Source organism: Streptomyces sp. NPDC048473 (genome assembly GCF_043200155.1).
Taxonomy (GTDB): domain Bacteria; phylum Actinomycetota; class Actinomycetes; order Streptomycetales; family Streptomycetaceae; genus Streptomyces.
Genome location: NZ_JBICXE010000013.1, coordinates 1 through 209,393, shown reverse-complemented (window position 1 = coordinate 209,393; position 209,393 = coordinate 1). Strand labels below are relative to the sequence as shown.

The window sequence follows — 209,393 nt, the reverse complement described above, 5'->3', positions numbered from 1 at the left end:
CGGCGGGACCGGATGGGCGGGATCCCGCGCACGAGCGGTTCCAGGCCCTGACTGTCGTGCATGTTGGCACCGGAGATGCCCAGCGACAGCGGCAGCCACAGGCCATGCCGCTCGGCAACGGCTCGCTCGGCGCCGGCGTGTGGGTCGCCAACGGGTTCACAGCACAACTCAACCGGGCCGGCACCCTGCCCAACCGCCTCTCGCCAGGACAGGTGGTCGTCCCGGGCCTGAGCCAGCTCACCCAAGCCGCCGACTACAAGGGACGACTTGACCTCTACGACGGCGCATTCGTGCAGACCGGCAGCCCGGTCTGGAGCGTTGATGCATCCTGAGTCCTCAGGCCGTGGGCCCATGACTAGCCAAAACGGTGATCATGGGCCCTGTTGCCGTTCTATGGAGGTGCCCTCAGGGGCGGGGTTCCGGGGAGAGCCCCGCGGCCTGGCCATGCGCACCGACAAGCTCGCCATCGCGTACGAGGCCGCACTCCACGTCGCGGCGAACCTCATATGGATACGCAGATAACCAAAGAGAAGGTCACAGTCCGTGGCTTGCGTGATCTTGAAGGCGGCAGGGGCCAGGTCGGTGTCCTTGTTGTACGGCAGCACTACGACCTGGCTGAACTTTCCGTGCTCCTTCACAGCCCACACCGAACTGCGGTCGTGCGAATAGATCGTGTAGGCCCCCTTCGTTTCCGCAACGGGCACGATGGTCCACTCCTCAGCCCGCGCCTGATCGATGAGGTAGCCCATCACTGAGCCTTTCTCGATGCCGACCGGAGCACCCTTGGCGTCGAGCTTGTACCGACCGTGGGGCAAGGTCCACCTCGACGGCGTCGTCTACAAGCCCATCCCCGACGGCAACGTCCGGCTCGCCAATCTGCGCTCGGGCGATCTCCAGGTCGGCGACCAGATGGGCCCCGTCGACGTACAGAGCGCACTGACCGAACTGGGGCTCCAGCTCTTCAACTCGCCCTCGCTCGGCTACCAGGACATGGGCCTCAACGGGGGCTGGTGACGACGTCCGTCTCGTCGCTGAGGCCGGCTCGCTTGATCTGCGGGTCCACCGCGGGCCAGCCGTCGGCGAGGGGCTGGACCGGGCTGAACGATGTCTGTTTGTCCGTGGCGATGTCGGCGATGATGGCGATTCCGCAGCTGACATTGGTCAGGTGGACGGGCTTGCCCGGCGGGAACTCGTCGAGCTCCCGCTCGACAACGCCGGGGTAGGCGCCGGTGGTGCGGTCGCAGCCGTCCCGCGACGCATCACCCAGCGCGGGCTGCGGGTCGCCGACGAAGCCGCCGGCGGTGTACGAGTCGCCGGATCGCCCGCAAGGGCATCGAGTCCTCCACCCGGCTCGGCCGCCACCGCTGGGCCGTCGAGCCAACGGTGTCCTGGCTCGCCGGCTGCCGACGCCTGCACCGTCGATATGAACGCAAGCCCGAGCACTTCCTCGCCTTCGTCGGCATAGCCGCAACCCTCATCTGCCACCGCCGACTCACCAAGTGAAACGACCTCTGAGCCTCCGCCTCGCCGAAGGCGACGCCGCCACCGTCTTGCTACACGTGCTGGGCCGCGCGCACCCCAGCACGATCCGGCGCCGCTGAGCCAGCGCCTGCGGTGACTTCGCCCGCCGCGACCACCGCACCAACGCCGTTCGTCGGGTAGGACCGCTGCATTGCTGCAGCGGTCCCCCCTCAGAACCGGCCGTGCCCGTTGCCGAGCAACCGGCTCAAGCAAGCCCCATGGGCTCGCGGGTCGTCAGAAGTGCTGGCGTCTTGCCGGTGTCGGCGTTCAGCCGACGGTGGCAGTGGGTGTGGATCAGGCGTGGGACGGCGGGTTTGTCCGGCTTGCTATTGCCCGCATCGGCGATGATCGCGTGTTTGCGGATCGCGGTGCGGGTGACCTTGAGCCACTGTTCCCACTGGTCGGGGGTTTGCGGCTCGTGGTCGGCGTGCAGCAGCAGTCCTCCGCAGAGTGGGCATCGGCCGTCCTGCTTCTGCAACAGATGCAGGGTGCCTTTCCCCAGCGGGGGTTTGCTGCGGCGACGCCGCTTGGCCCAGAAGTCTGCCAGGGCGGGATCGTCGGTCGACGCCGTTCCTGGCACCATCCGGTGCCGGACGATCGGCGTCCAGGCGAACTTGTAGAGGTAGAAACCGCTGGTGCGGTCCCCGAACACCCACCTGTCATGCCTGAACGGGTTGAACATGCCGAAGTACCGGTCGGTCACCCAGCGCTTCGACTTGTTCGCGTGGGAGAACTTGGCCCACTTGTAGACCAGCCTCCACACGTAGGCGTCCAGCGAGTTGAACGCCCGCTTGGACACCCCGATCCGGTAGTAGGCGGCCCAGCCCTTGATGACCGGGTTGAGCTTGGCGATCACCGCGTCGGCGTTGGCCCCTCGCAGGGCCAGCATCTCGGCGGCGAGCCGTTCCCGGATCCGCCGCGTCCGTCAGCCCGTCCAGACGCAGGGTGATGAACCTGGAGCGCCAGCGGTTCACCGTCGCGTGGGCGATGCCGAGTTCGGCCGCGACCTCCTTGTTCGTCCCGCCCTCCGCACACCGCAGCACGATCTTCGCGCGCAGGGCCAGGAACTGCGCGGTCTTCGCCCGCCGCGCCCAGCGCGTCAACTTCGCCCGCTCGGCTTCGCTGAGCACCAGGTCCGGCTTGCGCCGGCCCGACCTCGCCGTGGGCCTGCTGGGCGGCACCCTCTCTCTGCTCGCCTACGGACTCGTCATCTGGGCACAAGCCCACGGCGACCTCGCCACGATCGCCGCCCTGCGCGAGACCAGCATCCTCATTGCCGCGCTCATCGCCACCCTCATGTTCCGTGAACGCTTCGGCCGCCTGCGCCTGGCTGCGAGCGCGGCTGTCCTGACAGGCATAGCCGTCCTGGAACTCGCCCGTCCTTGAACGGGGCAACGTCAGTAAGCACACGGCCGACTCCCTCGCGACGACGAAAGTGACGGCCGACCAGGTCCGCCCGCGCGGCCGGGGAACGTGAGGAGGAGCGTCGGGTGAGGGGGCGGGGCGCCAGAACCTCACCATGTACACGAACGTCGCCACCTTTACGACAAAAGCGAGGACTGCTGGCCAGGGAGACGTTCTTGCGTCGCAGTATCTACTGAGGAGGACGACCGTGAGCTGGACCGGCGAACTGCGGGTGTGCTATTGGCGGCGACCATGGCGGTGTCGGTCAAACGTGCGCCCGCGTGCCCGCCACCCCCGAACCGTCAGTGGAGACGTGGAGCTTGGGACGAGAACCGATACCCTGCACGCAGAAAGCGCCTTCCGCTTGGACCGACAGAACCCCTCGACAAGGTTCATCGTCCCAGCCCGGAAGGCACTTTCGTAGTTCCTCCCCGCTTCCGTCCTCATCTCAACCGAAACAGCGAGGTCAGGGAGTGTCTTCCGGATCTCGCCAGCTGGCGCCGGCCGTGCGGACGTCCAGCGGGACGCCGCCGATGCGGTAGCCGCGTTCGTCGAGCAGATGGCCGCTGAGCTTTAGTGGCCAGAGGGCCACGGCCCGGTCGGTGATGTCCAGGTCGGGGGCGCGCTGGGCGAGTCGTACCTCGAAGCGCTGGGCGTCGGCGAGGGACTTCACCCAGGCCACGACGAGGACGTTGTTCCGGCCGGTGAGACCGGCGCACAGCCGTACCTCGCGGGCGCCGGTGACGGAGCGGGAGACGCTCTCCAGCTCCCCCGCGGCCACTCTCCCCCAGAGGATCACCGTGACGGGCCACTCCGACAGAGGGCGGGCGACCTCGCAACGGGGCTGGAGCATGCCGGCGGCGAAGAGCCGCCCGAGTCGGCGACGGACCGTGTCCGGGCTCGTTCCGCAGGCGTCGGCCAGGGCGCGGTAGGTGGCGCGGCCGTTCATGGACAGGGCCCCGACGAGGGCGTGGTCCAGGTCGGTGAGGGGGAAGAGGGGGGTGTCGGCACGGGGAGCGCCGGTTTCGGCGAGGCGGGCGATCTGGGTGCGGTCGAGGGCGCGCAGCCGCCAGCGGCTGCCTTCGGTGTAGACGGTGCTCGCGAGGTGGGTCCGGGTGGCGACGATGCCCTGCATCGCGCCGATGCCACGGGTCACCCAGTGGGTGAGCGCGGCGAGGTCTGTGGCCATCACCGTGAGCAGGAGGTCGCGGTCTCCGCTGACGTGCTCGACGGCGGTGACGTGGGGCAACTCGGCGAGGGCCCGGGCGACAGCCAGCAGGCTGCCGCTGGCGCAGTCCACCTCGACGACGGCAAGCAGTCCCTGTCCGGTCGCGGCGAGGGCAGGGGAGGGGGAGCAGCTGATCCAGGCGGCGCCGGCTTCGGTGAGCCGGTGCCAACGGCGGGCCACGGTGACGGCGTCGAGTCCGAGTACGGCGCCGATCTCGTTCCAGCCGGCGCGTGGGGCGATCTGCAGCGCGTGCACCAGGGCCTGGTCGATGTCATCGAGCGCCCGTACCACCCCGTGCGCGGAATTCCGTACCGGTTCGTTTCTGGAATCCTGCGCCATTCGAGGTCCCTTGCGTGTTTCCTGCGATTCAGGTCGGTTGGACGGTCCAGGACTTCAGTCTTGCCGCACCGATGGCCGGAACCGTATCAGGAGGTTGACGCAGCATGTCCGTACTGGAACGCGCCAGGGAACTCCAGCCCGATCTCGTGCGGCTCCGCCGCTCGCTGCACCGCGAGCCGGAGCTCGGCCTCCGGCTGCCGCGTACGCAGGAGAAGGTCCTCGCCGCGCTCGACGGTCTCCCTCTCGAGATCACGCTGGGTCAGGAGCTGACCTCGGTCACGGCCGTGCTGCGCGGTGGCCGTCCAGGCGGGGCGGTGCTGCTGCGGGGGGACATGGACGCGCTGCCGGTGGACGAGCTGACGGGGGTGGAGTACGCCTCCGAGCTGCCGGGCCGGATGCACGGCTGCGGGCACGATCTGCACACCGCCGGGCTCGTCGGCGCGGCGACGCTGCTCGCGGACCGCCGGGAGAGCCTCCAGGGCGATGTGGTGTTCATGTTCCAGCCGGGCGAGGAGGGGCACAACGGTGCCGGCGCGATGATCGACGAGGGTGTCCTGGGCGCGGCGGGCAAGCCGCTCGACGCGGCCTTCGCCCTGCACGTCTCGGCCAATCGGCTGCCCGGCGGCTGGGTCGCGTCCCGGCCCGGCACGGTCATGACGGCGTCCGACGTCCTGCGGGTGACGGTTCGCGGCGAGGGCGGGCACGGTTCAGCTCCGCACCACGCCAAGGACCCGGTGCCGGCCGTCTGCGAGATGGTGACCGCGCTGCAGAACTGGGTGACGCGCACCTTCGACATCTTCGACCCGGTGGTGGTGACCGTCGGGCGGCTGCACGCCGGTACGCAGCAGAACGTCATCCCGGACACGGCCGAGTTCGAGGCGACCGTACGCAGTTACTCGGAGGCCAACCACGAACGGCTGGCCGAGGGGCTGCCGCGTCTGGTGCGCGGGATCGCGGCCGCGCACGGCCTGGACGTGGAGGTGGAGTACGAGATGCTTTATCCGGTCACCGTCAACGAGCCGGCCGCGACGGCGTTCGCGCTGGACACGGCGCGCGAGCTGTTCGGCGCGGGCGAGGTGTGGGAGGCGCCGCAGCCGGCCAGCGGTTCGGAGGACTTCTCCCTTGTACTGAACAAGGTGCCCGGCGCGATGCTGCTGGTCGGCGCGGCACCCGAAGGCGCGGACGTGAAGAAGGCACCCCAGAACCACTCCCCGCGGGCGGTCTTCGACGACCGGGTGCTCCATCGCCAGGCGGCGCTGCTCAGCGAGCTCGCGGAGCAGCGGCTCGCCGCAGGGGCGTCGGCATGACGGCCCCGCGCGGGACGGAGGATGAGGTGGCGGCGCCCCGGGTGACCGCCGTAGTCGGACTCCTCGTCGTCTTCGAGCTCGTCAGCGGCCTCCTCCAGGGCTCGGCCCCAGCGCTGGTACCGGCCGTCCAGGACTGGCAGTCCATCAGCGCGTCGCAGGCGCAGTGGTACATGGCCGTGCAGTTCCTCGCGGCCGCCGTCGCGGTGCCGGTGTTCGGGCGGCTCGGAGATCTGTACGGGCACCGTCGGCTGACCCGGATCGCGCTGGTCTGCGTCGCGGTGGGCACCGTCCTGGTGGCCCTCGCACCGAATCCGACGGTGCTGCTGGTGGGCCGTGCCCTGATGGGCCCGTTGGCGGCGCTGCTGCCGCTGGAGATCGGCCTCGTACGGGACCGGCTCGACCTCGATGGCGGCCGGCGGGCAGTGGGACTTCTCGTCGGTGCGCTCACCCTCGGCTCGCTCCTCGGCCACGGCCTGGTGGGCCCCCTGCTCGCACTCACCGGCGGCATCCGGGCCACTCTCTCGGTCCTCGCCGCGCTCGCGTGTGCCTGCCTGGCCCTGTCGTACTGCGCGATCCCGGAGTCACGGAAGCGTGCGCCGGGCCGGATGGACTGGACGGGGGCGCTGCTGCTCGGCCTCTCGCTGCTGCTGTTTCTCGGCACGACGGCGCGAGGTGCGACCTGGGGTTGGGCCTCTCCGCTTACCCTGGGCGGTCTCGTGCTCTCCCTGGCCGTGCTCGCCTGGTGGGTCCGGCTGGAGCGGGACCGGCCGCACGCCCTGGTCGACGTCCGGGCGGTGGCCCACCGCCAGTCCGCGCCGTACTACGTCTCAGGCTTCCTTTTCGGCGCGGTGATGCTGGGCGGGCAGGCGGTCGGCATCTCGTATCTGGCCGCGTCCACGGCCGACGAGGGGTACGGGTTCGGACTCACGACCTGGGAGATCAGCGCGTGGGGCGCGGTGCCGCATGTGCTGGCCTTCGCCGGGGCGAGCCTCGTGGCCCGGGTGGCGGCCCGCTCCGGCTACCGTCGTGTACTGCTGCTCTCCTTCGCACTGATGGCGGCAGGGAACGTGGGGCTGATCGCCGCGCACACCGCTCTGCCACTGTTTGCCCTGGCGTCCGCCGTCGCCGGCTTTGGCATGGGCCTGGCCTTGGGCGGTCTGCCCACTGTGATCGTGGAACGCAGCGCCACGGACCGGACGGCGAGTGCGACCGCCGTCTACAACAACCTGAAGACGCTGGGCGGCAGTGTCGCGGGCGCGGGCTCGGCGGTCGTCCTCGGCTCCCTCGTCGTCGAGGGTACGGAGATCCCGGCGCTCTCCGCGTATCTGACGATCTGGGGGCTGAGCGCACTGCTGTGCGTGGGCGCGCTGGTCCTCCAGATACTGACCGGTCGTGAGGTGCACGCTCCGGGTGCGACGGGGTACCTCGGCTCCGGCGCGCGTACGACGGGCGGTACGGCCACGCCGGGCCCCAGTCGGGCGGCTTGAACGCGACGCTCCGCCGTGTGGCGGCACTCCCGCGGCCCGAAGACCACACACGTTGGTTCACCCCGAGCTGGGGCAGCGGGCGGGGCCCGGCATCAAGGAGCACGCGGATCGCGTGGCGCGGCCGCGTGCCTGCTCGCGGACATAGCGAGCGGGACCGCTAGGGGCGGCGGCCGCCGACGACGCCCTGCCCTGGCCGGTGGCTAGCCGGCCGCGTTCGCCTGCCTCACCCTGGCCCCGCACCATCGCCCGCCTTGGCGAGACGATCCCTGAGAGGGCGTTTGATCTAGGCAGATTGCCCTTTCTGCCCTAGTAGGTTCCTCGCCAGGTGGGGGTGGTCTCGTCCGTTATGCGCTTGGTGAGGTTGTCGATCGACGCGATGTGGATCATGGCCTCGGAGCTGGCGGTGAGGGTCTCGTAGTCGCGGGCGAGGCGCCGGTGCATCATGATCCAACCCAGGCTTCGCTCGACAACCCAGCGCCTTTTGACTACGTGAAATCCGCGAACTCCCGGGTTTCTGTTGACGACTTCGACATCGATTCCAAGGTTCGCCCCGTGCTCGATGACTGCGTTCTTGAAGCCGGTGTCGACCCAGCTCTTGGCGATGGTGGGGTAGGTCTTCTTGGCCTGGTCGAGGAGGCGTATTCCCACGGCGTTTTCGGAGAGGCTGGCGGCGGTGACGGCCACCGCAAGGATCAGGCCGATCGTGTCGGTGAGGATGCCTCGCTTCCTGCCTACGATCTTCTTCGCGGCGTCCGTTCCCTGGCTGTTCAGGGGTACGTTGGTGGAGGTCTTCACGCTCTGGGTGTCGATGACGGAGGCGGTGGGTTCGGGTTTGCGACCCTCTTTCACTCGGGCCAGGCCGGTCAGGTCGTAGTTGAGCTGGGCAAGGATTCCCTCGTCGCGCCAGGCGGCGTAGTAGGCGTAGACGGTGCCGTGGTTCGGGAAATCGTGCGGGAGGTATTTCCAGGGGATTCCGGTGCGGTTGATGTAGAGGATTGCGTTGAATATGTCGCGGAGGTCGACCTTGGCCGGCTGGTCGGTGGGCCTGCGGTCGAGCCGGGCTTTCCGCCAGGCCGTCAACGTCGGCTCGATCAAGGCCCATCGGGCGTCGGACGGGTCGCTGGGGTACGGCTTGCGCTGGCTCACGCCGTAGCGTTGGCATGGACGCGGCGGACGATGTCGTTCCTCTACTGATGGGCGTTTCTACCTCATCTTCAAACCAGACGGACTTCATGCACGAGAACCGAAGCAAACGGGTGGCCAGGTCGGTAGCTCGGCGGCCATGAAGACGCGCATATGAGGGTGAATAGCTTGAAAACGGGCAAGCGCAAAGGTCGCCCGACGGCGCAGATCATCTCTAAACGACCTCTAAGACGTCCCGACCCCAGGACGCCGTTGAGAGCGAGATCACCGACCCGATTGACCTCGCTACTGGCGTGATGTATCTGCCACAGACGGACATGGTCCTGCCGGGTGCTCTTCCTCTCGTCTTCCGGCGCCGGGTGGCCTCCGACTACCGGGCAGGGCGCTGGTTCGGCCCGTCCTGGGCATCCACTGCGGACCAGCGACTGGAGATCGACGCCGAGGGCGTTGTCTTCATATCCGAGGATGGCCTGCTGCTGTCCTACCCCCACCCCGCACCTGGTGTCCCGGTCCTGCCCAGCCACGGCCCCGAATGGCCACTGGACATGAACCCCGACGGCGACTACACGCTCACCGACCCGGACACAGGCCACGTCAGGCACTTCACCACACGTCACAGCACCGAAGCACTGCTTGCGCAGATCGACGACCGCAACGGCAACTGGATCATCTTCGAGTACGACGCACTCGGGACACCGACGTCGATTGTCCACCACGGCGGCTACCACCTCGAACTCACCACCGACAACGGTCGCATCATTGCCCTGAGCCTCAAAAACGGAGCCCCTGACGGCACAGACCAGCAAATCCTCGCCTACGGCTACACCGACGGCCACCTCACCGACCTCACCAACTCCTTGACCCGCCCCCTGCGCTTCAACTACGACGAGCGCGGCCGCATCACTTCCTGGACCGACACCAACAACAGCCGCTACGACTACACCTACGACGACCAGGACCGCTGCATCGCCGAAGGCGGTGTCGAAGGCCACATAGCACTACGGCTGGACTACGACGGCACCGATCCCGCGACCGGCCTTCGGGTCACGACGGCGACCGCCAGCAGCGGCGCCGTCCACCAGTACCTGATCAATGACGCACACCAGATCGTCTCGGAGATCGATCCGCTCGGCGCGGTCACCGGCTTCGAACGCGACAGCCGCAACCGACTGCTGTCCCGCACAGACCCTCTCGGCCACATCACCCGCTTCACCTGCGACGAGACGGGAAGACTGACCACCGAGGTCCGCCCCGACGGCCTGGAATCATCCGTGCAGTACAACGATCTCCGGCTACCGGTCCGCGTCACCAACCCGGACCGGACCGTGGTCGAGTACGCGTACGACGAACGCGGCAACCGAACTGCGGTCACCGACCCGTCCGGCGCCATCACCCGCGCCGCCTACAACGAGGCCGGTCACCTGGTCTCCGTGACGGACGCACTCGGCAGCACCACCCGCATCCGCAGCAACGCCGCCGGCCTGCCCGTCGAGATCACCGACCCGCTCGGTGCCGTCACTCGCATCACCCGCGACGCCTTCGGCCGCCCCACCATGCTCACCGACCCCCTTGGCGCCGTCACCCGCCTTGAATGGAGTGTCGAAGGCAAACTCTCTCACCGCACGGATGCGGACGGCACGACACAGTCCTGGACCTACGACGGCGAGGGTAACTGCCTGACCCACATTGACGCCTCCGGCGGCGTCTCCAGCTATGAATACACCCACTTCGACCTCCCGCTCGCCAGCACCCGGGCCGACGGCGGTCGCTACGAGTTCGAGCACGACAACGACCTGCGCCTCACCCGGGTCACCAACCCGCAGGGTCTGACCTGGACTTACGAGTACGATGCGGTTGGCAACATCGTGTCCGAGACCGACTTCGACGGGCGGACCCTGACCTACCGTGTGGACGCCGCGGGCCAGCTCACCGAGCGGGTCGACGCCCTTGGTGGGACCATCTCGTTCGAGCGAGACCGGCTGGGCCAGGTGCTCTGCAAGAACGTCGACGGCCGGGTGACGACCTACGCGTACGACCGGGCGGGCCGCCTCCTGGAGGCGGTTGGTCCGGAGAGCGAACTGCGGTACCAGTACGACCGTCGCGGACGAGTCAAGACCGAACTCGTGAATGGCCGTCCCCTTCTCCACTCCTACGACGACCTTGGACGGCGCATCCGCCGTACCACGCCCACCGGACATGTCACCTCCTACGCTTACGACTCCGACGGCCTTCCCTCGCGGCTGACCACGGGTGGTCGGTGGGTCGACTTCACCCACGATGCCGCCGGTCGCGAGCTGGTCCGTGCCTTCGGGGACGCGATCATCATGACATCGGCCTGGGACGAGGTCGGACGGCTTGCCGCGCAACACATCACGGCAGGAGCCCGGGCCATCAACAGCCGCGCCTACGCCTACCGCGCCGACGGGCATCTGCTCTCCATCGCGGACCGGCTGTCGGGTACCCGCACCTTCGATCTCGACCGCATGGGCCGGGCCACCGCTGTCCATGCCCCTGGCTGGACGGAGCGGTACGCCTACGACGACGCGGGCAACCAGACCTCGGCGTCCTGGCCGGACCGGCACCCGGGCCGCGAGGCCACCGGACCTCGTACCTACAGCGGCACCAGCATTACCCGCGCCGGCGGTGTCCGCTTCGAGCACGACGCCCTTGGCCGGGTCACCCTGCGGCAGAAGACCCGCTTGTCCTGAAAACCCGACACCTGGCGTTACGAGTGGGACACGGAGAACCGCCTCACCTCCGTCACCACCCCCGACGGGACCCGTTGGCGCTACCGCTACGACCCACTGGGGCGTCGCACCGCGAAGCAGCGCCTGGCCACCGACGGCGAGACCGTGGCCGAGGAGGTCCGTTTCACCTGGGACGGCCTCACCCTCTGCGAACAGACCAGTCACCGACCGGACGCGTCGAACACGGTCGCTCTCACCTGGGACCACCAGGACGTCGTCCCGCTGGCCCAGACCGAGCGCATCCTCGCGGCCGACGGCCGCCAGGAGGAGATCGACCGCCGGTTCTTCGCTATCGCAACCGACCTCATCGGCACTCCGACCGAGCTGATCGACGAGGCGGGCGCCATCGCCTGGCGCGGCCGGAGCACCCTGTGGGGCACCACGGCCTGGGCCCGGGACAGCAGCGCGTACACCCCACTGCGCTTCCCTGGTCAGTATTTCGATCCCGAGACCGGGCTCCACTACAACTGCTTCCGCCACTACGACCCCGAGACCGGCCGTTACACTTCCCCGGACCCGCTGGGGCTGGCTCCTGCGCCGAATCCCGTCGGCTACGTGGACAACCCGTACGCGCGGTGCGATCCGCTGGGCCTGAAGACGTACACGAAGGAGGAGAAGGCCCAGCAGGCCAGGGAAAAGGCCAGGGAAAGGGCCCTTAAGGCCGCGGCCGGGGTCAGTGAAAGGGCGCAGGACGGCACGCTCCGCAAGCACCCCAAGTACCACGGAGACGAGAGGCACAACTTCAGCGGCGAAAGGGTCCTGGAGATCCTGAAGAACCCGGACGCGGTGTACCAGTCGGCGGGCAGCGCCGGAAAGCTTATCTTCCGGCAGGGCGAGGACGTCGTCGTGACCCATGGGCCGGGTTCCCAAGCTGGCCAGGCCATCACGGCGTACGGTCCGTCGGGCATCAAGGGCGAGTCCGGTGCGACGGCGCTGGGCGGCAAGGCCACGGACCCCGGTGCGCCGGTCACCGACAAGGACATCGTGGGGGGAAGGATTCCGGGCAAGGACGGATTCATGCCCCCCGCAGAACGATTGAGGCAGCACCGACCATGAGACTGACCTTCGACAACGACTGGCACGCGACGGTGACGGCCGATCCGCTGCCCATCATCCCCCGCTTCTCGGGTAACTCCGTGGACATCGCGCACTACGCGGACGTAAAGGAACGTGAGCGGTTCCTCCTGGCCACCTTCGGCAGCCAGGAATGGCTGTGGGACACGCCCGACGTCCTCCGGTTCGACCCAGACAGCCGGAGACTGGCCGGTGTCGAGTTCCAAATGCCGGGGGAGTCCGCTTCCGCCGAGGACTCCGCCCGCGTTTCCGTCCTGCCCGCGGTACGCCCGGGTGGGCTCCGCGCGGACGAGGTCCGGGACTTCCGGCTGGAGATGTGTGAGGTGCTGTGCCGCGCTCCCGGGGACGCCGTGCTGACCAGTCTGCGCGACCTCGACGTCCTCGACGAGCCGTTGGAGGCCCGCATCGGCATCGCTCCCGACGTGGCCCTCCTCGTCCAGCACGGCACCGTCGTCGGCTGGAGTCTCGCGGATCCCGCGCGTTACCTGACTCAGGTGTTCGCCGCCCCCGACTCCAACCCGCCGTTCCCCGCTACCCGGCGGCTGCTCACCGAGTGCCTGGACCTGATCACCGAGCCGGTGATCGATGACGTGATGGACGACGAACCGGCCGCCCTGGCCCGGCTCCGGGCCGCCGACCAGGCCCTGCGCGCCCAGCACGAGGACCGTCCCCGGGCCGACGCGCTGCTCGCGCTCATCGCCAACATGGTGGAGGACCACCGGGACTGGTGACGGACAGCCGAAAGCGCTGAGGCGAACTTGGCGCTGTAGGCCACGTTTCGTGGATTCCGCCGGTTGTGAGCGGTTGCGTGGCTCCACATCGTGGCTGAGACCGGTGACGGGCCGCCTGGTGCTGAGTGCGGGACTGGCCCGGCCGATCAAGGGCGCTTTCGGTGTCGCTTCGGGTCAGTCGGCGGCCACCCTGTCGCGCTGTCGTAGGTCCAGCCTTCTGGCGACAGTGGCTGCTGGCACGCTTCGGCAAATCAGGCCCGTCTCGACCGTGACGCTCATTTGACGCTCCGGACGCCTGAGGTGTCGCCTACGGAGCAGAGAAACCGGTTCTGGCCTGCGGTATCTCCTGGCCTCGTTGGCTGCGACATCTTTTCGATGACGCACCACGTGGAGTGCGTGGCGATCCTTGAACCGGTCGCAAAGGCCGTCTGACCTGAAGGTTCGGGTGGCGTGCGGTATGTGCGGTATGTGCGCTGTAGGCGTTACGGGCGATGTCTTGGCGCTGAAATGACGCTCTCCGAGGCATCTTGACGCTCGCTCTGATGAGGCGTCAGGATCTTTGGATCGCGGGTCAGATGGTTTGCCGTCCCCGCGGCAATGGGCGGTACGGCCTGAGCCGGGTCACTGCACTGGAGGCCCGGTTCATCGCCCCACCCCAATCGAGCACATCGATATTGGCCGACCGGACAGATCTCACCGCGGCCCAGCTCACGATGCTGGGCAGATGCGTCGACTGGAGGTGTCCGCCGTGACAGAACACCGCGCCGTGGTGAATCGAACCACTGGGCAGGAGGACGGTGCCCGGCCGGAGAGCCGGGAACGAGAGCGTGTGGCCGCGATGATCGCAGACGTTGAGCGGCTGGTGCGCTGCGAGTCCCCCTCGGACGACCTGGCCGCAGTAGCCCGCAGCGCCGAGCTGGTGGCCCGGATCGGCGCCGGTCACCTCGGGGCCGAGGCGGAGCGGGTAGTCATCGACGGATGCACGCATGTGCGGTGGCGCTTCGGCCGGACCCCGCGCGTGCTGCTCATCGGGCATCACGACACGGTGTGGCCGGTCGGGTCGTTGAAGAGCCATCCGTTCGAGGTTCGCGACGGAGTGCTGCGCGGCCCCGGTTGCTTCGACATGAAGGCCGGCCTGGTGATGGCGTTCCACGCCTTGGCGGACCTGATCGGCACGGGGGCACGGACGAGTGCGTCCGGACCCGGGGCCGCGCATCCGCTGGACGGTGTCACCCTCCTCATCACCGGTGACGAGGAGCCGGGTTCGCCCTCGTCCCGGGAGCTCATCGAGGGCGAGGCCCGCTCCTGTGCTGCCGCCCTCGTACTGGAGGCCGCCGGACCGGGTGGGGCCCTGAAGACGGAACGTAAAGGGGTGTCGCGCTACGAGGTGTTGGTTCGAGGACGTGCCGCCCACTCCGGCCTTGAGCCGGAGCGTGGCGTGAACGCGACGATCGAGGCCGCCCACCAGATCCTGGCCGTGGCCGCACTGGGCGATGCGGCACACGGTACGACTGTCACGCCGACCCGTCTGGAGGCGGGCACCACGAGCAACACCGTCCCCGCCTCGGCACGCTTCGATGTCGACGTCCGCATACGGGACGCGGCAGAGCAGCACCGTGTGGATCGAGCGATGCGCGACCTGCGGGCCCGGCTGGCCGGCGCAGCCGTGGAGGTCACAGGTGGTCCGAACCGGCCGCCCTTGCAGGCCACCGCATCGAAGGATCTTTTTGCGCGGGCGTGCCGGCTCGCGACGGACCTCGGGCTCGGCCCGCTCACGCAGGTGGCCGTCGGCGGCGCCTCCGACGGAAATCTCGCCGCGGGAGTCGGCACCCCCACCCTCGACGGCCTGGGGGCGGTAGGCGGCGGCGCGCATGCCGACGACGAACATCTGCTCGTCGCGGAGCTGCCGCGGCGGACCCGACTGCTCACCGCGTTGGTGGCCGACCTCCTGGCACCGCAGGACGGCTGTCCGCCCGGACGAAGCGGGAGCCTGCATCCTGTGCCCTCGAACCAGCTGCGCGAAGATCGGGGTTGAAACCATGACCTGCGTGACCGATTTCCTGCGCGACCGCACCGAATCCCCGCCCGTCGACGCGGCGTACGCCGCGGCTGAGACCGCCGCGCGCGTCGCGGGCATCGACATCCGTTGCCTGGACAGTGTCAGTGAGCTTGAGGCCGTTCGGCGCCTGTACGAGCAGATCTGGCGCACCGGCGAGAACAGTCCGGTGGTGACCGCCGACCTGCTGCGTGCGCTGGCGAAGGCGGGCAGTTACGTCAGCGGCGCCTTCGTGGGGGACGAACTGGTCGGCTCCTGCTTCGGGTTCTTCTCCCCGCCGGCGCGCGCGGCCCTGCACAGCCACATCGCGGGGGTGCTGCCCCACGTGCGGCGGCGCAACGTCGGATTCGCCCTGAAACTGCACCAGCGGGCCTGGACGTTGGCGCGGGGTGTGGGTGAGATCTGCTGGACGTACGACCCCTTGGTGCGCCGCAACGCGTACTTCAACATCGCCAAGCTGGCTGCCGAGCCTGCCGAGTACCTGCCGGACTTCTACGGCCCCATCGACGACGGGATCAACCTCAGCGACGACAGCGACCGGATTCTCGTGCGGTGGCACCTGGCGTCTCCGGACGCCGAGTCGGTCTGCGCCGGGCGGCCCAGACCGGCCGACGCGGAGGCCGCCCGGTCGCGCGGAGCGACCGTCGCCCTCGAAGTCTCCGCCACGGGCGCGCCGTCGATGGGGCGCACCGGCGGCAACGCACGCACCGTACTGGTGGCCGTACCCGAAGACATCGAGGCACTGCGCGAGAGCGACCCGGCGTGCGCCGTGCGCTGGCGCACGGCGGTACGGGACGTGCTGGGCGGACTGCTCGCCGACGGCGCGCGGGTGCGCGGCTTCGACCCGACGGGCTGGTACGTCGTGGACCGCGGAAGCCCGACGCAGGACGTCGGCGGCACGCGCCGGCACGGAACACACCACAACGAAGCGCCACAGGAGACAGTGTGAAGGTCACCGGAGTCGAGCTGCGCACCATCAAGGCACCTCTCGTATCCCCGTTCCGCACCTCGTTCGGCACCGAGACCGTGCGGGAGGCCCTCCTGGTGCGCGTCGTCACCGACGAGGCCGAGGGCTGGGGCGAGTGCGGCGCGGGCACCGCTCCTCTGTACTCGTCGCAGTACACGCACGCCGCCGCGGACGTCCTCAGCCGCTTCCTGGTCCCGGCGCTCGCGGGGGTGGCCGACCTCGACGCCCACCGGGTCGCCCCGGCTCTGGCCGCGTACAAGGGGCACCGCATGGCCAAGGCCGCCCTGGAGACGGCGGTGCTGGACGCGGACCTCCGGGCCCGGGGAGTGCCCCTCGCACACGCCCTCGGCGCGGTCCGCGACAGGGTGCCGTGCGGGGTGTCGGTGGGGATCACGGAGTCGATCCCCGCGCTCCTCGACGCCGTCGCCGGATATCTGGACGCCGGCTATCTGCGGATCAAGCTGAAGATCGAACCCGGCTGGGACGTCGAGCCGGTGAGCGCCGTCCGCGAGCGGTTCGGCGACATCCTGCTGCAGGTGGACGCCAACGCCGCCTATCGCCGCGGCGACGCCCGCCATCTGGCCCGGCTCGACCCGCTCGCCCTCCTGATGCTGGAGCAGCCTCTCGCGGAGGACGACCTCCTCGGCCACGCGGAACTCGCGCAGCGCATCACCACCCCGATCTGCCTCGACGAGTCGATCGTCTCCGCCCGCGCCGCCGCCGACGCGCTCGCACTGGGCGCCTGCCACGTGGTCAACATCAAGCCGGGCCGCGTCGGCGGCTATCTGGAGGCGCGGCGGATCCACGACGTCTGCGTGGCGCACGGCGTCCCCGTCTGGTGCGGCGGCATGCTGGAGACGGGACTGGGCCGCGCCGCCAACGTGGCGCTTGCCGCACTGCCCGGGTTCGTGCTGCCCGGCGACACCTCGGCCTCCGACCGCTACTACCGGACCGACATCACTGCACCGTTCCACCTCGTGGACGGACATCTCGCCGTGCCGACCGGGCCGGGCCTCGGCGTCACCCCGGTCCCGGAGATTCTGGACGAGGTGACGGACTCGACGACCTGGGTGCCCGTCCCCTGAGGCCACCGCCACGCCGGCCCGTTCGTCCGTGCGGACGAACGGGCTGGCATCATTACGTCATGCGTCACCAACTCCGATGCCGGTGGGCCGGGCTAGTTTCGGCCCCGTGCTCATTCCCGTGACCAGCCTTCCGCGAGCGAGCCTCGCGCGTGTCCTGGAGGAACTCGGTTCCACCCTGCTCGATGTCGTCTGCGGTGACGCGGAACGCGCCGACGGCATCGGTGGCGTCGTCATCCACGACCCACTCGACGAGCCGGAACTCCCGGACAACGCACTGGTCCTGGGCGTGGCCCTGCACGACCTCTCCGACATCGCCCGAGTCGTCACCCGCCTGGGGCAGCGCGGCGCCGCCGCCCTGGTGGTGCGCGCGCCCCTCACCGCCGACGAGGCGCTGATCGATGCGGCCGAGGCGTCGGGCGTGGCCGTACTCTCCTTCGCCCGCGGCGCCTCCTGGACGCACCTGGCGGGGATGCTCCGGACGCTGACGACCGACAGCAACCGGCATGACATGAATGGTCACACGGCCGACCGGATCGAGTCCGGCGACCTCTTCGCGGTCGCCAACGCGATCGCCGCGCTGCTGGACGCGCCCGTCACCATCGAGGACCGCAACTCGCGCCTGCTGGCCTTCTCCAGCCGGCAGGAGGACATCGACCCCTCGCGGGTCCAGACGATCCTGGGCCGGCAGGTCCCCGAGCACTACACGCGCATCCTTGAGGAACGCGGGGTGTTCCAGGCGATCTACCGCAGCGACCGCCCCGTCTTCGTCGCGTCTCTCCCCGAGTCGGGCGACACGACACAGCCGCCCGAACTGCCGCGCGCGGCGATCGCCGTGCGCGCCGGGGACGAGATCCTCGGCGCGATCTGGGTGGTCGTCGCCGAGCCGCTGAGCGAGGACCGCAGCGAAGCGCTCTACGAGGCGTCCAAGCTGGTCGCGATGCACATGGTGTGGCAGCGCGCGGACGCGGACATGGAACGGCGGCAGCGCGCGGAGCTGCTGGCCACCGCACTGGAGAGCGGCCCTGGATCACCCGAGGCGATCCGCCGCCTCGGCCTGAAGGACGAGCCCGCCGTCGTTCTCGCACTCACCGTCGTCGACGCGGCGAATGAACACCGGCTGCCCGCCCGTACCGCCACCGAACGCAAACGCCTCACTGACGCGTTCGCCATGCATCTGGCCGCGGTGCACCCGCGCGCCACCGCGGCGCTGATCGGCGACATCGCGTACGGCATCCTGCCCCTTCTTCCGCAGAACCGGCACGACGCCGAGGAACGGGCGGCCCGCATCGCCACCGAGTTCCTGGCCCGCGTGGGCTCCCGGCTGCGCCCCGTGATCGGCGTGGGGCCGTACGCCGAGGACAGTGCGGCGCTGGCCCGGTCGCGTACCGGAGCCGAACGGGCGTCGCGCGTCCTGCGGTCGGGAACCGCCGGGCGGTCGGTCGCCCGCCTGGACGACGTCCACGTCGAGGCACTGCTGCTGGAGCTCGCCGACCTCGTCCCGCGTGGGGACCTGCCCAGCGGCGTCCTCGCACGCGTCATCGCCTACGACGAGATCCACGAGACCAACCTGACCGATACGCTGCGGAGTTGGCTCGACGCCTTCGGCGATGTCGCCACGGCCGCCGCCTCGATGTTCGTGCACCCCAACACGTTCCGCTACCGGCTCCGGCGCGCGGCGGAGGTCGGCCGGATCGACCTCAACGATCCGTCCGCACGTCTCTCGGCCATGCTGCAGCTGCACCTGATGTCGCTCAGGTCCGCCCCGGACGGCGGATGAGCGGACGGGCCGCCCGCCCGCTCATCCGGAAGCTTCCCGACGGCCCAGACCGAGTGTCCTGATCAGAAAGGCCAGCCACTCGGCGTCCTGTGCGGTCGCCACCTCGTAGGACGTCGCCGCGCCGTGCCCGGCGTTGTCGAAGACGTGCAGGAGGATCGGCGCGTCCCCTTCCTGTGCCGCCTGCAGGCGGGCGGCGAACTTGCGCGCATGCCAGGCAGGGCACCGCGGATCGGTCGCCCCGGCCTGAAGATAGACCGCCGGGAAGACGCCGGGCCCGACCAGCTGGTAGGGCGAGAGCCGCAGCAGCCGTCGTACTTCCGCAGGATCGTCCGGATCCGCCCACGCCTTGCGGATGACGAAGTCCAGATAGGGATCGCGGGTGCCCCCGATGAGGTCGAGGAGCGGCGCCATCGGCAGCACGGCACACCACAGCTCGGGGCGCGTCGTGAGGGCGACCCCGCACATGAGACCACCGTCGGAGCCACCGGTCAGCGCGAGCCGCTCGGGTGTGGTGAGCCCTGTGGCGACGAGGTGCTCGGCGACGGCGATGAGGTCGCGGTCGCGCACGTGTTTGCGTTCCCGGTGCGCGGCCAGGTACCAGTCGCGGCCGAACTCGCCGCCCCCGCGCAGATGCGCCTGTACGAGCACGCCGCCGGCCGCGACGAAGGCGGCCATCTCGGGCTGGTACTGCGGCAGCAGAGGCACGTTCGCCGCTCCGTACGCGGAGATCAGCGTGGGCGCGGGCCGCGTCGGGTCGCTGCCCGCCGGTCGCACCACGTGGTAATGGATCTCCACGCCGTCGGGTGCGACGGCCCGCTCGAACGTCACGTCGGCGTCGAGGGTGACCGCCGGGGCCGACAGCGTCTCGATGTCCGCCTCTCCCGGACGGTGCCGATAGACGCCCCAGGAGCTGGTCGGGGTGGAGAAGGCGCAGACGAAGTCGTCCGGGGGAGAACCCACGGCCAGGCCGGTCAGGGCGAAGAACGGTGCGGAGAGTGCCCCCTGCCCGGGCAGCGGAACCTCCCCGGTGACGGCGCCGGAGCGGTCGAGGATCCGTACCCGGGCGCACGTCTGGTCGAACTCACTGAGGTACAGATGGTCACCGACCGGAGACAAGGACCGCAGCACCGTCTCGCCCTCCGGCACCAACTCCGCCCATGAGGCGGGGTCGTTGGGGTCGGCGGCGTCCAGCGGGAGCGCAACCACGCGCCCGCGTGGTGCCTCTACATCGGTCACCGCGATGTAGCGGTCGCCGACGATGTGTCCGGCGACGGTCCCGGCGCAGTCGGTGACGAAGGGGCGCCAGGGGGTGGCGGGCCGGGACAGATCGCGTACGGCGACCGGAACAGGGCTGCCCACCCGGTGACTTGCGACGGCCCAGCGGCCGTCGGCCGAGAACTGCACGAGTGTGTACTCGCGGGAGCCCTCACCGACCGGGATCGGTTCCACCACGGTGCTGCCCGCGCTGTCCCGCGTGGCGAGCCGGTGACGGTACACGGCCTGCCGGAACTCGTGCGGCGCACCGGTCAGGGCGAGGAAGAGGAAGCCGCTGCTGTCGGGGAGCCACGACACGCCACCGGCCCACGCGCTGTGCAGGACCTGCCGCGGCGCGCCGTCCAGTACGCGCCCCGAGTCCACCTCGACGAGCCGGACCGTGTTGTGCTCGCTGCCGTCGGTGCAGACGCCCAGGGCCAGGACGCGACCGTTCGGCGACGGCGCGAGCCACGACAGGAACGCGGGGTTCTGCCCGTCGCCGAACGCGGTCAGGTCGACCACCGGCCGGCCCGCGCCGAACGGCCGGTCGGCGACGACCACGCCGGGCGCCGCCGCACCGGGTGCGTTCACGGCGCGGAACCAGCGGCCCGCCGCGAACCTCGGCAGTGCCGGGCGGGACCCGGCATCGTAGGTCTCGATCAGCTTCCGTACGGCCGCGGGGTCCTGCCCGTCGTAGGCGATCGCAGTGGCGAGTTCGGCCTGGCGGCGCTGCCACCGCTGTACCTCGTCGGTCTCCGGCTCCAGCCACCGGTACGGGTCCGGCACCCGGACGCCCGCGACGTCCTCGAAGGCGTCGACGGTCCGCGCGGGCGGATACGGCAGAGGGCTGCTGTTCACTGTGACTCCGACTCCTCGGTGTCCCGGAGACCGTCAAGGTCTCCGGGACGCATGGACTGCTCTGCTGGTGCATCTGCATCCGGGGCCGCCTCGAAGCCCGCTCGCGCGGCCGCGGCGAACTCGGCACGCAGCCGCTCGAACGCCCCGGGGATCCGGTTCACCTGCCGGAAGTGGAGCAGTGCGTCGTAGGCAGCCGGGAAGTCGTCGACGGGGTCGAGCTCCCCACCGGCGAGCGTCCCCTCGACGCCGTCGAAGAACCCGGCGGGCGCGCGGCGCGGATCGAAGAGGGTCACCTCCGGGCCGAGACGGTCGAGCCGCGATTCGACGGACTCCGGCGTCAGGGTCCGCGCCCCGAGCGTGACGTCGCAGTCGAACGGACGCGACGAACGCTGGGTGAAGGTGACTTCGGGCCCGGAGCCGTACGTCATCCCGATGACGACGAGGTCCGCTCCCAGCTCGCAGGAGAGCAGACCGCCCAGGGTCGGCCGACCATGCAGCGGTGTACGGCGGACGTGTGCGTTGTGGGCGCTCACCACGATGCGCCGCTCCCGGCGCAGGATCCACTCCACGCTGCGCGCCATGAACGCCTCCCGCGGATAGGGACCCTCCGAGGAGGTCCCGTCCTCGTCGGCCTCGGCGACGAAGGCTTCGAGCGAGGCCGCGCACCACAGGGCGATCTCGGCGTCCTCGTCGTCCGGGCCGCTGTGCCGGCAGGAGCGCAGTGCGCGCTCGTCCAGTCCGCGAAGGCCGTCGAGCAGCCGGGCACGGTCCGAGGAGGACATCGCCGCATATCGGACCGCCGCCTGCGACCGGTCGCCCAGATCGCTCAGCCGCAGCAACTCCTCGTCGCCCGGGCGTGCGGGCAGCCGGTCGAGGCAGGCACGGACCGCCGGGCCGGGGGAGGTGGACGAGCCGGGCAGGTCCATTCCGTAGAAGGCGACCTTCGCCGACCCGCCGGAGTTGCGCCGACGCATCCAGCGCAGTTGCCTCCGCATCGGCTCGCACTCGCCGAAGCGGTAGGTGACGCCGTCCCGGGCGACGGTCTCGACCCGTCCCGGCCCGCCGTCGATCCACTCGTCGACGGCCAGCCCCTCGGCGAATCCGGACTCCAGGACCAGCCCGGTGAACCCGCACTCCCGGACCAGGAACCGGAACAGCAGGTCCCTGAGCCCGTAGAACTCCGTGATGTTGTGCGCGCCCTCGCCGAGCGCCACCACCCGTGCTCCGCCGATCAGTTGACGCAGCGCGGCCATGTCCGCAGACGTGTCGTGGAACGTGTCCATGACGGTTCACCACCTTCCCGCGCGCGGCATTCAGTTGTGGAAGTACCAGAGTTCCGGCGTGTACAGGAAGCTGAGCAGTGAGCTGAATGACGACGGCGGTCCGGAGAGGGTGTTCTTCCACACGACAAGGGTGTGCGGAGTCGGGAAGTAGAGCACCGGCAGGTCCTTGCCGAGGTGGGTCACCTCGGCCGACAGGGCCTTCGAATCCGCTCCGAACGTCGACGCGTCGATCAGCTTGTCCGCCTCAGCGTCGCGGTACCCGCCGAGATTGAAACTGCCTCCCGTGTTGAACACGGTGTTGCTGCTCGGGTATCCGGCCGCCAGGTACAGCGGTCCGTAGTCCTGTGCCGCCCACTTGTTCTTGTTGGCGGGCGCGAAGGAGTTGCCGTAGTTGGTGTACAGGTAGTTGAGCGACTTGCTCACGAGCGTGACCTTGATGCCCAGCTTCTTGGCCTCCGATGCGAAGGCGGTGCCCCGGGCGCCGACGTACGCCGGGGTGTTCGCGGAGGCGAGGGAGAAGTCGACCGTCTGCCCGCGCGGGATGCCCGCCCCGCACTCGCCGGCCCCGGTGCCCGGGCGTCGGCAGGTGGTGGCGCCGCCCGGCTCGACCTTCCAGCCGTGGTCGGCGAGCAGGCTCTTGGCGGCGGCCGGGTCGTACGGGTAGGGCGCCTTGTCACCGAACGCGGGCGGATACGGGGATTCGCCGCCCGCGGTGGAGTAGTTGGGGGAGGCGGCACCGTTGTACACGCCCCGGCTCTTGATGTAGCCCTGCTGGTCGATCAGGTGTTGCAGGGCCTGGCGGAAGTACGGCTGCGCGATCACCTTGTCGAAGTGGTGGGTGGTGTTCTCGAAGTTCAGGACCAGTGGGTCGAACCGGGCGGGCGCCGGGGCTCCGTAGACGTGGTAGCCCTTCTTCTTCAGCGCGCCGATCTGCATGATGAAGCTGGAGTCCAGCGTTCCGACGGTCAGGTTGCCGGCCTTGAACTGGTTGAGGACCGCCGGGGCGGAGGTGAACGATTTGAAGTCGACTCGGTCGAGCCGGGAGTCGCCCGGGCCGCTGTAGGACGTGTTGGGGACCAGGGAGAACGAGCCGGTCGTGGGGTCGAAGCTCTTGAGACGGTACGGGCCGTTGACCACCTGCCAGAGCGGGTTGTCGGCGAATGTGGCCTGGGACTCCGACTGCTTGGTGAGGTAGGTGTAGATGGCCTTGGCGTTCTTCGGCCGTGTGTAGTCCAGGTGCGGCCCTGAGGTGCGGGCGATGTTCCACTCCTTGGAGGGCATCACGTACAGCAGGGTCAGCATCGACATCAGGTAGGACGGGTTGTACGCGGTCGTGGACCTGAGGGTGAGCTCGTCCGGCGCGGTGGCCTTCGCGGTGATGCCGTCGGGGAACTGCCCCGGGGTGTAGAAGCTCCAGTTGGCCGGGCTCTCCTTGAGCGAGGCCTTCAGCAGGGCCAGGGAGAAGATGACGTCGTCGGCGGTGACCGGCCTGCCGTTGGACCATGAGTACTGCTTCAGCTTGATGCTCACGGTCTTGCGGTCGGTGCTGTAGCGGGGCGCCTCGGCCAGGCTCAGAGCGGCGTCCGCGATCTGGTCGCCCTCACCACTGGGGCGGTAGAGGGAGCGCCACAGGAGCCCCCGGGCGATGACGGTGCCGTTGGCGGACGCCGGCGGATACGGATAGATGTAGTTGGGGCTGAGCCCTGGAGTCAGCGCGACCGTGGCCGTGCCGCCGTCCTTGGGCTTCCCGGACTCCTTCGGCAGGGTCTTGTAACCGCCCTGCAGATCCTTGGCCAGGTCGCCGCCGGTGCACGCCGTGGCCAGTACGGCGAGCACGGCGGCGAGCACCGCGAAGCGGCGTCCTCGCGCCTTGCCGGGCACATGTGTCATGGATGGCTCCCTGCGAGGTGTGGTGGAAGAGGGTGAAAGGGGCGACGGTTGTGGCGAGCGGCCTCAGCCGGCCCGGTGACCGACCGCGTCGCGGAGCGCGTCCGCCAGCAGGTTGAGCCCCAGCACCGTGACGATGACGCAGATGCCGACGGGATACACCAGCCACCAGTAGTCGGCGGAGATGAACGTCGCGCCGTTGGCGAGCTGGCTGCCCCAGTCCGCGGTCGGGTACGTCAGGCCGAAGCCCAGGAAGCCCAGTGCGGCGACGACGAGGATTGCGTCGGCCACCTGGAAGGTGATGACGACGATGATCACGCTGAGCGCGTTCGGAATCAGGTGGGTGAGGATGAGCCGCGGTCGGGAGGCCCCCATCACCCGGGCCGCCAGCACGAACTCCCGTACCCGCAGGGTCAGGACCTCGCCGCGGACGAGCCGGGCGGAGACCAGCCAGGAGAACCCGCCGATGACCAGGCTCAGCGACACGGCGTTCGCGTGGAAGCGCACCGAGAGGATCAGGACGAAGAAGAGGAAAGGGATCGACAGCAGGGTGTCGACCACCCGCATCAGGAACCCGTCGACGATCCCGCCGGCGAGTCCGGCGACGGCGCCGTAGACCGTACCGATCGTGGTGGCGAACAGCGCGGCGAGCAGCCCGATCTGCAAGGAGACCCTGCCGCCCGCCATGAGGCGGCCGAGCACGTCGAACCCGTTGAGGTCCGTCCCGAGCGGATGCTCGGTGCTGGGCGGCAGAGCCGCGTTCACCAGATCCACGTCGGTCTGGTTGGTCTGGTAGATCAGGGGGCCGAGGAAGCAGAACGCGACGACGAGTATCAGGAGCAGCCCGCCGGCGAGGCCCAGTGGGTGGCGCCGCAGTGCGTGCAGCGCCGGTTTGAGAGTGAACCGCTCGCGCACATCGGTCGGTTCGGCCGGGTCGGGTACTGACGGCGCCGTGGCGCCTGCCTCCGGGGCCCCCGCCGTGTCCGTGTGTCGTGAGGTCATTTGTTCAACTCGATTCGGCTGTCGGCGGCGGCGACCGCGATGTCGGCGACGAAGTTGCCGGCCACGGTGAGGACGCCGCCGATCAGGGTGTAGGCGAGGAGCACCGGGTAGTCCTCGTGCTGCAGGCTGTTGAGGAACAGCAGGCCGAGGCCGGGGTAGTTGAAGAGCGACTCGACGATCAGGTTGCCTGCCAGGAGGCTGGGGATGAGCGTGCCGACCAGCGTGATCAGCGGCAGACAGGCGTTGCGCAGCAGGTGGCGCGTCAGGACGCTCCGCTCCGGGAGCCCTTTGGCCCGGGCGACCCGGATGTAGTCCTGGCCGAGCTGGTCGAGAGCCGACGAGCGCTGGTACTGGGAGAAGATCGCGACGCTGGTGATAGCGAGCGTGATGACGGGCAGGGCCATGGCGCGTGGATCGGTCAGGACCACCCACGCGGAGTGCGACTGGGACGCCTCGGCAGGGAAGAACGACAGGGACTGGCTGAACACGGCGATCAGGATCAGGCCCAGCAGGAACGACGGTGTCGCGTAGAGCACGTAGGAGGCCGCCGTGGTGGCGCGGTCGACGAGACTGTTGCGGCGGACCGCCTGGAGGATGCCGAGCGGGACGGCGATCAGCAGCGCGAGGACCAGGCCGGCGAGCGACAGCATCGCGCTGCGGCCGGCGTTCTGCCGCAGTACCGCCCCCACGTTCTCGTTGAGCTTGTAGGACCTGCCCAGGTCACCGTGGGCGAGCTGGCCCAGATAGCTGAAGTACTGCACGACGAGGGGCCGGTCGAATCCGTGCTCCCGGTTGAAGTCGGCCACGGCCTGGGGGGATGCGCGCTGTCCCAGGACCACGCGGCCCGGGTCGTCCGAGACCACGTGCAGCAGGAAGAACACCATCGCGGAGATGCCCAGCACGACGACGAAGGAGATCGCCAGCCGTCGGACCACGTACCAGCTCATGCGTGTCCATCTCCTCTCCGGGAGATCCGTGGGGTCCCTGATGTGCAGGGGAGTGGTGAGTGACGGTTCATCGTGCGGAGAGCTCCTCGGGCTGTGCGGCCGGCGAGCGCAGCGGGTGGTGGCAGGCGACCTTGTGCGTGCCGGTGAGGGTCGCGAGGGCGGGCTCCGTCGCCGCGCACTCCTCGGTCGCCAGTGGACATCGGGTGCGGAACCGGCAGCCGCTGGGCGGATCGATGGGACTGGGCAGTTCGCCGCGCACGCGCGTGCCCGACCGGGGGCGCGGCGCGGCGGGGTCCGCCTCGGGAACCGCCGCGAGCAGCCCTGCGGTGTACGGGTGCGCGGTGGACCCGTACACCTCCTCGGTGGTGCCGGTCTCCATCAACTTGCCCAGGTACATGACTCCGACGCGGTCGGCCAGATACCGCACGACCGCGAGATCGTGGGAGATCACGACACTGCTCAGTTCGCGTTCACGTTGGACGCGGTGCATCAGATTGAGGACCTGGGAACGGATGGAGACATCCAGCGCGCTGACCGGCTCGTCGGCGACCAGCACCTTCGGGTCCAGGGCCAGCGCGCGGGCCAGACCCACCCGTTGGCGCTGTCCCCCGGAGAGTTCGTGGGGGTAGCGCTCCAGGACGCCCGACGCCAGCCCCACATCCCCGAGGAGCTCGCGGGCCCGGGCGGTCCGGGCGGCGCGCGTGCCGATGCCCTGGATCGCGAGGGGCTCGCGCAGGATCGCGCCGATGCGCATGCGGGGGTCGAGGGAGGAGTTGGAGTCCTGGAACATCATCTGCAGCTGGGACCGGCGCGGGGCGAGTTCGCGGGCACTCATACCGGTCACCGACGCGCCGTCGAAGATCACCTCGCCCGACGTGGGCCGGTTCAGGGCCACGAGCATGCGGCCCAGCGAGGACTTGCCGCATCCCGACTCCCCGACCAGGCCGAACGTCTCACCTGGCGCCACGTCGAAGCTCACTCCGGAGACCGCCTTGACAGTGCGGCGCCGCCCGAGGAGGCCCCGTCGGCCCACCGGGTACTCAAGTCGGAGATCGACGATCCGCAGCCGCGGCGCTGTCTCGCGTGCGGCAGGGGCCTCGGGGGGGACGACGGGCCGCGCGACGGCCGATGCCCCTGAGCCGGTACGGACTGCTGTCGTGGCGACCGGGTGCCAGCACGCGTGGGTGTGCCCGTCCTCTTCCACCGAGAGCGGCGGCCGCTCCTCGTGGCAGCGGTCCGTCGCGGCCGCGCAGCGCGGCGCGAAAGGACAGCCCGCGGGGGAGGCGGACAGATCCGGCGGTGTGCCCGGAATGCTGAAGAGCCGCTCGCGCCGGTCCTGGGTGAGTGAGGGGATCGAGGACAGCAGCGCATGGGTGTAGCGGTGCCGGGTATGGCTGAAAAGAGCTGGTGTCGGCCCGGTCTCGGCCACGCGCCCGGCGTACATCACGCCCACCCGGTCGGCGTGCCGGGCGATCACTCCCATGTCGTGGGTGATGAGGATCATCGACATGCCCAGCCGGGACCTGAGGTCGTCCAGGAGATCGAGGATCTCCGCCTGGATGGAGACGTCGAGCGCGGTGGTCGGCTCGTCCGCGATGACGACCCGCGGCTCGCACGCCAGGGCCATCGCGATCATCACGCGTTGCCGCATGCCGCCCGAGAGCTGGTGCGGATAGTCGTCCAACCGCTCGATGGGCTTCGGTATCCCGACCAGGTCGAGCACCTCCGCGGCACGTGCCCGCGCGGCCTGCTTCGACGCGCCCCGGTGCAACCGCACCGGTTCGGCGACCTGCTCGCCGATGCGACGGGTGGGGTTCAAGGCCGTCATCGAATCCTGGAACACCATCGCGATGTCGTTGCCGCGCAGGGCCCGGTACCGGTCCGCGGGGAGTCCGACGAGCTCCGTACCGCCGAAGTCGATCGAGCCTCCGGTCACCCGGCCACCGGCCGGCAGCATGCCCATCACGGCCAGGCCGGTCATGGACTTGCCGGATCCGGTCTCCCCGACGATCCCCAGGGTCTCCCCGCGATCGAGCGCCAGACTGACGCCCGAGACCGGGTGGACGATCCGGTCGCCCCGGCGGATCTCGACCGACAGATCGCGGATCGTCAGCACTCGGCTGCCGTCCGCGGGCTCACGTGCGTTCTCAAAACCATCGCTCGCGCGCACGATATGGCTCTCCATCTCCTCGACCATCCGACGATTTTGAGACACGTACTTCAGTCGTCGTTCGTCGGGTTCGCTGAACATTCAGGTGTGCGTCGTTCCGATCGCACGAAGGGAAACTCCTGCCGCGCACGGCGCTCAGCCGGCGGACGCGGGCCGGCCCAGTTCGTTCCGCAGCAGGCGCCGTACGTTCTCCCCCAGGACCGCGACGATGTCGCGCTCCGGCCACCCCCGCTGTTGCAGCGCATCGGTGACCAGCGGCAGCCCGGCCGGACCCGCGAGCCCGGGCAGATAGGCGTCGGCCGGCACTCCCTCGACGAAGGCCCGCTCGCAGCACGGGGGAGTGGTGTCGGCAAGTACTTCCTTGATGAAGTCGGGACCCAGCCCGACGTGCTCGACGCCGGCCACCTCGGCAATGTGCTCGATGTGGTCGATCAGCCGGCCGATCGAGTAGTCGCTCTCGTGCAGGTACGGAGCGAAGAAGTTCACGCACACCACTCCGCCGCCCGCGGCGACGCCCCGGATCTGCTCGTCGTCAAGGTTGCGGTGGTGGTCGAAGAGCGCCCGTGCGCCGGAGTGCGTGGCGATCAACGGCCGTGAGGACAGCTCCAGGACGTGCTCGACCCCGGACACGCCGAGATGACTGATGTCGTAGAGCATGCCGAGGCGCTCCATCTCGGCCAGCGCCGCGACCCCGGAGCGGGTCAGCCGACCGCCCGTCGCGTCCTCGCCGCTGCCGTCGGCCAGGGAGGTACGACCGAAGTGGGCCAGGGACGCGATCCTGACCCCCAGCCGGAACAGGGTCTCCAGCAGCTCCACGTCCTCGCCCACGCCGGGTGCGCTCTCCAGCGCCAGCACCAGGGCGATCCGGCCCTCGGCCAGCGTCCGGTCGACCTGGGCGCCGTCCGTGCACAGCGTGACGGCATCGGCGTTGCCGGCCGCGAGCCGGTGTGCCGCCTCGATCATGCGCAGCGTGCGGCGAAGCGCGCCCTCCGGCCGGTACGGATCTTCGACGAACACCGGCAGCGCCTGAAGGTTCACCCCGCCGGCCCGCAATTGCGGCAGCCAGCGCTCCCGGAAGAACTCCGCCCAGTGGTCCACGGGCCGGGCGACCACCGCACACAGCAGGTCGTTGTGCAGGTCCGCCACGATCGCGCGTCGGTGCAGCTCGTTCATCGCTGTGCCCGCCGCTCGGCCCGGCCGGTGTGCAGATACAGCGCGTGTCCCTGCCCGTCGTCACCGAGGAAGGCGAGCGGCGCGTGGACCCCGCGCTCCGGCTCGACCGGGATCAAGGTGTCACCGCGCCTGCCGACCAGCTCCGTGCGGTACGGCGCCTCGTCGAGTTCGGCGATGGCTCCCCGGGGAGTGCGCTCCAGCCACAGCCGCCCAGCGGTGTCCCGGCTCACCGTGGTCTCGGCGGTGCTGGAGGTGTAGGTACCGACGTACCGGGACGTCTCCGCGACGGGAGCGCCCGGGTCCGGCACCGGCGAGGCGGGCAGACCGACCCCGGCGAGTTCACCGAGGACCCGGTCCGCGATCTCCGTGTAGACGCGCCGTGACAGGCCGCCGTTGGTGACGATCGCCACCGCGACACCCCGCTCCGGCACCAGGCGCAGGAACGCCGACTGACCGATGGTGTTCCCGTCGTGTCCGATGACCGCGGCGCCCGACAGGTCGAAGAGCTCCCAGCCGAGCCCCCAGGCGGCGCCCTGGTCGATGTCGGGCAGCGTGACCTGCGGCCGCTGCATGGCCTGTACGGTCTCCGGGCCGAGCACGGTCACCCCGTCGGGGCCCCGGCCTCCGGCGAGGTGCATCCGGGCGAAGGCCAGCAGATCGCGCGCAGGCATCGCCAGCATCGATCCGGCCGGTGCGTTCGAGCGTGCCAGGGCCCACACCGGCGTCGGTTCGAGCGGCGCCCCCGGCACCTTCTCGATGTGACCCACCGCCGTGCGGTGGACGATCGCCTCGTAGGGGTCACTCGCGGTGTGACTCATGCCCAGCGGAGTGAACAGGTGCCGCCGGGCGCAGACGTCGAACGGCTCCTCGCGCAGCACCTCGACGATCCGCCCGAGCACGCAGTACCCGGCGTTGTTGTACGAGAACATCGCGCCCGGCTCGAAGAGCTGCGGCACGTCCCGCAGGACGCCCAGGTACTTTTCCAGGCAGTCATCACCCTTGCCGGTGTCGGTGAAGATGTCCCCCTCGAAACCCGCGACGTGACTCAGCAGATGCCGCGTGGTGATCCCGCGCGCCGCTTCCTCGTCGGCGATCCGGAACTCCGGCAGGACCGCCCGTACAGGAGCGTCCAGATCCAGTCGTCCCTCGTCGGCCAACTGCATGACCAGCGTCGCGGTCATCACCTTGGTGATCGACCCGATCTGGAAGAGTGAGTCCACCGTGGCGTCGACCCCGGTGGCCGTGCTCAGCACACCGGCCGCGGATTCGACCCATGCATCACCGGCTTGGACCGCCACGGCTGCTCCGGGCACCTGGCTCTCGACGAGCAGATCCGGCAACCGACGGCGCAGCCAGGCACCGACCTCTTCCAGCTTGTTCAGCTGATCCGACCCGTCCAGCTTTTGCACGGCATCCTCCCTGCTCGACTGCGCAGGAGCTTAGGACGTGCGGAAACCGCCCTCTTCGTCCACTTCCACCACATGTGGCCCGGGCATTGGTGCGACTGGCCGAACCGGGCGGCTCGCCGCTTCGACGGGTGGGGGAGCAGGCTTGTGACGACGCGGCCTCTCAGGCCCTCCCGCGTCTCAGCCCGCGGTGAAGCGATCCGCATGAACAGCACAACCGTGCCGCCGACCCCGGCTGCAAGGAGGTGCGTCAAACCCTGCGCGCCACCCCCGCCGACGAGATGGGCGACAGCTTCAGCGAGCTGGGGGGTCATGAGGCGTCTGCGTAGGCGAGGTGGGTGCCGCACAGGTGGTGCAGCGGAAGAGCATGGCGGTGGTCCCCTCGCCGAGGTGGGTCAGGAACTGCTCGAGTTGGTCTGCGTCGTGCCAGCCGTCCATGCGGAGGTCTTGCCGAAGCTGGTCGAGTGCCTCGGGGTGGGCTGCCAGTTCGCTGTATCCGACCTCGCTGATGAAGGCGGCCGCGTCGTGGCAGTGGACGAGCCAGTGCGGATCCTGCCAGGCATGGAAGCCGGGAGTGCGGCGGGTGACCTCGTGCAGGGTCTCCTCGCTGACGTCTTCGAGTCCGTAGGAGTCGGTGAATTCGCCGGCGAACCGTTCAGTGGCGCTGCCGTCCGCGATGCACCAGGGGCAGGAGCGTCCGTTGACCTCTTGGGCGGTGTAGAAGGTCGCGGTGCAGATCCACGCATCACCGCCTCACCACTCTCCTCACCGGACTACAAGCTTTGGCCCGTGGTGACGCCCACGCACTGCCCGAGCGGACCGCCGTCGACCTCGCTGATCTCGTCGGAGAAGCCACCACTCACGAAGCCGGGCGGCACCCGGCCGTCACCTACCGGCTGGCCGCCGTCGATCCTGTGACGGTACCGGGCTGGTCCGTCGGACTGCGTCTGGCAGAGGACAATCTCCTCGACAACGCGGCCCTCCATGGCAGACCCGACGGAACCGTCACCGTGCGGGGCGGCGCCGGGAGGTTCACCGGATCCTGCGGTCACGGCTGCCTTTGTCCTCTGGGCCGAGGGCGGCTTGGCGAACGGCGGATCGGCCGTGGGGGCTTCGGCATCGTCGGCTCCGTGGGGGCGGGTGGTTGTCGGCTCAATCGAGGGTGGCGAGATGATCGGCGTCGCCACCGCGCCACTCGATGAGGAAGATGGTCGCGTCGTCGCTGGTGATGCCGCCCCGTTCCTGTTTCAGGGCGTGGGAGAGCGCCCGCACCACCGCCCGCACCGCGGTGTGGTCACGGGCGACGCGGTTGGTCCACTCGATGAACTGCTCCTCACCGAACTGTTTACCGCCGGCTTGGTGCTCCTCGATCAGGCCGTCGGTGAAACACACCAACCGGTCCCCGGGTTGCAGCATCCGCTCACTGACCACCGGCTGCTCACCGCCGAAACCGACCGGCAACGTGGTCGGGCTCTCCAGCCGGTCCACCACGGCACGGTCACGGATCAGCAGCGGTGCCGGATGGCCGGCATTGACCCATTGCATCCGGCCCGTGGTGATGTTCAGACACATCATCTGCGCGGTGACGAAGTGGTCAGGGCCGAACTGCTCATTGATGGCCTTGTCCATAAACGCATACACCTGGGACAGACCGGTGTTGGCCCGTCGCGTGTGGCGATAGGCGCCGATGGCCACCGTCGCCATGGTCGCCGCGTCCAGGCCGTGGCCCATCGCGTCGATCATGGCCACATGAAGGATGTCGCCGTTGAGGGCGTAGTCGAAACTGTCGCCGGCCACGTTGTACGCGGGCTCCAGGATTCCCGCCACCTCAACCTGCGGAACGGTCATCGACAGCGGGGGCAGCAACGACCACTGGATCTCCGCGGCCACGCTCATCGGGGCGCTGCGTCGGGCCTGGAAGAACAGGTCGGTGTAGGCGTCCTTGGTGACGATCATGTCTGCGACCAAAGCGGCGAGTCTGCGCAGCAACCGCCGGTCGTCGTCATCGACGCTGTCCAGGGTGACGGCCATCGCCCCGATCTGGTCACTGCCGTCCAGCAGCGGCAGATACATCCGCACACTGCCGTCCTGCGGCACCTCTACCGTTCTGCGGGCCAGGAACGCCTCGCCGGCGGGGGAGTCCTCGACCGGTTCGGGGTCACCGACCGTCAACCGCCGCCCCGGCAGCGGCACCAGCAGCATCTGTTCGTAGTCCTGCAAGAGGATCGAGAGGTCCCGGCCACCGACCCTGGCCACCTCTTCCGCAACGAGCGGGGCGATCAACTGCGGCGGCATCTCGTGAGCCCGGTCCAGCAGCACACCCAGCAACCGCTCACCAAATCCCTCCGATCGGTCCACCCCGAACTTGCTCGGCTTCCGCCCGCCATCGGTCATCGCTGCTTGCATCCCTTCGTCCCGCTGCCTCGGGGAACTCACTGGGCGGCTGTCTCCCCGAGGGGTTCGCCAGGCGGCCTGGTGCTCGGCTTCGGTGGCCAGGCGCCGGTACGAGGCGGTTCCAGCCGGGATGGGGACCGCCTTCTCCCGCCCCTCGGCGCCAGCGCCTTCAACACCCGGCCGCGCATTCCGGCTCACAGGACCCCGACCCGGCGCAGACCCCGACAGACTCGAATCCATTGGGCGCTTAACGGCGATCCGCTCGAAGAGCGCTCACACGCCCGTACAGACGGGGCTCCGCGCACGACATTGATCAACCCGTACAGCCTGACACCGCCAACCGCCCCAGCAAGCCGATTACGCCAGCGGCGGCATGTCGCACCCGGTCAGAACCGTTGGCGTGCGTGGTCTCATGCGCAAACAGGTCCTCCTCCCCCGTGACCGGCCAACCCAGCGTGACCGACCACAGAAGTTGAGCCAGAACGCGAGGTGGTTCTGGCTCAACTTCTGGATGCTGTTGGTGATCTCGTTGGGGTCCATGGACGTCGTGCCGTTACGCCTGTGCGGGATGGCGGAGTCGTAGCCGCTGGGCGTCTCTCGTACTGCCCTCGGCCGACAGCCTGGCTTGGCGGCTGTTGCATGACCAGCGACCGCCGGAACTCGACGGGGGCTCGCGCCGAAGATCACCAACAGCATCTCTTCCGTCCAGCATCTCAGCACCCTCTGACCTGCGGAGCAGCGGCAACCGGCGATCCCCGCCGTCTGTCACTGACCCGCGGATGCCGTAGGCCTCACGCCGGACGTGGCTGACTCGGCGCGCTCGATGTCGCGATCGGCGTCGTCACTGGCTGGCGCTCGTGCACGTCGCCGACCGGCTGCGCGCGGTGCTCGGGCGACCGGCCTGGCGCCGGCGCTGGGAGCGGATCGGCGGCTGGATGTTCACCGCCCTCGGGGTTGGGGTGGCCGCCACCGAGTAACGCCCGCTAGGACCGCGTCGCCCTCCCGCACTCGTCCCCAGAGGACTCGCCCCGCCCGACCGGCGCGCTGCGGTCGTACGGGTCGACCTCCGTGCCGGCCTCGTCTGCCCGGCGGTCCGTGCCGAAGGGTGGGGTGAAGTAGCCCGTGGGGGCGCCGCAGCCGCCGTTGGTCATGTCGTACTTGTACGAGATGATCGAGAACGTGCCCGGCTCGGTGATCACCTTGTCAGGGTCGTCCCAGCTCAGGACCAGCTCGCGCCGGACGATCGTGCGCACGATTTCGTCGTCGCCGCCCGCTTCCGCGCGGGTGACCGGGTAGACGAAGGTGACGTCGGCGGTCACCTGGAGCGCGCCACGCTCGCCCTCCCGGTAGGTGAGCCGGCCCCGGGTCTTCACGACGTCGCCGACCAGGTGGGTGCGGGAGGGCTGGAAGCGGCTGAAGAGGAGGAGGGGGTCGTTCTTCTCGCTCGGGGTTCGGAAAGCGGTTTTCAGAAGGTCTTGGACGTCCCTCTGGTGCGGGTTGATCAGTGCAATCGCCTTCTCGGGGCGCTCGCCCCGCAGCACCCCGCGGTCCAGGCCGGACGCGACGAGGAAGTCCCGGCTGCGGGCGAGGGCCCGCTCGACCTCGGCCGCGCTCATCCAGCCGACCGCCCCGGCCTTCGGCACGGTGATCCCCGCCACTCCGCTCGCCCAGCTCGCCGCCGGCGAACCGCGGAACGGCTCGTCCACGGTGGGGCGTTGGGCCGCCTCCGCCGGGGGTACCTGGGTCGGGCGGGCGGTCTCGGCCGCCAGCGGCGGGGAGTCAGCGCCAGCGAACAGGTCCACTATCCGCCCCGGCGCGAGCGCCACCACCAGCAGCACCAGCGAGGCCAGCAGCCCGACCACGTACCAGCCCGTGCGCCGCTTGGGCCGCGCGGGCGTGTAGCTGCGCCAGCCCTCCAGGTCGCGGCCGGGCTCCGCGCGCAGCCGCTTTGCCACGTCGCGGGCCCGCGCCGACGGCTCCTTGGGCGCGTCGGCGGCACCCGCCACCGACTCGCGCAGAAACCGCTCCCACTCCTCGTCGGATCTGGACGAGCCGTCCGGCTCCGTACCCGCGCCCATCCCCAACCCCCTGGCAATCAGTAGACCGCGGCCCACTCCCCCTGGGACGCGTCCGCATCATGACACAGAGCGCTGACAGCGAGGCCGGCTGGGCGGACGGTGTGGGCGCGCCACCCTTTCTCAACTGGCCAACTGAAGGGTTCTGACCGCCCTCGGCTACACCGGTGGATACTGCCTGGGCATCGACGCGCGTTCGATGTCGGCGCTGTCCGGAATGTCGACGGCCGCCGTGATACGTGCGATCGCAACGAGAGCTTGGTCACGGTTCAGATGATCACCGTCACCCTGGCCCAGTGACCATGCGATGCCCGCGCTGGTGGTGGCGATCGCGGGAGCACCGGCGTCCGCCACGACACGTGCGGACGCGGCATCCCACGCATTGGGCAGGATCGACGGCCTGCCCGGTATGTGGAGCGAGCGGAGCGACTGGGCTTTGTCGAGAAGTGTTGCCGTGTGCGGCATTCCATCACGAGCGCCCGTCGTGCGGTGCGTTCTGGCGGTCATGCGCCCGTGCTCCCGTCGTCGGAGGCGGCCGTCACGCGGTTGCGGAGCGTGCCGATGTTTTCGACCTCGACCTCGACGACATCGCCGGGGCGCAGGTGGCGACCGGAGAAAGCGCCGGCGCCGCGCGGTGTTCCGGTGAGGATCACGTCTCCGGGTTCGAGGGTCTGGTAGCGGGAGAGGTAGGAGATCAGCCTGGCCACGCCGTGGATGAAGCTGCTGGTGCGGTCGTCCTGGCGTACGTCACCGTTGACCAGGGTGCGCAGCCTCAGGTCGAGCGGGTCGGCGAACTCGTCCGGGGTGACCAGGCAGGGGCCGAGCGGCTTGAAGGTGTCGAAGCTCTTGGCCACGCCGATGGACGCGGTCGGATCGCCCGACATGGCGCGCTGCTGGATATCGCGCGCGGAGACGTCGTTGGCGATGGTCAGGCCGGCGAGGTGGCCCTCCGCGTCGGCGGCGCAGACGGCGCTCGCGGGCCTGCCGATCACGGCGGCCACCTCGCCCTCGTAGTCGACCTGGTCGGCCGCGACGGCCGGCAGGCGGATGTCCCCGCCCGGTGAGGTGACCGCGGATCCGGCGACCACCCGGAAATTCGGCTCCGTCGGCAGGGTGATGCCGGGCCGCCCCATCGCGGCGAACATCTCCAGGGCCTCCTCCGCGTGGCTGCGGTAGTTGAGGCCGACGATCAGGATCTTCCCGGGCCGGGCAACGGGGGCGTGCACCCGGACCTCGTCGAGAGCGACCCGCCGGACGACCGCCGCCGCGCGTGCGGCGTCGATACCCGGTCCTTGGAGGAGGGCGCCCAGGTCGGCGAAGGGGAGATCGAGTACGGAGAGCTCGCCGGGGCTCTCCTCCCTGGCGATGCCCAGGGCTGTGCTGTAGAGGCGCATCACGGACTCCCACGTGTTGGGGACACATTCTCTTGTTTTCGAGTCAAGAGCTTTCTTGTTTCGGAGTCAAGAGCTCATGGGCTGCCGGGTTGCTGTTTCCCGATGCCGCGGATGGGGGCGAGGGTGCGCCGCCTAGGCTGGGTTGCTATGCCACGGAACCGTCAGCAGATCCCGAAAGCCGAGCGTGAGGCCGTCCTGGTCGACAGCGCCTGGGAGCTCTTCGCCGTCAAGGGGTACAAGGGGACCAGTCTGGCCGAGGTCGGCAAGGCGGCCGGCGTCGCGGCCAATGCCGTGCGCTGGTACTTCCCGACCAAGGATGACCTGTTCGCCGCCGCCCTGGACCGCCTCTTCCTGCGCGAGCGGGAGCGCGTCGAGGCGGACCCCGTGATCGGAGGTGATCCGCGGCGGCAGCTGGTGGCGTTCCTTGCCGACCTGGAGTCGTATCGCGGGCTGCACCGGGAGGCGTACGACCGCATGGGCGAGTCGCCGGCCCTCGCCGATGTCTACTCCCGCATGCGGGAGTGGCTGGAGGGTCGTCTTCTGGCGGCCGTCGCGAGCCGGCTGTCCGAGGGGGCCGACGTCGCACCCGTGGCGGACATGGCCCATGTGCTGTTCGAGGGGCTGCTGGTCAGTGCTCGGGAGCTGGACCGGCCGACCGAAGAGTTCGTCGACCTCCTCATGGAGGCGCTGGTGGCCGTCGCGGCGGCGCGCTGAGCGCGATCTCTTGACTGCCATACAAGAGCCCGTCTAGGGTTCTCTTGTATGGCAGTCAAGAGGGCTGCCGTGCCCTCGATGAGGAGGTCGCTGTCCCATGGCTTCTCCAGGAAAACTCGCCCACATCGTCCTGCGCACCGGCCGTCTGCCGGGCATGACCGAGTGGTACATACGTGTTCTCGAAGGCCGCGTCACCTTCGCCAATGACGCCCTCGCCTTCCTGACCTACGACGACGAACACCACCGTGTCGCGCTGGTCTCCACCGGAGCGTCCGAGCGTCCGACGGACGCGCACACCGGCCTGCACCACGCGGCATTCACCTACGCCACGATCGGCGATCTGCTCGGCACGTACCAGCGGCTGAAGGGGGACGGCATCCTCCCCTTCTGGTGCATCAACCACGGTCCGACCACCTCGATGTACTTCGAGGATCCCGACGGCAATCACATCGAGCTCCAGATCGACAACTTCGCCACCGAGGAAGCCCTCGACGAGTGGTTCCGGTCCGGAGCCTTCGAAGCCAATCCGATCGGCGTCGAGTTCGACCCCGACGACCTGGTGCGCCGCTTCGATTCGGGTGAATCCTTCGCCGAACTGGTCAGGCGCTCATGACCGCCATCGACACCCCGGTCGTCATCATCGGAGCCGGCCCCGTGGGGCTGGCCACCGCGCTCGTCCTGGGCCGGCACGGCGTCCGCAGCACGGTCTTCGAACAGTACGACGGGATCAATCCGCACCCCCGAGCCCATGTCGTGAACACCCGGTCCATGGAACTGCTCCGCACCTGGGGCATCGCGGACGCCGTCCGCGCGGACGCGGTCGACCTGGCATCGGCCGGCACCATCCTGTGGAAACAGACCCTCGCCGGGAAACCACTGGGCCGGATCGACCTCGTCGAAGGGCCGGAGGACCAACTCCTGCGCCGGGTCAACGCCTCCGCCGAGCAGCTCACCTCCTGCGCCCAGGACCGTGTGCAGCAACACCTCCTCGACGCCGTCCTCGCCCAGGGCATGGCCACCGTCCAATACAGCACCACCGTCGTGGAGGTGACGGACCACGGCGATTGGGTCGACGTCACCGTGGAAGGCGTGGGCAAGCGGCAGATCCTGCGCACCTGTTACGTCGTGGCGGCGGACGGGGCGACCGGGGGCATGCGCGACAAGCTCGGCATCGCGATGGACGGTTCCGCGGCCCTCGGCCACCAGCTGAACATCTACTTCCACGCCGACCTGTCCCCGTGGATGGGGCAAGATCCTGCCCTGCTGATCTGGCTGATCAACAGCGCCTCCCCGGGACTTCTCATCGGGATGGACGGCGTTCGCCGGTGGACCTTCCAGCGGAGCTTCGACCCGGCTGTCGAATCGCCACGGGACTACTCGCCCGAACGGTGCGCCCAGATCATCCGGGATGCCGTCGGAACCACCGAACTCGACGTGGACATCCGCTCCGTGGGGCCGTGGACCATGACGGCCCGGACCGCCGAGACCTACCGCAGCGGCCGCGTCTTCCTCGTCGGCGACGCAGCACACCAGTTCCCGCCGACAGGCGGCCTGGGCATGAACAGCGGCCTCGCCGACGCGGACAACCTCGGCTGGAAACTCGCCACCGTGCTGGCGGGCCGCGCTTCCGACGCCCTGCTCGACAGTTACGAGCGTGAACGCCGCCCCGTCGCCGTCGACAACGCCCGCCACAGCGTCCTCAACGCCATGAAGATGGCCGAGGTCGGGATAGGGCCCGAAACGACCAGGATCGCCGCACGCCTCGAAAGCCCCGACCCGTCAGTTGCCGCAGCGGAACGCCGACGGATCGCGGAGGCCATCCCCCCGCAGCGCCCGCACTTCGACGCGCTCAATCAAGAGATCGGATACATCTACGGAGCGGCCCGGCACGCCGACGGCGTCGGCGGAGCCCCGCTCTCGGCCACCGACTACACCCCGACCGCCGTCCCCGGAGCACGACTTCCGCACGCCTGGGTCGAACGCGACGGGGAACGGGTGTCGACGCACGACCTCCTCATGCCGGGCTTCACCCTCATCACGGGGCCCGGGGGAGCCGCCTGGACCGATGCCTTCGCGGAGACCGGGGCAGGCGTGGCGAAACGGACTGTCGTGATCGGCCGGGACATCACCAGCCCTGACGGCTACTGTTCGCAGCTGCTCGGGATCGGTGAGGACGGAGCCCTCCTCGTCCGACCGGATGGCCATATCGCGTGGCACAGCGCCGAGGGATCATCCCCGGCGTCCGCACTCGCTGTCCTGCTCAACGCGGCCGAGCGGGACGCCTAGCCCGGCGCGGGGCGCGTGTGGAGCGCCGGGCCCCGCGCCCGGCGCTCTCCCGGCCTTTCTGCCCCCTTGCACGGCCCGCCTGCCGACAAGCCCTCGCCCGGCGGCCTCTTCGCCGCGGCGTTCCGGCTGTCCGGTCTGGACGGCCGGGTTCGGCCGCCTCGGTCTGCCACGCCTGCCCCATGGACACCGCGGTTCCGACCGACGCCGACCGGTGTCGGCCCGTGTCGACCGACGCTGACCGGTGTCGGCCCGTGTCGACCGACGCCGACCGGTGTCGGTCAGAGCCGACCAGCGCTGACAGCCGGCGACCAGACCCGGCCCGCGCCGACCCGCGCATCGTGGCCGCGCCCCGCCGGCACGGCCGTATCGGGCACCCGTCCTTGCCGTACCGGGCCGACTCCTCGTCCGCCCCGACGACCACAGATGCCCCACCCGGAGGAACGCAGTGGTGACCCCTCAGAAAGCAACCGGCCCCCGCCCCACGCTTCAGGATCGATACGTACGCGAAGAAGGCACCCTTCACCTCACCGGCATCCAGGCCCTCGCCCGCCTGCCGCTCGACATCCGTCGCGCCGACCGTCGCGAGGGCCGCGACACCGCGGGATTCGTCTCCGGATACGAGGGTTCGCCGCTCGCCGGATACGACATGGAACTCGCGCGCTGCGGCTCCCTCCTCGACGAGTACGACATCGTCTTCCGCCCCGGCGTCAACGAGGAACTCGCGGCGACGGCAGTCCAGGGCACCCAACTCGCCTCAGCCCAGCCGGACAAGCGCGTCGACGGCGTCACGGCCATCTGGTACGGCAAGTCCCCGGGCCTCGACCGCGCCTCGGACGCCATCCGGCACAACAACCTGATGGGCACCCACCCGGACGGCGGCGCACTGGCCCTGGTCGGCGACGATCCCGCCGCCAAGTCGTCGACCGTCCCCGGCGCCTCCGAACTGCTCCTCGCCGACCTGGGCCTGCCCACGCTCTACCCGTCCGACCCGCAAGAAGCCCTCGACTTCGGGCTGCACGGTGTGGCAATGTCCCGGGCATCCGGTCTGTGGGTGGCGCTGAAAATCGTGACGGCCGTCGCGGACGGTTCCGGCACCGTCGACGTGAGCGCCGGACGGGTCTCACCGGTCGTTCCGGACCTCACGTTCGAAGGAGCGCCGTACCGCCACACCGTAGGCACCCGGATGGTGCAACCGGCCCTCGGCGACCTGGAACGCAGCCGGGACGGCGCCCGCCTGGAGATCGCCCGTCGCTACGCCGTCGCCAACAACCTCAACCGGATCACCCGGACGGGTCCCGACGACCGCATCGGCATCGTCGCGGCGGGCAAGACCTTCCTCGACCTCCGCCAGGCCCTGCGCATCCTCGCACTCGACGACGCCGAACTGGAGCGCCGCGGTGTGCGCCTCCTGCACCTCGGCATGATCCACCCGCTGGAACCCACGGTCGTCGAACGGTTCGCGAGGGGGCTGCGCCACATCGTCGTCGTGGAGGAGAAGCGGCCACTCATCGAGACCGCCCTCAAGGACCTGCTCTACGGTCGCCGCGACCAGCCGTCCGTCTCCGGCAAGCGCGCACCCGACGGTTCGGCCCTGTTCCCCCTCGACGGAGAACTCGATCCCGACACCGTTGCCGCACGGCTCGCGCCCCGGCTGAACGCACTGGGTGGATTCCCCACCGTACAGAGCTGGTTGGAGACCACGCGGGCAACGGCCCGGCGCAAGACGCTGCCACTTCTGCCCTTGCTCACCCGCACCCCCTACTTCTGTTCCGGCTGCCCCCACAACCTCTCGACCAAGGCACCCGAGGGCGCCGCCGTCGGCGCCGGGATCGGCTGCCACGCCATGGTCACGCTCATGGACCCTGCCCAGGCCGGGGACGTGATCGGCATGACCCAGATGGGAGGAGAGGGCGCCCAGTGGATCGGCATGCAGCCGTTCCTGGAACGGAAGCACCTGATCCAGAATCTCGGGGACGGCACCTTCCACCACTCCGGCAGCCTCGCCATCCGGGCGGCGGTCTCGGCCGGGGTGAACGTCACCTACAAGTTGCTCTACAACTCGGCGGTGGCGATGACCGGCGGCCAGCAACCCGTCGGCGTCATGCCCGTGCCCGCGATAGCCCAAGGCCTCCTGGCGGAGGGCGTCAAGCGCATCATCGTCACGACCGAGGACGTCAAGCGCTACCGGAAGGTCACGCTTCCGAAGGGCGTCGTCGTCTGGCACCGCGACCGGCTGACAGAGGCCCAGGAGGCGCTCGCCCGCACCCCTGGCGTCACCCTGCTCCTCCACGACCAGGAATGCGCGACGGAACTCCGACGCAAGCGCAAGCGCGGCCTCGCGCCCGAACCCACCGAGCGCGTGATGATCAACGAGCGGGTGTGCGAGGGATGCGGCGACTGCGGACAGCAGTCCAACTGCCTCTCCGTGCAGCCCGTCGACACCGAGTTCGGCCGCAAGACCCGGATCGATCAGTCCTCCTGCAACAAGGACTACGCCTGTCTGGCGGGGGACTGTCCCTCCTTCCTCACCGTCGTCCCCGCCGGCGGAAAGCCCGCCTTCACCCCCGTCCCCATGCCGGACGGCGCCGCCCTGCCCGATCCGGAGCCTGCCGTACCGGCATCCCACACCACCCGGATCACCGGCGTCGGAGGCTCCGGCGTGGTCACCCTCGCCCAGATCCTCAGTACCGCGGCCTCACTCGCGGGCCTGCACGTCCGGGCCCTCGACCAGACCGGACTGGCCCAGAAGGGCGGCGCGGTGGTCTCCGACATCAAGATCACCAAGGAGGCGACGCAACAGGCCGGCAAGGCGGCCCTGGACGAGTGCGATCTCTACCTCGGCTGTGACCTGCTCGTCGCCGCCGAACCGGGACAACTGACGACGGCCGCCCCGGCGCGAACAGTGGCGGTCGTCTCCACGGCAGAGGTCCCGACCGGACAGATGGTGATCGACCCGGAGGTGTCGTTCCCGCCTGCCGAACATCTCAAGGAACGGATCCGGGCAGAGTCCAGGGACGCGGTCTTCCTCGACGCGCGCCGGCTCGCCAACGACCTCCTGGGTGAGGACCAGTCCGCCAATCTCCTGCTCACGGGCGTGGCCTACCAGACCGGTGGGCTGCCGCTGCCGGCCCATGCCATCGAGGAGGCGATCACCCTCAACGGAGTGAAGGTCGAGGTCAACCTCAAGGCGTTCCGTCTCGGCCGCCAGGCCGTCGCCGACCCCGAGGCCTTCGCCGCCCTCCTGCAGGGGCGTGCCGCCGCACCGAAGCCGGGGCGCGGTCTGTCCGCCGCGGCCCGGCACACCCTCGAACTGGTCGGGGCCGCCCCCGGGTCGGAGCTCGCCCGGCTCCTGGAGGTCCGTGTACCGGACCTCATCGCGTACCAGAACGCCGCCTACGCGACGAGGTATGCACGCTTCGTCGAACAGGTCCGTCAAACAGAGTGCGAGCGCGTCCCCGGCTCGACCGCACTCACCGAGGCCGTGGCCAGGCACCTGCACAAGCTGATGGCGTACAAGGACGAGTACGAGGTGGCCCGGCTCTCGCTCGACCCCGAGGTCGAGCGGGAGGTGAAGGCACGCTTCGGGGACGGCGCGCGGATGTCCTACCGTCTCCACCCGCCCGTCCTGCGGGCACTCGGCATGAACCGCAAGATCGAACTCGGCCCCTGGTTCAAGCCCGCCTTCCAAGCACTCGCCGCGATGCGCAGGCTGCGTGGCACACGCCTGGATCCTTTCGGAGCGGCACGCGTGCGGCGCACGGAACGGGCCCTGGTCGTCGAGTACGAGGCCACGATCACCGAGGTCTGCCGGAATCTCGACGAGGGCGGCCACGGCTTGGCCGTCGAGATCGCCTCACTGCCCGACACCGTGCGCGGCTACGAGGAGATCAAGATGGCATCAGTGGCGCGATACAGGACCCGGTCCGCGGAACTCGTCGGTCGGCTGTCCTCGGGCCGCGAACGTACGGATGCCAACACGACGGCATCCCGAGACGTGTTGTGAAGGTGGCACACACTGACCGGCATGAACGCGCGGGGGTGGGAGTTACCGATACGTAGGGCCTGCCCACTTGAGGCCGCGGCTGCCGCCGCGCCGCCTGATCACGACGTCCGGCGTGATTCAAGGAACCCGGGCGGTGAGGACTGGCTGGAAGAAGCCGCCGCTTTCGGGCGCCTCCCACTCCGCTGCGGCGAATCCCGCCTCGGTGACGAAGCCGGTCAGCTGCTGCCGAGTGAGGGCCCAGTATCTGCTGCGTCGCACCCGGATGCGCCAACCCTCCCCGTCCGGGACGAGCTGGAAGTGTTCCAGGTCATAGCGTTCACCATCGTCGTGCCAGTCCCACAGCTGGAAGGTGATGCTTCGACCGGCCGACGGGGTGGACGCGAGTTGCGGGGAGGTCGACACGGGACGGGCGCGCAAGATCTCGTCATAGGGACGAGTGCTGATCACCAACAGTCCACCCGAACGAAGAACCCGTCGCAGTTCCGCAAGAGCCGCGTGCACGTCCTCCTCGGTGAGCAGGTGGGGCAGGGAGTTGTCGGCGCACATGACGACATCGAACCGGGAGTCGGCGAAGGGGAGGCGTCGCATGTCGGCTGCTGCTACTGGCAGTTGCCCCCCGGAGAGCCGCCTCCCGCCCCGCGCGGCTCACCGCCGACGAGCTGATGTCGGTACCCGTGACCCGGTGACCGCGCATGGCGAGACCGATTGCCTGGGTGCCGATCCCACAAGAACAGTCCAGCACCGAGACAGACCCCGTGCCGAGCCCTGCGCGGATCACCGCGCTCAAGGCCTTCCCCTGCCGGGACATGCCGGCGTCCCGATCGGCATAGATGAGGTGGTAGTCATCCGCAAGCTCATCGTAGAAGCGCGCCACTGCAGAAGCCTCAGGCATGACGCCCAGGCCAACGGTGCCCCCCATTACCGTTTTGGTGGCCCCGCAATGGGGCAGTTCGGCTCTGGCTCAACCTCCGTGGATGGACCGGCCGACACGACCGGCAACAGTCACTCACCGTTTCCGCGTCACGGAAGTTGAGCCAGAGCCACTACTCGTGAACCGCAGACACCTCGCGCTCCGGCGATGGAGTGCGAGGTGTCTGCTACAACGACCGAAGCCCCCGGCGGCTGCGGTCGAGGGGCGCAATGGTCAGTGTTTGAAAGCGTCCTTGATCTTCGCCCCAGCCTGTTTGATGTTGCCCTTGACCTGGTCGCCGCGTCCTTCCGCCTGCAGGCGCCGACTACCTGTTCCGCGGCCGGCAGCCTTCTTGGCGCCGCCTTTGACTGCTTCGGCTTTGTGCGCGATCTTCTTGGCGATACTCATGGTCGGCCGTCCTTTGTGAGTGATCTGCCAGTGCATCGGGAGGGAGGCCGGTCAGCGGTCTGCGGGCGTGGCAGCGGCCGGGCAGGTCAGGTGCTGAGCAAGCGGTTGAAGAACGAGCGGTAACGCTGGAGCGCAACGCGCAGATCCTCGGTCGCCACCTCCTCACCGCGATGCCACTGGCCTTCGAGACCTCGCTTGCGCTCGGAGAAGGTCGTGGCCAGTGCCTGCATCGTCTCGGCGACCAGCTGGTCGGCCGCGTCGACGGCGTTCTTGGGGTCGTCGACGAATTCGCCCTGGATCTTCTGCCACCTGGCGCGGAATTCCTCCTGCTCCTCTCCGAGCAGGGGTTCGTTCTCCTCGGCCAGTTCCGCTTCCTGGCGCTCACCGACGGATGCCCGCCCGCCACCTTCCTCCCGGCCCTCCCGATTGGTGGTCGTGGCCTCCCCGGGATACTCCGGTGGGGCGTCAGCCAAGCCCGGCGCTTCATCTCCAGGGCCCTGCCCGGCACCGGTCAGATCCTCCGTGGACAGACCGCCCTCGTCCCGCTGGGGTGTGTCTTGGTTGCGCATCTCTTCACTTCCGTCCGCCGCGTGTTGCGACTGGGCCGGCTCGTCGTCCTCAAGTGCTGGCTGCGGGCTCACGCCTGGCCCTCGCGCGGCTGGTCGCCGTTGTGGAGCAGTTCCCCGAACAGCGCGCGGTAGTGCACCATCGCACCCCGCAGCTCCTCCGTGGTCGCCTGATGCCGGCTGCTGCGGTCGTTGACCTCATGGGCCGCGCGATAGTGCTCCAACGTGCGCCCGTGCTCGACCGACAGGTCCTTCAGCTGCTGCTCGTACCCCCCGGTCGGATACCCGCGCTCGCTCATGAGCGTGGTCACGAGCCGGTCCGCCTCGTGGACCGCGTCGTCGGGCCGGTCAACGAACCTCTCCTGCACCCGGGTCCAGTCCTGGGTGTAGCGGTCCCGGACAGGTGCGGGCAGTGGCTTGATGTCCAGCGCGTCGTGGCGTTCCTCGCGCTCGCGCAGTTCACGCTCGCCCGCCCGGCGGCCGTCCTTGGCCTCCACGGCCCGCTCGTACTCCGGGCCGAATTGCTCCCGTAGCTTCCGGCGGCGTGTGCTGACCATCCACGCTGCCACCGTGCACAAGAGAAGCACCAGCACGACGGCAATGATGATGACAATAGGGGACATTGGGTCCTCCGCTCGTTGGCCGAGTGAGCCCCGTACACTCTGCGGCCGCCCCTGCCCACGCCTCAAAGGGGCGGTTCAAGCGCCCACGCCGGCGGTTGTCGTACAGCGGGGTGCGGCTGCGTCTACCAGTAATGCCGTCGTCCGCCGACCGCGTGGCCCAGGCGGCCCAGCAGGAACAGGATCGCCCCGATCACGATCAGGATGATCCCGACCGTCCACAGGATGGTGATCTTGGCAAAGAACGCCACAATCAGCAGAACGACTCCGATGACGATCACGGTTTCCTCCGATCAGGCATGAGCCCTGCCCCCTTCTCAAGCGTCCTCCCTGTCTGCCTCACTGACAAATTGACCAGCAGGGTCAAGCAAGGGCCCGCCGTACCACAGGCTGGACGCGTGCTCACAGGTGCAGCCGCAGTCGGGCCGCAGTTCCCCTGCCTCCCCCCGACGCCCGGGCCACGCTGGGTCGCACGACGAGCGCGCCCTTCGCGCGGGGGGAGACACAGGCGGGGACCAGAAGACTGCCTGTCCGGCGGTGCCGGCCCTACCGTCCGTGAGGGTGACCGGCCGGACAGCTTGTGCAGGGTTGGAGGCTGCCGGACCCGACGACTACGCGTCCCGCCCTGGCGCCTGGTGAAGATCGGCGTCTGCCCAGGCGCCCAGAGCAGGGCGGGGCGGCATATCGAGTGTGATGGCGATGATGCGGCCTCGGGCCAACCGTGACAGCTGAGGGCGAGCGGTGCGGCGAGCGGTGCAGTGTCGACGCGCCCTGCTGTCGGCTGAACGAGCTATCTCGCGCGATGAGTCTGATCGCTGAGGACGCCACGCCGGCCCAAGCCTGACGTCATGGGACGGGCTTGACCGGGTCGCCGAGCGCTTGGTGTGGACGCAGCTCTCGGTCATGCGGGTATCGAGCCAGTAGGCGTCCTTGTCCATGATGCGTATGTCCTTCATGAACGTGGCGAAGTTCGTCCCCATGGACTCCTGGTTGTGGATACCGGAGATGGCCGAGCGTCCGCACACTTCGTAGAACGTCGGTACGGTGCCGTCGATGTTGTACAGGTGCACGGCCGAGCCGGGCTTCTTGGCGAAGGTCTGCACGCAGGCTTTCCCGTTCGGGACGCCCGTGGTGCTGTCCGTGGGAGCGGCCTCGTTCAGGCCGCATTCGCTCTTGGCCATGCCGCCCGGGATCGCCCGCCTCGGGCGGGCAGGCCAGGTCGATGGGGTAGTCCAGCAGCGCGGGCCGGCAAGCATGCTGTAGGTCCGCATTCGGAATGTCCCGTTCCGCTGTGACGGCCTGGTCTTTCCCGACTGTCTCATGTGGGGGACACGGCACTTCTGTCTCACGATCTTGTCTTTTGAGGTCCGCTGCCGTTGTTCTTCGGGACACCCGCGCTTGCCGAGTGTTGGCAGGCTTTCCCGGGCCGGTAGGCGGCGGCCCGTGTCCTCCAAGAGGTCACGGATCCCGCCGGGGCTCTCGCGCTCGGCCACCAGGGTTCCTCGGCGAGAGCGTCGAGCTCGGAGCCGCCGCGAGTAGACCGTTACTGTGCAGGCCATCCGATCGCGTTGAAGACTGCGACGGGGTCCAGGTAGTCACGCCAGTGCGTGACTTTGCGGTCCTTGATGGTGATCACAGAGACGAAGTGGTTGTCGTAGGCCCGCCCGGTTCGGACTGCCTGCCCGTGCACCGCGTACTCAAGCACGATCACCGACGCCTCACGGTCCCGGTGAACGGCCAGTTCGTCCGCGCTCCGCAGGACCATGGTGCTGCCGTAGCCGCGGTAGAGCTCGGCCACGGCCCGGCGTCCCTCAACCCGTCGCGGGTATCCGGGAACGGAAATCACGTAGTCGAAGATGACGTCTTCGGCCAGGAGATCGAAGAAGTGCCGTCCGCCAACGAAGCCTGCCAGTCCTTCCTCGATGATTCGGAAGAAGGGGTCCAGAGCCGCGAAGTCGTCGAAGTCATCGATGGGCGTGGTCACTTGGCGTCCTGGAGGGTCCATGCGGGTGCATTCCGCCGGGCGAAGTCCTGGAAGGTGATGGGCGGCCTGCCCGTGACCTTCTCGATGTCGTCATTGGGCCGGGAACCGTTGCCGGAGATGATGGTCCCCGTCAGCCAGCGGAGCATCACGGCGTAGTCGGCGGGTACGAGGCCGGCTGCGATCGCACCGCCGATCCATGCGTCAGGGTCGATGTCGTTGTGGGTGACGGGTCCGCCGATCACGTCGGCGATGATGTCGGCGACCTCGCTGACCGTGAGCGACTGGGGGCCGGTCGGCGCGTACTGCGCGCCGGCATGGGCGTCAGGGTCGACCAGTGTCTCGACCGCGACCGCCGCGATGTCCGCGGCATCGACGAAGGCTTCCGCGCCGCCGCGGGTCGGTACGGTGATGGCTCCTTCGATGACCGGCACGTGTTCGTCCACGAAGTTCTGCATGACCCATGCGGGACGCAGGATGGAGTGTGTGAGGGCTCCTCGGCGCGCGAGGTCGAGCTCGACGGCCCGGATGTCGACCTCCGGTGGTGCCTGGTCGCTGCCGTAGGTGCTGAGGTGCGTAACGTGCCGCACCCCGGCTCCTGCGGCAAGATCGAGGAAGTCGGACACCAGGCCGGCGTACTTGACCCGCATGACGGGCGTGACGAGGTAGACGCCATCGACGCCGTCCAGGGCACGGGCATGCGTGGTCGGGTCGTCCCAGTCGAACAGCACGTCGGCGCCGTGGCGCGAGGCCGTACGCGCATTCAGACCCCGCTCGATCAGTTTCTGCGCCACCAGCGATCCGGTTCGTCCGGTACCGCCGAGCACAAGTGTCGTCTGCTGTGAATCAGTCATGACTCCATGGTGAGACCACCTGTCGAACGAATCAATGCGTGATCCTCTCCGTTCCTTGTTTCAAACGCTCACGGAATTGACTGCTGTGATTGTCCTGCTTAATACTCGGCGCATGGATCTGCTGTACGACCACCTCACGAGAGCGCGCGCCTCGGGCGCTGTTTTCGCTCGGACGGTGGCCACGCCTCCCTGGGGGTTGCGGCTGGGGGGTTCTATCCAGCTCGCGGTGCATGCTGTCGTACGGGGGCGCGGGTGGCTGTGGTTCGACGATGACTCTCAGAGCCCGATGGAGCTCTCGCCGGGCGACGTAACGCTTGTCCGCGGGGGCCCCGATCACTACATCGGCCATGAACCCGGCGCCGACTGCCTCGAACCGGAGGAGTTCCGGGCGCATCACGGGTGCGACGGACGCTCGGACGACCCACAGGCGACGGTGTTCCTGTGTGGCGCCTACCGGTTTTCGGGGGACGTCGGCAGTGGCCTGCTCGATGCGCTGCCCCAGGTGCTGCCGCTCTCGGCGGCCGTCGGAGATCCCCTGCGCGACGTGATTGGCCTGCTGTCCCGCGAGCTGGCTTCCCCTGAGCCGGGTCAGCCCACAGTGCTGGACCGGCTCCTCGACATACTTCTGGTTCTTGCCATCCGTACCAGTTTCCGTCAGAGCACCACCGCACCTCGCTGGTACCGGGCGTCGGCGGATCCCCGGCTGAACGCAGCGTTGCAAGCCATACACGAGGATGCCGGGCACCCCTGGTCGGTCCCCGAGCTCGCCGAGATCAGCGGACTGTCCCGGGCGGCCTTCGCACGAACCTTCCGAGATGCGCTCGGCCAGACTCCGATGCAATACCTGACCGATTGGCGAATGACCCTGGCCCGCGACTATCTACGCAACGGCGAGCTGGGCCTGGCGAAAATCGCCAACGTGATCGGCTACGGCTCGCCCTACGCGTTCGCCGCAGCCTTCCGGCGCCATCACGGAGACCCGCCCGGAGCATGGCGGCAACGGGAGTTGACCCGCACCAGCAGTCCGGTGGCCGACGACCGCATCCACCTCCGCTGATGCCCGCACGCCTCAGCCTCACCGGTCGGATCGGACGTCACCACACATCCAATGAGGTGCTGATCGCCCTCAGTTCGAAGTCCCGCAGGGTGTGTAGGGCCGGGATGTGACTGAGGGAGGCCCATCCGGCCATGCTCGCACCGATGACGTCTACGCCGATCTTCTTCATTCTGTTCCCCTGAGTGAATCTCGAGCGCACATTCCAGATGTGAGGGTGTGAATGGTCAGCCGGGGCAGCCCCGGCGGCATCCACCAGGTCCTGGACCGAGGCGCCCTCGTATCCCTTGTGGCGGAACACGGACATCGCCCCTCGACGGCTGTCTCAAGGCTCGCTGGACGGTGGCCGCTCATCGGACGTCCGGCCGGCTGAGCAATTCCTCGATCATGGACTTCCCCTTCTGCGCCAGCCAGGTCTCAAAGTCCATCAGCAACGTCCGGGAACCCGGTGGCGGCCCTCCCGGGCCGCCACCGCGTGAGGTGGGGCAGGGCCGTCAGGCCAGGATCGGGATGAGTCCCAGGCCGAAGACGACGTAGAAGAGGGCCGCCACGGCCGGCCGCCCGGGGGTGAGCTTGTGGGCGCGCATCGTTACCAGGAGATAGACGATCGCGGCCATGGTGATCAGCCCGGCCCAGAGCAGGGCGCCGTCGAACTTCCAGCCGGTGAACAGCAGCCCCAGTCCACTGGGAACGGTCGCCTGGATCATCACGGCGCCGGAGATGTTCGCCAGGGCGAGCTTGGTCTTGCCTTGGCGGACCCAGATGATCGCGTTCATGATCTCGGGCAGGCCTTCTCTGCGTAGTTCCGCCAGAAGTACCTCGTGCAGACGGGGTCATACCCCGGCCTCGGTCCAGTCCCGCAGACGCCGCCAGGCCGTCACCCCACTGCAACCCACCCGCTCTGCGGGAACATCCCGCCAGCTCACGCTCGTGCACAGCACGTAAACAATGCCCCGCGGAGCGGCCCGGTCATCCACCGGCAACCGCCCGGGATACCGACGCCGCCTGGGCGGCCGGTCCGGCAGCAGCGGGGCTATACGCTCCCACAGGTCATCAGGCACAAGATCAGCAGACACCCAGCGGATCATGCCGACACAACACCCAACTGCCAACCCACCACACCGATCTCATTCTGAAACGATCAGTTAAGCCTTGTGGGCGACGGCACACCACATGGGCAGGGTGTCATCCGGAGTGTCGGACGGTCCGGGACGCCAGCGGGTCAGGGTGACAACGCCCGGTTCCAGGATTTCCAGGCCATCGCAGAATCGTTGAACCTCTTCGTGGGTGCGGGGGGTGGCGGAGGCGTGGCTGGCTGCACGCTCGTTGTAGATCCGCATGGATTCGGCGACCTCGGGGGCGGTGACGTCGACGGCCGGATGGGACAGGACGAGGTGACTGCCCGGGGCAAGGCGGTCCAGCAGCCGGCGGGTGACGTCCCACGGGTCCTCGGCGTCCTTGATGTACTGCAGTATCGCCACCAGCATGAGGCCGACCGGCTGCTCCAGATCCAGGGTGCGGGAGGCAGCGTCGAGAATCGTGTCCACGTCCCGCGCATCGGTCTGCACATAGTCGGTCTGCCCCTCGGGGCCGCTGACCAGCAGCGCCCGCGCGTGGGAGAGGACGATCGGGTCGTTGTCGACGTAGACGACACGCGATTCGGGAGCGGCCCGCTGGGCCACCTCGTGGGTGTTCTCTGCGGCGGGAATGCCCGTACCGATGTCGAGGAACTGGCGGACCCCGGCCGCCGCGAGGTGACGTACGGCGCGGCCCAGGAAAGCCCGGTTGGCCCGGACCGACGGCACAATTGTCGGGTTCGCCCGGGCAGCGAGTTCGGCTGCCTCCTGATCCACCGGATAGTGATCCTTGCCGCCCAGCCAGACGTTGTAGACGCGGGCGGGGTGTGCGTTCGTGGGATGCGGTGCGGACAGTGCGTAATCGTTCATCGTTCGTCACCTCGTGCGGCCGAAACGGCCAGGTCGGACTCAGGTTCGGCCACGGTACCTTCGTGATCCGCCCCTCACTGCCGATCAGCGGAAATCGCTCGGCGAGCGTTCTGCACAGGCGCGTTCCACGGTGGGCCGGGCGTCGGGCGGTGCGGCACGGAGCACAGGGGACGCCGACACGGCGGGTTCGGCGTGCTGGTCCCGCTCCGCCGCCAACGTCCTCGGCGTGCTGGTCCTAGCAACACGCCGCCTGCGCCAGTTTCGCAGCCGTCCTGTGCTTCGCCGAGGCCGCCGCCGACCACACCGCGCGCAGCCGGCAACATCCTTGTTCGTCGTACCCGTTGCGCTCTCCAACACGATCCGGCACCGCAGATCCAGGGCCTGCGAGAACGTGCGACGCCTGGTCCAGCGCGCGCCCATTGCGGGGTCCACTCCTCGTGCCTCTCGCGGCTGGTCAAGGCAAGGCGTCCTTCACTGTCAGCAGTACGTTCAGGACCACCTCGGCTCAGGTCAGCTCCAGCACCGGCCGGAAGTGTGGCGCGGGCGCGGCCACGCGCAAGGCGATGCTTGAGGAGGGGGAGACAGCGTTCACGTCGCAGGCATCCGGAGCGACGATGATCCAGGCCCCGGTCCCGTTCGTGGACCGACGGGCCGCTCGGGCCGCCTGAATTCAGGCCACAAGTGGCGGGGTGTGGTTCGCGGGCGTGGAATGGAGGGAGCGGGGGCGGAAACGTGGAGGCGCCGTGGGTGTGACACCGCTGACCGAGATCCTCTCCGGGCCTTTCAACGAGCGCTACGCCGTACCGGCCATCAACGTGTTCAACGACCTCACGCTGGAGGCCGTGCTGGCGGCCGCGGTGGAGAACGCGTCGCCGCTGATCGTGCAGACCTCCGTGAAGACGGTCAAGTCCATCGGCAGCGACGTGCTCTACGCCATGTGGACCGCGATGACCGCCGGCATCGAGGTGCCTGTCGCCCTGCACCTGGATCACTGTCCGGAACGCGAGGTCATCACCGAGTGCCTGCGGCAGGGGTGGAACTCGGTGCTCTTCGACGCCTCCAAGCTGCCGGTCGAGGAGAACATGCGGCAGACCGTCGAGGTCGTCGCGGAGGCTCGCGCGTACGGGGCCGCGGTCGAGGGCGAGATCGAATCGATCACTGGTGTGGAGGACGGCATCGGCAGCGACATCGCCGCCGAGCAGCAGGACCTCGCGGTCGCGTTGGAGTTCCTGCGGACCACACAGGTCGACGTCTTCGCACCGGCGATCGGAAACGCCCACGGGTCGTACAAGCAGGCGCCGGTGCTAGACGCCCAGCGCGTGTCCGACCTCGTGGCGGCCTATCCGGTTCCGATCGCGCTGCACGGCGGTAGCGGACTGTCCGACGAGCAGTTCCGCGACCTGATCTCCCGGGGGTGCGCGAAGGTCAACATCTCGACCGCCCTCAAGGAGACGTTCATGAAGTCGAATCTGGCCTTCCTCGAATCGGCGGCGGAGCGGCAGAAGTGGGATCCGCCGTCGCTCTTCCGGGCCGTCCGCCAGGACGTCATCGAGTTGGCCGGTTCCCTGATGAGGCTCTTCGGCAGCGCCGGGCGGGCGGGCTGAGGCCGTGCCCGCGCTCATCTTCGACTGCGACGGCGTCCTCGCCGATACCGAACGCAACGGACACCTGCCCGCATTCAACGAGACGTTCGAGGAATTCGGTCTGCCCGTGCGGTGGAGCGACGAGGAGTACGCGGAGAAGGTGAAGGTCGGCGGCGGCAAGGAGCGGATGCGGACACTGCTGACCCCCGACTTCGTCGCTGCCGCAGGTCTGCCTGCCGACCGGGCTGCACTTGAGGAGCAGGTCGCCGGCTGGCACCGGCGCAAGACCGAGATCTACACCGGGATCATCCGCAGCGGAGGCATTCCGCCCAGGCCCGGCGTGCGGCGGGTCGCAGCGGAGGCGCACGAGGCCGGTTGGACGCTCGCGGTCGCCTCCACCTCCGCGGAGGCGTCCGTCCGCAGCGTGCTCGAACTCGCCATGGGTCCCGAACTGGCAGCTCACTTCAGCGTGTTTGCCGGGGATGTGGTCCAGCGGAAGAAGCCCGCCCCGGACATCTACGCTTACGCCGTGCACCGGCTGGGACTCGATCCGGCGCACGTCGTCGCGATCGAGGACAGCCGCAACGGGATGCTGGCCGCGCTCGGTGCCGGGTTGGCCTGCGCCGTCACGACCAGCGCCTACACCGAGGAGGAGGACTTCACCGGGGCCTCCCTGGTGGTCACCTCGCTCGGCGATCCGCCGCCGGAGGAGACCGTCACCCGGGTGCTGAGCGATCCGCTCGGCGCCCACCCGGGGCCATGGGTGGTGCTTGCGGACCTGGCCGCCCTGCTCACCGCCGGCGGTGACGCAGGCTCCATCGCATCGGGTCCGTCCGCAGCTGGGCCGCTCGACTCCGCGCCGCCTGGTCCCGATCCTCGTTCGCACTGACGTCGCTGTAGTCAGGAGAGTCATGTCATCGCCATCGACACCCGTCGGCGACCTCGCCTTCGTCGTCCGGACCATTGCCCGGACGGCGGTCGACAACGAAAGGGCATTCGGTGACCTCGACGCCGTCGCGGGTGACGGGGACTTCGGGTACTCGCTCGCTCGCGGCTTCGAGATCGTGCTCGCCGACTGGGACGCCCTCGCATCAGGCTCGCCGGCTGAATTCCTGAAGAAGGTCGCGCTGGTGATCTCCAAGCGAGTCGGCGGCACGTCGGGGCCGCTCTGGGGTACAGCCTTTCTGCGGGCGTCCGGGGCCGTGAGGGACCGGCCGGAGCTGGACGCCGCGGATGTGGTGGCCATGCTGCGGGCCGCGGCCGAGGGGATCAAGGCGCGGGGCAAGTCCGACCTCGGCGACAAGACGCTGCTGGACGCGCTGATACCGATGACCGATGCCCTGGAGCAGCGGCTGGCCGATGGCGGACCGGGGGCCGGCGCGGCGGAACTCGCCCGGTTGGCCGCCGCGACGGCCCGTGCTGCGGCCGACGCGACGACATCCATGCAGGCCCGACGCGGTCGCCAGAGCTACACCGGTGAGCGCAGTATCGGCTTGCCGGACCCGGGCGCGGTGGCGGTCGCGGTCATGGCGGAGCGCGTCGCCGCCGAGTGGGACGCACGCGACTGACGGCAGACAGCGGGCCTGGCTCCCGGACCACCTCCCAGCGGCCGGGACCGGCACGATGAAGGAGTTACGGGATGAAGAAGTTCGTCAACGACCCGAAGGACTACGTTGCGGAGATGCTGGAAGGGCTCGCCCTGGCCAACCCCGACACGCTGAAGTACGTCCCCGAGTACAACCTGATCATGCGCGCCGACGCCCCGCAGGAGAACAAGGTCTCCATCGTGCAGGGCTCCGGGTCCGGTCACGAGCCGGCGCATGTGATGACCGTCGGCAAGGGGATGCTCGACGCGGCCTGTCCCGGCGACGTGTTCTCCGCGCCGCCGGCCGACTCCGTCTACGAGACGGTCAAGCTGGTCGCCTCCCCGAAGGGCGTTCTGTTGCTGGTCAACAACTACACCGGGGACCGGATGGCCTTCGAGATGGCCGAGGAGCTGTCCCAGGCCGACGGGGTGACCGTACGTACTCTCTTCATCGATGACGACGTGGCCGTACAGGACTCGACGTACACCGTCGGCCGGCGCGGGGTGGCCGGCAACTTCTTCGTGATGAAGGCCGTCGGCGCGGCCGCCGAGCGGGGTGCGGACCTCGACGAGGTGCACCGGATCGGAGAGAAGGTCAACTCCGTCACCCGATCCATGGGTATGGCGCTCACCGCTTGTACGCCGCCCGCGAAGGGCTCGCCGCTGTTCGAACTGCCCGAAGACGCGGTGGAGATGGGCGTGGGCATCCACGGCGAGCCGGGCCGGAAGCGTGAGAAGCTCCAGTCGGCGGACGCGATGGTGCGCGAGCTCGTCAGCACGGTTGTGGACGACCTGCCGTACTCCTCCGGTGACCGCGTCGCACTGATGGTCAACGGCCTCGGCGGCACACCCATCGGCGAGCTCTACTTGGTGTACGGACGGGCCCACAAGCAGCTGACCGAGCGAGGCATCGAGATCGGGCGCAGCTACGTGGGTGAGTACTGCACCTCGCTCGACATGGCCGGCGCCTCCATCACACTGGTCCGGCTGGACGACGAGATCTCCGATCTGCTCGCAGCCCCCGCCGAGATCCCGATCCGCGTGTTCTGACGGGCCGACGACACTCCTCGCCCGGAGGATCAGGTGCCGCGAAGACCCCGATCCGGCAGTTTCTCCGTGCGGCCGGCCGTGCGGGAGATGTCATCGCGGGACGCGATGTCGGTCATGGCCTGCTTCCCCTCAAGACTGTGTCGGTCCGGGGCCGGGTCCGGGTCGGGGTGCGGCGCGGGCTCGCGTGCGGACGGCTTGAACGGTCCGTCATGCCTGCCTCGCCGGACAGCCGGTAACGGTCCGCCCAACGCCGGGCCGTTGTGGGCGAGACCTGGAAGCGCTCGGCAGCCCGCCGCAGCGGCCGGCCGTCCTCGACCACACAGCGGGCCAGACGCAGACGACCGGTCTCGGTCAGGGGTGCATTACGGTGAGGCACGAGGGCGACGGCGGCGATGTTGAGGGAGCCCAGGTTGCAGGAGATGTCCTTGCCCACGGTCTCGTAGGCGAGGGGGACGTCGTACGTGCTGGGCGTGTTGACCTGGAGGATTTCCGAGTACAGGTTGGACATGTTGATCCAGCCCTCGATCGGGTTGCCGCGGTGGCTCGAGGTGTGCCTCGGCACGCAGAGCCGACCGGTCGACCACCGCCAGGCCGATGATGCTGTGGCCAGAGGCGCGGCGATCGCCAAGTGTCGGAATCGTCGGCGCGACTCCGACCCCCTCCGCTGACACCCACGCCACCGTCCGGCCGGCGCTTCGTCGAGGAGAAGGATCTGTTGGTAGCGGAGCAGTCGGGCATCGGGGAATTGAGGTCCGCCCCGCCGGTGACCTGTGGTCTCCGGCGGGGCGGACTGTCTGCGCGGGCGCGGGAATTCGCCCGTTCGGGCGTCGTCAGCCGACGCGCACGCCGAACTGGAAGCTGCCGATGGTGTTCATCGACTCGTAGCGGACGAACGTGCCCGGGTACGGGGCGTGCAGGACGGTGTTGTTGCCCGCGTAGAGGCCCACGTGCTCGGTGTTGTTGAAGAAGACCAGGTCGCCCGGCTTCAGCGCGCTGCGCCCGATATGGGTGCCGTCGTTGACCTGGGTGTAAGTGACCCGGGAGATCTGGACGTTGGCCTGGGCGTAGGCCCACTGGGTCAGCCCGGAGCAGTCGAAGGATCCGGGGCCGGTGCCGCCGCGGCCGTACGGCTTGCCCACCTGGGTGTCGGCGGCGTTCAGGGCGGCGGCACCCCAGGCGGAGGCGGGGACCTCCTTGCCCAGGTCGACCCGGTCGCCGGCGGCGCGGCTGGCACGCTGTTCGTCCTCGCGCATCTTCGTGCGCTCGGCTTGGGTCATCGTGTTGAGCAGGCGCTGCGCCTCGGCCAGCTTGTCCTGGAGCTTCTTCTTCTTCGCGCCGAGCGTCTTGCGCACGTCCGCGAGGTCACCGAGCTTGTCCTGGGCCTGCTTGCGCTCCTGCGCGAGGACCCGCTGCTTCTCCTGGATCTTCCCCAGGGTCTCGGTCTGCTTGGCCGTCAACTGGTCGAGGGCCGAGGCCTCGTCGAGGAAGGTGTCCGGGTTGGACGAGAGGAAGAGCTGCACCGACGGGTCGATGCCACCGGAGCGGTACTGGGCGGCGGCGAGCGAACCGAGGCCGTTGCGCAGCTTGTTGATCTCCTGCTGGCCGCGGGCCACCTTGTCCTGCAGCGCGCCGACTTCCTTCTCCAGCTTCTGCTGCTTCTCCTTGGCGCCGTAGTACTGCTCATTGGCCGCGCCGGCTTCGTGGTTGAGCTTCTCGACCTTCGCCTTGACCTCGCCCTTGGAGGGCTTCGGGTCGGCGTGGGCGGCCTGGGAGGTCAGGGCCACGGCCGCGGCGGCGGTCACGGTGAGCACGGTCACGCGGGTGCGGCTCGGCTGTTTGGGACGACGGTGGGACGCCACGAAGGCGAGCTCCTTCTTCCTCGAGCCGCCTACCGGGCTATGGGGGGAGAGGAATCCCCGGCTCCGTGCACGTCACGGACTCGGCGGTGTCTTCGCTGCCACCCCGGATGGGTGATCAATCGTGCGAAGGTTCGAAGCTCGACCTTAGTGACCATCTTGTGATCAGTTCAAATCCTCACAGGAAAAATCTCGTCACACGAGATACTTCTTTACTCACATCGCACGCGTTGTAGCGGCGACTTGACGGTCCGTTCCGTTATTTCCGGCAAGTCGCAACAAGTCTCACTAGGCGCGCGAAAGACGCTCCAGGAGCAAAGATGGACGCAACGGGTCTGGCCCCCGCCTTCGCCACCCCGTCGGCAACCTCCGTGGTCGGTGGAGACCACCACGACGGGCCGTCCGGACGGTTCGGCACGCGCCAGTTGACGGATGAACTCGTCCGCCGTGACACCCGGCTTGCTGAACAGCACCCGCACCCCGCGCGGCGGCGCCGGCAGCACCGGAGCTGGGGACGGGCGCTGCGCGCGGGGAGAGCGCAACACAGTCCTCCCCATCCTCTTCATCGACTACGGCATCAAGCAGGGGCGCTGGAGCGACCAACGTCGGTAAGAAAAAGGCTCGGCTCCCGGTCGTGGCGGTGATCCTCACCTCCGTACTGATCTGCTGGGGTGAACGCGGCGGGAGGATGGTCGATGGGGAAATCCGGCCGCCATGTGGTGGAACTTCATCGGGCGTTCCCATGAGGAAATCGAGGAGGCCCGGCAGGGCTGGATGGAGAGCTTCCACTTCGGTGAGGTGAAGGGCTACGACGGCGGCCGGCTGCCCGCTCCCGAACTGCCGCCGGTGGCGCTGAAACCCCGGGGGCGCGTGCGCTGACCGGCGGTGATACGCCCTGCCGACTGATGGACACCGCTTTTAAGGCGCTGTCTGCCTGCCGGACAGATCCAAGCTTGATGCGGCCGAGCGAGCCCAGGCCCGTGCTACCGCCCCGCCCCCGTCAGCGCCGGGAGCGGGGCGGAACCACGAGAAGGGGCGCTACAGCTCCCCGTCAAAGTAGAACCGCCAGCTGTTGCAGCCTTGATCGGGCCCGGTTGCCGTGTCACGCGTACACGCCTTCACGGTGAAGTAGCCCGCTCCGTCCATCCAGCCGAGGCTCGTCCTCGGGGGCGAGCACGAGCCCGTCCCGCCGGCCGCCTGCTCGGACTTGACGAGTTCGCCGTTGAAGTACAAGTAGCCCACCGCGCGGCGCCCGTCCGGCTTCCCTCCGTCGCAGACGTCCAGGAAGACCGCGTCGACCGACACGAAGGCATGGGCGGAGGCCCAGCCGTGCTTGGGTGAGTCGTACGACACGACGCTTTCGCTGACGGGCCCCGCCGACGCCGTACCGGTGCCCAGCGCAAGGAGGCTCGCCGCCGCCGCTGCCGTGCCGAGTCCGGTGATCATGGAGCGTTTGCTCATCATCTCTTTTCCCCGTTCTGCCGATGCCTCGATCGGTTGATCGTCCTGGCGATGAGCATTCCGACAACGCTTGGGCGAGACAACGGCTCTCGCCTGTCCCGGACAGCCGCCCCGTGTCCGGGACAGGCAGCACCGTGCGACGTGGCGGGCGCGTCTGCCGGGGCCTGCGGATGACCCTCGCTCGATAGCTGCTCGCGTACGCGGGTGACTGTGACGGTCGCGTGCTTGGTCGTCCCGGCCGGCACCTCGACCAGCAGCCCCCGGTCGCACGTCGTGTACGCCTCGCCCCCGCTGGACCAGGCCGGGGCGCCCGGCTCGGAGACGACCAGGTCGGCAGCGGCATGAAAACGCACCGAGGCGCTCAGCCGCCGCGACGGCGCCACCCGCCCGTCGGGGAGCTCCACCGCGAGATGCATCGGCCGGGCAGGACCGCCCACGTACCCGACGACCGGGCAGTCAACGGTGTCCGCGTGCCTCAGCTTCCGCCACCCGCTTCGGCTGCGGAGGACTCTCGCGGTCGAGATGGCCGCCCGGCCCGGCAGCCTGTTCGCCACCGAGGTCCACTTCAAGCACCTGTCCGTGGCCACCGGCGAGGGATACGGTGACCCTCGGGAATTGCATCAGACGGGCCTGCAGCGGCTGCGGCACCGTCGCCCACGCCCGCAGCGGCACTTGGGAGGCGCCGTTGTGCGCGAAGTGCACCAACCCCGACCCCGACTTCTGGGGCCGCTGACCGGTCTGCACGACCACCTGACAGCGATGTGTCCTTGACCAGCAAGTACGCGACCTCCTCGGCGACGCCGCCGGGGCCATCCGTCTCGAACTCGCCTCGTTCCACCAGGCATTGACGAGTGCCGAACGCCCGGACGTCGCCATCGCCTGGGTCTCCCGCTCGAAGGCACGCGACCTCCTGGAGCGCATAGGACGCGACGAGAGGCCCGTCACCCACGAGGTCCTCGACGAACTGCCCCCGGGCAAGGCGGTGGCCCACTTGCGCAGTGTCCTGGTCGCGACCGGCGCCCTCCCGCCTCGCGACGAACGGCTCATCGCCCTGGAGAGATGGATCACCGAGACAGTCCAGGCCCGCATCGATCTCGCCGAGCGCCGGATCCTGCACGGCTACGCGGTCCGGCACCACATGCGCCGACTCCGACGACGCCTCGGCCAAGACCACACGACTCGCCTCCAGGATCTGAACGTACGCTGCCACGTCACCGCAGCCGACAACTTCCTCACCCGGCTCAACCGCGAAGGGCTCACGCTGGGGACCTGCACCCGGCCAGATCTGGAACGGTGGATGGCCGACCCCACGGTCAGCTACCGCGACGAGACCGGCCACTTCGTGCCCTGGTCAGTTCAGCACCGGCATGCCCGCGGACTCACCTACCGCACCGTCGGCTGGACCGGCCCGCTGAGCACCATCGTCAGCGAGAAACGCCGGGCCGACGCCCGGCGCCTCCTCAACGACGACACGCTGCCGACCCCGGACCGCATCGCGGGCCAACTGCTGATCCTCTACGCACAGAAGATCGTCACCATCAGCCAACTCACCGTCGACGACGTCCACATCGACCGCGACACCGTCGCGATCACATCCGGCACCTCGCCGGTCGTTCTCCCAGCGTCGCTGGCCGGCCTGGACAGCGAGCTCGTCGCGACCCGCCACGGCAAGGCCAAGATCGGCACCCGGGACGACGTCCCCTGGCTGTTCCCCGGAGGGCACCCCGGACTCCCTCTCACCGACACCCAGATGGAAGCCCGCTGGAACTACGCCTTCTGGATCCAGAACCAACTGACTGTGGTCGACGGCCTTGCCAACGACCCCGCCGAAGCCAGGGCTCGCCAGGAATGGATCAGCGAACTCGGACTTTGGTACGGCGAGCCCACCAACACCGAAGACCGGAGCTTATCGGGGGGTCAGCACACAGAACTCGTGACCGTCGGGGTCGGCCATCACCACCCAGTCGACGTCCCCTTGGCCGATGTCGATGCGCGTCGCCCCGAGGGAGACGAGCCGGTCGACCTCCGCCTGCTGGTCACTGCCGGCCGGTGGAGCGAGGTCGAAGTGCAGCCGTTCCTTCCCCGCCTTCAGCATCAGCGGTGGACCGCCCCACGTGACCTTCGGACCGCCGTGCGGTGAGCGGATCGCGGTCTCCTGGTCCCGGTCCCAGACCAACGGCCAGCCCAGCGCTCGGCTCCAGAAGTACCCGGCCTCCTGCGAACCATCGCCCGCCAGTGCTCCGATGAATCCGCACTCGGCGAGGAAGCTGTTCCCCGGCTCGATGACACAGAACTCATTGCCCTCGGGGTCGGCGAGCACCACATGCCCCTCCTCCGGGCGTTGACCGATGTCGATGTGCCGGGCGCCGAGTTCGAGCGCCCTCTCCACCACCTGCTTCTGGTCGTCGAGGGACGTGCTCGTCAGATCGAAGTGCATGTGGTTCTGGCCTGACTTGCGCTCCTGGGTCGGCAGGAAGCGGAGCCGGAACCCGGCGCCATCGCTGGGCAGCAGCGTGATGCCGTCGGAGGAGTCCTCGGACGTCTCCCAGCAGAGAAAGTCTGCCCAGAAGCGCGCGAGACGGAGCGGGTCGTGCGCATCGAAGCAGAGCGCGTGCAGGTGAGAAGTCATGCGTAGGTCTCCCGGTGGGGGCAGGCGGGTCGTGCTGGAGCCTGCCCAGCCGGTGCCACCCGGTCAACTGATTAACGCCCCGCGCTCGTCCGCTGTCGAGCACGATCGAAACGGCAGCCCGTCCACGACCTCACAGTCTCGCGAGGAGGCCGTCGAGCGGGGGCGGTGTCCGGTCCGGTGCGAGGGCCTCGACGAGGAGACGGCCGTAGCGGATCTTGCGGCCCTTCTTCGTGCCGAGGAAGCGCCGCACCTGCTGATGCCGGGGCCGGCCGTGCTGTGCGGGCTGGCGCTGGAAGGTCTGCCAGGCGCGGAAGTCGCCCTCGGCGCGGAGGATCTCCTCGACTCCTGCCGTGCCGAGCGCGCGGATGAGTTCGTCCTCCAGATCCGCAGCGCACACGTAGATGTCCTGGAGCGGTGCCTGTGCCCGTGTCAGGCCGCGCTCGTAGAAGCCCTGTTCGCTTTCGTCGCAGAGCCCTGTCAGGCGCAGACCGAGGCCGAGCGGCCCGAGGAGGCCGGCATAGCGGCCGACGCTCATTGCCCCGCCCATCGGCACGACACACACTCCCTCGGCGGCCAGGCCCCGGCCACGCCGGGCGGCCAGCGCCTCGACGGCCGCGAGATCGCTCAGCCCTTCCACGAGCACCGCGGTCCGCGCCCCCAGGCTCTCCGCCAGATCGCGCGCAGGCCCGTCGGGACCGCCTGTCGCCCAGTTGGTGACCGCATCCTGGAACGCCCTCATGTCCGTCATGGGGCGAGTCTGCACGTCCACCGGTGGCACGGCACGGGATTATTCGACGGCCTCGGGAACTGCGACGGTCCCTCAGGCCCCGGCCGCCGCAGGCCTGCACAGCTCGCAGCGGCCCTTGCCGTCCCACCGCTGCCAATCGTCGAAGCTGAACAGAACGCCCGAACCCTCCCACGGCGACACCAGGGTGTGGTCGTGTGTGTTCCGGGCGGTTCGAACCTCCCGGAACACACACGACGCCAGAGCAGCAGCGGGCCTACCTGGCGAGTTCGGCCGGTTCATCGAGCCGCGTCAGTTTCCGCGGGTTTGCCATCGCGTGGATCCGGGTGACTTTCCCGTTTTCCACCACGAGGCTCACCGCGGCCAGTCGGCCGTCGCTCTCGATCCGGGCCGCAGGCGCGCCGTTGAGCCACACGACCGACACCACCCGGTCCGGGCGAGCGAGCATCTTCGCCACGAGTTCGGCCCCGTGGACCGGAGCCGGAGCGGCGGCCGCAAGCCCGCCGCCGTCGGCGATCAGGACCACGTCCGGTGCCATGACGTCCAGCAGTTCCTGCAACTGGCCGGTGCGCAGCGCGGCCAGGAACCGCTCCACCACGGCCTGCTGCTCCGACCGGCTCACCTGCGCCCGCGGCCGCCGGGCCGCCACGTGCTCGCGTGCCCGCCGCGCGATCTGCCGTACCGTGACCGCGGACTTCCCGATGGCCTCGGCGATCTCGCCGTACGGCAGCTCGAAGACCTCGCGGAGCACGAACACCGCGCGCTCCGTGGGCCCGAGCGTTTCCAGCACGGTCAGCATCGCGATCGAGACGCTCTCCGCGAGCTCGACGTCCTCGGCGACATCAGGGCTGGTCAGCAGCGGTTCCGGCAGCCACTCGCCGACGTACTCCTCGCGGCTGCGCGACATCGTCCGCAGACGGTTGAGCGACTGCCGTGTGACGGTTCGGACGAGGTAGGCCCGCGGGTCACGTACCTGCGAGTGGTCGACGTCGGCCCACCGCAGCCAGGACTCCTGCAGCACGTCCTCCGCGTCGGCCGCCGACCCGAGCATCTCGTAGGCGACCGTGAACAGCAGGCTGCGATGGGTGACGAACGGGTCCTCGGTCATGCCGTCGACGCTACGCCGGAGTTCTGCGGACGCGCGGCCAGCGGAATCTCGCAGGCGTCGGAGTAGCCCTGCGACGTGATCCCGTGCGCCGTATTGCACCTGGTCGCCATGTTGGCGAAGCCGATGAACACGGTGAGTTCGACCAGCGCCGCGGGGCCGAGCCGGTCGAGCAGACGCTTCGACAGCTCGTCGGTGACGGTCGGTGGCGTGTTCGTCATGGCCTCGGCGTACTCGAGCACGTCCCGCTCCAGCGGCGTGAACACCTCCGACTCACGCCAGCGCGGCACCTGGCTCGCCTTGGCCAGGTCCAGGTTCTGGTTCAGCGCGTGGAAGTAGTTGATGTCGAGGCACCAGCTGCAGCCGACCTGTGCCGCGACGGCCATGTGCGCGAACGTCTTGAGGCTCGCGTCGGCCGCGTCCCACTCGCCCACCTTGGCCGAGAACTCCTGGTTGGCCTCGGCGAGCTTGGGGTTGTTCCACAGCACCGCGACGGGCTCGGGCACGGCCCCGAGCTGCTTGATCATGCTTTCGCTGAGCTCGGCGGTGAGCTCGGCCTTCGGAACGCGTAGCGTCATGGTGTTCTCCTTGTGCGTGTGCCTGTTTGGCCGTTCGGCATGAAGACACCGCCGGACCCGTGCATGTGACAACGGGGCTGAGGAGTATTCCGGGACCCCGGCACCTTCAGTTCCTCACCTGGCGGCTACATCGAGCGCGCCGCCGAGCGAAGGCGTGACGGAACCGTGGTTCCCCGACGCCTTCGCCAGGTCGGCCACCCGGCCGGCCCAGTACGGCTGGTCCACCATCTGAGGTACCACCACCTGGGGCGCGCCGGCCCGGGTGGCCGTCGTTGTCGTGCCGGCGCCGCCGTGGTGCACGACGGCGGCCACCCGGCCGAACAGCGCCTGCTGGTTGACCTCGCCGACGACGAAGCAGTCGTCCCGGCCGTCGACCAGGGCCAGATCGGCCCAGCCGTGGGAGACGAGTACGCGGCGGTCCTGCGCGCGGATCGCCTCGATGGTCACCCGGGCGGCGTCCTTCGAGGCGCGCATGGGCATGCTGCCGAAGCCCACGTACACCGGTGGTGCGCCGACATCCAGGAACGCCACCAACTCGGCCGGGAGCGGGCGTTCGTCCGGCAGGATCCACGCACCGCTCCGCACGACGTCGACGTCCGTCGGCTGCCACGGGCTCAGGGTCGGGTTCGTCGCCGGCCGCGGGTGGTCGGTGAAGACATGGTCGCGGACGTTGTCCACCGGTGGCAGGCCAGTCGACGCCCGGTGGGTGTTGAACGCCGCGCCGAACAGCGCATTCATGCTCCGGGCGTTGAGGTCCCACAGCACCCGGTTGTCGGTCACGTCCGGTGGCAATGGCCGGCCCGGGTACACATGCGGCGGGTGGTGCGGCGACGGCAGGGTGGTCGGCTGGAGGCTCGCGTACACGTAGCGGATGTTCCAGTTTCTCGGCCACCGACCGCGCGCCGGCCGCGGACGGAGACAGGCCGGTCGCCACCAGCGCATCACACCCCTCGGCCGCCACGGCGAGCGTGTCGAAGTACGCGGCGACCAACTCGGCCACGCGCCGGGGCAGGCCCGCAACCGGCGGCGGCGTCGCCCCGGCCACCGTCGGGCGCACCCGCGACGGCTGCAGTGACGCCCGGCAGATCGGCGGAGTCGGCGACAGAAATGCTCTCGCCGGCGCAGATGATATGTCCGGGATGTCTGTCGAGTCCGCGACTCCGGGACGCCATCCCCGTGAGTCGTTCGGAAACCTGCCTGGGCACCTTGATATACGTCCGGTGGGTCGGCGGCGGCCTCGGCGCCCCGCGACAGTCCTTAGGAGTCCTCGGGCTGCAGGTCGATCGGCAGACACACCTGGAAGCGGGTGTCGCCGGGCCGCGAAGAGACCCGGATGTCCCCATGATGCTTGTTGACAATGATGCGGTAGGAGATGTCCAGCCCCAGTCCAGTGCCCTCACCGACCGGTTTGGTGGTGAAGAACGGCTCGAAGATCCGGGGTCTGATCTCAGCCGGAATGCCTGTGCCCGTGTCGGCCACCTCCACGAGCAGCCGCGCGTCCTCCCTCCACGTCCGAATCGTCAGCGTGCCCCCGTCAGGCATGGCATCGACGGCGTTGACGATCAGATTGGTCCACACCTGGTTGAGCTCGGCTCCGAATGCCGGAATCGGCGGCAGCTCATGGGCGTACTCCTTGACCACCTGGACACCGGACGGGATCTTCGCCTGCAGCATCGTGAGCGTGGCGTCGAGCAATGTGTGTACATCCACGGTCTGCTGCGGTGCCCGGTCCAGCTGCGCGTACTGCTTGGCGGCGCCGACCAGCCCGGAGATGCGGGTCACGGCATCTTCGATCTCGCCCATCAGAAGTTCCGCGTCGATGGTGTACGCCAGCCAGCGCACCGTGGAGCCGAGGTTGTCCTCACCGATGGTGTCGGTGACCGAGGTCAGCCACGGCACGCCGATGTCCGCGGCGACCAGTGTCGGTGCCAGTTCCCATGCTTCTGTCACCCCGTGCTCATCGAGCCAGTCGCCGACGGCATCCTCGGCATCGGCAGCGGCCAGCGCGGGCAGACCGGAAGCCTTTGCGGCCTGTTGCACCGCATCATCCTGCAGCTCTACGAGACGGTGCAGGTCGGTGCCGTCCAGCCGACCGTCAGCGATCATGGCGAGTTTGTGGCGCATGCCGGCCACTCGCTCCCGCAGAGCCGCAGTGGCCCGCACAGCGGCTGCCGCAGGATTGTTCAGCTCATGGGTCAGGCCTGCCGACAGCGAGGCCAGGGCCAGCAGCCGCTCCCGCTCACTGACGATCGCGTTGGCCGCCCGCGTACCGAAGAAGAGTCCCTCCAACAGGTGCAGCGCCATCGGGAACCACGTGCGTACCGCGTGGGCGAACTCGTCGGCGGGCAGCACGAAGAACTCGGCATCGGTGACAGCCCGCAGTGTGTGGGGATACCGCTGCTCGACGCGGTCCCCGAGGTATGCACGGGTCGCCCCGCTGTACACGCCGCGCTGATCGGTGCGGCTGACCTCCACCTCGTCGCCGTGCAGCACGCGGCTGAGCGCGATTGCACCGCTGAGCAGCACGAAGAAGCATGTGGCCGGTTCACCCTCCCCGTACACGACGCTTCCGGCCGGCCGTTGCTCAGCACGGCCGCGCTCCGCCAGCCAATTGAGCTGCTCGTCGCTGAGCTTCTCGAACAGGAACAGCGTCCGCAACTGCTCCGGTGACAGATGTACTGGCGTGGTCACTGTGCCTCCAGATAGCGATGCACCAAGGAGACGGCCATGGCTCCCTCTCCGACGGCCGACGCGACTCGTTTGACCGAGGAGGAACGCACATCTCCGGCGGCGAAGACACCAGGCACGCTCGACTCCAGGTGGTACGGATCTCTCGGCAGCCGCCAGCCCGCCGGACGCTGCCCTCCGGTCACCAAGTCCGGGCCGGTCAGCACGAATCCGCGTTCATCACGGGAGACCACTCCCTCCAGCCACTGCGTATGCGGCTCGGCCCCGATGAAGATGAACAGCCAGGACGCAGCAACGGTGCGCACGGCGCCGGACCGACTCTCGCGAAGGGTCAGTCGCTGCAGGTGTCCCTCGCCCTCACCGCCGAGGACTTCGGTCCACGCGTGGATCTCGATGTTGTCGATGCCGTTGATCTGGTCGATGAGATAGCTGGACATCGAACGGGTCAGATCACCTTGGCGGATGAGTACGTGGACGCGCCGCGCGTAGCGCGAGAAATAGACCGCTGCCTGTCCTGCGGAGTTGGCTCCGCCGACGATGTACACATCCTCCCCGGAGCAGCTGGGAGCCTCGGTGACGGCGGACCCGTAGAAGACGCCCGCACCCGTGAACTCCTGCAGCCCGGTGGCGGCCAGCCGCCGGTAGGCCACTCCGGTGGCCAGGACCACGGTGTGGGCGGCAATGGAGCCCTCCGGCCCCAGGTGCAGCACCCGGCCCGATCCTGCTGCTTCCAGCGCGACGGCCCGTTGCGCACTCAGAATCTCCGCCCCGAACTTCAGCGCCTGGCGGCGAGCACGTTCCGTCAGCTGGGAACCGGAGACGCCGTCGGGAAAACCGAGGTAGTTCTCGATGCGGCTGCTCTGTCCGGCCTGCCCGCCGGTCGCCTGCTGTTCCACCAGGACCGTACGCAAACCCTCCGAAGCCCCATAGACGGCAGCTCCCAGACCGGCCGGCCCGCCACCGACGACCACCAGGTCGTAGAAATCCGAGGCCGGAACTGTACTCAGTCCTACCTGCGCAGCGAGTTCCCGCTCGGTGGGGGAGACCAGGGGCTTGCCGTCCGGGGTGATGACCAGCGGTACGTCGGTCGCCGACATTCCGGCGGCGGCCAGCAGACGTTGCCCTTCCGGCTCGTCGGACAGAAGCCACCGGTAGGGCACGAGGTTGCGGGTGAGGAAATCCCGGACCGCGAAGGACGGTGCGGACCAGCGGTGTCCGACCACGCGGGTCTCCGTGATCCCTGGATCAGGCGTGGCGTGCCACAGGTCCAGCAGAGTGTCGATCACCGGGTAGAGGTGCTGTTCCGGCGGGCTCCAGGGTTTGACGAGGTAGTGGTCGAGGTCCACGACGTTGATGGCGTCGATCGCCGCTTCCGTGTCGGCGTAGGCGGTCAGCAGCACACGACGGGCGAGCGGGAAGAGATCCATGGCCGCCTCGAGGAACTCGATGCCGTTCATGTGCGGCATTCGGTAGTCGGCCAGTATGAGCGCGAGCTGATCGCCACGCAGCTTGATCTCGCGCAGTGCGTCCAGGGCATCGAGGCCGGAGAGGGCGCGCACGATGCGGTAGCGGTCGCCGTACTGGCGCCGGATGTCGCGGGCGACCGCCCGGGAGACCGCCGGGTCGTCGTCGACAGTCAGGATTGTCGGGTTCGCCATGGCTCCATCATTCCCGCAAAGATGCGGAAACGACGGGTGAAGATCCGACGGGGGCTTCGGCAACCACGGTGATCAGCTCCGGAGGAAGGCCCCGGCCGGGGCCTTGATCACCATGGTTGCCGGGCGGACAAGGGCTACCGGGGTGCCGACGGCGCGGTGTGAATTGTCCACCGTGGCCGTCGGCAGCGCCTCTCGGTCGACCGAGAGGCGGGGGACGTCGCGCATGCGCGGCTTCGCGCGCTCGGAGAACAGGCCATGGCCACGCTCATGAGCTGACGGCTCCTGCGGAATCCGCGTTGCAGCACTGCTCGCATCACCGGCCCGTCCGGGCCGTCCTCGGCCGGCCGGTCGGCCCGGTGACCATGCAGGCTTCCCCCGCCACGGGAACAGGTCCGCGAACTCCTCGTCGCTGAACAACGGCCCGAGCTCGTCCCGGATCCGGATCGCCAGGCTGCGCTTCGGGAAGGCCACCCGCGCCACCCGCACTGTCTCCGCCGAAACCCCACCCGGTCCACTCGGCCGCATCGACATCGACACACCCCCCATACGACAACGTCGGCCCAAGACCACAACCAGGTCCTGGGAACCGTCGTCACGCGAGGCCCCGAATCAACCAACCGCGTCCCTCGCATGTGTGCGGGGCCAACCGCCTCCGCCAGGCCAGGATCACAGTGTCTTTGCCGGAGGGCCCTGTCCGGGGACCAGCGGCGGATCACGTGACTGCTCAGCTGTCGGTCGTTGGTCTGTGTGGCTGCCCGGTCCCCCGATGCCTCAGGTCACGCGCAGTCCGCCGTCGACGAACAGGTCGAGGGCGTTGACGCCGGTGTTGCGGAGGACGAATTCGGTGGCATCGACGACCTCGGCCGTCGTCACGAGGCGTCCGACAGGGGTACGCGCCAGGTGGGGGTGTTCGGGCGCGTCGCGCCACTTCGGGCTGTCTCCCACCACGCCCGGGTGGATCGCGTTGATGCGGTGGGGTGCGATTTCCACGGCCAGGGTTTTCACCAGACCGGTGATGCCGCTGTTGAAGGCGGTCACCATGGTGGAACCGGGGTAGGGACGTTCCTTGGCCAGGCCACCGAAGAGCACGACCGAAGCGCCGGGGGTGAACCGGTCACGCAGGGCTCGTACGGTCTCGGTGTAGCCCACCAGTTTGGTGGTCACGCTCTCGATGGCTGCTGCGATATCGAAGTCCGCCAGGGAATTGACGCCTTGTTTGATGGCGGTGATCACCAGGTTGTCGACCTCGCGCACTTCGTCGAGCGCGGCGGCGATCGTCTCCGGCCGCGACAGGTCAACGGCCAGGCCTCGGGTGATGCCGCCGATTTCGCCGGCCACGGTGTCGGCGTGAGCCGTGCTGCGGCTGGTGATGATGACAGTGTCCCCGCGGTCGGCAAATCGCTGGGCCACAGCGCGGCCCAGTCCGCTGCTTCCTCCGACGATGATCGAGGTGGTCACGATCCAGTGGTCCCTTCTGGCTGACAGGTAGCTGACAAGGAATTCCTTCGAAGCAGGATTCAGCGGTGACGCAGCTGGATCGATCCACTCCGGTGGCACACGGACTCTGCACCCCCAGGCGCGTCGCCCACCGATTCGTAGCCGGTCGAGCCACTCTGCCGCGTTGCGGCGGAGTGGCGGATCATGCTCGCCGTAGACGTCAGCGAATGGCTGCAGCCGGGGCTGCCAACAGCGCAGACGGCACCCTGACGGAGACTTCCACTGTCGGGGTACCGAGATCCTCAGGGCCCACTGGCAGCCGCCCATCGGCGTCCGTGCTGATCGGACGCGTGTCTGCGCCGATCGGTCCGGTCCGGGGCCACCTGGCAAACGAGCGCACCTCCTCGCGTGGCTGCGCACCTCCGCGAACGCGATGGCGCTCGGGCCGGCGGTGGCCGAGTTCATCGAATACGGGCATACCCGGTCACTGGCCGCAGGAGCCCTGCTGATGGCTGTCGGAGCGGCCGGGCCGGCCCACTGCGCCGTGCGCTACAGGGACGCTGCTGCCGACATCCGACAGCAACGGCTGCGCGCCGCAGGCCGGACCGGAGGACCACTGGCAGCAGCGTCGTACTGACCGTCGCACTCACTGCCGCCCGGCTACTGCTCTGATGGCCCCGGGCGGCCGGGACCGGACCGACGGCCCGCATTCGGACTACGACGGCGGCCTCCTCAAGTAGTCGACTGCGGCGAGATCGTCGTTGTCGTGGCCGGCTGCGACGGTTGCTTCCAGGCGGTCTCGGACGGCCTGGAGCAACGGGCTGGGGGTGGCGGCTGCCGCGGCTAGTTCGATGTCCTTCAGGGCGAGTTGCACCGCGAATCCGGGCGCGTACGAGGCGTCGTCCATGACGCCCACCTTCTGCAACTCGTACGGCATGGCGAGCGGGCCCGCCTCAAGCACCCGGACGAACGTCGTGTGGTCGACGCCGAGTGCGTCGCACAGTGAAAGGACGTCGCTCATGGCGACCGTCGAGGCAGCCATCCACGCGTTGACCACAAGCTTGACGGCGCTGCCCTCGACCCCCGTCCCGACGTGGAGCACGGACGAGCCGAGATCGTCGAGTACGGGACGCGCCCGCGTAAGGACGCCCTCGGGGCCGGCTGCCAACCAGACAAGCTTGCCCTGCCGAGCGGGAGCGGTGCTTCCCGAGACCGGTGCGTCGAGGTACGCAACACCGTGATCACGGGCCAGACCGGCCAACAGGCCGGCGTACCGCGGCCCTACCGTGCTCGCCTGCACCCAGACGGCATCGTTGTCGATCCGACCGATGGCATCCGACATGACCTCCGCGACCGCATCGCCGTCACGGAGCACAGTGATGACGACGGACGCGCCGGAGACCGCATCTCCCACCGCCCTCACTGCCGTGACCCCGGCAGAGTGCTCTGCGACCGCACGGGCCCTCTCCTCCGTACGGTTCCAGAGCCGTACCTCGTGGCCGGTATCTCCGAGACGCATCGCCATCGCGGCGCCGAGTGCGCCTGCTCCCAGAACAGCGACGGTGGAAGCGTGAGACATGGAAGACCTCCTTTCTGTTTCCCTTGTCCATGCTCCGCCGGCAACCCGAGTCTTTACGGGCAAGGAAACCCCCGGCGGGGCGTCGCGGGCTCAGCTCACCGCCACGCCGTAGGGGCTGGCGCCGAGGGTGACAGTCGCGACGACCTTGTGGGAATTCGGGTCGATGACCTTGAGGGTGCCCGCTCCCTGGTTCGTGACGTAGATCGCCTCGTCGGTGACCTCCAGGTTGAACGGGTCGGTGCCGGGAGGGCCCAGGGCAATGGTCGCCGAGACACGGTGGCTGCCGGTGTCGATCACGGATACGTTGCCCGGGCCGAGATCGGCGGAGTAGGCGAAGTGGCCGTCGGGCCCGATGGCCACGTCAAAGGGGCCCTCGCCCACGGACACGGTGGTCGCCTTGCCCGTACGGGTTGCGACGGCAAGGACGTGCGCTGCCACCTCGTCGGCGACGTAGGCCGACTTGCCGTCCGGGGTGATGGCGACGCCCACCGGGGAGCGCCCTGCGGGGATGGTCCGGTCGACCCGGCGCGTGCGGGTGTCGATGACCGACAGGCTGCCGGACCCGGAATTGGCCACGTAGGCCGAACCACCGTCAGGACTGAACGCCACGTTCACCGGAGACTTGCCGACCGGGATGGTCGCGACCACCCGGTTGGTTCGGGTGTCGATCAACGAGACGGTGTTCGAACTGCCGTTGGTGACGTAGAGGGAGTTGCCATCGGGGCTGAGACCGACACCGGTGGGGCTCTTCCCGACCGGCACGGTTGCGACGATCTTGTTGTTCCGGGTGTCGAGGACCGAGACCCGGGCCGAGCCACTGTTGGCGATGTACACGTGCTTGCCGTCCTTGCTGACCGCGACGCCTTCGGGCGCCACGCCGGCCGGCACGGTTGCGACGACCTTGTAGGTACCGGCGTCGATCACCGAGAGCGTGTCGTCCTGCTGGTTCGTGACATACACGCGACCACCGGCACCGGCGTGGACGGGCGCGACCGGCACGGCGGAGTCCTTGCGGACCGAGGTGGCGGGCGTACAGGAGATCAACAGCATCCCGATGCCCGCCGCGAGTACCGGCCGGAGCGTCCTGCCGGGTCGCCGGCGGCCGTTGCCGACTCGGGTCCGCAGGGCAGAGAACATCTCGCCTCCTGTGCGCATAGCGATGGTTCGGTCCAGGGCCGGGCCGGGCGGCGTCTCGCCGACGCCGCCCGGGGGCAGGGAAGGATCAGGTCAGGAGCCCGCGGGCGTAGTAGTCCTTCTCGTCCCGAACTCCGGGGAGTGCAAAGAAGTAACCCCCGCCCCGTGGGCTGATGAACGGCACCAGTGTTTCGTCTTCCAGCCGGGTCTGCATGGCGACATAGGTGTTCAGCTCTTGCTGGAAGCAGACGAATGCATGCCCCATGTCGAGTTCCGGCAGGTTGAAGCTCCGGTCGTAGTCGTAACTGCGACGCAGGATGGTGCTGGTCGCCGCGGTCTGCGGAGTCTGGGGATTGGCGAGGCGGATATGAGAATTCAGCGGGGTGATCAGGCCCTGCGGGTCGTTGGTGTAGATGGGGTCGAGGAGATCCGTGGCGTTCGCATCCACGGCGTACATGGGGGCGCCACTCGCCTTGCGGCGGCCGAAGATCTGCTCTTGTTGAGCAACGGGCACCTTCTGCCACGCCTCGATGAAGAAATGCACGATACGCACCACGTGGTACGTGCCGCCCGTGGCCCAGTCCGGTTCGGCGCTCTTCGGCTGGACCCAGACCACCTGATTCATCTGGGCATCGTCGGTGACGGTCGGGTTGGAGATGCCGTCCTTGAAACCGAACCAGTCACGCCGGACACCGACGGGACGCTCCGGATTGCGCTGGCCGTCAATACGCCAGCGCAGCTTCGCCGCGGACTTGGTGTGCATCAGAATGTCGAGCAGCGCGTGCACCGTCGTGTCGCGGTGATCAGCGCAGATCTGGACCAGCAGGTCACCGTGGCTCAGCGCGGGATCCAGGTCGTCATGGCGGAAGGGCGTCATCTTGACGAGCTGGACCGGCTTGCGCGCGTTCAACCCGTAGCGGTCGTCGAAGAGGGACGCGCCCACTCCGACCGTGAGAGTGAGACCATCCGCCACGAACGTGGGCCCCATGATGCCGTTGTCCGATGGCGTTGCGGTCGGGGGCACCTCCGGTGGCCTGCCGCCCGCCGTGAGGAAGCGGGCTCGCGCGGTCAGCGTGCGGAACAGGTCGGTGAGCTCCGCGCGGTCGGAAGCGGTCACGTCGAACGAGACGAAAATCGCGTCCTGTTGGGGCGCAGTGGCGATGCCTGCCTGATGAAAGCCGTGAAAGGGAATCGTACGGGACTTCGGTTGCGCCTTGATCTCGCCCATCGTGTCGGCGAGCGCCTCACCACTGCCCAAGGCGGCTCCGCCCGCTGCTCCGGCCAGGCCCGCGGCGGCGCCGTGCAGAAACGACCGCCGGGCAAACGCACTTGCCGGGCACCCTTCGCCGCTCCACCCGTCCTCCAGGGACGCGGATGTCTCGTCAGCCATGGTTCCCCTCAGGCAAGGATCCCGGCGGCAAGCCGTACGGCGCTGCCGCCATCGGATTCCGTGAACTGGCCCCGGCTCAAGTGGCGCGCGACCGCATGCGGCAGCCCAACCGGCGTCTGGAGTGCCGCCAGTTACATAACCGTTCCGCAAAACGAAATATATTGGACATCCAGACTCGCGCCACTTGGAGAGACGACGCTTGGTCGACCTCTCTCACCGCAGACGTCGTGCTGGGATCGCGGCCCGTCGAGCGCGCGACGGCGCATACAGTCCTGTGGTGTGAATGGATCGTACGGATGCACGGAGCAGGTGGACGTCCTCAGTCACTTCTTCAGCGCGTACGCCGAGGGAGTGTCCTCCTGTCCGATCCGCAAGGTCGCCATGATCGCCAGGTGCACATCACCCACCACAACCACGTCGTACTGTGCGTCTGTCCTGTCTGTCGCGGCCTGTGTCTTCGCCATTCCGACGCGCCCCGTTCCTGCGCCGAGCGCATCGGCGCGACGTGACGCCCATTGCGGCGTCGGCGCCGATCCGCCATCGCCACGCCACCGTGTGGGTGGACGACCTGCGCGGCCAGTGCGTCGCGGGCCGGTGCCGGCCGATCGGCCGGCACGCCAAGCACCCGCCAGGCGGTTGACACGGCCCGGCGGCACCCAGCCCGCTCGACGCCCTCGGACACCACTCCAGCGCAGAAGCCCAGGTTCCCCGGGTCGCTGCGCTGCCGCACGCCGAGCCCTCTGCGTTCCTCTGTCCCCTGTGCGCGCATCCCGCTCAAAGCCCTTGCCGGGGGCCGTGTCGTTCCGGCCCGCTGTGCCGGAGCCCGCGGCTCGCGGCGCGGGCGGCAGCAGATTGTGGGGCGGCGCGGGCCTGAGGATGCCGGCGGCTGGGTGTCGTCGTGCGCGGTGAGAGGGGAGATGGCGGAGATGACGGAGATGACCAGGTGGTCGATGCTGTTGAGCAACCGCGTCCACTCGGCGCCCAGTTTTCTGCGCAACCGTCCTTGTCGGCTCACCCGGAATCTGTAGCTGATCAGGCCCGCGGTCTCCGCATCCTCCGGATTCGGCAGAGCTCAGCCGACAAGGACGGTACGGCAGGAATACCCACATCCCGGTGGGTCGTCGTCCGCGCCCGCAGTCCCGGGCGACGTCCGCGGATCGGGGGTGGCTGTGTCGCGCGAATGCTCCACCGGGGTAGCGCACGGGTTGGACCGCGTGCTTGCTGGTAGTGAGCTACGTGCGATGTGGGGATCCCAGGAGTGGAGATGCAATGCGGTGTCGGTCCAAGCTGCCCGAACTGGCCACTGCCGTCGTTGTCGTCATCGTCCTCCTGGTCGGTGGTTGTGCCGGCGAGCGGCCACCGGAACGGGAGCCGGCGCAGGCGCAGCCGGCGGCTGTCCCCCTGCAGTCGCCGGCGGTTGCGCAGGGTGCCCCGCTGAAGGAGCCGGCGCAGATGGTGAGCCGCAACGGGGTCCTGCGGGTGGAACTCGTCGTGGCGAGGCGAAAGGTGGAGGTGGGCGGCCGCAAGCTGTGGGCCCTCACCTACAACGGCCACTACATGCCGCCGACGCTGCGGATCCGGCCGGGGGACAAGCTGGATCTGACGATGAAGAACGCGCTGAACGAGACCACCAATCTGCATGTCCACGGACTTCATGTGTCGCCGAGCGGCAACTCCGACAACGTCTTCATCCACATCCATCCCGGCCAGACGTTCCATTACGCCTACCAGTTCCCGAAGAACCTCGCCGCCGGCACCTACTGGTACCACTCACATGCGCACACGATGTCCGCGCCGCAGGTCGCCGGGGGCATGTCGGGCGTCCTCATCGTCGACGGACTGCAGCAGTACCTGCCGACGGGCTTGCGTCACATCACCGAGCATGTCATCGCGCTCAAGGACTTCCAGGTCGAGGGCGATGCGGTCAGGACCAAGGGCCTGCACATCGGCGCACCCACCAACCGCACGGTCAACGGCCAGCTGAACCCGACCATCCGTATCCGGCCGGGCGAGACCCAGCTGTGGCGGCTGGCCAACATCAGCGCCAACATCTACTACAAGCTCCGCCTGCAAGGTCAGCGGTTCCATGTGATTGCCCACGACGCCAACCCCGTCGACCGGATCTGGACGGCTGACTCGCTCCTCCTCGCGGCGGGCGCCCGCTTCGACGTCCTCGTGCAAGGGGGTCCGGCCGGCCGTAGCCAGTTGCAGACGCTCGCGTACAACACCGGGCCGGCCGGTAACAAGTTCCCGCAGGCGACCCTGGCAACCCTGGTGACCGAAGGACCGTCCGCACACCCGGCGGCCCTGCCCACCTCGCCCTTCGCGTCGACCGACGACCTGAGCCACGCGGCGATCGCCGCACGGCGCACCCTCGTGTTCTCCGAGAACAAGGACGGCAGCAAGTTCTACATCAACGGCAAGCAGTTCGACGCGAACCGGGTGGACGTCCGGTCCAAGCTGAACACGGTCGAGGAGTGGACCGTGCGCAACGACAGTAACGAGGAACACTCGTTCCACGTGCACGTCGACGATTTCCAGTTGATGAGTATCAACGGCCGTCCACACCATGGCCACGGCTTGCAGGACACGGTGAGCGTGCCCGCCAAGGGGCAGCTTGTCATCCGGATCCACTTCACGAACTACACCGGCAAGACCGTCTTGCACTGCCACATCCTCAATCACGAGGACGCAGGCATGATGGCGGTGCTGGAGATCGTCAAGTAACGGGCCGGCGTCGTACGGCCGGATTCGGCGGTCTGTCCGCCGATTGCTGGGGAAGCCGGGGAAGGGTGGGGTGTCGGGCGTGGTGGCGAGTGCGGTGGCGGTCGCGGGGGCTACGCCCCGCGCAGGGTCGCGACCCGCTTCTCGATCGCGGAGATCAGCGCCTCGACCCTGACCTCGAAGATCTGCTCGTCCGTCACCTCGGGCAGCTCGGTGCTCAGGCGGGTGATGTTCGGGAATCCCCGCGCGTCGACCAGGCGGTACTCGCGGCTCCAGGAGGATTCGTCGGCTGCCCGGATGTCCGCGTCGAACAGCAGGTAGGCGGCGCGCTGGCCGACGAAGGCGAGGAGCGAGTCGCCGACCATGCGGTAGTGGACGGCCGCCTCGGCGCCCTGGAGGCCGGCCTCCATGACGGCTCCGAGGATGAGTTCGACGACCCGGAACTCGTTGGGCCGCCGGGTGGTCCGGCTGGCCATGGTCGAGCCGACCACCGGATATTTGAGGGCGACCTCCAGCGAGCCGACGGCGAGCGCCCGGATGCGCCCCTTCCAGTCGAGGCCCTCGGGGATGCTGTCGAGCACCTCGCCGAGCGTGCGGTCCGCAACGGACAGCAGCAGCTCGTCCTTGTCGCGGAAGTGCCGGTAGATCGCGGTCGGGTCGGTGCCGAGCTCCTCGCCGAGGCGCCGGACGGTGAAGGCGTCCTCGCTTCCGCGAGCCGCGATGCGCAGGCTCGCCTCGATGATGGCGTCGGGCGTGAGCTGGCTGCCCGCGCGCTTGTTCCGGGCGGTGGTGGCGGGTGATTTCGGCATGGTGCGGCCAGTGTATCGATCGGAGACCGAGGCAGCGCAACACCGTTGACAACAACGTTGCGCTGCCGTTCACTCCTCCTCAACAACAAGCCAGCGGGTCCGCCCGCCGAGCCGGAGGATGCGTTGATGGCGAACACCAGCCAGCGGGCCGACACCGTTTTCGTGGGAGGCCGGGTCTTCACCGGGACCGGGCCGGCCCCGGTGGACGCGGCCGTCGCCGTCGGGGGCGGCCGGATCCTCGCCGTCGACGACGCGACCACGGTGCGGTCGCTTGCGGGCAGGGCCACGGAGGTCGTCGACCTCGCGGGCGGCCTGCTCGTCCCCGGGTTCCAGGACGCCCACGTCCACCCCGCGGTCGCCGGGGTCCAGATGCTCGGCTGCGACCTGAGCGACGAGCGCTCGGTCGACGGCTACCTGGCGGTGGTCGCCCAGTACGCCAAGGACCACCCGGACGCGGCCTGGATCCGCGGTGGCGGCTGGTCGATGGACATCTTCCCCGGGGGTACGCCGACGCGAGGCATGCTCGACGCGGTGGTCCCGGACCGGCCCGTCATGCTCACCAACCGGGACGGCCACGGCGCCTGGGCCAACACCCGCGCGCTGGAGATCTCGGGCGTCGACCGCCACACCCCCGATCCGGCGGACGGGCGGATCGAGCGGGAGCCGGACGGAGCTCCGGCCGGCACCCTCCAGGAGGGCGCCGTGGACCTGGTCGGCCGGCACCTGCCCATAGCGACACCGGACGAGGCGCACGCCGGACTGCTCGCCGCGCAGGAGCACCTGTTCTCCCTCGGGGTGACCGGCTGGCAGGACGCCATGATCGGCGTCTTCCCCGGCAACCCCGACAACTTCGACGTCTACCTGCGCGCGGCGCGTGAGGGTTCGCTGCGCGCCCGCGTCGTCGGCGCTCTGTGGTGGGACCGCGAACGCGGCATGGAACAGCTTCCCGAACTGGAGGAGCGCCGCCGCACCGGCCGGATCGGCCGCTTCAACGCCACCAGCGTCAAGATCATGCAGGACGGCATCGCCGAGAACTTCACCGCCGGAATGCTTGAGCCCTACCTCGACGGCTGCGGCTGCCCCACCGCCAACTCCGGGCTGAGCTTCATCGAACCCGGCCTGCTCGCCGAGGCGGTGTGCGCGCTCGACCGCTCGGGCTTCCAGGTCCACTTCCACGCGCTCGGGGACCGCGCCGTCCGCGAGGCCCTCGACGCACTCGCCGCAGCCCGCACCACCAACGGCGTCAACGACAACCGTCACCACATGGCCCACCTGCAGCTCGTCCACCCCGATGACATCGGACGCTTCGCGAGCCTGGACGTCGCCGCGAACATCCAGGCACTGTGGGCCGCGCACGAACCGCAGATGGACGAGCTGACGATTCCGTTCCTTGGGCCCGAACGCGCTGCCCTGCAGTACCCGTTCGGGGACCTGCGGCGCGCCGGAGCCCGGCTGGTCGCGGGCAGCGACTGGTCGGTGAGCAGCCCCAACCCACTGTGGGGCATCCACGTCGCCGTCAACCGCGTCGTCCCCGTCGAGGCGCCCAACGCGCCCGGGACACAGGAGCCCTGTGCCCCTTTCTTCCCCGAGCAGGCACTGACCCTGTCGCAGGCGCTGACCGCCTACACCGCGGGCAGCGCCTGGGTGAACCACCTCGACGACGTGACCGGCACCGTCGAGGTCGGCAAGTACGCGGATCTCGTCGTCCTCGACCGCGATCCCTTCGCGCACCCTGCCCTGGAGATCGCCGACACCCGGGTGACCCGGACCTACATCGACGGACAGCTCGTCTTCGCCGCCACCGACTGACCACGTACTTCACCAAACCCACCCCAGACGGAGGCAGACGATGCCATCAGCCAGAGCGGGATCGCGACGACAGTCACGGCCGTTGCGCCACACCGTACGGACCTTCATCGCGGCGGCCGCGGTGCTCATTTCGAGTGCGTGCAGCGGCACAGCGCACCCGGACCAGGGCGGCAGCGGAGCCGCCGCGTACCGGTTGACGGACCGGACGCCCGCCGCCGCGGGCAACCTGGACTCCTTCACCTGGTCGCTCTTCGCCGAGCCGACCTCGATCGACTACGCCTACGCGTTCGACTACCCGCCCAACCAGATTCTCGCCAATGTCTGCGAGAGCCTGCTGCGCTGGAACCCCGACCTGACGACCTCGCCGAACCTGGCGGCCTCGTACGCCAATCCGACGCCCACCACCTGGGTGTACAAGATCCGGCCCGGCGTGCGTTTCCACGACGGGACGGTGCTCACCGCGGACGACGTCGTCGCCTCGCTGCGCCGCAACCTCGACCCCGCCACGGCCAGCGTCTGGGCCTATCCGTTCCGGAACGTGAAGTCGATCGCCAAGAGCGGCCCGCTGGAGGTCACCGTCACGCTGGCGAAGCCGGACTCGACCTTCAACAAGTACCTGGCTGCCAGCCCCGGCACCGTCGAGTCCGCCGCCACCCTGGCCAAGGCCGGCAAGGACTACGGCAGCCCCAAGGGCGGTGTGAACTGCACCGGACCCTTCTCGTTCGCCTCCTGGACCCCGGGCCAGTCGCTCGTGCTCAAGCGGTTCGACGGTTACTGGAACCCCCAGCTCAAGGCCAAGTCGGGCCAGGCGAAGTTCGTATTCCTGAGCGACGCGACGACCCGCGTCAACGCCTTCCAGAGCGGTGAGGTCGACGGCGGCTGGATGGTCCCGGCCAGCGCGTACGCCCAACTGCGGTCCTCCCAGGCCGGAACGCTCTACTTCGGGCGGAACACCACCGTCGCCGACGAGGTGGTCAGCAACCTCAAGGGCCCGCTGGGCGACGCCCGGGTGCGCCAGGCCCTGCTCATGGCCATCGACCGCAAGGGCATCGTCAAGGCCGGAGTCGGCGGGGTCGGGGAGGTCGCCGACTCGCTGGTCACCGAGAACCTCTGGAGCGACGTGCCCGCGGCGACCCGCGACGGCCTCCTCAAGGACCTGCCGAGCTACCCGTACGACCCGGCCAAGGCCAAGGAACTCGCCGCGAAGGCCGGCGTGAACGGCCAGGAGGTCGTGATCGCGACCAGCCCGCTCGACTCCCAGACGACGATCATCACCCAGGCCGTCGCCCAGGCGGCCACGGCGATCGGCCTGAAGCCCCGGATCGACACCATCTCCGCCGAGAAGTACTCGACGCTCTTCACCGACCCGGCCGCCCGCAAGGGCATCGACCTCTTCCTCACCTTCTGGTACATGTCGATCACCGACCCCCTGGACATGTACGGATCCCTGCAGACCGGCGCGGACACCAACTACGGCAGCTGGTCCGACTCCGGCTTCGACGCGGCCGTCGACCGGGCCGTCGGCACCTACGACCCGGCCGGGCACGCCGCCGCCAACGCCGAGGCACAGCGGATCTCCATGAAGCAACTGCCCTGGCTGCCCCTGTACACGCAGCCCGTGAGTGTCTTCCTCGGCAAGCGGATCACCGGCGTCCAGCCGTCGATCGCCTATCTGTACTACCCGTGGGCGGCCGAGATCGGGGCGAAGGGATGAGAGCCCCAGTGACACGGGCAATACGGGTCCTGCGCAGACTGGCCGGGATGGCCGCGACCCTCCTGGTCACCTCGTTCCTGGTGTTCTCCTCGCTGTACCTGGCGCCGGGCGACCCGGCGAGCTTCCTGGTACGGGGGCGCAGCGCGAGCCCGCAGGAACTCGCCGAGATCCGGCGGCAGTACGGGTTCGACGAGCCGTTCCTGGTCCGGTACGGGCACTGGCTGGAGGGCGTCCTCCACGGCGACTTCGGCCGGTCCTACCTCTTTCACCAGGACGTCAGCTCGGTCCTCTGGTCGCGCCTGCCGGCTTCCTTGCTGCTGGTCGTGGTGTCGGCCCTGATGATCGCGGTGGTGGGCGTCGCGGCTGGGATGGTCGGGGCGCTGCGGCGCGGCACGCGCACCGACGCGACGCTGATGCTGCTCGTGACGGTGGGGGCCGCCGCCCCCGCTTTCGTCGCCGCCCTGCTGCTGAGGTCGGTGTTCGGGGTGCGGCTCGGCTGGTTCCCCACCATCGGGAACGGCACCGGCGTACTCGACAGCCTGCACCATGTCGTCCTTCCCGCGGTGGCCCTGTCCGTGACGTTCATGGCCCTGGTGACCCGCGTGACCCGCTCGGCGATGCTGGACGAACTGGGCCGTGAACACGTCGAGGTCGCGCTGAGCCGCGGCACACCCCGTTGGACCGTGATCCGGCGTCATGTCCTGCGCAACGCGCTCGGACCGATCGTCACGGTCTCCGGGCTGCTCGTCTCGGGGATGCTGGTGAGCACCGCGATCGTGGAGACCGCGTTCGGCATGTCGGGCGTGGGCTCGCTCCTCGTACAGTCGGTCAACCAGCTGGACTTCCAGGTGGTGCAGGCGATCGTCCTGCTCGTGGTGGCCGCGTTCGTCGTGGTCAACGCCCTGGTGGACCTGGTGCATCCGCTGATCGATCCGCGGGTGACGGCAGCGGGGAGCGCACGATGAGCGCACAGATCGCCGATGTGGTGCGCGGCCCGGTCACCCGGCTCAGGTTGTTGGGTGGCGGCTGGCTGCAGCGCCTGTGCCTGCTGCTCCTGGTCCTGTTCGTCCTGGTGTCCGTGTTCGCGCCCTGGCTGGCACCTCAGGATCCGACCTTCGGTGACCTGGGCGCGGGCCTGCAGGGCCCGAGCGCCGAACACTGGCTCGGCACCGACCAGGGTGGACACGACACCTTCTCGGCCCTGATCGAGGGAGCCCGTACGAGCCTCGCCGGGCCGCTCGCGGTGGTGGTGTTCTCCACCGTGACGGGCATCGCCGTCGGCCTGTTCACCGCCTGGCGGGGCGGATGGACCGACACCCTGGCCGGCCGGATGCTCGACATCGTGTTCGCCTTCCCCGCGCTGCTCGTCGCGATCCTCGCGGTGGCGGTCTTCGGCAAGGGGATGACGGCGCCGGTGATCGCCATGGCCATCGCGTACATGCCGTACACCGCGCGTCTGGTGCGCGGCCTGGCCATGCAGGAGAAGGCCAGGCCCTACATCGCGGCCTACCGCGTGCAGGGGCACTCCGGAATGTTCGTCGCGGTCCGCAGACTGCTGCCGAACATCGGCCCGACCGTGCTCGCGCAGTCGACGGTCAACTTCGGGTACGCGCTGCTCGACCTCGCGGCCCTGTCGTTCCTGGGGCTGGGCGTGCAGCCGCCGACACCCGACTGGGGCGCGATGATCAACCAGAGCCAGGCCGCCGTTCTGCAGGGCGAGCCGCTGTCCGCGATCGTGCCCGCGGTCGCGGTCGTGCTGGTCGTCGTCGCCTTCAACGTCGTCGGGGAGAACTTCGGCGACCGGCTCGCGGGGAGGGACTCCTGATGACACTGCTGGAGTACGAGGACCTGAGCATCGAACTGCCCGGGATGGCCCGCCCGGTCCTCGACGGCATCAGCCTGAGCGTCTCCGCCGGCGAGGTCGTCGCCCTGGTCGGCGAATCCGGCTCCGGGAAGTCGGTCACCGCTCGGGCCGCCCTCGGCCTGTTCCCGGCCGGCGCCGGGATCGACGGCCGGGTCCGTGTCGACGGGACCGACCTGGTCGGCGCCGACGCCGCGAGTCTGCGCGCAGTGCGCACGACCAAGGCATCGATGATCTTCCAGGACCCCCGGGCCGGCATCAACCCGGTGCGCCGTATCGGGGACTTCCTCACCGAGTCGCTGCGCCTGGGCCGCAACTGGTCCAAGGACCGCGCGAACGCCCGGGCCGTCGAACTGCTCACCGCGGTCGGCCTACCGGACCCCGCCCGGCACCTGAACCAGTACCCGCACGAACTCTCCGGCGGCATGCTCCAGCGCGTCATGATCGCCGGTGCGCTCACCGCCGAACCCCGGCTGCTGCTGTGCGACGAACCGACCACCGCCCTGGACGTCAGCACCCAGGCCGAGATCATGGCCATCCTGGGAAGGCTGCAACGCGAGCGCGACCTGGGCCTGCTCCTCATCACCCACGACATCGAACTCGCAGCCGCCGCCTGCGACCGGATCTACGTGATGTACGCCGGGCGGATCGTCGAGACGGCGACCACGGCCGAACTCTTCGCCTCACCCCGCCACCCGTACACCGCCGGCCTGCTCGGCTCGTCCCCGCCCCTGTCGGCGCCGGACGGCCCGGTCGCCCGCCTCACCCCGATCCCCGGGGCTCCGATGAGCCTGCTGGACTCCGCGCCCGGCTGCTCCTTCGCGGCCCGCTGCCGCTTCGCCCAGCCCGGGCGCTGCGACCAGTCACCGCCGCCACTGGAACGGCAGGGTCCGGCCCTGGTCGCCTGCCACCGCGCCGACGAACTCGCCGAAATGCCCGGCGCGGTCGCCGCGGCGGCAGTCGGCACTCTCTCGCCGAGCAAGGAGGACTGTTGACCACCGATCCCACTCCCGCAGCGCGCACACTGCTCCAGGTGAGCGGTCTGCGCAAGACCTACCGGACGGGAGCGGCGGAGGTCGTCGCGGTTGACGACCTGTCGTTCTCCGTACGGGCCGGCGGGGCGCTCGGCATCGTCGGGGAGTCGGGTTCCGGCAAGACCACCACGGCCAGGATGCTGATCGGCCTCGAACGCCCGGACGCGGGACGGATCCTGGTCCAGGGCGAGCCGCTGGCCGCGACCGTACGCGGGAAGGAGGCCCGGCTGGCCCGGGCCAAGGCGGTCCAGATCGTCTTCCAGGACCCCTACCTCTCGCTGGACGCGCGGATCAGCATCGGCGCGACCATCGACGGGGTGCTGCGCCTGCACGGGCTCCACGACCGCGCGGCCCGGGCGGCCCGGGCCAGGGAGCTGCTGGCCCAGGTCGGCCTCGGCGACCGCGAGGCGGCCGCGCTGCCCCGCAGGCTCTCCGGCGGGCAACGCCAACGTGCGGTGATCGCACGGGCGTTGGCCGTCGAACCCGCTGTGCTCGTGCTCGACGAGGCGGTGTCCGCCCTGGACGTGTCGGTGCAGGCACAGGTGCTCAACCTGCTGTCGGATATCCGCCGCGACACCGGCATCGGCCTGGTGTTCGTCAGCCATGACCTGGCCGTCGTCCGGTACGTCTGCGACGAGGCGCTCGTCCTGTACCGGGGTCGGACCATGGAATACCGGCCCGTCGCGGATCTGCTCACGACACCCGGACATCCCTATACCCGGCTGCTGCTGGCGTCCGTTCCCCGGCCGGGCTGGGACCCCGACTCGATCAGCCGCCGGCGCCGGGAGCTCGATCCCCTGAAGTCGCACGGTCCGGGGTGACGGGGGAGGATGAAGACCATGACGGTGCCACCGCCCCCTGGGGGAACGGTGGCACCGTCATGTCGTCAGCGCGGGATCGCCCGACCGGAATGGCCCGGGGGAGCGTCGCCGACCGCCTCACTGAGCAGTCCATGCAGGAGTGGGACCGGCGCGCCGAGCAGGATCCCAAGCATGGGTGAACATCGGATTCGGTCAGTGACTGGTCCGGACGAGACTCGTGACCAACTCGGTGTGACGTTCGCTGTGTTGTTCCGCATCTGAACGAGCGGCAGCGGCGGCTGTTGACGGGTGCGGCGGCCCGGGGGCTGGGGCACGGCGGTGTCCGGGCCGTCGCAGTGGCCGCTGCGGTCAGCGAGACGACGGTCCGTAAGGGCGTATTCGAACTCGAGGCGGGCGAGGAGCCCCTGGGGCAGATGCGGCGGCCGGGCGGGGGCCGCAAAAGGGTCGCGGATCTGAATCCGGGTCTGCGGCCGGCGCTGTTGGCGCCGGCCGAACCGGATGTGCGGGGTGACCCGATGCCGCCGCTGCGGTGGACGGTGAACTCCACCCGCACGCTTGCGCGGGAGCTGACCTGGGCCGGGCACCGTGTCAGTGCTGACACCGTCGCCGACCTGCTGCGGGAGGAAGGCTTCAGCCTGCAGGCCAATGTCAAGAAGCTCAAGGGCAGCCGGCACCCGGACCGGGATGCCCAGTTCCGCTACCTCAACGAGCAGGCGCGCGAGCACCGGGATGCCGGCCCGGTGGTCCCCTGTGCCTGGGTCAGGATTTCGTCTCGTGGCTGAGCTGGCGCTCAAGGCTGTGTGTCAGGTGCTCCGCCATGGCTTCCGCGGCGCGATCGGCCTTTCTGCGCAGTATGGCGCGTACGACTCGTTCGTGTTCCACCAGCGTCGGGTCCTCGGTCACCTGGACGTTGGTGAGCCGGAAGACGTGCAGATGCGAGTGCAGCCGCTCCACCGCGTCCGCGAGCAGCGGCCGATGCGATGCCTGGGCGATTGCGTCATGGAGCCGCTGGTCCAGAGCGGCGAAGTCACGGTAGTCCGCGTACCGACCGGTCGGCCCCGGATGCGCCCGCATCTCCTCCACGATCCGCTCGATGGTGTCGAGCTGTTCCTCGGTCGCGTTGGTCGCGGCCAGCGCTGTGGCCCTCGGTTCCAGCAGCAGACGCATCTCGAAGAGTTCCTCAAGCCCCTGGCGGGTCAGCAACTCGGTCGCGCGGTATCCCGAAAGAGATCGCTTCACCACCAGACCGTCGGCCTCGAGCCGGGCCAGGGCTTCGCGCACCGGGGTCGGTGACACGCCGAGGGTACGCGAGAGGGCTTCGATGCCGACCCGGGCACCTGGTGCGATCTCGTGGTCCATGACCCTGGCCTTGATGTCCTCGTAGACGCTCTCCGAGAGCACCTGCCGGGCAGGAGACGAGCCCTGTGGCTTCCCGTTCGGCTGCCCTGTGCTGCCTGCGGAACGGTCGTGCGGCGGCATCCGTTCTCCTGCTGCTCGGGGCTTGTCGGGACACTCGCAGTTTAGCGAGGTGACGACAGGGCCCAGGACGGTCTCGGACGTGAGACGGCCCCGAGTGCCGTCGGGATGGGGCCGGCCCCTTCGAACGCTCGACATCGGTGATCAACCCTGGCCGAACATCTGCCGCTGCGACCGGAGTCCGTCGATCTCGACTTCCACCGTGTCCCCGGCCCGGAGGTGAGGCGTGCCGGGAAGTCCCGGGGCCACCCTGGCCGGAGTACCCGTGTCCACCGTGTCACCGGGCTCGAGGACCATGTACCGGCTGAGGTACCAGACGATGGGTCCACATTGAAGGTCATGTGCTTGGTGGTGAAGTTCTGTCGCTCCCGGCCGTTGACGCTCAGTCCCGGAGAGGTCGGACAGCCAGCTGTCGTCCGAGGGGACCGCTGGGCGTTCACCGCCGACAGGACCGAGGCGCATGCACTTCATGGGTATTCCTCTCTGGACAGGTCTCCTGGTGGATGGGCCCGGGAGTCGAGCGCCGATGGGACGGCGACTACGGGAGGCGCAGCCGATAGGCGCTGAGGGCTGTGCCGCCGAGGACGTCGGCCTGTTCGTGAGCGGCGAGTTCGTGGATCAGGGCGTGTGCTGTGTCGAATACCGTGGCGTAGTCGGCGGCCAGGGTGCACACGGGCCAGTCGGAGCCGAACATCACGCGATCCGGCCCGAAGGCGTCGAGGATCCTGGCGGCGAAGGGGCGAAGGTCCTCGACGCTCCAGCGCATCCAGTCGGCCTCCGTGACGAAGCCCGACAGCTTGCAGAACGTGTTGGGTTCTGCCGCGAGGTCGCGCAGGTGCGACGCCCACGGTTCAAGCGCCGCAGCCGCGATGCCGGGCTTGCCGGCGTGGTCCAGCACGAACCTGAGACCGGGCAGACGGCGAGCCGCAGCAGTGGCCGCCGGCAGCTGGTGCGGCAGGACGACAAGGTCGTACGCGAGGCCCGCGTCGGCGACCGCGGCCAGCCCCCGCAGCACATCCTCGCGTACCAGCCACTGAGGGTCGGCTTCGGCCTGGACCTGGTGACGCACGCCCACCAGATGTTCGCCTCCGGGCATCCCGCGCAGCTCGACAAGCCTGTCCGCCACACCCGGAGCGGTGAGGTCGGTCCATCCGACGACCCCGGCGACCAGCGGCTCCGATGCCGCCTGGGCCAGCATCTCCGGTGTCTCCTCAGCGACCGTCACCGTCTGCACGAGGACGCTCGCGACAACTCCGGCCTGTTCTGCCGCCGGACGCAGGTCCGACAGCGAGAAACTGCGTCGAAGCGGCGCCAGGGCCGGGCCGGTGATCCAGCCCTGGTCGCGTACGGCCAGGTCCCACACATGGTGGTGGGCGTCAACGACGATCGGTGCGGTCATATGGCACTCCCTGTACGCGGTTCGCCGCCGCTCCGGTCGGGCGACGGGCTCAGCGGGAGCGGTACGTTGGCGGGGAGCAGCCCATCGGCGCGAAGCTCCTCCCACAGAGGGGCCGGCAGGGGGCGCTGGAACTGCCCCACCGCATCCTCCACCTCCTGTGCGCTGCGCAGGCCGAGCAGCACGGACGCGACGGCGCGGTGGCCCAGGGGAAAGCGTGCCGCGACCGCCCGAAGGGGTACTCCGTGCTTCTCGCAGACCCGCTGCAGGGACAGCGCACGTTCCAGCATGTCCGGCGCGGCCGTCCGGTAGCCGTAGGTCGCTCCCCGTCCGGGCGCTGCGAGCAGTCCTGAATTGAAGACGCCCCCTGCCACCACCGAGACGCCCCGCTCTGCGGCGAGCGGCAGCAGTTCCTGGAGACCGCTCTGCTCCAGGAGTGTGTAGCAACCGGCGAGCAGCACGACGTCGATGTCGGTCTCCCGTACGAAGCGGGCCGGCATGGAGGGCTGGTTCATCCCCAGCCCGATGGCCTTCACCATGCCCTCCGCGCGCAGCTGTTCCAGGGCGGGATAGGCCTCGTCGAGAGCTTGCTTCCCGTGGTCGTCCGGATCGTGCAGGTACACGATGTCCACATGGTCCAGGCCGAGGCGGGTCAGACTGTCGTCCAGGCTGCGGCGCACGCCGTCGGCGCTGAAGTCCCACACTCGCCGGTGGGTTGCCGGGACTGCGAAGCCATTGGCAAGGTCGTCCCCCACTACGCCGGAGGCGGGTTCGAGCAGGCGGCCGACCTTGGTGGAGACGGTGTACTCGCTTCGCGGCCGGATGCCCAGCGCGGTGCCGAGGCGGCGTTCGGACAGTCCCAGACCGTAGTGCGGTGCCGTGTCGAACGACCGGATGCCGTGGTTCCAGGCCGCGTCGAGGGCGGCGGCCGCCTGCTCTTCGATCATCTCGGTGAAGAGGTTGCCGAGGGCCGCCGCGCCGAAGGCAAGGGGCGATGTCCAAGCGGTGCTGCTGCCGAGTGGTTCCCTTCTGAGAAGCTTGTTCATATGCCGACCGGCCTCAGGCGCAGACCGGCCATTCCCCCGTCGACGGCCAGGGCGGTACCTGTGACGGAGCCCGCCGCTGGGCCGGCCAGGCAGACGATGGCCGCGGCCACCTCGTCGGCGGTGACAAGACGCCCGTGCGGCTGGCGGGCGTTGAGCGCTGCCCGTTCCGCGGCCGGGTCGTCCGAGGCGTCCAGCAGTCTGCCGATCCAGGGTGTGTCCACCGTTCCCGGGTTGACACAGTTGACCCGGATGCCTTCCCGTACGTGGTCGGCGGCCATCGCCCGGGAGAGCGAGAACACGGCACCTTTGCTCGCGGAGTACAGGGCACGCTGGGGGAGTCCGGCTGGCGCGGCGATCGAGCAGGTGTTGACGATCGCAGCATGCGTGGAGCGGCGCAGGTGGGGCAGCGCGGCGCGGGTGGCGCGGACGACACCGAGGACGTTGATGTCCAGGACGGTGTGCCACTGCTCGTCGGAGTTGTCCTCGACGGTGCCGGCGGCGCCGATACCCGCATTGTTGACGAGGATGTCGATCCCGCCGAAAGCCGCTGCGGCGGCCTCCATGGCGTCCCTGACCGAGGCGTCGTTCCCGACGTCGGCGTGCAGCCCTGTCAGGGGCGGCTCGCAGCCGGACGGATCGAGATCGAGAACGGCCACGCGGGCACCCCGCTCCACGAGAAGCCGGGAGGTGGCCAACCCGATACCTGAGGCGCCGCCGGTGACGACAGCGTGCAGTCCGGTGAGTTCGGCGGTCATGCGGGCACCTGTGTGGTGGTGGCGAGGCCACCGTGCCGCGCCGCGCCGATGGCGGGCCGGAACGCCGCATGGGGATACGTGTCCGTCGGGAGGGAGCCGGCGAGTCCCGTCGCCGAGAGGCCCGGCGTGCTCGCCTTGAGAGAGTGGCCGTCCCGGATCACCACGGGGTCGCCGAAGCGCTCATGAAGATGGAGGTACGCAGCGCAGCAGTCGGGATCGGGGTTCATCGCGTCCGAGCAGTCCAGCCTCCGGGAGGCCGGGAGGCGGATGCCGCAGGTGTCCGGAGCGACGACCCGCGCGATGGTGTCTGAAGGCAAGGGGATTCCTGTTCGGTAGGGAGTACGGGAGGAGATGCGGAGTCCGATCGCTCACTCCATGAAGAACACCTGCTCCATCGATGCCCACCGCTCTCCGGGCGCCGCCTCCTCGACGGGCTCCTGGCACGGGTCGGTGAGCCGCCACCAGGCTTGCGTCGCCCTGTCTGCGGCCATGAGGGCGAGGTCGGCGGCCAGATCGTTGCCGTGGTACTCGAAGTAGCTGAACAGCCGGTCGCCGAGAAAGTGGATCGAGTAGTTCGCGATGTGACAGGCCCGCAGCCGGTCCAGCACCGGCTGCGGAACATCGCGGTGCAGCTCGCGGTACTCGCCGAGTTTCTCCGGGCGGACCCGGATCACCTGTGCCACACGCTTCATCCGGCATCCGCCGTCGCGGTCACGGCGGAGATCGCGCGGTCGTGGATGATGCGGATGATCCTGCCGCTCATCCCTTCGTAGTCGCGGTCGTTGGCGACCTCCCCACGGATGCGGTGATCGGCCATCACGATGACGCGGTCCGCCAGTGTGATCATCTCCGCCAGGTCGCTGCTGATCAGCAGGATGGGCAGGCCATCGCGAGCCAGCTCCCACAAGAGCTCGTGGAAGGAGTGTTTGGTACGGACGTCGACGCCCACGGTCGGCTCGTCGACAATGAGCAGGCGGGTGTCGGCCGCGAGCCACTTCGCCAGACTCACCTTCTGCTGGTTGCCGCCGGACAGTTCGCCGGCTTTCTGCCCGAGCCCGGAGATGCGGATGCCCAGGCGCTCGACCAGAGCCTGCGCCACGTCCCGCTCCTCGCGGGCGGAGACGAATCCGAGGGCCTTGGCAAGTCTCGTCCACACCGTCACAGTGATGTTCCGCTGGATGGGCTGCTCCAGGAAGACGCCCTCCTCCTTGCGGTTCTCGGTCAGGTAGCCGATGCCGAACCGGTGGAGCGCCTGGCGCGGCGACCTGATCCGGGCCGGCTTGCCGTGCACCCGGATCTCACCGCCGGTGCACCGGTCCAGGCCCAGCACCGCCTTCACGAGTTCGCTGCGTCCGGCGCCGACCAGACCGTACAGACCGACGATCTCACCGGGACGCACGTCCAACGAGATGTCCTCATGCCCGTCGGCGGTGGAGAGCCGGTCGAGCGAGAGCACCGGGGCGGCGGCGGTATCGACGGCACGGGGCTCCATGACCGTCGCGGCGTGGGCCCGGCCCACCATCAGACTGACCACGTCGTCGTGCGTGTGATCCGGGAGCGGCGAGGACTCGAGCACGGACCTGCCGTCGCGAAGCACGGTGACGGTGTCGCAGACGGCGAAGACCTCTTCGAGTTTGTGGCTCACGAAGACGACGCAGGTGCCCCTGGCCGTCAGCCGCCGAATCACGTCGAACAGCCGCTCCGCCTCCTGCGGGGAGAGTGAAGCGGTCGGCTCGTCGAGGAGCAGCACCTTACTCTCGGTGTGGAGCGCCTTCGCGATCTCCACCAGCTGCTGTTGTGCCACCGACAGTTCGCGGACAGGCCGGTGCGGATCGATGTCCAGGCCCAGTTCCGCCAGACAGCCCAGTGCGGGGGCCGTCATCGCGTCACGGTCGACGAGTCCTCGGCGTGAGGGAGGGCTCTGCAGCGTGATGTTCTCCGCGACCGAGAAGCCGGGAATGAGGTTGCGTTCCTGGTGGACGACACCGATACCGGTACGGGTTGCCTCCAGCGGAGAGCGCAGGTGGACCTCTTTGCCGAGCCAGGTCAGACGGCCGCCGTCGGGGGCGTGCACACCGGTCAGCACCTTGATCAGGGTGGACTTGCCTGCGCCGTTCTCACCGAGCAGGGCGTGTACCGAGCCCGCCGTCAGGCGTAGTCCGACGCCGTCCAGAGCCCGTACTCCGGGGAAGACCTTGACGATGTCCTGGCATTCGAGAAGGACGTTGCTCATCGCGCACCTCCCGCGGTCGGCAGGGCGCCGTCCGTCTCGCGGCCGGTATCCACGGGAGACGGTGGGACATCAACGGGCGCCGGTGGGATACGTCCTTGCGCCTTGCCCTTCTTCTCAAGATGCGTCTGGTGCACTCGCCCACCGACCACGGTGCCCAGCACGACCAGGCCGATGAGGAAGTTCACCCAGCTCGGGTCGAGCGAGAACTGGGCCCGCGCGGCGTCGATCAGCCGCATCACAAAGGCCGCAAGCACCGTGCCGAACACCGCGACGGAGCCACCGTTGAGAGCGACACCACCGATGATGGGCGCGGCGAAACTCGGCAGCAGCCAGTCGCCGCCGACGCTGCGGTTGACACCCGGCAGTGAGGCTGTCGCAGTCAGCGCGGCCACGCCGACCAGCAGGCCCGACACGGTGTGGGCGAGCACGATCTGCCGGTCGGTGGAGATGCCGGACAGTCTGGCCGCCAGCGGATTGCCGCCGGCAGCAAGCAGGCGACGTCCCGCAATGGTGCGGTACATGAACGCTGCGAGCAGGGCAGCCGAGGCCAGCGCGACGAGAAACACCAGCGGAGTGTTCAACGGAGCTGCTCTGCCGAGGTCCTTGAGGGTCTCGGAATAGCCGTCGACCGTACGGGTGCCGGCCAGCCGGTACTGGGCCCCCAGCAGGATCGTCATCGTGCCGAGCGTGACGATGAAGCCGTTGATCCGCGTCGCCACGATGAACAGGCCGGTCACCAGGCCGATGACCGTCGCCGTCAGCACGCCCACCGTCGCGGCGATCGGCGCCGGCACACCACTGTCGGCCATCAGCACGCCCATCAGACAGGCGCTGAAGCCGCCCAGGGCACCGATCGCGAGATTGAGCTGGCCCACACACAACGCGACCATCTGGGCGAGGCCGATCAGGATCGGCGTGGCCAGGTACTGCAGGAAGGTACGTACGGAAGGGCCGTCGAAGAAGGAACCCGAGGAGGCCACGCCCAGGGCGATGTACCCGGCCAGCACGACGCAGAGCAGAGTCATCGTCGTCGAGCGGGAGAACTGACGCAGGGCCGCGCCGGTCCGGGCTCCCCGATCGTTGGTCGTGATCATGTGGAGCGCACCACCTTGCGATAGGACACGACAGTGCGCACGCGGTCAGCCGACAGGGCCAGCAGCAGAACGCAGCCGAGGTAGATGTTCAGGCTCTCGAGGCCGACACCGAGCAGGTCGAGTCCCTTGCGGATCACGCCGACCAGGGAGGTTCCCAGCAGAGCGCCGATCACCGAGACGACGCCGCCGGTGAGCAGGGTCCCGCCGAGCACCGCGCCGAGGAACGACGGCAGCATGAAGTCGTCACCGATGGACGCGCGGAACGTTCCGGTGCCGACGGCGGCCATGAAGCCGGCGAGCGCGGCGAGCAGTCCCGACATGGTGTGCGCGAGGATGACGCGACGGCTCGTGGGAATGCCGGACAGCTCGGCCGCCGCCGGGTTGGCACCGGTGAGCAGCAGTTCCCGGCCGAGACGGGTGCAGCCGTACAGGAAGCCGAGGCCGGCCAGCGCCAGCACGGTGAACTGAATCATCTGCGGCACGGCGGGGGAGCCGCACACCGGGCCGACGCAGATGTCGGCCAGCGAGTAGGAGCGCAGTTCGGCCAGCCCCGACGGCCTGGTGGTGAACGCCGCGTTCTCCGTGAGAGCCGAGTACAGCAGCGAGACCAGACCCAGCAACGCGAAGTCCATGGCCAGGGTCACCACGAAAGAGCTCACACCGGTGCGGGCGATGATCCAGCCGGTCAGGGCGCCGATGGCGGCTCCGGCGAAGAGGCACAGCAGCAGGCCGAGCGGCAGCGAGAGGCCCAGCCGGTCGTAGCCGAACCCCGCGAACAGGGCTCCGAAAGCGGCCATGCGGCCGACGGCGAGGTTCATGTGCCCGACGGACAGGACCACCATTTGGGCCAGGGCGACCACGGTCAGAGTCGCGATGTCCCGCAGCAGTGGGAAGAGGACGAGCCGCTCGTCCAGGAAGGCGGGGCGCAGCACACCGAACAGAGCGCACAGGACGACGATGAGCACGAGCAGACCAAGCCGTTGGTTCATCCAGAACGGCGGCTTGTGCGCCGGGCGCTGTGCGGTTGGCGGCGCGGTGGTGTCCACGTCGTCGTCGGGCGGAGCCATGGGTGTCTTCACGACACCCTCCGGTTGTCGATGGAGTCCATGTCCCAGTCGATGCCGATGCCCGGCTCGTCGGGTGCGACGGCCATGCCGTCGCGGACCGTCAGTTCGGTCCGGGTCACGGCGCGCAGCTGCGGGATGTACTCGACGAACTTCCCGTTGGGCACCGCGGCGACGAGACTCACGTGCAGTTCCATCAGGAAGTGCGGGCATACCATGACGTTGTGGCTTTCCGACATGTGAGCGACCTTCAGCCACGGCGTGATCCCGCCGATTCGAGCGGCGTCCACCTGCACGATGGACGCGGCCCCGGTCTCGAGGTAGTTGCGGAACTGCATGATCGAGTACATGGATTCACCGACAGCTATCGGAATCCTCGTAGCGCGCGCCAGGCGGGCGTGACCGCTGATGTCGTCGGCCGGCATGGGCTCCTCGAGCCAGTACGGGTCATAGGGCTCCAGAGCGGCTGCCAGTCGGAGGGCCGAGGAGATGGTCTGTGACTGGTTGGCATCGGTCATGATGTGCAACGACGGGCCCACGGCCTCGCGCACGGCGCGCAGTCGCTCGGCGTCCTCGGAGACGTGCGGCTTGCCCACCTTGATCTTGACGCCCGCCCATCCGGCCTGCTGTGCCTGAAGCGCCGACTTGACCAGGTCGTCGGTGCTCAGGTGGAGCCAGCCGCCCTCGGTGTCGTACACCGGCACTTCGCGGCGATGGCCGCCCGCCAGCCGCCACAGCGGTTCGCCCGCGCGCTTGCAGCGCAGGTCCCACAGGGCCGTGTCCACGGCGGCGAGCGCCAAGGAGGTAATGGCTCCGGTGGTGGTCGCCCTGGTCGTGGCGAACAGCCGTTGCCACAGCGCCTCGACGTTGCGGGCGTCCTCGCCGGCGAGGAGGGGCAGCAAATGCTCCCGGAGCAGGTTCAGGACGGACGTTCCCCCGGTGCCGATCGTGTAGGCGTAGCCGGTTCCCCGGAGACCGTCCGCCGTTGTGATCTCTACCAGGATCGTCTCCTGCTTGACGAAGGCCTGCACAGCGTCGGTGCGGTCCTTCTCCACGGCGATATCGGCCAGCAGGGCCGTGGCGGTCGTGATGATGCTCATCGTGCGAGGTCCGATTTCTGTAGTGGGCGCGGCAGCTGTCAGTTGCAGTCGAGGAGTTTTTCGGCGAACTGCTTTTTGAGCTGCTCGGTCTTCGCCTTCCGGTCCCTGTCGTAGTCGCCGGCATTGGTCTTGGTGACGACGAAGGAGCCGGAGTCCACGATCTGCCCGGGGTTGCGCATGGTGCACTGTCCGGTCTGCAGCAGTGCCAGCGCCCACGCTCCGACATCGGCCTGCCCCACCGGGTTCTGCACCACGGTCGCGGCGACCGAGCCCTGTCCGATCGAGTCGAGGATCTTCGCATCGTCGTCTATGGCGACGACCTTCGCCGCCGAGCCCGTGCTCTCGACTGCGTCGGCGGCGGCCACCGCCGGGTTGTAGGCGGTGGCGACGATGCCCTGGATCTGGTTGCCCTTGGCCGCGAGCAGGTCCGAGACCGCCTTCTGCGCGGTCTGGAGGTCCTTGTCGATGTCGGTGATGGTCTGGAGCAGTTTGATCTTGCCACCCGACTCGGCCACTGCCTTGGCGACGCCCTTGATCCGCAACTGTGTGTTCGCGTCGACGTTGTTGCCGGTGAGGTGCACCAGCGTTCCCTTGCCGCCCATGGCGTCGACGGCAGCGCGGGCCGCCTTGTACGCGGCGAGCTCGACGTCCGTCGACAGGCAGAAGTCGGCCTCGTTCTTGCCACCGGCCGGACACGAGCCCAGCGAGGCCACCGTCAGACCCTGCGACTTGAGGTCCGCGAAGGTGGTGTTGATGTCGGTCGGCGAGACCCCGAACACGCCGAAAGCGTTGTAACCACGCGCGGCGAGCGTGGACAGCAGGTTGTTCTGCTTCTGCTGGTCCCACTCGGCGGTCTCGTCGAAGGTCACGCCCCCGAGGCCGTACGTCTTTTGGGCGATGGCCCCTGCTGTCTTCCATGGCTGGAAGTACGGGTGGGCGCCACCGGGCACGAGCGCCACCTTGGTGCCGGATCCGTCGGCGAGCTCGGCTGTACCGGCGCCGGCCTTGACAGAGGCCCGGGTCCCGTTGCCAGTGGGCTCGTCCGAGGTCTTCACGGTGCACGCAGCGGAGCCCGCCGTCAGAACAACGATGGCGAGAAAGCCCGGCAGAACAGCTCTGGTCCGGAGAAGCATCTCCACCACCTCCCTGAGAATCAAATAGGAAATTGATGAAGGTGATGGTTGACCAGTGGTGGCGCTCCGTCAAGACCCGTGGCGCGATTCCTCTCCCGAATGAGCCCTGGTGTCGATGGCGGGAGGCTGAGCCCAGTAAGCAAGAGGCGGCAAAACCCCAGGTTGAAGGCTGATTCTCTGACGTGGTTGCGACGTGCGACCGCAGCTCGGTGCTGCCTGGCAGGGGGCTTGTAAGTCAGGCGCTCGCTTGGGCGGGTGCGCGAAAGATCGTATAGGAAATTCTGTCGAAATCATTGACAGGACGTGCCCCTGCCACTGCACTTCTGCCCAGACGCCGCCCCACGGTCGTCGGACGCCCCGTACCCGGTACCGCCTGCCCAGAGGAGCCGCACGCCCATGTCCCGTCGTACACCTTCCCAGCCCCCCGCCGAAGACGAGGGCGGTATGTCGCGTCGCGGCGTACTGTGCACGGCGGCATCGCTGGGTGCGCTTTTCGCACTGTCCTCGCTGCCGGAGTTCACCACGAACGCTGCCGCGGTGACGCGGCCGGCAGCGCTGTCGCTGGTGCCGGAGCGCGACGCAATGACGCTCTGGTACACCAAGCCGGGCGCGGAGAACCGGAGCATCGAGGAGGGGCTGCCGATCGGGAACGGCCGGCTGGGTGCTCTCGTCACCGGCGACCCGTCCCGTGATGCGTTGGTCCTGGCAGATGCGACGCTGTGGACCGGCCATGCCAACGCCGAGCTCCAGTCGGACGGGCAGTTCCCGTACGACACGGGGGACTTCGGTACGTTCGGGATGCTGGCCAAGGCATTTCTCGAGATTCCGGCACACACGGTCGGCGCCGTCAGCGGCTACCGTCGCACGCTGGACATGAGCAACGGCCTGGTGACCGCGTCCTACCGGCTCAGCGGTGTGACGTACCGGCGTGAGGTGTTCTCCAGCCATCCGGACGACGTGATCGTTGTGCGGCTGTCGCAGAGCGGCGGCGGCTCCTACACCGGGTCCATGACACTGTCGGGGACCCGCGGCGAGACCGTGACGGCGGATGCGGGTGCCGCGGAGGCGTCGTTCTCGGCGGCGCTGCCGAACGACCTGAAGTACGCGACGGTCGTGAAGGCCGCCGGCAAGAACGGCACCGTCTCGGCGGCCGGTACGGAGGTGACGTTCAGCAACTGCACCGAGGTGCTGCTGATCATCTCGGGTGGCACCAACTACAAGGCCGACGCGTCCCAGTTGTACAAGGACATCTCGCTCGTGCCCCTGGACACGGCACGGGCCAAGTCGTCGTCGGCGGCAGCGGTCGCCGGTACGGCGTTGCTGGCCACGCATGTATCCGATTTCCGGCGCCTCCAACAGCACATGACGGTGAACCTGGGCACGTCGTCCGCAGCGCAGCGAGCGATGGACACGCCCGCTCGGCTTGCTGCCCGTGCGGCGGCCGGTTCCGCACCGGACCCGGAGCTGGAGGCGACCTACCTGCAGTTCGGCCGCTATCTGACGATCTGCGGCTCCCGCAGCAGTCTCCCCACCAACCTTCAGGGCTTGTGGATCGACAGCAACACTCCGTCCTGGATGAGCGACTACCACAGCGACATCAACGTCCAGATGAACTACTGGCTGCCGGACCGGGCGGGCCTGTCCGAGTGCTTCGAGGCGTTCACCGACTACTGCGTTGCTCAATTGCCCGGCTGGCAGGCCACGACCAAGAACCTCTTCCAGGACTCCCGTAACCGGTTTTGCAACACCTCCGGCAAGGTGGCCGGCTGGACCCTGGGGATCTCCACGAATATCTGGGGCGGCAACGGCTGGTGGTGGCACCCGGCCGGCAACGCGTGGATGTGCAACTCCCTCTACGAGCACTACGAGTACACCCAGGACATGGCCCACCTGGCCAAGATCTACCCCCTGCTCAAGGGTGCCTGTGAGTTCTGGGAGTCGCGGTTGATCACCATGACCGTGACCGACCCCGCGACCGGCGGCACGCGACAGGTCCTCGTCGACGACCACGACTGGTCTCCCGAGCACGGACCCGAGAACGCCCGGGGCGTCACCTACGCCCAGGAGCTGGTCCGGCAGCTGTTCCAGAACTACCGGTCCACCGCCGCTGCGCTGGGCAAGGACTCCGCCTATGCCTCCACCGTCTCCGCGCTTCAGGACCGGCTGTACATGCCCGAGGTCAGCGCCACCAGCGGCTGGCTCGAGGAGTGGATGAGCGACGACAACCTCGGCGAGACCACCCATCGCCACCTGTCACCGCTCATCGGTCTCTTCCCCGGTGACCGCATCGCCGTCGAGCACTCGCCGACGGCCCTCGTCTCGGGCGCCACCAAGCTGCTCGAGGCACGCGGCATGGCCAGCTTCGGCTGGGGCAGTGCCTGGCGGGCCATGTGCTGGGCAAAGCTGAAGCATCCGGACAAGGCGTACCAGCTCGTCCTCGACGTGCTGAAGCCGTCGGTGAACTTCAGCCACGGCAGCGCGGTCAACATGTTCAACATGTACAGCTTCGGCAGCAGTTCGGTCTTCCAGATCGATGGCAACTACGGCACACCAGTGGCCATGATCCAGATGCTGGTGCAGTCCCGTCCCGGACGGGTGGAGCTGCTGCCGGCCCTGCCGCGGGCCTGGGCCGCCGCCGGGTCCGTCACGGGAATCGGGGTGCGCGGCGGCTTCACGCTCGACATGAAGTGGAAGAACGGCCAGGTCACCCGCGCGACGCTGCGGGGGGCCGCGGGCAGGTCCACCGTGGTCGTCTTCGGCGACTGGAGCAGCCAGGTCACGATCCCCTCCGCCGGATCCGTGGCGGTCGCGCCGCCTGCCCAGCACACCGTCTTCCAGCTGGTCAACCGCAAGACGGGCAAGGCAGTCGACGTCCCGGGTGCCTCCACCGCCAACGGCACCGGCCTGATCCAGTACACCCGGAACTCGGCCGTGAACCAGCAGTTCCGGTTCATCCCCGCAGGAGGGGGACTGCACGAGATCTACACCATCCACGGCAGTACACCCCTGGTCTGGTCCGTCTCGGGCGGCACCACGGCCGCCGGCGCAGAGATCGTCCAATCGACGCCCGAACACAGCACCAGTCAGCAGTGGAAGATCACCGAAGCCGGCGACGGCTGTGTCACCGTCACCTGCTCCCGCAGCGGCCTGGTTCTCGGCGTCACCGGTGATTCCACCGCCGACGGCGCGACAGTCGAGCAGCAGGTGGCCAATGGGGGAGAGGGCCAGCAGTGGCGCCGTATCGGCAGGTGACCCGCAGGGAACGGGGCTGGTGGCCACCGTTCGGACCTGCCCGGGCGGTGAGAACGGAGCATCCTGACGGGAGAGCCGACTCCGGCGGGTGAGCACGGACCACGCGTCCCGGCGACAGCAGGTTGTTCTGCTTCTGCTGATTCCATTCAGCGGTCTCGTCGAAGGTCACACCGCCGAGCTGGTACTCGCGCCGGGCATTCGCGCCGGCCTGCTTCCACGCTGGAAGTAGTGGTGTGCGCCTCTCGGCGCAAGGGCGACCAAGGTGCCCTTGGTGTCACCCAAGTCAGGTGCCCCACCGCCCGGTTCGCCCCTCAAGGCGACGGCCGGGGCGTCGGACCGTTCGCCAGAGTTCTTGAGGGTGCAGGCCGACGAAGCCGTGCCGAGTACCGCCGCGGAGCAGCTGTCTGGAAAGAAGCTGCTTCATCGCCGAACCTCACTATCAATTAGATAGGATTTTTTACGCGGATGCTGCGCCGGCGCGATCCCTGCTCAAGGGGATGAGCGGCACCGATAGTGAATGAACCGGCTCCAACAGCCAAGACTGCGCACGCGTACGAAGCGATCCAGGCCTCCAACTGACCGTCAACAGAGAGGCAATAGCGCATAGTTGTCGAGTTTTGAGGAGGTTCGGGCGTGTGGGGTCGGGGTCGTCCCAACCGCCTTGCGGTGAGCTCGAACCATGTCGGAACGAGGGCTGTCGTACCCATTGACTTCCCCACGGCGGCCTCAGAATCATATAGAGATCTCTATCAGGAGGTAGGCATGACGCGTTCCGTCAAGACGTTTCTGGTCAGCGTTCTGACTGTGGTGAGTTTGTTGGCCGCAGGGGACTTCAGTGCCGCAGCCACAGCGCAGGACGACCTTCCGCCGGCCGGCAGCGAGCCGCGGGACCTCGCCTTCGGTGCCCCCGCGACGCAGAGCAGCACCGCGTACGGCGGGGCGGCCGAGCGGGCCACGGACGGCAACCACAACGGCGACTACGGACAGAATTCGATTTCGCACACGGCGATGGAGAAACAGCCCTGGTGGCAGACCGATCTCGGTGAGAAGCGGAAGCTCAACAAGGTGGTCGTGTGGAATCGCTCCGACTGCTGCACCGACCGGTTGTCGAACTTCTGGGTGTTGGTGTCCGACAAGCCCATCAAGGCCGGGGGGCTCGACGAGGCTCGCGCACAGGAGGGCGTGAGCTCCTGGAAAGTGGGTACGGTGAACGGCCCGTCGGCCGACGTCACTCTCAACCGTCCGGCCCGCTATATACGCGTACAGCTCGAGGGCACCAACTACCTTGCGCTCGCCGAGGTCCAGGCGTTCGGCAACCAGGTGATCAGGTCGTCCAAGGGGGCACAGGAGTGGGTGCAGCGCAATAACTTCGGTATGTTCATGCACTTCAACATGTCGACGTATGACAACACACAGTGGGCGGACCCCAACGCCTCGCCGGCCAAGTTCGACCCCACCGACCTCGACCCCGATCAATGGGCGAAGTCCATGAAGTCGGCCGGCATGAAGTTCGGTGTGCTCACCGCCAAGCATCACGACGGATTCAGCCTGTGGGACACGGCCTACTCCGACCACGACATCGCGGGCAGCCCGTACCGGGGCGGCAAGGGTGACATCGTCCGCGAGTACGTCGACGCCATGCACGCCAACGGTCTGAAGGTGGGCCTGTACTTCTCCATCTGGGACCGGCACAACGGCAACAGCAGAGAGCTGATCGAGAACCAGTTGCGTGAGCTGCTCACCAAGTACGGCCGGATCGACTATCTGTGGTTCGACGGCTGGGGCTGGCAGGTTCCGTACTCCGAGATTCCCTACCAGCCTGTACGTGACATGATCCATGAGGTTTCGCCGCACACCGTCGTGGCCAACAACGACCACCTGGGCACGCTGCAGACGACGGACGTCATCGTCTACGAGGTTCCCGTCCAAGGCATGCCTCCGGCCACCAATGCGCGTCCCACCGACAGCAGCGACACTCTGGACACGAACCGCACCTGGTTCCACACCACGTCCACAGGGCAACCGCGTTCGGCCCAGGAGATCGTCGACAACCTCCACAAGGCCAATGCCGGCAACTCCCTCTTCCTGCTGAACGTCGGTCCCGACCTCAGCGGTCGGATACCCCAGAACTACGTCGATCGGCTGAAGGAGATCGGCAGTCTGCAGTAGTCGATGCCGCCAGGGTCTCCTCCTGTGGTCAATGCCCGGGAGAGTCCCTGGCCGTGGCCCTGGAGTCCGCGACTCCGGGCCCACGGCACATCCGTCAGGTGCACGGCCCCGTAACCGCTGAGGGCGCCTCGGCCTGCGGTATGCGGCCGGTTCAGACGGGCAGGCCCCAGGAAGCTGCCGGTGCAAGGGCATTCTGATGAGGAGTTCGACGTGGACGTGTCCGTGCGGTGAGACACGGCCATCCTGGTTACCGGTCTCGCGCCATCCGGCCTGCCGGAGCGGGTCGCCCCCGCCCGGTTTCAGGCCGGACGGGGGCGCCTTTGCCGTACGCGGACGCCAGGGAACTCACCGAGCTACCGAGATCACGGAACCAGGAGGTGGCCTGCGGCAACCGCCGAGGCCACCGTCCCTCCGGCCACCACCGCCGAGGCCGCGAGCAGTGGAACCCTCGGCGTCCACGTCCGCAGCGTCCGGGACCGGGAGACACGGTCCAACAGCGCGTCCCGGCCGCGCAGCACGATCAGGCCGACACCGGTGAGCGTCAGCGCCATGCCGAGGCCGAAGGCGGCGACCATCGCAAGGGCGATGCCGACCTTGCCCGTCAGCAGGCCGGTGAGCAGGACGAGGAAGGCGGACGGCGAGGGCAGCAGGCCGCCCGACGCGCCGAGAAGGACGAGACCTCGCCAGGTGAGGAGGGACGGAGCATCCGGGATGTGATGACTGTGCCCGCGCTCATGCCCGTGTCCGTGATCATGCCCGTGATGGGGATGGTGGGGCTCTCGGCGGCGCAGATGCCGCCGCAGCAGGCTCACCCCCACCCCGGCCACCACCAGCGCCGCGATCAGCTGGAGCCACCCCGTCAGCGCCGCGATGTCCGGCGTGCTGTTCGCCGCCAGCCACCAGCCGACCGCCAGGGCGGCGACCGAGAACGTGTGCATCACGGCGACGATCCCGCCCAGCCACACCGCGTCGCGCGGCCTGCCCCTGCCGCCCACCAGATACCCGGCGGCCAGCGACTTCCCGTGCCCCGGCGCGCAGGCGTGGAGCGCACCCACTGCCACGGCCACGAGCAGCGCCGGCGGGAGGGCCGCGCCGTGGTCCAGCAGTGACGTCAGGTCGGCTGTCCAGGCTCCCCAGCCCGATGCGGCCGGTGAGGCCGCGGCGGCCCCCGCGGCCACCGGTTTCAGGGTCAGTGTCCGCGTTGGCTCCTGCGCCGTGTGCAGCCCGCCGGAGCCTGTGCCCGTCACCGACAGCGTCCGGTACGCCGGGTTGACGTCCGTCAGCGCTGTGACCGTCAGTTCGATGCGGTCCACCGGCCGCGGGCATATGAAGTGGAGCTTCACGCCGTCCGCCCGGTCGACACGGCAGGGGCGGCCGTCCTGGCGTACGACGATGTGCGAGCGCAGATAGCCCGACTCGTCACCGCCGGACTCCTTCTTCAGGACGGCGACGTCGTTCCGCTGCGCGGACCAGGTCGCGTCGACGGCGGTGCCCGCCGCCTCGATCTTCACGACGGGAGGGGTTCCGAAGGGGTGCGCCTGCGCCGTCCCCGCGCTGCCCAGGAGCAGCGCGGGGACGGCGGCGAGCAGGAGCAGTACCCCGGTGCGGAGTGATCGCACGCTGATGCTTCCCCTCTACTTCCGGCGTGCGGCGAGCGCGTGGACCGTGCCGTCGTCCGTGAGGGCGAAGACCCAGTCACCGCTCACGGAGAGGGCCGAGGCCACTCCCGCGCCGAGGTTGTACGAGGCGACCTGCGTCCCGCTCGCCCGGTCCAGGACGAGCAGGCGACCGTCCCACGTCCCGACGTACACATGGGACTTCGTCACGAGCGGGTGCATCGTCGGCGAACCGGCACCGGCCGAACAGCCCATGGCGACCCGCCACTTGTCGTCCAGCGGGCTCTCCCCCGCCAGATAGCCGGACGTGGCCTCCCACTGCGGCTTCGACGGATCGGCCGCACTCGTGTCGTAGGCGCGTACGACACCGTCCCGGCCCGCGACATAGGCGGTGTCGCCCCACACGGCCGGGCTGGTGAGCGGGGCGCGCCCCGGCTCACAGGTGCTGCCGCCGCCCAGCTTGGACTCCCAGGTCACCGCGCCCGTCTTCGGGTCGTGCCCGCGGGCGCCGTACGCCGTGAACGTCACCAGCTTCGGCTCGCCCGTGGCCGGGTCGGTCAGGACGGGCGAGGAGTGGCTGTCGATGTCGCCCGCGGTGTCCTTCACCCACAGCTGGGTGCAGGTCGCGAGGTCCATGGCGACGACAGTGTTGCTCGACATGGAGTGCAGGTAAGCGGTGTTGGAGCCGGGCTCGCGGATCACCGTGCTGTGGGCTTGTCCCCAGGAGAACGCGGCGCCGAAGCCGCCGGGCAGCATCCCGCCGGTCACGGCGTCCCGGCAGCGGACCGTGTCGGCGTCCTGGTAGACGGCGACCGAGCGGTGGTCCGCGCCCGCGAGCGCGAAGACGCTGACCGGTCCGCCCGCGCGGCCGTAGCGACGCACGGTGTCCCCGTGGGTCTCCTCGCGGTCGATCGACTGCCAGACGATGCGGCCGCTCGCCGCGTCGAGCGCGTAGATCCGGCCGACGCCGGTGGTCAGATAGACCTTGCCGCCGTGGAGCGTCGGAGCCGACTCGGCGTCGCCGTCCAGGTACGTACGCCACAGCTCACGCCCGGAGGCGATGTCGTACGCGAGCATCATGCTGTACGGCGAGTCGAAGGCGCGGGACGAGACGATGAGCTTGCCGTCCGCGACCACCGAGCCGTTGAGGTTGAACTGCTCGCCGGTGTGGCGGGCCCACCCGAGGTCGAGCTTCGCACCCGGCTCGTCGCCGCTCGCGGACCGCCCGGCCTCGTCGCCGCCCTGCCGCAGCCAGTCCTGCCCGGTCCTGGGCCTGGCGAGCTCGGAGTCGCGCACGATCTCGAAGGTGTTCTTCACGACGGGGAACTGCTTGCCCCGGGTGTCGTACGCGATCGACTCGGCGGTGTACGTGCCGGACCGCAGCCCGCGCAGCGTCCCGCTCGCCCGCGTCCAGGCGCCGCGTGCGTCGGGGCAGGGCTCCGGCGTGCCGCCGGGCGGGGTGTAGCAGTTCTCGATGCCGGGGCGGGACGCCCCCTTGCCGAAGCGCATGTCCTCACGCTTCACCAGGTGCCCTCGGCTGTTGCGGACGGTCAGCACCGCCCTGGCGGGCGTGCGGCCGTCGTCCTCCGCGTACACCTCGACGGGCACTGCGGCCTTGGCGCCGTGCACGCTGCCCTGCGCGGGGCTGACCAGTGCGGCGTCGTCGTCGATGTCGAACTGCCGGTGGATGCCGGTCACATGGCCGGTGTCCTCGTTGCGGGGCGTGCGCGGATTGTCCGTGATGGGGCTGAAGTCGAGTACCTTGTAGTCGGGGTGGGCGCCGTCGATGCCGTACGTGCCCTGGTTGTTGATCTCGACGGACCGCTTGAAGGCGCCGCGCCGGAACTCCGCCTGCTGGTTGTGACCGGCGGCGACCAGCCGCACGTCGTACCTGGCGAGCTCGTCGATCGTCGGCTGCATGCCGGCGCCCGGGCCCCACTGGGTGAACAGAGAGCGGTGGGCGAAGACGAGCACCTGCTTGCCGACCGCGTGCCGGGCGAGGTCCTGGCGCAGCCACTCCAGCTGAGGCTTCAGCCCGCTCGCGTCGTAGTTGTCCTCGAGAACGACGATATGGCGGCCGTTGCGGTCGAAGCTGTACCACTCGGGGGCGAGATTGCGGCGGTAGTACTCCATGCTGCCGGCGTATCCCTGGGAGTTCGCCGTGCCGCCGAAGTCGTGGTTGCCGATCACCGGGTAGAAGGGATGGCCGAGCCGGCCCTCCTCCAGGCCCTTGCTGAACAGGTCGTACGCTCCCTGGCGGCGCGGTTCGGCGGCGTAGTCCGTGACGGTGAGGTCACCGGTCGCGATCTGCATGGTCGCGCCGTCGACCTCGGACATCGCCTGGATCTGGCCGGTCCACTGGGGCAGCGCGCCGCGGGCCTCGTCGTCGGTGCGGTTGCCGACCTCGGGGTCGGAGTTCATGACCCACTTCTCGGTGGGGTTCGAGGCGTTGCGGTCGGCTACGAGCGCGAAGTCGACGTCCTTGCCGCCGGTCTCGGGGACCTTGTGGAAGAACTGCGGGATGTAGTCCTTGCGCAGCGCGGGCGTGTATCCGTCGGGCGAGACGATGCTGACGAGGTCGGTCTCGCGCCGCTTCGGGTCGATCTGCAGGCTGTACGAGCCGTCCACGCCGGTCGTGGTCCACATGGCGCCGTCGGTGACGTCGACGCCAGGCATGGGCTGCTCGCCCTTGTCCCGCTTGCCGTTGCCGTTGCGGTCCTTGAAGACGGTGCCCTCGACGGCAACGGTGTCGACCGGATCTGCGCTGTCGTCGGCGAAGGCCGCGTGGGGCGCGAGGAAGGACAGCGCGACAGCTCCGGCGGTCGCCAGCTGCCAGCGCCGCCGGTTACGGCGCAGTCCGCGGACGAGGGACGGCAGTCGGCAGGCGGCGAGCAGCAGTACGACACCGGCGGCCGTGACGAGTGCGACGGTGAGCCAGGGGAACGACGGCAGGGCGTGCGCGCCCTGGACGTCGACGAGCGGGGTGGCTGCAGAGGCGTCGACCGCCGTGCCGTCGAACTCGACGACGACCTGGGTCAGTCCGGCCTTGTCGATGAGCGGGCTCAGGTCGAGCGCGTCGACGCGGCAGCTCCACGCCAGCTCGATGACGACGCCGCCGGGTACGCCGCCGTTGTCGCCGGGAACGCCCGAGCCGGTGGCCGGGCAGGGAGCCGAGAGCAGCCCGGCCGCCCACGCACCGGCCTGCTCGGGAGCCACGACGGTGTTGTGCACGATGAGGCGGCCGCTGGTGACGTTGTCACCGGACGCGACCACGAGTTCCGCATGCTCGCGCGTGACATGCGCGGACGCGGCCTGGGCGCCGATGCCCAGCACGAGAAACAGCAGCGCGAGGGCGAGCCCGGCTGCTCTGCATATGTGTTTCATAAAGCGGACGTTAATGATCCACTGTTCGGTTACCGGTCGGTCCTGAGCGACTTCACGAAGCCGCCCGGAAGTGTTCAGCGTCCCGTTCATGGCTGTTGGGTCACGCGGGGCGCTTGAGACATGCCATCAGCGCCTTCATGTCCTCAATGACAGGGGCCCACCGGGCACCGACCGGCTGCCGCCGGCGCGGTGGAGTCTCAGCTGATGTCGCCTCTCAGCAGCGCTACCGCGCGGATGTCTCACTTGAAGTTGTCGGCGTCCCGCCTGTCACAGGCGGGTGCTGTAATGCCTGGATGAGCCCAGAGACCACACTCTCCGCCCTTCGTGACTTCTGCGCCGAACGCCTCGGCGCAGAACTCGCCGCCCGCTTCGTCGACCTCGCCCGGCCCGGTTTCGCGCTCACCGAAGCCGGTCCCGGCGAGGGCACCGGGCACAGCCGGTTCGGCGGCCGGGCGATGCTCGAACCAGGCACGCCCTGGCCGGCCTGTGAGGGTTTTCCGCTGAGCCTGCTCGCCGTCCTCGACACCGACGCCCTGGCCCCCTGGCTCGGTGGCCTCCTCCCGGCCGGGACGGGTCTGCTCAACTTTTTCTACCTCGACAGCAACTCTGATCAGTGCGATCCCGCCTCCTACGAGCCGGCGTTCAAGTCCGGCAGGGACAACACGCAGGTGGGGAGAGTGATTGCGGCCCGTTCCGTGTACGCCCTCGAGACGAACCCACCCGCCCGGTCGAGCGTCTTCGAGCCGGTCGCGTGGGCGGCGTCGCCCGGGTTGGCCTTTCCCGACGCCTACGACCCGGCCTGGGACACCCTCGACCTGGGACCCGACGTCGACGACATGGCCAGGGCCATGCCCGATGTTTACGTTGAGGGCCTGCTCACCGAATGGCGGCAACGGCCGGGCGTGCTCGATTCCGAGGACATCGCGTTCGGCCGGCCGCAATTCCCCACGGGAAACGCGCCGTTGCTGCCGCGCGGCGAAGACCCGAACCTCCACCACCACCTGCTCCAGCTGTCCGAACAGGACGAGTGGTCCATCGGCGGCGACGGCGGCTGGATGCACTGGTCGATCCCCACCGAGGCACTGCGGGCCGGCGACTTCAGCCAGGCGATCCCGACCCCGGACATCTGGTGACCACCGGGCTGCTCAGCCGCCCAGCGCCCGCTCCGCCGCGCCGGCCACGACCTCCCGGCGCTCGGCGACGACCACCAGCGATGCGAACGCCTCTCTCCGGACAGCATCAGGCAGCAGACTCACCTTCACGGCCTTCGTCGTGGTCACGTGCACCTCGGTCGGAACACCTGATCAGACGAAGGCCGCCCGTACGTCCGGCGAATCCCCGGGCGAGCGAATCCGTTCGATGCAGCCGTCGAGATCGTGGCACCATGTGCGGCATGACGACGAACCGAAAGGTCCATGCCGCGTAGACGGCCAGGACACCTGCGGGCCGGGATCTCCCGTCACCGGACACGAGATGCAAAGCCAGTCATCGACGGCCTGTCCTCGCGTGCACTGTCCGAGATCTTCCGTCTCGAGCGCACCCGCAACTATCTGCAGCCAGGAGACGTCAGCGCGGCCGTGCGCCTGTGGAAGGACTGCGTCCACCGTCCCGAGCGCGAGCTGTGGCACGACTACGAGTGGGGCAACGTGCACTGGTACTGCTGCGGCAACCCTCTCGAAGCCCGCGCTCTCCTCGGCACCGTGATGCAAGCCATGTCACCTCGAAGCGCCCGCGAACTCCGGCAGATCATCAGCCGGTTTGACGCGGTCTGGAACCAACCGTCGCCGCCGTACACCGCAGACGGAGGTTGAAGAACAAGCTCAGCGGCCGCTACTCCTTGGCCGAGGTCCCGGGCCGTATGGGCGACCGGACGGCCGGAGGCCTGTACTTCACGGACGGCCCGCTCGCGGAGCTCGTCGGGTAACTTCCGGGGGGCAGGCATCGGACCTGTGCTTCTCATCCGTCGCGGCAATCATGCCTGGCTTCAAGGCCGTTACGGAGTCCGGTTCAGCTCACCAGTGGCTGTCGTCCCGGTGCTGGTGTGGCTGCCCTTTGGCTCGTCGCGGCGTGAGAGGCGCCGACGCCGGTGGCTCAGCCGGCCCCCGGCCGCCGCCACAGGTCGATGGGTACGTGCCGCACTGCCCGCCCCGCCTCGTCGAGAATCCAGCCCATGCGCTTGGGATTGCCGAGCGTGAGGGAGCGGTCGGCTATAGCGATCTCCGGAAAGCGCTCGGCGATGTACGACTCCAGGCGCAGCACGTCGGGGGTGGAGCGCACCCAGCCGTTGACCACCAGGTTGTGGTTCGAGGTGGTCGCCGCGCACATGCGCACCTCCGGCAGCGCGGCCAGTGCGGGGCCGACCCGGGCCAGCGCGTCGGAGGGCACGTTCGCGTGGAAGGTGGCGAACACCGGATACGGCGAGTAGGTGTGGGCCACCTCGCAGCGCGGCAGCGCGGCCCCCGTGCGCACCATCCACGCCACCCGGCGCCGCACCGTCGACTCACTCATTCCCGTACGTCGGGCCAATTCGCCGTATCCGGCGCGCCCGTCGGCGCCAAGTGCGAGCAGCAACTCCCGGTCGGCCTCGGCCGGTGCGGGATCGACGTCACCCACCGCGGGGGGCGCCCCGGAGCGGACCGCCTCGCGCTGGTCGCGGCTGATGGCGCGAATGTCCCAGCGGGAACCCTCGGTGAAGAACCGGGTGACGATCCGGCTGTGTGTGGCGCGCACCCCGGGCAGTCTCCCGAGGACCTCGGTGTGCAGCCGGGAGAGGTCTGCCAGCGAGTCCACCATGACGTTGAGGGACAGGTCGTGGTGGCCCGCTGTGTGCTCGATGCTGGCGATCTGCGGTTGCTCGGCAAGCGCGGCCGAGATCGCTGGGATGCGGCCAGGTTCGCAGTCCACGCCGACGATGGCGACACAGTGGTGGTGGTTGACGAAGGCTCCGCCGTACGCGGTCACCCAGACCAGGCCCTGCGCGCGCAGCCGCTCCCAGCGCCGCGCCGCCGTCACCGGGCTGACCTCGATGGCCCTTCCTACCCGCGCCCAGGGCGCGCGGGGCGCGGTCTGGAGCGCATTGACCAGGGACAGGTCCAGCTCGTCCAGCAAGCCGGTGGCGGAATCGGTCACTGCAGCGTCTCTCCTGAATGAATTATGCAGAAATCCATGGGGTGCACTCCAGGAGTTTCAAGCTCCTTGTGTGATTTGGCAACGGCCGCCGGCCGTCCGCCGCGGTGGCTGTCCGTCTCTCGGCAGCCGACCACCGACTCGCGACATGTCTCGGAGTTCGCCATGCGCCTTCCGTGGTTGCTGACCGCCGTGCCTGTACTGGCCCTGCTGTCAGCTGTCTGGCTGCCTTTCGTCAACGCACCGCACTTGTGGTTCGGCATGCCGTCCCTGCTGGTCTGGTCCGTCGTCTGGGTCCTCGCCCTGACCCCTGCCCTCGCCTTCGTCGAGCGGCGCCGCACTGCGCTCGCTGCCGGCCCCCAAAACCTCCAGGAGGAGCGCCGATGAGCACCGTCCTTGTCGTCTGCGTCGTCGGCATAGTCGTCATCGGCCTACTCGGCATGATGGGCCGTCGCAAGCCCGCCGCCACTCTTGAGGAGTGGAGCGTCGGAGGCCGAAACTTCGGCGCTCTGACCACCTGGTTCCTGCAGGCTGGGGAGATCTACACGACCTTCACGTTCCTGGGCCTCGCGGGCCTCGCCTTCAGCTCCGGTGTCGCGGTCGTCTACGCCCTGCCGTACCTGCCCATCGCCTACGTCGGCCTGTACGTCATCAGTCCGATCGTGTGGCGCATCGGGCGCGAACGCGGCCATGTCACGCAAGGTGACTTCTTCGCCGATCGCTACCGCAGCCCCCTGCTCGGCACCGTTACCGCTGTCTTCGGCGTGCTCTTCCTGCTGCCCTATCTGCAACTGCAGATCACCGGACTCGGCCTGGTCGTCGAACTCGCCACCGGCAAGGACAACCTCGGCACCCCCGCGATGATCCTCGCCTCGGTGCTCATCGTTGCCTTCGTGTTGTGGTCCGGCATCCACGGTGTTGCCAGGACCGCGTATTTCAAGGACGCCCTGATGCTGGTCGTCCTGATCGTCCTGCTCGTCGCTGTTCCCGCCCACTTTCATGGCGGGCTCGGCAGCCTCGGCGGTGAACTGCGCGCCCACCACAGCGAGCTGCTCAGTGTCCCGTACAGCGGCCCGCACGGCACCGTCTGGTTCTTCACCGCGATGCTGACCAGTCTGCTGAGCGTGCTGTTCATGACGATGCCCCACGGCTGGCCCGCAGTCATGGCCGCCGACTCCGAGCGCGCCCTGCGTAAGAACAGCATCTGGATGCCCGTCTACGGCGCTACTCAGGCCATCCCGATCATCGTGGGCTTTGTCGCGATCACCGCGCTCTCGGCTCCCGTGAACGGGAACAACGGAGTCCTGCTCACCCTGGTCTCCCAGGCACTGCCCGCTTGGCTCGTGGGCGTCGTGGCCGTCGCAGCGGCCGCCACTGCCATGGTCCCGGCCGCCGCCATCGTGCTCGGCATGTCGACCATGGTGGCCCGCAATGTGCTGCGTGTACAGGACCGCCGTCGCGCGCTCATCGTCAACCACACCACTGTGGTGGTGGGTGTCGGGGTCGCCCTCGTCCTGGGTATCGCCCGGCCTGATGCTCTCGCCAACCTGCTCCTGCTCACCTACAGCGGCCTTGCCCAGATGGCCCCGGCGACGGCCGCCGCCCTGACCAGGCGCCCGTTGCTACGCGCGCTGTCGGCGGGGGCGGGCATTGTCGCCGGTGAGGCCGTCCTCATCTGGCTGACCTTCGGCGGCATCTACGACGGTCCGGTCAGCAACGGTCTCGTCTCCCTGGCGGTCAACGTCCTGGTGGCAGTGGTGACCGAGGCGGTCTCGCGCCTGTGGAGCAGCCGTGCCGCCGAGAAGGAGCGGGAGGCCCCGGCGCAGGCCCCGACACCCGTGCGCTGACCTTGCAGTCCCTTCCCGACGACGCACCGTCACGAGCGGCCGTCCGCCGGTCGTCGCCACACCACCGCACCGCCCCCTCGTTCCCGTCTGGCCGCCGTCCTCGGCGACATGTCCAGCCGCACGGGAACGAGGAACAAGAAGGAGACCGAACGTATGACCGCCGCGACCCAAAGGCAGCACGGCCCCGTCGCCCTCCCCACGCCTGTTCGCATCGTCCGGGCCCGCCGCATCACCACCCTGGACGGCGAGGCCGACACCCGGGTCCTCGCCACAGTCGGCGAGCGGATCGCCGCAGTCGGCGAGGCAGCCGAGGCGTACACGGCACTGCCGGGCGCCGAGACCGTCGATCTGGGCGACGCCCACCTGGTGCCCGGCTTCCACGATGCGCACTGCCATCCCATGGACGTGGCCAACGCCGCTCTCCGCCTCGATCTGGGCGCGGGCGCCGGAACCCCCCGGGAGCGGCTCTCGGCGCGAGTGGCCGCCACCGAGCCGGGCCGATGGATCGTCGCCCAGGGCTACAACCCCGCCACCGACCCCGATGGCCGCCTCGATCGCGCCGCGCTCGACGCGATCACCACCCGCCACCCGATCCTGGTGATCCACTTCTCGTTTCACATGGCGGTCGCCGGTTCCGCGGCCCTGATGCTGACTGGTCTGCACGACGGCAGCGGCCCCCAGACCGGCGGTGACCTGGGCCGCGACACTACGGGCCGACTGGACGGCTGGCTCTACGAGCGGACCTGGTTCGACCAGCTCTACCGTGCCTCCGGCGAACCCGCCCTGCTGCCGCAGGAAGCGCCCGAGGCCCTGCTCGAACCGCTGGCCGACGTCTTCACTGCCTACCACGCGGCCGGCGTCACCTCCGTCTGCGACGCCGTGACCACCCCGGCCGCACTGCGCACCTATCAGCGCATGCGCGAACGCGGCCGCCTGACGATGCGGGTGGGCGCCCTCCTGTGGCATCGCTACGAGGACGCCCTGCGCCACGCGGGCCTGCACGCCGGATTCGGCGACGAGTGGCTGCGCATCGTCGGCGTCAAGATCATCATGGATGGCGCGCTGGCCGGGGGCACCTGCCTGTGCCGCGACCCCTACCCGGCCGAGACCGGGTCCGACAACGGAATCCAGCTCCTGGACGAGACCGAGCTCGCCGACGCAGTTCTCGCCCTGCACGCGGCGGGCCTGCGCGTTGGCGTGCACGCCAACGGCGACCTGGCCGTCTCCCAGGTCCTCGACGCCATTGAGGCGGCCCGCGCCGCCCACCCCGAGCAGCGGATCAACCACCGCATCGAGCACTGCTCCCTCGTCGACGAGAAGCTGGTCCAGCGGATCCGCGCCGCAGAGGTCACCCCGGTGCCGTTCGGCGCATTCGTCCACGGGCACGGCTCCAAGCTGCGTCGCTACTACGGTGACGCGCGCGCCGCACGGGTCAGTGACCACCGCTCCTTTCTGGACGCCGGCGTCGTCGTCGCGGGCTCGTCCGACCACCCGGCGGGTCCCCTTGAGCCGCTGCTCGCCCTCCAGACGATGGTGACCCGGCGCACCAGCGAGGGCGATGTCCTCGGCGCCGACCGGGCCCTGACGGTCCGTGAGGCCCTAAGCGTCTACACTGCCGGATCCGGGCGCGCCACAGGCGAGTCCCATCTCAAGGGCCGCATCGCTCCCGGATACCTGGCTGACTTCACCGTGCTCGGCCAGGACCTGTTCGCCACCGCGCCCGACGCCCTCGCGGCCGTTCCGGTGCGCGCCACGTGGGTGGGCGCCCGTCAGGTCTGGTCCAACGGCGACGGGTGAGCGCCGCGGTGGCGCGCGGGACGGGGCGGGCAACGTGTTTCACAGCCACTTCTGGGTGGCGGCGCGCTTATTCCTGACGGAGAAGGTCCCTGCCGACGGAGGGCGCCGGCCATGAGGGGATCGGCGACGGCGACCCCGTGCACGAGCTGGTGTCCGGCGGAAGGGATCCGCTCGGTCCGCGTCCGAACGGTCATGCAGGACGTGCGCGCCCGCCGGCGCCGGTACAACGGATCGCCCGAAGTGCCAACCCTTCGCGAAACGGGCGGTTGCATGGCAGCCTGGCACGTCGCCGCTACGGCGTGAGGCGTTAACAACCGTGATAGAAGAGGGCGTTATGAAACACGAGACATACAACGCAGACCGATTCCACAGCGCTGTTCCGCACTCAGCCCGCGTCTGGAACTACTGGATCGGCGGCAAGGACCACTACCCGGTGGACCAGGAGCTGGGAGATCAAGTCATCGCGAGCTACCCCCAGACGCAAGAACTCGCCCGGGCGTCACGGGCATTTCAGGCGCGTGCGGTGCGGTATCTGGCCGAAGCGGGAATATCCCAGTTCCTTGACATCGGGACCGGGCTTCCCGTGCAGAACAGCACCCATGAGGTCGCGCAGAGCGTCGACCCGAAGGCTCGCATCGTGTACGTCGACAACGACCCGCTCGTATTGGCACACGCCCGTGCCTTGCTGACAAGTGCACCGGACGGGATGACGGACTACATACACGCGGACATGCTGGAAGCCGAGCGGGTACTCCAGGAAGCGGCGCGCACTCTGGACATGAAACGACCAGTGGCCGTGATGGTGCTGTCCACACTGGGACACCTCCAGCCCCGAGCCGGCATCGACCTTATGCGCCAGTACATGTCCGGCACAGTGGCAGGCAGCTATCTGGTCCTCTGCGACACGGTCGCCACGCCCCAGACGCTGGCTGCGCAGAAGGCTTACGCGGCGGGCGACACTCCGCCGTACCTGGTGCGCCAGCCGGAGGAGATCCTCGCGAGCGCCGACGGGATGGAGTTGGTCGAGCCCGGATTCGGATCGATCACCCTCTGGCGAGCGGACGAAGAGGACCTTGAACCGGTCGACCAGTGGGGATTCGTCGCCCGCAAGGTGTAGAAGTCGGCGACTGCACCGGTCCGATGCGCTGAGCCCGCGTTCGCATGTGGCCATCCGAAGCGGTCACCGCACGCTTCAGCGCACACGGCGTCGCTCGGTGCCCCCGCCCGGCGCCTGCCGCCCTGCGGCAGGCCCGGCCGGTGTTCTGGGGCGAGGGGATGAACTCCTGGGCCGTGACGCGTCACGCGGAGTGAGTCGAGCGAGTTGGCCTCGATGAACTCCAGCCCGAGACGTGCCCGTACAGGGTGTGTGCACGGGCGTGCGGCCCCGGCCTGCGAGACCACGGCCCGGCCGCCGCCCTCGACGCGGACACGCGGGTAGGATCCGATACCGCTTCTTCACCTCGAAAGTGCCTCCGACGGGTGCGGGAACAAGGACCTCAGCAGTCCTCATTCTCGCTGGTCAGAGGCTGGTCAGAGGCACTTTCTTCTGACGCGATCAGCTGCCGGACGCCACCCCTCATGAAGGCCCGAGGCTGAGTGCGGACAAGCTGGGCAGGCACAGGCCGGCTGACGAGTGGACAGCGTTCAGTGCCGGGGGCGGTAGCGGTATCGGCCCGTCCATGGGCGACAGCGGCGTAGAGCCCGCGGCCGACGCCGACGGCGGATCCCCGGCCCTTGTCGATCTACTGGGGTAGCCTGCTCGGCAGGGTCCGAACCCGCTGTGGGGAAGTCGGGTGAGGTCTCAACACCCCTGGTTCCGAGACGCATTGGCAGTCCGCATGGGTGGCTGCCGGCTGTGGGAGAGGCGTCCGTCGGGGCCGGCCGTCCAGGAGGTCTTGACCGATGCGTGTGGTGTCCGAGCGGAGAGCACAGCGACGGGGACAGGAAGAGGAACAGGAACGCCGTGCGGCGGACCGGCCCTTCGTCGCCACGCTGACGGCTCCTGACCTGCGGGCCCCTGCGGGACCGCTCACCCCCGCCATGATGGACACCCTGCAGCGAACGGTCGGGAACGCGGCCGCGACCCGGGTCCTGGAGCGGCACCGGCACACACAGGGGCCGGGCGTCCACGGGCCGGGCGGGAGCGAAGACGTAGGCGTGCAGCGCAGCTCGCCGGTGTTCGACGAGCTGCGCAGACCGGGGCATCCGCTGCGCGGCACGCAACGTGCGCGGCTGGAGGCCGACTTCGGCGAGGACCTGTCCTCCGTACGCCTGCACACCGATGCCCGAGCCCAGCAGTCGGCCGCCGGGGCAGGAGCCCGTGCCTACACCTCAGGCGAACACATCGTGCTCGGCGAAGGCGGGATGGACGCCATCGAGCACGAAGTGACGCACGTCATCCAGCAGCGCAGGGGCTCCGTCGCCGGTTCCGACAACGGCCAGGGGCTCAAGGTCAGTCACCCCAGCGACGTGTACGAGCGCGAGGCCGAGGCCAACGCGCGGCGGATCAGGGCGGGCGGCCGGTCCCTCACCTTTCCGGGCCCTGCCGGGGTCACGGCCGCCCCGGCCGCCGGGGCCGGTGTCGCGGTCCAGCGGTACGTCGACGTACAGCCCGGTGCGGCGAACTACCCGACCAAGCACCGCCGGACGTTCGGCTTCAGCACGAGCGCGGACAGCGACGACGAGTTTTTTCCGAGTCAGCAGGAGGTGGGCGGCAGCTACTTCGCCAACGCCGACGACCGCACACCCAACATCGTGTACGGAGGCAACGTCGCGTTGCGCTTCTCCGACAACTACGACCTCGCGATCGAGCAGGGGGCGGGCGAGTCCAAGGTCTTCTTCGCCACCGCGGAACACATCGAAGCGGCCAACAACGCCCTCGCCGGACGAGTCCGCCTCCACCGCGGCAGCCGCTACCTCCGGGTCCAGGGGCAGTCCGGCGAACTGCGGCTGCACCAGGTCAAGCCCGAGGTCACGACCAAGGCGGCAGGGCTGGCCGGCAAGGCGGGGGCGACGAAGAAGACGACGGGCCTCTCCGTGCTCACACCTCAACGCTGCAACGAGATGGCGGAGTTCGTCACCGGCCGCAAGGGCATATCCGCCGAGGGCATCACGGCCTGGGAGAACTTTCTCGCCCGGGTGCTCGACCTCGTCGACGACAGCGGAAGCCGGCACCTCGACGGGATGACCGCTGCCTTTCAGCGCGGTGTCGACGGCGATCACGCCGCCTACCTGAGTTACTCCCAGAACATGAGCCGGCGGTTCCAGAACCTCAAGGCGGCCAACTCGCCAGCCCTGGAGGAGGCACTGCGGCAGCTGGGCCTCAACGAGTTCCTGCCGCCGCCGGCCCCGGGGGCGGCCCTGGTGACGGTCGGCTACGGCGACGCCGCACAGGAGACGGCGCGCGACAGGACGAGCACCTTCGAGTACCACTACGGCAGCGCCGTCGCCACCAGCGGGAGCGACTACGTGACCATGGAGAACTACGCCCGCCGCGACGCGAACGTGGGCAACAGCACAGGCTCCGGCGGCGACCCGCTCTTCTTCTTCAAGATGTACGGCACCGATCCCGGCTCGGGCGAGACCTGGCACAGCACGCAGGTCGCGACCAATGGGTTCATCGGCGCGATCCTGTCCATCACCCTGGAGGGCTGAGCAGGCCGGAGCGGCGCCGCCCGGCCTGCTCCCGGGCGGCGCCCGGCCTCAGGTGCGCCTGAAGAACTCGACTTCCCCGACCGCGATCGGCCGTCCCTCGCCCTGGCCGGACGCGGCCCGCAGCACGAGCTGGACGGAGACGACATCGCTGATGCCGGTCCGGACCGTCTGCGGGCCCGGCTTGTCGGTGAGTGTCACCGCCTTCTCGCGGACCTCGCCGTCCGCCGTGGTGACGATCAGATCGGCCCGGGTGGGCCTGGCCCCCTGCCGGAACTCCTGGGGCTCCTTCGACACACCGGTGTGCACCACAACGCCGACCAGCCGGAACGGCTTGTCGAAGACGCACGTCAGTGACGAGCCGAGCGTGGGCGCCCCCCAGTACTTGTTGGTCAGTCCGTCGACGGCCGCGGCCGCCGGATGGCCGGGAGCCTGGGCGCTCGCGGTGACCTCGGCCGGGCTGATCTCCGTCGTTCCGCCGAGTTTGTCCCGCACGTCCTCGAAGAGATAGCGCCCGGCCGGCAGGAACAGGAAGCCCGCGAACAGCAGCCCGACGACCGCCAGCACCAGCAGGGTCCGCCGCAGGGCCCGGCCCGATCCGCTCCGCACCCGGCGGCGCAGCGGCCACACCGTGCGCCACCACGGCAGCGGCGCCGGCTGCTCCCGGGTGTGCAGCGGTGCGGCGCAGCGGCGGCAGAACCGGCGTCCCGGCAGGTTCGGGGTGCCGCACGCCGGGCACGGTGGCCCGTCCGGCTTCTCGTCCGCCGCCACGGGCCTTACGACGGGCCGCCGGGCTATCGGCTTGGCCGGCCGCACCGCAACCACGGGCACGTCCGGTGCCGGTGGTTCCGGCCGTACGGGGGCGGGCTGCGCCGGTCGCGGGGGCGGCTCCGGTGCCGGTGCGGGCTCCGCGGGCGGCGGCCCGGCAGGTTCCGGTGTGCGCAACCGCGTCGGTTCCACCGGCGGCTCGGGGCGCGGGGAGGGCGGGGCCCCGGCCTCGGGACCTGCGGTCTGTGGGGCGGTACCGGTCGCGGGAACGGCTGGAGTACCGGTCGTGGACTCGGCTGCCGGGCCTGCCGGTTCTGCCGGTTCTGCGGGGCCGACAGGTTCCGCGGCGGCGGGAGGGTTCCGCGACGCCTGGGAGGACCAGCCCAGATAGGAACCGCAGTTCCCGCAGAATTCGTCGTCCTCGCCGTTGGCCGTACCGCATGCCGGACACGAGCGCATCGCGTCAGCCTCCTGTCTCGTCTGGCGGGCCCGGCAGGATCTCCACCCGGCACGTGAGGTGTACGGGGCACGAGGCCGCGACGACGTCCAGGACGCGGCTCGCGTCCACCGGCCCCCCGCGCACCGCCCAGACCCGCACCAGCAGTTCTCCGGTCGGCGCCGGAGGCAGCTGCGCACCCGGCTCGGACGACCACGCGACGCCGCCGCCGTCCTGGATGTCGGCATGCACACCGAAGCAGAGCCGGAGGTGTTCGATCAGGCCGCGGCGGGTGCCGCGCCACCGGTGCAGCTCGACGGCGCGGGCGACGACGGCCCGCCGCAGCCCCTCGGGCCACGCCGGATCGAGGTCGGCGCCCACCCAGGACGACAGCCAGGGCAGGAAGTCGGCCGGGGCCAGCGACGGGTCGAAGTAGGCGGGGAGGTTGTCCAGGGTGGACAGGACGGGCGCCAGGACGGTGTCGAGGCCCGCCGTGAACCGCTGAGCGAGGTCGTCGTCCGCGTACAGCGCGGGCAGCAGCCCGCCGATCGGATAGCGGCTGGCGAGCCCGGGTACCGCAGCCCTGGTCATGAGCTGTCACCGGCCCGGCTCGCGGTCACCTCGACCTGGTGCTGGTGCGAGAAGACCAGGGCACCCGGGGCGACGTCGATCCGCTCCACCGCCGCCCCGCGCCGGCCGGTGATCGGGTCCGCGGGGAACAGCCGTACCTCCTCCACCAGGCCCACCCCCTGCACACCCTGGAGTACGGCGAAGACCTCGCCGTACTGCACCGGCCTGCCGAACGGCCACCCGGTCCCCTCCATTCCGCCCCGCAGCGGGTCGATGTGGCGGAACAGCGCCGCGAGCACCTGCGCGCGGACCCGGTCCACGTCACCACCGGCCGCCACCAGCCTGGCGACCACGGTGACGCCCTGGTACGCGGGCGGTTCCACCACCAGCCGGGTGCCGACCAGCCGCCGTTCGTCGAGTCGCGCCGCGACCGCCGAGAGCACGGAGTCCGACGGGATCAGCTGCTCGAACCGCAGCTGGCCACCCTCGTCGGCGACTGCGTCGGGCACCACCAGGACCCGTACCGCACCGCCCTCGCCCGCAACGGCAGGCAGGCACCGGACCCTGCGCAGGGAAGGTGCAGCCTCGCGGGCGATGACCTCGTAGTCCTCGGCCGTGACCGCCCGCTCCTGCACCCGAAGGATGTTGGGCGCCCGGACCTTCGCGTTCTCCACGGTCTCGCCGTCGACCCCGCCCCGGGCCGCCTCGCGGTTGTCCACGCCGGCCACGTACGGCACCGAGCTGCGCAGCACGCAGATGGCGCCCCGGGCGACGTTCCCGGCCGCCCCTCCGCCCGTCCGGTAGCGGGGGACCCGCAGCTGTGCGCCCTTCTCGGGCACCGCACCGTAGGCGCGCATCGTCCCGTCCGGCTCGCGAACCTCCGGCGGGAACGCGAACTCGCCGGAGACGGCGTCGATCCGCACATGCCGGTCGTCCGGGGAGGAGGCGCCGAAGTGCTCCACGGCGGTCCAGACCTGCCAGCCCTCCGCGGAGGACACCTGGACGACCGGCGGCTCCCCGTCCAACAAAAGCGGCGCCCTGCTCACGGAGAACCTCTGCCCGGCGACGCCTTCGGAGATGCCGAGCGGAACGTCGAGTACGGTCTCCGCGTGTTCGACGCCCGTCGTGCCGCCGACGGTGAACACCTCGGCCTCCCGGACCGTCGGCGACTCGGAGTAGAACGGCTGGCCCGGTTCCGGCGCGGTGACCCGGCAGCGCAGCCACCCCGCCCGGGTCCCCGCGGTCACCGACGCCGTGTGCCCGGCGGGGACGAACACGATCACCTCGCCGGGCCTGTTCAACCCGCCGGTGCTGTCGGTGCCGGTCTGGCACGTGACCCAGCGGGCACCGTCCCACGCCTCCCACACCAGCGGCGGCTGCCGCGGGTCGACGCCCACGCCCTCCACGCGGCTGTCCAGGCGTACGGCGACGATGCACCCGGGGACGGCGGTGGGCAGCCCGAACAGCAGGGCGTCACCGGGCTCCGGCCGGGGCTGGAAGCACGGGATGTCCTTGCCCGCGCCGAGCGGTGCGGTGCGGTCGGTCTGATCGCCCGACACCGGCGCGGTGACCAGCCGGACCAGCGAACTCGGCACGATCGACAGGTCGTCGGAGGTCGAGAACACCACTGCCTCCTCGGCCTCGCCGCGTGAGGTGGCGACCTCCGTACCCGCCGGGAGCCGCACGGTCTCCGGCTGCGGCGCGGACAGCCAGAAGTCGACCTCCGCCCGCGCCACCGACGGCGGGAACAACGTGACGCCCAGCAGGTCGAGGAAGGCCGAGTAGTTCTTGTCCGGTACCCGGTTCAGCCGGTACAGCAACTGGTCGACCATGTACGCGAACGTCTCGATGAGCGTGACCCCGGGGTCCGACACGTTGTGGTCGGTCCACTCGGGAGAGCGCTGCTGGACGTACCGCTTGGCCTCGTCGACGAGCTGCTGGAAGCGCCGGTCGTCCAGGTTGGGTGAGGGCAGGGCCATCAGCGCACTCCCGCTTCTTCGGAGCCCTCGGAGGAGGGGATGGTGTAGAAGGGGAAGACGAGGTTGCGCAGGTCGTTGGTGGCCCGCACGGTGTAGTGCACGTCGATGTACAAGGTGCCCTCCTCGATGGCGTCGAACGCGATCACCACGTCGGTCACCTCGATGCGCGGCTCCCAGCGCTCCAGCGACGTACGGACCTCGTGCGCGATGCGCCCGGCGGTGGCGCCGTCACCGGGTGCGAAGACGTAGTCGTGAATGCCGCAGCCGAACTCCGGGCGCATCGGCCGCTCGCCCGGCGCCGTGCCGAGCACCAGCCCGATCGCCTCCTCGATCTCCCGGTCCCGTTCGACCATGCCGATGCCGCCCGTGGCGCCGACCCGCAGCGGGAAGCCCCAGCCGCGCCCGATGAACCCGCTGCCGCTCACATCGGGCCCCCGATCAAGACGTTCAGCGCACCGCTGATGATGGGCGCGCCGCAGGTGGTGGTGTCCCGCATCCGGGCGGCGGGCAGCCCGCCGATCAGGACCTGACCGGTGACCGCGGCGGCCGGGTTGGGCATGATCACATTCCCCGGCCCGAGCGCGGCGTGCGGGGGGACGACGCACACGTGCAGGCTCCCGGCGACGGCCGCCGGCCGACCGCCGATCAGCACGGTGGCGACGGCCACCGCACCCGGGGGCGGGGTGCCGATGAGGCCGCCGTGGGCGGTGCTGTCGCCCGTGCGGGCTGCGGGGGGCATGGTCGCTGTTCTCCTTGCTGTGAAAGGGACTTCTGCCGCTGTGGACGGCATGGGGGCGTCAGTTGATGCGGATGAGCTTGGCCTTGAGCACGGCGAGCAGCCCGCCGTCGATCGTGACCCCCGTCTTGCCGTTGACGGTCACCGAGCGTCCCTTCACGTTCACGTCACCCGTACCGGCGTCGAGCGTGATACCGGATGCGGAGAGGGTCACGGAGCTCAGTGCCCGGGTGCCGCCGGGGGCGAATACCGTCAGCGCGATCTCGCCCCGCCGCTCGTCCAGCGTGACTTCGAGCCGCTTGTTGCCCGTGGCCAGCCGGACACCGGACGGTCCGCGCGGAGCATCCAGCAGTTCGAGCCGGTTCCCGGAACGGGAGACCAGCGAACGGCGGTTGACCTTGCCGCTGGTCGGGTCGACCAGCGGAACGTCGTGGGGCGACGGCTTGTCGACCCCGTTGTAGAGGCCGCCCAGCACATAGGGGCTGTCCAGCAGCCCCTGCTCGAACCCGACCAGCACCTCGTCGTTGACCTCGGGACTGAACACCCCGCCGCCGCCCTGGCCGCCCCATTGCACCGTACGGACCCAGTCGGTCACATAGGTGTCGTCGAGCCAGGGGAACTTCAGCCGGACCCAGCCCCGTTCGGCCTTGCCCTCACGGATGTCGGTGACCACGCCGATGGCGAGACCCGGCATGCGCGGGCCGCGCGAGGGTGCGTTCGAGCCACTGGTCAGTCCCGCCAACGAGCGGTCGGGCGCCGCGCTCACCACCACGGTCGTGCGGTAGCCGCCGTTCGGTTCGAGGACGTGGTGCGCGGCGGTCGCCGTGTAGCGCCCGGCGAATGCGGGCCCGACGTTGCCGAGGGCCACCGGCTCGCCCGCCCGCAGCTGGGGATTGCCCTCGGCGACCGCCTCGATCTCGCCGAACCCGGAGCTCACCGAAGCGGCCACTGAACCGGCCACGGCCCTGGCCTCGGCCTGGGTCCGGTACGGGGTGTCGGTGACCGTCATCCGGGCGTTCGGGCCGAACGCCCCGGCCGCCAGCGACGGGCTCATCCCGGGGGACACCGTGTTGCTGCGGATGGACTGCTCGCGGGCCACCAGCCGTGTCTTGGTGTCGACGTTCCAGCCGCGCACCTCCACACTGTCCGCCCCGTCCGCACCGGTCAGCACGGCCCGCAGGGCCAGCAGGTTGCGCCCGTACTCCAGGACCATCGGGTGCCGGGTGGCGGAGGTGGAGGGCGAGGGTGCCGACGCGGCGGGCTTCGGCTTCACGAACTGCAACAGGCCCTTGTCGTCCACCCGCACCTGCGCGCCGCTCTCGCTCGCGAGGTACTGGAGGAACTCCCAGTCCGAGACATTGGGCTGGGTCAGCTGCTTGTACGTGATGGGCGCGGCCTCGATCCTTCCGCAGGCCAGCCCGGCGCCCGCGGCGACCTTGCGGACGATGTCCGCGGTCTTCATGTTGCGGTAGGCCACCACCTTCCGTCCGCGCTGGAGCCGGTGAGCCTTGGAGAAGGCCCGGACGACCGTGAACGAACCGGTGGTGTCGCTGTCCAGCTCGACCGCCGTGACCTCACCGGTGAACAGCCGCTCGCGCACCCGCTCCTGCACGGTGACCACGGATATCTTCAGCGGGGTGCCGATGGTGAGACCGGTGGCGGTGAGCAGCTTGTGATCGGGATCCCGGTACATCAGCACGGCGGTGTCCGGCAGGCCGACGTTCTCGTCGACCACGCAGCTCACCAGCTGGGCCGCCCAGGCCGGTGGCAGCTCACCAGGGGCCTCGACGATCGGATCCGCGGCGAAGGAGCGGCCGGGGGCGGTCATCGGGCGCCCTCCGGAGCGTGATCTTCCAGTCCGGGTACGACCAGCTCCCTGCCGGGGATCAACTGCATCGGGTCGTCAATGTCGTTGGCGTCCGCGATCGTGCGCCACGCGGTGGCATCGCCGTACTCCCGCCAGGCGAGCAGTGGCAGGCTGTCACCGGCGACGACCCGGTGGGTACGACGTGCCTCCCGCGAGCCCGAGGTGGGGTTCTGACCGGGCGGATCTACGCTCGCCTCCTCGATCGACAGGGAGCAGGTGGCGCGCAGCGGCTTCCCGTCCACGTCGAACAGTGTGTACGAGACGGAGAGGTTGGACAGCACGCCGTCGAACGAGGTCGTCTTCGACGTGCCCCAGTCGAAGCGAACCCAGGGGCTGGCGGGCGTCTTGCGGGCCAGGCTGCTCGGGGTGGGCACACATGCCAGCATCAGCTGCTCCACCGCCTTCTCCACCGAGTTGTCATGGGTGGCCGTGGAGTCCAGGAAGACCTCCAGGGACAACGCCCGGGGCCCGCTGCCCACGAATTCGGGCAGCGCGGACTGCCCGGCCATCCGGGACGGCGTACGACGCCACTCGGTGCTCTTGCTCAGCGACAGCTTCGCGGGGTTGAACTGCAACGTGAGCCGGGCGAGGCTCCCGCCCGGTTTGGCGCCGACGGTCGCCGGCGGTTCCATGATGGTCAGCTGGGCGCGAGCACGGCTCGTACGGACAACGGGTGACATTGCGTTCCTCCTTCCCGATCTTCTCTGCTACCTGGTACCTGTTACGGAAATTGACGGATCATCAGGAGGGCTCCAGGCCCTCGTGCGCGATCTCCAGCGTCTCGATCGCCGCCTGGGAGCTGGCAGGGTCGAAGGACGGTCCCTGCCACCGCACCGGCACGATGCCGTGCACCTGCCAGCTGATGATGCGGCTGAGGTCCGGACGGAGCGCGACGATCTCGCCGTCCTTGGGCTCGACCCGCTGGATCGTCTCGTTCAGCCACCGCGCGATCTTGAGCGTGTCGGCGGTGACCGGGCGGGTCAGCGTGATGTTGGTCCAGGTGATCCGCCCCGGCAGCTGCCAGGTGAAGCCGTTGTTGCCGCCCTCGGCGTACTGCTCCATCTCCACCTCGGCGCCCAGACCCGAGCAGGTGTGGAAGGCCCCCAGGTCACTGCCTCCGATCACGAGCTTGAAGAACACGCTCGTCGCGAAGATGTTGTCCGTCATGTGCTTCTCTTCTTCTCTGCTGTTTCCCAAGTGCCGTGCCGGGCAGGGCCGATGTCAGCGGCGGCCGTCGTACAACCGTCCGGCACGCTCCCGCCCTCTGCGCAGGTCCGCGCGGATCAGCCGGCTCACCGGATCGAGCAGACGACGGGCCAGTTCCTCGATGTCCGCCCCGGTGACCCGGTTCGCGGCCGGAGCGTCCGCGGTGGCCGAGCCGGCTGATCCGGTCCTTCCCGACGGCTCGGCGGGCTTCACCGGGGCCGCCCTCACCGGAACACCGGTGATTCCGGCGTCGGCCGCCGCGCGCTGAAGTGCCTGAGCCGTGGTCCCGGAGCTGCCGGCTCCCGTGGCCGGTGCGGGTGCGCGTTGCGGAACCCGTACCGAAAGGCTCGGTGGTCCGGTGAGTGGAGCACCGTCTCCGGCCGCCGGTCCGGTGGTCGCGGGACCGGCGGATTCGGGCACTACCGGCATCGCCATCCGCTGTACGGGCACGGCGGCTGCTCCCGGCCGGTCCGGTGCGGGCGGATGCGGGCGCACGACCGGAACCGGCCGAGCGGCGGACGGCACGGACACCACGGAGGGGGCCGTGGACGGGGTGGATGGTGCGGGTCGTGGTGCCGGGGACGGCGGTCCGGGGCGGCGGCCGGAGCGTGACTGGGCGGGCTCCTGCTCCGGCGGGCGGGCGTCGGGCCGGGACGGCGGCGTTGTCGCGCCGCCGCGTACCGAGCGCTGCACGAGCCGCAGGAGGGAGCCGCCGACCGCCGGTCCGCGACCCGTCCGGTCAGCCCCGGCCCCCGGAACGCGACCGGGATCACCAGCGGGTGTCCGGCCCGCGGGCGTCCCGCTCCGGGCGGTGCCGGGCGACGGGTTCCCGGGCACGGAGCGCTGGACGGTGCCGCCGGGCGCCGGTCCCTCGGACGCGGGCCCCTCGGATGTCGGTCCCTCGGACGCCGGTCCCGGGCCGGTCGCACGGGTCCGGTGCGGCGACGCGGGTTCGGCGGGGCGGGTGCGCGCCTGAGGAGCTGAATGCCGGGGTGCCGCGCCCGATGGCGTCCGGTGCTCCCCGGTCCGCGAACTCCCGCGCCCCGGCGACGGCACACCGGACCCCGGCTGCTGTACGTCACGACGCCAGGTGGCTGCCACGACCGGCCGGGCCGCGCTGCCTGCCGTCGCCGTCGGCGCCGAAAAGCCCTCACCGAACCCGGTGCTCACCTTCAGGGCCCTGCCCGCGAGCAGGGCCCGCGACCGCTGGACGGCGGGCGACGGCCCCCCGGTACCGGCGGCAAGCGCGGATGCCCGTCCCTCTTCACGCTCCGGGGCGATCCTCCGGACACGTACCGGCCCAGCGGGAGGAGAAGAGGAAGGGGCGGTGACGGGCGTGCTCGTACGCGTGCTCGTACGCGTGGTGTCCACCGCGCGCTGGACAGCCGCAGGTTCCGGTGAGGACGCGGCGGGCGGAGCAGGCACGGGGGACGAGCGCAGCGGCATCTCGGAAGGCGCGTTCAGGGGCGGCGGTGTCGGCTCGGCCGGTGCGGAGGGCAGGGGCGCCGCAGGCTCCCCCGTCGACGCCGTGCCCTGCCGCGGGCCCGTGGTTCCCGGCTGTGTCCGACGGCGGTCACCGAGCAGCGGAGCGTCGTTCTGGAGCCTGGCTGTCGACGGAAGCGAGGGGAGGGGGGTGCCGATCCCGCCGCGGGTACGAGCCTGTGAGCCGGACCCGTCGGGCTGTGGCGACTGCGCGGACCGAGGGGGGCCCGAAGGCTTCGACGGCTCGTGCCCGCCGGGGTGTTGCGCCCGTTGCGGCCCGGATACCGATGCCTGTCCCGGAGCCGGTGCCGACTGGATCGGCAGGGGAGGCCGGGGCGTTCGGGACGGCTCCGGGGACCGAGCCTCCGGGGACGGCTGCTGACGCACCGACGGCTTCGTCGCCTCCGGCGAAGGCGTGGTCACCGCAGGGGTTGCCGCGTCCGATGCCTGCCGTTGAAGCACGGGCATGCCCGCTGCCTGTTGCTCTGCCGGGCCGGACGGTACGACCCCGCCCTGCGCTGCCGGGCCGGACGGTACGGCCCCGGTGGGCAGTTCCCGCAGGGGCTTGCCCAGGGCGGGGCGCACCGTCGCGGCGGCGGGTCGGTCGGTGGTGCGGTCCGGTGGCGGTGCGGCGCCCGGCGGGGCAGCGGGAATCGCCCGGCCGGAGCCGCTCGGCCGGGCGGGCGTGGTCCGCTGCTGCGCGGCGGTGGTGGTGACGGGAGCGGCCGGTGCGGAGGCCGTGGCCGGCGGGATCCCGGCGATGTGCCGCAGGGCCATCGCCGGACGCCGGGCAACGATCAGGGGCGGGGCGGTCCGCCGCGGACGTACGGCGGCGGGCCGGGCCCGCTGTGGTGAAGCCGGTGCCGGTACGGTGTTCGCGGGATGCTGCGGCGCCGGCGCGGCGGTCGGGGCCGAAGCCGGTCCAGGACCCGCGGCTGACGCCGTGTTCTTCGCCGGGGCCGTCCCTGCCGTGGCTTCCGGACTGGTTGGGCCGCTCCCGCGAGCCTGCCGCCCCGGTGCCCCGCGCCCGGACGAGCCGGGGGGCGTCGTACCGCTCGACCGCTGGATGGTTGCAGGGACCGGCTTCTCGCCGGCCCTGCCCCTGCCGGTCGCGTTGCCCGCCGTGGCAGGTGTCAGGTCCGCCGAAGGCTCCGCTTCCCCGTCCGCACCGGTCCGGGCGGCACGCAGGAGCAGCGGTCCACCGGGAGACGTGGAAGGCGCGCTGCCCGGACGGGCGACGCCATGGATGAGGCCCACCGGTGCGGACGGCAGTACGGCATGGCCGAGTTGGCCCCCGAACGCGGGGTTCTGCCACGAGGCGAGGCCGGACCTGAACCGCAGCCCGTCGCTCACCCCGATCGAGGACCGGGCGACGGTCACCGTCGGCGGCGCGACCTGCCGCCAGCCGCCGTCCCAGCCGCCGTCCTGCTGATCGGCCCGGCTGTCGCTCCGGTCGGTTTCCGGTACCGGACTGCGCCCGGTATTGGCTCCGGCCCCGCCCCGGGAGGGCGTGCCGGGCTTCTGCCGGTCCCCTCGGCGGAACCAGTCCCCGAACCCCACACGATCACCCGCTTTCGTTGACGCGGGTGTTGATCCGCGCTATCTCCCTCACCCACTGCTGACGCTCGCTGTGGGTGAGGTCGAGAATGTCCTCGCGCTGCCAATGGAAGTGGTAGGCGACGTACGCGATCTCCTCTCGCAACCGGGGAAGCGCGTACGTCACGATTCCCCCAGGCGCCCACCCGAGAGGTCCACCTCGAACGATCCGTGGCACAACGGACAGGTCACCGCGGCGTGCGTGTGGCCCTCGCTGTTGATCCGGCGGTAGAAGTCCTGGAGGAACGCCACATCCGTGGCGTACATCCGCTCGACGACCCCGGCGTGCACATCGGTGATGGTGCCGAGCTGGGTGATCACCTGGCTCAGCAGCACCACGGACAGGTACGCCGGGTTCTCCTTCACCCGCAGGTCGATCTGCGGGCGCAGCTCGTCCCGTGCCGTCGCGAGCCGCATCGAGCCGTGCCGGTGCACCTGGCCCTCGTCGTCGACGTAACCGCGCGGGAGCTCGAAATCGAACTCCGTACGCAGCTCCTGCCGGTCCCGGTCACGGTCCCGGGCCGGAGACGGCGCGGGAGCTTCCTCGCGTGCGGTGGGCGGGGCGGGCGCGAGGCCGTCGAGGACTTCGTCGAGCCCGCCCGACGTAACGGTCCTGCGCCTCATTCGACCACGATCTCCTCGAAGGTGATGGTTACCGTCTCGGTGGCCGCACTGGACTCGCCGGCCTTCAGCGAGGGGCCTTCCCACTTGCTGGCCCACCCCTGCATCAGCTGGATGCGCCGGACCGTCTCACCCTTCGAGTCCTTGATCTCGATGGTCAGGTTCTGGCGCGCGGTGTCGACGGCCCCGTTGTTGAGCGTCTCCTTGATCCAGTTGGTGAACTCGCTGCTCTTGTCGAGTCCGCGGGTGATCGTCACCTCGCCCGCCTGGCGTGCGCCGGGCTGCTTGCGGATGATCTGCTTGCCCTCGGCGGTCACTTGACGGACCTCGACGACTTCCTCCTCGACGGTCATGCCGCTGATCTCTTGGATCGACTCGACGAGATAGCCGCCGAGCTGCACGCCGAAGACGTGGGTGGAAAGAGCGTCGCCCTCTGCCATGACTCTGTGTCACCTGTTCCGTTTGCGGACCCTGCTGGGTCACTCGTTGACGAGGCTGGTGCTGTCGGAGAACTGCGCGAGGCGGAAGACCACGAACTCCGCGGGCTTCACCGGCGCCACGCCGATCTCGCACACGACCTGGCCGAGATCGATCGACTCCTGCGGATTGTTGTCGCGGTCGCACTTGACGTAGAACGCCTCCTCGGCCGTGCGGCCGAAGAGAGCGCCCCGGCGCCACTCCTCGGTGAGGAAGGCGGTGACATTGCGCCGGATGCTCGACCACAGGCGGTCGTCGTTCGGCTCGAACACCACCCACTGGGTGCCCAGGAGGATCGACTCCTCCAGGTAGTTGAAGAGGCGGCGTACGTTGAGGTAGCGCCAGGCCGGGTCGGACGAGAGCGTGCGCGCGCCCCAGATCCGGATGCCGCGCCCGGGGAAGGCGCGCACGCAGTTGACGCCGATCGGGTTGAGCAGGTCCTGCTCGCCCTTGCTCAGGCGGATCTCCAGGTCCAGCGCACCGCGGATGACCTCGTTGGCGGGGGCCTTGTGCACACCGCGCTCACCGTCGCTGCGCGCCCAGACGCCGGCGACGTGACCGCTCGGCGGCACCAGGGAGTTGTGGCCGGTCGCCGGGTCGAAGACCTTGAGCCACGGGTAGTACACGGTCGCGTAGCGCGAGTCGAATCCGGCGTCGTCGTTGCGCCAGGTACGGACGCGCTGGGCGTTCATACCCGGCGGAGTGTCCAGGACGGCGACCCGGTCGCCCATCTGCTCGCAGTGCGAAATCACCGCCAGTTGCACGGTTTTGACGCCCTCGGCATCGATGTCCCCGCGCTGGTAGGAGCTCATCAGGTCCGGAACGGCGACCATGGTGATCTCGTCGATCGCTTCGAGGCCCGCCAACCCCGTGCGGGCCGCGGCGTCGCCGATGTACTCGGCCGGGTCGAGCCGTGCAGCGCCGGTCCCGGGGGCGGCAGCGGCGGGCGCGAGGGCGAGGCTCTGCTTCTCAGGGCGGCTCTGGGCCTCGCCGGGCTGCTCGGTGACCTCGATGAGCTTGGACTGGCGGGCCTGGGTGACCAGATAGCCCTTGACGTTCTTACGGGTGGAGACGTCGTAGGTCTCCACCACCTTGCCGGCCTGCCGCACCAGCAGCCGGAACCGGTCCTCCGGAGGGTTCTCGCCCTCGGCGTCGGCGACCTCCACGGAGAGGTCTCCACTCGTACCGGGCCGTGCGGAGACCAGGAACCCTCCGATGGCGACGGACGGGGCCGCTCCGGGCGCAGATCCCTGTGCCGAGTCCTGTGCGGGGCCGCCGATGCGCACGATGTAGGCCGCGCCGCCGCCGTTGGCGAAGTAGCCGTAGACCGCGGGCGTCAGGTACGTGCCGGCGGTGAAAGTGCCGAAGGCCTGGACGTACTGGTCCCAGTTCGTCACCAGCGTCGGCTGGTGGAAGGGGCCGGTCTCCGCGAAACCGACGAAGGCTGCGACCGCGGTGCCGACTCCCTCGATGGGCCGCGCTCCGGACTGCACCTCCTCCACGTATACACCGGGGGTGAGGTACGACGGCATGCTCGCTCCTTCGGGTGGTCATTCGTTCGCCGCTCAGTCTTGCCCGGCGGCCGTGGCGGACAGTAGGCCTCAAAGTCCTGGACACGGGGCAAGGACGCTGCCTTTCCAGGCACCTGCACGACAGGAAATGCTGCCCCTTGCGGACTGGTCGCGGCAGTCGCCGTATTCCTTGGCTCGACGTATTCCCCGGTTCGGTCGCGTGAAGGCGAGGTGGACTCCGGGTTATGGAAAGGCGTCTGCCAGTGGGGGATTCGCCGGAAATGTGGATGCCTGGCTTCGGTGAATGCCGGTGTGCGCAGTCTCTCTCCCCCACGGATTCCCGAAACTGCTCGCCGACATCCGCAGCGGTCGGGGAATCGGCGCCGGGTCGACGAGAATCAGCCAGAATTCGCCGCGGGCGGTTGGCTGTCCGGCCGGGTTCCGGTGGCCGGAAGAGGCCCTTGATCCGCCCCGCCCGACCCTCCTGGCGTTCCGCCTCGGAGGCGACAGAAGTGGCTCTGAACAGGCCAGTTCGTATGCGAGGGGGTCTGCGACCGGATAATCTTCACCCGCTGCGGCGTCGCGGGGAGTTCTGAAGGTCTAGACCTTTGGTGTGTGCAAGGAAAGGAAACCGCCAACGACCGGCAAGCCGGGTTTCCCTCGGTCGGGATTTCTGCTGTTCTCATCCCCACAGGGGGAAGCGGGAGGCCCGGCGTTGTTGTTTCTACGGTGCGAGATCGCTCAGTACGCCGCTTACGTTGAGTACCTGGTGGCATCCGGAAGCCTGAGTTCCGGTCGCCGGAGTGCCAGGTTTGTCACAGGTTACGGAGGCGGTGACAGTGGCGTTCTGCGGAATCTGGATGGGGGTGACCCAGTGATAGTCCTGGTTGCGAAAGGTTTCCAGAGCGATGGTGGTGATCTTCCGGTCCCCGAAGGAGATGGTCAGTACTCCTTCGTCGCCCTGGAAATTCGCCACCACGATGTCCGTGACGCCGAATACCTTCCCCTCCGGAACCCGGTACGTCCCCTTCTTCCCGGCCCCGGCCCCGGTCTGCACGTCGATCGTCGCCGAACTCTGCTGGGTGCCCCCGGCGCCCGTTCCCGTGCCGGAACCTCCCGTGCCGGAACCTCCGGGCGCGGCCGACCCGCCCGGACCGGCCCCCTGACCTTGGCCCTGCCCCTGACCGCCGGCCGGGTTGCCCGCGCCGCCCGACGTTGTCGCACCCTGCTGCTCGTTGCGGGCCGTCTCCTCCTGCGCGGCCTTGGTCCCCGCCTGCTTAGCGGTGCTCCGCACCGCGGGCCGGACCAGCGTGAACCACGCGATCAGCAGCGCGAGCAGCGCGGCCAGGACGATCAGCAGCCACTTGGGCAGCACCGGCAGTTGAGCGAACTCACCCGGCAGCGCCTCGGGCCGGCCGGGCCGCTCGCTGTCGGCGTCCCGCTCGGCAGTTTCGGCGGCCTCGACTTCGAACGGCCAGGCGACCGGCTCGCCGAACCAGATCAGTTTCCGGGCCCGTACCCGCAGACGTACCTCGGCCGACTCGCCCGGTTCCAGGCGCCGTTGGCCCGGAGTGAAGGCCAGGCGGAGTTCCTCCCCGGCCTGCTTGCCCGTGAGGGCGACGTCGACCGCGGTATTCCCCTTGTTCTGCACCGAGGTCCGGAACCGGGCGCCCAGCCAGCCGCGGCGTCGGCGCGGGTCCAGCTCCGCCCGGAGCTCGTGAAAGGGCTCGACGACCACCGTGGCCTCGGGGACCACCACCGACTCGGGGTGCTCCGTGGGCAGAACGCGGACACCCAGGGGTATCTCGCCGGCCCGGACCTCGTGGGACCGGGGCGGCGAGAGCCGTATGGTCACCACCTCGGAGGTGCCCGGGTAGAGGGACACGCGCGCCGGCTCGACGGTGCTCCACGCGGCGCAGTCGCCGACCACTTCGAGCGTGTAGGCCTCGACGATGTCGCCGTCGTTGCGCACGGTCAGGGTCGTCGTCGCTTCAGCGCCGGGCGACACCGTCACCGTGGGCATTTCGAGTTCGGCAGATGTGGTCACGGTGCGACGTTAAGCCGCCTCTGCGGTTCCGCAGCAGAGACGCGAGGGCAACAAGCGGGCAGGGGTGGTGCCCCGACGGCACACCGGCACGGTGTCCCCGCGGCCCCTCCCCGGGCCCGATCCCCATGCCGGGGCCGTTGTGGTCGATAGCGGCAACAGGCATATCGGGCGGAAGTACGTGAGGAAGACAGGCACGGAACGATGACGACGACTGACATGAAGAACAGGGCAGCGCAACGCGGCCAGTACCGCAGGCCCGCTACGTCGGAGCGCTCCGCCGAGGGCAGCGCCAAGGAGGCTCCCGGGGGCAGGGTCTCCGTAGCGGTGTACGCGGAGGACCTGATCCTGCAGACCGGCATGGTCCACCAGTTGCGCCTGCGGCCCGAGATAGAACTGATAGCGGAGTCCGAGGCCGACCGGGCTCAAGTCTCCTTAGTGGTCGTGGACATGGTGGACGAGCCCACCATCCAGCTCCTGCACCGTCTCCAGCGCAACACCGCGACCCGCACGGGACTCGTTGTCGGTTTCTTCGAATCGGGTGCGCTCCAGACCATGATCGAGTGCGGTGTCGCCGCCGTGCTGAGGCGCGGGGAGGCCGACCAGGACAGTCTCGTCCACCTGGTGACGGCAATGGCGAACGGTGAAGGCGTGCTGCCGGGCGACCTGCTCGGAAAGCTCCTCGACCATGTCAGCAGCCTCCAGCGCACGGTCCTCGACCCCCGGGGACTCTCGCTCTCCACCCTCACGACGCGGGAGGCGGAGATGATCAGGCTGGTGTCGGAGGGCTTCGACACCGCGGAGATCGCGCAGAAGACCTCGTACTCCGAACGCACCGTCAAGAACGTGCTGCACGAGGTGGCGACACGGCTTGAACTGCGCAACCGGGCCCACGCCGTCGGCTACGCCATGCGGCACGGACTCATCTGAGTCCTGCCACGGGCTCCCGTGCGGACGACGCAAGGACGTCGCCGCGCGGGGGCGCGCGGGTGTTTGCGGGAAGGGAGGCCGGGGGAGTGGCCGCCGCAAAGGGCAGCAGCCCCTTCCCCCGCTCCGGGCCCTCCGGGCCTGTCTTTTGACCCCGCGCGAGCGCGATGCTTGTCATGGAGAGTCATCAACCAGACTGTGAGGTGGGCCGTGACCGGCACTGCTGGCCCGGCAAGGCATACCCGGCTGGGCCGACTGGCGGGCGCCGTGGTGCTGTTGACACCGCTGCTGGTGGCGGGTTCCGCGTCCGCTCCTCAGGGTGCGCCGCGGCTCGCCGCGGCGGCGGACGAAGCGCCGGTGGATGCCGGGCGCATCGCCTACGCCGGGACCGAACACCGCAGCCTCGGCCGGGTCTCCGACCCGGCCACCAGCGCCCCGCTGTTCGGTCCCGGACCGGCCCACTACGACCAGGATCCCTCAGCACGCGGTGACGTGCTGGTCTTCACCAGCCTGCGCGACAGCGTGCGACCGCAGGTGTACGTGCGCGATGCGGGCGGAGCGGTGCGCAAACTCACCACCGGCCGGGACGCCGCACACCCCGAACTCTCCCCGGACGGGCGGACCGTGGTGTTCGACTCCGCGGAACGGGGGCCGGGCGATGTGGTCCAGCGTGAGCTGTGGACCGTCGGGATCGACGGCTTGGGCCTGCGGCGGCTGACGGACACCCCCAACAACGAGACCTCCCCGACGTTCTCCCCGGACGGCTCGCGGATCGCGTACTCCTGCGACTCCGGTCCCGGGCGGACCGGCCTGATCTACGAACAGGCCGTGGCCGGCGGCGCGGCGCGGGTGATCAGTGACGGCCCGCCCGGCGACGCGACCGAGCCGGAGTGGAACCCGGTGGACGACGACTCCCACCGCGCTCTTGTCGCGTACACCCTCACCACGGACGAGGAGACGGGACCCCGGCTCCGGGTGACCGAGGGAATCGGGACCGACCGGCCCCTGCTGGCCGGTGTCCAGGCGGACTGGCGTACCCGCTCGGCCGCCTGGCTGCCGGACGGGAACGGCCTGCTCTTCCTCAGCCCCGACACGACCTGCGGGTGCAAGGACTACGACCACGTCTACCGGACGGCCGCCTTCGACGGGAACGAGCCGGGCCTGACGCTCGGCGAGGACCGTGCGGTCGAATCGCCCACCTGGATGGGGCCCGCGGACTCCGGTACCGCCGTCGTGGCACGGCGGACCCCTCGCGAGGCGAACGACGTGACGCTCCAGGACGTCAGGCAGGACGGTTCGGACCCGCGGGATCTCGGGCTCCCCATCCTGAAGGAGGACCCGGCGGCCAATACGAACACCGACCCCGCCAAGGACCCGCTGTTCAATCCGGCGGACGCCTACGACCCTTGGACCGAGCGGCAGAATTACACACCGGACGGCAGGCGCATCGTCCTGACCCGCTTCGAGGGTCCGGAGAAGGAGCGCGTCGAGCGGATCTGGCTGGCCGACGCCGACGGGACCCACGAGGCAGCGATGCCGCTCGACGGGCGCGGTCCCCGTGACTGGGACACCGACCCCACGTTCTCGCCCGACGGCACCAAGCTGGCGTTCACCAGGAGCTCTCCCGGCAGGGTCGACGGGCAGCCGGGGCCGAGCAGCATTCTCATCGCGGACGTCGCCACGGGAGCGATCGTGGGCAAAGTAGTTCCGCCGGAAGGGCAGTTGGCAGGAGGTGACGCACAGCCGACCTGGTCGTCGGACGGAACCACCCTCGCGTTCACCCGCAACCACGTGATCCGGGGCCTGGGTGGCATCAAGCACATCTGGACCGTCCCGGTGGCGGCGCTCGACCAGCAGCGGGACCTCAGCGTCACCATCTGCCCCGGTGAATGCAAGAAGATCGACGACAGCCCCGCCTTCTCCCCCGACGGCAGCTCGATCGCCTTCAACCGGAAGGACGGCGGCGGCCAGGTCAACGAGCGCGCCGGAATCATCGTGACCTCGCTGACCGGCGGCGAGTGCCGGGTCGTGCTTCCGTCCGTCCAGCGGAACAACCCCGACGCATGCCACCAGGACATCCCCGACACCTCGCGGACCGGGCCCTTCCAGCCCCGCGACGTGGCCTGGTCGCCGGACGCGGGACGGCTGGTACTGAGTTCACGCAGGGCGCTCGCGCCGAACTCCCCGGAGCAGCTGTCCATGCTCGACCTCTCCTCCGGCACGCTGACACCGTTCGGCGACAGGCTCACCGGGCGGCAGAAGGAGCCCGCCTTCCAGCAGTCGGTCGACCTGTCGCTAACCGCACCGCCCACCGGACCCGCGGTGGAGGTCGGGTCCTCCGTGTCAGTGACGGTCACCGTCACCAACAAGGGTCCGGCGCCCTCGCCCGGCACCGTGCTCACCGTCGACGCCCCGCCCGGCGTGCGTCTGGAGGAGCTCACCACCCCGGACGGGCCCTGCGCCACCGGGTCGCCGCAGTGCGACCTGGGCGTGCTCCGGCCCGGGACCAGTGTGGAGGTCACCGCTCGGCTCACCGGCGTGACGACGGGGGACCAGCAGATCGGCTGGTCGGTCACCGGAGCCGTACTCGACCCGAACCCCACGGACAACGCCTCCGGGACGATCGTTCCGGTCCAGGACGCACCCCCGACGCCGACGCCCACCCCGTCTCCTTCGACCTCGCCGCCCCGGCCTCCGGCGCCCGAGCCCGAGCCGAAGGCAGGGCCGGGCGTCACGGTGCGGGCACAGCCCAGCCCCGGCTTCGTCGGCGGCCGGGTGGTGGTGACGTACACCGTGCGCAACGGCCAAAACGCGCTCGCCACCGGTCTGCGGCTGAGGCTCGGACTGCCCGCGCGGATCCCGGCGGGTCCGCTTCCTGCGGGCTGCGCCGCCGGGGTGTGCACGCTGCCCGACCTGGCACCGGGCGCCTCCACGGTCGTGCGTGTCGTGCTCAAGCCGGACCGGGCACTGAGGACGAGCATCACCGGAACGCTGACCACCACCGGTACCGACGCCGACAAGGGTGACAACGTCTCCAGGAAATCGCTGCGCATCCTCCAGCCACGAATCATCGCGGTGCCCGCCGTCGGCAAACCGGGGTTCGTCACCTCCGTACGGGGCAAGGACTTCCCGCCCGGAGCACCGGTGACGCTCACCTGGAAGCCCGGGATCACGGCAACCGCACCGCCCACCGTCCCGCGCAGGGACCGTACGTTCATCGCGCAGCTGCTGATCCTGGCGAAGGATCAAACGGGGCCGCGCACGATCACCGCCGAGGGACCGGGGTTCAGCCCGGTCACCACGCCCTTCCTGGTGGTCAGCGGCACCATCGTCCCGCCGGATGAGGTGGGGCGCCGGTGATCCACGAAGTGGACGAGGGACTGCGGCTGTTGCTGGTCGACGCCGGCCTCCAGGAGAGCGGCGTCGACCTGGTCTTCGACGCACCGACGAAGGACTGGTCCGCCCGGCGCAACGCCCCCACGATCAGCGTTTTCCTCCACGGCATCCGTGAGGATGCGGCCCGGCGCCGTACCGGCACGGCCGAGGAGCACGACGACCAAGGAGTGGTCATCGGCTGGCGGACCCCGCCACGCTGGTTCGAGCTCACCTATCTGGTGACCGCCTGGACCAATCGCCCCCAGGACGAACACCGCCTGCTCTCCGAGGTGTTGCGCTGCCTCGTACGGTCGGACGTCCTGCCCGCCCGTATGCACACAGGCAGCCTCGCCGAGCTCGGGCTGACCGTGGAGATCGAGGCGGCGGGTCCGGGCACCGACGGGCCGTCGGCCTCGGACGTGTGGTCCGCGCTCGGCGGTGAGCTCAAGGCCGCGATCGACCTGCGTGTGTGGGCACCGCTGGCCGGTGAACGGACTTCCGCCGGGCCGCCGGTCACCGAAGGGCTGGTGGTGAAGACCGCGCCCGCACGGGACGGCGACGGGGCGGGACCGGGGCGCCGGCTGCGCTACGACGGCGCGTCCGACCCCGGCGGGCAGGGCTTCGCCGCAGAACGTGAACGGCAGTTGCCGCCCGGTCGGCGCAGGCGCGGGGGCGCGGCTCGATGACCACGGCACAGGGCACCCATGCCGTCCGCGAACTGCCCGGCACTCCGACGGCAGGCATCGAGGACCTCTGGCAGCGGTTGATCCACGTCGAGCAGCGGGTCAGGCACGCCGTGGCGGCCCGGCGGGCCGCCGACCCGGAACCGGACGATCCGTACCGGGGGCAGTACCTCACCCCCGAGGCGGTCGACCGGATCGTGGAGTCCCGCGACGCGTTCGCGCCCGTACCGGCGTACGGCTCCGAGCCTTCGCCGAACTCCCCGCCAGGGAGCCGGATCCGGCAGCTTGCCGAGAACTTCGGCCTGGTACCGCTGGACGTCGACCTCCTGCTGGTCGCGATGGCCCCGGACATCGACATCCGGTTCGAGCGGCTCTACGGCTACCTCAACGACGACCTCACCCGGCGAAGGCCGGCCATCGGCCTGGCACTTGAACTCTGCGGGCTGCCCGCCGCGAGTTCCGGCCGCTTCCGGTTCTCGCCGTCCGCCCCGCTGGTCGCGGGCGGGCTGCTGGAGGTCCTGGAAGCCGACCGCCCGCTGCTCTCGCGGGTGCTGCGAGTGCCGGACCGGATCACCGCGTACCTGCTCGGCGACGACGAGACCGATGGGAGGCTGCGCGGCCTCGTCCGGGTGGTCGGGCCCGAGGAGGAGCCGGACACGGGACCGGAGGCCCTGCGGGTCGCGGCGGCGCTGGGCACGGGCAGCGGCCTGGTGCACCTGCTCGACCGGGGAGGCGACCCCGGCAGACTGGCGGTCGAGGCGCTTCTCGCCGCGGGGCGTCGTCCGCTGGTGGTCGACATCGCGGCACTCGCCGCCGCTCCCGAACCGGCGGAGCTCGTACAAACCCTGGCGGCTGAGGCCCGGCTGAGCAGCGGCGGGGTCGTCCTCGGGCCACTCGAATCGCTCGCCCCCGAGCGGCCCGAGGGAGCCCGGCTGCTCGGTGGCCTCTGCGCGGCGGTCAGCGGTGCTCCCCTGATCGTGTACGGGAAGAAGAACTGGGACCCCCTGTGGACCAGGGAGAGCCCGGTTCCGGTCCGCGTCCTGCCCCCCGGCCCCGCGGGCGTGGCACGGCAGTGGCGTCGGGCGCTCGCCGAGGCCGGCACGTCTGTCGGGTTGCCCGCCGAGAACGTGTCGGCCGACGAGGGACTCATCGAGGCCACGGCCTCCTACCGGCTCGACTCCGAGCAGGTGCGCAAGGCCGCCGCCGTCGCCTCCCGGCTGGCTGTCCTGGAGGAGCGTCCGGTGGACGCGCAGGACCTGCGCACGGCGGTCCGGGCACAGAACGGCGCGGGGCTCGAACGACTCGCCCGTCGCATCGAGCCCGCGGTCGGCTGGGACGACCTCGTGCTGCCTTCTGCGACCCGCCGCCAGCTGTCCGAACTCGCCCTGCGCGCACACCACCGCGAGCAGGTGCTCGGGCAGTGGCGGATGCGGCCGGGTGGCGGCCGGGGGCGGGGGGTCATCGCGTTGTTCGCCGGTGAGTCCGGCACCGGCAAGACCATGTCCGCCGAGGTGGTGGCGTCGGAGCTCGGCATGGAGCTCTACGTCGTGGATCTGTCCACCGTGGTGGACAAGTACATCGGTGAGACCGAGAAGAATCTCGAAAGGATCTTCGTCGAGGCGTCCGACGTCAACGGCATCCTGCTGTTCGACGAGGCGGACGCCATCTTCGGGAAGCGCTCACAGGTCAAGGACGCGCACGACCGCCACGCCAACGTGGAGTCGGCCTATCTGCTGCAGCGGATGGAGTCCTTCGACGGGATCGCGGTGCTCACCACCAATCTGCGGGCCAATCTCGACGAGGCTTTCACCCGCCGCCTCGACGTGATCGCGGAGTTCCCCATGCCGGACGCCCAGCAGCGACTGGCCCTGTGGGACCGCTGCCTCGGGACGGCGATCCCACGCGACGCGGAACTCGACCTGGAATTCTGCGCAGGACGCTTCGAGCTGGCGGGAGGGTCGATCCGCGCCTGCGCGGTGACCGCCGCCTATCTGGCGGCGGAATCCGGGAGACCGCTCGGTATGGAGCAGATCGTCTCGGCCGTGCTCCAGGAGTACCGCAAACTCGGCCGGCTGGTCCGGGAAAGCGAGTTCGGCCCTTGGCTGGACCGTGCGAGGGGACGCGGCGAAGGTTAGCGCCTCTGGAAACCCCGGCCGTATCTCTCCCGGCCGGCGGTGTGGGCCTGGGGCGACGGTGTGCGTCCCGGAGGGCGGGAGACGCTGCCCTCCGGGACGAGGCCCCTGCCCTGCAGGGCTCTTCTTCCTGTCGAGTGCGTGGATAGGTTGTTACGGCGACGGCGCCCGCGTCTACCGCAAGGTCATCGGAGTGGAGCCGGTGCGGCAGCCCGCAGCCTGACGACGTCCGGTGAAGCGCCGTGCGCCTGCCGCTCTTTCGTCGCAGGCGCACGTGCGCCGTCCTTCTGCCGCAGTTCGGAGGCGAGTTCGCTCAAGACCGGGCGGAGCCGGGTTCTGACCTGGGCGTGGAGGGCGGCGGTGTCCAGGTTGGTCAGTGCGTGGAGGAGGAGGGTCGGTGGGCAGCCGTCGCGGCGGATCGTTGTGCGCCTGACGTCGGCTGACGGCATGTCGACGGCGAAGGTCCAAGGGCCGTGTCAGGGGCGGCGGACAGTTGGAAGACGAAGCGGGCCGGGGCGACGGCGTACTCGGCACAGCCCCCACCGTCGGGCAGGTACACGGCGACAGGGTCCCCGACGGTGAGCCCGTTGACGTCCTTGCCGAGCGCAGCGATGTGCGGGCGGTGAGGCGCTCGGCCGCATCTGACGCGGATGGCCGCTGCCGGCTCGTGTCGCCGGTCGTCACACCGGGCAGCGGGCGGACTGCACCCGACGTGGCCACGTGAGAGCCAAGCGTCGTTTGCCATGATCGTGAAAAGAGAGCCCCGGTGTCTGTGCAGATCACCGTTTGCGCGCCGGGGTCAGCGGTCGGCGATGTCCTCGCGGAGGCCGTCGGAGAATTCCCACCACGACAGCGGAAGCCAGTCGCCGTTGACAAAGGCATCGACAGTCGCGCCGCGACCGCGGACAGTCACCGTCGTTCCTGGCGGGTACGTGGTGCCGGACAGGCCGGGCACTGGGACGAGCAGGGTCCCGAGGCGTTGTGCAGCCACTCAGTGCCCTCCCTTTCCGTTTCTCGGTGCGATACCAGGGCGGATATTTCTCCCGATATTACCGGGTTGTCTGTTGGCTCAGGGCGGAGAATCATGAGAGATGGGCCACGCGGAACAGAGTGGGCGGGGCGGGCGGAAATCGTACGTACATCGCCGAGCGGAGGTGACAGCCATGAAGGCCGTCGTGTACAAGGGGCCGTTCACCGTGGCAGTCGAAGACGTTGAAAAGCCCAGGATCCAGCACCCGAACGACGTGATCGTAAGGATCACCTCCACCGCGATCTGCGGCTCCGACCTGCACATGTACGAGGGCCGTACCGCGGCCGAGCCCGGCATCGTCTTCGGCCACGAGAACATGGGAATCATCGAGGAAATCGGCCAGGGCGTCACCTCGCTCAAGGAGGGCGACCGCGTGGTCATGCCCTTCAATGTCGCCTGCGGGTTCTGCGTCAATTGTGTCGAGGGATTCACCGGATACTGTCAGACCGTCAATCCCGGCTTCGCGGGCGGTGCTTACGGCTATGTCGCCATGGGGCCCTGGGCGGGCGGCCAGGCGGAATTCCTGCGCGTTCCCTACGCCGACTTCAACTGCCTGAAGCTGCCGCCGGGAAACGAGCACGAGACCGACTTCATGCTGCTTGCCGACATCTTCCCCACCGGCTATCACGGCTGTGAACTCGCCCAGGTCCGCCCGGGTGAGAGCGTCGCCGTGTACGGCGCCGGGCCGGTCGGGCTCATGGCCGCCTACTCGGCCCTGCTGCGCGGCGCGAAGAAGGTGTTCGTCGTGGACCGGGTTCCCGAGCGGCTGGAGAAGGCCCGGGAGATCGGCGCGGTTCCGATCAACTTCGCCGAGGGCGATCCCGTGGAGCAGATCAAGGAGCAGACCGAGGGTGTCGGCACGGACAAGGGCGTGGATGCCGTCGGCTACCAGGCGATGGCCCACGGTACTGACCGCGAGGAACCGGCGACCGTCCTGAACTCGCTCGTCGGAACGGTCCGGGCCACCGGAGCGCTCGGCGTGCCCGGCCTCTACGTCCCGGCCGACCCCGGAGGCCCTGACGAACAGGCCAAGCACGGCATGCTCCTCGTCTCGATCGGCAAGCTCTTCGAGAAGGGCCTGCGGATGGGTACGGGGCAGTGCAACGTGAAGCGCTACAACCGGTACCTGCGCGACATGATCATCGAGGGCCGGGCGAAGCCGAGCTTCGTCGTCTCGCATGAACTGACCCTGGACCAGGCGCCGTCGGCGTACGAGAAGTTCGACAAGCGGATCGAGGGCTACACGAAGGTCGTGCTGCACCCGTAGCGGAAGGTCCGACAGCACGCCGTGTGGGCTGGGCTCTCCTGTCCGGCTGAGTGTCAGGTGCCCCGCGGGCAGGCGGCCACCTCGGGGGGACACGGGTCGAACCAGGCGCCGGTCGACAGCCACACGGCCCCGGGGTGAACGGCGTCGCTGATCCGCACCCCGGCCGAGCCGCAGCCGGCGATGGTGCGCGAGAACAGCTCGATCCGCCCGCTGGGGGCCGGCTGCGGGGTCGGCTCGCAAGCCGGCGTAGAGCGCGCGTTGCCCGGCACGGGCGGCGCGAGCCACAGCGTCGAGCTCGGCCGCCAGATCGTCGCGCAGCGGGGCGACGGGCGCGAACCGGGCGCCGTGGGCACGGGCCGCGCGCAGCTGCTCGGCGGTCCGGTGCCTCTCTTCGCCTCACCGACCTGTGCGGCCTCTGCTCCAACACCGTCATCGCCGTCCGCGTACGGCGACATCCCTCACCGAGGCCGCTGCAGAGCCAGTAGCCGGATGTGCCCCGGTGCTGAACGGGATGCGGAGCAAAGGGAGTTGGGGGACTGGTAGGAAAGTTTACTGTTCGCTAGCATTCCGGGCGGTGGCTTGGCGCGGTGCCTGACCCCCCGTGGGCATGACGCGCTCAGTGAGAGCTCTGGCCCGGCCACCGTGATGTTGCCCCCTGCCCGCACGAGGGCCGGGGCGCGAGGTCACGCGCCAATGCCCAGCTCTCGCCACCCCCAAGGCCTGGAGTCCAGGGATGCACCTGAACGGCTCAGCTCCACTCTTCACGCCCACGCGGCGCCGTACGGTGGGCGTGGTCATCGCCGCCGTACTCCTCCTCGTCGGCAGTCTGTTGCTCGCCTACCCCGACCGGGCCGGCGCCGCCGCCGACCCCCTCATTTCGCGTGGCAAGCCCGCCACCGCGTCCTCCAGCGAAGGTTCCGGCCTCGGCCCCCAGAACGCCTTCGACGGCGACCCGGCCACCCGCTGGGCGAGCGCCGAGGGCAAGGACCCGCAGTGGATCCGCGTCGACCTCGGTGCCACCGCCAACATCACGCGGGTGGAGCTGAGCTGGGAGGCCGCGTACGCCAAGGCGTACCGGATCGAGATCTCCGCCGACGGCACCACCTGGACCCGGCTCGCCGACGAGACGGCCGGGAACGGAGGCACCGACGACTGGCCTGCCCTCGCCGGCAAGGGCCGCTATCTGCGCGTGTACGGCACCGCGCGCGGCACTGCCTACGGCTACTCGCTGCACGAGGTCGAGGTGTACGGCACTTTCGACGGCGCGCCCCCGCAGACCGGCGCCTTCACCGTGGTCGCCGCCGGTGACATCGCCGCCCAGTGCACCGCCTCCGACAGCGACTGCGCCCATCCCAAGACCGCCGCACTGGCCCAGAAGCTCAATCCGAAGTTTTATCTGACGATGGGTGACAGCCAGTACGACGACGCCCGGATCGCCGACTTCCGTGCCTACTACGACAAGACCTGGGGCGCGTTCAAGGACAAGACGCATCCGGTACCGGGCAACCACGAGACATACGATCCGGCCGGGTCGCTGGTCGGTTACAAGACGTACTTCGGGGCGGTTGCGTACCCCCAGGGCAAGAGCTACTACAGCTTCGACGAGGGCAATTGGCACTTCATCGCCCTCGACTCCAACTCCTTCGACCAGAGCGCCCAGATCGACTGGCTCAAGGCCGACCTCGCCAAGAACGCCAAGGCGTGCATCGCCGCCTACTGGCACCACCCGCTGTACTCCTCGGGCGGGCACGGCAACGACCCGGTCAGCAGGCCGGTCTGGAAGATCCTTTACGGGGCCAAGGCCGACCTTGTGCTCAACGGGCACGACCACCACTACGAGCGGTTCGCCCCACAGGACCCCGACGGGAAGGCCACCGCCGACGGAATCACCGAGATCGTCGGCGGCATGGGCGGCGCCGAGCCCTACCCCATCGAGAACGTCCAGCCCAACAGTCAGAAGCGGATCAGCGGTGAATACGGCGTCCTGAAACTGGACTTCACCGACTCCGACTACAGCTGGAGTTACGTCGGGACCGACGGCAAGACCAAGGACACCAGCTCCAAGTACGCCTGCCACTGATGTATCTGGCGACCACAGGCCGCCGGGATGCGCCGGCCCCGCCCCGCACAGGCGGGGCGGGCCGACGCGTCCCCGGCACCGTCCTGGCACTCGGCACGGTCAGCCTCGTCACCGACATCTCCTCCGAGATGGTCACCGCGGTGCTGCCGCTCTACCTCGTCCTCGGACTCGGTCTCTCACCTCTCCAATTCGGATTCCTGGACGGCCTGTTCAACGGCGCCACCTCCGTCGTGCGGCTGCTCGGCGGGCACGCCGCCGACCGCGGCCGCCGCCACAAACGGGTCGCCGGGATCGGCTACACACTCTCCGCCTGCTCCCGGCTCGGCCTGCTGCTCGCAGGCGGCGCCACCGCCGGGATCGCGGCTGCCCTCGCGGCAGACCGGGTCGGCAAGGGCATCCGTACGGCGCCCCGTGACGCGCTGATCACCTTGAGCAGCCGACCCGAGGCGCTCGCCCGGTCCTTCGGCGTGCACCGGGCGATGGACACCACGGGCGCCCTGCTCGGCCCGCTCGCCGCGTTCGCCCTGCTCTGGGCGACCGCCGACGCCTACGACGCGGTGTTCGTCGTCAGCTTCTGCGTCGGCCTGCTCGGGGTACTGCTCCTCGTCCTGTACGTTCCCGCACACCCCCCGACCCCACCGATGGACTCAACTCCACGTACACCCAAGGTATTTGGGGCACTCCGCGATCCCGCCTTCCGGCGGATCCTCGGTGCCGCCGCCCTGCTCGGTGCCGCCACTGTCGGTGACGCCTTCGTCTACCTCCTGCTCCAGCGCCGCCTCGGCCTACCCGTCGGCTGGTTCCCGCTGCTGCCGCTCGGTGCGGCGGCGAGCTATCTGCTGCTCGCGGTCCCGGCGGGCCGCATCGCGGACCGGGTCGGCCGACAGCTGCCGTTCCTGTACGGACACGTCGCGCTGCTCGGCGTGTACGCCACGCTCCTCGCCCCGACCGGCGGCCCGGCCCTGCTTCTTCTTGTGCCCGTCCTCGTGCTGCTCGGCGTCTTCTACGCCACCACCGACGGGGTGCTGATGGCCCTGGCCGGACCCGCGCTGCCCGCCGATGGCAGGGCGGGCGGACTCGCCCTCCTCCAGACCGGCCAGGCGCTGGCCCGGATGCTCGCCGCGGCGGGCTTCGGCGCCGCGTGGACGGTGTGGGGGCCTCGCCCCGCGCTGTGGGCGGCGGTATCGGCCCTGCTCGCCGCGCTCGCGGGCGGCTGGGCGCTGCTGCCGCGCAACCCGTCAGGTACCCCGGCGCCCGAGGGGCCGGGAGCCCAGATCCCCGAGAGGCGGACCGCATGAGTGCCAGGTTCCCGAGAGCCGCGACCCCGCTGAGCCCTCGGGCCCGTATCGCCGTAGTGGTGGCCGCGGTGCTACTCCTCGCGGGCGGCTCCGTCGGGTACGCCCTGCACGCGGAACACCGGTCGCAGGGGCAACGGGCCGACGCCGACGCTTCGTTCACTCTCGGCGGGCCCGCGCTGTACTTCCGGGACACGGCCACAGGACGCGTCGCGCATCAGCCGCGAGCTGGAGACTCCGGCGCCCGTACCACCGGCGGACCCTCCTGCGACCGGTTCTACGCCTCCGGTGATACCGCGCTCTGCCTGCGCGCCGAGCCCGGGGTGCTGCCGAAGACCTACGCAATCGTTCTCGACCGGCGGCTGCGCGAGGTGCGCCGGATCACCGTGCCGGGCGTTCCCACTCGCGCCCGCGTCTCCGCGTCCGGGCGGATGCTGTCCTGGACGGTGTTCGCCACCGGTGACTCGTACGCCACCACCGCCTTCTCCACGCGGACCGCCGTCCTCGACCTGCGCACCGGCTACCTCATCAAGTCCATGGAGGAGATCCCCCTCACCATCGACGGTGTCCGCTACCACGCCCCCGACGTCAACTACTGGGGGGTGACCTTCGCCCGCGACGACAATCGCTTCTACGCGACCGTCTCCACCAAGGGCCGCACCTATCTCGTCGAGGGGAACATGAAGGACTGGTCGGCGAAGGCGCTGCGGCAGAACGCCGAGTGTCCCTCCCTGTCGCCCGACAACACCCGGATCGCCTTCAAGAAGAAGGTTTCCGACAACCCGGCCGCGCCCTGGCGGCTGTACGTCCTCGACCTGCGGACCATGCGTGAGACGCCGCTCGCCGAGACACGCAGCGTCGACGACCAGGCGGCCTGGCTGGACGACGGCACGGTCGCCTACTCGCTGCCGGGCACGGCCGGCCGGGCGAGCGACATCTGGACCGTCCCCGCAGACGGTACCGGGGCACCCCGCGTGGCCGTGGCGGGCGGGTCGTCGCCGGTGGTGGTGGGCTGAGCGAGGCGGCCCGGTGCAGAAGCAGCCCACCCAGCAGGGCTGCCGTCGTCCCTGCAAAGCGGTACACCGGAGGGAGGCAGGGTTCGAGGGGCCGGCAGGCTCCAGTGCCGCCCCTCACCTGTGGACCGGGGTTCGGCAGGGGACCCGCTGGCCCGTGCGGTGTGCACCGGGTTCGGACGATGCATCATCCGGCCGGCGCGACGGCCCTCGCTATGAACCCGCGACTCGGATATGCCAGACGCCGTCCGGGACCGACCCGTGCCGCCTCGACGGACCGGAATCCACTCGCACGCGGGGACCGTGTGCGCGGCGGGGGCCGGGACGCACCGTCCCGGCCCTTCGTCGTGATCGCTGTGCGGGGACCGGTCAGAGTCCGGTCAGTACGGTGCGGTACCCCGCCGCCAGCGCGTGCTCCTGCATGACGACATTGACAGCGGCCATCGGCAGGTCCGGCGGAACCTCGATGTCGGCGGTGTCCAGCGCGGCCACGGTGAACACATAGCGGTGCGCACGGTCCCCGGGCGGCGGGCACGCCCCGCCGTAACCGGTCATCCCGAAGTCGGTCCTGCCGAGCACCGAGGGAGCGGGCAGACCCGGATTGCCTGGCGTTCCCGCGCCTTCGGGCAGCGAGGTCGTGCCGGCCGGGATGTTCCAGACGGACCAGTGCCAGAATCCACTGGAGGTCTTGGAGTCCAGGTCGAACAGCGAGATCAGATAGCTTTTGGTCCCGGCAGGCGCACCGGACCACCGGATCGCGGGCGACTTGTTCCCGCCGGTGCAGCCGCCCCAGTCGAGCAGGTTCTCCTGCCCGAAGGTCCCGTCCGGCGGAATGTCGGGCAGGGCCACGGAGAACCTCGGGAGGGACGCGGGCAGCGCCGGGCGCTGAGCCACCGTGAGGACATCATCCTGGTGATGCCGTGCCCCGGTGGAGGGTTGGGCCACGGCGAACGTGGTGACGAGGGTGGTGGTGGCCGCGACCGCCAGGGCGGTGATCGTCCGTTTCAAGCGCACGTCTGGTCCTTTCGGGCGTGAGTCCGTTGCGCCGCGCAGCCTGCCGGAGGCCCGGGGCTTCCCGCTGCCCAAGGTTGAGCGGTGCCCCGAGGCGCAGTGTGCGCAGGGCCGTACGCCGCTGTCCGCGTCTCCCGGGTGGGGCCTGTCCGTTGCCGCTATGGTGTCGGGCGCAGACCGAGGTTCCCCCTTTCTTGCGGACAGGTGGTTGGATTTGCTGTACATCGCGTTCTTGCGCGGGATGAATGTGCCGGGCCGTTCGGTGAAGATGGAGTACTTGCGCAGCCTGTTCACGGACATGGGATTCGACTCCGTGCGCAGCTACATCCAGAGCGGGAACGTCTTCTTCGAGTCCGACGAGACCGACCGTGCCGTGCTCAGTACCCAGATCGGTGACCATCTCAGAGAGACGCTCGGCTACGAGGTCGCGGTCTGTCTGCGTACGGTCCCGGAACTGGAGGCGCTGATCGCGCTCGACCCGTTCAAGGAAGTCACGGTCACCAACGACATGCGCTGCTGCGTGGTGTTCACGACCGAGCGGATCGATGCGGACCTGGCTCTGCCGCTGATCTCCCCGAAGAAGGACATGGAGATCATCGGCAGCACCGCGTACGACGCCTTTGTCGTCTGGTATCTGATCAACGGCAAGGCACCCGCGGCCAAGGGCTTCCAGGAACGTGCGCTGGGCCACGACGCGACGACGCGCTACTTCCACACCGTGGTGAAGATTCTCGACGCGGCCAGGAAGGGTGCGTCCTGACGCTCAATTCTGGGCGGTTCCCGAGGCCGTCCATCGCCTAGAACAGGTTCAGCCGACGAGAGGGCAGCTACCCATGACCGTCACCGAACCCACCCCGAGCGTGACCGGCCCGACGCCGACCGCTCTGGACCAGACCTCACTCCCCATCGAGGAACTCCTGCACTCGGCCAACGCAGGGATGATCATCCACCGGACCGGCCAGCTCGCGTACGAGTTCTCGACCGAGGGCCGGCAGTGGAGCGTCGACCTGCTGGACCACATCAACAAGGCGCAGCTCGGTGTCTGCACCACCTTCTGCTACGAGGAGGTGTTCGGCACCCGCGACCGTCTTCACTGGCTGATCCAGATGAAGGCACCCAACGACTACAGCAAGCTCCTCGACATGGTCGAGCACGACGACAAGTACCTCGACATCGCGACCAAGGAGGACCGTCTGCCGGAGGCCAAGGGAGGCGGCAACTGGGAGCGGATGTTCACCTACGGTTCGCTCCAGGAGCGGATCATGCTCGGCCAGCACGGACTGATCCACGACGACCACTCCCATAAGGACACCGGCACGTTCGTGCCGCCCGCCGGGGCGCAGCTGAGCCAGCCGGCCGAGCTCCAGCTGAACTCGGCCAACGCGGGCGCGATCGTCATGCGCAGCGCGGAGGTGCTCTACGAATTCCGCGAAGAGGGACGCCAGTTCGCGTTCAACTGGCAGGGCCATGTGAACCGGGAGCTGGCCGGACGGGTCACCTCGCTGCTGTATGAGGAGACCTTCGGCCAGCAGGACCGTATCCACTGGCTGATCCACCTGCGCACCCTGGAGGACTACCGCGCACTGGCGGAGTTCGACCGTTCCAGTCGCACCGCCGAGGAGGTGTACGGTGCCGAGCGCCTGCACCCGAGCAAGGGCGGCGGCAAGTGGGACCGGCTGTTTCGTCCGGCGAGCATCAAGGACACCCTGCTGATACCTCATCAGCGCACCACACCGCTTCGCTGAGCAGGCGGCGGCCGAGCCCCGTGGGCCCGTACACCTCGGTGTACGGGCCCACGGCGCTGGTCGGGCGGCCGAACCGCTCAGCGCACAAGAAGCTCGAAAGGCACCGCGGCCTCGAGTCCGGCACGGGCCCCGGTCGCGGTGAGATATCCGGTGAGCGGCCCCCGTACGTCGGCGAACCGCGGTCCCAGCGCCGCCAGATACGCGGCGTGCGCCTCCACCGAGGCCACCGCGCTGTCGAGATGGCCACCGACATCCGCCGCGTGGGTGGGAACCGGCGACGAGGCGATGGCCACATAACGGACCCCCGCCCACGGTTCGAGATCGAGATCCGGGAAGATCCAGCGGTTCCCCGCGTCCCCCACGGCATCCAGGACCGCCCGCCCGGTGTTGCGGTGATCGGCCATGTTCCAGCCGCCGCCGATGGCCCGGTCGTGGTGGTTGCAGGTGATCACCAGCTCCGGCCGGTGCCGGCGGATCGCGGCGGCGATGTCGCGGCGCAGCGGCAGCCCGTGCTCGACGGACCCGTCGGGGTGGTCGAGGAACTCCACCGGCGCCGCGCCGACGATCCGCGCACTGGCCAGTTGCTCGTCGGCCCGCACCTTCGCGGACTCGGCGGGGCTCATGCTGTCGATCCCGGCCTCTCCATGGGTGACGAGTACATACGCCACGCTCTTTCCGGAGGCGGTCCAGGCCGCGACGGCGCCCGAGGAGCCGAACTCCATGTCGTCCGGGTGGGCAACCACCGCGAGCGCCCGGTTCCAGTCGTCGGGCATCGGTTCGAGAGTGTCGGCCATGGTGTTCTCCATCCCTGGGTGTGGGTGGTGCGACGGTCCATGTAATCGATCCTCCGGGCGTGCTCTCTGCTCAGATTTGGGCAGGCGGGACGGATCGCCGTCGTTACTGTCGGGCCCTGGAGGTGGCCGATGAAGCCGACGGAACTGACCACCCTGGTCCGTGACCGGCTCGCCGATGTGATCGGAGTGCCGGCCGGGGACATCGCCGATGGTGCGCCGTTCGACGACCTCGGTGTCGATTCCATCCTGCGGATGGAGCTGGTCCGCTCGCTCAGCCAGGACCTCGGGGTCGAGTTGCAGGCGGCCGAGGCGTACGACCACGACACCGTCACACTGCTGGCGAAGCTGTTCGCGCAGACGGTGGCGGCACGGGATGCCGGAACCAGTGGGCCGAGCGCTCCGCAGACCGGTCCGCCGGACGGACCGGTGGCCGCGACGGTGGCCGAGCCCGGGCCCCGCGCCGACCACCGCGCCGAAGAGCCGACCGGTGCCGTATCGGGTGCTGCGGACGGGGATCTCGCGGAGGAACTGGCGGCGCTGGCCGCCGAGGTCACCGGCCGGGCGTTCGACCGGGACGCCGCCTTCGCCGACAACGGGTTCACCTCGTTCGACATGCTCCGGATGATCAGTGTCCTGGAGAAACGCCTCGGCTCGCTGCCCAAGACGCTGCTGTTCGATCAGCCAACGGTGACCGGACTCGCCGCGCACCTGGCCGACGGGTACGGCCCTGTCACCCTCGGCGCGGTCGGCGGCGCGGGCGGCGGACCGGCGGGCCGGTCAGCGCAGCCTCCGGCCGCGGCCCGCCCGGCGGCCGACGGAGAGCCGGCCGTACTCGTCAAACGCGAACTCATGGACCAGCCCGTCCTGGCTGCGGTCCTGGAGGATCTCCACACACGGCATGCGGTGGAGAGCGGTCTCGCCGGACGGGACATCGCCCCCCTGGCCTTCCTCGGCTCCCGCAGGTCGGCCTACTTCAACTTCTCCGAACGGGACGGAAACCTCTTCTCCTGGAGCTACGTCGGCAGCGACGAGGACTTCGCCCCGCTCGCGGCCGAGTATGTGACCTACGCGCGCAGGAACGGGCTGAAGGCCAACTTCCTCGCGCTGATCCCGCTCGCCGAAGCCGGCGGTGTCCCGCTCACCGCAACGCCGTTCGGCGCGGTCCAACGGCTGGAGAACCTCGGTTCGTTCAGCCTGGACGGCGGGCCCATGTCCCGCCTGCGCTATCTCGTCCGGCGCGCCGAACGGCTGGGGGAGTGGCGCACGGTCGAATACCGCAGCGGCAGCGATCCCGCCACCGACGGCCGGATCGCCTCGATGATCGACTCCTGGACCGGCAACAAACAGATGACCAATCCGTATATCTCGGTGGTGAAGGAGGAGATCCGGTCCGGACAACTGGCCCCGCGTTACCGCCCGTTCCTGACCTATCTCGATGACGAGCTGGTCAATGTCGTGATCGTCACCGATCTGCCCGCCGCCAACGGATATCTGCTCGACGTGGAGTTCTATCCGCCCGCGATGCCGCTCGGCGGACTCGACCTGGCGATCGTACGGATCATCGGTCAACTGGCCGCGGAGGGCTGCGACACCTTCAGCTTCGGGGCCAGCTTCGGAGTGAGCATCGCCGATTCGGCGACCAGCGAACCGGAGGTCGAGCAGGGCCTCACCGAGCTCCGGTCCGCCGGGATCTTCGGTGAGGGGAACTTCCAGTTCAAGAACAAGTTCCGGCCGCTCAACACCCCCATCTATCTGTGCCGTCCGGCCGACGAGGAACCCACGTCCGTCTCGGATGTGATCCTGATGATCGCCGACCCCCGGCTCACTCCCGCCGCCACCGGGACGACGGCCCCCGCCCAGCAGACGGCCCCGGATCCTCAGCGCCGTACGCGGAGCGAGCGTACCGAGGATCCTGCGCCCGGCCCGGTGGCCGAACGCGAACGGCTGCTCGCCGCACACCATCACAACACCGCACTGCTCCCGGCGGGCTTCCCCGGCCTCGATCTCGCGGCCGGTGCCTGGTGGTACGACGGCGACGGCGGTGACGCGCAGCGGATGGCGCAGCTCGCGGCCCGCGCAGGCGGTGAGACGCCCCCGGACTGGATTCCGCAGCCCCACATCGCCCTGTTCGCCTCGCGCTCGGCCGCACTCGCCGCGCTGGGCCGCTGCCTGCCCGGACCCCGGCCGTACACACGGGTGACGCCCGCACCCGGGGACGCCCCGGAACGGCTGCGGGCCGCGCTCGCCGCGGCGCCGCCGGACACGGTGGCGGTGCTCGACGCCACCCGGCTGCTGGAGTGCGCCGCCGGAGCCTGCGACGTGCCCGCGAACCTCACCGCCCTGCTCGCCACCGCCGATGTCGCGGTGCTGTCCCTGCCCGCGGAACACGGTGTTCCCTACGGTGCCCTGCTGGCCTGTCGCGACGCCGCCCTGGCCGGACGGATCGAGGAACAGGTCCTGCTGTACGGCGAGGGACTGAGCCTCGGCGCCCGCCGGATCGTGTGCGCGGCGCTCGCGGACCCCGGGGCGTCCGCCGCGCGCGTGGTACGGCGGACCGCTGCGGTGGCCCGGCTCGGCGCCCGGCTGTCCGACGCCGGGCTGCCCGTACTCGACCCGGGCCACGGCCACCAAGTCCTTCTCGATCTGGGCAAACTGGCACAGCTGAGCGACCACGGCAACCGGGTCGTCTCCGCTCTCGTCTGGATCTACCGGGAGACGGGCGTCAGGGCCGGACCCGTACCCGGCGACGACGGTGACCGGCTCGTGCGTTTCGCGGTGCCCCCGGAACTGCCGGCGGCCCGACTCGACGCCGCGGCCGACGCACTTGTCGCTCTGGCCACCTCGGCCACGAATGTGCCGGAGCTGATGGCGGTGGACGGCGGGGGCGGCTTCCACCCGCGCGAAGCCGTTCCCGAGGACATCCAGCAGGAGCTGGAGGAGGGGTACGCGCCCGGGGACGACAACGGTGCCGTGCTGCGCGAGCGGCAGCCGGACGTACGGCGTGAGCTGCTGCGGATCGGGGACGCCGATGTCGAGGTGTTCACCGCGGGCTCGGGCCCCGCGCTCCTGCTGATGACGCCGTTCAACGTCGGTGCCGGGGTGTTCGCGGAACAGTTCGCCGCCCTGGCCGACCGGTACACCGTGATATGCGTCCACCACCCCGGTGTCGGGGCATCGACCGTGGGCTCGGAACTGAGCCTGGCCGGCATGGCCAGGACGGACCTGTCGGCCGTCCGCCGGCTCGGCGTCACCGGACCGGTGCATGTGGCCGGGTCGTCTTTCGGCGGGCTGGTGGCCCTCACCTTCGCACTCGAACTCCCCGACGACACCGCGTCACTGACCCTGATCGGCAGCTCGGCCACCCTCAACAACCGGGAGGGCGAGATCAACCGGCTCGACGTGGTTGCCGACCGGGACCTCTCGTACGCGGCCGAGGGCAGTGGTTCACGCCGGTTGCGCCGCGAACGCGAGGCGCACCGCACCCACCTGCTGCGCTCCGAGAGCATGGACCCCTACAGCGGGCTGCGCTACCTCGATGTGTTCGCGGCGACGCCCGACCTCGGGCCCCGACTGGCCGACATCGCCGCACCGGTCCAGATCGTGCACGGACACTGGGACACCGTCGTCCCGATCGCGACCGGCCGCCGGCTCCATTCGGCGATCCCCGGCTCCCGCTTCCACGAAATCCGTGACGCGGGCCATTTCCCGGCGGTGACCTGTGCGACGGCACTCAACGCCGTACTGCACGGGTTCCTCACCGTCGCCGGACGCAAAGGCAGCGCAGATGAAGGATGAGACGGATACGCCGGGACTCGTGGGCTGGGCGTCGCCGCGCGTTCTGGACCGCAGCACGGTCAGCCGGGATGTCACCGTGGCCCCGGGCATGTGCGGCACCGGTCTATTCGTGGGGCAGCTGGGGGACTGGACCTGGGAGGCGGTGAGCGCCCTGTGCGGAGTCGATGTGTTCGCCGCCAAGAACCGGCAGGGCCAGCCCGTCTATCTGTCGTTCTACTACTTCCGGATCCGGGCCGGGCGCCGCTTCCATGTGGGCGCCCTGAATTTCGGCGACCGGCTGAGGGTGACCTCCGGTCTGTTCAACTACGGAAGCGAATCGGTGCTCGCCCTGCACACCGTACGCAGGCAGGACAGCAACACCCCGGCGGACGAGGGCCCGTTCGACCCTGAGGCGTTCTACACGGGCAAGGACGAGGACTGCCTGTACGTCGAAAACTTCAACCGCTGGATCAGCCGGGGACGCACCGCCAGCAACGAGGACCTCGTGCGCTCCTCGCCCCCCGACTTCCACTACGCCGCACTTCCCCGGCTGCCCGCCCCCCACTCACCGCGAGCCGACTACCGCAACGCCCGGACGCACCGGACCTTCCTCGACGGCGAGCCCCCCGGACGGCTGCCGACCGGGCCGACCCGGCTGACGTACGCGGTCGACGCCACCCGGGACATCAACGGAGTCGGGCTGCTGTACTTCGCCTCCTATTTCTCCATCACCGACTGGGCCCTGCTGCGCCACTGGCGCCGGCTCGGCCGCAACGTCCGTGACTTCATGCGCCGTACGGTCCTGGACCAGCGGATGTGCTACCTCGGCAACGCGGACCCCGAGGCCGAACTGGCCATCGAGGTCACCGGCTGGGTCCGGCCGGGCACACCCCACGACGAGATCGTGACCGTGGTGCTGGAGAACACCGGCACCGGCCAGGTCATCGCCGTCAGCACCCTGCACGTCACGACGGAGGGAACACAGTGACCAGGGACGAGATGCGCGGACTCGTCCATGAGGCGATCACGGACATCCTGCCGAGCGTCGCCCCCGAGCGGATCACCGACGCGGCGCATCTGCGGGACCTGGGGGCCGATTCGGTCGACCGTGTGGAGATCATCATCTCCCTCCAGGACCGGCTGGGCATCGACCGGCCGATGGCGGAGTTCAGCGACATCCCGGACATCGGCGCGCTCGTCGGTTTTCTCTGGAAGGTGAGGCCGCAGTGATCGGCATCGAGGCACTCAATGTGTACTGCGGACCCGCCCGGATCCCGGTCCCCGTCCTGTTCGAGGGGCGGGGTCTCGACCCCAAGCGGCTCGGGAACCTGCTGATGGACGAACGGGCGGTGAACCTGCCGGTCGAGGACACGGTGACCAATGCGGTCAACGCCGCCGCGCCCCTGGTGAGGGCCCTCGACGACGAGGCGAGATCACGCATCGAGATACTGATCGTCTCCACCGAATCGGGCGTGGACTACAGCAAGTCGGTGAGCTCCTATGTGCACGAGCATCTGGGACTCAGCCGCAACTGCCGCATGGTGGAGGTCAAACAGGCCTGCTACGCGGCCACCGCCGCGCTCCAGCTCTGCGCCGGCTATCTCGCCTCCGCCGCCTCGCCCGGCGGCAAGGCTCTCGTCATCGGCAGCGACGTGGCACTGGTGGACGCCCGCGCCGAGTACGCCGAACCCGCTACCGGCGCGGGCGCGGCCGCTGTACTGATCAGTGACGAGCCGCGGATACTCCGGCTGGATCTCGGCGCCTTCGGTACCTACGGCTACGAGACGCTCGACTCGGCCCGCCCCGGGCCGGAGTTCGACATCGCCGACTCCGACCGCTCCCTGTTCGCCTACCTTGACTGCCTGGCGAACTCCTACCGCGACTACACCTCCAAGGTGGAGTCGGTCGACCTGCGCAAGACCTTCGGCCAGCTGGCCATGCACACCCCGTTCGCCGGCATGGTCAGGGCTGCCCACCGCAAGCTGATGCGTGACAACACGGACGCGGCGCAGCCCGAGATCGCCGAGGACTTCGAGCGCCGGGTGGTCCCGTCCCTCGTCTACCCGCGCCAGGTCGGCAACCTCTGCTCCGCCTCGGTCTATCTGGCCCTGTGCAGCCTCATCGACTGTGCCGTGGACACGGCGGACATGCGGGTCGGGCTGTTCTCGTACGGCTCGGGCTGCGCCTCGGAATTCTTCAGCGGAGTCCTCGCGCCCGGCGCCGCAGCCGAACTGGCCGCGCTGCGCATCGGTGAACGGCTGCGCGAACGCGTGGAGTTGACCTTCGACGAGTACGAGGCGCTGCTCGCCGAGAACTCCCGGTGCCTGACTCCCGTCGCCCACCGCACGACGGACCTGGACCGTTACGCGCCGCTGGCCCGCAGGGCGATGGGGGACCGGCACATGCTCGTCCTCACGGGTGTCGAGGACTACCACCGCACCTACGCCTGGCTGCCGGACGACTGAGACCGAGGCCCGTCCGGCCCGGCCGTCTCGTCCAGAGCGATGGCACGGGCCGGGCACATCGTGACGGCCTCGTAAACCCGGTCAGCCAGTTCCGACGGCGGACCGGGGTCGAGGAGTACCACAAAACCGTCCTCGTCCTGGTCGAACACCTCCGGGGCCGCCCATGCGCAGCGGCCTGCTCCGACGCAGCTCTCCTCATCCACCTGTATACGCATGCGGCCAGGCTAGGCATCCTGTCGAGCCTCCGCTGAACAGGATTGAGCAGGTTTGCGAGAACCGAACGAAGTGCTCAATCTTGAGTGGCTCGCAGGTTTCCACCCGGGCCAGGCTGCGCACTGTCTGAAATACGCCTGGGAGAGGTGACAACGGTCGTGCCGGATTCCTACCCGATGAACCGAACCTGCCCCTTCGACCCTGCGCCAGAGCTCGCCGAACTACGCCGCCGGCCGTCCATCTCGCGGGTGCGGCTGGAGTTCGACGACAGCATGGTCTGGCTGATCACCAAGTACGAAGACGCCTGCACCGTGCTGCGCGACACCCGGTTCAGCTCCGACTTCAACCGACCTGGATTCCCCGCCCGGTTGACGTCCCGCCCGCCGGGGCCCGGAACGTTCATCAGGATGGACCCGCCGGACCAGACCAGGCTGCGCGGCCTGCTGGTGCCGGAGTTCAGGCTGAAGCGGGTCCAGGAACTGCGCCCGATGATCCAGGGGATCGTCGACCGGCTGCTCGACGAGATGATCGCCAAGGGCTCGCCGGCCGACCTGATCGAATCCTTCGCGCTGCCGCTGCCGTTCGTGATCATCACCGAACTGCTCGGCGTCCCCGACGAGCACCGGGAGTTCTTCTACGAAACCACCAACATGATCGGCGACCAGAGCATCAGCACCGCCGAGCGGATGACGGTGCGCACCAAGCTCAGGTCGTTCCTGGAAGAGCTCGTCAGCAGCAAGGAGGCACACCCCACGGGCGATCTGCTCAGCCGGATCCTGGAACGCCGCGAGGGGGCGGAGGTCAGCCGTGAGGAGGTCATCGGCATCGCCACCCTGCTGATGGTCGCCGGGTACGAGACGGTGGCCAGCCAGATCGGTGTGAGCACGCTGGTGCTGCTCCAGCACCCGGAGCAGCTCGCCGAGCTGAAGGCCGACCCGTCCCTGATGGACGACGCCATCGAGGAGCTCGTACGCCACCAGACCGTCACCGATTACGGTGCCCGGCGCGTGGCGACCGAGGACGTGCGGGTAGGTGGAGAACTCATCAGGGCGGGCGAGGGCGTGCTGGTGGTCCTCGGCTCGGCCAACCGTGACGAGTCGGTGTTCGCCGACCCCGACCGGTGGGACATGCACCGGGGTGCAAGGGAGCACCTCGGCTTCGGCTTCGGGCCGCACCAGTGCCCGGGGCAACTGCTCGCACGCGCACAACTGGAGATCGCGCTCAACACCTTGTTCCGGAGGCTGCCCGATCTGAAGGTGGCCACATCGATCGAGGAGGTTCCGTTCCGTGGAGACATGTTCGTCTACGGCGTCCACCGGCTTCCCGTTACCTGGTAACGAGCAGGTCGGCCCGGTTCCTGCCGCATCTGTCCCGCAGTACAACGACGTACGGAAGGAGTCAGAAAAGTGTCGATAGCCCCGAACACCCAGGACTCGGCCGACCGCACCGCCCTGCACCAGGCGGCTGCCGCAGGCGATGACGTACTTCAGTCCGCGAACGCCTCGGTCGTCGTCGAGCGCAAGGCGGTGATCGCTGCCGGACTCGCCACCGAAGCCCACCTGTTCGCCCGCCAGCTCACGGAGGCCATCAACAAGGGCAACCCCGGGACGGCGACCGCGTTCGTGTACGACGAGACATTCGGTGTGCAGGGGCGCCTGCACTGGATGATCCACCTGCGCTCGATGGGCGACCACGAGCGGATCATGCGGACCGCGGCGACCGGACCCGAGCCGTGGAGCCGTCTTTTCGTGCCCGGCAGTGTCAAGGACCGCGTCATGCTGCCCCAGTTCTGGGGCATGTACAACACCAGCGCGGAAGGCGACCTGGCCAAGCAGACCGCCGTCTTCCAGGGCACCGAACGCATCACCGGCCTGCCGCCCGCCTACCAGCAGACCACGATTCCGCTCGACCGGCTGCTGAACTCCGCCAACTGCGGTGTGCTGATCCACCGCACCGGAGTGCTCGACTACGACCTTCGCTCCGAGGGACGGCAGTTCGCCCGCGAGGTCGCCGAATCGATCAACAGCCATGTCGGCGACGACGTGTCGGTATTCGTGTACGAGGGTGCCTTCGGGCCTGCCGACCACATGCACTGGCTGATTCACATGCGGTCCATGGACTCGTACTTCCGGCTGCTGGAAATGCATGTACGGAACGAGGACGTACGTGATCTGTACTTCCGTGAACTGATCTCCGCCGAAAAGGGTGGTGGCACCTGGGCTCGGATGTTCCTCCCGGGCACCCTCGTGGACACCGCGATGACGCCGCAACAGTGGCATCCCGATTTCTGACCCGTGTCGGCCGATGGACTGCGGAGTACGGGGGAGTCATGGCGTTGAGCGTCGCGGAACACAAGTGTCTTACCGACCAGATCGGCGCGATCTGTCGCCGTGAGTGCATTGGCGCCACATCGATCAGGGTGCGACGTAGATCCAACATCTACAACAGCGGGCAGGCCGATTCCCATGTGTACTTCGTGGAGAGCGGCCGGGTGAACCAGATGATGTTCTCCCCGGACGGAAAGGTCTGCCTGCTGTCCGTACACGGCCCCGACGAAATATTCGGTGAGGGCTGCCTGATCGAACCGGAGCAACAGGCGACCGCGAGCGCGATGAAGGACACGGTGCTCCGAAGAGTGCCGGCCGCCAGATTCCTCGCCGCCCTGGGCGAAGAGGGACTTCTGGAGGCCTTCATCCGGTACCTGGTCAATCAGATGGCCGAACAGCAGCAGGTGATCCTCGGTTTCGCGACCATGGACAGCAAGCTGCGACTGGCCACCGCACTGCTGCAGCTCGGCCGCAAATTCGGCAGGCGGCACCCGCAGGGCCTGTGCATCTCCGAACGGCTCACGCAGGAAGAACTGTCCGAGATGGTGGGGACAACCCGGTCCAGGGTCGGATTCTTCCTGAAGGGATTCGGTGCGGTCGGCTTACTCAACTTCGACCGCAACGGATTCATCGTCGTCGATGAGAAGCGACTGGCGAACTATGTGGGCATCTCAGCCTGATGAAGGGAAATTCGGTGCCACACGTGCGGATATCCGCCGGTGAGGAAACATCCGCCGGAATCACGGCCGGAATCATCGGAATGCTGGAGGAGCTGACGGACCGGTCCGGGATCGAGGAGACCGATGTGCTGGAGAGCATCGGCCTGAGTTCCATCATGGCCGCCCGGCTGCTGCTGGAGATCCATGCCCGGTACGGGATCGATCTGCCCCTCGACCGGCTGGACCGGTCATCCACCGTGGGCGCACTGGCCGGGGCGGTCGCCGGCGGGCCGGGGGCACCACCGGGCCGCGCCGGCGGGATCAGACAGCTGGACGTACCGGTCCGCCCGCCGGACAGACCGGGCGGGGCCGAGGAGTTCCCGCTCACCCCGGTCCAGCAGTCGTACGTGGTCGGCAAGCACCCGCGGCTGAGCCCCGACACCGTCGGCTGCCACCACTACCGCGAGTTCACTCTCGCGGACACCGATGTGGACCGGCTGCGGAACGCCTGGCGCACGGTCCTCGGCCATCACGCAATGCTGCGTGTCGTGGTGGCCGGGACCCGTCAGCGCATCGGTGACGGCGGGACATGGGACATCACGGCGCACGACCGGCGCTCCGGCTCCCGCGCGGGCTTCGATGCCCATGTGGCGTCGGTGCGGAACCGGATGTCCCACCGCTGCTACCCGCCCGACGGAGCGCCCCTGTTCGCGATCGAGGTGTCCCACGGACCGGGCGGCCTGGATGTCGTCCACCTCAGCGTCGACGGTCTGGTGACCGACGGCTACGGCCTGGAACTCCTGCTCGATCACTGGGGGCAGTCCTACCACGACCCCGGCACGGAACTGCCCATCGCCGGGATCAGTGCCCAGGACTGTGCCTGGGCCCTGGAAGAACACCGCGGGACACCGGATTTTGCCGCGGATGTCGGCTACTGGACCACCCGGCTGCGCGAGATCCCTCCGGCCCCGGACGTGCTGGCGGCGGACCGGCCGCCCTCCGGCGGAGAACTGCCCTGCCACCGCCGCGAACCGCTCGGGGCCACCCTCGCCCCCGAGCAGTGGCAGGCCCTGCGCAAAAAGGCCGCGGCCTGGGAGGTGTCGCCCACCTCGCTGGTCCTCACCGTCTTCGGAGAGGCACTGCAACGGGCGGGCGGCGGGCCGGAGTTCCTGCTCGTGCTGACCACCAGCGACCGGGTCCGTCTCCCTGCGGCCACCGCGGAGCTGGTGGCGCCGCTCACCTCCACCATGCTGCTGCCGGTGCGGCCCGACCCCGCCCGGCCGCTCGCGGAGTCGGCGGCGGCGACGCACCGCGGCCTGTGGGAGGGGTTCGGGCACTCCTCGGCCTCGGGTATCGAGGTGATCAGGGCGGTCGGTACCGGCCGTCGCGGCAGCGCGGCCCCCCGGCTCCCGGTCGTTTTCACCAGCATGCTCGATCTGCGGCCGAAGCGGCACGACGAGGGATTCGGCCGGCAGGTGTCGTACACGGTCGGCCAGACCTCCGGCGTCGCCCTCGACCACCAGATGTGGGAAGAGGGCGACTCGCTCCGGGTGCACTGGGATCTGGTGCCCGAGTTGTTCGCACCCGGCGCGGGCCGGACACTGTTCGCGGACTTCATGCGCGCGCTCGTGGCGCTGGCCGATCCCGAGGAGGCCGAGGAGCGAGCCCTCAACGCGCTGCAACAGGGCTATCTCGTCGACCGGCTCGCGGGAGCCCGGGAGGGCTGCCAGGTCTACCAGAGCTTCCGTCTGGACACCGTGGACCCCGAACGGCTGGAGACTGCCTGGTTACGGCTGGTGGAGTCCACGGACGTGCTCCGTACGGACGTGACACCCGGCGGGAAGCTGCGGATACGCGCCCACGCACCCCGGAGCCTGCACATCCCGGTGCTGCCGGCCGAAGCGGCACAGCGGCTGCCGCAGGAGATGACCGCCCGTTCCTTCCAGCCCGGCCGGTGGCCGCTGTGGGACCTGCGGGTCACCGGCGGCCAGGACGGCGGCCCCGCCGTGCTGCACCTCGCCGTCGACCTGCTGGCCGCGGACGGGTTGAGCATCCAGCTCATCGGACGCCGGCTGATGCGTCTGCTGCACGGCGTACAACCGCCGGACCCCGGCACAACCCCCGCCCCGCAGCCGCCCCCGGCCCGCGACACCCGGGCCGAGGAGCACTGGCGGGCCCGCGCCGCCGCACTCCCGCCGGGACCGGCACCGCTGGACACCAGTGGGCCGCGGACCCGTCTGGAGGGGGCCCGTACCGGCTGGCGCGCCGCCGCTGCGACCCTGCGGGACGAAGGGCTACGGGGCGACCCGGTCCTGCTCGGCGCGCTCACCGAGGCGCTCGCCGGACTCCTCCCCGACCCGTACCCGCTGGAAGTGGTCCGCTGGCCGCAGGCACCGAGGCCCGCCGAACACACCGCCCTGAGCCTGCTGGCGGCCGAACCGCGCCTCCCGTCGCACGAGCGGGCCACGCACTACCAGCGGATCCTCGACGAGGACACCGCGGCGGACACCGCCTCTGCGCTGACCGGCCTGCGCGGCGTCCGTACCCGGCCTGCGCCCGCCCTCCCCGTCGTCCTCACCAGCGCCTACGACATGACCGGCACGCCACTGCCCGCGGGCGTCACCCCCGGTCCCGGACTGACCTGCACCCCCGGGGTGGCACTCGACTGCATCGTGACCGTGGACGGCGACCGGCTGCACTACTGCTGGGACGTGGCCCCTTCGGCCTTCGACCCGCAGACGCTCGCCGAGGCCTTCGCCGCCTTCGGCGACCTGGTCGCCCGCATCGGTGACGTCCCGGACCGTACGCAGGCGCTCCACCCTGTGGTGCGCGCGGCGAACCACACCGCCGTCGACTTCCCCGCCGCGCACCCGGTCCACCGCCTCTTCGAGGACCGGGCCCGCAGCCGGCCCGACGCGGAAGCGGTCCGCCGGCGCACGGGGCCGCCCATGACGTACGGGGAACTGAACCGGCGGGCGAACCGGATCGCCTGGCGGTTGCGGGACCTCGGAGTCGGTCCGGGGACGGCCGTGGGCATCGCCCTGCCCAGAACACCCGACCTGGTGGCCGCGGTGTTCGGCGTACTCAAGGCGGGCGGCGCCTATGTGCCGATCGAGCCCCAACTGCCGCCGGAACGAGCCGAATCCATGCGGGCCGACGCCGCCGTCGCCATCGTTCTCGTGGCCGGCACGGAACAGCGCCGGTGGACCGCGAAGAGCCCGGTCACCACCGTCGATGTGACCGCGCTCGCCGAGGACATCCGCGAACGCACCGACCCTCCGGCCCACGCCACACCGTCCGACACGGCCTATGTCATCTTCACCTCGGGCAGCAGCGGCCGCCCCAAAGGTGTCGCGGTGACCCACCGGGCTGTACTCAATCTCCTCCACTGGTGCTACCGCACCTGGGAGTTCGCCCCCGGCGACCTCGGCATGTGCGTGACCTCGCTCGGCTTCGACCTGTCCGTCTTCGACATCCTCGGACTGCTCGGCCGGGGCGCCGCGCTCTACCTCGCCGACGAGGCACAGCAGCACGACCCCGATCTGCTGCTTCGCGCGCTGGTCGAGGAACCCGTGACCTTCTGGAACTCGGCGCCCACCACCCTGGCCCAGCTCGCGCCGCGAATGGCCGCCCACGCGGACCACCCCGGCACCGGCACGCTCAGGCTGGTCTTCCTCAGCGGCGACTACACCCCCCTGTCCCTGCCCGACGAAGTGCGCGCGGTGTTCACCGGTGCGCGGATCGTCAGCCTGGGCGGGGCGACCGAGGCAACCGTCTGGTCGAACTTCTTCCCGGTCGACGAAGTCGACCCCCGGTGGCGGAGCATCCCCTACGGCAAACCCATCGACAACGCCCGCTACTACGTCCTGGACGAGGAGCTGCGGCCCTGCGAACCGGGCACCGAAGGAGATCTGTTCATCGCCGGGGAATGCCTGAGCCAGGGCTACTACCGGCGGCCCGAGCTGACCGCCGAGCGATTCGTCGACGACCCGTTCGCCGCCCGCGCGGGAGAGCGGATGTACCGGACGGGCGACCGCGCCCTGCACCGGCCGGACGGCCAGCTGGTCTTCCTCGGACGCTCCGACGCGCAGGTCAAGATCCGGGGCTTCCGGGTGGAGCTGGAGGAGATCGAGCACCGGCTCCGCCTGCACCCGGACGTACGCGACGCGGTCGTCGTCGTACGCAGCCAGAACGGCGACAGCAAGCTGGTCGCGCATGTGATCCCCGCGAACGGCACGATGCCCGCGGTTCGGGACCTGCGCGCCTTCGCCGCACGCACGCTGCCGGACTACATGGTGCCCAACTACGTGGAACGCCTCGCCGAGTTACCCGCAACCGCCAACGGCAAGCTCGACCGCGCGGCGCTCGCCCGGCCGCCCATCGCGCCTCGGACAGCGCCGGCGGCCCCCGCCGCCGCGGCAGCGGTGCGCGCCGAGGACATCGCCGAGGTCTTCGCCGGACTCCTCGGGCTGGACACGCTGGACCCGGCCGCCGACCTGTGGGACAGCGGCGCCTCGTCGTTCACCATGGTGCAGGCATCGGCTCTCATCGAGGAGCGGTACGGCCGGCGGACCGAGGTCGAGGTGCTGCTCGCCGAGGCCACCTGTGTATCGATCGCCCGGCATCTGTCCGTCACGCCCGGGACCGCCGACGCCGTGGCGCCGCCCGCCGCGCAGGACGAACCGGCCCCGCCCCATGCACCCGACGCACCGGACGAACCCGCCGGGGCGCGGGCGGAGCCCGAAACCGTACCGCAGGACATACCCGAAGGCCCCGAGCGGCCCGCCGCCGTGGACTTCTTCTCACCCGAGGACCGGGAGCTCTTCAAGTCCGCCGGCCATTCCACCCGGCACGCGCCCGCGCGCAGCGTGCTCCCCCTCGCCGACGTCAGAATCGCCGACGAGGTCTACGCGGGGCGGTCCACCCAGCGCGATTTCGACTCCGCACCCCTGCCCGCAAAATCGCTGGCCCGGCTGCTCGGACTGCTGCGCCGTACGACGACGGGCACACGGCCCCGGTACCTCTACCCCTCGGCCGGCGACACCTACGCCGTCCAGGTCTATGTGCGGGTGCGGCCCGGCCGTGTCACCGGCGTCGAAGCGGGCGTCCACTACTACCGGCCGGACCGGCACGAACTGGAGCTGATCACACCGGAACCGGACTTCGACCGCACCGCGCATGTCTTCTACAACCGGCCGGTCTTCGACAAAGCGGCCTTCGAGCTGTTCCTGATCGGCCAGCGGGACGGCATCACCCCCCTGTACGGGAAGGACGCGGACCTGTACCTGGCGTTGGAAGCGGGATACATCGGCCAGTTGCTCACCGGGGCCCAGGCCGCCTGCGGCATCGGGCTCTGCCCGGTCGGCTCGCTGAACTTCGACGCCATCCGGGCCGAGTTCGGGCTCGACGAGGGGCACCGGCTGTTGCACACCTTCATCGGCGGCACCCGCACCGGCCCCGCATCCCACGGCACGGCGACGCAGTACCCCGCCACGGTCGCGGACCATGGGGCGGACCGGGCCACCCGGTTCGGGCGGGCGACCACGCGGCCACGCACGGAACCCCGCCCCACTGCCGCACCGCGCGCGGTGGACGACATCGCCGTGCTCGGAGCCGCCGGACGCTTTCCCGGCGCCGACGACCTCGACACCTACTGGCGCAACCTGGCCGCCGGGCACATCGCGATCGGGCCGCCCCCCGCGTCGCGTCGCGCCGCCCTGGGACAGCACGCACCCGACGCGGGCTATCTGCGGGACACCGAGGCCTTCGACAGCCTGCTGTTCCATATCTCGCCGACGGAGGCCCGCACACTCGACCCGCAGACCAGGCTCACCCTCCAGGCCGTGTGGGAATGCCTGGAGGACGCGGGGCTGACCGCGGCGTCGCTGCGTGCCACAGCACCCCGAACCGGTGTGTTCACCGGGGCGATGTGGCAGGACCACCAGCACACCGGCGCCGACGTGTGGCGGCGCGGTGAACGGGCGGAGATCTTCGGCGGCGCGTCCGAGATCCCGAACCGGATCTCGCACCACTTCGGTCTCACCGGGCCGAGCATCGCCGTCGACACCTCCTGCTCCTCCTCGCTGACCGCACTGCACCTCGCCGTACGCAGTCTGCGCTCGGGCGAGTGCGACGCGGCGGTCGTCACCGGCGCCAGCCTCGTCTCGCACCCCTACCACCTGGCGCTGCTGGAGGACGGCGGCCTGCTCAGGGCCGCCGGTGTGCCGGGAGCGTTCTCGGCCGACTCCTCCGGCTGGATACCGGGCGAGGGCATCGGCGCACTCCTGCTGCGCCCCCGGCCGGCCGTCGGCGCCGAATCCGGCGGCGTTCCGCTGCGCGGGATCATCGAGACCACCTGGACCGGGCACATCGGCGGGGCGGGCCGCTACGGCTCCGCGAACGCGCAGGCCCTGACCGCCTCGATCGGCCAGACCCTGCACGGAGCCGGGCTCGACCCGGGCGACATCGGCTACGTCGAGTGCGCCGCCGCCGGTGCCAGCCTCGCCGACGCCGCCGAGATCACCGCACTCGGCGAGATCTTCCGCACCGGTGGCCGCCCGCTCGTCGGCACGGTCAAACCGGGCATCGGCCACCTGGAGGCCGCGGCCGGGCTCTCCCAGCTCATCAAGGTACTGCTCCAGTTCGAGCACCGCCGGATCGCCCCGACGGTCCGGGCCGCCTCGCTCAGCCCGCTGATCGGCTTCGAACGGGTACGGCTCGCCGACACGCTGCGCGACTGGGAGCCGCTTGCCCCCGGTGCACCGCTGCGCGCCCTGGTCAATGTGACCGGAGCATCCGGCACCCTCGGCCACGCGGTGCTCAGGTCCGTTCCGGGGCAGTCATGAACGCCGGTGTCTGGGCGTCCACCGGCCCGGGTTTCGAGGAGGCGCCGATCCGGCTGCTGTGCTTCGCGCACGCCGGCGGCGGCCCGCTGTTCTACCGCCCCTGGCGGCACCCCCTGCTCCCGGAGATCGGGGTGCTGGCCGCGGTCCTCCCCGGCAGGGAGACCCGGGTCAGGGAGCGGCCCTGCGAACGGCTCGACGAGCTGCTGCCGCCCCTGTTCGACGCCCTGCGGCCCTACGCCGACCGGCCCTTCGCGCTGTTCGGGCACAGCCTCGGCGCGATCGTCGCCTACGAGATGGCCCGGCTGTTCAGCGAGAGCGGGACCGGCCCGCCGCTGCGCCTGTTCGTCTCCGGCCGCCGGGCACCGCACCTGCCCGCACAGCACGCCCCCCGCCACACCCTCACCGACGGAGACTTCCTCGGACTGCTGACCCAGCTCGGTGGCACCCCGCCCGAAATCCTGCGACAACCCGGGATGGCCGAGCTGTTCATGCCGTCGCTGCGCGCCGACTTCCGGATGAATGAGACCTACGATGCGGCGCCGGAGCGCCCGCCGCTGTTCTGCCCGGTCACGGCACTGACCGGCGACGCCGACCCCGAGGTCACCCGGGACGAGATCGCCGCCTGGTCCGCCGTGACCGGCCGGGACTTCAGAATGCGCACCTTCGACGGCGACCACTTCTACCTCAAGTCGGCCCCTCCACCGGTCGTCTCGGCGATCCGTACCGACCTCGGACTGTCAGGGCCTCTCGCTTGACCGGGCCGGATCAGGGAGCGGGGTCCGGTGCTGTGGATCGCAAGGCGGAGGAGGGAGGCAGAGGGGGTCTCCCCTGCTCGACGAGCGCAGCCGAGAGCTTGGGGAAGGAGCCATGCCGACCGACGACAACGCGGCGAGGCGCAGTGCCGGACCCGTCGAGCCCGGCATGATCCAGACTTGAGGCCCCAGCTGCCGCCCCGGCAGGCGGCGCACCGTGATGGACGGGCTGCGGCTGCCGACCCTGGCCGCCGCGCAACGCCAGCGCCGCCACATGCCACGGGGTCGGCCGCCACTGCTGGAACCGCCACGGCTGCGGGGCGTCGGGCAGCTCGGCGCGTAACGGGCCGGGCCCCAGCAGGAATCCGCAGGTGTCCAACGGCAGCCGCAGCCCGAGCCCGCGCGCCTTGGCGTACGCCTCCTTCAGCACCCAGTGCTGGAGGAAGCGGTGCGCCCTGACCGCGTCGGGCAGCCCGGCGAACTCGGCGTACTCCCCGGAGCTGAGCACCCGCCGGGCGAGCGCGTCGGTGTCGGTGTGCCGCCGCACCGGCTCCACATCGATCCCGCAGTCCGTACCCGCGGCCAGCACACAGGCCACCAGCCCTTCCGTGTGCGAGATATTGAACCGCAGCCGGCGATACGCGCGCGGCTCGGCGATCTCCGGGCGGCCGAGCGGCGATCTGACGAACGCCCAGGCGTGCGGCGGAACCCGCGGCACCCACCAGCTCAGAGCCGTGCGCAGCAGCACATGGGCCGCCATGTACTCGGCGCGGTCGCTGACCCGGCGCGCCGCGACATCCAGCTCGTCGGCGGACAGCACCCGGAGGTATCCCTCCGGTGGCCCGGCCACCGCACAGGTCCACACATGCACGGGGTGCTCGGGCCACCCGCTCGGCGAAGTCACGGTCCCATCGTCACCGCCGCGGTCCCGGCCGCCTGCTCAATGCTGCGCAGACCCGGACCGGACCGCCCGCTAGAAAAGTCGCGTGGGTACTGGCAGCGCAATCGGCATCGAAGCGATCCATTCGTACATCGGGCCGGCCTTCGTCGACGTACGGGAACTCTTCGTCGCCCGGGGCCTCGACCTGAGCAGATTCGACAACCTCATGATGCGGCGAAAATCCGTGAACCTGCCGTGCGAGGACCCGGTCACCAACGCGGTCAACGCGGCCCGGCCGCTCCTCGCCGAACTGGACGAGGACGCACGCGCACGGATCGAACTCCTGGTGGTGGCCACCGAATCCGGCCTCGACCTGGGCAAGCCCATCAGCACCTATGTGCACCACCACCTGGGGCTCGGCAACGCCTGCCGGTCCTTCGAGGTGAAACACGCCTGCTACGGGGGGACCGCCGCCCTGCAGACCGCCGCGGCGGTGATCGCCACCAGTCCGGTACCGGGCGCGCTGGCCCTGGTCATCGCCACCGACGCACCGGGCACCGCCGCCCGCGGCACCACCTGGGAGCCCGCCGAGGGCGCCGGCGCGGTCGCGATGCTCGTCGGCGCACCGGGCCGGATCCTGCGGCTCGACCCCGGCGGCAGCGGCTTCCACACCTTCGAGGTCCTGGACACCGCCCGCCCGCGCGCCGATGTGGACGTGGTCAACGCGGACGCCTCCCTGCTCGCGTACATGACCTGTCTGGAGAAGAGCTACGAGCACTACTGCCAACGGGTCGCGGGCGTCGATCTGCGCAAGACCTTCGGCCACCTGGTCATGCACACCCCTTTCCCCGGCATGGTCAGAGGTGGACACCGGCTGCTGATGCGCAAGAAGGCGGCGGCGGGCGCGGCAGAGATCGACAGGGACTTCACCGAACGGATCGCTCCCTCTCTGGAGTACTGCGCCGAAACGGGCAATCTGTTCTCCGGCGCCCTCTACCTCGCCGTGTGCTCGCTCCTGGACCACGCCCGTATCGACGGCCCCGAACGGGTCGGGCTGTTCTCCTACGGCTCCGGCTGCGCCTCGGAGTTCTTCAGCGGGGCAGTGGGTCACGAACCGCCCGTCCGACGCGGCATCGACCGGCAGTTGGCCGACCGGTACGCGCTGACCGTGGCCGAGTACGACCGGATCACGGGCATGGCCGACGACCGTGGATTCGGCACCAGGGACGCCGTGTTCGACACCGGACCGTACGCGGCGGCCTTCGAGCGCCGGATGGCGGGGCGCGGGCTGCTGGTACTCGACCGGATCGACGCCTACCGCCGCACCTATCGGTGGAGCTGATGGAGCCGCCCATGGACCCGAGAATCACCGTCCGTGAGGACGGTGCACTGCTGCGGATCACCCTGGACCGTCCGGACCGCCGCAACGCCATGGACGCGGCCTTGGTTGACGCGCTGGACGCCGCGCTCGACCGGGCCGAACGCAGCCCCGACTGCCGGATCGTGGTCCTCCAGGGCCGGGACGGCATCTTCTGCACCGGCATGGACATCGCCGGCGCGGCCCAGGACACGCCCGCGGACGACGAACACACGGCCCGCCGTTTCTTCGCCCTGATGACCAGGCTCACCACCGTCCCGCGGATCGTGGTCGCCCTGGTGGACGGACAGACCACGGGCGGCGGCGTCGGTCTCGCGGCGGCCTGCGATCTGATGTACGCGGCCCCCCGCTCGTCGTTCGGCCTGCCGGAAGGACTGTGGGGGCTGCTGCCCTGCTGCGTACTGCCGTTCCTGATCCGACGGGCCGGCCGGCAGACCGCGTACACCATGTCACTGACCACCCTGCCGCTGTCCGCGGCCGACGCGGAACGCCGTGGGCTCGTGGACGCCGTCGACGACGATCCCGAGACCCTGCTCCGGCGGGTGGCGTTCCGTGCGGGCAAGGTCGCTCCCGATGTGGTGGGCGACCTGAAGACCTATCTGACCCGGCTGCGGCCGATGCCCCCGGAGACGGAGGACATCGCCGTGGCCGAACTGATGCGGCTGACCTCGTCGAAGAGGGTGCGCCGGAACTTCGACGCGTTCGCCGCCGACGGCACCTTTCCGTGGCAGAGCAGCACCGCCCCGACCACGAGGAGTTCGGATTGACTACCGCATGGGTGTTCCCGGGCCAGGGTTCGCAGCGCAAGGGCATGGGGGAGGACGTCCTCGACCGCTATCCGGAACTGTGCGCGATCGCCGACGCCGTTGTCGGACATCCGGTACGGGCGCTGTGCCTGGAGGGCGACGAACTGCTGCACCATGTGCGCTACGCGCAGCCCGCGATGTTCGTCGTGAACGCGCTGAGCTTCCTGGCCGCCCGTGACGACGGCGACCCGCTGCCCGATCTCGTCGCCGGGCACAGCCTCGGCGAGTACGCGGCGCTGTTCGCCGCCGGGTGCTTCGACTTCGAGACCGGGCTCCGGCTGGTGCGCCGCCGGGGCGAGGTGATGGACGGTGTCACCGGCGGCGGCATGCTCGCCGTGCTGGGACTGGACGCGGAGCGGGTCAGCCGCACGCTGGTCGCCCGCGGCTTCGACGACGTCGACCTCGTCAACCTCAACGGGCCCGAGCAACTGGTGCTGTCCGGGCCCGCCGCGCGGGTGCGGGACCTGCGCCCCGTGCTGCGGGAGGCGGGGGCGACGAAGTGCGTCCTGCTCAACGTCGACGTGCCCGCCCACTCCCGGTACATGGAGGCAGCGGCCGACGCGTTCGCGACGGATCTGCACGCGGTACGGTTCGCGCCGCCCGCGCTCCCCGTCATCGCCAACCTGACGGCCGCGCCCTACCCGGCCGTCGGAATCGCCGACATGCTGCGGCGTCATCTGTACCGGCCGGTGCGCTGGCTGGACAGCATGAATCTCCTGCTGGACGAGGGAGTCACCGAGGTACGCGAGATCGGGCCCGGGCAGGTGCTGGGCAAGTTCTGGGCCGCGGCGAAGGCCGCCAGGACGGACGCGGGAACCGGGCCGGCCACGGACGCCGGTTCGTCCGCCGCCGCGGTGGCGGACCCGCCACCCCCCGTCGCCGTGCCGGGCGCCGACCGGCTGGTACTGATCTCGGCCGCGGGCGCCGAACAGCTGCGCGAGGTCGCCCGCAGGCTGCGCGACCATGTGCGTGAGCACCGCGGGCTGCGGACCGCCGACGTCGCGTACACCACCCAGACCGGCCGGACGGCGATGGCACACCGGGCGCTGATCGACGCACCCACCCCCGACGGACTCGTCGACGCGCTCACCTCGTTCCTCGACGGGCACCCGGGGGCGGGCCTGCGGCACGCGATCGTCGGGCCGCAGACCGCCGCCCGCATCGAGGCCGTACCGGCATCCCGCACGTTCGACGAGGCGCAGACGGCATGGCTCGCCGGGGCGGAAGTCGACTGGGCCGCGTACTGGGACCGGCCGGGCACCCGGGTACGGCTGCCCGCCTATCCGTTCGCGACCCGCCTGCCGGGCACACCGGTGCCGACACCCGCCGCCGACGATCCCATGGAGGCGTACCTCATCAAGCTCTACGCCGAGATCTCCGGGATCCCGGAAACGGAACTGCACCCCCGGGTACCGCTGGAGAGCTACGGGCTCAGCTCACTGATCGTCAACCGGCTCAACGTCCGCATCGAGGCGGATCTCGGATACACCTCCCGCACGCTGTTCTTCACCCATACCGACCTGGCGGGCGTCGCGGCGGCGCTCACCGAGCACACCGGCACACCGCGCGGCAGCGCACGCCCGCTGTCCGCAGCCGGCCCGCAGGACGGCCTGGATGACACTGCCCGCCCCGCCGGTCCCGAGGGCGTGGACGAGCGTGCCATCGCCATCGTCGGCCTGGCAGGCCGCTACCCGCAGGCGGCGGGTCTCGGGGAGTTCTGGGCCAATCTGGCGGCCGGACGCGACTGTGTGGGGCCGATCCCCGAGCCGCGCCGCCGCCCCGGCTGGCCGGTCGACATCATGTGGGGCGGCTTCCTGGACGCCGTCGACACCTTCGACCCCCTGCTGTTCGGCATCACGCCCCGGGACGCTGCCCTGATGGACCCTCAGGAACGGCAGTTTCTGCAGACCACCTGGGAAGCGTTCGAGGACGCCGGCTACAACCGGGAGCGGCTGCTCACCCGGCACGGCTCACGCGTCGCCGTCTACGCGGGCTCGATGTACAACGAGTACCCCTTCTTCGGGGTCGAGCGCTCGGCCGCGGGGCACCCGACCGACACGGGTTCGGCGATCGGAGGAATCGCCAACCGGGTCTCGTACTTCTACGACCTGCACGGCCCCAGCATGACCGTCGACACGATGTGCTCCTCCTCACTCACCGCGATCAACCTCGCGATCCGCGATCTGCGCCAGGGCGACTGCGAGATGGCCGTGGCCGGAGGCGTCAATCTGTCGCTCCACCCGAACAAGTTCATCCAGCAGCGCCGGATGAAGCTCACCGCCTCCGGCCTGCGCTCCCGCAGCTTCGGTGAGGGGGGCGACGGCTTCGTACCCTCCGAGGGCGTCGGCGTCGTCGTCCTCAAACCTCTGCGAGCCGCACTCGCCGACGGTGACCGGGTACGCGCGGTCATTCGCGGCTCCGCGGTGGTGCACGCGGGCCGCACCAACGGCTACATCGTGCCGAGCCCGGTCGCGCAGGGCGATCTCGTACGGCGGGCGCTCGACGACGCCGGTGTGGACCCGGCGACCATCGGCTACATCGAGGCACACGGCGCGGGCACCGCGCTGGGCGATCCGGTGGAGATCGACGGACTGGTACGCGGCTTCGCCGAGGCCGGGCCGGAACCCGGCAGTGTCCGTATCGGGGCGGTCAAGTCCAACATCGGGCATGTGGAGGCGGCGGCGGGTATCGCCGGGCTGACCAAGGTGGTGCTGCAGCTCGAACACCGCACGCTGGTGCCGTCGTTGCACGCCGAGCGGCTCAACCCGAACGTCGCCTGGGACGAGGTCCCGTTCGCCGTGCAGCGGGAACGGGCCGACTGGCCGGCACCGGCGGGCGGCGGGCCGCGGCGTGCCGGGCTCAGTTCGTTCGGCGCGGGCGGCACCATCGCCCACGCGGTCCTGGAGGAGGCCCCCGCGCCCGTGGGGCGCCCGCAGCGGCCGGGCCCGCGTCTGGTGGTGCTCTCCGGCTACGACGAGGACCGGCTGCGCGAAGTCGCCGGACGCCTCGCCGACTTCGTGGCCGCCGAGCGCCCGGAGCTGATGGACGTGGCGCACACCACCCAGACCGGCCGCGAGCATCTGCGCGAACGGCTGGCCGTGGTCGCCCTCGACACGGCCGACCTGGCCGCACAGCTCCGCCGGTTCCTCGCCGGCGAGCCGGGCGACACCCTTCGCGGCCGGGCCCCGGCCGGGGCGCGCACCACCGGCCCCGTCCTGCCGGAACCGGGCGACACCGCGCCCGATACACACCGCCTGGCACAGCACTGGGCGCAGGGCGGCACCGTGGACTGGGCCGCTCTCTACGAGGCCGACCGGGCGGCGGGCGCCGCCCCGCGCACCGTCACTCTGCCGTCGTACCCGTTCGCCCGGACCCGCTGCTGGGTCGCCGAACCGCCGGGTGTTCCCGGGTACGTCGCGTCGACCGGCGGTGCGCCGGTCGACGCGAAGGACACAACCCCGCAGGAACCCGGTCGGACGGTCCCCCTCTGCACCAAGGTCTGGGAACCCGCGGTCGCCGGCGGCCCCGCGACGGCCGCAGTGCCGCAGGGCCCCGCGTCCGGCGGAATCGTCGTCTGCCTCACCGACCGGCGGTCGGGACGAACGGCCGAGGCGCTCGCCGCGACGCTGGGCGGCGACATCCGGATCGTGCACTCGGACGAGACCGGCACCCTCCCGGCGGCGGAGCGGGTGACCGGCTGGATCGACCTGTGCGATCTCGAAGCCGGGGCCGACGACGCCGGGGACTGGCACACCCGCCTCGCCCTGCTGCAACAGCTCCTCGCCGCACGGGCGGGCCGGCCGCTGCGGATCGTGCATCTGACCCGGGGACTGGTCGACCTTCCCGGCGGCACCCCGAGCGTCGCCGGAGCCCGTACAGCTGCCTTCGTACGCGCGCTCGGTGCGGAATACCGTCCGGTCACCGCCACCACGGTGGACGTCGCGGACGCTGCCCCCGACGACATCGCCCGGTATGTGGCCGACGAATGGCACAGGCCCAAAGGCATCGGCGAAGTCAGCTACCGCAAGTCCGTGCGGTATGAACCGAAACTGCGTCCGGTGACCGTACCCGGCATCCCGCTGCGGCCCGACCCGGCCAGGACCTATCTCGTCACCGGCGGCACCCGGGGGATCGGGGCCCGCGTCGCCCGGCACCTCGTGGACCGCGGGGCCACCTCTGTCGCACTGCTCGGCACCCGGCGGCACGCGGAGGCGGACGCCACCGTGCGCGAACTCGAACGTGCCGGGGCGCGGGTGTCGCTGCACACCGGAGCGCTCACGGACCGGGCCGCGCTGCGCGCCTTCCTCGACCGGGCACGCGCCGCAGGCGGACCCATGGGCGGCGTCGTGCACTGCGCCGGAACGGTCGGCGGGGGCCGGCCCGCGTTCGTCCACAAGACCCAGGACGAGATCTCGGCCGTACTCGAACCGAAGACCGACGGCCTGCAGACGCTCGAAGAGCTGTGCCGCGACGAGCCGCTGGACTTCTTCGTCACCTTTTCCTCGATCTGCGCCTCCGTGCCGAGGCTCGCCTCCGGGATGCTCGACTACGCGGCCGCCAACGGCTTCATGGACTATTACGCCGGCTACCGCCGGAGGCTGGGACCGACGCCGCTGCGTTCGGTCGGCTGGACCATGTGGCAGGACAGCGGTTCCGGACGCGGCGGACCGAACGTGTGCGAATCCGTCGGACTTGCCGCGCTCGACGACGAAACGGCTTTGCATCTGCTCGACCAGGTCCTCGCCCTGCCCGGCGGAACGGTCGCCGTACCCTGCCCGCCGCTGCACGGCACCGTCGACACGGACGCCCTGCTGCGCGTCGACACCGAGCTGATACCGGCCGCCGGGCCCGCGCCCGCGTCCATGCCCGCGCCTGCGCCGGCGCCCGGGCCTGTCGCGGGGGTGCCGCGCTGGCTGTCCGAACTGTTCTCGGCCACCCTCGGTGTCCCCCTCGACGACCTCGACGCGACCATGGAGTTCGGCGACCTGGGCGTGGAGTCGGTGATGCTCGGGGAGCTCCTCGAAGGCATCGAGGACCGGGCCGGCTGCCAGCTGGAACCGGCCATGCTGCTCGACCACCCCACCCTGGAACGCCTCTCCCGCCGGCTCATGGAACTCGGCATCACCGGGCCGACGGCCACGGAGCGGGAACCGGCACCGGAACAGGTCCCCGCTCCGGCACCGGTGCCGGAGCCCGTACCGGCACCGGAACAGGTCCGGGCCGCGGGGCAGAGCCCCGTACCGCAGCACTCCCCGGTCCGCCCCGGCGGCGCCGGGTCTCCCGGGCCCGATGAACGGGTCGCCGTCATCGGTATGGCATGCCGTTTTCCCGGGGCACCGGACGTGGGGGCGTTCTGGGAGAACCTCATCGCAGGACGCGACTCCATCACCGAAGTGCCCCTCTCCCGCTGGGACCCGGACCGCTACTACCGGGCGACGCCTCAACCGGGCAGGAGCCTGAGCCGGTGGGGCGGATTCCTCGACGGAGTGGAGAACTTCGACGCCGGATACTTCGGCATGAGCGACGCCGAGGGCGCCGCCCTCGATCCCGCCATCCGGCTCTTCCTGGAGTCGGTCGCCACCGGTCTGAGCGACGCCGGGTACGAACCGCACGAACTGCGGGGCGACGACATAGGGGTGTTCGTCGGCGGCCGTACCTCCGACTATGCGACACGCGCCGGTCTGCATCAGCAGGTTCTCCAGTCCGACCAGCACTTCATCGCCGCCCATGTCGCCCACCATTTCGACTGGCACGGTCCCAACCTCGTGGTGGACAGCGCCTGTTCGTCCTCATTGGTCGGTGTGCGCCTGGCGATGCAGTCACTGCTGGCCGGTGACTGCACGACCGCGGTGGTCGGCGGGGTCGAGCTGCTGCTCGACGAGCGCCCGTACCTCGAGTTCAGCGTGGCCCGCGCGGTCTCGCCGACCGGCAGATGTCACGCCTTCGACGAGAGTGCGGACGGCTTCGTCCCCGGCGAGGGCTGTGGCGTCGTGGTACTCAAATCGCTGAGCGCCGCCCTGGCCGACGGCGACCGCATCCATGCGGTCATCGAGTCCACCGCGGTCAACAACGACGGTCAGACCATGGGCAGGACCACGCCCAACCCCGCAGCCCAGGCAGCCGTGGTCCGGCGCGCGCTGGCCAGGGCAGGCAGGACGGCCGGGGAGATCGGGCTGATCGAGGCGCACGGCACCGGCACCCTCATCGGTGACCCACTGGAACTGCGCGCCCTCACCGATGTGTTCAGGGAGAGCACCGACGCGAACGGGTTCTGCGCGATCGGCAGTGTCAAGTCCAACGTGGGGCATCTGCTGGCCGCCGCGGGTCTGGCCGGGCTGCTGAAGGCGGTGCTTTCGGTCGAACACGGGGTCCTGCCGCCCACGCTGTTCTGCGAGAACCCCAACCCGCGCTTCGATTTCGCCCGTTCGCCGTTCGTGCCGAACACATCGGTACGGGACTGGCCGGCCGGACGCCCACCGGTCGCGGGAGTGAGCTCCTTCGGGCTCGGCGGCACGAACGTGCATCTGATCGTCGCAGCCCTGGACCCGGACCGGCACGGCACCTCGCCCGCCACCGTACGAGCGCCACTACCGCCCCCGCCGCTGCGGCCGAAACGCCTGTGGCTGGACCGGCACCCCGCGGCCGAGGAAGCTGCCCCCACGCCGATCTCCGGACCACTGACGCCGACCGCGCCGGAATCCGACGCACCGCTCGTACCGTCGCTGCTCCAGCTGGACTTCATATGAGTGGCACCGTCCGGCGCGCCTGGCTGTTCACGGGTCAGGGTTCCCAGCGCAAGGGCATGGGCGCCCCCTACGCCGACCTGCTGCCAGGCCACTGGGAACTGGCCGACCGGCTGCTGGGATTCTCGGTGCGGGAGGCCTGTGCGGCCGACTCCGCCGGACGACTGCGCGACACCCGTCATCTCCAGCCGGTCATGTTCGTCATGAACGCTGTCGCCGGGCTGATCCGGCTGGAGCGGGAGCCCGCGCCGGACTTCCTGGCCGGGCACAGCCTGGGCGAGCTCAACGCCCTGTTCGCCGCGGGCTGCTTCGACTTCGAGACCGGTGTACGGCTGGTCCGCCGCCGGGGCGAGCTGATGGCGCGGGCCTCGGGCGGCGCCATGGTGGCGGTGGTGGGTCTGGCTCCGCAGCAGATCGAGGCGCTGACCCGGGCCGACCCGGGCGCCGCCGTGGAGGTGTCCAACTACAACTCGCTGGACCAGACCGTGCTGTCCTGCCCGCGCGCGGCCGTCGCCGGGCTGGTGGACCGGGTCGCCGCAGCCGGCGGCCGCGCGGTCCCGCTGAATGTGAGCGCGTCGTTCCACTCCCGCGACATGGCGGCCGCGGAGGAGGAGTTCCGTGAGTACCTCACCGGTGTCCCGCTGGACGATCCACGGATTCCGGTGCTGTCCAACGTCACCGCGCGTCCGCATCTGCCCGGCACGGTCGCGGCACAGCTCAGCAGACAGATACGCCGGCCGGTTCGGTGGCGCGAGTCGATGCTTCATCTGGCCGCCGAGGGCGTCCGGGAGATCACCGAGATCGGGCCCGGGAGGGTGCTGAGCGGATTCTGGGAGTCTGCGCTCGCCGAACCGATCCAGGCGGAGCCGCAGCGCACGCCGGAGCCGGCCCCGCCACACGTACCCGTACCAACCCCACCAACCCCACCGGCCGCTTCCGCCTTCGACGCCCCCGCTGCTTCCTCTGCGGCCGGCGCGGCACGCGCCCTCGCCCCGCAGGACCTGGGTTCGGCAGAGTTCCGGGAGGACCACGGGGTCCGCTGGGCCTACGCGTCCGGATCGATGTTCCGTGCCATCGCCTCCACCGACCTGGTCGCGCGGATGGCGAGAGCCGGGCTGCTCGGCTTCTACGGCGCCGGAGGCATCACCCTGCCCGAACTCGCCGACGCGATCAGGACGATCCGCGCCGACGCCGGGCCCGACGCCCGGTTCGGCGTGAATCTGCTGCACGACCCGGAGGATCCCGCACACGAGGCCGCGACCGTGGATCTCTGTCTCCGGCACGACATCCGCAGCGTCGAGGCCGCCGCCTATCTGCGGGTCACCGAGCCCCTGGTGCACTTCCGTTTCAGCGGTGCGCACCGGGACCCCGACGGGACGCCGGTGGCGGTACGGCACATCGTGGCGAAGGTGTCACGTCCCGAGGTCGCCGCAGCGTTCGCCCACCCCGCACCCGCCGCTCTGGTGGCCCGGCTGGCCGCGGACGGCCGGCTGGCCCCTGAGGAGGCCGAGGTCGCCGCGCTGCTTCCGGTCGCCGGTGACATCTGTGCCGAGGCGGACTCGGCCGGTCACACCGACGGGGCCGCCGCCATGACCCTGATGCCTGCCATGACCCGGCTCCGGGACGATGCCATGCGCCGGCACCGCTATCCCCGGCGCATCCGCATCGGCGCGTCCGGCGGCCTCGGCACCCCCGAGGCGCTCGCCGCCGCGTTCGTGCTCGGCGCCGACTTCGTGGTCACCGGCTCGGTCAACCAGTGCACGGTGGAGGCCGGCACGTCCGACACGGTGAAGGACATGCTCGCCGGACTCGATGTGCAGGACACCGCGTACGCACCGGCCGGCGACATGTTCGAGTACGGCTCCCGGGTACAGGTGGTGCGCAAGGGCACGCTGTTCGCGGCCCGCGGCAACAAGCTGTATCAGCTCTACCGTCAGCTCGACGGTCTCGAAGCGCTGGACGCGGGTACTCGCCGCTCCTTGGAGGAGACCTGCTTCCGTCGCCCGCTGGAAGAGGTGTGGAACCTCGTCAGGGAGCGCTACGCGACGACCGGCCGCACCGACCTGGCCGTCGCCGCCGAACGCGATGCCAAACGGCGCATGAGTGCCGTGTTCCGCTGGTACTTCGGGTACTCCACCCGGGCGGCGATGGCCGGTGACCCGTCGGAGCGGGCGAACTTCCAGGTCCACTGCGGGCCCGCGATGGGTGCGTTCAACCGGTTCGTGGCGGGGAGTGCGCTGGAGGACTGGCGACGCCGCCATGTGGACGGCGTCGCCGAAGAGCTCATGACCGGGGCCGCCGGTGTGCTGGAACGCGCGTCGTGGCGTCCAGCAGGAAGTCCCCGATCAGTTCGCTGACCTCCTGGGCCCGTTCGTGCAGCAGATAGTGGGTGGCGCCCGGCAGCCGTACGTGCCGGGCGTCGGGAAAGGTCCGTACGGCATCCTGCAACCGCTCCGGGGAGGCGATGTCGTCGTACTCGCCCCCCAGCGACAGCACCGGCACCCGCAGCCCGGCGGCGCCGGCCAGCGGATCGTGCGACCACAGATCGAGGAGCTGAGCGGCGTACCGCAGCAGGGTGGGACCGGTCGCGAACGGCGCGCGTACCTCCTCGCGCAGAGCCGGGACCACCTGGCGCAGCACGGTGTCCGGATCGGTTCCGTGCTCGTCCGCAGGTGCCGCCCCGAACAGACTCATGAGCCTCTCCACCAGATAGGGCTGGGCGGCCAGGGTCGTGCACAAGAATTCGAGATCGCGTTCGTAGGGCGTGTCCAGGCCGTCACTGCGGCCCAGCTGTTTGAACGATCCATTGAGGAAGACCATCGCCCCGATCGCGCCCGGCCTGCGCCGGTACAGCTCCAGGGCGACCCGCGGACCCGTGCACCAGGCAGCGACGTGACACGACTCGACCCCCTCGTGATCCATGATCGCTTCGGCGTCGTCGGCCTGGCCCGCCACAGCGGACGGCACCGGACCGGTGCCGTGGACGCCCCGCGGATCCCAGGCGATCACCCGCCGGGGCGCGAGATGGCCTATCAGGCGGTGCCACCAACGGGTGCGGTAGCCGAGGGCGTTGAGCAGCAGCAGCGGCGGGCCGACGGTGCCCGCGGTCAGGTAGCTCAGCGGCGCGCCGTCGCGTGCGGTGATCACGGTGGGGGGCCGGTCGCGCAGCTCCTTGCCGCGGGCCCGCACGGTGTCCCGGCGCATCCGCTGTCCGGCCCGCACGGAGCCGATGAGGCTGCTGAGCGCGGGGCCGTCCAGGAGCGAGCCGTCCACTTCCGACGCGACCGCCCGATCCCGGCGTCGTTCGACCGCGGGCCCGCCGAGCTGGTCCATGGTCGCGCCGAGCCGGTCGGCGAGCTGCCGGTCCACCGGATTCAGCTGGGCGGGGTCGTCGACGGCGGTGACGGTGATGCCGTACCCCGTGCTCAGCCGCCGGCACAGCTCGGGCACCGGCACGGGTTCGGCAGCCACCAGATTGACGTACCGGCAGTCCGGTCCGGCCCGTCCCGCGAGGGACACCAGGGCGGCTGCGACACGGTCCACGGGCAGCGCGCCGAGCGCCGCTCCGGGGTGCGCGTGCAGGCGCAGCGGCCGGTCGCACAGATAGCCGGGTGCGCGCTCGTCGAGTTCTTCGCGCACCGCTTCCAGGGTCGTCAGCAGGTGCAGCAGCCCGCCGTCGCGGTCGTCGGGCGGCCCGCCGGGCCGGTCGGCCGCCGGATCGGTACGCACGATGTGGGCGGCGATCCCCAACTCGGCGCACCGGGAGGCCACGTCGTCCTCCCTCGGCTGTCCGGGCCAAGGGCCCTCGGGCAGCGGCTGCGGATGGCCCCGCGCCTGTACGGGCCGGGCCGGGCCGACGTAGCCGAAGCTGCGGGCATCGAGGTCCGGCAGGAGCGACAGCAGCGTACGGGTGAGTGCGGCGTCCTGCGCGTCACCCCGCTCACGGTCGGGGTCGCAGCCGGTCGCCAGACACCAGACCTCGTCCGCGGACACATCCGTGCCGTCGTCGTGCGGCTCGGGCACGAACATCCCGTCCGGGTCCTTCACCAGCGGCACATGGATCAGCCGGGTCCTTGCGTCCCTCCGTTCGCGCGGCGGAAGCCGGGCCAGCACCCGGTCGACCAGATGACATTCGGCGCTGAGGAGAATCACCTTCGCCGTGGTCTCCGAGAGATAGCGGGCGGCGAGAGCAGTCGCCAGCGACCGCGGGCGGCCGGCGATGAGAACAGGTCCGCGCATGGGCGTCTCACTTGTCGTCCGGGCGGGTGGGACGCTCATCGTGCGCGGCGGTCACCGCAGCGCACCGCACAGATTTGAGCACCGCACGTACCGGCTGTCCGCTTAGCATCGCCCCACTCGCAGGGCGACCACGGGAGAGCGACGTGTGGGACGTGACATTCGAGAAGGTGCTCAGGGCCTCGCTGCGCGGGCTGCCCGACCAGGTGGACCTGGAGGCGGACGCCCTGCTGACGCGATTCGGACTCGACTCCCTCGCGACGGTCGGACTGATCGCCGCACTGGAGAAGGCGTACGCCGTGGCCATCCCCGACGAGGCGGTGAACCCGATGAACTTCCGCACGCCGAGAACGATCTGGACGATGCTCTCGGCAGCCCGCGTCGAGCCGACGGAGCCCGCCGGATGAGCCGCGGCGGTCTGCACACATGGTTCCTCGACGGCCTGGAGCGCAACCCGCACGGGCCCGCTCTGGCCATCCACGGCCGCGAGTGGACCTACACCGAACTGCACGCGCTGGCCGGCCGGTACGCCGACCGGCTCATCGCGGAGTCCGGACGGCCCCCGCGTCGGGTCGGGATACTCGCGGCCAAGAGCATCGAGGCGTACGCCGGACTGCTGGGCGCGCTCTACGTGGGCGCTGCCTACGTCCCACTGGGGCCCGAGGTGCCGCTCGCCCGCAATGTGGCCGTCGCGCGGTCCGCGGGGGTGGACGCGCTGATCACCGACGCGTCGGGCGCCGAACAGGCAGCATGCCTGCAGGACGTCGTACGCGATGCACGCGAGCGGGCCGGTGACGGGGGAGACGCAGGCGCGGGGAGCCGCGCGGAGGACGGCGGCGGGCTGGCGTACGTCCTGTTCACCTCGGGATCCACGGGCACACCCAAGGGCGTACCCGTCTCGCACGCCAATGTCGGCGCCTTTCTGCGCGCGGCCGGGCGGCGCTACGACTTCGACGAACGGGACCGGTTCAGCCAGATTTACGAACTCACTTTCGACCTCGCCGTGTTCGACCTCTTCATGGCGTGGTCGGCCGGCGCCTGCGTCTGTTCGATGACCCGGCTGCACGCCCTCGACCCGGTGCGCGCGGCCCGCCGGAACGGGCTGACCGTCTGGCACACCACTCCCAGCCTGGTGGGCGCCGTCCAGTCCAGGGACGGCCTGCCCGCGGGTGGCCTCGACGGGCTGCGGCACAGCGTCTTCTGCGGCGAGGCACTGCCCGCCGCAACCGCACGCGCCTGGCACCGCGCGGCGCCAGGCTCGACGATCCACAACATCTACGGGCCGACGGAGCTGACCGTCGCCTGCACCGCCCACACCTGGGATCCGGAACGTGACCCCACCGACACCGGCACGGTACCGATCGGCGTGCCGCACGAGGGCCTGGACGTGCTGCTGCTCGGCGAGGACGGGGAGATCCGTCAGGACGTGGGGGAGCTGTGCGTGACCGGCGACCAGATGTTCGCGGGCTATCTCGACCCGGCCGCCGATACGGGCCGGTTCCTGGAGCACGGCGGGCGCCGCTGGTACCGCACCGGCGACCGGGTCAGGTACGAGAGCGACGTCGGGCTCGTCCATCTGGGCCGCACCGACCAGCAGATCAAGATCCGTGGCTACCGGGTCGAGCTCGGCGAGATCGAGAACGCCGTACGAAGGATCACCGGGCAGGACGCCACGGCGCTCGTTCTCGGCGAACCCGCCACGGAAATCGTGGTGTTCGTGTTCGGCGACACGCCCGTCGACCTCCCGGCGCTGGCGAAACGACTGGCCGGCGATCTGCCCGGGTACATGGTGCCCGGCCATCTCTGGCCGTTGCCGAAGGCCCCCCTGAACAGGCACGGAAAGATCGACCGCACAAGCCTGCGGGCCGCAGCGGCGCACCGGCTGGACCGCCCGGCCGGTGAGTGAACCACGGTGAGTGAACCACCTAGGGAAGGACTGGCGGACATGGCTCAGCGGACGATCAACTGCGACCTTCGCCTCGCGCCGGACGACTTCATCATGCGCGACCACCGGGTGCACGGGGTGTCCGTCCTGCCGGGTGCGGCATTCCTCGACATCGTCCACCGGATCATCGAGGCCCAGGGCTTCGACGGCGCCGGCTGTGAACTGCGCGACATCGTCTTCGCCGAGGCCGTGGCCACGGACCCGGGAACCGGCCGGGACATCCGGGTGACCCTGACCGAGCGGACCGACGGGGACTGGGACGTCACGGCCCGCAGCCGGGCGGCCGTGCCGGACGACCCGCCGCCCTGGCGGGACAACTTCTCCGGCCGCCTCACCTGGACCACAGCGGGACCGGCTCCCGCAGTGGACCTCGACGCCCTGCGTGTGGGGGCCTTGAAACAGCGTGATCTCGCCGAACTGTACGCCCAGGCACGCGCCGAGCAGATCCAGCACGGTCCGGCGATGACCTGCTCGGGCGCCATGTGGGAAGGGCCCGGCTATCTGCTGGCGGAGCTCAACCTGTCGCCGCGCTCACAGGAGCTGGAGGACGGCTTCCACCTCCATCCGGCCAAGCTCGACGCCGCCACACTCGTCGCGTTCGGGATGACCGGTTCCACGGGCGATCCGTTCATCCCGATGTTCATCGAGCGGTTCCGGGCGAACCGCCGGCTGCGCGGCCGGTGTTACGCGTATCTGCCTGCCCCCGAAACGGCTGCCGCATCCGGCCAGCTGGTCAGCAGCGACTGTCTGATCTACGACGAACAGGGTTACCCGGTGGCCGAGTTCACCGGGCTCACCTGCAAGCGGATCAGGTATCCGGAACAGGTGACGGCGCTCGTCGCCGCTCCCGCTCCCGCCCCCGCTTCCGCCCCCGCCCCCGCTCCCGCCCCCGCTTCCGCGGCTGTACGGCGTCCGGCCGACGCCCCCGCCACGGAGCAGGCTGGCCCGGCGGGGGCTGAGCCGCCCGCGGCCCCTTCCGATGACGGCCATGTCGTGCTGCTGCGGGGCATGGTGGCCGGTGCGCTCGGCGTGACGGCCGACGAGGTCGACACAAGCACCGGCTTCTACACACTCGGCCTCGACTCGGTCGCGCTGCTGAAGCTCGGCCAGGATCTGGAGCAGCTCATCGGGGAACGGCTCTACCCCACCCTGCTGTTCGAGTACGGGACGGTCGACGAACTCGCCCGGCACCTGGCGCAGACCCACCCGCAGCTCCCGGCCGCGACGGGATCCACGGGACCGAAACCCGCCCCTGCCGCCGCGTCCCCCGCCACACCCGCCGCCACGATGACCGCCGAACCGGCCGGGACGGCGGCCGTTCCCGGTGCGCCGAAGCCCACGGTGGTGGCCTGCCGCCCCGTCTGGCACCCGATGGATCCCGGCCCGGGTCCGGACCCGGTACCGTCCGGGGACGTACTGCTGCTGGGGGCCGCCCCCGAGCTCGCCGCCGGACTGCGGGCCCGGATGCCCGCCGGGCTCCGGCTGATCGTCGCCGGGACAGGCCCCGGCTTTGCCGCGGACGGCCCGGACTCCTACCGCCTCGACCCGCGCAGCCGCGACCAGTGGACCGCCCTCCTGGACCGGCTGGCCGACGAAGGCACGGACACCGCTGCGTTCGTCCAGCTGCTGCCGGACGATCCGGCGCGCGGGGACCGCGACGCGTTCGACACCGTGCGCGCGCTCTGCGCCGTCCTCGCCTCGCGACCGCTGCCCGCACCGGTCGGAGTGCACCAGATCTACCGGTCCGGACACGACACGCCGCCGCAGTACGCGGCCCTGGCCGCGCTGTGCCGCACACTCACCGCCGAGGTCCCCCGAGTACGCTGCCGCGCCGTCGAACTGGACCTGCCCGCACGGGCGGAGGACCTGCTCACGGTGGCGGCGGGCGGCATCTCAGGACCGCACGAGCCGCATCTGCGTTACGCGGAGGGCAGCCCTTACGTGCTGCGTCACACCCGTGTCGCGCTCCCCGCGCACGCGGATCCGCCGGGCCCGGCATCATCCGTCTATCTGATCACCGGCGCGGGCGGAGGGATCGCCACGCTCCTCGCCGAGCGGCTGGCCCGCGAACCCGGAGCCGGGCTGCTCCTCCTCGGCCGCCGCCCCGCGGACGCCGGTCTGCGCCGCCGGATCGACGGCTGGAAGCGACTCGGCGCCCGCGTCCACCACGTCCGGGCCGATCTGGCACGGGAGGACGAGGTGCGTGCCGCGGTTGCCGAGGGCATCGCCCGGTTCGGCCGGATCGACCGGGTCCTGCACTGTGCGGGGGCTGCCGACGACGGGGTGTTCTTCCGTGAGGAAGCGGGACGCACCGACCGGGTGCTCGCCCCCAAGACCGCCGGGCTGCTGGCCCTGGACGCGGCCACCGAGGACCTCGAACTGGACTGGTTCGTCACGTTCTCCTCCCTCGCATCCGTGGTGCCGAGCCCGGGGCAGAGCACCTATGCGTACGCCAACTCCTTCATGGACCACTTCGCGAACCACCGCACCGGCCGGACCCTGTCCGTGGCCTGGCCGCACTGGGCCGACGGCGGGATGAGCGTGCCCCCGGAGGCCATCGAGAGCGCCCGCGGGGAGTTCGGTCTGTCCCCGATGCCGGCGGCCGACGGACTGCGGACACTGTGGTCCGCACTCGCCACCGGCGAACGCAGGATCGTGGTCGGCCACGGCGAACCGGAACGCATCGACACGGCGCTGCGCGTCGTGGAGCACACGGAGCCCGGCGACCGCACACGGCCAAAGGCCCGTCCGGCATCCCGCGACCGGACGGAGCCCATGGACACCGGCCGGCCCGTCGAGGACGGGGGCGGGGACGCGGCGGCGGACGAGATCGCCGTCATCGGCCTCGCCGGACGCTATCCGCAGGCCGACAGCCTCGACGCCTTCTGGGACAACCTCCGCTCCGGACGTGACTCCGTCACCGAGATCCCCGTCGACCGCTGGGACAACGAGGCCCTCTACGACCCGGAGAAGGGACGCCCCGGGCGTACCTACGGACGCTGGGGCGGCTTCCTCAGCAGCGTCGACCGTTTCGATCCGGCGTTCTTCGGCATCTCGCGCAAGGAAGCCGAATGGATGGATCCGCAGGAACGGCTGTTCCTCACCACCGCCTGGCACACCCTGGAGGACGCCGGATACCCGCCCGACGCCCTGCGCGAAGAGACCGTCGGGGTCTTCCTCGGCATCATGTGGAACCACTACCAACTGGTCACCGGTGGCGCCGGCGGTGTCGCGCCGACCGCGCTGCACTCCTCCGCCGCCAATCGGGTCTCCTTCGCCCTTGACCTGAGCGGGCCGAGCATCGCGCTCGACACCGCGTGCTCGTCCTCGCTGACCGCCCTGCACCTCGCGGTCGAGAGCATCCGGCGCGGCGAGTCGACCCTGGCTCTGGCCGGCGGCGTCAACGTCATGGTCCATCCGCAGAAGTACCTCCAACTCGCCCAGGGACACTGGCTGTCCGAGGACGGCCGCTGCCGCAGCTTCGGTGAGGGCGGCACCGGGTACGTCCCGGGCGAAGGCGTCGGCGCGGTGCTGCTGAAACCGCTGTCCCGCGCCCGTGCCGACGGCGACCACATCTACGCCGTGATCAAGGGAACCGGTGTCAACCACAGCGGCCGTACCAGCGGCTTCACCGTGCCCAGCCCGGCGGGCCAGGCGGAGCTGATCGCTCACTCCCTCGCGTCGAGCGGCATCGACCCGGCCACGGTCGGCTATGTGGAGGGACACGGCACCGGGACATCGCTCGGGGACCCGATCGAGATCGAGGGGCTGGGCCGGGGATTCGGCGACCGGGCGCCCGCGCACTGCCCGATCGGCTCGGTGAAGTCGAACATCGGGCATCTGGAGAGCGCGGCGGGAATCGCCGCCCTCACCAAGGTCCTGCTCCAGCTCAAACACCGCACACTGGTGCCTTCGCTGCACGCCGGAACGCTCAACCCGCAGATCGACTTCGACCGCTCACCCTTCCGCGTCCAGCGCACCACCACCGACTGGACAGTGCCCGACGGCACCCCGCGCCGGGCCGTGATCAGCGCCTTCGGCGCCGGTGGCGCCAACGCCCATGCCGTCGTCGAGGAACATCTGCCCACACCCCGCGCCGCCGTCCCGGCCGGCCCGCAGCGGGTGACCCTGTCGGCCCGCACCGAGGACGCGCTGCTCGACCAGGTGCGGGCGCTCGACAGCCATCTCGCCTCCCTCGACCTCCCCGGCACCGATCAGGACCGCTATCTCGCCGACCTCGCCCACACCCTTCGCGTGGGCAGGGCATCGATGGTGTGCCGCGCTTCGGTCGTGGTGGACAGCCTCGCGGAACTCCGCCGCGCCCTGGCCCGGATCCTGGACGGCGAGGACCGGGAGGCGCGGGAGACAGCAGACGCCCCGGCCACGCCGAGGGACTCCGGCGACGTACGGAGGATCCCGCTGCCCGGCTATCCGTTCCAGGAGGAACGCTGCTGGCTCGGCGCCTGGGAACGCGCGCACGACCCGTCCCGGCAGGACGCCGCGGCGGCCGTCGCACCGCCCGTGGCGGCCGCGCCCCGCACGGCTCCCGACCGGCCGGCCGGGAACGGTGGTGTGGAGCTGCGGTTGCTCGACCACGGCGTCGGCCTGGTCGTGCTCGGCGCGCCGATGTTCACCGACCGGTTGTTGCGTGAACTGGCCGACGCCTTCGCAGAGATCGACACCCGCGACGACATCCGCGCTGTCGTGATCACCGGCAGCAACACCATCTTCAGCATGGGTGCCACCCCCGAAGCCCTGGAGGAACTGGCCCGGGGCGAGGGCAGCTTCACCGACGAGCCCGTGGTCTACGGGGCGCTGACGGGCTGCCGCAAGCCGGTCGTCGCCGCGCTCCAAGGACACGCAGCGGGTGGCGGCTTCACCTTCGGCATGTACGCCGACGTCGTCCTGCTGAGCGCGGACAGCTCCTACAGCGCCAATTTCCTGAAGTACGGCTTCACGCCCGGCATGGGCGCCACCTACATCCTGGAGCACCGGCTCGGCCGGACGCTCGCCCACGAAATGCTGCTGACCGGGCGCTCCTACCCCGGCGCCGAACTGAGCCGGCGCGGTGCGGGAGTCACCGTGCTGCCCTCCGCGCAGGTGCTGCCCGCCGCACTCGACCTGGCCCGCTCCATCGCCGGGCATCCGGCGGTCGCGTCCGGTGCGCTCAAGGCGGAGTTCGCCGGTCGCGTACGGGCCGAGCTGCCCGAGATCATCGACCGTGAGGTACGCATGCACCAGGACGTACTCGGCGAGGAATCCCTGGACCGTATCCACGCCCGGCACCACACCCGCGAGGAATCCGGCGCAGCGCCCGCGGCCCCTGAACCGCCCCGCGCCGGCCAGCCGGCCGTCGGCCGCCTCCCGCAGGCCCCGGAACCGGTCGACTCCGCCGAGGTGGAACAGGCGGTGCGTGAGGCGCTCGGCGCGCTGCTCTACCTTGAGCCGAAAGAGCTCGACACCGCCCTGACGTTCAACGAGATGGGCCTGGACTCGGTCGGCGCGGTGGAGGTGGTCAGAGACCTCAACCAGCGCTACGGGCTCGACCTGGATTCCGTCGCCGTCTACGACCACCCCACCGTGCCCGACCTCACCGGCCTGGTGGCCGGGGCGCTCGACGAGCAGCGTTCCCTGCATGCCGCGGCGACCGCTCCCACGGCCCCTCAGCAATCCCCCACGGCCCCGTCGGCCGGATCCGCCGCCGCCCCGCCGCCGCGCGAACTCCCCGACCCGCGGCCGGACATCCGGCCCCCGGCACCGCGCCGGGTCCCGCCGGAGGCGGACCCGCCCGCGCCGACTCGGGCAGCGGGCCCGTCCGGCCCGCTCGTCACCCTGGCGCCACTCGGGCGCGGCACCCGGGAACCCGAAGGCGACCCGCCCGCGCCCGCCGTACCCCCGGCCGGCCCCGACGCTCCCGCACACCCAGCACCCACCCCGGCCCCTGACGGCCGTATCTCCGACGGCCGCACTTCCGACGGCCGCACGGTTACCGACCGCACTTCCGACGGCCGCACCGTCGCCGACCGCACCCTCGACGGGCACACCCCCGCCGACCGGCCGGAGCCGGCCGGATCCCCGGGCGCCACGGATCCGACCGGATCCTCCGACATCGCCGTCATCGGCATGTCCGGGCGCTTCCCCGGCGCCGACGACCTCGACGCCTTCTGGCACAACCTCGCAGGCGGGCGCAGTGACATCGGTGAGATTCCCGCCGAACGATTCGACTGCGAACCGGACTTCGACGCCCGCCGGGGCGCCGAGGGCAAGACCTACAGCCGGTGGGCCGCCATGCTCGCCCGGGTCGACGAGTTCGACCCGGCGTTCTTCCACCTGTCACCGCTCGAAGCACGCGCGATGGACCCGCAGCAGCGGCTCTTCCTCCAGGAGTCCTACCGCGCCCTCGAAGACGCCGGGTACGCGGGCGACGGCGGCGAACGGGCCTTCGGCGTGTTCGCCGGGTGCGCGGCGAACGACTACACCCAGCTGCTCACCGACAGCGGGTCCAGGGACTCGGGACAGGCGTTCCTGGGCAATGCCCCCTCCATCCTCGCGGCCAGGATCGCGTACTTCCTGAACCTCACCGGCCCCACCCTGGCCATCGACACGGCCTGCTCGTCCTCCCTGGTGGCGGTCCACCTCGCCTGCGAGAGCATCCGGCGCGGTGAGTGCACAGCGGCACTGGCCGGTGGGGTCGCCGTCATGGTCACCCCCGAACTGCTGATCCGCACCAGCCAGACCGGCATGCTCTCGCCGACCGGCCGCTCCGCGCCGTTCGACGCCGACGCCGACGGCATCGTCCTCGGCGAAGGGGTCGGGGTGGTCGTACTGAAACGCCTCGACACGGCGCTCGCCGACGGCGACCAGGTGCATGCCGTGATCCGCGCCGGCGGTATCAACGGGGACGGCAAGACCAACGGCATCACCGCCCCCAGCGCCGCTTCGCAGGCCGCGCTGATCCGCTCGGTGCTGCGTCGGGCCGGACTCGGCGCCGAGGACATCGGTTACGTCGAGGCACACGGCACCGGTACACCGCTCGGCGACCCGATCGAGGTCAAGGCCCTGACGGAGGCGTTCCGGGCGGACACCGACCGGACCGGATTCTGCGGTCTGGGTTCGGTGAAGGCGAACATCGGCCACACCACGACGGCGGCCGGCATCGCCTCGCTGCTGAAGGTGCTGCTGTCCCTGCGGCACGGCCGGCTCGCCCCCATGCCCGGCTTCGGCCGCCCCAACGACAAGATCGACTTCGCGGGCAGCCCGTTCTTCCCGGTCACCGAGCCGACCGACTGGCAGCCGTCTGCCGGCGGCGAACGGATCGCCGCGGTCAGCAGTTTCGGCTTCAGCGGCACCAACAGTCACCTCCTGGTCGCCGAAGCCCCGGCCCGGCCGCCCGCCCCGCGGCCGCGCACCGCGGAACGCGTCGTCATCCCCGTCTCGGCCCGCACCGACGCCGCTCTGGACGCGAGCCTGTCCCGCCTGGCCACACACCTCGACACCGCCCCCGGCGTCCGGCTGCCCGACCTCGCCCGCACCCTGTCCACCGGCCGCAGACATCTTCGGGCACGGGCGGTGTTCACCGTCGACAGCGTGGACCGGCTGCGCCACGCGCTGCGCCTCGCGGCCTCGGGCGCACCTGGTCCCGACCATCTGCGCGGCATGGCTCCGGCCGACCCCGCAGAGCCGTCCGGCACGCTGCCAGGCGACGCCTCGCCCGACCGGATCGCCGCCTCGTACCTCCGGGGCGAACGGATCGGCTGGGAGGCGCTGCACGCCCGGCCCGGGACCCGCAGGATCGCCCTGCCGACCTACCCGTTCGCCCGTGAACGCCACTGGCCGGACCGTCCGCACACCACCCCGCAGGACACCCGCACGCCCTCCTGGCGCATCGGCCCCGACGACCCCCTGGCCGACGGCCACCGGGTGTCCGGACACCCGGTCCTGCCCGGGGCGGCGGCCATCGCCATGGCCGTCGCGGCAGCGGACCCCGGGCCGTTGCGGCTGAGCTCCGTACGGTGGCTGCGGCCCTGCCGGATTTCCGCCCCGCGCGAACTCCACGTCTCCCTCGCCCCGGTGGGGCCGGCGGCGCGCCGGTTCACCCTCCACGACGGATCGGGTACGGAGTACGCCACCTGCCTGGCCGCACCCCTGTCCGCCGGCACCCCTGCGGAACACCTCGACATCGACGCGGTGGTGCGTCGCTGCGACCGCTCGGTGGACGCCGCCGGGCTGTACGCGGACTTCGCCGCAGCCGGCGTCGGCTACGGCCCGCGTTACCGTCTCCTCGACGGCGTCCGTTTCGGCACGGACGAGGCCGTCGCCACCCTCGACCCGGCACCCGCCGGCCCGGCGGGCCCCTATCCGCTGCACCCCGCCGTGCTGGACGCCGCCCTGCAGACGGCCGCCGTGCTGCTGCCGGGAGACCGGCCCGCGGTTCCCTTCTCCGCGCAGGAGGTGTGGGTCAACGGCCCCCTTCCCGCCGGACCGCTGACGGCGCACGCCCTGCGGGAGCGGCACGGATTCACCGTACGGCTGGCGGATGCCCGGGGGACCGTACACCTGAAGGTCACCGGCTTCTCCCTCCGGCCGCTCGCAGCGCCGGCCGCCGACCCGCTGGACGGCATGATCCACATTCCGCGGTGGCGGCCCGAGCCGCTCCCGGACCGCATGCCGCCGACCGGTGTGGACCGCGCCGCCGTGCTCCACCTGGGCGGACCGGACGAACTGGCCCGTGCGCTGGTGGCACGCTGCCCCGGCCGGGACACCGTGCTGCTGAGGGCCGACACGGACGGCGTCCCGACCCTCCCCGGGCCCAAGGAGTGCGACGCCCTGTATGTGGTGGCCTGTCAGGAACCCGACGAGGGCATGGCTCCGACCGTACTGAACGCCCTCACCGCCCTCGCCGCCTCCCGGCAGGCGCACCGCCCGCTCCGGCTCACCCTGGTGGTGGCGGGGGAGGACGACACGGACCCCGCCGCCCGGCTCCCGCACGCCGCCGAGGCCCAGGGCCTCTGCCGGGCGGTGGCCGCCGAGTACCCGCACTGGTCGGTGCGGTGCCTGGACATCGGCACCTGTGCGGGCGACCCGTCCGAACTGGCCCGGCGGATCCTCGCCGAACCGGGTGAGGACCGGCTCGTCGCCCTGCGCGGCACCGAGCGCTATGTGCAGCGGCTAGTCCCGGCCGGCCTGACAGCCGAGACCACCGATCCCTACCGGGACGGCGGCGTGTACCTGGTCGCGGGAGGCACCGGTGGCATCGGCCGCCAACTGTGCCGCCATCTCGCAGCGACCCGCCGGGCCCGCCTGGCGGTGGTCGGCAGACGCCCGGCCGATGACCCGGCGGTCCGCTCACTCCTGGACGAGGTGAGCGCACTCGGCGGCCGGGCGCGCTACTTCAGCGCCGATCTGGCCGACGCGGCGGCAGTGCGATCAGCCGTGGCGGCGGTACGCGCCGAATGGGGCCCGGTCCACGGCGCCTTCCACAGCGCGCTGGTGCTCCGCGACCGTACGGTGGCCAACCTGGACCGGCCCACCCTCGACGAGGTCCGCCGCCCCAAGACCGACGGTGCGCGCAATCTGTACGAGGCGCTGAGCGACCAGCCCCTCGACTTCCTCCTCTACTTCTCCTCCGCGGTCTCCTTCACCGACAGCGCGGGCCAGGCCAACTACGCGGCGGCCAGCATGTTCGAGGACGCCTACGCCACCCGGCTGCGTCGACTCGGGCACCCCGTCTCCGTCATCAACTGGGGGTACTGGGGCGGCGTCGGAGTGGTGGCCGACGAACGCTACGCCCGCCGCCTCGCCACGCTCGGCATAGGATCCATCGAGCCCTCCGAAGGGCTCGCCGCCGTATCCCGGATTCTGTCGGCCGGACTGCCGCAGGCCCTGGTCCTGCGGGCGGAACCACAGGGGCTCGCCCAGTTCGGCATCGGCACACCAGCGCCCACCTCCCGCCCGGCCACGGCCACACGCGCCCCGGCCGGATCCGGCGGCGGCACCGAGCCACGTCCCCCGGCCGGATCCGGCGCCACCGACCCACGACTGGACAGCGCACGGGCCGCCTTCACCGCTCTGGACGCCCTGGCCCGCGATCTGGTCTGCCATGCCATGGCGGGCTTCGGCGGCCTGGACCGGGCGGGCCGGCGGATACCCCTGGCCGACCTGATGGCCCTCACCACCGGCACACCGCACCACCGGCGACTGCTGCGCGCCGTCCTGGAGATACTGGCCCGCTCCGGCGCCCTGATCATCGACAACGACGACGTCGTACCGTTGCGCACCGAGAAACCAGTCGTCCCCGACGTGACCGGTCTGCTGACCGCACACCCGGAGATGGCCCCGCACGTCAAGCTGCTGCGGACCTGCGCCGACGCCCTCACCGACGTACTCACCGGCAGCCGCGCACACCTGGAGGTGCTCTTCCCGCACGGCAGCCTCTCCCTCGTCGAGGACGTCTACCGGGGCCAGCCGATCGCGGACCATGTCAACGGGCTGCTCGCCGACCGGGTCGCCGACGCCGTACGGACGGGAGCCGGCCGCCCGGTGCGGGTCCTGGAGATCGGCGCGGGTACCGGCGCCAGCAGCGCGACGGTGCTGGCCGCGTGCGCGGCGACCGGGCAGGACTACGCGTACTGCTACACCGACATCTCCCCGGCCTTCCTGCGCCACGGCGAAGCGGAATTCGGCACCCGGGACGACCATGTCTCCTTCCGGCCGCTCGACATCGGCCGGGATCCGGCGGAACAGGGATTCGAACCGGGTGGCCAGGACGTCGTCCTTGCCGCCAACGTCCTGCACGCCACCGTCGACGTCGCCACCAACCTGCGGCACGCCGCGTCCCTGCTGCGCCCCGGCGGACTGCTGCTGATCAACGAGGTGACCCGCGCCTCCGACTACCTGACCGTCACCTTCGGTCTCACACCCGACTGGTGGGCCGCCGAGGACGAGCAGCGCAGACTGCCCGGCGCACCGCTGCTCAGCCCCGGCCAGTGGCGCGACGCCCTGACGGAGGCCGGTCTGCACCAGGTGCGGGCCGAAGGCGCCCCCGGTGTCCCGGCCCATGACCTGGAGCAGTGCCTGATCATCGCCGAACGGCCGCCCACGGCCCCCGCTCCCGTCACGCCCGCCATCCAGGCGCACGAGACCCCGGCACCCAAGATCCTGGCGCCCGAGATCCCGGCCCCCGGGCTCGCGGACCGAGCGGTCACCACCCCGACCACGCCCGACTACGTGCGGAAGGTCTTCGGCGAGGTGCTCGGCTCCCGGCCGGAGGACCTCGATGACCGGGCCACCTTCGAGACCTTCGGGATCGATTCCCTGGTCACCCTGCGCATCGTCGACCGGTTCGCACAGGACCTCGGCGAACTTCCCGCGACCCTGCTGTTCGAGAACCTCACCATCGAGCAGCTCGCCACCCACCTGGAACGCGAACACGCGGATCGTCTCGGAGTGGTCCTCCGGGCCTCGGCACCACAGCAACCCCCGCCTGCGCCACTGCCCGCGCCCCCGCCCGCGCACGAAGGCACTGCCGCGCGCGACGGCGACATCGCCGTGATCGGCGTCTGTGGACGCTACCCGGGCGCCCCCGATCTGCGGAGCTTCTGGCAGAACCTGGCCTCGGGAACCACCAGCGTCACCGATGTGCCGGCAGACCGCTGGGACTGGCGCACGCACTTCGACGCGCGGCGCGGCACCCCGCAGCACACCTACGGCCGCTGGGGCGGCTTCCTGGAGGACGTCGACCGCTTCGACCCCGCCTTCTTCGGAATCCTCGCGCGCGACGCCGCGGCGATCGACCCGCAGGAGCGGCTCTTCCTGGAGGCCGTATGGAATCTGCTGGAAGAGACCGGCCACCTGGGCACCCACACCCGGGTACCCCGCACCGGGGTGTTCGCCGGCCTGATGTACGGCACCTACGGGCAGCTCGGCGCCACCCTCTGGAACGAGGGCCGGCTCAGCGGCGCCCACTCCTCCTACTGGTCGGTGGCCAACCGGGTCTCGTACTTCTTCGACTTCACCGGACCCAGCATGGCGGTCGACTCCGCCTGCTCCTCCTCCCTCACCGCGGTCCACCTGGCATGCGAAAGCCTGCGGCGCGGCGAATGCGAGACAGCGATCGCCGGTGGGGTCAACCTGATCCTGCACCCGTCCCACCATGTGTCGCTGTCGGGACTGAACATGCTGTCCGCCGACGGCGCCACCAAGGTCTTCGACGAACGGGCGGACGGATTCGTACCGGGCGAGGGCGTCGGCGCCGTCCTGCTCAAGCCCTTGCACCGAGCCATGGCGGACGGTGACGACATCTGGGCGGTGATCAAGGGAGAATCCGTCAACGCGGGCGGAAAGACCGGCGGTTACACCGTCCCGAACCCGAACGCCCAGGCCGCCCTGATCACCGACGCGCTGCGCCGGGCCGACGTCGAGCCGGGCACCGTCTCGTACATCGAGGCGCACGGCACCGGCACCGAACTCGGCGACCCGATCGAATTCGCCGCCCTCGCCCGCGCCTTCTCGGAGTCGGGCGCCGTGCCCGGCAGCTGCGGAGTCAGCTCGGTCAAGGCCAACATCGGCCATCTGGAGGGGGCCGCGGGCATCGCGGGCCTGACAAAGACGCTGCTGCAACTGCGGCACCGCAAACTCGCGCCGTGCGCGTCCCTGGACATCGTCAATCCGAAGATCACCTTGACGGGTACCCCGTTCTTCCTGCCCCGCACGCTGACCGACTGGGAGCCGGCGGCACCGGGAACCCCCCTTCGCGCCGGGATCAGCTCGTTCGGCGCCGGGGGTGCGAATGTGCACCTGGTTCTCGAAGAACCTCCGGCACCCACCTCCACCCCGGCCCCGACCGACCTCGGCGAACAGCTCTTCCTGCTGTCGGCCCGTACGCCGGGGCAGCTGGCCACCCACGCGGCCCGGATCGCGGAGTTCCTGACCGGGCCCGGCACGCACGCGCGACTCGACGCCCTGTGCTGGACCAGCCAGACCGGACGCCGGGACATGGCCGAACGCGTCGCCGTACTGTCGGCGGATGTGCCGGAACTCGCCGCACGGCTGGCCGCGTTCGCCCGCGGTGAGGACGCGCCGGGACTTGTCCGCGCGTCCGCGGGCCCGTCGGCCGCACCCCCGGCCGGCACCCGCGATCTCACCGTGCTGGCCGGATACTGGGCGTCCGGCGGCCGACCGGACTGGCGCGAACTGTGGCCCGCACCGCCGGGCCGGATCCCGTACCCGACGTACCCGTTCGAACGCACCCGGCACTGGACGGACACCGGGACGACCTCCCCGACCCTCACCCCCTCTCCCACTCCCACGCCGTCCGACGCGGCCGCGACCGAACAGGTCGAGATGCCGTCCGCCGGAAACCCGCCGGGCACGACGCAGTACCTGGTGCCCGAGTGGCGCCCGGAGCACCTGACCGGCACCCCCCGCGCGCCCGGCCGGGTACTGGTGCTCGGCGCCGGCTCCGGAGCGTCGGAGACCGTGGAAGGGGTGGAGGCCGCGATCCGCGACGCCGGTGGCACGTGCCCGATCACCGGCCCGGGGGAGAGCGCCGAGGAACGGAGCGCCTGGGCGCGCGCCCTCGCCGCCGAGGAGCAGCTGCCGGACGGCCTGGTGTATGTCGCAGGCCCCGGAACCCTGCCCGAGCAACTCGATGCCGGACTGCACAACGTCCTGTCCCTGACCGCCGCGGTGCTGGCCGCCGGTTCGGGCCGGCGACTGCGGGTCGTGTTCGGCCACACACAGCCCACGCCCGCCTACGCGGCGGTGTCCGGCGCACTGGCCGCACTGGCCCTGGAACACGGCGGGCTGCGAGCGACCCGGCTGTACGCGGGCGACGGGCCCTCCCCGGCCGCCGATCGGATCGTCGCGGAATTCCTCCGTGAACCCGCCGAGTCCGCCGATACGGTCACCTACGAGCATGGCGAGCGGCGTCGGCTGCACATGGCGGAGCGGATCCCCGCCGACGGCCCGGGACTGCACCCGGCCGGAACGTATCTGATCACCGGCGGCGCGGGCGAAATCGGTCTGCGCTTCGCCGAATACCTGGCACAGTGGCCGGTCACCGTCGTGCTGGCCGGCCGAAGCGCACTGGACCCGGCACGGACCGCCCGGCTCGACGCACTCGCGGGTCCGGGAGCGCGGATCCGCTACCACCGTGCGGATGTGACCTCCCGCCATGAGGTCGACGAGCTGATCGGCACGGTCACGAGGCTGTACGGTCCCCTGCGCGGCGTATTGCACGCCGCCGGGATCACCAGGGACCGCAGGGCCGCGGAGAAGTCACGGGCGGAGATCGCGGAGGTCGTGGCCCCCAAGGTGTACGGAGCCGTGCATCTCGACGAGGCCACCCGGGACGAACCTCTCGACCATTTCGTCCTGTTCTCCTCGGTGGCCGGGGTGTCCGGCAATCTGGGGCAGGCGGACTACGCGTTCGCCAACGCCTATCTCGACGCCTTCGCGGAGGAACGCGAGGGGCGCCGCCGGGCGGGTGAGCGGCCGGGCCGGACCCTGGCGATCGGCTGGCCGCTCTGGGACGGCGGCGGCATGAGCGTGGACGCCGCGACCCGACGCCTCTTCGAGCGTCTGTGGGGGATGGTCCCGATGCCCCCGGAGGCCGGACTGCGCGCGTTCACCCGCGCGCTGACACTGCCCGACAGCCGGGTCATGGTTGTCGAGCGGGCGGCACCGGGGGAGGAGCCCGCCCCGCAACGGGCCGCCGCCACGGTGACCGAAGCGCTGCCGGATGTGGAACGGACGGTACGGACACTGGCCGCCGCGTTCCTGCTGGTGGACGAGCGCGAGGTGGACACCGACGTCGACCTGATGGAGCTCGGCTTCGACTCCCTGTCCCTGACGGAGCTGGTCATCCAGGTCAACGAGGCGTACGGGCTCGATCTGCTGCCGACCGTGCTGTTCGAGAATCCCACGCTGGGGTTGTTCGCCCGCTACCTGGTGGAGGAACACGGGGCCGGCCCGGACATCACTCCCACCACCGGCTCCGACACCGCACGGGAAGACACCCGCCCCGAGATCGCAGGCGCAGGCGTCGCCGATACGGAGGCCACAGATACGGAGGCAACAGATACAGACGCCGCAGATACGCGCATCACCGACACGGACATCACCGACACGCGCATCACCGACACGGACATCGCCGTCATCGGCATGGCAGGCCGGATGCCCGGAGCCGACGATCCCGACGCCTTCTTCCGGCGTCTGATCGCCGGTGACGATCTCACGGGCCCCGTCCCCGAGGACCGCGCCGATCTGAGCGGCGACCCCGAAATCGCCGCTCAGCGCGGAGGGTTCCTCGCCGGCATCGATCGGTTCGACGCCACCCGATTCCGTATCTCGCCGCGCGAGGCGGCGCTGATGGACCCGCAGCAGAGACTGTTCCTGGAGACCGCCTGGAGCGTCTTCGAGGACGCCGGCTACCGCCCCGACCAGCTGGCCGGTACCGACACCGGACTCTTCGTGGGGGTCGCCACCTCGGACTACGACGACCTGATGACCAGCCATGCCATTCCCGTTCAGGCACATATGGCGACCGGCATCGCGCACTCCGTGCTCGCCAACCGGGTGTCCCACCGGTTCGATCTGCGTGGCCCCAGCGAGGCCGTGGACACGGCCTGTTCCAGTTCCCTGGTGGCGCTGCACCGCGCCGTCCGCGCGCTCGCGGACGGCGAATGCACGATGGCCGTCGCCGGGGGGGTCAACGCGGTACTCAGCCCTTCGCTGTTCAAGGCATTCGTCCGGGCGGAGATGCTCAGCCCCGACGGCCGCTGCAAGACCTTCGACGCCGCCGCCGACGGATATGTGCGGGGTGAGGGCGTGGGCGCCGTGCTGCTGAAGCCGCTGCGGCGGGCGGTGGAGGACGGGGACCACATCCACGCGGTGATCAAGGGAAGCGCCGTCAACCACTGCGGTCGTACCGCCTCGCTCACCGCCCCCGACCCGGAGGCACAGGCCCGGGTCCTGGTGAGCGCGTACCGCCGTGCGGGCGTCGACCCGCGCACCGTCACCTATCTGGAGAGTCACGGCACCGGTACCCGGCTGGGCGACCCGATCGAGATCGAGGGGATGAAGAAGGCGTTCACCGAGCTGTACGAGGAAAACGGACTGCCCGTGCCCGCCACCCCCCATGTGGCAGTGGGCGCGGTCAAGACCAACATCGGCCATCTTGAAGCCGCTTCGGGCATGGCCGGGCTCCTGAAGGTGCTGCTGTGCCTGCGGCACAGATGGCTCCCGGGCAATCTGCACCTGGACACCGTCAACCCCTATCTGCGGCTTGACGGCTCGCCGCTGCGGCTGCTGGAGCGGGCCGAGCGCTGGGAAGGCGTGCCGGACGGAGACCGTGCGCTGCGCAGGGCGGGGGTGAGTTCCTTCGGCTTCGGCGGCAGCAACGCGCATGTCGTCGTGCAGGGGTACGACCACGCGCACCCCACCGAACAGGACGAGCTCCCCCAGGTGTTCCCGCTGTCCGCACCGGACGGCGAAACGCTGCGTGAGTACGCCGCCCGGCTGGCGGACAGCATCGGGCGTGAACCGTCCGCGCCGCTCTCCCGGGTGGCGTACACGCTTCAGACGGGCCGTACGGTGTTCCGCGTCCGCCGCGCAGTGGTCGCCGCCGATCGGGACCAGCTCCTGCGCGCCCTTGCGGAGCTGGCCACCGGCCCGGTGCCCGAACCGTCCGTCACCCCGGTGCCGGAAGCCGTTCCGGGGCCCGGCGATCCGCACGCACTGGCGGCGGCCTGGACTGCCGGGGCACAGATTGCCTGGGAGGAGTTGTGGACCGTGGTTCCGGGCCGTACACCTCTGCCCGGAGTTCCGTTCATCCGTACCGCACACTGGTTCACCGTGCCCGAACCCGCCGCGCCGCGCACACCGGCCCCGGTGACCGCGGCGGCCGCGAGGACGGAGCCGCGACGGGCAGGGGGCCGAGTGGTCCTCACCCCGGCGCACACACCGCCACACGCCCCGGCCCGGACCAAGGCCCCCAACCGGGCCCGGGGCCAGACCCCGGACGAGGCCCGGAGCAAGACCCCGGCCAGGGCACCGGGCAAGCAATCGAGCCCGGCCCCGGAAACCGTCCAGACACCCCGGACGGAACCCGTGCCTCTTGCCGTCGACACCGTCGCGGGCCGTACACAGCAGCTGGTGGCCTGCGGATACAACCCCGTACTGCTGCCGGCCGCCCAGGTCCCCTTCGATCTGATCACCGACTCGTGGGCGGAGCGCGACCACCCCTCGGTCACCCGGCGGATGGCCGACATCACCGCCAGGTCGTTCAGCCGGCGCCAGGACATCGAGGAATGCGGTGCACCGTGGCTGCCCTTCAAACGGATCGTCGCCACACCGTCCGGCCGGGCAGCCGAAGCGCTGCTCTGCAGGCTGTGGCCCGGCGAGCGCGGCACCATCCTGCATGACGGGGTCTTCCCGACCTGGCTGTACAGCCTGGCCGGGAACGGATTCCGGCCGGTGGAACTGGCCCGGCCGGACACACCGCGGCAGCCCTTCCGCTCCGACGTGGATCTCACCGCGCTGCGCACGGCGCTCGACACGTCCCCGACACCCGTCTCTTTCGTCTGCCTGGAAGCGGGCAACAACGCGGGAGGCGGCCACCCGATCTCCTTGGGCAACCTCACCGAGGTCCGCCGGACCCTCGGCGGCGACATCCCCCTCGTCATCGACGCGACGCGGATCGTGGAGAACGCCTTCCGGGTCACCTCCGACGAAACGGGCGGTCCGGACGGTGATGTGTGGGACGCGGTACGTGACCTGCTGGCCACCGCGGACGTGGTCACCCTCAGCATGCCGAAGGACTTCGGTATCGACTCCGGCGGGCTCCTCGCCACGAACCTGTCCGAACTCACCGACCGGCTGGACGGCGAACGGGCCGGCCACGGACCGCAACTGCACGCGTGGGGCCGCCGTGCCCTGGCGGTCGCCGCGAACGATCTCGACTGGGCGGCCGACCGGGTCGCCGAGCGGATGCGGCACACCGCCACGTTGTGGGAACACCTCCACGACGCCGATGCCCCGCTGAGCGGACCCGCGGCCGGACACTGCGTCGTCCTCGACGTCGGCCGGCTGGCGCCGTACGCGGAACTCCCCGAGCCCGTACCGTCGTTCCTGGCCACGCTCTACCGTGAGACGGGTGTGCGCGGCGGGCCGCACCTGGGCGGCGGTCCCGAGGCCCAGCTGGTGCGGCTCGCCGTTCCGGTCGGCCTCACCGACACCGAGACGGACACCGTCGCGGACCGGGTCGCCACGTTCCTGGCCGACCCCGCCGAGCCGATCGTCCTGGCCGCGGCCGACGGCACCGGCGATCGGGTACGCGCCCCCCAGGCCCGCTACCGCCTCGGCACCCAGGATTCCGCGGAAGCCTGCCCCGACCCCCACACCCGCCCGGCACCGGCTGCCGGGACCGTGAGCAACCCCAACCTCCAGGTGCTGCGCGAGGCGGCGCCCGACGTGGAGGTACGGATGGTCCCCGTGCCGGGCGGCGAGGCCGAGGTGTTCGTGAGGGGCCGGGGCCCCGCCGTGCTGCTGATGCCACCGTTCAATCTCGGCGCGGGCCTGTTCGTGGAGCAGTTCCGTGGGCTGAGCGACCGCCACCGGGTGGTGGCGGTGCACCGTCCCGGAGTGGGCCGCACCCGGGTGAGCGGCGGCCTCGGCCTGGAAGAGGTGTCGGCCCTGCACCGGCACGTCCTGGACGAGCTGGGCATCACCGGCCCGGTGCACGTCGTCGGCGCCTCGTTCGGCGGCCTCCAGGCACAGAGCTTCGTACTCGCCCATCCCGAACGCGCCGCCGGTCTCACCCTGATCTCCAGCTCCCACCGGTTCGCCAACCGCCCCGGCGGCGTCGAGAAACTGGCAAGGGTCGCGGCGGAGGACCTGGACGCCGCGATCGCGGGCAGCGGCTCGCACCGACTGGCGGACGCCCGCGACGACCTGCTGGCCACGCTGCTGCGCAGCGAGAGCATGGACCCGCACACCGGCATGCGCTATCTCGACGCCTTCGCAGGGCACGCCGGAACGCAGGACAGGCTGGCGGACATCAGTACGCCCACGCTGCTCATCCACGGCCGCTACGACACGGTCGTCCCGGTCGGAACCGTGTCGCTCCTGCACCGGCTGATCAGAGACAGCGAACTCGTGGAGATTCCCGACGCCGGGCACTTCCCCGGACTCACCAGCCCCGGCCGGGTCAACGAGATCCTCACCGAATTCTTCGCCACCCACCGCGCCGTACAGCACATCGGAGAACAGACCGGAGAACCGACCGACGGGAGCAGACGATGACCGACCTGTCCCAGACCGACGACGAACACATCCTCGCCACCATCCGGCGGCGCGCCGCAGAGGTGGTGCCGACCACCGGCGACGGCGCACCGCTGTCCGCCGACAGCAGCCTCGCCGCAGCGGGCTGCAACAGCATCGACAGGGCGGAGATACTCGCCCTGGTCATGGAGGACCTCGGCGTCGTCGTGCCGCTCGACGAGTTCGAACGCACCCTGACGCTGGGCCAGGTCGCCGCACTGATGCGGAAACACCGGTGAGCCCCGCCTCGTTACGGACCTGGGTGACCGGCCTCGGCGTGCTCTGCGCCGCGGGCCGGGACCCGGCCGGGTTCACCGGTGCCCTGCGCGCCGGCCACTCCGGCATCACCCGCCGTGAAACCGGCGCCCGGGACGAAGCCGGGTGGCCCGACCGGAGCGCCGTGATCGACGGATTCGCACTGGCGGACGCACTGGCCGGCTGCGAGGGCCTGTCCGCCACGCTGCTCGACTCCGCACGGCGCAGCGTGGCACGCTCCCCGTACAACATTCAGGTCGCCACGGTCGCGGCGCTGCAGGGCTGGCTCTCCGCCGCCCTGGACGAGGCTCCCGCGCCCCCGGCGCGTACCGGAGTCGTGGTGGCCGGATCCAACCTCAACGGCGGCTACGCATGGCGCCAGCGGCACCGCTTCGAACGTGACCCGGCATATCTGCCACCGACCTTCGCCCTGCACTATCAGGACACCGACCACGTCGGGACGCTCAGCCAGCTGCTGGGCATCCGTGGCGAAGGATTCACCGTCGGCGGGGCGTCGGCCAGCGGCAATGTGGCGATCATTCAGGGCGCCCGGCTGATCGAGTGCGGGGCGCTGGACGTCTGTCTCGTCGTCGGGGCACTGACCGAACTGTCGCCCATGGAGCTGCGCAGCTACTGCAATCTGCGCGCTGCCGCTGCCGCGGCCGGGGACGCGGCCTCGACGGGATTCGGGGCACCGTTCGACACCGGGCACCGGGGGTTCGTACCGGGCGAGGGGTGCGCGGTGCTGGTGCTGGAATCGGAGGAGTCGGCGCGTCGACGGGGTGCGCCACCGCTCGCCGAACTGAGCGGATACGCCCAGCGGCTCGATGCCAACCGGCTGGCGGACCCCTCGGCGGACGGTGAGGCGGACGCGATGGAGGCGGCCATCGAACGGGCCGGCCTGTCGCCCGCCGACATCGACTACGTGAACGCACACGGGACCGGCGCGCCGCTCGGGGACGCGGCCGAACTCCAGGCGCTGCGCAAGGTGTTCGGGCCTCGGGGCCCCTGGGTGAACGCGACGAAGGCCTTGACCGGACACTGCCTGTCGGCGGCCGGTGTGGTGGAGGCCGTGGCCACCGTGATCCAGCTGCGGGACTCCTTCGTCCACCCCACGGTGGGCCTGACGAGTCCGGTGGACGCCTCACACCGCTTCGTCGGACCCACGGCGAAGGGCGTGCCGTTGCGGCACGCCCTGTCCAACAGTTTCGGCTTCGGAGGGATCAGTACCAGCGTCGTGTTCGGCGCAGCTCCCGCTTGAGCACCTTGCCGATCGGCCCGTGCGGCAGTTCGTCCACGGCGACGATCCGGTCGGGCAGCTCGTCCGAGGGCAGCCGCTGCGCGAGGAAGTCCCGCAGACCGTCGGCGGACCCGTCGGGCCCGCCGGACCGCATCCGCACGGCGGCCACCAGCAGCGTCCGCCCGTCCGGACCGGGCGCGCCGAACACGGCGGCCTCCCTCACATCGGGATGCCAGTACAACTCGTTCTCGGCACGCAGCGAGGTGAATGTGCGTCCCTCGCGGGTGACGACGTCGGCGGCCCGGTCGTGAAGGGTCAGTATCCCGTCCGCGTCGAGAGAGCCGACATCGCCCATGTGCGTCCATCCGTCCTGGAACACCCGGGCGGAGGCGTTGGGATCACGGTAGTAGGAACGGGGCGGCGCGGGGGACGACAGACAGATCTCTCCGACCTGCCCGGGCGGCAGGGGGGAGCCCTCCGCATCCACGATCTTCACCCCGGTCTCCCGCCGGGGCTCACCGACCGTGGCCAGTTCCGGCCTGCGGAAGTACTCCGGGTCCTTGTGTTCGTTCCAGGGGTCCGTGATCAGAGAGGTGAGCGCGGGGGAGACTTCGGTGGATCCGTAGCCGATGATCATCCGGGTGTCGGGCAGTGCCTGCGACAGCTTGTTCACCATGCCGAGCGGCACGCTGGCCGAGCCGAACATCAGCATCGTCAGACAGGTCAGATCATGGGTGTCCAGCACACCGTCGGCCAGCAGTTGGATGGCGGTGGAGGGCGGCAGCACCGCCAGTTCCAGCCTCGGTCCGGCGATGCCGGCGGCGATGCTCTCCGGATCCGACCGGCCCAGCACATGGATGGTCGAGTCCGTGGTCAGCGCCAGAATGAGCGCATTGTGGCCCGCGTTGGTGCCCAGCGGAACGGCGCACAGAATGCTGCCGACGTCCTGGAAGAGATGTCCCCACGCGAACGTCGGGTACGTCAGATTGGCATGGCTGACGGCGACCGGCTTGGCGTCACCCGTCGTGCCCGAGGTGTAGAGGATGTCCGACAGCTCGTCGCTCGTCACCGCGGGCGGCAGAATCTCAGCCAGGTCCGGGAACTGCGACGATGTCGAGCGCTCCGACAACTCGGCAGCGGCCGGCGCACCGCGTTCGTACCCCGGCTCGACCCACCACGCACCGTCCGGTGGCTCACTCCCGGCCCCGTGCAGCACTCCGGAGGCTCCGCAGTACGCCAGCCGGCGCCGGATCTCCGTGGTCCCGAGCCGTCCGGTCAGCGCGATCGCCGTGCCGCCCGCAAGGTACACGGCGACATGGCCGACGGCGTACCCGATCCAGTCGCTTTCCGCGTAGTACAGCCCGACCCGGTCACCCGGCCGCACACCGACGGCTTTCAGCCGATGGGCGAGTGCACCGGAGGCGCGTATCCATTCCCCGTACGCCAGGGAGTCGACTCCGTCGACAACAAGGGCGATATGGTCCGGTTTCTCCTTCGCGCGTTCAAGGATGAGCTGCGGGACCGTCGGCGGCACTTCGGCGATGTCGGTCATGAAGTGAACGTAGGACGCCTGTTTGTGTGCCTGCTGCTCAATTTTGAGTGGTAGCGGCGCTCAACTTGGCATTGACACAGTTCAGTTGGACCGACATCCTCACCAACGCGAATCAGAGTGAGATAATCGAGGAGGTACGGACGGTGGTTGTCCCTCAGCCTGAAGGACCCGAGGCAGTATTACCGCGAAATAGAGTGATCGCGACCGTCGGCGTTTTGCTGGCGCTGGCACTGACATCAATTGACCTGTCCGTGGTCGGCGCGGCCATGCCCAAGATCACCGAAGACTTGGGTGGGCTCCGGCTCTACTCCTGGGTGGGCGTCGGCTATTCGGTGGCGGCGGCGGTGATCCTGCCCATCGCCGGAAAGCTCGGTGACCTCTTCGGTCGCAAACCCTTCCTGCTCACGGGCCTGGTCGGGTTCCTGGCCACGTCCTTTCTGTGCGGCGCCGCGCAGTCCATGACCCAGCTGGTGATCTACCGGGCTGCGCAGGGCCTGTTCGCGGGCATCCTGATGGCCAACATCTACACCGTGGTTGCCGACATCTACACGCCGGAGCGAAGGGCGCAGACCCAGGGGATCTTCTTCAGCGTGGCCGGACTGAGCATGGTGATCGGACCGCCCGTCGGCGGTGTCATCACCGACAACCTGGACTGGCGCTGGGTGTTCTACATCAATGTTCCGATCCTGCTGCTCTCCGTGCTCGCGATCCTGGCCGGGGTGCCGTACGTGAAGTCCCGGTTCAGCTGGCGCGACATCGACTTCCTCGGAGTGGCGCTGCTGATCGCCGGCCTGGTGCCGATCCTGATCGGGCTGAGCCTGGCGGGTGACGGCCATGCCTGGACATCAGCCGAGGTGCTGATCCTGCTCATCGGCGGAGCCGTGATGCTGCTGGGCTTCTTCCTGGCCGAAAATCGCGCGGAGCACGCGATCGTGCCGCTGTCGCTCTTCCGCGGCAACCAGTTCTCGGTGCTGGCGGTCATGTCGTTCTTCACCGCGTTCGCGATGATGGGAGCGATCTTCTACGTACCGCTGCTGATGCAGGGCGTACTCGGATCCAGCGCCACGTTCGCGGGCAGCCTGCTGAGCCCGATGATGTTCGCCCTGATGATCGTCCCGCCGATCGCGAGCAAGGCGATCACGGCCGTCCCCCGCTACCGGATCCTCGGCGCCCTCGCGATGGCTCTGATCGCGGGCGGTCTGTTCCTGCTCTCGACCGTCGACACGGGCAGCGGACGCGGATCCACGGTGGTCGCGATGATCCTGCTGGGCATCGGCATCGGCATCTCGTTCCCGATGGCGACGATCGTGGTGCAGAGCGCCGTCGCGAAGGAGATGATCGGAGTCGGCACCAGCCAGATGCAGTTCTGGCGGATGATCGCCGGCCCGGTGTCCCTCGCCCTGATGGGCTCGATCCTCTCCCTGCAGCTCGGCAGGGACGCCACCGCGGCCGACTCGGTGCCGCCCGCTCAGCTCGCCGACGCGCTGCACACGGTGTTCCTGACGGCGACGTTCATCGTGCTGATCGGGTTCGTGGCCACACTGTTCCTCAAGGAGGTCCCGGTGCGTGCCATGCCGAGCATGATGCGCCGGAAGAAGAAGCCGCAACCGGGGGCGGACGACGCCGACGCGGCACCGGCCCCACAGGCCGCCGAAGGGGCCGCCGGGGCCCCGGAAGGCGTGCGGCGAACGGAGGAGGCGGGGGAGGCCTGACACGGCATCGACGCAAGGCGTACGGGCGGGCCGGGTGCCCGCCCGTACGCATGCCCGCTGCCGATGCGCAGTCTTGAGCAGGAATTCACCACAGGCATCATTACGCTCACCCTCCAACGGCCGCTCCCCTAGGAGGAATCCGGATCATGGCGGAACGCGCAGAGGTGATCGTCATCGGTGGAGGCCAGACGGGTCTCGTCACCGCCTATTACTTGGCCAAGGCCGGCATACCCCATCTGATTCTGGACGGGGAATCGCGGGTGGGCGACGCATGGCGAAATCGCTGGGATTCGCTGGAGCTGTTCACGATCGCCCAGTACTGCGAACTTCCGGGTCTGCGTTTCCCGGGGCGGCGCGGCCGGTTCCCCGACAAAAACGAAATGGCCGACTATCTCGAAGAGTTCGCCCGAATCAACAAGCTGCAGGTTCGCCTCCGAACCGAGGTCACCGGCCTCGACAAACGTCCCGGCGGAGGATTCCTCATAGAGACGAGCCAGGGCTCCTTCGAGGCCGAACACGTGGTCATCGCCACCGGCGCACAGCGGCTGGGTAATGTTCCGCCGGTATCGAAGAAGATCGGCGCAGAGGTCTTTCAGGTGCACACCGGCGACTACCGTAATCCGAAGCAGATTCCCGGCAGTCGTGTCGTGGTGGTCGGCGCCGCCAACTCGGGAGCCCAGATCGCCACGGAACTCGCGAAGACCCACCGGGTCACGCTGTCGCAGGGCTCCCCGCTGCCGCACTTCGGACGCCGTTTCCTCGGCATCGGCATTCACTGGTGGGGCGACAAACTCGGCATCATCAAGAAGCCGCTGACCGGCGAGAGGGACCGGCTGCACAAGAAGACGCTATTGGTCGGCCCCAGCCTCAAGACGCTGTCCAAGCGGCACGGGTTCACGCTCGCCGGACGCACCGTCGCAGCCGAAGGCCGTACGATCCGCTTCGAGGAAGGCACCGAGACCGAGGTCGACGCGGTGGTCTGGGCGACGGGCTTCCGCTACGACTTCAGCTGGATTGGCTTTCCGGCACTGAACGAGCACGGCGTGCCGCTCCAGGACCACGGTGTCACCGACGTACCCGGCATGTACTTCCTGGGTCTCCAGTGCCAGTTCTCGTACGGCTCCGGGCTCATCTGGTGGGTCAAGGACGACGCCCAGTACGTGGTCAACCATCTCAACGACACGCGTCGCGCGCGGTCCGGCAAGACCGTCGGCTGATGGCTGGGCCGCCATGGGGGAGGGGCCGGCGGCGCCCTCCCCGCGGCGGCAGGACATGGCGGGCGATGCGTCTGCTCTGGCACGACCTGGCACGCGGTTTCATCGCCACCGCGGGCATCTTCGGGCACTACACCGCCGAATACCCGCTACTGACGCACCCGTACGCCCAGGACCCCGCCCCGGAAGCCCTGCCCGCCCCAGAAGACCCCCGGAACCCGCTTCGGTCGCCGGAGCCCCCGGATTCCCAGGCGCGTGCCGGCGTGCACCCCGGCCCGCTGAGCGGCCCGCCACCCGGCCACCCCGAGCGGGTCGTCCCCCGCAGCCCGCCATCCGACGAGGAACGCGATCTCTGGACACGCCTGCGCGGCTGATCGTCCGGCTCCCCCCGGACGGCGTCAGGAGGCCCGCACCCCACGGTGTTTTCTAGGGGTCGTCGCAACACATGGTCGTGTTGATCAGGCCGTGAGCAGTTTATGCAGGCGCTCGGCTGGGGTTTCCCAGCCGAGCGTTTTGCGTGGGCGGCCGTTGAGCTCGACGGCCACGGCGGCCAGGTGCTCGCGGGTGTGGGTGGATAGGTCGGTGCCCTTGGGAAAGTACTGCCGCAGCAGGCCGTTGGTGTTTTCGTTGGAGCCGCGCTGCCAGGGGCTGGCCGGGTCGCAGAAGTAGACCGGGATGCCTGTGGCGACGGTGAACGCGCCGTGAGCGCCCATTTCGCTTCCCTGGTCCCAGGTCAGGGACCGCTTGAGGTGGGAGGGAAGGGTCTCGACCGTGGTGAACAGCGCGTCCCGGACGCTCTCGGCACCATGGTCACCGGGCAGATGCAGGAGCATGACGTAGCGGGTGGCGCGCTCGACCAGTGTGCCGATGGCCGACTGCCCGTCCTTGCCGATGATGAGTCGGGTAGCGGGGACGTATTACTATGTCCCCGCCCCCTCAGAACCGTGCAAGCAGCTTTCACCGCACACGGCTCAAGCAAGCCCCAAAGGCTC

At 70.0% G+C, this 209,393-nt stretch carries 148 protein-coding genes and 14 pseudogenes; 73 read left to right on the top strand and 89 right to left on the bottom strand.

Features of this window, described 5'->3' with window-relative positions:
• Positions 1–332 (top strand): hypothetical protein (locus ACGFU7_RS22380; RefSeq protein ID WP_393697755.1); only part of this gene is annotated, 332 nt, incomplete at its 5' end.
• A 309-nt stretch (positions 333–641) separates the two neighbouring features.
• Here ACGFU7_RS22380 and ACGFU7_RS22375 read toward each other — a convergent pair.
• A pseudogene (locus ACGFU7_RS22375) lies at positions 642–752 on the bottom strand (hypothetical protein); the annotation flags it as partial.
• 31 nt (positions 753–783) lie between these two features.
• On the opposite strand from ACGFU7_RS22375, the gene ACGFU7_RS22370 reads away from it, so the two are divergent.
• Positions 784–1,014: a hypothetical protein gene (locus ACGFU7_RS22370; RefSeq protein ID WP_393697765.1), complete on the top strand. Its 231-nt coding sequence runs from the start codon at positions 784–786 to the stop codon at positions 1,012–1,014.
• A gap of 186 nt (positions 1,015–1,200) precedes the next feature.
• Positions 1,201–1,503, top strand: a pseudogene (locus ACGFU7_RS22365) (IS5/IS1182 family transposase); the annotation flags it as partial.
• A 223-nt stretch (positions 1,504–1,726) separates the two neighbouring features.
• Here the strand turns inward: ACGFU7_RS22365 and ACGFU7_RS22360 are convergent.
• Both ACGFU7_RS22360 and ACGFU7_RS22355 read right to left on the bottom strand, forming a co-directional pair.
• The gene (locus ACGFU7_RS22360) at positions 1,727–2,410 is read right to left on the bottom strand and encodes a group II intron maturase-specific domain-containing protein (RefSeq protein ID WP_393697754.1); all 684 of its coding nucleotides are present in this window, start codon (positions 2,408–2,410) and stop codon (positions 1,727–1,729) included.
• 64 nt (positions 2,411–2,474) lie between these two features.
• Positions 2,475–2,564, bottom strand: a pseudogene (locus ACGFU7_RS22355) (helix-turn-helix domain-containing protein); the annotation flags it as partial.
• A 118-nt stretch (positions 2,565–2,682) separates the two neighbouring features.
• Here ACGFU7_RS22355 and ACGFU7_RS22350 point away from each other — a divergent pair.
• Entirely contained in the window at positions 2,683–2,907 is a 225-nt protein-coding gene (locus ACGFU7_RS22350) for an EamA family transporter (protein ID WP_393697762.1), read from the top strand.
• A 484-nt stretch (positions 2,908–3,391) separates the two neighbouring features.
• Here the strand turns inward: ACGFU7_RS22350 and ACGFU7_RS22345 are convergent, their stop codons facing one another.
• Positions 3,392–4,492: an Lrp/AsnC family transcriptional regulator gene (locus tag ACGFU7_RS22345; RefSeq protein WP_393697753.1), complete on the bottom strand. Its 1,101-nt coding sequence runs from the start codon at positions 4,490–4,492 to the stop codon at positions 3,392–3,394.
• Between the two features lie 104 nt (positions 4,493–4,596).
• Between ACGFU7_RS22345 and ACGFU7_RS22340 the strand changes: the two genes are divergently transcribed.
• Both ACGFU7_RS22340 and ACGFU7_RS22335 read left to right on the top strand, forming a co-directional pair.
• Positions 4,597–5,799, top strand: a complete 1,203-nt coding sequence (locus tag ACGFU7_RS22340) for a M20 family metallopeptidase (protein ID WP_393697752.1) — start codon at positions 4,597–4,599, stop codon at positions 5,797–5,799.
• Entirely contained in the window at positions 5,796–7,286 is a 1,491-nt protein-coding gene (locus ACGFU7_RS22335) for an MFS transporter (RefSeq protein WP_393697751.1), read from the top strand. Before ACGFU7_RS22340 ends, ACGFU7_RS22335 begins: the two co-directional genes overlap by 4 nt.
• A gap of 306 nt (positions 7,287–7,592) precedes the next feature.
• Here the strand turns inward: ACGFU7_RS22335 and ACGFU7_RS22330 are convergent, their stop codons facing one another.
• Positions 7,593–8,432: an IS5 family transposase gene (locus ACGFU7_RS22330; RefSeq protein ID WP_393697750.1), complete on the bottom strand. Its 840-nt coding sequence runs from the start codon at positions 8,430–8,432 to the stop codon at positions 7,593–7,595.
• 230 nt (positions 8,433–8,662) lie between these two features.
• On the opposite strand from ACGFU7_RS22330, the pseudogene ACGFU7_RS22325 reads away from it, so the two are divergent.
• The 6 genes and pseudogenes from ACGFU7_RS22325 to ACGFU7_RS22300 form a co-directional block, all read left to right on the top strand.
• Positions 8,663–12,232: pseudogene (locus ACGFU7_RS22325) on the top strand (DUF6531 domain-containing protein); the annotation flags it as partial.
• On the top strand, positions 12,229–12,981 hold the full coding sequence (locus ACGFU7_RS22320; protein ID WP_393697749.1) for a hypothetical protein: 753 nt from the start codon (positions 12,229–12,231) through the stop codon (positions 12,979–12,981). The pseudogene ACGFU7_RS22325 and the gene ACGFU7_RS22320, both read left to right, overlap by 4 nt.
• An 838-nt stretch (positions 12,982–13,819) precedes the next feature.
• Positions 13,820–15,016, top strand: a complete 1,197-nt coding sequence (locus ACGFU7_RS22315) for a M20 family metallopeptidase (protein WP_393697761.1) — start codon at positions 13,820–13,822, stop codon at positions 15,014–15,016.
• A gap of 13 nt (positions 15,017–15,029) precedes the next feature.
• Positions 15,030–15,986, top strand: a complete 957-nt coding sequence (locus ACGFU7_RS22310; protein WP_393697748.1) for a GNAT family N-acetyltransferase — start codon at positions 15,030–15,032, stop codon at positions 15,984–15,986.
• Complete coding sequence (menC, locus tag ACGFU7_RS22305; RefSeq protein WP_393697747.1) at positions 15,983–17,089, top strand: o-succinylbenzoate synthase; 1,107 nt, start codon at positions 15,983–15,985, stop codon at positions 17,087–17,089. Before ACGFU7_RS22310 ends, menC begins: the two co-directional genes overlap by 4 nt.
• Positions 17,090–17,207: 118 nt before the next feature.
• On the top strand, positions 17,208–18,866 hold the full coding sequence (locus tag ACGFU7_RS22300) for a PucR family transcriptional regulator (RefSeq protein WP_393697746.1): 1,659 nt from the start codon (positions 17,208–17,210) through the stop codon (positions 18,864–18,866).
• A gap of 21 nt (positions 18,867–18,887) precedes the next feature.
• On the opposite strand, the gene ACGFU7_RS22295 is transcribed toward ACGFU7_RS22300, so the two are convergent.
• The 13 genes from ACGFU7_RS22295 to ACGFU7_RS22235 all read right to left on the bottom strand — a co-directional run bounded on the left by ACGFU7_RS22295 (position 18,888) and on the right by ACGFU7_RS22235 (position 36,709).
• On the bottom strand, positions 18,888–20,978 hold the full coding sequence (locus tag ACGFU7_RS22295) for a prolyl oligopeptidase family serine peptidase (protein ID WP_393697745.1): 2,091 nt from the start codon (positions 20,976–20,978) through the stop codon (positions 18,888–18,890).
• Complete coding sequence (locus ACGFU7_RS22290) at positions 20,975–22,261, bottom strand: erythromycin esterase family protein (protein ID WP_393697744.1); 1,287 nt, start codon at positions 22,259–22,261, stop codon at positions 20,975–20,977. Before ACGFU7_RS22290 ends, ACGFU7_RS22295 begins: the two co-directional genes overlap by 4 nt.
• A 30-nt stretch (positions 22,262–22,291) precedes the next feature.
• The gene (locus ACGFU7_RS22285) at positions 22,292–24,151 is read right to left on the bottom strand and encodes an ABC transporter substrate-binding protein (RefSeq protein ID WP_393697743.1); all 1,860 of its coding nucleotides are present in this window, start codon (positions 24,149–24,151) and stop codon (positions 22,292–22,294) included.
• Positions 24,152–24,214: 63 nt separating this feature from the next.
• Positions 24,215–25,150, bottom strand: coding sequence for an ABC transporter permease (locus tag ACGFU7_RS22280; protein ID WP_393697742.1), 936 nt, complete (start codon positions 25,148–25,150; stop codon positions 24,215–24,217).
• Positions 25,147–26,097 (bottom strand): ABC transporter permease, encoded by a 951-nt coding sequence (locus ACGFU7_RS22275; protein ID WP_393697741.1) that lies wholly within the window; start codon positions 26,095–26,097, stop codon positions 25,147–25,149. The genes ACGFU7_RS22280 and ACGFU7_RS22275 overlap by 4 nt, the downstream gene beginning before the upstream one ends.
• A gap of 67 nt (positions 26,098–26,164) precedes the next feature.
• A complete protein-coding gene (locus tag ACGFU7_RS22270; protein ID WP_393697740.1) occupies positions 26,165–28,294 on the bottom strand; it encodes a dipeptide ABC transporter ATP-binding protein in 2,130 nt (709 codons plus the stop codon).
• Between the two features lie 108 nt (positions 28,295–28,402).
• Complete coding sequence (locus tag ACGFU7_RS22265) at positions 28,403–29,440, bottom strand: dipeptidase (RefSeq protein ID WP_393697739.1); 1,038 nt, start codon at positions 29,438–29,440, stop codon at positions 28,403–28,405.
• Positions 29,437–30,849, bottom strand: a complete 1,413-nt coding sequence (locus tag ACGFU7_RS22260) for a serine hydrolase domain-containing protein (protein WP_393697738.1) — start codon at positions 30,847–30,849, stop codon at positions 29,437–29,439. Before ACGFU7_RS22260 ends, ACGFU7_RS22265 begins: the two co-directional genes overlap by 4 nt.
• Before the next feature lie 291 nt (positions 30,850–31,140).
• Entirely contained in the window at positions 31,141–31,584 is a 444-nt protein-coding gene (locus ACGFU7_RS22255; protein ID WP_393697760.1) for a CbrC family protein, read from the bottom strand.
• A 414-nt stretch (positions 31,585–31,998) separates the two neighbouring features.
• The gene (locus ACGFU7_RS22250) at positions 31,999–33,240 is read right to left on the bottom strand and encodes a PP2C family protein-serine/threonine phosphatase (RefSeq protein ID WP_393697737.1); all 1,242 of its coding nucleotides are present in this window, start codon (positions 33,238–33,240) and stop codon (positions 31,999–32,001) included.
• Positions 33,241–34,223: 983 nt separating this feature from the next.
• The gene (locus ACGFU7_RS22245) at positions 34,224–35,318 is read right to left on the bottom strand and encodes a hypothetical protein (RefSeq protein WP_393697736.1); all 1,095 of its coding nucleotides are present in this window, start codon (positions 35,316–35,318) and stop codon (positions 34,224–34,226) included.
• Positions 35,319–35,474: 156 nt separating this feature from the next.
• Positions 35,475–35,822 carry an isocitrate lyase/phosphoenolpyruvate mutase family protein gene (locus tag ACGFU7_RS22240; protein ID WP_393697735.1) on the bottom strand — a complete coding sequence of 116 codons (348 nt, stop codon included), beginning with the start codon at positions 35,820–35,822 and terminating at the stop codon, positions 35,475–35,477.
• Entirely contained in the window at positions 35,819–36,709 is an 891-nt protein-coding gene (locus ACGFU7_RS22235) for a fumarylacetoacetate hydrolase family protein (RefSeq protein WP_393697734.1), read from the bottom strand. The genes ACGFU7_RS22240 and ACGFU7_RS22235 overlap by 4 nt, the downstream gene beginning before the upstream one ends.
• A gap of 147 nt (positions 36,710–36,856) precedes the next feature.
• On the opposite strand from ACGFU7_RS22235, the gene ACGFU7_RS22230 reads away from it, so the two are divergent.
• The 4 genes from ACGFU7_RS22230 to ACGFU7_RS22215 all read left to right on the top strand — a co-directional run bounded on the left by ACGFU7_RS22230 (position 36,857) and on the right by ACGFU7_RS22215 (position 43,712).
• Positions 36,857–37,423 carry a TetR/AcrR family transcriptional regulator gene (locus ACGFU7_RS22230; RefSeq protein WP_393697733.1) on the top strand — a complete coding sequence of 189 codons (567 nt, stop codon included), beginning with the start codon at positions 36,857–36,859 and terminating at the stop codon, positions 37,421–37,423.
• Between the two features lie 97 nt (positions 37,424–37,520).
• On the top strand, positions 37,521–38,036 hold the full coding sequence (locus tag ACGFU7_RS22225; RefSeq protein ID WP_393697732.1) for a VOC family protein: 516 nt from the start codon (positions 37,521–37,523) through the stop codon (positions 38,034–38,036).
• Positions 38,033–39,709, top strand: a complete 1,677-nt coding sequence (locus tag ACGFU7_RS22220; RefSeq protein ID WP_393697731.1) for an FAD-dependent monooxygenase — start codon at positions 38,033–38,035, stop codon at positions 39,707–39,709. The genes ACGFU7_RS22225 and ACGFU7_RS22220 overlap by 4 nt, the downstream gene beginning before the upstream one ends.
• Positions 39,710–40,157: 448 nt before the next feature.
• On the top strand, positions 40,158–43,712 hold the full coding sequence (locus ACGFU7_RS22215; protein WP_393697730.1) for an indolepyruvate ferredoxin oxidoreductase family protein: 3,555 nt from the start codon (positions 40,158–40,160) through the stop codon (positions 43,710–43,712).
• Between the two features lie 117 nt (positions 43,713–43,829).
• Here the strand turns inward: ACGFU7_RS22215 and ACGFU7_RS22210 are convergent.
• The 8 genes and pseudogenes from ACGFU7_RS22210 to ACGFU7_RS22175 form a co-directional block, all read right to left on the bottom strand.
• Positions 43,830–44,604: pseudogene (locus tag ACGFU7_RS22210) on the bottom strand (class I SAM-dependent methyltransferase).
• 252 nt (positions 44,605–44,856) lie between these two features.
• Complete coding sequence (locus tag ACGFU7_RS22205; RefSeq protein ID WP_393697729.1) at positions 44,857–45,030, bottom strand: CsbD family protein; 174 nt, start codon at positions 45,028–45,030, stop codon at positions 44,857–44,859.
• Positions 45,031–45,116: 86 nt separating this feature from the next.
• The gene (locus ACGFU7_RS22200; protein WP_393697728.1) at positions 45,117–45,599 is read right to left on the bottom strand and encodes a hypothetical protein; all 483 of its coding nucleotides are present in this window, start codon (positions 45,597–45,599) and stop codon (positions 45,117–45,119) included.
• Between the two features lie 68 nt (positions 45,600–45,667).
• Positions 45,668–46,219, bottom strand: a complete 552-nt coding sequence (locus tag ACGFU7_RS22195) for a hypothetical protein (protein WP_393697727.1) — start codon at positions 46,217–46,219, stop codon at positions 45,668–45,670.
• A gap of 122 nt (positions 46,220–46,341) precedes the next feature.
• Positions 46,342–46,497, bottom strand: a complete 156-nt coding sequence (locus ACGFU7_RS22190; RefSeq protein ID WP_383975246.1) for a DUF6131 family protein — start codon at positions 46,495–46,497, stop codon at positions 46,342–46,344.
• 330 nt (positions 46,498–46,827) lie between these two features.
• Entirely contained in the window at positions 46,828–47,397 is a 570-nt protein-coding gene (locus tag ACGFU7_RS22185; RefSeq protein WP_393697726.1) for a hypothetical protein, read from the bottom strand.
• Between the two features lie 362 nt (positions 47,398–47,759).
• Positions 47,760–48,200, bottom strand: a complete 441-nt coding sequence (locus tag ACGFU7_RS22180) for a nuclear transport factor 2 family protein (RefSeq protein WP_393697725.1) — start codon at positions 48,198–48,200, stop codon at positions 47,760–47,762.
• A complete protein-coding gene (locus ACGFU7_RS22175) occupies positions 48,197–49,051 on the bottom strand; it encodes an NmrA family NAD(P)-binding protein (RefSeq protein ID WP_393697724.1) in 855 nt (284 codons plus the stop codon). The genes ACGFU7_RS22180 and ACGFU7_RS22175 overlap by 4 nt, the downstream gene beginning before the upstream one ends.
• 112 nt (positions 49,052–49,163) lie before the next feature.
• Here ACGFU7_RS22175 and ACGFU7_RS22170 point away from each other — a divergent pair, with 112 nt between their 5' ends.
• Positions 49,164–50,108 (top strand): AraC family transcriptional regulator, encoded by a 945-nt coding sequence (locus ACGFU7_RS22170; RefSeq protein ID WP_393697723.1) that lies wholly within the window; start codon positions 49,164–49,166, stop codon positions 50,106–50,108.
• A gap of 37 nt (positions 50,109–50,145) precedes the next feature.
• Here ACGFU7_RS22170 and ACGFU7_RS22165 read toward each other — a convergent pair whose 3' ends face one another.
• The 4 genes and pseudogenes from ACGFU7_RS22165 to ACGFU7_RS22150 form a co-directional block, all read right to left on the bottom strand.
• A complete protein-coding gene (locus tag ACGFU7_RS22165; protein WP_393697722.1) occupies positions 50,146–50,277 on the bottom strand; it encodes a hypothetical protein in 132 nt (43 codons plus the stop codon).
• Positions 50,278–50,599: 322 nt separating this feature from the next.
• Complete coding sequence (locus tag ACGFU7_RS22160; protein WP_393697721.1) at positions 50,600–50,881, bottom strand: hypothetical protein; 282 nt, start codon at positions 50,879–50,881, stop codon at positions 50,600–50,602.
• A 60-nt stretch (positions 50,882–50,941) separates the two neighbouring features.
• Positions 50,942–51,181 (bottom strand): annotated as a pseudogene (locus ACGFU7_RS22155) (transposase); the annotation flags it as partial.
• A gap of 69 nt (positions 51,182–51,250) precedes the next feature.
• Positions 51,251–52,051, bottom strand: coding sequence for an SAM-dependent methyltransferase (locus tag ACGFU7_RS22150; protein WP_393697720.1), 801 nt, complete (start codon positions 52,049–52,051; stop codon positions 51,251–51,253).
• 743 nt (positions 52,052–52,794) lie between these two features.
• Here ACGFU7_RS22150 and ACGFU7_RS22145 point away from each other — a divergent pair.
• The 4 genes from ACGFU7_RS22145 (at position 52,795) to dhaK (ending at position 56,269) form a co-directional block, all read left to right on the top strand.
• Complete coding sequence (locus tag ACGFU7_RS22145; protein WP_393697719.1) at positions 52,795–53,655, top strand: ketose-bisphosphate aldolase; 861 nt, start codon at positions 52,795–52,797, stop codon at positions 53,653–53,655.
• Between the two features lie 4 nt (positions 53,656–53,659).
• A complete protein-coding gene (locus tag ACGFU7_RS22140; RefSeq protein WP_393697718.1) occupies positions 53,660–54,523 on the top strand; it encodes an HAD-IA family hydrolase in 864 nt (287 codons plus the stop codon).
• A 22-nt stretch (positions 54,524–54,545) separates the two neighbouring features.
• Positions 54,546–55,202 carry a dihydroxyacetone kinase subunit DhaL gene (dhaL, locus tag ACGFU7_RS22135; protein ID WP_393697717.1) on the top strand — a complete coding sequence of 219 codons (657 nt, stop codon included), beginning with the start codon at positions 54,546–54,548 and terminating at the stop codon, positions 55,200–55,202.
• Between the two features lie 71 nt (positions 55,203–55,273).
• Entirely contained in the window at positions 55,274–56,269 is a 996-nt protein-coding gene (dhaK, locus tag ACGFU7_RS22130) for a dihydroxyacetone kinase subunit DhaK (RefSeq protein ID WP_393697716.1), read from the top strand.
• Between the two features lie 145 nt (positions 56,270–56,414).
• Here dhaK and ACGFU7_RS22125 read toward each other — a convergent pair.
• From ACGFU7_RS22125 to ACGFU7_RS22110, 4 genes and pseudogenes are all read right to left on the bottom strand, one after another.
• Positions 56,415–56,645 (bottom strand): annotated as a pseudogene (locus ACGFU7_RS22125) (helix-turn-helix domain-containing protein); the annotation flags it as partial.
• A 12-nt stretch (positions 56,646–56,657) separates the two neighbouring features.
• Positions 56,658–56,897, bottom strand: a pseudogene (locus ACGFU7_RS22120) (hypothetical protein); the annotation flags it as partial.
• 202 nt (positions 56,898–57,099) lie between these two features.
• Positions 57,100–58,128, bottom strand: a complete 1,029-nt coding sequence (locus tag ACGFU7_RS22115) for an NlpC/P60 family protein (RefSeq protein WP_393697715.1) — start codon at positions 58,126–58,128, stop codon at positions 57,100–57,102.
• 285 nt (positions 58,129–58,413) lie between these two features.
• Positions 58,414–58,634 (bottom strand): annotated as a pseudogene (locus ACGFU7_RS22110) (NYN domain-containing protein); the annotation flags it as partial.
• Here ACGFU7_RS22110 and ACGFU7_RS22105 point away from each other — a divergent pair.
• A complete protein-coding gene (locus tag ACGFU7_RS22105; RefSeq protein WP_393697764.1) occupies positions 58,558–58,737 on the top strand; it encodes a hypothetical protein in 180 nt (59 codons plus the stop codon). The pseudogene ACGFU7_RS22110 and the gene ACGFU7_RS22105 overlap by 77 nt on opposite strands.
• Before the next feature lie 102 nt (positions 58,738–58,839).
• Positions 58,840–59,004, top strand: a pseudogene (locus ACGFU7_RS22100) (pirin family protein); the annotation flags it as partial.
• Between the two features lie 159 nt (positions 59,005–59,163).
• Here ACGFU7_RS22100 and ACGFU7_RS22095 read toward each other — a convergent pair.
• The 12 genes and pseudogenes from ACGFU7_RS22095 to ACGFU7_RS22040 form a co-directional block, all read right to left on the bottom strand.
• Positions 59,164–59,589 (bottom strand): hypothetical protein, encoded by a 426-nt coding sequence (locus ACGFU7_RS22095; protein ID WP_393697714.1) that lies wholly within the window; start codon positions 59,587–59,589, stop codon positions 59,164–59,166.
• 453 nt (positions 59,590–60,042) lie between these two features.
• Entirely contained in the window at positions 60,043–60,336 is a 294-nt protein-coding gene (locus tag ACGFU7_RS22090; protein ID WP_393697713.1) for a hypothetical protein, read from the bottom strand.
• A gap of 1,156 nt (positions 60,337–61,492) precedes the next feature.
• On the bottom strand, positions 61,493–62,215 hold the full coding sequence (locus tag ACGFU7_RS22085) for a VOC family protein (RefSeq protein ID WP_393697712.1): 723 nt from the start codon (positions 62,213–62,215) through the stop codon (positions 61,493–61,495).
• Between the two features lie 130 nt (positions 62,216–62,345).
• On the bottom strand, positions 62,346–62,963 hold the full coding sequence (locus tag ACGFU7_RS22080; RefSeq protein WP_393697711.1) for a TOPRIM nucleotidyl transferase/hydrolase domain-containing protein: 618 nt from the start codon (positions 62,961–62,963) through the stop codon (positions 62,346–62,348).
• A 253-nt stretch (positions 62,964–63,216) separates the two neighbouring features.
• Positions 63,217–64,068 (bottom strand): RNA polymerase sigma-70 factor, encoded by an 852-nt coding sequence (locus tag ACGFU7_RS22075; protein ID WP_393697710.1) that lies wholly within the window; start codon positions 64,066–64,068, stop codon positions 63,217–63,219.
• Positions 64,065–64,643 (bottom strand): carboxymuconolactone decarboxylase family protein, encoded by a 579-nt coding sequence (locus ACGFU7_RS22070; RefSeq protein ID WP_393697709.1) that lies wholly within the window; start codon positions 64,641–64,643, stop codon positions 64,065–64,067. The genes ACGFU7_RS22075 and ACGFU7_RS22070 overlap by 4 nt, the downstream gene beginning before the upstream one ends.
• A gap of 123 nt (positions 64,644–64,766) precedes the next feature.
• Positions 64,767–65,700 (bottom strand): annotated as a pseudogene (locus ACGFU7_RS22065) (nucleotide disphospho-sugar-binding domain-containing protein); the annotation flags it as partial.
• Positions 65,701–65,900: 200 nt separating this feature from the next.
• A complete protein-coding gene (locus ACGFU7_RS22060; protein ID WP_393697708.1) occupies positions 65,901–67,334 on the bottom strand; it encodes an ATP-binding protein in 1,434 nt (477 codons plus the stop codon).
• Positions 67,331–68,989 (bottom strand): FAD-dependent oxidoreductase, encoded by a 1,659-nt coding sequence (locus tag ACGFU7_RS22055; protein ID WP_393697707.1) that lies wholly within the window; start codon positions 68,987–68,989, stop codon positions 67,331–67,333. The genes ACGFU7_RS22060 and ACGFU7_RS22055 overlap by 4 nt, the downstream gene beginning before the upstream one ends.
• Before the next feature lie 72 nt (positions 68,990–69,061).
• Positions 69,062–69,214 carry a hypothetical protein gene (locus ACGFU7_RS22050; RefSeq protein ID WP_393697763.1) on the bottom strand — a complete coding sequence of 51 codons (153 nt, stop codon included), beginning with the start codon at positions 69,212–69,214 and terminating at the stop codon, positions 69,062–69,064.
• A 129-nt stretch (positions 69,215–69,343) separates the two neighbouring features.
• A pseudogene (locus tag ACGFU7_RS22045) lies at positions 69,344–69,520 on the bottom strand (IS5/IS1182 family transposase); the annotation flags it as partial.
• Between the two features lie 240 nt (positions 69,521–69,760).
• A complete protein-coding gene (locus ACGFU7_RS22040; protein ID WP_393697706.1) occupies positions 69,761–70,447 on the bottom strand; it encodes an SDR family oxidoreductase in 687 nt (228 codons plus the stop codon).
• Between the two features lie 277 nt (positions 70,448–70,724).
• On the opposite strand from ACGFU7_RS22040, the gene ACGFU7_RS22035 reads away from it, so the two are divergent.
• Entirely contained in the window at positions 70,725–71,063 is a 339-nt protein-coding gene (locus ACGFU7_RS22035; protein ID WP_393697759.1) for a DUF202 domain-containing protein, read from the top strand.
• A 78-nt stretch (positions 71,064–71,141) separates the two neighbouring features.
• On the opposite strand, the gene ACGFU7_RS22030 is transcribed toward ACGFU7_RS22035, so the two are convergent.
• The 4 genes from ACGFU7_RS22030 to ACGFU7_RS22015 all read right to left on the bottom strand — a co-directional run bounded on the left by ACGFU7_RS22030 (position 71,142) and on the right by ACGFU7_RS22015 (position 74,993).
• On the bottom strand, positions 71,142–72,068 hold the full coding sequence (locus ACGFU7_RS22030; protein ID WP_393697705.1) for an NAD(P)-dependent oxidoreductase: 927 nt from the start codon (positions 72,066–72,068) through the stop codon (positions 71,142–71,144).
• 27 nt (positions 72,069–72,095) lie between these two features.
• Positions 72,096–73,142, bottom strand: a complete 1,047-nt coding sequence (locus ACGFU7_RS22025; protein ID WP_393697704.1) for a beta-propeller fold lactonase family protein — start codon at positions 73,140–73,142, stop codon at positions 72,096–72,098.
• Positions 73,143–73,227: 85 nt separating this feature from the next.
• On the bottom strand, positions 73,228–74,367 hold the full coding sequence (locus ACGFU7_RS22020; protein WP_393697703.1) for a Dyp-type peroxidase: 1,140 nt from the start codon (positions 74,365–74,367) through the stop codon (positions 73,228–73,230).
• Between the two features lie 485 nt (positions 74,368–74,852).
• A complete protein-coding gene (locus ACGFU7_RS22015) occupies positions 74,853–74,993 on the bottom strand; it encodes a hypothetical protein (protein WP_393697702.1) in 141 nt (46 codons plus the stop codon).
• 805 nt (positions 74,994–75,798) lie between these two features.
• On the opposite strand from ACGFU7_RS22015, the gene ACGFU7_RS22010 reads away from it, so the two are divergent.
• Positions 75,799–77,256, top strand: coding sequence for a multicopper oxidase family protein (locus tag ACGFU7_RS22010; RefSeq protein ID WP_393697701.1), 1,458 nt, complete (start codon positions 75,799–75,801; stop codon positions 77,254–77,256).
• A gap of 110 nt (positions 77,257–77,366) precedes the next feature.
• Here the strand turns inward: ACGFU7_RS22010 and ACGFU7_RS22005 are convergent, their stop codons facing one another.
• The gene (locus ACGFU7_RS22005) at positions 77,367–78,062 is read right to left on the bottom strand and encodes a TetR/AcrR family transcriptional regulator (protein WP_393697700.1); all 696 of its coding nucleotides are present in this window, start codon (positions 78,060–78,062) and stop codon (positions 77,367–77,369) included.
• 126 nt (positions 78,063–78,188) lie between these two features.
• Here ACGFU7_RS22005 and ACGFU7_RS22000 point away from each other — a divergent pair, with 126 nt between their 5' ends.
• The 7 genes and pseudogenes from ACGFU7_RS22000 to ACGFU7_RS21970 all read left to right on the top strand — a co-directional run.
• On the top strand, positions 78,189–79,871 hold the full coding sequence (locus tag ACGFU7_RS22000) for an amidohydrolase (RefSeq protein ID WP_393697699.1): 1,683 nt from the start codon (positions 78,189–78,191) through the stop codon (positions 79,869–79,871).
• Positions 79,872–79,953: 82 nt separating this feature from the next.
• On the top strand, positions 79,954–81,585 hold the full coding sequence (locus ACGFU7_RS21995) for an ABC transporter substrate-binding protein (RefSeq protein WP_393697698.1): 1,632 nt from the start codon (positions 79,954–79,956) through the stop codon (positions 81,583–81,585).
• Positions 81,586–81,593: 8 nt separating this feature from the next.
• On the top strand, positions 81,594–82,550 hold the full coding sequence (locus tag ACGFU7_RS21990) for an ABC transporter permease (RefSeq protein ID WP_393697697.1): 957 nt from the start codon (positions 81,594–81,596) through the stop codon (positions 82,548–82,550).
• Positions 82,547–83,410, top strand: coding sequence for an ABC transporter permease (locus tag ACGFU7_RS21985; RefSeq protein ID WP_393697696.1), 864 nt, complete (start codon positions 82,547–82,549; stop codon positions 83,408–83,410). The genes ACGFU7_RS21990 and ACGFU7_RS21985 overlap by 4 nt, the downstream gene beginning before the upstream one ends.
• Complete coding sequence (locus tag ACGFU7_RS21980; RefSeq protein WP_393697695.1) at positions 83,410–84,441, top strand: ABC transporter ATP-binding protein; 1,032 nt, start codon at positions 83,410–83,412, stop codon at positions 84,439–84,441. Before ACGFU7_RS21985 ends, ACGFU7_RS21980 begins: the two co-directional genes overlap by 1 nt.
• On the top strand, positions 84,438–85,301 hold the full coding sequence (locus ACGFU7_RS21975) for an ABC transporter ATP-binding protein (protein ID WP_393697694.1): 864 nt from the start codon (positions 84,438–84,440) through the stop codon (positions 85,299–85,301). Before ACGFU7_RS21980 ends, ACGFU7_RS21975 begins: the two co-directional genes overlap by 4 nt.
• A gap of 257 nt (positions 85,302–85,558) precedes the next feature.
• Positions 85,559–86,047 (top strand): annotated as a pseudogene (locus ACGFU7_RS21970) (ISAzo13 family transposase); the annotation flags it as partial.
• Positions 86,048–86,060: 13 nt separating this feature from the next.
• On the opposite strand, the gene ACGFU7_RS21965 reads toward ACGFU7_RS21970, so the two are convergent.
• The 12 genes from ACGFU7_RS21965 to ACGFU7_RS21910 all read right to left on the bottom strand — a co-directional run bounded on the left by ACGFU7_RS21965 (position 86,061) and on the right by ACGFU7_RS21910 (position 96,598).
• Positions 86,061–86,780, bottom strand: coding sequence for a GntR family transcriptional regulator (locus tag ACGFU7_RS21965; protein ID WP_393697693.1), 720 nt, complete (start codon positions 86,778–86,780; stop codon positions 86,061–86,063).
• 141 nt (positions 86,781–86,921) lie between these two features.
• A complete protein-coding gene (locus ACGFU7_RS21960) occupies positions 86,922–87,239 on the bottom strand; it encodes a fumarylacetoacetate hydrolase family protein (protein WP_393697758.1) in 318 nt (105 codons plus the stop codon).
• 76 nt (positions 87,240–87,315) lie between these two features.
• Entirely contained in the window at positions 87,316–88,176 is an 861-nt protein-coding gene (locus ACGFU7_RS21955; RefSeq protein ID WP_393697692.1) for an amidohydrolase family protein, read from the bottom strand.
• Positions 88,173–89,219: an aldo/keto reductase gene (locus ACGFU7_RS21950; RefSeq protein ID WP_393697691.1), complete on the bottom strand. Its 1,047-nt coding sequence runs from the start codon at positions 89,217–89,219 to the stop codon at positions 88,173–88,175. Before ACGFU7_RS21950 ends, ACGFU7_RS21955 begins: the two co-directional genes overlap by 4 nt.
• Positions 89,216–89,974, bottom strand: a complete 759-nt coding sequence (locus ACGFU7_RS21945; protein ID WP_393697690.1) for an SDR family NAD(P)-dependent oxidoreductase — start codon at positions 89,972–89,974, stop codon at positions 89,216–89,218. The genes ACGFU7_RS21950 and ACGFU7_RS21945 overlap by 4 nt, the downstream gene beginning before the upstream one ends.
• Positions 89,971–90,291: a hypothetical protein gene (locus ACGFU7_RS21940; RefSeq protein ID WP_393697689.1), complete on the bottom strand. Its 321-nt coding sequence runs from the start codon at positions 90,289–90,291 to the stop codon at positions 89,971–89,973. Before ACGFU7_RS21940 ends, ACGFU7_RS21945 begins: the two co-directional genes overlap by 4 nt.
• Before the next feature lie 51 nt (positions 90,292–90,342).
• A complete protein-coding gene (locus tag ACGFU7_RS21935) occupies positions 90,343–90,666 on the bottom strand; it encodes an L-rhamnose mutarotase (RefSeq protein ID WP_393697688.1) in 324 nt (107 codons plus the stop codon).
• Entirely contained in the window at positions 90,663–92,207 is a 1,545-nt protein-coding gene (locus ACGFU7_RS21930) for a sugar ABC transporter ATP-binding protein (protein ID WP_393697687.1), read from the bottom strand. Before ACGFU7_RS21930 ends, ACGFU7_RS21935 begins: the two co-directional genes overlap by 4 nt.
• The gene (locus ACGFU7_RS21925) at positions 92,204–93,301 is read right to left on the bottom strand and encodes an ABC transporter permease (RefSeq protein ID WP_393697686.1); all 1,098 of its coding nucleotides are present in this window, start codon (positions 93,299–93,301) and stop codon (positions 92,204–92,206) included. The genes ACGFU7_RS21930 and ACGFU7_RS21925 overlap by 4 nt, the downstream gene beginning before the upstream one ends.
• Positions 93,298–94,368 carry an ABC transporter permease gene (locus ACGFU7_RS21920; RefSeq protein WP_393697757.1) on the bottom strand — a complete coding sequence of 357 codons (1,071 nt, stop codon included), beginning with the start codon at positions 94,366–94,368 and terminating at the stop codon, positions 93,298–93,300. Before ACGFU7_RS21920 ends, ACGFU7_RS21925 begins: the two co-directional genes overlap by 4 nt.
• A gap of 8 nt (positions 94,369–94,376) precedes the next feature.
• Positions 94,377–95,465 (bottom strand): mandelate racemase/muconate lactonizing enzyme family protein, encoded by a 1,089-nt coding sequence (locus tag ACGFU7_RS21915; RefSeq protein WP_393697685.1) that lies wholly within the window; start codon positions 95,463–95,465, stop codon positions 94,377–94,379.
• A 38-nt stretch (positions 95,466–95,503) separates the two neighbouring features.
• Positions 95,504–96,598: a substrate-binding domain-containing protein gene (locus ACGFU7_RS21910; protein ID WP_393697684.1), complete on the bottom strand. Its 1,095-nt coding sequence runs from the start codon at positions 96,596–96,598 to the stop codon at positions 95,504–95,506.
• Between the two features lie 396 nt (positions 96,599–96,994).
• Here ACGFU7_RS21910 and ACGFU7_RS21905 point away from each other — a divergent pair, with 396 nt between their 5' ends.
• Entirely contained in the window at positions 96,995–99,850 is a 2,856-nt protein-coding gene (locus ACGFU7_RS21905; RefSeq protein WP_393697683.1) for a glycoside hydrolase N-terminal domain-containing protein, read from the top strand.
• Positions 99,851–100,612: 762 nt separating this feature from the next.
• A complete protein-coding gene (locus ACGFU7_RS21900) occupies positions 100,613–102,019 on the top strand; it encodes an alpha-L-fucosidase (protein ID WP_393697682.1) in 1,407 nt (468 codons plus the stop codon).
• Between the two features lie 362 nt (positions 102,020–102,381).
• Here the strand turns inward: ACGFU7_RS21900 and ACGFU7_RS21895 are convergent, their stop codons facing one another.
• A complete protein-coding gene (locus ACGFU7_RS21895; protein WP_393697681.1) occupies positions 102,382–103,638 on the bottom strand; it encodes a sulfite exporter TauE/SafE family protein in 1,257 nt (418 codons plus the stop codon).
• A 15-nt stretch (positions 103,639–103,653) separates the two neighbouring features.
• Positions 103,654–107,019, bottom strand: a complete 3,366-nt coding sequence (locus ACGFU7_RS21890) for a PQQ-binding-like beta-propeller repeat protein (RefSeq protein ID WP_393697680.1) — start codon at positions 107,017–107,019, stop codon at positions 103,654–103,656.
• 293 nt (positions 107,020–107,312) lie between these two features.
• Here ACGFU7_RS21890 and ACGFU7_RS21885 point away from each other — a divergent pair, with 293 nt between their 5' ends.
• Positions 107,313–108,152, top strand: a complete 840-nt coding sequence (locus ACGFU7_RS21885) for a DUF1963 domain-containing protein (protein WP_393697679.1) — start codon at positions 107,313–107,315, stop codon at positions 108,150–108,152.
• Between the two features lie 12 nt (positions 108,153–108,164).
• On the opposite strand, the gene ACGFU7_RS21880 is transcribed toward ACGFU7_RS21885, so the two are convergent.
• Complete coding sequence (locus tag ACGFU7_RS21880; protein ID WP_393697678.1) at positions 108,165–108,299, bottom strand: hypothetical protein; 135 nt, start codon at positions 108,297–108,299, stop codon at positions 108,165–108,167.
• A gap of 135 nt (positions 108,300–108,434) precedes the next feature.
• On the opposite strand from ACGFU7_RS21880, the gene ACGFU7_RS21875 reads away from it, so the two are divergent.
• Entirely contained in the window at positions 108,435–108,830 is a 396-nt protein-coding gene (locus tag ACGFU7_RS21875) for a hypothetical protein (protein WP_393697677.1), read from the top strand.
• Between the two features lie 280 nt (positions 108,831–109,110).
• Here the strand turns inward: ACGFU7_RS21875 and ACGFU7_RS21870 are convergent, their stop codons facing one another.
• Positions 109,111–110,148, bottom strand: a complete 1,038-nt coding sequence (locus ACGFU7_RS21870) for an Lrp/AsnC family transcriptional regulator (RefSeq protein WP_393697676.1) — start codon at positions 110,146–110,148, stop codon at positions 109,111–109,113.
• A gap of 162 nt (positions 110,149–110,310) precedes the next feature.
• On the opposite strand from ACGFU7_RS21870, the gene ACGFU7_RS21865 reads away from it, so the two are divergent.
• From ACGFU7_RS21865 to ACGFU7_RS21845, 5 genes are all read left to right on the top strand, one after another.
• The gene (locus tag ACGFU7_RS21865) at positions 110,311–110,532 is read left to right on the top strand and encodes a hypothetical protein (protein ID WP_393697675.1); all 222 of its coding nucleotides are present in this window, start codon (positions 110,311–110,313) and stop codon (positions 110,530–110,532) included.
• Positions 110,529–111,992 carry a sodium:solute symporter gene (locus ACGFU7_RS21860; protein WP_393697674.1) on the top strand — a complete coding sequence of 488 codons (1,464 nt, stop codon included), beginning with the start codon at positions 110,529–110,531 and terminating at the stop codon, positions 111,990–111,992. Before ACGFU7_RS21865 ends, ACGFU7_RS21860 begins: the two co-directional genes overlap by 4 nt.
• 153 nt (positions 111,993–112,145) lie before the next feature.
• On the top strand, positions 112,146–113,789 hold the full coding sequence (locus ACGFU7_RS21855) for an amidohydrolase (protein ID WP_393697673.1): 1,644 nt from the start codon (positions 112,146–112,148) through the stop codon (positions 113,787–113,789).
• 334 nt (positions 113,790–114,123) lie between these two features.
• Complete coding sequence (locus ACGFU7_RS21850) at positions 114,124–114,906, top strand: SAM-dependent methyltransferase (RefSeq protein WP_393697672.1); 783 nt, start codon at positions 114,124–114,126, stop codon at positions 114,904–114,906.
• A gap of 785 nt (positions 114,907–115,691) precedes the next feature.
• Complete coding sequence (locus ACGFU7_RS21845) at positions 115,692–117,443, top strand: DUF4157 domain-containing protein (protein WP_393697671.1); 1,752 nt, start codon at positions 115,692–115,694, stop codon at positions 117,441–117,443.
• 48 nt (positions 117,444–117,491) lie between these two features.
• On the opposite strand, the gene ACGFU7_RS21840 is transcribed toward ACGFU7_RS21845, so the two are convergent.
• The 9 genes from ACGFU7_RS21840 to ACGFU7_RS21800 all read right to left on the bottom strand — a co-directional run bounded on the left by ACGFU7_RS21840 (position 117,492) and on the right by ACGFU7_RS21800 (position 125,452).
• Complete coding sequence (locus tag ACGFU7_RS21840) at positions 117,492–118,211, bottom strand: NADase-type glycan-binding domain-containing protein (RefSeq protein WP_393697670.1); 720 nt, start codon at positions 118,209–118,211, stop codon at positions 117,492–117,494.
• Positions 118,212–118,671: 460 nt separating this feature from the next.
• Complete coding sequence (locus ACGFU7_RS21835; protein ID WP_393697669.1) at positions 118,672–119,235, bottom strand: phage tail protein I; 564 nt, start codon at positions 119,233–119,235, stop codon at positions 118,672–118,674.
• Complete coding sequence (locus ACGFU7_RS21830) at positions 119,232–121,193, bottom strand: putative baseplate assembly protein (protein ID WP_393697668.1); 1,962 nt, start codon at positions 121,191–121,193, stop codon at positions 119,232–119,234. The genes ACGFU7_RS21835 and ACGFU7_RS21830 overlap by 4 nt, the downstream gene beginning before the upstream one ends.
• Positions 121,193–121,618 carry a GPW/gp25 family protein gene (locus ACGFU7_RS21825; RefSeq protein WP_266489165.1) on the bottom strand — a complete coding sequence of 142 codons (426 nt, stop codon included), beginning with the start codon at positions 121,616–121,618 and terminating at the stop codon, positions 121,193–121,195. The genes ACGFU7_RS21830 and ACGFU7_RS21825 overlap by 1 nt, the downstream gene beginning before the upstream one ends.
• Positions 121,615–121,932: a PAAR domain-containing protein gene (locus ACGFU7_RS21820; protein ID WP_393697667.1), complete on the bottom strand. Its 318-nt coding sequence runs from the start codon at positions 121,930–121,932 to the stop codon at positions 121,615–121,617. Before ACGFU7_RS21820 ends, ACGFU7_RS21825 begins: the two co-directional genes overlap by 4 nt.
• A gap of 58 nt (positions 121,933–121,990) precedes the next feature.
• Complete coding sequence (locus ACGFU7_RS21815; protein ID WP_393697666.1) at positions 121,991–123,757, bottom strand: VgrG-related protein; 1,767 nt, start codon at positions 123,755–123,757, stop codon at positions 121,991–121,993.
• Positions 123,754–124,476 carry a LysM peptidoglycan-binding domain-containing protein gene (locus ACGFU7_RS21810; RefSeq protein WP_393697665.1) on the bottom strand — a complete coding sequence of 241 codons (723 nt, stop codon included), beginning with the start codon at positions 124,474–124,476 and terminating at the stop codon, positions 123,754–123,756. Before ACGFU7_RS21810 ends, ACGFU7_RS21815 begins: the two co-directional genes overlap by 4 nt.
• A 61-nt stretch (positions 124,477–124,537) precedes the next feature.
• Complete coding sequence (locus ACGFU7_RS21805) at positions 124,538–124,963, bottom strand: phage tail protein (RefSeq protein ID WP_266430804.1); 426 nt, start codon at positions 124,961–124,963, stop codon at positions 124,538–124,540.
• A 54-nt stretch (positions 124,964–125,017) separates the two neighbouring features.
• Positions 125,018–125,452: a hypothetical protein gene (locus ACGFU7_RS21800; RefSeq protein WP_393697664.1), complete on the bottom strand. Its 435-nt coding sequence runs from the start codon at positions 125,450–125,452 to the stop codon at positions 125,018–125,020.
• Positions 125,453–127,049: 1,597 nt separating this feature from the next.
• Here ACGFU7_RS21800 and ACGFU7_RS21795 point away from each other — a divergent pair.
• Positions 127,050–127,916 (top strand): hypothetical protein, encoded by an 867-nt coding sequence (locus tag ACGFU7_RS21795; protein ID WP_393697663.1) that lies wholly within the window; start codon positions 127,050–127,052, stop codon positions 127,914–127,916.
• Between the two features lie 132 nt (positions 127,917–128,048).
• On the opposite strand, the gene ACGFU7_RS21790 is transcribed toward ACGFU7_RS21795, so the two are convergent.
• The 5 genes from ACGFU7_RS21790 to ACGFU7_RS21770 form a co-directional block, all read right to left on the bottom strand.
• Positions 128,049–128,207 (bottom strand): DUF6760 family protein, encoded by a 159-nt coding sequence (locus tag ACGFU7_RS21790; protein WP_393697662.1) that lies wholly within the window; start codon positions 128,205–128,207, stop codon positions 128,049–128,051.
• The gene (locus ACGFU7_RS21785; RefSeq protein ID WP_393697661.1) at positions 128,204–128,704 is read right to left on the bottom strand and encodes a hypothetical protein; all 501 of its coding nucleotides are present in this window, start codon (positions 128,702–128,704) and stop codon (positions 128,204–128,206) included. Before ACGFU7_RS21785 ends, ACGFU7_RS21790 begins: the two co-directional genes overlap by 4 nt.
• On the bottom strand, positions 128,701–129,141 hold the full coding sequence (locus ACGFU7_RS21780; RefSeq protein ID WP_114242518.1) for a phage tail protein: 441 nt from the start codon (positions 129,139–129,141) through the stop codon (positions 128,701–128,703). Before ACGFU7_RS21780 ends, ACGFU7_RS21785 begins: the two co-directional genes overlap by 4 nt.
• A gap of 39 nt (positions 129,142–129,180) precedes the next feature.
• Entirely contained in the window at positions 129,181–130,710 is a 1,530-nt protein-coding gene (locus ACGFU7_RS21775) for a phage tail sheath family protein (protein ID WP_393697660.1), read from the bottom strand.
• 703 nt (positions 130,711–131,413) lie between these two features.
• Complete coding sequence (locus tag ACGFU7_RS21770; RefSeq protein WP_393697756.1) at positions 131,414–132,712, bottom strand: hydrolytic protein; 1,299 nt, start codon at positions 132,710–132,712, stop codon at positions 131,414–131,416.
• A gap of 225 nt (positions 132,713–132,937) precedes the next feature.
• Here ACGFU7_RS21770 and ACGFU7_RS21765 point away from each other — a divergent pair, with 225 nt between their 5' ends.
• The 4 genes from ACGFU7_RS21765 to ACGFU7_RS21750 all read left to right on the top strand — a co-directional run bounded on the left by ACGFU7_RS21765 (position 132,938) and on the right by ACGFU7_RS21750 (position 139,853).
• Complete coding sequence (locus ACGFU7_RS21765) at positions 132,938–133,663, top strand: response regulator transcription factor (protein ID WP_393697659.1); 726 nt, start codon at positions 132,938–132,940, stop codon at positions 133,661–133,663.
• 207 nt (positions 133,664–133,870) lie between these two features.
• Entirely contained in the window at positions 133,871–137,020 is a 3,150-nt protein-coding gene (locus tag ACGFU7_RS21760; protein ID WP_393697658.1) for a hypothetical protein, read from the top strand.
• Entirely contained in the window at positions 137,017–137,721 is a 705-nt protein-coding gene (locus ACGFU7_RS21755; protein WP_393697657.1) for a DUF4255 domain-containing protein, read from the top strand. Before ACGFU7_RS21760 ends, ACGFU7_RS21755 begins: the two co-directional genes overlap by 4 nt.
• Positions 137,718–139,853: an ATP-binding protein gene (locus tag ACGFU7_RS21750; protein ID WP_393697656.1), complete on the top strand. Its 2,136-nt coding sequence runs from the start codon at positions 137,718–137,720 to the stop codon at positions 139,851–139,853. The genes ACGFU7_RS21755 and ACGFU7_RS21750 overlap by 4 nt, the downstream gene beginning before the upstream one ends.
• 796 nt (positions 139,854–140,649) lie before the next feature.
• Here the strand turns inward: ACGFU7_RS21750 and ACGFU7_RS21745 are convergent.
• Positions 140,650–140,841 carry a hypothetical protein gene (locus tag ACGFU7_RS21745; protein ID WP_030931808.1) on the bottom strand — a complete coding sequence of 64 codons (192 nt, stop codon included), beginning with the start codon at positions 140,839–140,841 and terminating at the stop codon, positions 140,650–140,652.
• 172 nt (positions 140,842–141,013) lie between these two features.
• Between ACGFU7_RS21745 and ACGFU7_RS21740 the strand changes: the two genes are divergently transcribed.
• The 4 genes from ACGFU7_RS21740 (at position 141,014) to ACGFU7_RS21725 (ending at position 146,538) form a co-directional block, all read left to right on the top strand.
• Positions 141,014–142,147, top strand: a complete 1,134-nt coding sequence (locus tag ACGFU7_RS21740; protein ID WP_393697655.1) for a glutathione-independent formaldehyde dehydrogenase — start codon at positions 141,014–141,016, stop codon at positions 142,145–142,147.
• Between the two features lie 733 nt (positions 142,148–142,880).
• Complete coding sequence (locus ACGFU7_RS21735) at positions 142,881–144,227, top strand: discoidin domain-containing protein (RefSeq protein WP_393697654.1); 1,347 nt, start codon at positions 142,881–142,883, stop codon at positions 144,225–144,227.
• Positions 144,227–145,525, top strand: coding sequence for an MFS transporter (locus tag ACGFU7_RS21730; RefSeq protein WP_393697653.1), 1,299 nt, complete (start codon positions 144,227–144,229; stop codon positions 145,523–145,525). Before ACGFU7_RS21735 ends, ACGFU7_RS21730 begins: the two co-directional genes overlap by 1 nt.
• A complete protein-coding gene (locus ACGFU7_RS21725) occupies positions 145,522–146,538 on the top strand; it encodes a TolB family protein (RefSeq protein ID WP_393697652.1) in 1,017 nt (338 codons plus the stop codon). Before ACGFU7_RS21730 ends, ACGFU7_RS21725 begins: the two co-directional genes overlap by 4 nt.
• Positions 146,539–146,904: 366 nt before the next feature.
• Here the strand turns inward: ACGFU7_RS21725 and ACGFU7_RS21720 are convergent, their stop codons facing one another.
• On the bottom strand, positions 146,905–147,549 hold the full coding sequence (locus tag ACGFU7_RS21720; RefSeq protein ID WP_393697651.1) for a YbhB/YbcL family Raf kinase inhibitor-like protein: 645 nt from the start codon (positions 147,547–147,549) through the stop codon (positions 146,905–146,907).
• A gap of 211 nt (positions 147,550–147,760) precedes the next feature.
• Here ACGFU7_RS21720 and ACGFU7_RS21715 point away from each other — a divergent pair, with 211 nt between their 5' ends.
• The gene (locus ACGFU7_RS21715) at positions 147,761–148,306 is read left to right on the top strand and encodes a DUF1697 domain-containing protein (RefSeq protein ID WP_393697650.1); all 546 of its coding nucleotides are present in this window, start codon (positions 147,761–147,763) and stop codon (positions 148,304–148,306) included.
• Between the two features lie 73 nt (positions 148,307–148,379).
• The gene (locus ACGFU7_RS21710) at positions 148,380–149,291 is read left to right on the top strand and encodes a DUF6039 family protein (RefSeq protein ID WP_393697649.1); all 912 of its coding nucleotides are present in this window, start codon (positions 148,380–148,382) and stop codon (positions 149,289–149,291) included.
• 77 nt (positions 149,292–149,368) lie between these two features.
• On the opposite strand, the gene ACGFU7_RS21705 is transcribed toward ACGFU7_RS21710, so the two are convergent.
• Positions 149,369–150,085, bottom strand: a complete 717-nt coding sequence (locus ACGFU7_RS21705; protein ID WP_393697648.1) for a PIG-L deacetylase family protein — start codon at positions 150,083–150,085, stop codon at positions 149,369–149,371.
• Between the two features lie 129 nt (positions 150,086–150,214).
• On the opposite strand from ACGFU7_RS21705, the gene ACGFU7_RS21700 reads away from it, so the two are divergent.
• Genes ACGFU7_RS21700 through ACGFU7_RS21685 form a run of 4 tightly spaced genes read left to right on the top strand, consistent with a single transcriptional unit; the run spans position 150,215 to position 156,324 of the window.
• Positions 150,215–153,880: an alpha/beta fold hydrolase gene (locus ACGFU7_RS21700; RefSeq protein WP_393697647.1), complete on the top strand. Its 3,666-nt coding sequence runs from the start codon at positions 150,215–150,217 to the stop codon at positions 153,878–153,880.
• The gene (locus tag ACGFU7_RS21695; protein ID WP_393697646.1) at positions 153,870–154,847 is read left to right on the top strand and encodes an LnmK family bifunctional acyltransferase/decarboxylase; all 978 of its coding nucleotides are present in this window, start codon (positions 153,870–153,872) and stop codon (positions 154,845–154,847) included. The genes ACGFU7_RS21700 and ACGFU7_RS21695 overlap by 11 nt, the downstream gene beginning before the upstream one ends.
• Positions 154,844–155,089 carry an acyl carrier protein gene (locus tag ACGFU7_RS21690; protein ID WP_393697645.1) on the top strand — a complete coding sequence of 82 codons (246 nt, stop codon included), beginning with the start codon at positions 154,844–154,846 and terminating at the stop codon, positions 155,087–155,089. Before ACGFU7_RS21695 ends, ACGFU7_RS21690 begins: the two co-directional genes overlap by 4 nt.
• Complete coding sequence (locus tag ACGFU7_RS21685; protein WP_393697644.1) at positions 155,086–156,324, top strand: hydroxymethylglutaryl-CoA synthase family protein; 1,239 nt, start codon at positions 155,086–155,088, stop codon at positions 156,322–156,324. The genes ACGFU7_RS21690 and ACGFU7_RS21685 overlap by 4 nt, the downstream gene beginning before the upstream one ends.
• Here ACGFU7_RS21685 and ACGFU7_RS21680 read toward each other — a convergent pair.
• Positions 156,300–156,539: a ferredoxin gene (locus ACGFU7_RS21680; protein ID WP_393697643.1), complete on the bottom strand. Its 240-nt coding sequence runs from the start codon at positions 156,537–156,539 to the stop codon at positions 156,300–156,302. The two genes, ACGFU7_RS21685 and ACGFU7_RS21680, sit on opposite strands and share 25 nt — an antisense overlap.
• 156 nt (positions 156,540–156,695) lie before the next feature.
• On the opposite strand from ACGFU7_RS21680, the gene ACGFU7_RS21675 reads away from it, so the two are divergent.
• From ACGFU7_RS21675 to ACGFU7_RS21655, 5 genes are all read left to right on the top strand, one after another.
• A complete protein-coding gene (locus ACGFU7_RS21675; RefSeq protein ID WP_393697642.1) occupies positions 156,696–157,874 on the top strand; it encodes a cytochrome P450 in 1,179 nt (392 codons plus the stop codon).
• Between the two features lie 69 nt (positions 157,875–157,943).
• The gene (locus ACGFU7_RS21670) at positions 157,944–158,828 is read left to right on the top strand and encodes a DUF6039 family protein (RefSeq protein WP_393697641.1); all 885 of its coding nucleotides are present in this window, start codon (positions 157,944–157,946) and stop codon (positions 158,826–158,828) included.
• 128 nt (positions 158,829–158,956) lie between these two features.
• Positions 158,957–159,544 carry a Crp/Fnr family transcriptional regulator gene (locus tag ACGFU7_RS21665; protein WP_393697640.1) on the top strand — a complete coding sequence of 196 codons (588 nt, stop codon included), beginning with the start codon at positions 158,957–158,959 and terminating at the stop codon, positions 159,542–159,544.
• Between the two features lie 23 nt (positions 159,545–159,567).
• Positions 159,568–166,368 (top strand): amino acid adenylation domain-containing protein, encoded by a 6,801-nt coding sequence (locus tag ACGFU7_RS21660; RefSeq protein ID WP_393697639.1) that lies wholly within the window; start codon positions 159,568–159,570, stop codon positions 166,366–166,368.
• The gene (locus tag ACGFU7_RS21655; protein ID WP_393697638.1) at positions 166,365–167,123 is read left to right on the top strand and encodes a thioesterase II family protein; all 759 of its coding nucleotides are present in this window, start codon (positions 166,365–166,367) and stop codon (positions 167,121–167,123) included. Before ACGFU7_RS21660 ends, ACGFU7_RS21655 begins: the two co-directional genes overlap by 4 nt.
• A gap of 10 nt (positions 167,124–167,133) precedes the next feature.
• Here the strand turns inward: ACGFU7_RS21655 and ACGFU7_RS21650 are convergent, their stop codons facing one another.
• A complete protein-coding gene (locus ACGFU7_RS21650) occupies positions 167,134–168,024 on the bottom strand; it encodes a 4'-phosphopantetheinyl transferase family protein (protein WP_393697637.1) in 891 nt (296 codons plus the stop codon).
• A gap of 82 nt (positions 168,025–168,106) precedes the next feature.
• On the opposite strand from ACGFU7_RS21650, the gene ACGFU7_RS21645 reads away from it, so the two are divergent.
• Genes ACGFU7_RS21645 through ACGFU7_RS21630 form a run of 4 tightly spaced genes read left to right on the top strand, consistent with a single transcriptional unit; the run spans position 168,107 to position 179,284 of the window.
• Positions 168,107–169,342 carry a hydroxymethylglutaryl-CoA synthase family protein gene (locus tag ACGFU7_RS21645; protein WP_393697636.1) on the top strand — a complete coding sequence of 412 codons (1,236 nt, stop codon included), beginning with the start codon at positions 168,107–168,109 and terminating at the stop codon, positions 169,340–169,342.
• A gap of 11 nt (positions 169,343–169,353) precedes the next feature.
• Positions 169,354–170,145: an enoyl-CoA hydratase-related protein gene (locus ACGFU7_RS21640; protein ID WP_393697635.1), complete on the top strand. Its 792-nt coding sequence runs from the start codon at positions 169,354–169,356 to the stop codon at positions 170,143–170,145.
• Entirely contained in the window at positions 170,142–176,930 is a 6,789-nt protein-coding gene (gene fabD / locus ACGFU7_RS21635; RefSeq protein WP_393697634.1) for an ACP S-malonyltransferase, read from the top strand. Before ACGFU7_RS21640 ends, fabD begins: the two co-directional genes overlap by 4 nt.
• The gene (locus ACGFU7_RS21630; protein ID WP_393697633.1) at positions 176,927–179,284 is read left to right on the top strand and encodes a PfaD family polyunsaturated fatty acid/polyketide biosynthesis protein; all 2,358 of its coding nucleotides are present in this window, start codon (positions 176,927–176,929) and stop codon (positions 179,282–179,284) included. The genes fabD and ACGFU7_RS21630 overlap by 4 nt, the downstream gene beginning before the upstream one ends.
• On the opposite strand, the gene ACGFU7_RS21625 is transcribed toward ACGFU7_RS21630, so the two are convergent.
• Positions 179,211–181,166 (bottom strand): alpha/beta fold hydrolase, encoded by a 1,956-nt coding sequence (locus ACGFU7_RS21625; RefSeq protein WP_393697632.1) that lies wholly within the window; start codon positions 181,164–181,166, stop codon positions 179,211–179,213. The genes ACGFU7_RS21630 and ACGFU7_RS21625 overlap by 74 nt on opposite strands.
• A gap of 143 nt (positions 181,167–181,309) precedes the next feature.
• On the opposite strand from ACGFU7_RS21625, the gene ACGFU7_RS21620 reads away from it, so the two are divergent.
• Genes ACGFU7_RS21620 through ACGFU7_RS21600 form a run of 5 tightly spaced genes read left to right on the top strand, consistent with a single transcriptional unit; the run spans position 181,310 to position 203,944 of the window.
• Positions 181,310–181,570 (top strand): acyl carrier protein, encoded by a 261-nt coding sequence (locus ACGFU7_RS21620; protein WP_393697631.1) that lies wholly within the window; start codon positions 181,310–181,312, stop codon positions 181,568–181,570.
• Complete coding sequence (locus tag ACGFU7_RS21615) at positions 181,567–183,069, top strand: amino acid adenylation domain-containing protein (RefSeq protein WP_393697630.1); 1,503 nt, start codon at positions 181,567–181,569, stop codon at positions 183,067–183,069. The genes ACGFU7_RS21620 and ACGFU7_RS21615 overlap by 4 nt, the downstream gene beginning before the upstream one ends.
• Positions 183,070–183,108: 39 nt before the next feature.
• Positions 183,109–202,410 carry an SDR family NAD(P)-dependent oxidoreductase gene (locus tag ACGFU7_RS21610; RefSeq protein WP_393697629.1) on the top strand — a complete coding sequence of 6,434 codons (19,302 nt, stop codon included), beginning with the start codon at positions 183,109–183,111 and terminating at the stop codon, positions 202,408–202,410.
• Positions 202,407–202,667, top strand: coding sequence for a phosphopantetheine-binding protein (locus ACGFU7_RS21605; protein WP_393697628.1), 261 nt, complete (start codon positions 202,407–202,409; stop codon positions 202,665–202,667). The genes ACGFU7_RS21610 and ACGFU7_RS21605 overlap by 4 nt, the downstream gene beginning before the upstream one ends.
• On the top strand, positions 202,664–203,944 hold the full coding sequence (locus ACGFU7_RS21600; protein ID WP_393697627.1) for a beta-ketoacyl synthase N-terminal-like domain-containing protein: 1,281 nt from the start codon (positions 202,664–202,666) through the stop codon (positions 203,942–203,944). Before ACGFU7_RS21605 ends, ACGFU7_RS21600 begins: the two co-directional genes overlap by 4 nt.
• Here the strand turns inward: ACGFU7_RS21600 and ACGFU7_RS21595 are convergent.
• On the bottom strand, positions 203,907–205,475 hold the full coding sequence (locus tag ACGFU7_RS21595; protein WP_393697626.1) for a class I adenylate-forming enzyme family protein: 1,569 nt from the start codon (positions 205,473–205,475) through the stop codon (positions 203,907–203,909). The two genes, ACGFU7_RS21600 and ACGFU7_RS21595, sit on opposite strands and share 38 nt — an antisense overlap.
• Before the next feature lie 47 nt (positions 205,476–205,522).
• Between ACGFU7_RS21595 and ACGFU7_RS21590 the strand changes: the two genes are divergently transcribed.
• The 3 genes from ACGFU7_RS21590 (at position 205,523) to ACGFU7_RS21580 (ending at position 208,775) form a co-directional block, all read left to right on the top strand.
• Positions 205,523–207,187, top strand: a complete 1,665-nt coding sequence (locus tag ACGFU7_RS21590; protein ID WP_393697625.1) for an MFS transporter — start codon at positions 205,523–205,525, stop codon at positions 207,185–207,187.
• Between the two features lie 146 nt (positions 207,188–207,333).
• Positions 207,334–208,404, top strand: a complete 1,071-nt coding sequence (locus ACGFU7_RS21585) for a flavin-containing monooxygenase (RefSeq protein ID WP_393697624.1) — start codon at positions 207,334–207,336, stop codon at positions 208,402–208,404.
• 65 nt (positions 208,405–208,469) lie between these two features.
• A complete protein-coding gene (locus tag ACGFU7_RS21580; RefSeq protein ID WP_393697623.1) occupies positions 208,470–208,775 on the top strand; it encodes a DUF6059 family protein in 306 nt (101 codons plus the stop codon).
• An 84-nt stretch (positions 208,776–208,859) separates the two neighbouring features.
• On the opposite strand, the pseudogene ACGFU7_RS21575 reads toward ACGFU7_RS21580, so the two are convergent.
• A pseudogene (locus tag ACGFU7_RS21575) lies at positions 208,860–209,300 on the bottom strand (IS30 family transposase); the annotation flags it as partial.
• Positions 209,301–209,393: the final 93 nt, after the last annotated feature.

Excerpts from the sequence above, each read along its gene's own strand:
- ACGFU7_RS21730 (WP_393697653.1), top strand. The coding sequence starts at position 144,227 with ATGTATCTGGCGACCACAGGCCGCCGGGATGCGCCGGCCCCGCCCCGC.
- ACGFU7_RS21810 (WP_393697665.1), bottom strand. The coding sequence starts at position 124,476 with ATGTCACCCGTTGTCCGTACGAGCCGTGCTCGCGCCCAGCTGACCATC.
- ACGFU7_RS22150 (WP_393697720.1), bottom strand. The coding sequence starts at position 52,051 with ATGAACGATTACGCACTGTCCGCACCGCATCCCACGAACGCACACCCC.
- ACGFU7_RS21985 (WP_393697696.1), top strand. The coding sequence starts at position 82,547 with ATGAGCGCACAGATCGCCGATGTGGTGCGCGGCCCGGTCACCCGGCTC.
- ACGFU7_RS22195 (WP_393697727.1), bottom strand. The coding sequence starts at position 46,219 with ATGTCCCCTATTGTCATCATCATTGCCGTCGTGCTGGTGCTTCTCTTG.
- ACGFU7_RS21910 (WP_393697684.1), bottom strand. The coding sequence starts at position 96,598 with ATGCTTCTCCGGACCAGAGCTGTTCTGCCGGGCTTTCTCGCCATCGTT.
- ACGFU7_RS22235 (WP_393697734.1), bottom strand. The coding sequence starts at position 36,709 with ATGCGCCTCTACAGCACAGCCCTGGGCATCGCCAGGGAGGAGAGCCCC.
- ACGFU7_RS21835 (WP_393697669.1), bottom strand. The coding sequence starts at position 119,235 with ATGACCAGGGCTGCGGTACCCGGGCTCGCCAGCCGCTATCCGATCGGC.
- ACGFU7_RS21705 (WP_393697648.1), bottom strand. The coding sequence starts at position 150,085 with ATGGCCGACACTCTCGAACCGATGCCCGACGACTGGAACCGGGCGCTC.
- ACGFU7_RS22080 (WP_393697711.1), bottom strand. The coding sequence starts at position 62,963 with ATGACGGACATGAGGGCGTTCCAGGATGCGGTCACCAACTGGGCGACA.
- dhaK (WP_393697716.1), top strand. The coding sequence starts at position 55,274 with ATGAAGAAGTTCGTCAACGACCCGAAGGACTACGTTGCGGAGATGCTG.
- ACGFU7_RS22055 (WP_393697707.1), bottom strand. The coding sequence starts at position 68,989 with ATGGCGAACCCGACAATCCTGACTGTCGACGACGACCCGGCGGTCTCC.
- ACGFU7_RS21740 (WP_393697655.1), top strand. The coding sequence starts at position 141,014 with ATGAAGGCCGTCGTGTACAAGGGGCCGTTCACCGTGGCAGTCGAAGAC.
- ACGFU7_RS22025 (WP_393697704.1), bottom strand. The coding sequence starts at position 73,142 with ATGTTCTCTGCCCTGCGGACCCGAGTCGGCAACGGCCGCCGGCGACCC.
- ACGFU7_RS21950 (WP_393697691.1), bottom strand. The coding sequence starts at position 89,219 with ATGAACAAGCTTCTCAGAAGGGAACCACTCGGCAGCAGCACCGCTTGG.
- ACGFU7_RS22205 (WP_393697729.1), bottom strand. The coding sequence starts at position 45,030 with ATGAGTATCGCCAAGAAGATCGCGCACAAAGCCGAAGCAGTCAAAGGC.
- ACGFU7_RS21945 (WP_393697690.1), bottom strand. The coding sequence starts at position 89,974 with ATGACCGCCGAACTCACCGGACTGCACGCTGTCGTCACCGGCGGCGCC.
- ACGFU7_RS21770 (WP_393697756.1), bottom strand. The coding sequence starts at position 132,712 with ATGCCCACGGTGACGGTGTCGCCCGGCGCTGAAGCGACGACGACCCTG.
- ACGFU7_RS22220 (WP_393697731.1), top strand. The coding sequence starts at position 38,033 with ATGACCGCCATCGACACCCCGGTCGTCATCATCGGAGCCGGCCCCGTG.
- ACGFU7_RS21960 (WP_393697758.1), bottom strand. The coding sequence starts at position 87,239 with ATGCGCCTCGGTCCTGTCGGCGGTGAACGCCCAGCGGTCCCCTCGGAC.
- dhaL (WP_393697717.1), top strand. The coding sequence starts at position 54,546 with ATGTCATCGCCATCGACACCCGTCGGCGACCTCGCCTTCGTCGTCCGG.
- ACGFU7_RS22105 (WP_393697764.1), top strand. The coding sequence starts at position 58,558 with ATGAACTCGTCCGCCGTGACACCCGGCTTGCTGAACAGCACCCGCACC.
- ACGFU7_RS22170 (WP_393697723.1), top strand. The coding sequence starts at position 49,164 with ATGGATCTGCTGTACGACCACCTCACGAGAGCGCGCGCCTCGGGCGCT.
- ACGFU7_RS21935 (WP_393697688.1), bottom strand. The coding sequence starts at position 90,666 with ATGAAGCGTGTGGCACAGGTGATCCGGGTCCGCCCGGAGAAACTCGGC.
- ACGFU7_RS21855 (WP_393697673.1), top strand. The coding sequence starts at position 112,146 with ATGACCGCCGCGACCCAAAGGCAGCACGGCCCCGTCGCCCTCCCCACG.
- ACGFU7_RS21965 (WP_393697693.1), bottom strand. The coding sequence starts at position 86,780 with ATGCCGCCGCACGACCGTTCCGCAGGCAGCACAGGGCAGCCGAACGGG.
- ACGFU7_RS22265 (WP_393697739.1), bottom strand. The coding sequence starts at position 29,440 with ATGAACGAGCTGCACCGACGCGCGATCGTGGCGGACCTGCACAACGAC.
- ACGFU7_RS21725 (WP_393697652.1), top strand. The coding sequence starts at position 145,522 with ATGAGTGCCAGGTTCCCGAGAGCCGCGACCCCGCTGAGCCCTCGGGCC.
- ACGFU7_RS21595 (WP_393697626.1), bottom strand. The coding sequence starts at position 205,475 with ATGACCGACATCGCCGAAGTGCCGCCGACGGTCCCGCAGCTCATCCTT.
- ACGFU7_RS22270 (WP_393697740.1), bottom strand. The coding sequence starts at position 28,294 with ATGGTCGAGGAGATGGAGAGCCATATCGTGCGCGCGAGCGATGGTTTT.
- ACGFU7_RS21885 (WP_393697679.1), top strand. The coding sequence starts at position 107,313 with ATGAGCCCAGAGACCACACTCTCCGCCCTTCGTGACTTCTGCGCCGAA.
- ACGFU7_RS21580 (WP_393697623.1), top strand. The coding sequence starts at position 208,470 with ATGCGTCTGCTCTGGCACGACCTGGCACGCGGTTTCATCGCCACCGCG.
- ACGFU7_RS21860 (WP_393697674.1), top strand. The coding sequence starts at position 110,529 with ATGAGCACCGTCCTTGTCGTCTGCGTCGTCGGCATAGTCGTCATCGGC.
- ACGFU7_RS22250 (WP_393697737.1), bottom strand. The coding sequence starts at position 33,240 with ATGACCGATGGCGGGCGGAAGCCGAGCAAGTTCGGGGTGGACCGATCG.
- ACGFU7_RS21695 (WP_393697646.1), top strand. The coding sequence starts at position 153,870 with ATGAAGGATGAGACGGATACGCCGGGACTCGTGGGCTGGGCGTCGCCG.
- ACGFU7_RS21865 (WP_393697675.1), top strand. The coding sequence starts at position 110,311 with ATGCGCCTTCCGTGGTTGCTGACCGCCGTGCCTGTACTGGCCCTGCTG.
- ACGFU7_RS21900 (WP_393697682.1), top strand. The coding sequence starts at position 100,613 with ATGACGCGTTCCGTCAAGACGTTTCTGGTCAGCGTTCTGACTGTGGTG.
- ACGFU7_RS21610 (WP_393697629.1), top strand. The coding sequence starts at position 183,109 with ATGGCTCAGCGGACGATCAACTGCGACCTTCGCCTCGCGCCGGACGAC.
- ACGFU7_RS22280 (WP_393697742.1), bottom strand. The coding sequence starts at position 25,150 with ATGACCTCACGACACACGGACACGGCGGGGGCCCCGGAGGCAGGCGCC.
- ACGFU7_RS21680 (WP_393697643.1), bottom strand. The coding sequence starts at position 156,539 with ATGCGTATACAGGTGGATGAGGAGAGCTGCGTCGGAGCAGGCCGCTGC.
- ACGFU7_RS22175 (WP_393697724.1), bottom strand. The coding sequence starts at position 49,051 with ATGACTGATTCACAGCAGACGACACTTGTGCTCGGCGGTACCGGACGA.
- ACGFU7_RS21815 (WP_393697666.1), bottom strand. The coding sequence starts at position 123,757 with ATGACCGCCCCCGGCCGCTCCTTCGCCGCGGATCCGATCGTCGAGGCC.
- ACGFU7_RS22160 (WP_393697721.1), bottom strand. The coding sequence starts at position 50,881 with ATGAACGCGATCATCTGGGTCCGCCAAGGCAAGACCAAGCTCGCCCTG.
- ACGFU7_RS22200 (WP_393697728.1), bottom strand. The coding sequence starts at position 45,599 with ATGCGCAACCAAGACACACCCCAGCGGGACGAGGGCGGTCTGTCCACG.
- ACGFU7_RS21930 (WP_393697687.1), bottom strand. The coding sequence starts at position 92,207 with ATGAGCAACGTCCTTCTCGAATGCCAGGACATCGTCAAGGTCTTCCCC.
- ACGFU7_RS21765 (WP_393697659.1), top strand. The coding sequence starts at position 132,938 with ATGACGACGACTGACATGAAGAACAGGGCAGCGCAACGCGGCCAGTAC.
- ACGFU7_RS21700 (WP_393697647.1), top strand. The coding sequence starts at position 150,215 with ATGAAGCCGACGGAACTGACCACCCTGGTCCGTGACCGGCTCGCCGAT.
- ACGFU7_RS21830 (WP_393697668.1), bottom strand. The coding sequence starts at position 121,193 with ATGGCCCTGCCCTCACCCAACCTGGACGACCGGCGCTTCCAGCAGCTC.
- ACGFU7_RS22020 (WP_393697703.1), bottom strand. The coding sequence starts at position 74,367 with ATGGGCGAGATCAAGGCGCAACCGAAGTCCCGTACGATTCCCTTTCAC.
- ACGFU7_RS21925 (WP_393697686.1), bottom strand. The coding sequence starts at position 93,301 with ATGATCACGACCAACGATCGGGGAGCCCGGACCGGCGCGGCCCTGCGT.
- ACGFU7_RS21630 (WP_393697633.1), top strand. The coding sequence starts at position 176,927 with ATGAGTGGCACCGTCCGGCGCGCCTGGCTGTTCACGGGTCAGGGTTCC.
- ACGFU7_RS22165 (WP_393697722.1), bottom strand. The coding sequence starts at position 50,277 with ATGAAGAAGATCGGCGTAGACGTCATCGGTGCGAGCATGGCCGGATGG.
- ACGFU7_RS21775 (WP_393697660.1), bottom strand. The coding sequence starts at position 130,710 with ATGCCGTCGTACCTCACCCCCGGTGTATACGTGGAGGAGGTGCAGTCC.
- ACGFU7_RS22225 (WP_393697732.1), top strand. The coding sequence starts at position 37,521 with ATGGCTTCTCCAGGAAAACTCGCCCACATCGTCCTGCGCACCGGCCGT.
- ACGFU7_RS21980 (WP_393697695.1), top strand. The coding sequence starts at position 83,410 with ATGACACTGCTGGAGTACGAGGACCTGAGCATCGAACTGCCCGGGATG.
- ACGFU7_RS21920 (WP_393697757.1), bottom strand. The coding sequence starts at position 94,368 with ATGGCTCCGCCCGACGACGACGTGGACACCACCGCGCCGCCAACCGCA.
- ACGFU7_RS21780 (WP_114242518.1), bottom strand. The coding sequence starts at position 129,141 with ATGGCAGAGGGCGACGCTCTTTCCACCCACGTCTTCGGCGTGCAGCTC.
- ACGFU7_RS21615 (WP_393697630.1), top strand. The coding sequence starts at position 181,567 with ATGAGCCGCGGCGGTCTGCACACATGGTTCCTCGACGGCCTGGAGCGC.
- ACGFU7_RS22005 (WP_393697700.1), bottom strand. The coding sequence starts at position 78,062 with ATGCCGAAATCACCCGCCACCACCGCCCGGAACAAGCGCGCGGGCAGC.
- ACGFU7_RS22360 (WP_393697754.1), bottom strand. The coding sequence starts at position 2,410 with ATGCTGGCCCTGCGAGGGGCCAACGCCGACGCGGTGATCGCCAAGCTC.
- ACGFU7_RS22345 (WP_393697753.1), bottom strand. The coding sequence starts at position 4,492 with ATGGCGCAGGATTCCAGAAACGAACCGGTACGGAATTCCGCGCACGGG.
- ACGFU7_RS21625 (WP_393697632.1), bottom strand. The coding sequence starts at position 181,166 with ATGCGCGGACCTGTTCTCATCGCCGGCCGCCCGCGGTCGCTGGCGACT.
- ACGFU7_RS22185 (WP_393697726.1), bottom strand. The coding sequence starts at position 47,397 with ATGGCCAAGAGCGAATGCGGCCTGAACGAGGCCGCTCCCACGGACAGC.
- ACGFU7_RS22320 (WP_393697749.1), top strand. The coding sequence starts at position 12,229 with ATGAGACTGACCTTCGACAACGACTGGCACGCGACGGTGACGGCCGAT.
- ACGFU7_RS21735 (WP_393697654.1), top strand. The coding sequence starts at position 142,881 with ATGCACCTGAACGGCTCAGCTCCACTCTTCACGCCCACGCGGCGCCGT.
- ACGFU7_RS21750 (WP_393697656.1), top strand. The coding sequence starts at position 137,718 with ATGACCACGGCACAGGGCACCCATGCCGTCCGCGAACTGCCCGGCACT.
- ACGFU7_RS22275 (WP_393697741.1), bottom strand. The coding sequence starts at position 26,097 with ATGAGCTGGTACGTGGTCCGACGGCTGGCGATCTCCTTCGTCGTCGTG.
- ACGFU7_RS22050 (WP_393697763.1), bottom strand. The coding sequence starts at position 69,214 with ATGCGCGACGTCCCCCGCCTCTCGGTCGACCGAGAGGCGCTGCCGACG.
- ACGFU7_RS21820 (WP_393697667.1), bottom strand. The coding sequence starts at position 121,932 with ATGCCCCCCGCAGCCCGCACGGGCGACAGCACCGCCCACGGCGGCCTC.
- ACGFU7_RS22015 (WP_393697702.1), bottom strand. The coding sequence starts at position 74,993 with ATGGCGAAGACACAGGCCGCGACAGACAGGACAGACGCACAGTACGAC.
- ACGFU7_RS21915 (WP_393697685.1), bottom strand. The coding sequence starts at position 95,465 with ATGAGCATCATCACGACCGCCACGGCCCTGCTGGCCGATATCGCCGTG.
- ACGFU7_RS22315 (WP_393697761.1), top strand. The coding sequence starts at position 13,820 with ATGATCGCAGACGTTGAGCGGCTGGTGCGCTGCGAGTCCCCCTCGGAC.
- ACGFU7_RS22285 (WP_393697743.1), bottom strand. The coding sequence starts at position 24,151 with ATGACACATGTGCCCGGCAAGGCGCGAGGACGCCGCTTCGCGGTGCTC.
- ACGFU7_RS22085 (WP_393697712.1), bottom strand. The coding sequence starts at position 62,215 with ATGACTTCTCACCTGCACGCGCTCTGCTTCGATGCGCACGACCCGCTC.
- ACGFU7_RS21655 (WP_393697638.1), top strand. The coding sequence starts at position 166,365 with ATGAACGCCGGTGTCTGGGCGTCCACCGGCCCGGGTTTCGAGGAGGCG.
- ACGFU7_RS21875 (WP_393697677.1), top strand. The coding sequence starts at position 108,435 with ATGCCGCGTAGACGGCCAGGACACCTGCGGGCCGGGATCTCCCGTCAC.
- ACGFU7_RS22010 (WP_393697701.1), top strand. The coding sequence starts at position 75,799 with ATGCGGTGTCGGTCCAAGCTGCCCGAACTGGCCACTGCCGTCGTTGTC.
- ACGFU7_RS21805 (WP_266430804.1), bottom strand. The coding sequence starts at position 124,963 with ATGACGGACAACATCTTCGCGACGAGCGTGTTCTTCAAGCTCGTGATC.
- ACGFU7_RS22245 (WP_393697736.1), bottom strand. The coding sequence starts at position 35,318 with ATGGGCGCGGGTACGGAGCCGGACGGCTCGTCCAGATCCGACGAGGAG.
- ACGFU7_RS22290 (WP_393697744.1), bottom strand. The coding sequence starts at position 22,261 with ATGGACACGTTCCACGACACGTCTGCGGACATGGCCGCGCTGCGTCAA.
- ACGFU7_RS21850 (WP_393697672.1), top strand. The coding sequence starts at position 114,124 with ATGAAACACGAGACATACAACGCAGACCGATTCCACAGCGCTGTTCCG.
- ACGFU7_RS21905 (WP_393697683.1), top strand. The coding sequence starts at position 96,995 with ATGTCCCGTCGTACACCTTCCCAGCCCCCCGCCGAAGACGAGGGCGGT.
- ACGFU7_RS22000 (WP_393697699.1), top strand. The coding sequence starts at position 78,189 with ATGGCGAACACCAGCCAGCGGGCCGACACCGTTTTCGTGGGAGGCCGG.
- ACGFU7_RS21845 (WP_393697671.1), top strand. The coding sequence starts at position 115,692 with ATGCGTGTGGTGTCCGAGCGGAGAGCACAGCGACGGGGACAGGAAGAG.
- ACGFU7_RS21640 (WP_393697635.1), top strand. The coding sequence starts at position 169,354 with ATGGACCCGAGAATCACCGTCCGTGAGGACGGTGCACTGCTGCGGATC.
- ACGFU7_RS21890 (WP_393697680.1), bottom strand. The coding sequence starts at position 107,019 with ATGAAACACATATGCAGAGCAGCCGGGCTCGCCCTCGCGCTGCTGTTT.
- ACGFU7_RS22335 (WP_393697751.1), top strand. The coding sequence starts at position 5,796 with ATGACGGCCCCGCGCGGGACGGAGGATGAGGTGGCGGCGCCCCGGGTG.
- ACGFU7_RS22070 (WP_393697709.1), bottom strand. The coding sequence starts at position 64,643 with ATGACGCTACGCGTTCCGAAGGCCGAGCTCACCGCCGAGCTCAGCGAA.
- ACGFU7_RS21955 (WP_393697692.1), bottom strand. The coding sequence starts at position 88,176 with ATGACCGCACCGATCGTCGTTGACGCCCACCACCATGTGTGGGACCTG.
- ACGFU7_RS21785 (WP_393697661.1), bottom strand. The coding sequence starts at position 128,704 with ATGAGGCGCAGGACCGTTACGTCGGGCGGGCTCGACGAAGTCCTCGAC.
- ACGFU7_RS22240 (WP_393697735.1), bottom strand. The coding sequence starts at position 35,822 with ATGACCGCCAGAACGCACCGCACGACGGGCGCTCGTGATGGAATGCCG.
- ACGFU7_RS21710 (WP_393697649.1), top strand. The coding sequence starts at position 148,380 with ATGACCGTCACCGAACCCACCCCGAGCGTGACCGGCCCGACGCCGACC.
- ACGFU7_RS22230 (WP_393697733.1), top strand. The coding sequence starts at position 36,857 with ATGCCACGGAACCGTCAGCAGATCCCGAAAGCCGAGCGTGAGGCCGTC.
- ACGFU7_RS21605 (WP_393697628.1), top strand. The coding sequence starts at position 202,407 with ATGACCGACCTGTCCCAGACCGACGACGAACACATCCTCGCCACCATC.
- ACGFU7_RS22075 (WP_393697710.1), bottom strand. The coding sequence starts at position 64,068 with ATGACCGAGGACCCGTTCGTCACCCATCGCAGCCTGCTGTTCACGGTC.
- ACGFU7_RS22095 (WP_393697714.1), bottom strand. The coding sequence starts at position 59,589 with ATGATGAGCAAACGCTCCATGATCACCGGACTCGGCACGGCAGCGGCG.
- ACGFU7_RS22340 (WP_393697752.1), top strand. The coding sequence starts at position 4,597 with ATGTCCGTACTGGAACGCGCCAGGGAACTCCAGCCCGATCTCGTGCGG.
- ACGFU7_RS21585 (WP_393697624.1), top strand. The coding sequence starts at position 207,334 with ATGGCGGAACGCGCAGAGGTGATCGTCATCGGTGGAGGCCAGACGGGT.